General features: G+C 63.0%; 221 protein-coding genes, 1 tRNA gene and 4 pseudogenes (2 of these 226 only partly in view). 120 read left to right on the plus strand and 106 right to left on the minus strand.

Annotation, left to right across the window (positions count from 1 at the left end; translation table 11 throughout):
• On the minus strand, positions 1-309 hold the 5' end (the start) of the coding sequence (locus DBIPINDM_RS20295) for an SDR family oxidoreductase (RefSeq protein ID WP_258588890.1). It extends 651 nt beyond the left edge of the window; the window shows 309 of its 960 coding nt (coding positions 1-309); the start codon lies at positions 307-309; the stop codon falls past the left edge of the window.
• Positions 310-423: 114 nt separating this feature from the next.
• Between DBIPINDM_RS20295 and DBIPINDM_RS20300 the strand changes: the two genes are divergently transcribed.
• On the plus strand, positions 424-1,332 hold the full coding sequence (locus tag DBIPINDM_RS20300; protein WP_258588891.1) for a LysR family transcriptional regulator: 909 nt from the start codon (positions 424-426) through the stop codon (positions 1,330-1,332).
• Here the strand turns inward: DBIPINDM_RS20300 and DBIPINDM_RS20305 are convergent.
• The 4 genes from DBIPINDM_RS20305 to DBIPINDM_RS20320 all read right to left on the minus strand — a co-directional run bounded on the left by DBIPINDM_RS20305 (position 1,296) and on the right by DBIPINDM_RS20320 (position 4,356).
• The gene (locus DBIPINDM_RS20305; protein ID WP_258588892.1) at positions 1,296-2,471 is read right to left on the minus strand and encodes an MFS transporter; all 1,176 of its coding nucleotides are present in this window, start codon (positions 2,469-2,471) and stop codon (positions 1,296-1,298) included. The two genes, DBIPINDM_RS20300 and DBIPINDM_RS20305, sit on opposite strands and share 37 nt — an antisense overlap.
• A gap of 435 nt (positions 2,472-2,906) precedes the next feature.
• Positions 2,907-3,215 (minus strand): DUF1244 domain-containing protein, encoded by a 309-nt coding sequence (locus DBIPINDM_RS20310; RefSeq protein ID WP_202325602.1) that lies wholly within the window; start codon positions 3,213-3,215, stop codon positions 2,907-2,909.
• Between the two features lie 11 nt (positions 3,216-3,226).
• Positions 3,227-4,024 (minus strand): N-formylglutamate amidohydrolase, encoded by a 798-nt coding sequence (locus DBIPINDM_RS20315; RefSeq protein WP_258588893.1) that lies wholly within the window; start codon positions 4,022-4,024, stop codon positions 3,227-3,229.
• A 143-nt stretch (positions 4,025-4,167) separates the two neighbouring features.
• Positions 4,168-4,356 (minus strand): hypothetical protein, encoded by a 189-nt coding sequence (locus DBIPINDM_RS20320; RefSeq protein WP_258589485.1) that lies wholly within the window; start codon positions 4,354-4,356, stop codon positions 4,168-4,170.
• Here DBIPINDM_RS20320 and DBIPINDM_RS20325 point away from each other — a divergent pair.
• The 3 genes from DBIPINDM_RS20325 to DBIPINDM_RS20335 all read left to right on the plus strand — a co-directional run bounded on the left by DBIPINDM_RS20325 (position 4,313) and on the right by DBIPINDM_RS20335 (position 7,120).
• Positions 4,313-4,759 (plus strand): DUF1036 domain-containing protein, encoded by a 447-nt coding sequence (locus DBIPINDM_RS20325; protein ID WP_258589307.1) that lies wholly within the window; start codon positions 4,313-4,315, stop codon positions 4,757-4,759. The genes DBIPINDM_RS20320 and DBIPINDM_RS20325 overlap by 44 nt on opposite strands.
• Positions 4,756-6,192 (plus strand): pyruvate kinase, encoded by a 1,437-nt coding sequence (pyk, locus tag DBIPINDM_RS20330; RefSeq protein ID WP_258588894.1) that lies wholly within the window; start codon positions 4,756-4,758, stop codon positions 6,190-6,192. The genes DBIPINDM_RS20325 and pyk overlap by 4 nt, the downstream gene beginning before the upstream one ends.
• A 193-nt stretch (positions 6,193-6,385) precedes the next feature.
• Entirely contained in the window at positions 6,386-7,120 is a 735-nt protein-coding gene (locus DBIPINDM_RS20335; protein WP_258588895.1) for a L,D-transpeptidase, read from the plus strand.
• Between the two features lie 39 nt (positions 7,121-7,159).
• Here the strand turns inward: DBIPINDM_RS20335 and DBIPINDM_RS20340 are convergent, their stop codons facing one another.
• From DBIPINDM_RS20340 to ykgO, 3 genes are all read right to left on the minus strand, one after another.
• Positions 7,160-8,227: an alpha/beta fold hydrolase gene (locus DBIPINDM_RS20340; RefSeq protein ID WP_258588896.1), complete on the minus strand. Its 1,068-nt coding sequence runs from the start codon at positions 8,225-8,227 to the stop codon at positions 7,160-7,162.
• A 134-nt stretch (positions 8,228-8,361) separates the two neighbouring features.
• Positions 8,362-8,970, minus strand: coding sequence for a tetratricopeptide repeat protein (locus DBIPINDM_RS20345; protein ID WP_258588897.1), 609 nt, complete (start codon positions 8,968-8,970; stop codon positions 8,362-8,364).
• 110 nt (positions 8,971-9,080) lie between these two features.
• Positions 9,081-9,206 carry a type B 50S ribosomal protein L36 gene (ykgO, locus tag DBIPINDM_RS20350; protein WP_006327841.1) on the minus strand — a complete coding sequence of 42 codons (126 nt, stop codon included), beginning with the start codon at positions 9,204-9,206 and terminating at the stop codon, positions 9,081-9,083.
• Positions 9,207-9,437: 231 nt separating this feature from the next.
• Between ykgO and DBIPINDM_RS20355 the strand changes: the two genes are divergently transcribed.
• Positions 9,438-9,857 carry a lysozyme inhibitor LprI family protein gene (locus tag DBIPINDM_RS20355; protein WP_258588898.1) on the plus strand — a complete coding sequence of 140 codons (420 nt, stop codon included), beginning with the start codon at positions 9,438-9,440 and terminating at the stop codon, positions 9,855-9,857.
• Positions 9,858-9,868: 11 nt separating this feature from the next.
• Here DBIPINDM_RS20355 and DBIPINDM_RS20360 read toward each other — a convergent pair whose 3' ends face one another.
• The 3 genes from DBIPINDM_RS20360 to DBIPINDM_RS20370 all read right to left on the minus strand — a co-directional run bounded on the left by DBIPINDM_RS20360 (position 9,869) and on the right by DBIPINDM_RS20370 (position 12,614).
• Complete coding sequence (locus tag DBIPINDM_RS20360; RefSeq protein WP_258588899.1) at positions 9,869-10,945, minus strand: 5-(carboxyamino)imidazole ribonucleotide synthase; 1,077 nt, start codon at positions 10,943-10,945, stop codon at positions 9,869-9,871.
• On the minus strand, positions 10,942-11,439 hold the full coding sequence (purE, locus tag DBIPINDM_RS20365; RefSeq protein ID WP_258588900.1) for a 5-(carboxyamino)imidazole ribonucleotide mutase: 498 nt from the start codon (positions 11,437-11,439) through the stop codon (positions 10,942-10,944). Before purE ends, DBIPINDM_RS20360 begins: the two co-directional genes overlap by 4 nt.
• A gap of 101 nt (positions 11,440-11,540) precedes the next feature.
• Entirely contained in the window at positions 11,541-12,614 is a 1,074-nt protein-coding gene (locus DBIPINDM_RS20370) for a hypothetical protein (RefSeq protein WP_258588901.1), read from the minus strand.
• Positions 12,615-12,735: 121 nt separating this feature from the next.
• Between DBIPINDM_RS20370 and DBIPINDM_RS20375 the strand changes: the two genes are divergently transcribed.
• Positions 12,736-14,103 carry a DUF2235 domain-containing protein gene (locus DBIPINDM_RS20375; protein WP_258588902.1) on the plus strand — a complete coding sequence of 456 codons (1,368 nt, stop codon included), beginning with the start codon at positions 12,736-12,738 and terminating at the stop codon, positions 14,101-14,103.
• A 1-nt stretch (position 14,104) separates the two neighbouring features.
• Here DBIPINDM_RS20375 and DBIPINDM_RS20380 read toward each other — a convergent pair whose 3' ends face one another.
• The 15 genes from DBIPINDM_RS20380 to DBIPINDM_RS20450 form a co-directional block, all read right to left on the minus strand.
• Positions 14,105-15,004 (minus strand): ribokinase, encoded by a 900-nt coding sequence (locus tag DBIPINDM_RS20380; RefSeq protein ID WP_258588903.1) that lies wholly within the window; start codon positions 15,002-15,004, stop codon positions 14,105-14,107.
• The gene (locus tag DBIPINDM_RS20385; RefSeq protein WP_095201206.1) at positions 15,001-15,876 is read right to left on the minus strand and encodes a MurR/RpiR family transcriptional regulator; all 876 of its coding nucleotides are present in this window, start codon (positions 15,874-15,876) and stop codon (positions 15,001-15,003) included. Before DBIPINDM_RS20385 ends, DBIPINDM_RS20380 begins: the two co-directional genes overlap by 4 nt.
• The gene (locus DBIPINDM_RS20390; protein ID WP_258588904.1) at positions 15,873-16,850 is read right to left on the minus strand and encodes an ABC transporter permease; all 978 of its coding nucleotides are present in this window, start codon (positions 16,848-16,850) and stop codon (positions 15,873-15,875) included. Before DBIPINDM_RS20390 ends, DBIPINDM_RS20385 begins: the two co-directional genes overlap by 4 nt.
• A 21-nt stretch (positions 16,851-16,871) precedes the next feature.
• Positions 16,872-18,395, minus strand: coding sequence for a sugar ABC transporter ATP-binding protein (locus tag DBIPINDM_RS20395; RefSeq protein WP_258588905.1), 1,524 nt, complete (start codon positions 18,393-18,395; stop codon positions 16,872-16,874).
• Between the two features lie 97 nt (positions 18,396-18,492).
• Complete coding sequence (locus DBIPINDM_RS20400) at positions 18,493-19,545, minus strand: substrate-binding domain-containing protein (RefSeq protein ID WP_258588906.1); 1,053 nt, start codon at positions 19,543-19,545, stop codon at positions 18,493-18,495.
• 53 nt (positions 19,546-19,598) lie between these two features.
• Positions 19,599-20,582, minus strand: coding sequence for a sugar phosphate isomerase/epimerase family protein (locus tag DBIPINDM_RS20405; RefSeq protein WP_258588907.1), 984 nt, complete (start codon positions 20,580-20,582; stop codon positions 19,599-19,601).
• A gap of 173 nt (positions 20,583-20,755) precedes the next feature.
• Entirely contained in the window at positions 20,756-21,664 is a 909-nt protein-coding gene (locus DBIPINDM_RS20410; RefSeq protein ID WP_258588908.1) for an anti-sigma factor family protein, read from the minus strand.
• Positions 21,661-22,200: a sigma-70 family RNA polymerase sigma factor gene (locus DBIPINDM_RS20415; RefSeq protein WP_258588909.1), complete on the minus strand. Its 540-nt coding sequence runs from the start codon at positions 22,198-22,200 to the stop codon at positions 21,661-21,663. The genes DBIPINDM_RS20410 and DBIPINDM_RS20415 overlap by 4 nt, the downstream gene beginning before the upstream one ends.
• A gap of 37 nt (positions 22,201-22,237) precedes the next feature.
• A complete protein-coding gene (locus DBIPINDM_RS20420; RefSeq protein ID WP_258588910.1) occupies positions 22,238-22,441 on the minus strand; it encodes a hypothetical protein in 204 nt (67 codons plus the stop codon).
• Positions 22,442-22,580: 139 nt separating this feature from the next.
• The gene (locus DBIPINDM_RS20425) at positions 22,581-23,786 is read right to left on the minus strand and encodes an aminotransferase class V-fold PLP-dependent enzyme (protein ID WP_258588911.1); all 1,206 of its coding nucleotides are present in this window, start codon (positions 23,784-23,786) and stop codon (positions 22,581-22,583) included.
• Positions 23,787-23,811: 25 nt separating this feature from the next.
• On the minus strand, positions 23,812-24,273 hold the full coding sequence (locus DBIPINDM_RS20430) for a RidA family protein (protein WP_010911960.1): 462 nt from the start codon (positions 24,271-24,273) through the stop codon (positions 23,812-23,814).
• A 38-nt stretch (positions 24,274-24,311) separates the two neighbouring features.
• Positions 24,312-25,106 carry an amino acid ABC transporter ATP-binding protein gene (locus DBIPINDM_RS20435; protein WP_258588912.1) on the minus strand — a complete coding sequence of 265 codons (795 nt, stop codon included), beginning with the start codon at positions 25,104-25,106 and terminating at the stop codon, positions 24,312-24,314.
• Between the two features lie 4 nt (positions 25,107-25,110).
• A complete protein-coding gene (locus tag DBIPINDM_RS20440) occupies positions 25,111-25,761 on the minus strand; it encodes an amino acid ABC transporter permease (RefSeq protein ID WP_258588913.1) in 651 nt (216 codons plus the stop codon).
• A 1-nt stretch (position 25,762) separates the two neighbouring features.
• Positions 25,763-26,428, minus strand: coding sequence for an amino acid ABC transporter permease (locus DBIPINDM_RS20445; protein WP_258588914.1), 666 nt, complete (start codon positions 26,426-26,428; stop codon positions 25,763-25,765).
• Between the two features lie 72 nt (positions 26,429-26,500).
• Positions 26,501-27,331, minus strand: a complete 831-nt coding sequence (locus DBIPINDM_RS20450; RefSeq protein WP_258589308.1) for a transporter substrate-binding domain-containing protein — start codon at positions 27,329-27,331, stop codon at positions 26,501-26,503.
• A 171-nt stretch (positions 27,332-27,502) separates the two neighbouring features.
• On the opposite strand from DBIPINDM_RS20450, the gene DBIPINDM_RS20455 reads away from it, so the two are divergent.
• The gene (locus DBIPINDM_RS20455) at positions 27,503-28,291 is read left to right on the plus strand and encodes an IclR family transcriptional regulator (RefSeq protein ID WP_258588915.1); all 789 of its coding nucleotides are present in this window, start codon (positions 27,503-27,505) and stop codon (positions 28,289-28,291) included.
• A 34-nt stretch (positions 28,292-28,325) separates the two neighbouring features.
• Here the strand turns inward: DBIPINDM_RS20455 and DBIPINDM_RS20460 are convergent, their stop codons facing one another.
• The gene (locus DBIPINDM_RS20460) at positions 28,326-28,529 is read right to left on the minus strand and encodes a YdcH family protein (RefSeq protein ID WP_091578683.1); all 204 of its coding nucleotides are present in this window, start codon (positions 28,527-28,529) and stop codon (positions 28,326-28,328) included.
• 240 nt (positions 28,530-28,769) lie between these two features.
• Here DBIPINDM_RS20460 and DBIPINDM_RS20465 point away from each other — a divergent pair, with 240 nt between their 5' ends.
• The 3 genes from DBIPINDM_RS20465 (at position 28,770) to DBIPINDM_RS20475 (ending at position 31,527) form a co-directional block, all read left to right on the plus strand.
• Positions 28,770-28,949, plus strand: a complete 180-nt coding sequence (locus DBIPINDM_RS20465) for a YdcH family protein (RefSeq protein ID WP_010911953.1) — start codon at positions 28,770-28,772, stop codon at positions 28,947-28,949.
• Positions 28,950-29,270: 321 nt separating this feature from the next.
• Positions 29,271-30,524 (plus strand): flavodoxin-dependent (E)-4-hydroxy-3-methylbut-2-enyl-diphosphate synthase, encoded by a 1,254-nt coding sequence (gene ispG / locus DBIPINDM_RS20470; protein WP_258588916.1) that lies wholly within the window; start codon positions 29,271-29,273, stop codon positions 30,522-30,524.
• Positions 30,525-30,672: 148 nt separating this feature from the next.
• A complete protein-coding gene (locus tag DBIPINDM_RS20475) occupies positions 30,673-31,527 on the plus strand; it encodes a lytic transglycosylase domain-containing protein (RefSeq protein WP_258588917.1) in 855 nt (284 codons plus the stop codon).
• Between the two features lie 55 nt (positions 31,528-31,582).
• On the opposite strand, the gene DBIPINDM_RS20480 is transcribed toward DBIPINDM_RS20475, so the two are convergent.
• Positions 31,583-32,584 carry a hypothetical protein gene (locus tag DBIPINDM_RS20480; RefSeq protein ID WP_258588918.1) on the minus strand — a complete coding sequence of 334 codons (1,002 nt, stop codon included), beginning with the start codon at positions 32,582-32,584 and terminating at the stop codon, positions 31,583-31,585.
• A gap of 215 nt (positions 32,585-32,799) precedes the next feature.
• On the opposite strand from DBIPINDM_RS20480, the gene DBIPINDM_RS20485 reads away from it, so the two are divergent.
• The 3 genes from DBIPINDM_RS20485 to DBIPINDM_RS20495 all read left to right on the plus strand — a co-directional run bounded on the left by DBIPINDM_RS20485 (position 32,800) and on the right by DBIPINDM_RS20495 (position 34,339).
• Positions 32,800-33,006 (plus strand): phosphotransferase-like protein, encoded by a 207-nt coding sequence (locus DBIPINDM_RS20485; protein WP_258588919.1) that lies wholly within the window; start codon positions 32,800-32,802, stop codon positions 33,004-33,006.
• Entirely contained in the window at positions 33,006-33,509 is a 504-nt protein-coding gene (locus tag DBIPINDM_RS20490; RefSeq protein ID WP_258588920.1) for a Stf0 family sulfotransferase, read from the plus strand. Before DBIPINDM_RS20485 ends, DBIPINDM_RS20490 begins: the two co-directional genes overlap by 1 nt.
• Before the next feature lie 89 nt (positions 33,510-33,598).
• A complete protein-coding gene (locus DBIPINDM_RS20495) occupies positions 33,599-34,339 on the plus strand; it encodes a class I SAM-dependent methyltransferase (RefSeq protein ID WP_258588921.1) in 741 nt (246 codons plus the stop codon).
• Positions 34,340-34,363: 24 nt separating this feature from the next.
• Here DBIPINDM_RS20495 and DBIPINDM_RS20500 read toward each other — a convergent pair whose 3' ends face one another.
• From DBIPINDM_RS20500 to DBIPINDM_RS20510, 3 genes are all read right to left on the minus strand, one after another.
• The gene (locus DBIPINDM_RS20500; protein ID WP_258588922.1) at positions 34,364-36,703 is read right to left on the minus strand and encodes a response regulator; all 2,340 of its coding nucleotides are present in this window, start codon (positions 36,701-36,703) and stop codon (positions 34,364-34,366) included.
• A 114-nt stretch (positions 36,704-36,817) separates the two neighbouring features.
• Positions 36,818-37,573 (minus strand): SDR family oxidoreductase, encoded by a 756-nt coding sequence (locus DBIPINDM_RS20505; RefSeq protein ID WP_258588923.1) that lies wholly within the window; start codon positions 37,571-37,573, stop codon positions 36,818-36,820.
• A 45-nt stretch (positions 37,574-37,618) separates the two neighbouring features.
• The gene (locus DBIPINDM_RS20510) at positions 37,619-38,536 is read right to left on the minus strand and encodes a polyprenyl synthetase family protein (protein WP_258588924.1); all 918 of its coding nucleotides are present in this window, start codon (positions 38,534-38,536) and stop codon (positions 37,619-37,621) included.
• A gap of 221 nt (positions 38,537-38,757) precedes the next feature.
• On the opposite strand from DBIPINDM_RS20510, the gene DBIPINDM_RS20515 reads away from it, so the two are divergent.
• From DBIPINDM_RS20515 to DBIPINDM_RS20530, 4 genes are all read left to right on the plus strand, one after another.
• Positions 38,758-39,519 (plus strand): biosynthetic peptidoglycan transglycosylase, encoded by a 762-nt coding sequence (locus tag DBIPINDM_RS20515; RefSeq protein WP_416361770.1) that lies wholly within the window; start codon positions 38,758-38,760, stop codon positions 39,517-39,519.
• A 140-nt stretch (positions 39,520-39,659) separates the two neighbouring features.
• Positions 39,660-39,842 (plus strand): 50S ribosomal protein L32, encoded by a 183-nt coding sequence (gene rpmF / locus DBIPINDM_RS20520; RefSeq protein ID WP_008834724.1) that lies wholly within the window; start codon positions 39,660-39,662, stop codon positions 39,840-39,842.
• Positions 39,843-40,141: 299 nt separating this feature from the next.
• Positions 40,142-40,543 carry a hypothetical protein gene (locus DBIPINDM_RS20525; RefSeq protein ID WP_095787997.1) on the plus strand — a complete coding sequence of 134 codons (402 nt, stop codon included), beginning with the start codon at positions 40,142-40,144 and terminating at the stop codon, positions 40,541-40,543.
• 91 nt (positions 40,544-40,634) lie between these two features.
• Positions 40,635-41,596, plus strand: a protein-coding gene (locus tag DBIPINDM_RS20530) for an IS630 family transposase (protein ID WP_416361771.1) whose coding sequence is annotated in 2 segments (ribosomal slippage) — positions 40,635-40,973 and positions 40,976-41,596 — 960 coding nt in all. Because the reading frame shifts where the segments join, the coding sequence is not laid out codon by codon here.
• Positions 41,597-41,605: 9 nt separating this feature from the next.
• Here the strand turns inward: DBIPINDM_RS20530 and DBIPINDM_RS20535 are convergent.
• From DBIPINDM_RS20535 to DBIPINDM_RS20545, 3 genes are all read right to left on the minus strand, one after another.
• Positions 41,606-42,037 (minus strand): GlcG/HbpS family heme-binding protein, encoded by a 432-nt coding sequence (locus DBIPINDM_RS20535; protein WP_258588927.1) that lies wholly within the window; start codon positions 42,035-42,037, stop codon positions 41,606-41,608.
• Between the two features lie 182 nt (positions 42,038-42,219).
• Complete coding sequence (locus DBIPINDM_RS20540; protein ID WP_095201240.1) at positions 42,220-42,453, minus strand: hypothetical protein; 234 nt, start codon at positions 42,451-42,453, stop codon at positions 42,220-42,222.
• A 76-nt stretch (positions 42,454-42,529) separates the two neighbouring features.
• The gene (locus DBIPINDM_RS20545) at positions 42,530-43,051 is read right to left on the minus strand and encodes a winged helix-turn-helix transcriptional regulator (RefSeq protein ID WP_258588928.1); all 522 of its coding nucleotides are present in this window, start codon (positions 43,049-43,051) and stop codon (positions 42,530-42,532) included.
• A 94-nt stretch (positions 43,052-43,145) separates the two neighbouring features.
• On the opposite strand from DBIPINDM_RS20545, the gene DBIPINDM_RS20550 reads away from it, so the two are divergent.
• The 7 genes from DBIPINDM_RS20550 to DBIPINDM_RS20580 all read left to right on the plus strand — a co-directional run bounded on the left by DBIPINDM_RS20550 (position 43,146) and on the right by DBIPINDM_RS20580 (position 46,497).
• Positions 43,146-43,982, plus strand: a complete 837-nt coding sequence (locus DBIPINDM_RS20550) for an alpha/beta fold hydrolase (RefSeq protein WP_258588929.1) — start codon at positions 43,146-43,148, stop codon at positions 43,980-43,982.
• 124 nt (positions 43,983-44,106) lie between these two features.
• Entirely contained in the window at positions 44,107-44,763 is a 657-nt protein-coding gene (locus DBIPINDM_RS20555; protein ID WP_258588930.1) for a glutathione S-transferase family protein, read from the plus strand.
• 5 nt (positions 44,764-44,768) lie between these two features.
• Positions 44,769-45,104, plus strand: coding sequence for an ArsR/SmtB family transcription factor (locus DBIPINDM_RS20560; RefSeq protein ID WP_258588931.1), 336 nt, complete (start codon positions 44,769-44,771; stop codon positions 45,102-45,104).
• Between the two features lie 10 nt (positions 45,105-45,114).
• A complete protein-coding gene (locus DBIPINDM_RS20565; protein ID WP_258588932.1) occupies positions 45,115-45,423 on the plus strand; it encodes an SRPBCC domain-containing protein in 309 nt (102 codons plus the stop codon).
• Between the two features lie 20 nt (positions 45,424-45,443).
• Complete coding sequence (locus tag DBIPINDM_RS20570; protein ID WP_258588933.1) at positions 45,444-45,587, plus strand: hypothetical protein; 144 nt, start codon at positions 45,444-45,446, stop codon at positions 45,585-45,587.
• Positions 45,588-45,639: 52 nt separating this feature from the next.
• Positions 45,640-46,014 carry a nuclear transport factor 2 family protein gene (locus tag DBIPINDM_RS20575; RefSeq protein WP_258588934.1) on the plus strand — a complete coding sequence of 125 codons (375 nt, stop codon included), beginning with the start codon at positions 45,640-45,642 and terminating at the stop codon, positions 46,012-46,014.
• An 18-nt stretch (positions 46,015-46,032) separates the two neighbouring features.
• Positions 46,033-46,497 (plus strand): SRPBCC family protein, encoded by a 465-nt coding sequence (locus DBIPINDM_RS20580; RefSeq protein WP_258588935.1) that lies wholly within the window; start codon positions 46,033-46,035, stop codon positions 46,495-46,497.
• Positions 46,498-46,533: 36 nt separating this feature from the next.
• Here DBIPINDM_RS20580 and DBIPINDM_RS20585 read toward each other — a convergent pair whose 3' ends face one another.
• From DBIPINDM_RS20585 to DBIPINDM_RS20595, 3 genes are all read right to left on the minus strand, one after another.
• Entirely contained in the window at positions 46,534-46,797 is a 264-nt protein-coding gene (locus DBIPINDM_RS20585) for an ArsR/SmtB family transcription factor (RefSeq protein WP_258588936.1), read from the minus strand.
• Positions 46,798-46,828: 31 nt separating this feature from the next.
• Positions 46,829-48,076, minus strand: coding sequence for an MFS transporter (locus tag DBIPINDM_RS20590; protein WP_258588937.1), 1,248 nt, complete (start codon positions 48,074-48,076; stop codon positions 46,829-46,831).
• Positions 48,077-48,165: 89 nt separating this feature from the next.
• Entirely contained in the window at positions 48,166-48,360 is a 195-nt protein-coding gene (locus DBIPINDM_RS20595) for a DUF1192 domain-containing protein (protein WP_027031519.1), read from the minus strand.
• Positions 48,361-48,482: 122 nt separating this feature from the next.
• On the opposite strand from DBIPINDM_RS20595, the gene DBIPINDM_RS20600 reads away from it, so the two are divergent.
• The 3 genes from DBIPINDM_RS20600 to DBIPINDM_RS20610 all read left to right on the plus strand — a co-directional run bounded on the left by DBIPINDM_RS20600 (position 48,483) and on the right by DBIPINDM_RS20610 (position 51,091).
• Positions 48,483-49,493, plus strand: coding sequence for an NAD(P)H-quinone oxidoreductase (locus DBIPINDM_RS20600; RefSeq protein ID WP_258588938.1), 1,011 nt, complete (start codon positions 48,483-48,485; stop codon positions 49,491-49,493).
• A gap of 364 nt (positions 49,494-49,857) precedes the next feature.
• Positions 49,858-49,998 carry a DUF1127 domain-containing protein gene (locus DBIPINDM_RS20605; RefSeq protein ID WP_006327955.1) on the plus strand — a complete coding sequence of 47 codons (141 nt, stop codon included), beginning with the start codon at positions 49,858-49,860 and terminating at the stop codon, positions 49,996-49,998.
• A 397-nt stretch (positions 49,999-50,395) separates the two neighbouring features.
• Entirely contained in the window at positions 50,396-51,091 is a 696-nt protein-coding gene (locus tag DBIPINDM_RS20610; RefSeq protein ID WP_258588939.1) for a DUF1013 domain-containing protein, read from the plus strand.
• A gap of 62 nt (positions 51,092-51,153) precedes the next feature.
• Here the strand turns inward: DBIPINDM_RS20610 and DBIPINDM_RS20615 are convergent, their stop codons facing one another.
• From DBIPINDM_RS20615 to DBIPINDM_RS20630, 4 genes are all read right to left on the minus strand, one after another.
• Positions 51,154-51,873, minus strand: coding sequence for a helix-turn-helix transcriptional regulator (locus tag DBIPINDM_RS20615; RefSeq protein WP_027041910.1), 720 nt, complete (start codon positions 51,871-51,873; stop codon positions 51,154-51,156).
• Between the two features lie 174 nt (positions 51,874-52,047).
• Entirely contained in the window at positions 52,048-52,455 is a 408-nt protein-coding gene (locus DBIPINDM_RS20620) for a hypothetical protein (protein ID WP_258588940.1), read from the minus strand.
• A gap of 74 nt (positions 52,456-52,529) precedes the next feature.
• The gene (locus tag DBIPINDM_RS20625) at positions 52,530-53,120 is read right to left on the minus strand and encodes a DJ-1/PfpI family protein (protein ID WP_258588941.1); all 591 of its coding nucleotides are present in this window, start codon (positions 53,118-53,120) and stop codon (positions 52,530-52,532) included.
• 84 nt (positions 53,121-53,204) lie between these two features.
• Positions 53,205-53,372 (minus strand): hypothetical protein, encoded by a 168-nt coding sequence (locus DBIPINDM_RS20630; RefSeq protein ID WP_258588942.1) that lies wholly within the window; start codon positions 53,370-53,372, stop codon positions 53,205-53,207.
• 310 nt (positions 53,373-53,682) lie between these two features.
• Here DBIPINDM_RS20630 and DBIPINDM_RS20635 point away from each other — a divergent pair, with 310 nt between their 5' ends.
• On the plus strand, positions 53,683-54,636 hold the full coding sequence (locus DBIPINDM_RS20635) for a ring-cleaving dioxygenase (protein ID WP_258588943.1): 954 nt from the start codon (positions 53,683-53,685) through the stop codon (positions 54,634-54,636).
• A gap of 110 nt (positions 54,637-54,746) precedes the next feature.
• Entirely contained in the window at positions 54,747-54,908 is a 162-nt protein-coding gene (locus DBIPINDM_RS20640; RefSeq protein WP_258588944.1) for a hypothetical protein, read from the plus strand.
• 31 nt (positions 54,909-54,939) lie between these two features.
• Here the strand turns inward: DBIPINDM_RS20640 and DBIPINDM_RS20645 are convergent, their stop codons facing one another.
• The 7 genes from DBIPINDM_RS20645 to tkt all read right to left on the minus strand — a co-directional run bounded on the left by DBIPINDM_RS20645 (position 54,940) and on the right by tkt (position 64,520).
• On the minus strand, positions 54,940-55,653 hold the full coding sequence (locus DBIPINDM_RS20645) for an SGNH/GDSL hydrolase family protein (protein WP_258588945.1): 714 nt from the start codon (positions 55,651-55,653) through the stop codon (positions 54,940-54,942).
• A 61-nt stretch (positions 55,654-55,714) separates the two neighbouring features.
• Complete coding sequence (locus DBIPINDM_RS20650; protein WP_258588946.1) at positions 55,715-56,455, minus strand: DUF899 domain-containing protein; 741 nt, start codon at positions 56,453-56,455, stop codon at positions 55,715-55,717.
• Positions 56,456-56,623: 168 nt separating this feature from the next.
• Positions 56,624-57,649, minus strand: a complete 1,026-nt coding sequence (locus DBIPINDM_RS20655) for a class I fructose-bisphosphate aldolase (RefSeq protein WP_258588947.1) — start codon at positions 57,647-57,649, stop codon at positions 56,624-56,626.
• Between the two features lie 127 nt (positions 57,650-57,776).
• Complete coding sequence (locus tag DBIPINDM_RS20660) at positions 57,777-58,973, minus strand: phosphoglycerate kinase (RefSeq protein WP_258588948.1); 1,197 nt, start codon at positions 58,971-58,973, stop codon at positions 57,777-57,779.
• A gap of 156 nt (positions 58,974-59,129) precedes the next feature.
• The gene (locus DBIPINDM_RS20665) at positions 59,130-61,010 is read right to left on the minus strand and encodes a potassium/proton antiporter (RefSeq protein WP_258588949.1); all 1,881 of its coding nucleotides are present in this window, start codon (positions 61,008-61,010) and stop codon (positions 59,130-59,132) included.
• Between the two features lie 296 nt (positions 61,011-61,306).
• Positions 61,307-62,317 (minus strand): type I glyceraldehyde-3-phosphate dehydrogenase, encoded by a 1,011-nt coding sequence (gene gap / locus DBIPINDM_RS20670; protein ID WP_013892632.1) that lies wholly within the window; start codon positions 62,315-62,317, stop codon positions 61,307-61,309.
• A 211-nt stretch (positions 62,318-62,528) separates the two neighbouring features.
• Positions 62,529-64,520, minus strand: a complete 1,992-nt coding sequence (gene tkt, locus DBIPINDM_RS20675) for a transketolase (RefSeq protein ID WP_258588950.1) — start codon at positions 64,518-64,520, stop codon at positions 62,529-62,531.
• A 262-nt stretch (positions 64,521-64,782) separates the two neighbouring features.
• Between tkt and DBIPINDM_RS20680 the strand changes: the two genes are divergently transcribed.
• From DBIPINDM_RS20680 to DBIPINDM_RS20695, 4 genes are all read left to right on the plus strand, one after another.
• The gene (locus tag DBIPINDM_RS20680; protein WP_006200774.1) at positions 64,783-65,055 is read left to right on the plus strand and encodes a DUF4164 domain-containing protein; all 273 of its coding nucleotides are present in this window, start codon (positions 64,783-64,785) and stop codon (positions 65,053-65,055) included.
• A 10-nt stretch (positions 65,056-65,065) separates the two neighbouring features.
• Positions 65,066-65,428 (plus strand): cell division protein ZapA, encoded by a 363-nt coding sequence (locus DBIPINDM_RS20685; protein ID WP_019861624.1) that lies wholly within the window; start codon positions 65,066-65,068, stop codon positions 65,426-65,428.
• A 163-nt stretch (positions 65,429-65,591) separates the two neighbouring features.
• Positions 65,592-66,251 (plus strand): peroxiredoxin, encoded by a 660-nt coding sequence (locus tag DBIPINDM_RS20690; protein ID WP_019861622.1) that lies wholly within the window; start codon positions 65,592-65,594, stop codon positions 66,249-66,251.
• A gap of 155 nt (positions 66,252-66,406) precedes the next feature.
• On the plus strand, positions 66,407-67,267 hold the full coding sequence (locus DBIPINDM_RS20695; RefSeq protein WP_258588951.1) for an MBL fold metallo-hydrolase: 861 nt from the start codon (positions 66,407-66,409) through the stop codon (positions 67,265-67,267).
• 85 nt (positions 67,268-67,352) lie between these two features.
• On the opposite strand, the gene rpoH is transcribed toward DBIPINDM_RS20695, so the two are convergent.
• Entirely contained in the window at positions 67,353-68,264 is a 912-nt protein-coding gene (gene rpoH / locus DBIPINDM_RS20700) for an RNA polymerase sigma factor RpoH (RefSeq protein ID WP_172223104.1), read from the minus strand.
• A gap of 212 nt (positions 68,265-68,476) precedes the next feature.
• Positions 68,477-69,532, minus strand: coding sequence for an RluA family pseudouridine synthase (locus tag DBIPINDM_RS20705; protein ID WP_258588952.1), 1,056 nt, complete (start codon positions 69,530-69,532; stop codon positions 68,477-68,479).
• A gap of 24 nt (positions 69,533-69,556) precedes the next feature.
• On the opposite strand from DBIPINDM_RS20705, the gene DBIPINDM_RS20710 reads away from it, so the two are divergent.
• From DBIPINDM_RS20710 to DBIPINDM_RS20725, 4 genes are all read left to right on the plus strand, one after another.
• Positions 69,557-69,940: a fimbrial protein gene (locus DBIPINDM_RS20710; protein ID WP_258588953.1), complete on the plus strand. Its 384-nt coding sequence runs from the start codon at positions 69,557-69,559 to the stop codon at positions 69,938-69,940.
• 39 nt (positions 69,941-69,979) lie between these two features.
• Complete coding sequence (locus tag DBIPINDM_RS20715) at positions 69,980-70,387, plus strand: VOC family protein (protein WP_258588954.1); 408 nt, start codon at positions 69,980-69,982, stop codon at positions 70,385-70,387.
• A gap of 91 nt (positions 70,388-70,478) precedes the next feature.
• Positions 70,479-70,553, plus strand: a tRNA-Glu gene (locus DBIPINDM_RS20720).
• A 198-nt stretch (positions 70,554-70,751) separates the two neighbouring features.
• Complete coding sequence (locus tag DBIPINDM_RS20725; protein ID WP_096450994.1) at positions 70,752-71,015, plus strand: PilZ domain-containing protein; 264 nt, start codon at positions 70,752-70,754, stop codon at positions 71,013-71,015.
• Between the two features lie 1,188 nt (positions 71,016-72,203).
• On the opposite strand, the gene DBIPINDM_RS20730 is transcribed toward DBIPINDM_RS20725, so the two are convergent.
• Complete coding sequence (locus DBIPINDM_RS20730) at positions 72,204-72,653, minus strand: hypothetical protein (protein WP_258588955.1); 450 nt, start codon at positions 72,651-72,653, stop codon at positions 72,204-72,206.
• A 518-nt stretch (positions 72,654-73,171) separates the two neighbouring features.
• Between DBIPINDM_RS20730 and DBIPINDM_RS20735 the strand changes: the two genes are divergently transcribed.
• From DBIPINDM_RS20735 to DBIPINDM_RS20755, 5 genes are all read left to right on the plus strand, one after another.
• Positions 73,172-73,561 carry a hypothetical protein gene (locus DBIPINDM_RS20735; RefSeq protein ID WP_258588956.1) on the plus strand — a complete coding sequence of 130 codons (390 nt, stop codon included), beginning with the start codon at positions 73,172-73,174 and terminating at the stop codon, positions 73,559-73,561.
• A gap of 930 nt (positions 73,562-74,491) precedes the next feature.
• Positions 74,492-75,073, plus strand: a complete 582-nt coding sequence (locus DBIPINDM_RS20740; RefSeq protein WP_258588957.1) for a VOC family protein — start codon at positions 74,492-74,494, stop codon at positions 75,071-75,073.
• 29 nt (positions 75,074-75,102) lie between these two features.
• The gene (locus DBIPINDM_RS20745) at positions 75,103-75,990 is read left to right on the plus strand and encodes a glutathione S-transferase family protein (protein ID WP_258588958.1); all 888 of its coding nucleotides are present in this window, start codon (positions 75,103-75,105) and stop codon (positions 75,988-75,990) included.
• A 73-nt stretch (positions 75,991-76,063) separates the two neighbouring features.
• Entirely contained in the window at positions 76,064-76,348 is a 285-nt protein-coding gene (locus DBIPINDM_RS20750) for a hypothetical protein (RefSeq protein ID WP_258588959.1), read from the plus strand.
• Between the two features lie 14 nt (positions 76,349-76,362).
• On the plus strand, positions 76,363-76,734 hold the full coding sequence (locus tag DBIPINDM_RS20755; protein WP_258588960.1) for a hypothetical protein: 372 nt from the start codon (positions 76,363-76,365) through the stop codon (positions 76,732-76,734).
• Between the two features lie 97 nt (positions 76,735-76,831).
• On the opposite strand, the gene DBIPINDM_RS20760 is transcribed toward DBIPINDM_RS20755, so the two are convergent.
• Positions 76,832-77,047 (minus strand): hypothetical protein, encoded by a 216-nt coding sequence (locus DBIPINDM_RS20760; protein ID WP_258588961.1) that lies wholly within the window; start codon positions 77,045-77,047, stop codon positions 76,832-76,834.
• A 322-nt stretch (positions 77,048-77,369) separates the two neighbouring features.
• Between DBIPINDM_RS20760 and DBIPINDM_RS20765 the strand changes: the two genes are divergently transcribed.
• Together DBIPINDM_RS20765 and DBIPINDM_RS20770 are read left to right on the plus strand one after the other, a co-directional pair.
• Complete coding sequence (locus DBIPINDM_RS20765) at positions 77,370-78,269, plus strand: DUF2865 domain-containing protein (RefSeq protein WP_258588962.1); 900 nt, start codon at positions 77,370-77,372, stop codon at positions 78,267-78,269.
• Positions 78,270-78,395: 126 nt separating this feature from the next.
• Complete coding sequence (locus tag DBIPINDM_RS20770; RefSeq protein WP_258588963.1) at positions 78,396-78,632, plus strand: hypothetical protein; 237 nt, start codon at positions 78,396-78,398, stop codon at positions 78,630-78,632.
• 40 nt (positions 78,633-78,672) lie between these two features.
• On the opposite strand, the gene DBIPINDM_RS20775 is transcribed toward DBIPINDM_RS20770, so the two are convergent.
• Positions 78,673-79,035, minus strand: a complete 363-nt coding sequence (locus DBIPINDM_RS20775) for a hypothetical protein (RefSeq protein ID WP_258588964.1) — start codon at positions 79,033-79,035, stop codon at positions 78,673-78,675.
• 183 nt (positions 79,036-79,218) lie between these two features.
• On the opposite strand from DBIPINDM_RS20775, the gene DBIPINDM_RS20780 reads away from it, so the two are divergent.
• From DBIPINDM_RS20780 to phoB, 7 genes are all read left to right on the plus strand, one after another.
• Positions 79,219-83,394: a PAS domain-containing protein gene (locus tag DBIPINDM_RS20780; RefSeq protein WP_258588965.1), complete on the plus strand. Its 4,176-nt coding sequence runs from the start codon at positions 79,219-79,221 to the stop codon at positions 83,392-83,394.
• Positions 83,395-83,926: 532 nt separating this feature from the next.
• Complete coding sequence (pstS, locus tag DBIPINDM_RS20785; protein ID WP_258588966.1) at positions 83,927-84,982, plus strand: phosphate ABC transporter substrate-binding protein PstS; 1,056 nt, start codon at positions 83,927-83,929, stop codon at positions 84,980-84,982.
• A gap of 67 nt (positions 84,983-85,049) precedes the next feature.
• Positions 85,050-86,033: a phosphate ABC transporter permease subunit PstC gene (gene pstC, locus DBIPINDM_RS20790; protein WP_258588967.1), complete on the plus strand. Its 984-nt coding sequence runs from the start codon at positions 85,050-85,052 to the stop codon at positions 86,031-86,033.
• 3 nt (positions 86,034-86,036) lie between these two features.
• Positions 86,037-86,888, plus strand: a complete 852-nt coding sequence (gene pstA / locus DBIPINDM_RS20795; protein ID WP_258588968.1) for a phosphate ABC transporter permease PstA — start codon at positions 86,037-86,039, stop codon at positions 86,886-86,888.
• Positions 86,885-87,688 carry a phosphate ABC transporter ATP-binding protein PstB gene (gene pstB, locus DBIPINDM_RS20800; protein WP_027053973.1) on the plus strand — a complete coding sequence of 268 codons (804 nt, stop codon included), beginning with the start codon at positions 86,885-86,887 and terminating at the stop codon, positions 87,686-87,688. The genes pstA and pstB overlap by 4 nt, the downstream gene beginning before the upstream one ends.
• 25 nt (positions 87,689-87,713) lie before the next feature.
• Complete coding sequence (gene phoU, locus DBIPINDM_RS20805; protein ID WP_010911897.1) at positions 87,714-88,421, plus strand: phosphate signaling complex protein PhoU; 708 nt, start codon at positions 87,714-87,716, stop codon at positions 88,419-88,421.
• Positions 88,422-88,440: 19 nt separating this feature from the next.
• Positions 88,441-89,130, plus strand: coding sequence for a phosphate regulon transcriptional regulator PhoB (gene phoB, locus DBIPINDM_RS20810; protein WP_032917568.1), 690 nt, complete (start codon positions 88,441-88,443; stop codon positions 89,128-89,130).
• A 212-nt stretch (positions 89,131-89,342) separates the two neighbouring features.
• Here phoB and DBIPINDM_RS20815 read toward each other — a convergent pair whose 3' ends face one another.
• The gene (locus DBIPINDM_RS20815; protein ID WP_258588969.1) at positions 89,343-90,587 is read right to left on the minus strand and encodes an ROK family protein; all 1,245 of its coding nucleotides are present in this window, start codon (positions 90,585-90,587) and stop codon (positions 89,343-89,345) included.
• Positions 90,588-90,856: 269 nt separating this feature from the next.
• On the opposite strand from DBIPINDM_RS20815, the gene xylF reads away from it, so the two are divergent.
• The 4 genes from xylF to DBIPINDM_RS20835 all read left to right on the plus strand — a co-directional run bounded on the left by xylF (position 90,857) and on the right by DBIPINDM_RS20835 (position 95,999).
• Positions 90,857-91,897: a D-xylose ABC transporter substrate-binding protein gene (gene xylF, locus DBIPINDM_RS20820; protein WP_258588970.1), complete on the plus strand. Its 1,041-nt coding sequence runs from the start codon at positions 90,857-90,859 to the stop codon at positions 91,895-91,897.
• A 143-nt stretch (positions 91,898-92,040) separates the two neighbouring features.
• Positions 92,041-93,393 carry a sugar ABC transporter permease gene (locus DBIPINDM_RS20825; protein ID WP_258588971.1) on the plus strand — a complete coding sequence of 451 codons (1,353 nt, stop codon included), beginning with the start codon at positions 92,041-92,043 and terminating at the stop codon, positions 93,391-93,393.
• 13 nt (positions 93,394-93,406) lie between these two features.
• Complete coding sequence (locus DBIPINDM_RS20830) at positions 93,407-94,207, plus strand: ATP-binding cassette domain-containing protein (RefSeq protein WP_258588972.1); 801 nt, start codon at positions 93,407-93,409, stop codon at positions 94,205-94,207.
• A gap of 151 nt (positions 94,208-94,358) precedes the next feature.
• Positions 94,359-95,999: a CHASE domain-containing protein gene (locus tag DBIPINDM_RS20835; RefSeq protein WP_258588973.1), complete on the plus strand. Its 1,641-nt coding sequence runs from the start codon at positions 94,359-94,361 to the stop codon at positions 95,997-95,999.
• An 86-nt stretch (positions 96,000-96,085) separates the two neighbouring features.
• On the opposite strand, the gene DBIPINDM_RS20840 is transcribed toward DBIPINDM_RS20835, so the two are convergent.
• The 6 genes from DBIPINDM_RS20840 to DBIPINDM_RS20865 form a co-directional block, all read right to left on the minus strand.
• A complete protein-coding gene (locus DBIPINDM_RS20840) occupies positions 96,086-96,331 on the minus strand; it encodes a YMGG-like glycine zipper-containing protein (RefSeq protein ID WP_023763747.1) in 246 nt (81 codons plus the stop codon).
• 83 nt (positions 96,332-96,414) lie between these two features.
• Complete coding sequence (locus tag DBIPINDM_RS20845) at positions 96,415-96,741, minus strand: hypothetical protein (protein ID WP_258588974.1); 327 nt, start codon at positions 96,739-96,741, stop codon at positions 96,415-96,417.
• A 131-nt stretch (positions 96,742-96,872) separates the two neighbouring features.
• The gene (locus DBIPINDM_RS20850; protein ID WP_258588975.1) at positions 96,873-97,049 is read right to left on the minus strand and encodes a hypothetical protein; all 177 of its coding nucleotides are present in this window, start codon (positions 97,047-97,049) and stop codon (positions 96,873-96,875) included.
• 114 nt (positions 97,050-97,163) lie between these two features.
• Positions 97,164-98,192 carry a sensor histidine kinase gene (locus DBIPINDM_RS20855; RefSeq protein WP_258588976.1) on the minus strand — a complete coding sequence of 343 codons (1,029 nt, stop codon included), beginning with the start codon at positions 98,190-98,192 and terminating at the stop codon, positions 97,164-97,166.
• 191 nt (positions 98,193-98,383) lie between these two features.
• Positions 98,384-98,548 carry a DUF1328 domain-containing protein gene (locus DBIPINDM_RS20860; RefSeq protein WP_027031438.1) on the minus strand — a complete coding sequence of 55 codons (165 nt, stop codon included), beginning with the start codon at positions 98,546-98,548 and terminating at the stop codon, positions 98,384-98,386.
• Between the two features lie 203 nt (positions 98,549-98,751).
• Positions 98,752-99,546 carry a response regulator gene (locus tag DBIPINDM_RS20865; protein WP_258588977.1) on the minus strand — a complete coding sequence of 265 codons (795 nt, stop codon included), beginning with the start codon at positions 99,544-99,546 and terminating at the stop codon, positions 98,752-98,754.
• A gap of 223 nt (positions 99,547-99,769) precedes the next feature.
• Here DBIPINDM_RS20865 and DBIPINDM_RS20870 point away from each other — a divergent pair, with 223 nt between their 5' ends.
• Together DBIPINDM_RS20870 and DBIPINDM_RS20875 are read left to right on the plus strand one after the other, a co-directional pair.
• Positions 99,770-99,973 (plus strand): NepR family anti-sigma factor, encoded by a 204-nt coding sequence (locus DBIPINDM_RS20870; protein ID WP_258588978.1) that lies wholly within the window; start codon positions 99,770-99,772, stop codon positions 99,971-99,973.
• 3 nt (positions 99,974-99,976) lie between these two features.
• A complete protein-coding gene (locus DBIPINDM_RS20875; RefSeq protein ID WP_258588979.1) occupies positions 99,977-100,528 on the plus strand; it encodes a sigma-70 family RNA polymerase sigma factor in 552 nt (183 codons plus the stop codon).
• Positions 100,529-100,571: 43 nt separating this feature from the next.
• Here DBIPINDM_RS20875 and DBIPINDM_RS20880 read toward each other — a convergent pair whose 3' ends face one another.
• Positions 100,572-101,021 (minus strand): response regulator, encoded by a 450-nt coding sequence (locus DBIPINDM_RS20880; protein ID WP_416361785.1) that lies wholly within the window; start codon positions 101,019-101,021, stop codon positions 100,572-100,574.
• Positions 101,022-101,101: 80 nt separating this feature from the next.
• On the opposite strand from DBIPINDM_RS20880, the gene DBIPINDM_RS20885 reads away from it, so the two are divergent.
• The 3 genes from DBIPINDM_RS20885 to DBIPINDM_RS20895 all read left to right on the plus strand — a co-directional run bounded on the left by DBIPINDM_RS20885 (position 101,102) and on the right by DBIPINDM_RS20895 (position 102,785).
• Positions 101,102-101,863: a Crp/Fnr family transcriptional regulator gene (locus DBIPINDM_RS20885; protein ID WP_258588981.1), complete on the plus strand. Its 762-nt coding sequence runs from the start codon at positions 101,102-101,104 to the stop codon at positions 101,861-101,863.
• Positions 101,864-101,988: 125 nt separating this feature from the next.
• On the plus strand, positions 101,989-102,315 hold the full coding sequence (locus DBIPINDM_RS20890; RefSeq protein ID WP_010911880.1) for a DUF883 family protein: 327 nt from the start codon (positions 101,989-101,991) through the stop codon (positions 102,313-102,315).
• 11 nt (positions 102,316-102,326) lie between these two features.
• Positions 102,327-102,785 carry a hypothetical protein gene (locus tag DBIPINDM_RS20895; RefSeq protein WP_258588982.1) on the plus strand — a complete coding sequence of 153 codons (459 nt, stop codon included), beginning with the start codon at positions 102,327-102,329 and terminating at the stop codon, positions 102,783-102,785.
• Between the two features lie 31 nt (positions 102,786-102,816).
• On the opposite strand, the gene DBIPINDM_RS20900 is transcribed toward DBIPINDM_RS20895, so the two are convergent.
• Entirely contained in the window at positions 102,817-104,349 is a 1,533-nt protein-coding gene (locus DBIPINDM_RS20900; RefSeq protein ID WP_258588983.1) for a sensor histidine kinase, read from the minus strand.
• 155 nt (positions 104,350-104,504) lie between these two features.
• Here DBIPINDM_RS20900 and DBIPINDM_RS20905 point away from each other — a divergent pair, with 155 nt between their 5' ends.
• On the plus strand, positions 104,505-104,678 hold the full coding sequence (locus DBIPINDM_RS20905; protein WP_258588984.1) for a hypothetical protein: 174 nt from the start codon (positions 104,505-104,507) through the stop codon (positions 104,676-104,678).
• A 29-nt stretch (positions 104,679-104,707) separates the two neighbouring features.
• Here the strand turns inward: DBIPINDM_RS20905 and DBIPINDM_RS20910 are convergent, their stop codons facing one another.
• The gene (locus DBIPINDM_RS20910) at positions 104,708-105,628 is read right to left on the minus strand and encodes a diacylglycerol/lipid kinase family protein (RefSeq protein WP_258588985.1); all 921 of its coding nucleotides are present in this window, start codon (positions 105,626-105,628) and stop codon (positions 104,708-104,710) included.
• A gap of 280 nt (positions 105,629-105,908) precedes the next feature.
• Between DBIPINDM_RS20910 and DBIPINDM_RS20915 the strand changes: the two genes are divergently transcribed.
• Complete coding sequence (locus tag DBIPINDM_RS20915) at positions 105,909-107,231, plus strand: PRC-barrel domain-containing protein (protein ID WP_258588986.1); 1,323 nt, start codon at positions 105,909-105,911, stop codon at positions 107,229-107,231.
• Positions 107,232-107,380: 149 nt separating this feature from the next.
• Here DBIPINDM_RS20915 and DBIPINDM_RS20920 read toward each other — a convergent pair whose 3' ends face one another.
• Positions 107,381-108,946 carry an alkaline phosphatase family protein gene (locus DBIPINDM_RS20920; RefSeq protein WP_258588987.1) on the minus strand — a complete coding sequence of 522 codons (1,566 nt, stop codon included), beginning with the start codon at positions 108,944-108,946 and terminating at the stop codon, positions 107,381-107,383.
• A 225-nt stretch (positions 108,947-109,171) separates the two neighbouring features.
• On the opposite strand from DBIPINDM_RS20920, the gene DBIPINDM_RS20925 reads away from it, so the two are divergent.
• The 4 genes from DBIPINDM_RS20925 (at position 109,172) to DBIPINDM_RS20940 (ending at position 112,251) form a co-directional block, all read left to right on the plus strand.
• The gene (locus DBIPINDM_RS20925) at positions 109,172-110,104 is read left to right on the plus strand and encodes a VOC family protein (RefSeq protein WP_258588988.1); all 933 of its coding nucleotides are present in this window, start codon (positions 109,172-109,174) and stop codon (positions 110,102-110,104) included.
• Between the two features lie 4 nt (positions 110,105-110,108).
• Complete coding sequence (locus DBIPINDM_RS20930) at positions 110,109-110,756, plus strand: alpha/beta hydrolase (RefSeq protein WP_258588989.1); 648 nt, start codon at positions 110,109-110,111, stop codon at positions 110,754-110,756.
• On the plus strand, positions 110,749-111,048 hold the full coding sequence (locus tag DBIPINDM_RS20935) for a GNAT family N-acetyltransferase (RefSeq protein WP_258588990.1): 300 nt from the start codon (positions 110,749-110,751) through the stop codon (positions 111,046-111,048). Before DBIPINDM_RS20930 ends, DBIPINDM_RS20935 begins: the two co-directional genes overlap by 8 nt.
• 144 nt (positions 111,049-111,192) lie before the next feature.
• On the plus strand, positions 111,193-112,251 hold the full coding sequence (locus DBIPINDM_RS20940; protein WP_258588991.1) for a dipeptidase: 1,059 nt from the start codon (positions 111,193-111,195) through the stop codon (positions 112,249-112,251).
• Positions 112,252-112,261: 10 nt separating this feature from the next.
• Here the strand turns inward: DBIPINDM_RS20940 and DBIPINDM_RS20945 are convergent, their stop codons facing one another.
• Genes DBIPINDM_RS20945 through DBIPINDM_RS20960 form a run of 4 tightly spaced genes read right to left on the minus strand, consistent with a single transcriptional unit; the run spans position 112,262 to position 116,959 of the window.
• On the minus strand, positions 112,262-112,522 hold the full coding sequence (locus DBIPINDM_RS20945) for a hypothetical protein (RefSeq protein WP_258588992.1): 261 nt from the start codon (positions 112,520-112,522) through the stop codon (positions 112,262-112,264).
• Between the two features lie 2 nt (positions 112,523-112,524).
• On the minus strand, positions 112,525-113,784 hold the full coding sequence (locus DBIPINDM_RS20950) for an aminomethyltransferase family protein (RefSeq protein WP_258588993.1): 1,260 nt from the start codon (positions 113,782-113,784) through the stop codon (positions 112,525-112,527).
• Between the two features lie 3 nt (positions 113,785-113,787).
• Positions 113,788-115,353 (minus strand): phytoene desaturase family protein, encoded by a 1,566-nt coding sequence (locus tag DBIPINDM_RS20955; RefSeq protein ID WP_258588994.1) that lies wholly within the window; start codon positions 115,351-115,353, stop codon positions 113,788-113,790.
• On the minus strand, positions 115,340-116,959 hold the full coding sequence (locus tag DBIPINDM_RS20960) for a phytoene desaturase family protein (RefSeq protein ID WP_258588995.1): 1,620 nt from the start codon (positions 116,957-116,959) through the stop codon (positions 115,340-115,342). Before DBIPINDM_RS20960 ends, DBIPINDM_RS20955 begins: the two co-directional genes overlap by 14 nt.
• Before the next feature lie 200 nt (positions 116,960-117,159).
• Between DBIPINDM_RS20960 and DBIPINDM_RS20965 the strand changes: the two genes are divergently transcribed.
• The 5 genes from DBIPINDM_RS20965 (at position 117,160) to DBIPINDM_RS20985 (ending at position 122,267) form a co-directional block, all read left to right on the plus strand.
• Entirely contained in the window at positions 117,160-117,948 is a 789-nt protein-coding gene (locus DBIPINDM_RS20965) for a methyltransferase domain-containing protein (RefSeq protein ID WP_258588996.1), read from the plus strand.
• A 5-nt stretch (positions 117,949-117,953) separates the two neighbouring features.
• Positions 117,954-118,640, plus strand: a complete 687-nt coding sequence (gene betI / locus DBIPINDM_RS20970; protein ID WP_258588997.1) for a transcriptional regulator BetI — start codon at positions 117,954-117,956, stop codon at positions 118,638-118,640.
• 49 nt (positions 118,641-118,689) lie between these two features.
• Positions 118,690-119,772, plus strand: a complete 1,083-nt coding sequence (locus DBIPINDM_RS20975) for an ABC transporter substrate-binding protein (protein ID WP_258588998.1) — start codon at positions 118,690-118,692, stop codon at positions 119,770-119,772.
• Positions 119,773-119,883: 111 nt separating this feature from the next.
• Entirely contained in the window at positions 119,884-120,960 is a 1,077-nt protein-coding gene (locus tag DBIPINDM_RS20980; RefSeq protein ID WP_258588999.1) for an extracellular solute-binding protein, read from the plus strand.
• Positions 120,957-122,267: a flavin monoamine oxidase family protein gene (locus DBIPINDM_RS20985; RefSeq protein WP_258589000.1), complete on the plus strand. Its 1,311-nt coding sequence runs from the start codon at positions 120,957-120,959 to the stop codon at positions 122,265-122,267. Before DBIPINDM_RS20980 ends, DBIPINDM_RS20985 begins: the two co-directional genes overlap by 4 nt.
• On the opposite strand, the gene DBIPINDM_RS20990 is transcribed toward DBIPINDM_RS20985, so the two are convergent.
• The 3 genes from DBIPINDM_RS20990 to DBIPINDM_RS21000 form a co-directional block, all read right to left on the minus strand.
• Positions 122,231-123,304, minus strand: coding sequence for an ABC transporter ATP-binding protein (locus tag DBIPINDM_RS20990; RefSeq protein WP_258589001.1), 1,074 nt, complete (start codon positions 123,302-123,304; stop codon positions 122,231-122,233). The two genes, DBIPINDM_RS20985 and DBIPINDM_RS20990, sit on opposite strands and share 37 nt — an antisense overlap.
• A 67-nt stretch (positions 123,305-123,371) precedes the next feature.
• Positions 123,372-124,193 carry an ABC transporter permease gene (locus DBIPINDM_RS20995; RefSeq protein WP_258589002.1) on the minus strand — a complete coding sequence of 274 codons (822 nt, stop codon included), beginning with the start codon at positions 124,191-124,193 and terminating at the stop codon, positions 123,372-123,374.
• Positions 124,190-125,107, minus strand: coding sequence for an ABC transporter permease (locus DBIPINDM_RS21000; protein WP_258589003.1), 918 nt, complete (start codon positions 125,105-125,107; stop codon positions 124,190-124,192). The genes DBIPINDM_RS20995 and DBIPINDM_RS21000 overlap by 4 nt, the downstream gene beginning before the upstream one ends.
• Before the next feature lie 335 nt (positions 125,108-125,442).
• Between DBIPINDM_RS21000 and DBIPINDM_RS21005 the strand changes: the two genes are divergently transcribed.
• The gene (locus tag DBIPINDM_RS21005; protein WP_258589004.1) at positions 125,443-126,861 is read left to right on the plus strand and encodes an aminotransferase; all 1,419 of its coding nucleotides are present in this window, start codon (positions 125,443-125,445) and stop codon (positions 126,859-126,861) included.
• A gap of 74 nt (positions 126,862-126,935) precedes the next feature.
• Here DBIPINDM_RS21005 and DBIPINDM_RS21010 read toward each other — a convergent pair whose 3' ends face one another.
• Both DBIPINDM_RS21010 and DBIPINDM_RS21015 read right to left on the minus strand, forming a co-directional pair.
• Entirely contained in the window at positions 126,936-128,066 is a 1,131-nt protein-coding gene (locus DBIPINDM_RS21010; RefSeq protein WP_258582414.1) for an IS481 family transposase, read from the minus strand.
• Between the two features lie 381 nt (positions 128,067-128,447).
• Positions 128,448-129,650 carry an aromatic ring-hydroxylating oxygenase subunit alpha gene (locus DBIPINDM_RS21015; protein WP_258589005.1) on the minus strand — a complete coding sequence of 401 codons (1,203 nt, stop codon included), beginning with the start codon at positions 129,648-129,650 and terminating at the stop codon, positions 128,448-128,450.
• Between the two features lie 496 nt (positions 129,651-130,146).
• Between DBIPINDM_RS21015 and DBIPINDM_RS21020 the strand changes: the two genes are divergently transcribed.
• A complete protein-coding gene (locus DBIPINDM_RS21020) occupies positions 130,147-130,557 on the plus strand; it encodes a hypothetical protein (protein WP_258589006.1) in 411 nt (136 codons plus the stop codon).
• A 120-nt stretch (positions 130,558-130,677) separates the two neighbouring features.
• On the opposite strand, the pseudogene DBIPINDM_RS21025 reads toward DBIPINDM_RS21020, so the two are convergent.
• Together DBIPINDM_RS21025 and DBIPINDM_RS21030 are read right to left on the minus strand one after the other, a co-directional pair.
• A pseudogene (locus DBIPINDM_RS21025) lies at positions 130,678-132,766 on the minus strand (PAS domain S-box protein).
• 88 nt (positions 132,767-132,854) lie between these two features.
• A complete protein-coding gene (locus DBIPINDM_RS21030; protein ID WP_258589007.1) occupies positions 132,855-133,580 on the minus strand; it encodes a response regulator in 726 nt (241 codons plus the stop codon).
• A gap of 93 nt (positions 133,581-133,673) precedes the next feature.
• Here DBIPINDM_RS21030 and DBIPINDM_RS21035 point away from each other — a divergent pair, with 93 nt between their 5' ends.
• Complete coding sequence (locus tag DBIPINDM_RS21035; RefSeq protein ID WP_258589008.1) at positions 133,674-134,375, plus strand: response regulator transcription factor; 702 nt, start codon at positions 133,674-133,676, stop codon at positions 134,373-134,375.
• Between the two features lie 68 nt (positions 134,376-134,443).
• Here the strand turns inward: DBIPINDM_RS21035 and DBIPINDM_RS21040 are convergent, their stop codons facing one another.
• Positions 134,444-134,611 carry a hypothetical protein gene (locus DBIPINDM_RS21040; protein ID WP_258589009.1) on the minus strand — a complete coding sequence of 56 codons (168 nt, stop codon included), beginning with the start codon at positions 134,609-134,611 and terminating at the stop codon, positions 134,444-134,446.
• A gap of 41 nt (positions 134,612-134,652) precedes the next feature.
• Here DBIPINDM_RS21040 and DBIPINDM_RS21045 point away from each other — a divergent pair, with 41 nt between their 5' ends.
• Both DBIPINDM_RS21045 and DBIPINDM_RS21050 read left to right on the plus strand, forming a co-directional pair.
• A complete protein-coding gene (locus DBIPINDM_RS21045; protein ID WP_258589010.1) occupies positions 134,653-135,120 on the plus strand; it encodes a hypothetical protein in 468 nt (155 codons plus the stop codon).
• 222 nt (positions 135,121-135,342) lie between these two features.
• Positions 135,343-135,798 carry a L,D-transpeptidase gene (locus tag DBIPINDM_RS21050; RefSeq protein WP_258589011.1) on the plus strand — a complete coding sequence of 152 codons (456 nt, stop codon included), beginning with the start codon at positions 135,343-135,345 and terminating at the stop codon, positions 135,796-135,798.
• Between the two features lie 213 nt (positions 135,799-136,011).
• Here DBIPINDM_RS21050 and DBIPINDM_RS21055 read toward each other — a convergent pair whose 3' ends face one another.
• The 3 genes from DBIPINDM_RS21055 to DBIPINDM_RS21065 form a co-directional block, all read right to left on the minus strand.
• Entirely contained in the window at positions 136,012-137,379 is a 1,368-nt protein-coding gene (locus DBIPINDM_RS21055) for an IS1182 family transposase (RefSeq protein ID WP_258581702.1), read from the minus strand.
• 99 nt (positions 137,380-137,478) lie between these two features.
• Complete coding sequence (locus DBIPINDM_RS21060) at positions 137,479-140,613, minus strand: efflux RND transporter permease subunit (RefSeq protein WP_258589012.1); 3,135 nt, start codon at positions 140,611-140,613, stop codon at positions 137,479-137,481.
• Complete coding sequence (locus tag DBIPINDM_RS21065) at positions 140,610-141,992, minus strand: efflux RND transporter periplasmic adaptor subunit (protein ID WP_258589013.1); 1,383 nt, start codon at positions 141,990-141,992, stop codon at positions 140,610-140,612. The genes DBIPINDM_RS21060 and DBIPINDM_RS21065 overlap by 4 nt, the downstream gene beginning before the upstream one ends.
• A gap of 145 nt (positions 141,993-142,137) precedes the next feature.
• On the opposite strand from DBIPINDM_RS21065, the gene DBIPINDM_RS21070 reads away from it, so the two are divergent.
• The gene (locus DBIPINDM_RS21070; protein WP_258589014.1) at positions 142,138-142,671 is read left to right on the plus strand and encodes a TetR/AcrR family transcriptional regulator; all 534 of its coding nucleotides are present in this window, start codon (positions 142,138-142,140) and stop codon (positions 142,669-142,671) included.
• A 33-nt stretch (positions 142,672-142,704) separates the two neighbouring features.
• Here the strand turns inward: DBIPINDM_RS21070 and DBIPINDM_RS21075 are convergent, their stop codons facing one another.
• A complete protein-coding gene (locus tag DBIPINDM_RS21075) occupies positions 142,705-143,145 on the minus strand; it encodes an Lrp/AsnC family transcriptional regulator (RefSeq protein WP_258589015.1) in 441 nt (146 codons plus the stop codon).
• 131 nt (positions 143,146-143,276) lie between these two features.
• Here DBIPINDM_RS21075 and DBIPINDM_RS21080 point away from each other — a divergent pair, with 131 nt between their 5' ends.
• From DBIPINDM_RS21080 to DBIPINDM_RS21110, 7 genes are all read left to right on the plus strand, one after another.
• Positions 143,277-146,333 (plus strand): aminotransferase class III-fold pyridoxal phosphate-dependent enzyme, encoded by a 3,057-nt coding sequence (locus DBIPINDM_RS21080; RefSeq protein ID WP_258589016.1) that lies wholly within the window; start codon positions 143,277-143,279, stop codon positions 146,331-146,333.
• A gap of 121 nt (positions 146,334-146,454) precedes the next feature.
• Entirely contained in the window at positions 146,455-147,468 is a 1,014-nt protein-coding gene (locus tag DBIPINDM_RS21085) for an amino acid ABC transporter substrate-binding protein (RefSeq protein WP_258589017.1), read from the plus strand.
• Positions 147,469-147,686: 218 nt separating this feature from the next.
• On the plus strand, positions 147,687-148,757 hold the full coding sequence (locus DBIPINDM_RS21090; RefSeq protein ID WP_258589018.1) for a LacI family DNA-binding transcriptional regulator: 1,071 nt from the start codon (positions 147,687-147,689) through the stop codon (positions 148,755-148,757).
• Positions 148,758-148,778: 21 nt separating this feature from the next.
• Complete coding sequence (locus tag DBIPINDM_RS21095) at positions 148,779-149,525, plus strand: transporter substrate-binding domain-containing protein (protein ID WP_258589019.1); 747 nt, start codon at positions 148,779-148,781, stop codon at positions 149,523-149,525.
• Between the two features lie 57 nt (positions 149,526-149,582).
• A complete protein-coding gene (locus tag DBIPINDM_RS21100; protein WP_258589020.1) occupies positions 149,583-151,232 on the plus strand; it encodes an amino acid ABC transporter permease in 1,650 nt (549 codons plus the stop codon).
• On the plus strand, positions 151,213-152,616 hold the full coding sequence (locus DBIPINDM_RS21105) for a GH1 family beta-glucosidase (RefSeq protein ID WP_258589021.1): 1,404 nt from the start codon (positions 151,213-151,215) through the stop codon (positions 152,614-152,616). The genes DBIPINDM_RS21100 and DBIPINDM_RS21105 overlap by 20 nt, the downstream gene beginning before the upstream one ends.
• 1 nt (position 152,617) lies before the next feature.
• A complete protein-coding gene (locus DBIPINDM_RS21110; protein WP_258589022.1) occupies positions 152,618-153,316 on the plus strand; it encodes an SDR family oxidoreductase in 699 nt (232 codons plus the stop codon).
• Positions 153,317-153,355: 39 nt separating this feature from the next.
• On the opposite strand, the gene DBIPINDM_RS21115 is transcribed toward DBIPINDM_RS21110, so the two are convergent.
• The 6 genes from DBIPINDM_RS21115 to DBIPINDM_RS21140 all read right to left on the minus strand — a co-directional run bounded on the left by DBIPINDM_RS21115 (position 153,356) and on the right by DBIPINDM_RS21140 (position 159,457).
• Positions 153,356-154,465 (minus strand): ABC transporter ATP-binding protein, encoded by a 1,110-nt coding sequence (locus DBIPINDM_RS21115; protein ID WP_258589023.1) that lies wholly within the window; start codon positions 154,463-154,465, stop codon positions 153,356-153,358.
• Positions 154,452-155,390 carry a PfkB family carbohydrate kinase gene (locus DBIPINDM_RS21120; RefSeq protein WP_258589024.1) on the minus strand — a complete coding sequence of 313 codons (939 nt, stop codon included), beginning with the start codon at positions 155,388-155,390 and terminating at the stop codon, positions 154,452-154,454. Before DBIPINDM_RS21120 ends, DBIPINDM_RS21115 begins: the two co-directional genes overlap by 14 nt.
• Positions 155,390-156,412, minus strand: a complete 1,023-nt coding sequence (locus DBIPINDM_RS21125; protein WP_258589025.1) for an SIS domain-containing protein — start codon at positions 156,410-156,412, stop codon at positions 155,390-155,392. Before DBIPINDM_RS21125 ends, DBIPINDM_RS21120 begins: the two co-directional genes overlap by 1 nt.
• Entirely contained in the window at positions 156,409-157,254 is an 846-nt protein-coding gene (locus tag DBIPINDM_RS21130) for a carbohydrate ABC transporter permease (protein ID WP_258589026.1), read from the minus strand. The genes DBIPINDM_RS21125 and DBIPINDM_RS21130 overlap by 4 nt, the downstream gene beginning before the upstream one ends.
• Positions 157,254-158,138, minus strand: a complete 885-nt coding sequence (locus DBIPINDM_RS21135) for a carbohydrate ABC transporter permease (protein WP_258589027.1) — start codon at positions 158,136-158,138, stop codon at positions 157,254-157,256. Before DBIPINDM_RS21135 ends, DBIPINDM_RS21130 begins: the two co-directional genes overlap by 1 nt.
• Before the next feature lie 80 nt (positions 158,139-158,218).
• Complete coding sequence (locus tag DBIPINDM_RS21140; RefSeq protein WP_258589028.1) at positions 158,219-159,457, minus strand: extracellular solute-binding protein; 1,239 nt, start codon at positions 159,455-159,457, stop codon at positions 158,219-158,221.
• A gap of 219 nt (positions 159,458-159,676) precedes the next feature.
• Between DBIPINDM_RS21140 and DBIPINDM_RS21145 the strand changes: the two genes are divergently transcribed.
• The gene (locus DBIPINDM_RS21145) at positions 159,677-160,891 is read left to right on the plus strand and encodes an ROK family transcriptional regulator (RefSeq protein ID WP_258589029.1); all 1,215 of its coding nucleotides are present in this window, start codon (positions 159,677-159,679) and stop codon (positions 160,889-160,891) included.
• A gap of 104 nt (positions 160,892-160,995) precedes the next feature.
• Positions 160,996-162,606, plus strand: coding sequence for an inorganic phosphate transporter (locus tag DBIPINDM_RS21150; RefSeq protein WP_258589030.1), 1,611 nt, complete (start codon positions 160,996-160,998; stop codon positions 162,604-162,606).
• Between the two features lie 428 nt (positions 162,607-163,034).
• On the opposite strand, the gene DBIPINDM_RS21155 is transcribed toward DBIPINDM_RS21150, so the two are convergent.
• Both DBIPINDM_RS21155 and DBIPINDM_RS21160 read right to left on the minus strand, forming a co-directional pair.
• Positions 163,035-164,195, minus strand: coding sequence for a patatin-like phospholipase family protein (locus tag DBIPINDM_RS21155; RefSeq protein ID WP_258589031.1), 1,161 nt, complete (start codon positions 164,193-164,195; stop codon positions 163,035-163,037).
• Positions 164,188-164,976: an acetoacetate decarboxylase gene (locus DBIPINDM_RS21160; RefSeq protein WP_140891486.1), complete on the minus strand. Its 789-nt coding sequence runs from the start codon at positions 164,974-164,976 to the stop codon at positions 164,188-164,190. The genes DBIPINDM_RS21155 and DBIPINDM_RS21160 overlap by 8 nt, the downstream gene beginning before the upstream one ends.
• A 242-nt stretch (positions 164,977-165,218) precedes the next feature.
• Here DBIPINDM_RS21160 and DBIPINDM_RS21165 point away from each other — a divergent pair, with 242 nt between their 5' ends.
• Positions 165,219-166,007 (plus strand): 3-hydroxybutyrate dehydrogenase, encoded by a 789-nt coding sequence (locus DBIPINDM_RS21165; protein ID WP_140573268.1) that lies wholly within the window; start codon positions 165,219-165,221, stop codon positions 166,005-166,007.
• On the opposite strand, the gene DBIPINDM_RS21170 is transcribed toward DBIPINDM_RS21165, so the two are convergent.
• The 6 genes and pseudogenes from DBIPINDM_RS21170 to DBIPINDM_RS21195 form a co-directional block, all read right to left on the minus strand.
• Positions 165,975-167,663 carry a dipeptide ABC transporter ATP-binding protein gene (locus tag DBIPINDM_RS21170; protein WP_258589032.1) on the minus strand — a complete coding sequence of 563 codons (1,689 nt, stop codon included), beginning with the start codon at positions 167,661-167,663 and terminating at the stop codon, positions 165,975-165,977. The genes DBIPINDM_RS21165 and DBIPINDM_RS21170 overlap by 33 nt on opposite strands.
• 1 nt (position 167,664) lies before the next feature.
• On the minus strand, positions 167,665-168,480 hold the full coding sequence (locus tag DBIPINDM_RS21175; protein WP_258589033.1) for an ABC transporter permease: 816 nt from the start codon (positions 168,478-168,480) through the stop codon (positions 167,665-167,667).
• A gap of 32 nt (positions 168,481-168,512) precedes the next feature.
• Positions 168,513-169,451, minus strand: coding sequence for an ABC transporter permease (locus DBIPINDM_RS21180; protein WP_258589034.1), 939 nt, complete (start codon positions 169,449-169,451; stop codon positions 168,513-168,515).
• Between the two features lie 73 nt (positions 169,452-169,524).
• Positions 169,525-171,058: pseudogene (locus DBIPINDM_RS21185) on the minus strand (ABC transporter substrate-binding protein).
• A gap of 66 nt (positions 171,059-171,124) precedes the next feature.
• Entirely contained in the window at positions 171,125-172,573 is a 1,449-nt protein-coding gene (locus DBIPINDM_RS21190; RefSeq protein ID WP_258589035.1) for an amidase, read from the minus strand.
• A gap of 46 nt (positions 172,574-172,619) precedes the next feature.
• Positions 172,620-173,570: a MurR/RpiR family transcriptional regulator gene (locus DBIPINDM_RS21195; protein ID WP_258589036.1), complete on the minus strand. Its 951-nt coding sequence runs from the start codon at positions 173,568-173,570 to the stop codon at positions 172,620-172,622.
• Positions 173,571-173,907: 337 nt separating this feature from the next.
• Between DBIPINDM_RS21195 and DBIPINDM_RS21205 the strand changes: the two genes are divergently transcribed.
• The 15 genes from DBIPINDM_RS21205 to DBIPINDM_RS43325 all read left to right on the plus strand — a co-directional run bounded on the left by DBIPINDM_RS21205 (position 173,908) and on the right by DBIPINDM_RS43325 (position 188,368).
• Positions 173,908-174,393 (plus strand): metallophosphoesterase, encoded by a 486-nt coding sequence (locus DBIPINDM_RS21205; protein ID WP_258589037.1) that lies wholly within the window; start codon positions 173,908-173,910, stop codon positions 174,391-174,393.
• Positions 174,386-174,658: a hypothetical protein gene (locus DBIPINDM_RS21210; RefSeq protein WP_258589038.1), complete on the plus strand. Its 273-nt coding sequence runs from the start codon at positions 174,386-174,388 to the stop codon at positions 174,656-174,658. Before DBIPINDM_RS21205 ends, DBIPINDM_RS21210 begins: the two co-directional genes overlap by 8 nt.
• A gap of 313 nt (positions 174,659-174,971) precedes the next feature.
• On the plus strand, positions 174,972-176,300 hold the full coding sequence (locus tag DBIPINDM_RS21215; RefSeq protein WP_258589039.1) for an NAD(P)H-dependent oxidoreductase: 1,329 nt from the start codon (positions 174,972-174,974) through the stop codon (positions 176,298-176,300).
• Between the two features lie 2 nt (positions 176,301-176,302).
• Complete coding sequence (locus DBIPINDM_RS21220) at positions 176,303-177,331, plus strand: thiamine pyrophosphate-dependent dehydrogenase E1 component subunit alpha (RefSeq protein WP_258589040.1); 1,029 nt, start codon at positions 176,303-176,305, stop codon at positions 177,329-177,331.
• Positions 177,331-178,329, plus strand: a complete 999-nt coding sequence (locus DBIPINDM_RS21225) for an alpha-ketoacid dehydrogenase subunit beta (protein ID WP_027054267.1) — start codon at positions 177,331-177,333, stop codon at positions 178,327-178,329. The genes DBIPINDM_RS21220 and DBIPINDM_RS21225 overlap by 1 nt, the downstream gene beginning before the upstream one ends.
• 3 nt (positions 178,330-178,332) lie before the next feature.
• Positions 178,333-179,709, plus strand: coding sequence for a pyruvate dehydrogenase complex dihydrolipoamide acetyltransferase (locus DBIPINDM_RS21230; protein WP_258589041.1), 1,377 nt, complete (start codon positions 178,333-178,335; stop codon positions 179,707-179,709).
• Positions 179,710-179,975: 266 nt separating this feature from the next.
• Positions 179,976-180,962, plus strand: coding sequence for an ABC transporter substrate-binding protein (locus DBIPINDM_RS21235; RefSeq protein ID WP_258589042.1), 987 nt, complete (start codon positions 179,976-179,978; stop codon positions 180,960-180,962).
• A gap of 84 nt (positions 180,963-181,046) precedes the next feature.
• Positions 181,047-182,750, plus strand: coding sequence for an ABC transporter permease (locus DBIPINDM_RS21240; protein ID WP_258589043.1), 1,704 nt, complete (start codon positions 181,047-181,049; stop codon positions 182,748-182,750).
• Positions 182,738-183,817 carry an ABC transporter ATP-binding protein gene (locus DBIPINDM_RS21245; protein WP_258589044.1) on the plus strand — a complete coding sequence of 360 codons (1,080 nt, stop codon included), beginning with the start codon at positions 182,738-182,740 and terminating at the stop codon, positions 183,815-183,817. Before DBIPINDM_RS21240 ends, DBIPINDM_RS21245 begins: the two co-directional genes overlap by 13 nt.
• Positions 183,817-184,125, plus strand: a complete 309-nt coding sequence (locus tag DBIPINDM_RS43320) for an MBL fold metallo-hydrolase (RefSeq protein ID WP_318036951.1) — start codon at positions 183,817-183,819, stop codon at positions 184,123-184,125. Before DBIPINDM_RS21245 ends, DBIPINDM_RS43320 begins: the two co-directional genes overlap by 1 nt.
• The gene (locus DBIPINDM_RS21250; RefSeq protein WP_318036944.1) at positions 184,122-184,979 is read left to right on the plus strand and encodes an MBL fold metallo-hydrolase; all 858 of its coding nucleotides are present in this window, start codon (positions 184,122-184,124) and stop codon (positions 184,977-184,979) included. Before DBIPINDM_RS43320 ends, DBIPINDM_RS21250 begins: the two co-directional genes overlap by 4 nt.
• Positions 184,979-185,722, plus strand: a complete 744-nt coding sequence (surE, locus tag DBIPINDM_RS21255; protein WP_258589045.1) for a 5'/3'-nucleotidase SurE — start codon at positions 184,979-184,981, stop codon at positions 185,720-185,722. The genes DBIPINDM_RS21250 and surE overlap by 1 nt, the downstream gene beginning before the upstream one ends.
• Before the next feature lie 105 nt (positions 185,723-185,827).
• On the plus strand, positions 185,828-186,997 hold the full coding sequence (locus DBIPINDM_RS21260) for a DUF930 domain-containing protein (protein ID WP_258589046.1): 1,170 nt from the start codon (positions 185,828-185,830) through the stop codon (positions 186,995-186,997).
• Positions 186,998-187,257: 260 nt separating this feature from the next.
• Positions 187,258-188,088 carry a hypothetical protein gene (locus DBIPINDM_RS21265; RefSeq protein ID WP_318036945.1) on the plus strand — a complete coding sequence of 277 codons (831 nt, stop codon included), beginning with the start codon at positions 187,258-187,260 and terminating at the stop codon, positions 188,086-188,088.
• Positions 188,089-188,113: 25 nt separating this feature from the next.
• Positions 188,114-188,368, plus strand: a complete 255-nt coding sequence (locus DBIPINDM_RS43325; protein ID WP_318036952.1) for a DUF930 domain-containing protein — start codon at positions 188,114-188,116, stop codon at positions 188,366-188,368.
• On the opposite strand, the gene DBIPINDM_RS21270 is transcribed toward DBIPINDM_RS43325, so the two are convergent.
• On the minus strand, positions 188,365-189,039 hold the full coding sequence (locus tag DBIPINDM_RS21270; protein ID WP_258589047.1) for an HAD family hydrolase: 675 nt from the start codon (positions 189,037-189,039) through the stop codon (positions 188,365-188,367). The two genes, DBIPINDM_RS43325 and DBIPINDM_RS21270, sit on opposite strands and share 4 nt — an antisense overlap.
• Before the next feature lie 105 nt (positions 189,040-189,144).
• Entirely contained in the window at positions 189,145-189,786 is a 642-nt protein-coding gene (locus tag DBIPINDM_RS21275; RefSeq protein WP_258589048.1) for a hypothetical protein, read from the minus strand.
• A 191-nt stretch (positions 189,787-189,977) separates the two neighbouring features.
• Here DBIPINDM_RS21275 and DBIPINDM_RS21280 point away from each other — a divergent pair, with 191 nt between their 5' ends.
• From DBIPINDM_RS21280 to ptsP, 5 genes are read left to right on the plus strand one after another with little or no spacing between them, the layout of a single operon-like run.
• On the plus strand, positions 189,978-190,415 hold the full coding sequence (locus DBIPINDM_RS21280; RefSeq protein WP_258589049.1) for a transcriptional regulator GutM: 438 nt from the start codon (positions 189,978-189,980) through the stop codon (positions 190,413-190,415).
• Between the two features lie 51 nt (positions 190,416-190,466).
• A complete protein-coding gene (locus tag DBIPINDM_RS21285) occupies positions 190,467-191,228 on the plus strand; it encodes a PTS glucitol/sorbitol transporter subunit IIC (RefSeq protein ID WP_115140658.1) in 762 nt (253 codons plus the stop codon).
• A gap of 15 nt (positions 191,229-191,243) precedes the next feature.
• A complete protein-coding gene (locus DBIPINDM_RS21290; protein WP_258589050.1) occupies positions 191,244-192,248 on the plus strand; it encodes a PTS glucitol/sorbitol transporter subunit IIB in 1,005 nt (334 codons plus the stop codon).
• Positions 192,249-192,274: 26 nt separating this feature from the next.
• A complete protein-coding gene (locus DBIPINDM_RS21295; protein WP_258589051.1) occupies positions 192,275-192,655 on the plus strand; it encodes a PTS glucitol/sorbitol transporter subunit IIA in 381 nt (126 codons plus the stop codon).
• A 57-nt stretch (positions 192,656-192,712) separates the two neighbouring features.
• Positions 192,713-194,686 (plus strand): phosphoenolpyruvate--protein phosphotransferase, encoded by a 1,974-nt coding sequence (gene ptsP / locus DBIPINDM_RS21300; protein WP_258589052.1) that lies wholly within the window; start codon positions 192,713-192,715, stop codon positions 194,684-194,686.
• 23 nt (positions 194,687-194,709) lie between these two features.
• On the opposite strand, the gene DBIPINDM_RS21305 is transcribed toward ptsP, so the two are convergent.
• Entirely contained in the window at positions 194,710-195,504 is a 795-nt protein-coding gene (locus DBIPINDM_RS21305) for a hypothetical protein (protein WP_258589053.1), read from the minus strand.
• A gap of 262 nt (positions 195,505-195,766) precedes the next feature.
• On the opposite strand from DBIPINDM_RS21305, the gene DBIPINDM_RS21310 reads away from it, so the two are divergent.
• Positions 195,767-196,672 carry a sugar-binding transcriptional regulator gene (locus tag DBIPINDM_RS21310; protein ID WP_318036946.1) on the plus strand — a complete coding sequence of 302 codons (906 nt, stop codon included), beginning with the start codon at positions 195,767-195,769 and terminating at the stop codon, positions 196,670-196,672.
• Here the strand turns inward: DBIPINDM_RS21310 and DBIPINDM_RS21315 are convergent.
• From DBIPINDM_RS21315 to DBIPINDM_RS21325, 3 genes are read right to left on the minus strand one after another with little or no spacing between them, the layout of a single operon-like run.
• Positions 196,659-197,510 (minus strand): TIGR01459 family HAD-type hydrolase, encoded by an 852-nt coding sequence (locus tag DBIPINDM_RS21315; RefSeq protein WP_258589055.1) that lies wholly within the window; start codon positions 197,508-197,510, stop codon positions 196,659-196,661. The genes DBIPINDM_RS21310 and DBIPINDM_RS21315 overlap by 14 nt on opposite strands.
• Positions 197,507-198,793, minus strand: a complete 1,287-nt coding sequence (locus tag DBIPINDM_RS21320; protein ID WP_258589056.1) for an FGGY-family carbohydrate kinase — start codon at positions 198,791-198,793, stop codon at positions 197,507-197,509. The genes DBIPINDM_RS21315 and DBIPINDM_RS21320 overlap by 4 nt, the downstream gene beginning before the upstream one ends.
• A gap of 15 nt (positions 198,794-198,808) precedes the next feature.
• Positions 198,809-199,852 (minus strand): class II aldolase/adducin family protein, encoded by a 1,044-nt coding sequence (locus DBIPINDM_RS21325; RefSeq protein ID WP_258589057.1) that lies wholly within the window; start codon positions 199,850-199,852, stop codon positions 198,809-198,811.
• A gap of 183 nt (positions 199,853-200,035) precedes the next feature.
• On the opposite strand from DBIPINDM_RS21325, the gene DBIPINDM_RS21330 reads away from it, so the two are divergent.
• From DBIPINDM_RS21330 to DBIPINDM_RS21375, 10 genes are all read left to right on the plus strand, one after another.
• On the plus strand, positions 200,036-200,815 hold the full coding sequence (locus DBIPINDM_RS21330) for a DeoR/GlpR family DNA-binding transcription regulator (protein ID WP_258589058.1): 780 nt from the start codon (positions 200,036-200,038) through the stop codon (positions 200,813-200,815).
• Positions 200,812-202,191 carry an FGGY-family carbohydrate kinase gene (locus DBIPINDM_RS21335; protein ID WP_258589059.1) on the plus strand — a complete coding sequence of 460 codons (1,380 nt, stop codon included), beginning with the start codon at positions 200,812-200,814 and terminating at the stop codon, positions 202,189-202,191. Before DBIPINDM_RS21330 ends, DBIPINDM_RS21335 begins: the two co-directional genes overlap by 4 nt.
• Positions 202,188-203,732, plus strand: coding sequence for a sugar ABC transporter ATP-binding protein (locus DBIPINDM_RS21340; protein ID WP_258589060.1), 1,545 nt, complete (start codon positions 202,188-202,190; stop codon positions 203,730-203,732). Before DBIPINDM_RS21335 ends, DBIPINDM_RS21340 begins: the two co-directional genes overlap by 4 nt.
• A complete protein-coding gene (locus DBIPINDM_RS21345; protein ID WP_258589061.1) occupies positions 203,729-204,721 on the plus strand; it encodes an ABC transporter permease subunit in 993 nt (330 codons plus the stop codon). The genes DBIPINDM_RS21340 and DBIPINDM_RS21345 overlap by 4 nt, the downstream gene beginning before the upstream one ends.
• Before the next feature lie 80 nt (positions 204,722-204,801).
• Positions 204,802-205,740, plus strand: coding sequence for an ABC transporter substrate-binding protein (locus DBIPINDM_RS21350; RefSeq protein ID WP_258589062.1), 939 nt, complete (start codon positions 204,802-204,804; stop codon positions 205,738-205,740).
• A gap of 69 nt (positions 205,741-205,809) precedes the next feature.
• A complete protein-coding gene (locus tag DBIPINDM_RS21355) occupies positions 205,810-206,703 on the plus strand; it encodes a sugar phosphate isomerase/epimerase family protein (RefSeq protein ID WP_258589063.1) in 894 nt (297 codons plus the stop codon).
• Positions 206,704-206,843: 140 nt separating this feature from the next.
• The gene (locus DBIPINDM_RS21360) at positions 206,844-207,197 is read left to right on the plus strand and encodes a cupin domain-containing protein (protein WP_258589064.1); all 354 of its coding nucleotides are present in this window, start codon (positions 206,844-206,846) and stop codon (positions 207,195-207,197) included.
• Between the two features lie 126 nt (positions 207,198-207,323).
• On the plus strand, positions 207,324-208,151 hold the full coding sequence (locus DBIPINDM_RS21365) for an AraC family transcriptional regulator (protein ID WP_258589065.1): 828 nt from the start codon (positions 207,324-207,326) through the stop codon (positions 208,149-208,151).
• Between the two features lie 95 nt (positions 208,152-208,246).
• Positions 208,247-209,674 (plus strand): tryptophanase, encoded by a 1,428-nt coding sequence (locus DBIPINDM_RS21370; RefSeq protein ID WP_258589066.1) that lies wholly within the window; start codon positions 208,247-208,249, stop codon positions 209,672-209,674.
• Positions 209,671-210,171 (plus strand): aminoacyl-tRNA deacylase, encoded by a 501-nt coding sequence (locus tag DBIPINDM_RS21375; RefSeq protein WP_258589067.1) that lies wholly within the window; start codon positions 209,671-209,673, stop codon positions 210,169-210,171. Before DBIPINDM_RS21370 ends, DBIPINDM_RS21375 begins: the two co-directional genes overlap by 4 nt.
• 385 nt (positions 210,172-210,556) lie before the next feature.
• On the opposite strand, the gene DBIPINDM_RS21380 is transcribed toward DBIPINDM_RS21375, so the two are convergent.
• The 5 genes from DBIPINDM_RS21380 to DBIPINDM_RS21400 form a co-directional block, all read right to left on the minus strand.
• Positions 210,557-210,811: a hypothetical protein gene (locus tag DBIPINDM_RS21380; protein WP_258589068.1), complete on the minus strand. Its 255-nt coding sequence runs from the start codon at positions 210,809-210,811 to the stop codon at positions 210,557-210,559.
• Between the two features lie 101 nt (positions 210,812-210,912).
• Entirely contained in the window at positions 210,913-211,524 is a 612-nt protein-coding gene (locus tag DBIPINDM_RS21385) for a hypothetical protein (protein WP_258589069.1), read from the minus strand.
• Between the two features lie 876 nt (positions 211,525-212,400).
• Complete coding sequence (locus DBIPINDM_RS21390; RefSeq protein WP_258589070.1) at positions 212,401-212,838, minus strand: hypothetical protein; 438 nt, start codon at positions 212,836-212,838, stop codon at positions 212,401-212,403.
• A 121-nt stretch (positions 212,839-212,959) separates the two neighbouring features.
• The gene (locus tag DBIPINDM_RS21395; RefSeq protein WP_258589071.1) at positions 212,960-216,130 is read right to left on the minus strand and encodes a tetratricopeptide repeat protein; all 3,171 of its coding nucleotides are present in this window, start codon (positions 216,128-216,130) and stop codon (positions 212,960-212,962) included.
• 455 nt (positions 216,131-216,585) lie between these two features.
• Positions 216,586-216,741, minus strand: coding sequence for a hypothetical protein (locus DBIPINDM_RS21400; RefSeq protein WP_258589072.1), 156 nt, complete (start codon positions 216,739-216,741; stop codon positions 216,586-216,588).
• Between the two features lie 169 nt (positions 216,742-216,910).
• Between DBIPINDM_RS21400 and DBIPINDM_RS21405 the strand changes: the two genes are divergently transcribed.
• Positions 216,911-217,033: a hypothetical protein gene (locus DBIPINDM_RS21405; protein WP_258589486.1), complete on the plus strand. Its 123-nt coding sequence runs from the start codon at positions 216,911-216,913 to the stop codon at positions 217,031-217,033.
• Between the two features lie 75 nt (positions 217,034-217,108).
• Here the strand turns inward: DBIPINDM_RS21405 and DBIPINDM_RS21410 are convergent.
• Positions 217,109-217,556, minus strand: a pseudogene (locus tag DBIPINDM_RS21410) (phasin).
• Positions 217,557-218,052: 496 nt separating this feature from the next.
• Here DBIPINDM_RS21410 and metH point away from each other — a divergent pair.
• Positions 218,053-221,467: pseudogene (metH, locus tag DBIPINDM_RS21415) on the plus strand (methionine synthase) (it continues 384 nt past the right edge of the window).

Genomic DNA, 221,467 nt, shown 5'->3' on the forward strand with positions numbered 1-221,467 from the left:
GCCGGGGAACAGATGCAGCGCGTTGTTGGCATGGCAAGCGGCCATCACATTCTCAGCCATCGGCAGGCATTTGCCCCAGTCGGTATAGATCGGATTGAGGCCGTTGAAGATGATATCGACACCTTCGGTGGCGCGGATCAGCGACTGACGGTCCAGCGCATCGCCGGCAACCGCCGTGGCGCCTTCGAGTTCGGCCGGCACCTTGCCGGTGCGGGTGACGGCGCGGACGTCGAAGCCTGCTTCGATAAAGGCCTGGCCGACCACACGGCCGAGCCGGCCATTGGCGCCGAGAATTGCGATCTTGGTCATTTGAGTTCTCCGGGTTGGTGTTTGCGGTCCGTATCGGTGTTTGCAGGTCGAATATGATTGCCCCACGGATGAATTGAAATTGACCATGAATGCAGATTTGATATTCATTATTGAATGGCAGATATCGACTGGAACCTGATCAAGAGCTTCGTCACCGTCGCGGAAACCGGCAGCCTGTCGGCCGCCGCGCGAAAGCTGTCGGCCAGCCAGCCGACGCTTGGCCGTCACATCTCGGAGTTGGAGCAGGCGCTCGGCGTCACGCTGTTCCGGCGTGGGCGCAGCGGCTATGCGCTGACGGAAGCCGGCGCCACGCTGTTCGAGCGCGGCAAGGCGGTCAGCGAACAGGCGAGTGCCTTTTCACGCCTGGCGCTGGGCTCCGTCGAGGCGATCGAAGGCACGGTGCGCATCGCCGCCAGCGAAGTGGTGGCGGCCTATGTGCTGCCCGACATGATGGCGCGGCTCGGCATCGAGGAACCCGGCATCGAGGTCGAGATTGTTGCCTCGAACCAGGTCGAGAACCTGCTGCGCCGCGACGCCGACATCGCCATCCGCATGGTCAAGCCGGCGCAGAACGAACTGGTGGCGCGCAAGGTCTGCGATATCCCGCTCTGTGCCTGCGCGGCCATTTCCTATCTCGACCGGCGCGGCCGCCCGCTCGGGCCGGCCGACCTTGTCGACCACGCCCTGATCGGCTTCGACCGCAGCGACGAGATGATCAGGGGCTTTGTCCAGCATGGCATCCCTGTCACCCGTGGCAGTTTCCGCTTCAGGGCCGACAACCAGATCGTGCTGTGGGAAGCGGTGCGGGCGGGAAACGGTATCGGCCTTGGCCAGGAGCCGCTGGCCGATCGCGATCCGCTGGTGGAGAAGCTGCTGCCCGGCCTGCCGCTGCCAAGCCTGCCGGTATGGCTGGCCATGCATCGCGATGTGCGCAGCAGCGTGCGCATCCGCCGCGTGGCGGATTTTCTGCACGAGGAGCTGAAACGCTATTCGGCTGCTGCAGGTGCGAATTCGGCGCGGTGAGCGAGGCCCGCCATCAGCAAGACGACGATCAGCAGCACCGACATGGCAATGAAGATCGGCCCGAAGCTGGAATGCTCGGCGACGAAGCCGATCGCCGACGGCGCCACCAGAATGCCGGAATAGCCCATGGTGGTGACGACGCTCATGCCGGTGCCTGACGACATGCCTTCCTGGTTGCCGCCGGCCGAAAAGATGATCGGCACCATGTTGGCGATGCCGAAGCCGCAAAGCGCAAAGGCCGCGATGGCGAGCCAGGGCGAAGGCGACAGGCCGGCGACCAGCATGCCGGCGGCGGCGACAATGGCCGAGCCGCGCAGCGTCGTCACCGCGCCAAAACGGTTGCGCACGCCGTCGCCAAAAAAGCGCATGATCGCCATGACGCCGGAAAAGGCGGCGTAGGCAAGTCCGGCGACGGCAAGGTCGGCGCCAAGTTCCTGCCTGAGATACAGCGCCGCCCAGTCGAGCACCGCGCCTTCGGAGACCATCGTCAGCAGCGCCATCAGGCCGATCAGGTAGACCAGCGGGTTTGCCGGCAGAGCGAATTTATGATGCTCGGTCGCCTGGGGCTTGTCCTCGGCGACGAGATACCCGACCGCCATCGCGATCGCCGCGAAGGCAAGCGCGGTCACCACCGCGGCATGGGTGAGGTGGCCGTAGTGCTGGATGGCAAAGCCGCCAAGCGCACCGCCGGCGAAACCGCCGAGGCTCCAGAAGCCGTGCGAGGACGACATGATCGCGCGGGACAATTTTCGCTCAACCACCACCGCATTGGCATTCATGGCGACATCCATGCCGCCGATCGAGCCGCCGAAGATGAACATGGCGATGGCCGCCAGCGGCACGTTGGGCGCCAGCGCCACGACCAGCAGGCCGAGGCTGCCGCAAAGACCGAACCAGCGCAGCACGCTGCGCGAGCCATGTTTCGAGATCAGGTGGCCGCACCAGGTCATGGCGGTGACGGCGCCGGCGCCGAACAAAAGGATCAGCAGGCCGAGCGTGAATTTCGAAATGTCGAGCCGGGTCAGGAACACCAGGATCTGCGGCGCCCAACTGCCGGTCAGGAAGCCATTGGCAAGGAAAATGGCCGCCACGGCCCATCGCCCGCGAATGGCAGTCTGCATGGCGCTTTGCGCGTTCATAAGGCGAATCCGGTCAGAAAATGGCTCTGCGCGGCAAATTAGATCGATTCAATTTTCAGTCAAGCACCGGTCGCAGGGAATGCTTGGACCAAAGGCCGAAATGGGACAAGCATCGTTCTCGACGGACTTCCCTACGGTGGGGATTAGCGGGAACGGCTCTCCCTTCGTCATCCACGGGCGGAGCAAGGAGCGTAGCGACGCGGCGCAGACCCGAGGATCCATGCCGCGACTTCTGAGCGATGCTACGGTGCAGAACTGGCTTCGGTGAGCGTCACCTTCATTCTGAGCCGCTGTGCTCTTTGGCGATCGTCGCGGCATGGATCCCAGGGTTTCCGCGACGTCGCTTCGCGACTGCTCCACCCTAGGATGACGAAGTCGGAGAACCTCGCCCATCGCGGATACCGTGGCCGGAGGCCGCTCGCTCTATCAGGATCGCTAATGGTCCTTGGGACGCCTTGCCTCGAATTCGGCCTTCTTGGCATCCGACGCCTCGGTCTGGTTGAGAGCCTGCCATTCGGCATAAGGCATGCCGTAGACGATCTCGCGCGACTGGTCCTTGGAGAGATCGACGCCCTCGGCATTGGCCGCCTCGCGATACCAGTTCGACAGGCAGTTGCGGCAGAAGCCGGCGAGGTTCATCAGGTCGATGTTTTGCACGTCGTTGCGTTCTCTGAGATGCTCGACCAGTCGGCGAAAGGCGGCGGCTTCGAAATCGCGCTTCTGCTCGTCGCTGAGTTTGGTCATCGAAACCTCCGTCATAACGGCCCGGTGCGCGAGCCGAACATCTTCACGACATGTATATCGGGACGGCGGTCGATCGCGTCAACGATCGGCGCCAGGCGCTCGGCCCAGGCGAGGGCGCCCTTCTGGTCCGATATCAAATCCTGGCGGATCTCGATCAATGCGTGGGCATAGCCATTGACGATGGCGTGTTTGAACATGGTGTCGCCGCGCAGTGCGCCGTCATAAGGCTCATTGTCGCCGACGATGAGTTTTTTATCCTCGGCCAGCATATCGATCAGCGGCCGCGCCACCCGGTCGTCCCGATCCCACAGGATGCCGACATGCCAGGGGCGTTGCCTGCCCTGCATGACCGGCGTGAAGGAATGCACCGAGAAGATGAAGGGCGGCCGACCGGAAGCCTGCGCGACCGAGGCGATCATGGCGCCGACGGCGTCGTGATAGGGACGGTAGAAGCGGTCGAGCCGCCTTTCGCGTTCCTCCGGTGCCATGGGATAGTTTCCCGGCACGACCGTGCCGTCATAGAGCTGGCGAATGAGCGTCGGATCGTCCTCGCCGCGATTGGGGTCGATCAACAGCCGCGAAAAATTGGCGATCAGCGCCGGCACGCCGAGCGAGGCGGCGAGTTCGCGCGTCACCGCCTCGACGCCGATATCATAGGCGATGTGGCGGTCGAACTCCGCTGCGGGCAGGCCGAGGCTGCCATAGTCGTCGGGCAGGTCGCGGCGGGCATGATCGGCCAGAAGCACGATGCCCCGCTTGCGGTCGCTCTCGACAATGTCGAAAGGCGCGAAAACTGTGGATCGGGTCATTGGCGGGAAATGGTCTGTTCGCTGGCTTCCGGGGAGGGTGCTATCGTCATTCCACGAAGACGACGCGTGCGCAATGCCGTTGTTTGGCCAAGGTTTCCCGGGAAATCTGGCAAAGGGCGACGGATAGTGCGCCGGGAGCCTTCCTAAATCGATTGGAATTGATCAAAACGGCGCGTTGACATGCGCCCGGACTTTTCCGAAAAGGGGCGCAGAGAGATGCTGATGTGGTTCTTGAGGGGTTTTGGGATGGATTCCGCCGGCAGGCAGCGCATGCGCTCTGCCTTTGCCATGCCGCTCCTGACCTTGACCTTTGGCCTGTCGGCGATGGTCATGGCCTCGCCGGCGCGCGCCGATTTCCGCGTCTGCAACGCCACGCAGAACCTGGTCGGCGTCGGCATCGGCTATCGCGCCAAGGCCGGCTGGATCACCGAAGGCTGGTGGCACATAGAAGGATCGAGCTGCAAGACGTTGATCGAAGGGCCGCTGTCATCAAGGTTTTACTATCTTTATGCAGAAGACGCAGAGCGCGGTGGACGCTGGGACGGCCCGATCAACATGTGCGTGGCTGAAAAAGAGTTCAAGATCGCCGGCGTAAACGACTGCGTCGCCCGGGGCTTCCAGCGCGCCGGATTCCAGGAATATGACACGGGCGAACAGGCAAGCTGGATGGTCCAGCTGACCGATGAGCCCGCAACGGGAGGCGCTCCAGCCGCCCCGGGAACCAACAGTCAATGAGACGCAGCCGCAAGGTCAAGATCCTAGCCACAATCGGTCCGGCCTCCTCTTCAGAGGAGATGCTGAAGAAATTGTTCGAAGCGGGCGCCGATGTGTTCCGCATCAACATGAGCCATACCGACCACGAACTGATGCGCACGCTGGTCGGCCGCATCCGGGCTGTAGAGGAAAAGGTCGGCCGGCCGATCGGCATTCTCGCCGACCTGCAGGGCCCCAAGCTGCGCGTCGGCAAGTTCGCCAACGGCAAGGAAGTGCTGACGCCGGGCCAGACCTTCACGCTCGACGACAATCCCGAGCCCGGCACCTCGACCAGGGTCTACCTGCCGCATCCGGAAATCCTGAGTTCGGTCGAGGCCGGTCACCGTCTTTTGATCGATGACGGCAAGCTGGAACTGAAGGCGGTGAAGAGCGACGGCAAGTCGATCGTCTGCACCGTCATTGCCGGCACCACGATTTCCGACAAGAAGGGCGTCAGCCTGCCCGATACCGACCTGCCGGTCGGTGCGCTGACGGAGAAGGACCGCAAGGACCTCGACGCAGTGCTGGCCACGGGCGTCGACTGGATCGCGCTGTCCTTCGTGCAGCGGCCTGAGGATCTGGCCGAAGCGCGCAAGATCGCGCGCGGCCGAGCGCTGATCATGGCCAAGATCGAAAAGCCGCAGGCCGTCGCCCGACTGGCCGAGATCATCGAACTGTCCGACGCGCTGATGGTCGCCCGCGGCGACCTCGGTGTCGAGATGCCGCTGGAAGCCGTGCCCGGCATCCAGAAGCAGATCACGCGCGCCGCGCGCCGCGCCGGCAAGCCGGTGGTGGTCGCCACGCAGATGCTGGAATCGATGATCACCGCACCGGTGCCGACCCGCGCCGAAGTCTCCGACGTCTCGATCGCCGTTTTCGAGGGCGCCGACGCCATCATGCTGTCGGCGGAATCGGCGGCGGGTGCCTATCCGGTCGAAGCGGTGGCGATGATGAACCGCATTGCCACCAAGGTCGAAACCGACCCGACCTATGCCGGCATCATCAACGCCCAGCGCTCGGAGCCGGAAGCCACAGGTGCGGACGCCATTTCGCTGGCTGCCCGCGAGATCGCCGAAACGCTGAAACTGGCGGCGATCATCACCTACACGGCGTCCGGCACCACCGGGCTGCGCGCCGCGCGCGAACGGCCGCAAGTGCCGATCATCGCGCTGTCGCCGATACTCAACACCGCCCGGCGGCTGTCGCTTTTGTGGGGCACGCATTGCGTCGTCTCGCCCGATGCCACCGATCTCGACGACATGGTCAACCGCGCCTGCCGGATTGCCCTCGAGGAAGAATTCGGCAAGCCGGGTGACCGCGTCATCATCACGGCCGGTGTGCCACTGAGGACGCCCGGCTCGACCAACATGCTGCGCATCGCCTATGTCGGATCGGACGCGCAGGGCAACCGGTAAGCGGTTGATTTCCTGACTGAAGCGTTTCACGCGGTTTCGCTGTGGCCACAATGCAACAAAGGCACGAACAATGTTCGTGGCCTTTGTTCTCGACACAGGGTCGCCCTGATCGCCTCTACAAGACACGGGTGACGCGGTATCAATGGCCGCCTCCCTTCCTGTCGGCATTTCCCATCGTTTGAAAGTATATTGAATGCCATTTTTCGTTTCACGCCGGTCGCTTTTGACCGGGCTGTCGCTTGTTGGCGTTTCGGCGATTTCGGCCTGTGCCCAAATGCCCAGACAGTCGATCGGTGTGGCCGCTTCTCTCAATCCGCCACTGCTGGAGCCGGTGCCGGAAAGGGCCCCGATCGAAGATGCCGCGTCTGAAACGATAACCCCCGCTTCGCCCGACTACGCCAGCATGTACAGCGCGGTCGAAGACGGCGGCCATGCGCTGCCGGCGATCCCCTTCAGCAAGGTCGACGGGCGGTTCCTGCGGCAGATCGTTGACGATCCGACAGGAGAAAAACCCGGAACGATCGTGGTCAACACGACCGACAAGCACCTTTACTGGGTGCTCGAGGACGGCAAGGCGATGCGCTATGGCGTTGGTCTCGGGCGCCAGGGCTATTCGTGGAAGGGTCGCGCAATCGTCCAGTGGAAACGCAAATGGCCGACCTGGACGCCGCCTTCGGCAATGATCCGCAGGGACCCGAAACTGGAGAAATGGCGCCAGGGAATGCAGCCAAGCATCAGCAACCCGCTCGGCTCGCGCGCGCTGTACATCTTCAAGGACGGCGTCGATACGCTCTACCGGATCCACGGATCGCCGGACTGGAAGTCCATCGGCAAGTCCGCCTCATCGGGTTGCGTGCGCATGTTCAATCAGGACGTCATGGACCTCTACGACCGCGCTCCCGGCAAGACACAGCTGCTGGTCATCTAGCGTACGGCGCCCGGCAACTGCCCTGGCGGCGAAAGGATATCAGGTCGGCGCGAGCTCGGCCTGCGGCTCTTTGATGTCGGCACATCTGCCGGCGCCGTAGGCATCGCCGGCAATTCGCGTTTCCACTGTCCTGGCCATCGCCTCCAGATCGGCATCCTTGCCGGCGACCTTCTCGATGGCGCCGACGACGAGGTCGGGGGCGATCCAGTCCGGCTTGTGGCCGAGATTGTGCACCCAGACGAGTTCGGCACCTGCTATGTCGCGCACCAGGCCAACGGAATGGATATGCGCGTAGACGACCTTGTCGCGGTCGCCGGAGATGACGACGGTCGGCGCGGTGATCTGGTTGTAGTGCGGTGCGGCGCCAAGCGCATAGGCATAGAGCCCGGCAACGTCGGTGGCGTTGGCGCGAAAGGCCGCCGGCCGCAGCACCAGCGGGATCGCGGCCGTGCTGAGATAATTGTCCGGCACCTTGTTGGGCGAGAACACGCAGGTGGTGGCATCAGCCATCTGCAGCGTTCCGGCCGGATAGGTCAGTGTCTCGGAAAACAGCCTGCCGATCACCGGAACGGTGGTCAGGTCGTAGTACCAGGACGTCGCGCCGCCCGGCCAAGGATGGGTCGCCGGCGCCAGGAAGACGAGACCGAGCGTCTTGTCGGCATGCTCGCGGCCGAAAGCTGCCGTCACCACGCCGCCGAAGGAATGGCTGACGATGATCGCCTTCTTGATGCCGAGACGGTCCATCAGGGCGGCGATGGTAGCGGCCTGCGCCGACGGGTTTTCATTGTTGCCAGGCCAGCGCCCGGACCAGCCAAAGCCCGGCCGGTCGAAGAACAGCATTTCGGCGCGGCCTTCGAGCAGCGGCCGCAGCGGCAACATCTGATCCCGGAGATTGGCGCTGGCGCCATGGATAAAGACGATCGGCGGCAGGTCCGCATTGGCGGGGGCGGGAATGTGGACATAGTGGATGCGGGCGCCGCCAATGTCGGCGAATTCACCGATCGGCGGATCGCGACGTTCGATCAGCCACGAGCCGACGCGGGTGACACCGACAAGGACCAGGATGAGTGCGAGGAGAAAGGCGAAGGCGGCGTAGATCAGGTTCATGCGGGGATATACGGGGGTGGGACGGGATAAGTTCTGGAGGGCAGTAGGGCAGTAGGGCAGTAGGGGCGTGTGTTCCGCAGGTGCAATCTACCCCTACTGCCTTACTGCCCTATTCCCTTACTCCCTTCACGGCATCAAATGCCTTCGCCGGCAAGCTCTTCCGAAAGGGTGGCGACCTGGTCCTGGGCGCTGCGCATCATCGGATAGATGGCCAGCACCTTCTGCCAGGCTTCGAGCGCCGACTGCTTGTGGCCGGTCAGCGCCATGATCTGCGCCAGACCCGACAGCGCGCCGAAATGGCGCGGCTCGAGTTGCAGCGTGCGGTCGATGTCGGCCATCGACTTGCCGTAGTTCTTCATCATGAAATGCACTGTGGCGCGCCGGTTCCAGCCTTCGGCATAGGTCGGCTGCAAGGTCACCACCTGGTCGAGGAAATCGAGCGCGACGCCGAACTTCTGGTTGTCCATCGCTTTTTGCGACCACAACATCATCAGGTCGATCGAGGCGCTGCCCGACTGGAACCATTCGCTCCAGATGTTGCCGGCGATGCGTTCGGCCGCCTTTTCGTTGCGCTCACGCTTCAGGTCGGAAAACAGCTTGTCGAGCCGGGCCTGTTTGGTCATCGGCGCGGCGGGAGCTTCCGGGGCGGCCGGCGCTGCCGGCTGATCGTCCGCGGCCCAGACCGGCACGCTAATGGCGCCGGAAACAGGCAGAGCTATCAAAAATGCAAAAAGAATCCGCATCGCCCGATCCTAGTCCCGGGCGGCGGAACAGCAAAGTGATTTTAGCGTGAGAAGGGTCGGCAGGCCGACAGCATCAAATGGCGGAGGCAAAAAAGCCTCCAGCCGAAAGCTCAGCCCTGGCGCGCCTTGTAACGCGGGGCGGTCTTGTTGATGATGTAAACGCGGCCCTTGCGGCGAACCAGCTGGTTGTCGCGATGACGCGCCTTCAGCGCCTTGAGCGAATTCTTGATCTTCATGGTCTTGCCTGTCGGTGTGGACCCGGTCCCGGGTCGAAATTTTAAGGCGCGCCAGAAGACGCGCCTTTTCAACGGTGGGTGGCTCATAAACGAGGAGCCTTGTCCGTGTCAACCGCAAGCGTGTTCCACACCCCCATATCATCAAATATCCGCCATGTCGGCCGTGCGGCATTGCGCGGCCATGGGCCGGCTGGGATGATGCCGTGTATTTCAAGTGATTTGGGGACGATGATGCGCCGAATACTCCTGTCTGCCTGCCTTGTCCTGCTGGCGGGAGCTTCGATCGCCCGCGCACAGGAGTGCGACCGCTCCGACGACAGCCAGCAGATGATGAATATCTGTGCCGGCGAGGACTATCAGGCCGCCGATGCCAAGCTCAATGCGGCCTATCAGAACCTGATCAGTTCCGACGATGCCGATGCCAAGAGATTGCTGCAGGCAGCGCAGCGTGCCTGGATCGCCTTCCGTGACGCCGAATGCGCGCATACCACCGCCGCCAGCGCGGGCGGTTCCATCCACGCGATGGAAGTTTCGCAATGCCTGACCAGGCTGACCAATGAGCGCCTCAAGCAGCTCGCCGCGTCAGCCAATTGCGAGGAAGGCGATGCGAGCTGCGCCAATTCCGGCGAGGACAGCGACGAGGTGCAATAGCTCGCTTCGAGCTAAGTACGGCGGCTGATGCGGGTGAAGTGACCCATCTTTCGGCCTGGCCGCGCCTCCGCCTTGCCGTAGAGATGCAGCATCAAGTCGGGCTCGGCGAGCAGTTCGGGGACGCGCAACACGTCGTCGCCGATCAGGTTCTCCATCACGCAATCGGAATGGCGGTCCGGGTTGCCCAGCGGCAGGCCGGCGACGGCACGGATATGCTGCTCGAACTGCGAAACGATGCAGGCGGCCTCAGTCCAATGACCTGAATTGTGGACGCGCGGCGCGATTTCGTTGGCCAGCAGCGAACCGTCGGCCAGCACGAAGAACTCGACACCGATGACGCCGACATAATCGAGCGCCGCCAGGATTTTTGCCGCCGCCGCCCGCGCCGCGTCAGCCGTTTCAGGCTTGACGCCGGCCGGCAGGGTCGAGGTGTGGAGAATGCCGTTGCGGTGGACATTCTCGGCCGGATCGTAGGCAGCGACCGCGCCGTCCAGCCCGCGCGCCGCGATCACCGAGATCTCGCGCTCGAAAGGCACGAAACTTTCCAGGATCAGCGGAACATTGCCCATCGCCTCGCAGGTGCCGGCAAAGCCACCCGTTTCCATGTTGCGGAAGACACGCTGCCCCTTGCCATCATAGCCCATGCGCCGCGTCTTCAGGATGCCGCTGCCGCCGAATGCCTTCAGCGCCGCCGTCAGCTCATCGTCAGTGTCGACCGGACGGAAATCGGCGGTGGCGATGCCGATGCCGTTGAGGAAGGTCTTTTCGCTCACCCGGTCCTGCGCCACGTCAAGCGCGCGCGCCGGCGGATAGACCGGCACCTTGGCGGCAAGCGCTTCTGCGGCCGCGACCGGAACATTCTCGAACTCGTAGGTGACGACGGCACTCGCCGCTGCCAGTTCGGCAAGAGCAGCCGGGTCGTCATAGGCAGCTGTAATCTGCCGGTTGGCGACCTGTGCGGCCGGGCAATCCGGCTGTGGCTCCAAGACGATGGTGCGGTAACCGAGGCGGGCGGCAGCCATCGCCAGCATGCGGCCGAGCTGGCCGCCGCCAATGATGCCGATGGTCGATCCGGCGGGCAGGCTCACGGCGTGTCCGTCGGTTCAACGGCGACCTTGGCGGTCTGCGCGGCGCGCCAGGCATCGAGGCGCTGGGCAAGCTTGTCGTCGTTCAGCGCCAGCACGGCGGCAGCCAGCAAGGCCGCGTTGGCCGCACCAGCCTTGCCGATGGCCAGTGTGCCCACAGGAATGCCGGCCGGCATCTGGACGATGGAGAGCAGCGAGTCCTGCCCCGACAGCGCCTTTGATTCCACCGGCACGCCAAACACTGGCAGCGGCGTCATCGCCGCCGTCATCCCAGGCAGATGCGCGGCACCGCCGGCGCCGGCGATGATCACCTTGTAGCCGGCGGCCTTGGCGCCCTTGGCGAACTCATAGAGCCGGTCGGGTGTGCGGTGCGCGGAGATGATCAGCCGCTTGTGCGGGACGCCCAGCGCCTCCAGCGTTTCGGCCGCATGGCGCATCGTTGCCCAGTCGGACTGGCTGCCCATGATGATGGCGACGTCGGCGCGTTGATCGTCCAAGCTCGTGCTCCCCGGCGACAAAGGCGCGCCTTAGCGGAATTCGGCAGCAACGGCAAGGACGGATAGAGAGCGGTGGGCATGTGATGCCGACGGTGATCCTATCACGAATTAAAGCCTCGGATGGCGCCCGTTGGGATCCAGCCAAGTCTGGTGACCACGTAATCCCGGACGAAATCCCGTTCCTTTGGCGTCAGTTCCTTATCCCAGGCAAATCCTTTTCCGAATTCATCTGAGGCCACAAATTCCGCCACGATACGGCCTGCTTCTTGCGGCGTCGGGTCCGTCTCGTAGGAGGAGATGATGAGATCGCTCAGACAAGCCAGCACCAGCAGCACACGCGCCAAGACCGGACGTTGCTCCGACTCGAAATTCTGGAAAAGACCCAGCGCCTCCTCGAATACAGCTCGTTGTTCTCCTCCTATTGCAGCGGCCGTTTCAAATTCTCCATAGGTTTTGACCCGGAGCACTCCGCCTTCGTTATGCAGCATCGCGTCCGCGATGGCGTCGACATCGCCCACAACGAAGGCCTGCCGAAAGAAGCGCGCCGGCTTCTCGATCCGCAAAGTCTCCCAGTTTTCCGCATTTGGCTCATAGGGCAGCACAGGATCGTATCCAGCCACAACAAAATCATCCGTAAGCGCAAAAAAATAAACTTTGGCCAAATAGTACTTAAGAGCGATACCTGGATCGCCGTATATGTCGACAAATGTCATCTTCTTCTGAATCATTCTAAAAATTGCGATGGGTATAAGGAGATAATAAACAGTTGAAAATAGATAATATCCTTCTGGCTTTAGCCAGTTATCCTTATCTAAACCGACCTCCCTTGCTCTTTGAGACCGGCTTAGGCTTTTTACCCTAAAATACGATTGCTCGCACGCCTCATAGAGTTGAAAAAGAAGCGGTTCGATCTGTTCATAAAGCCGTTTGCGCGCATCATATTCGTAATCACGCCGCGCGTTTCTGGACGCGTTGAGATCGGAGAGTTCTGCCTTTGTGGACTCGATTTGCTCTACCAGCTCCGATTTGAGTTTTTCGAGCCGTCTATTGGCGCCGAATCCTACAAGCTGAACAAGCAAAGTAACCACAGCGCTGGTGGACGCTGCGATCAATGCCGCCGCTACAGTTGCTGAAGCGGCTTGTCCTCCTGTAATGCTTTCGAGGAATCCAGCCATTCTGTGTTTCCATCACTCTTCGAAACGGCCTTGATTTTTCTATCTTGTCAAATCGAGGGCACTCCGACCTTATGAAATATGTGAGATGATGACAAAGACCTGAAGCAGTCGGAAAAGAACAATGGCGAAGAGAATTATCATCCTTCTCGACGGAACATGGAACGATGTCGAATTCAGCAACCAGGATACAAACATTGTCCGCTTGCGCAACATCATTTCGGCAAATCTGAGCTCGGGGTCGACAATCCTGACGAAGGCAGTTCGCGGCCCCGAGCTGAAGCCGGGCCAGAAAATTGCGGCGGGTCGGACGACAAGTGACGGGCAGGAAAACCTGGTGTTCTACGAGCGGGGAGTGGGCACGAACGGGATCGACAAAATTCGGGGCGGATTGCTGGGAGAAGGCCTCGATGCCAGCGTTCGAAGTGCGTATAGATTTCTGTCCTTTTACTATCGCCCTGGCGATTCCATTTTTGTCTTCGGCTTTTCAAGGGGAGCATATAGCGCGAGAACATTAGCCGGCTATATTGCGGCTGCAGGATTACTGAAACGAGATTCCTGTACCCGGTATCTTGAAGGCGTGGCTTGGGCTTTCTACCGGACGCCGCCAAATGATAGATTGCCCGGTGTTTGGGCGAGTCTCACGCCCTATGTGCACAATCGCGACGATTTCCGGATCGATTGTTTGGGCGTTTTCGATACTGTTGGCGCGCTCGGTGTGCCGCTAAATTTGTTCAGCCGCCTGAATCGGAACCGTTTCGAATTCCATTCGGTCGAGCTCTCGTCCATCACCAAGGTAAATCTTCAGGCTTTGGCCATCGATGAGCATCGGCGCCCGTTCCAGGCAGCGGTTTGGCGAAAACCCCGGTTCCAGTCACTTTCCAGCGTTACAGAACAGGTTTGGTTTTCTGGCGTCCATGCGGACGTCGGGGGAGGATACTGGACGGACGGGCAGCGACATCAATGGGGCATTGCGACTGATGACATTTCGCTTGATTGGATGCTGAAGCGAATTGGCCATTTCTTTCCCCAATTTCCTTTTTCAGGTCGCGGCTGGGCGACCGTTGAAGAGAATTGGTCGTTCGCGCCGAAGCACAATTCGCGCAGCCTGCCCTTTCGGTTCATGCCTTCTGCACTTCGAGTCATCAACAATTCATCGGCTTTGCGCGGGAGAGCGTTCGAGACAATCGTCTGCCAGGATCGCAACGCCGACCCGATTGGCGAAATGGTCCATGTCAGCACACTTAACAGGCTTGGTGCGCGGGTCTATGACGGAGACGTGATGGCATACTACTGCCCTCGCAATCTGACGGCGAGCCTCAATACAATTGAAGCTACGTATGGCCTCGGCAAAAAGACGCCGGGCGACTATGATTTGCTTGTTGTTGATTGGTCAGGAGAGCCGATGGATCCGAAGAATCCAAGAGATGTCTCGAAGATTCGTCCTCTTCTTGCATCGGCACGCTCGCGTATGCAGGCGCTGGCTCACTAAACTAGAGGCTTTGACGCTCGGCCTCCGGCGTCGAAACCAGCAACGCCGAAGCGGCGTTGGCGACGGTGACGGCCGCTCGCATACCCTCGCCACGGGAAAGTGCCGCGGCCAGAGCGCCGACGAATTCGTCGCCCGCGCCGTGCGTGCTGACGAGCTTGACCGAGATGGCCGGCAGCGCGAAGGCGTCGCCGGTCCGGTCGCAACAGGCGACGCCCTCGCCGCCGGCCGTGACGATCGCGACTGGGCAGAGGTCGACCAGAAGCCGTGCCGCTTGCGCGGCGCCGTCGAGCGTCTCGACCACGGCCGTGCCGGCCAGGAATTCCGCTTCGATGGCGTTGACAACGAGGACGTCCACGAGTGCGATCAGGTCTTCGGAAAGCTTGCGCGCCGGTGCGGCATTGAGCAGGACGCGGCCACCCTGTGCCTTCACTGCGCGCGCGGCGGCAATGCTGGCGGCTTCCGGCACTTCGTTCTGCAACAAGAGCACCGCAGTCTGGGCTATCGTCTCGGAAGCGCAGGTAATGTCGGCATCGCCCAGAGTCAGATTGCTGCCCGAGACGATCACCGCGCCATAGTCGCCGCCCGCGTCGAAGATCGCCACGCTCATGCCAGAGCCGGCGCCCGCGGCCACCCGCACGAAGCGGCGGTCGACGCCGCCGCGATCGAGATTGGCCAGCAGCGCGCGTCCGAAATCGTCGTCACCGACGGCGCCGATCATCGCGGATCTCGCGCCGGCCCGTGCCGCTGAAACCGCCTGGTTGCCGCCCTTGCCGCCGCATTTCGGGTGCCAGGCATGGCCGGTCACAGTCTCGCCCTTGCGCGGGCGGTCCGGGGCGTCGACCATGATGTCGTAGTGCAGGCTGCCGAACACGGTGACCTGCTGTGCTGTCGACGGCGTCATGAGCCCCGGTCTTTTCGTTTCGACGTGACCGCAGACATGGTGCGGCCGAGATTGCGCTCCGCCGCCTGGTAGTCGCGCTGCGCCACTGCCACGAACAGCGCGTCGAGAATGTTGAGCTGGGCGATGCGCGCCGCCGCGTTCTCGCCCATCAGCGGCGAGCCCTGCGCGGTCGAGCACAGCACGATGTCGGCGATCTGGGCCAGCGGCGAGTTGTCGTAATTGGTGATGGCCAGCGTGCGCGCGCCATTCTTGCGGGCGAGCTGGATGGCGTCGATGACGGCCGAGGTGTTACCCGAATGCGAGAAGCCGACGGCAATGTCGTCCGCGCCGAGCAGCGAGGCCGACATCAGCATCATGTGCGAATCGTCGTAGACGGATGCGCGGATGCCGATGCGCAGGAATTTGTGCGAGACGTCGCGGGCGATCTGCGCCGAACCGCCAACGCCGTAGAAGTCACGGTTCTTCGCCCGAAAGAGCAGCTCGGCGGCGCGGTCGAAATCCTCGATATCGAGGATAGCGAGCGTCTCCTCCAGCGCTTGGATCGAGGTGCGGAACACTTTTTGCACGATCTCGGCCGAACTGTCGTCGGACGACAGTTCCTGATGCATCTCGGCGGTCGGCAGGCGGCTGTATTCATAGACGGCGGTGCGGAAGTCGCGGTAGCCGGAGAAGCCGAGCTTCTTGGCGATCTTGACCACCATCGCCTCGGACACGCCGGATTCCTCGGCGATCTGCTTCAGCGGGATCGTCTCGTCGAAGCCGCGCCGTCCAAAGACGGTCTCCACCACCTTCGCTTCCAGCGGGGTGAGATGCGGCATCATCATGCGGATGCGCGGTCCTACCGCTTTCAGGTCCAGCCCGCTCAAGGTCATCCACGCCCCCTCGTCACACGATCGATAAGCATCGCGGCGAGGATTATAAGGCCAGTTGCCAAGAGCTGATAGAAGGACTGGACGTTCATCAACGTCAAACCGTTGCGCATGGCGCCGAGGATGACGGCACCGAGGATGGTGCCGACGACGCTGCCTTTGCCGCCCATCAGCGAGGCGCCGCCGATGGCTGCCGCCGCGATGGCGTCGAGCTCCCAGAGATTGCCGAGGATCGGTTCGGCCGCGCCCAGTCGGCCGATCAGGATCTGCGCGGCAAGGGCGGCCAGCAGGCCGGAAATCATGTAGGCGGCGATCTTGGTGCGGGCGATCGGCACGCCGGCGATATAGGCGGCTTCCTCATTGCCGCCGACGGCGAGCAGATATTCGCCGAAGGGCGTCTTCTTCAACACGATCCAGGCGATAACGGCCACGCAGGCGACGATGATGACCGCCAGCGGCAGGCCGAACAGCGAGCCGTTGAAGATGGCGCGGAAGCTTGCCGGCAGGCCGAGCACCGGATTGCCGCCGGTGTAGATCAGCGCCAGCGCCCTGTAGGTGCTCAGCGTTCCCAGTGTCACGATGAAGGGTTGCAGCCCGACATAGGCGACCAACACGCCATTCACCAGGCCACACAGCAGGCCGATGGCGAAGCCGGCGGCGATGGCCAGCGGAAACGGCACGCCGGCAACCAGCATCGAGGCCGAGATGACGGCCGAGAGTGCCGCCGTCGGCCCAACCGACAGGTCGATGCCGCCGGAGATGATGACCAGCGTCATGCCCAGTGCCAGGCAGGCATTGATGCTCGACTGCTGCAGGATGTTGATCAGGTTGCGCTCGGCGAAGAAGCCCGGCACCAGCGCGCCGAAGACGGCGAGGATCACCAGGAGGCCGATCAGCGTGCCGGCGTCGCGCATGGAAAAACGCTGCAGGATGGCGGCGCCCGGCCGTGCCGGCGCGGCTTGCGATAGGTCAGACATGGGCAATCCTGTTCTTCTTTTTCATGCACCGGTTCCTTGCGCGCCTGGCCGGCCGCCCGAGCCTTGCGACTGGGGTATGGCGTGCGCCGCAATCGCCTGCTCGCTGAGGCTTGCCCGGTCGAGCTCGGCGGCGATCGCGCCTTCGCGCATCACCAGCACGCGGTCGGCGAGCCTGATCACCTCGGGAAGTTCGGACGAGACGACGATGACGCAATGGCCTTCGGCGGCGAGCTCTTCGATCAGATGGTAGATCTCCGCCTTGGCGCCGACATCGATGCCGCGCGTCGGCTCGTCGAACAGCAGGATCCGCGTTCCCGCCGCCAGCCAGCGGCCGATGATCGCCTTCTGCTGGTTGCCGCCACTGAACAGGCGGATGGGCCGGTCGAGCAGGAAGGGCCTGAGATTGACCCGCTTCATTTTCTCGGCGGCCACGCGCCTCAGCCTGGCGTGGTCGATGACGCCGTGTCTGGCGAAGACACCCATCGAGGCGAGCGCCATGTTGGAGGTGATCGGACGCAGCGGCACGATGCCTTCGCGCTTGCGCTCCTCCGGCACCAGGCCGATGCCGGCGGCAATCGCATCGCGCGGGCTGGACAGCCGGACCGCCTTGCCGTCGATCTCGACGGTGCCCGACGAGGCGCGGTCGGCGCCGGCCAGCAGCCGCAGCAGCTCGGTGCGGCCCGAGCCGACCAGGCCGGCAATGCCCAGCACCTCGCCACGATGAAGGTCGAAGGAGACATCGCGGACCTTCGGCGACGACAGCCCGCGCACGCCGAACCTGACATCCCTGGTGGCGTGGGAGCGGTGTTCTTCCTGGGCAAGCTCGCGGCCGACCATCATCGACACCACGGCCTGTTCCGAAACCCCTGCCAGATCGACGGACTCGACCACGACGCCGTCGCGCATGATTGTGGCACGGCGGCAGATGCCGAACACCTCGTCCAGCTTGTGCGAGACATAGACGACGGCAACGCCGTCGCGGGCGAGGCCCTTGATGACTTCGGCCAAGCGTTCGAATTCGCTCGGCGTCAGGCTCGATGTCGGTTCGTCCATGGCGACGATGCGGGCGCGGTCGAGCAGCGCGCGGGCGATCTCGACGATCTGCCGCTGCGCCACTTTCAGGCTGCCAAGAGGAGCCGCCGGGTCGATCGTGGCATCGAGCGCGGCAAGGGTCGAGGCGGCGCGGCGCTCCTGCTCGCGTCTGGCGACGAAGAGGCCGCCGCGCGTCAGCGGATGGCCAAGGAACATGTTCTGGGCGACGCTGAGGCGCGGCACCTGCTGCAGTTCCTGGTGGATCATGGCGACGCCGGCGGCTCGCGCCGCGACCGGGTTGTTGAGCGTCACCGGCACGCCGTCGATCAGCACGCGTCCGGCGCTCGGCCGGTAGACGCCCGACAGGATGCGCAGCAGCGTCGACTTGCCGGCGCCGTTCTCGCCGAGCAGGCCATGGATTTCGCCGGCGCCGACCGAGAAGGACACGTCGCTCAGTGCCCGCACGCCCGGAAAGTCCTTTGAAATGCCCTCGAATTGCAGTCGGGGTGACATGGGGTCCTGTTCCGCGGGCAAGGGTGCCAGCCGGGACCGGAATGCCCTGGCCGGCACCCGCCGCCCCGCCTTGGTCTTGGGGATCAGGTCCGATGCCCTACTGGCCGGCCGCCGCGTCCTCGAGCAGCGCCTTGCGCGCATCGGGGCCGGAATAGCGGTCGGCATTGTCCTTGGTGATCAGCGCCTGCGGCGTGGCGACGACGCGCGGCAGCTTCTGCCCGGCCACCAGTCGCAGCGCCGCTTCGAGCGCCACCTCGCCGGTCAGCACCGGGAACGAGTCGACTGTGCCGGTCAGCTCGCCGGCGCGGATCGACGCATAGGCGTCGGAAATGCCGTCAGTACCGAACACGGCGACCTTGTCCTGCAAGCCGGCTGCCTTGACTGCCTCGACGATGCCCAACGCCATGCCGTCATTGTTGGCATAGAAGCCGATCAGGTCGGGATGTTGCTGCATGATGTTGGTGGCCGCGTCATAGGAGGTCTGGCGATCCCAGTTGCCGGGCACGCTGGCGACGACCTGGAACTTGCCGCCCTCGGAGATGGTGGACTTGAAGCCGTCGGTGCGCTGGACGGCGGCATAGACGCCGGCCTGACCCTCGACGATGGCGACCTTGCCGCCGTTGGGCCGGTTCTTGATGAACCATTTGGCGACGCGCACGCCATTGTCGCGCTGGACATTGCCGACATAGTGCTCAGCCTGCGGGATGACGGCGTCGTTGACGTTGACGACGGGCACATTGGCTGCCTTGGCCTGTTCCATGATCGGCTGCAGGTTGGAATCGGTCTGCGGCGAGACGAGCAGGACGTTATAGCCCTGCGTCACCAGGCCTTCGGCGATGGTGAGCTGGCCGAGCTGGTCACCTTCGTTCTGCGCCGCCTGGTAGACGACAGGCACGCCAACCTTGTCGCCGAAGGCCTTGTAGCCCTCGCCCAGCGAGCGCCAGTATTCATTGGTCAGCGTCTTGGAGACGGCGCCTGCCTTGGTGCCTTCGGGCAGCTTGGGAAACGCGCCGAACTTCGCTTCGAGCTGCGACCAGTCGATGCGATCCTTCTCGGTGTCGGAGTTGAGCGGCGCAAGATCGGCGCTATAAGCCGGTGCGATGGCGAGCGCCATCAGCGTGGCGGTGGCGGCGGCTAGCAGAAATTTCATGGTCTTCCTCCCTGGTTGAAAACGATGGTGCGGTTGAAAAACGGCTTCGGCGGTCAGGCCCCGAGCATGATCTCCTGGACGATGGCCTGCGTGGCGACCGCGTCCTGGCGGTCAATGGCGGATGACAGGCGATTGTCCTTGTCGAGGCGCTCGACGACGCCGAGCATGCGCTTGACGGTGGCGATGTTGACCTCGCATTCGCGCACCGGATCGAGCCCGGTCATGTCGGGAAAGGTGTCGAAATAGATGGCGCCGGCGTAGCCGTCGCGGCGGATCTGGCGCAGCAATTCGATCGTCTGCAGCGTGTGCACGGCGCCGACCATCAGGCCGTCGTCGCGCTTGGCGTAGCCGTCGTTGAGATGCACGCCGAGCAGCTTGCTATGCCGGGCGACGAGTGCGGCGGCAAAGGCCGGCTGCTCGTCGGCATAGAGAACGTGGGCGAAGTCGAGGGTGACGCCGAGATTGGGCAGGCCGACCTCGCGGATCGCCAGCAAGGTGGTCGCGGCATCCGGCATCAGCGAGAAGGAACGCGGCTCGTTGGGTTTGTACTCCAAGCTGATCTGGCAGCCGGGATCATGTGCGGCGACTTCACGAATTCCGTCGATTTCGTGTTTCCAGAGCGTCGCATAGTCGGCCTGGAAGGCGTAGTCGAAGCCATCCTGTCCCAGCCACAGCGTCATCAGGGTGGCGCCGGCTTCACGCGTGGCGTCGATGCCGGCCTTGGTCAGGTCGATGGCCTCACGGCGCACCGCCGGATCGGGATTGGTGAAGGCGCCGAGCTTGAAGGCGGGGTTGGAGTAGTAGCGCATGGCAAAGCCATTGATGGAAAGTCTGAGATCGCCGAGTTTGCGGGCGATTTCCGCGGGCTTTTCAGTGACATGGTCAGGGAAGTTGAGGTCGAGATCGGTAAGCCCCTCGACCTTGGTGGCGCGCGCCGCCATCTGCATCAGCGACGGCTTGCCGGTAAGATCAGGCCATTCGGCTTGCGGCCGCGAGGCAAAGGAATTGAGGCGCGTGGCGAAACGATTGGCTGTCATGGGTGACCCTTCGATTGTCATAACTTCACATATGCACAAAAGTTTGTAAAGTTATTGTTTGAAGGAAAAGTGAGCGCTCAGCCGCCGGGCTGAGTCGCGCACGGGCGTCGGCAGTCTCCCAGCCGGGAGAACTGCCTCAGAGTGTGGGGATCAACAAAGGGGGGAGGCTGTCCTCACACCGCCGCCTTGCGGAAGCGGGCGACGAAGTCGTCGAGTTCGGGGCGCTCCATGTCGGAGATTGCCCAGTAGGAGAAGGCGCCGTCGCTCCAGTGCACCATCGAGAAGCCGCCGGAGGAAAGGTCGTCCGGCTGAATGGTCTTGCCGCCTTGCTGCGGTTCGGCGACCAGCGTGATCAGATGCTCGCGGTGGCGGTAGACCAGGGCCGGCACCGGCCGGCCTGATATCACCTCGACCCGGCCGCCGATCAGCGCGAAGCCGTCCTGGGCAAGGTCGGGCGCCGGTGGCGAGACACCGATGCGGGCGTCGAGCCATGGCTTCACCGTATGGCGGTCGGACGAGACGATGTCGATCGGGCTCGCGGCAAGCAGGCTGCGGCGATGGCCGCTGGCGACCGCGGCGGCAAAGCCGTCATCGACGCCGCTTTGCATTACCCATTGCGTCGCCCCGCTGGCCAACACCGCGCTGATCATGATCGACGCCGCAAGCGCGCGCCAGTCGAACGAGCCGAAGCGGCGCGCCCTGGGCAGTACCCGTGTCTGGGACGGTCGCGTTCCGGCTTCGCGCCTCTGGCCACCACCAGCGACCGCAATCAATCCCGGCAGCGCCGACGGCGTGCCCTGCTGCGGCTCGATCGCCTCGGCCGGCGCCTGCGGCTCGGTGGTCGCCATGCCGATCGACTCAATGCGGGCCCGAAAGGCGTCGCTGACATCGGGGCGCGGCAAGCGGCTGACTGCGCCTTGCAAGGCGACAATGCGGGCATGCTCGGCGGCAAGGCGGGGGTCGGCGGCGATGCGACGCTCCACGGCAAGTGCGGCCGCCGCATCGAGTTCGCCATCAACAAGGGCGTGGATCATCAGTCTGATACCTTCGGGATCGTTGGGCAGTCCGTCGTCGTGCGTCATGACGCTCTCCCCAGTTCAGACGCCAGCAGGCCGCGCGCACGAGCAAGCCTGGACATGACCGTGCCGATCGGCACGGCAAGCATGGTCGATATGTCGCGATAGCTGAGGCCGTTGATGTCGCGCAGCACCAGCGTTTCGCGAAACGGCTGCGGCAGGGCAGCGATCGCCGCCTCGAGTGCCGCCGTATCGGCTCTGGCGATCAGGCTCGCCTCCGGGCCGTCCTCGTCCGGCAGGCTGGTGCCGTGTGCCGCCGCCATGTCGTCGAGATCGCCGAGGTCACCGACGGCCATCATGCCGCGTGGCCGGTTGCGCGCCATCCAGGTGTAGGAGGTGTTGCGCACGATGGTCAGCAGCCAGGCGCGGGCGTTGCCGCCGGCATAGCCTGCTATGCCGGCATGCGCCTTGATGCACGCGTCCTGCACAACGTCTTCTGCATCGGCGGCATTGCCAGTCAGCCAGCGGGCAAGCGCCAACGCGTCGCCGAGATGCGGCAGCACCACCTGGTTGAAGCGTTCTGCCAGGGCCCTCTCGCTCAAAGCAGCACCATGATCCGATACTCCGGGCCGTGCCGCCTCAAGATGCGACGGCGACCTTGCCCTGCTCGTGGGGGTAAAGCCCCCGGGAACAGACAGAGCCGCCTGCCTTGCTGAAACTGAATTCATCTGCGTCACCGGTGTCAAGCGCTACAAAGGAGAGCCTGACGACGCTCATGCTGCCCAGCGCATAGCCACGGCCGACGTCGCAGCCGTGTTCGCCGTCCTTGCAATGATAGGGCATGCCAGTCTCCTCAACGCCGGATGTGGCGTATGCCGAGAAGACCTGCCGCGGCGCCGGTTTATTCCCGCCGCGTGCCAATCCGGCTGTTCACAGTCGCGTGATCGGCCGGGGATTTGGGGATTTTTGGTCGGTTTGGCGCTCAATCCGGCCAGCGCAGGACGCCAGACGAATCCTTGCGGGCGGCCTTCATGGCATCGGCGGGGCGGTCCTTCGCGGTCAATATGGCGCGCAGGCGTTCGGCGACGATCTCTGCCTCGCCGGGATGTAGATTGCAGGGATCGAGGAAGAAATGGCAGCGCTCGACTTCGTGGTTGCGCACGATGATCGGCGGCGTGCCCGCCGCCAGCGCCGAAGCGAGTCCGGCGGCGGAGAACCGGCTCTCGGGTGAGACGAAGATCTGCAGCCGGTCGAGCGGGTTGGCCGTCGGGTCCGGAATGATCTTGGCAAAGATGCCCGGCAGTCCCTGCAAAGCGTCCTTCCAGAGATTGAGCGCGGCCTCTTCACGCCGGCGGATGCCGGCATGGTCGCGCTTCTCCCAGGCTTCCAGCGCGGCCATGGTGCCGGCGATGCTTTCCTTGCCGACCTTCATGGCGCGCGCGACGCCGCGGTTCTGCAGATAGGCTGATCGCACCAGGTCCTTGCGGCCGGTGACGATGCCGCTGGTCGGTCCACTCAGGAATTTGTGGCCGCTGTAGATGACGACGTCGGCGCCGCGCGCCAGGAAACCGCGCAAATCGTATTCGGACGCGGCATCGACGATCACCGGCACGCCTTTGGCGTGGCAGATCTCGCAGAATTCCTCCAGCGACAGCATGCCGTACTGCACGGTGTGGTGGGCAACGACGTAGAGGCCGGCCGCCGTGCGGTCGTTGATCGCTTCGCGCACATGATAGTCCTGCGTCACGCTGACCGTGCCGGCAGGCACCACCTTGGCGCCGGCGAGACGGACCGACTGGTCGATCGGCGCACCATAATTGACGATGTGGCCAAGCTGGATGACGACCTCCGACTTGAGGTCGCCGGTATCGTCAGGCAAGCGCTCGATGGCGAGCAGGTTGGTTCCCGTCATCGCTCCGGCGATCGCCATGGTGATGCCGCTGGCGCAGCAGGCGGTGATGAAACCGGCCTCGCCGCCGGTGAGGCGCGCGACGACCGTGCTTGCGGCGCGCTGCAGGTCGTCCATCTCCACCCATTGCGAGGCCATTTCGGCCATGGCGCTGATCGCCTCCGGGACGATGATCGACGCGCCGAGCGCGGTCATGGTGCCGGAGACATTGATGATCGGTCGCAAGCCCAGCCGTTCGCGGATGGTGGTGTTGGAGCCGGTATCGGAATAGGTTTTCATGTCAGCAGATCCCGTGGGTGGCAGGTCAGGCGGCGATTTCGACGACCGCTTCGATTTCGACGGTGATGTTTCCAGGCAGCGAGCCGACGCCGATCGCCGAGCGGGCGTGGCCGCCGATCTTGTCGAAGACATCGGCGAAAAGATCGGAACAGCCGTTCACCACTTTCGGGTGGTCGCTGAAGGTCGGCGTCGCATTGACGAAGCCGAGCAGCTTGACGACGCGCACGATGCGGCCGAGATCGCCGGCGGCGGCATGCATGACGGCAAGCAGGTTGAGCCCGGTCAGGCGCGCGTGCTCATAGGCCTGCTCGACCGTGACATCCTCGCCGACCTTGCCGGTGCAGAGCGTGCCGTCGGCGCGCAGTGGTCCCTGGCCGGACAGGAAAATCAGCCGGCCGCTCTCGGCGTGGGTGACGAAATTGGCGATGGGCGTCGGCGGCTCGGGCAGCGTCAGGCCGAGTTCGGCGAGCCGGATGTAAGGCGTCATGGAATCAGGCTCCTTGGGACGGTGTTGGCCGTCCAATGTCAGAAATGCGAGGCGCGGAAGCGCGCCAGGAAGGTGCGGAGGCGTTCATTGCTGGTCTCTGCCGCGAGGATCTCCTTGGGCGGGCCGACGGCGCTGACGCCGCCATCGGCCATGAAGACGATGCGGCTCGAAGCGTCGCGGGCAAAGGCCATTTCATGCGTCACCATCAGCATGGTCATGCCGTCCTCGGCGAGGCTGCGCACCACGGCAAGCACCTCGCCGACCAGTTCGGGGTCGAGCGCCGAAGTGATCTCGTCGAGCAAAAGGATTTTCGGCTCCATCGCCACGGCGCGCGCGATGCCGACGCGCTGCTGCTGGCCGCCGGAGAGTTCGGCCGGCAGGCTGTCGGCCTTGTGGGCGAGCCCGACGCGGCCGAGCCAGTGTTCAGCGACCTGTCGCGCCTCGGCCTCGCTCTTTCCCCGCACCTTGGTCAAGCCGAGCATGATGTTGCCGGCCGCCGTCAGGTGCGGAAACAGGTTGAAGCTCTGGAACACCATGCCGGTCTCGGCACGCATGCTGGCCAAGTCGCGCTCGCTGCGGCGCTGGCGCGTTCCAGCCTCGCGGTAGCCGACCTCCTTGCCGTCGATGCGGATCGAGCCGCTGTCGTAGCTTTCGAGGAAGTTGACGCAGCGCAGCAGTGTGGTCTTGCCGCTGCCCGAGGGGCCGATGACGGTGACCACCTCGCCACGCTTGACCTGAAGGCTGACAGAGCGCAGCACATCGACCGCACCGAAGGCCTTGGAGACATCGCGCACGTCGAGCAGCGCGGGACTGGCATTTGCAGCGTCGGACATCATGCTATTCCCGAATGAAGGAGAAACGCCGCTCGAGCCGCCGGCTGGCGAGCGAGAGCGCGTAGTTGACCGCGAAATAGATGAGCGCGCCGAGGATATAGAGCGGCATCGCCTCATAGGTGCGGCCGATGACCTGATTGATGGCCTGCATCAAATCGGTGATGCCGAGCAGCGACACCAGTGCGCTGCCCTTGACCGCATCGGTGACGCCGTTGATCCAGGGCGGCAGGAAGCGCCTGAAGGCCTGCGGGAAGATGACGTAGGTCAACCGCTGGCGGAAGGTCAGCCCGATCGCCATCGCGGCTTCGGACTGGCCTTTCGGGATCGAGGCGACCGCGCCCCTGAGATATTCGATGACCTGAGCCGTCTTGAACAGGGTCAGCGCCAGCACGGCGGCCCAGAACGACGGCAGATGTAGCCCGATGGCGGGCAGGCCGTAATAGACGAAGAACATCAAGACCAGGATCGGAATGCCACGGATGGTGTCGCTGAAGATGCGCACCGCCCAGCGCAACGGCGCGGGGCCATAAACCAGGCCGACACCCAGCAGGACGCCGGCGATGAGCGACAGGGTGACGACCAGAAGCGACACCCACAGGGTCAGGGCAAAGCCTTTGGCGAGGAAGGGCAGAGCGTAGAGGATCTGGCTCAGCATGTCAGCGCGCCGCCCTGAACCGGCGCTCGACGAGCCTGAGCCCGAACAGCAATGCGTAGCCGGTCATGAGATACATCGCCGTCGTCACCAGATAGACCTCGACGATGCGGAAGGTGTTGAAGTTGATCCACTGGGCGCCGAAGGTGAGCTCCGGCACCGAGATGACCGAGGCGATCGACGTGTCCTTGAACAGCGAGATGAAGGTGTTGGACAGCGCCGGCAGCGTGATGCGCAGCATGGTCGGCAGGCGCACGTGGATCAGCCTTTGCCAAGGCGTCAGGCCGATTGCCTTGCCGGCATCGAGCTGGCCGCGCGGGACGGCCTCGAGGCCCGAGCGAAACACCTCGACCAGATAGGCGCCGCTATAGACCGACAGCGTCAGGACGAACGATGTCGGTGCGCTGTAGGCCAGGTCGACCACGGTCGGCAGGCCGTAGAAGACGAGATAGACCAGCAGGATCAGCGGCACGTTGCGGATGAATTCGACATAGGCGGCGATCACTGCCCGCACGACGCGTCCGGCCGAGACGTACCAGACCGCGAGCAGCAGGCCGATGACGACGCCGATGGCGATCGAGATCACGGCAAGCTCGAGGCTGAGCAGCAAGCCGCCCCACAGCTTGTCGAAATGCCGCCAGATCAGATTGAAATTGAGGGCATAGCCCATACGTCCGCCTCGGTGTGAAGGGCGTCGAGTCGATTGCGGAAGGGCGAGAATGACGCCCTTCCGCATCCGGGATCAGATGACCGGGAAGCCGGGGTGGCGCGCCGGCGGCTCCTGGCCGAAATAATCCTTGAAGGCGGCATCGTAGAGCGCCGATTCATGGCCGAACATGGCGATGGTGAAGGTCTGGTTGACGAAGGTCAGCCAGTCGAGATCGCCTTGCCGCAATGCCGCGCCGTAGAGCATCGAATACCAGCTCTTGCCGGCATCGAAATATTTGTCCGGATTGCGCGAGGCGAGCCAGCGCACGGTGGAGAGATCGACCGCGGCAGCGTCGGCGCGCTTGGATTCCAGCGCTTGCAGCACGTTGGCCTGGGTGTCGATCTGCAGCACTTGCGCCTGCGGCAAGGCGTAGTGGACGGAGCTTTCGGCATCGACATTCTGCAGGATGGAGATGCGCGTCGCCGCGCCACCGGCAAGCAGCTTGTCGAAGGTCTTGTTCTCAGCGGTGGGCAGTGTCAGCAGCGCAACGCCTTCGACGTAGTACGGCCGGGTGAAGTTGATCAGCTGCGAGCGCTGCGCCGTCATCGTCATGAACTGGATGGTGATGTCGACCTTGTTGGTGGTGACGTTGGGAATGCGCTGCGCCGGGTCCTGCATGACGAACTCGACCTTGGTCGGATCATCGAACAGGCCCTTGGCCAGGATGCGCCCCATGGTGATGTCCATGCCGACCAGTTCGCCGGCATCATTCTCGAAATGCCAGGGCGCGTTGGTGCTGCCGGTGCCGACGATCAGTTTGCCGCGGTCTAGCACGGTGCGCAGCAGGCTGTCGGATGCGGCCTGGGCAGCGGCCTTCTGGGCATCGACGGTTGCCAGCACGCCGGCGGTGGCCAGTCCCGCCATTCCCAATTTCAGAAAATCACGTCTTCCGGATGTGTCGTTCACGGCGACCTCCTTTCGTGTTGTGTTCCCCTATGCACAGGCAATACACGCGGCGTTGATCATGAGAAGATTGTCTCTTACAAGAGACGCATGTATCCTGTACAAGACAGATACTAGCACCAGGAATCGACAATGCAAGATGGCAATGCCTTGGCAGTTTCAGCCGACGAAAAGACGACGGCTTCCCGCGAGAAGGGGCTCAACCGGGTGCTCGAGATCCTGGACTTTCTGCACACGACGCAGCGGGCGATCGGCATTGGCGACCTTGCCAAGGGGGTGAACGCCCCGCGTTCGACGACCTACACGCTGGTGCGGTCGCTGGTGGACGCCGGCCTGCTGGAAATGGCGGGCGACGGCAACCGCGTCTATTTCGGCAAGAAGCTCTATCTCTATGGAATGGATTATGTGCGCGGCAACGACCTGTTGCGGCGCGGGCGCCAGGAGGTCGACAATCTGTCGCGCGAGACCGGCGAGACGTCGGAATTGTGCATGCTGCAGAGCGGCCGCTACACCATCGTCCACGCAAGCCCGGGCACCAGGCCGTTCCGTATCAGCTCCGCCACCGGTCTGCAGATACCGCTGCCCTGGACGGCCTCCGGGCGGTTGCTGCTGGCTGGACTTGAGAAGGCTGAGGTCGAAGCCATGGTGTCGGATGACGATCTCGTGCTGCCTGATGGCCGCAAGCTCAGGCTCGACGATTTCATCGCCGACATCGCCAAGGCGCGGATTACCGGCTACTGCGTGACCTCGGGCCTGGTCGATGCCTATACGAAATGTCTTGCCGTGCCGGTCTTTTCAGCGCCGGGCAAGGTCGAGGCGACGATGTGCCTGGTGGTTCCCATCGACACCTCCGACGAGCGGACCGGCAGTCTCATCGGCCTGCTGCGTGATCGCGCGGCCAGGCTTTCGATCGGTGGATAGCGAAACGTGACGGCGAGCGCGTGGCGCCCGCGGTTCAGGCGATGATGTCGGGGATGATCTTGTCTTCCAACGCCATCAGCCGGTCCTTGAGCACCAGCTTCTTCTTCTTCATGCGCTGGATCTGCAGGGGATCGCAATTGGTGGCGATCATCGCGTTGATCGCCGCATCGAAATCGGCGTGTTCCTGCTTCAGCCGGGAAAATTCGAGGCGAATATCGGCCTGTTCCTGATCGGACATTCTCTACCGTCTGCACGTCTGCGGCGCCCAAAAGCTGGGCCTGATTGGGCGGGGGCGGCAATTTCTGCCACCGGCGCGCAGCCCATATCACATTTCACATTGTCGTGGAATGCTACCACGCAGCATTCGACATCGCAGTCGGAAGGTGGCAAAGTGTCATTGTGCCGTCACAGAAGCGAGCCTGCGGTGGACGCGCCTTGACGGCTGCAATCGAGGAAACCATGAAAGGGAGAACCAATCATGTCTCTTGCTTCCCATCTTGATGAGTTGCAGCGGAAACACGGCGACATCGAACGTGAAATCGATGACGCGATGAACCACCCGTCGGTGGACGACCTCGAAATCGTGAATCTCAAGCGACGCAAGCTGGCACTCAAGGATGCGATTGAGAAACTGAAAGCGCAACCGACCACGCATTGATGCCCGACTGACATAGCCGCTCACTATGCGGTCTTCCTTGCCGGCGGCAATCGCCGCCGGTGTGTTGGGTTTTGATTTTCAGCACTACGTCATAAGCCGCAGCTAATATCCTTCAGATCCGTTTTGCACCTCGGCCATCGCCGGGTCGTGCCCTGTTTCATACCCTCGGCCGGGATCAATTGCTGCCAGTGGCGACCTGTCGCCATTGACAAGCCATCTTTGCTCCTCCACCTCATGCCCGGACTTCAGCGCATCGGCCCCGGGGCGTACCTTGTGCGTCCAAGTGGACGCATGGCGCTCCAGAGACAAAAGGCTGCCGGCATGACCGGATATTTTTCCTTTCCCTTCCCCCGCCGCACCTCGGTCGGCGTCGATGTCGGCGGCGTGGTCGTCGGTGGCGGCGCCCCGGTTGTCGTGCAGTCGATGACCAACACCGACACCGCCGACATCGACCAGACCGTTGCGCAGGTCGCAGCGCTGCATCGCGCCGGCTCCGAGATCGTGCGCATCACCGTCGATCGCGACGAGAGTGCCGCCGCCGTACCGCGCATTCACGAGCGGCTTTTGCGCCTCGGCATCAACGTGCCGCTGGTCGGCGACTTTCACTATATCGGCCACAAGCTTCTGGCCGATCATCCGGCTTGCGCCGAGGCGCTGGCCAAATACCGCATCAATCCCGGCAATGTCGGCTTCAAGGACAAGAAGGACCGGCAGTTCACCGATATCGTCGAGATTGCGATCAAGCATGGCAAGCCGGTGCGCATCGGCGTCAACTGGGGCTCGCTCGACCAGGAGCTTTTGACCCGGCTGATGGACGACAACCAGGACAAGGGTTTTCCGCTGACGGCGCAGGAGGTGACGCGCGAGGCGATCGTGCAGTCGGCGATCCTGTCGGCCGAGATGGCCGAAGAGATCGGCCTCGGCCGCGACAAGATCATCCTGTCGGCCAAGGTCAGCGGCGTGCAGGACCTGATCGCCGTCTATACCGAACTTGCCACCCGTTCCAACCATGCGCTGCATCTTGGCCTCACCGAGGCCGGCATGGGTTCGAAAGGCATCGTTGCCTCGTCCGCCGCCATGGGCATCCTTTTGCAGCAAGGCATTGGCGACACCATCCGCATCTCGCTGACGCCGGAGCCGAATGGCGACCGCACGCGCGAGGTGCAGGTGTCGCAGGAACTGCTGCAGACCATGGGTTTCCGTCAGTTCGTTCCGATCGTCGCCGCGTGCCCCGGCTGCGGCCGCACGACCTCCACCGTGTTCCAGGAACTGGCGCAGAACATCCAGGCGGACCTGCGCAAGAACATGCCGGTGTGGCGCGAAAAATATCCAGGCGTCGAGAACCTAAAGGTCGCGGTGATGGGCTGCATCGTCAACGGCCCGGGCGAGTCCAAGCATGCCGATATCGGCATTTCGCTGCCCGGCACCGGCGAGACGCCGACGGCGCCCGTCTTCGTCGACGGCAAGAAGGCGGCGACGCTGCGCGGACCGTCGATCGCGGCGGATTTCGAGAAAATGGTCGCCGACTATATCGAGCAGAGGTTTGGGCGCGGCGGCAAAGCCGCGGCAGAATGAGCCCATGCCGAAACTCTACTCCGGCGGCCACCTGAAGGCGTCTTCTGCGCTTCCGGTGCTCACGGAGCAAATGTCCGCTGCGCTCCGGTTCTCGATGCCACCATCAACTGGCGCGCCGGAGCGACTTTCGACACGGGCTCAGCGGTCAATGCAGCGTTTCCTCTGGGCGGCGCTGATTGTCCTGTGCGGTATGGCCTGGTCGACTTTTGCCCAGGCCGATCCGCCGCAATCGGCCAAGCAGCGGCTGATCGACAAGGTCTGCAACCTGATCCAGGCCCATGCCGACCAGAACGGCTTGCCCCGGGATTTCTTCGCTCGGCTGATCTGGAAGGAAAGCCGTTTCGACCCCAATGCCGTCAGCCCCGTCGGCGCCGAGGGCATCGCCCAGTTCATGCCGGGCACCGCCAAGATGCGCGGGCTCGAAAACTCCTTCGACATCAACCAGGCGATCCCGGCGTCGGCGAAGTATCTCGCCGAAATGAAAACCAGCTATGGCAATCTTGGCCTGGCGGCGGCGGCCTACAATGCCGGCGAAAGCCGGGTGTCGCGCTGGCTGGGCTCGGGTGGCTTCCTGCCAATGGAGACCGAGAGCTATGTCTTCGATATCATGGGCGAGCCGGTCGACAAGTTCACCGACCCCGCCTATGCCGGAAAAATCGAGCCGCTTGACGCCAAGACGGATTTTGCCGTCGCCTGCCGCAAACTGCCTGTCATCATGTCGCAGACCGTGGCGATGGCCTCGATCAACGTCAAACCATGGGGCATCCAGGTGGCCGGCAATTTCCGCCGCAGTGCCGCGATCAGCCAGTGGCTGCGGGTGAGGAGCCGGTTTCCGGTTCTGCTCGCCGGCCATGATCCGGTGGTGAGCCGGGTGCGCACGCCGATCGGCCGGCGCGGTATCTACGCCGTCAGGATCGGGATCGACGATCGTGCCGCCGCCAATGTCATCTGCCAGAAATTACAGAGCATCGGCGGGGCCTGCGTGGTGGTGCGCAACCGGTAGGACATGTCACCCGGAAGTGACTTCGGTTTTGCGAGAACGACATGGATATGGCGACCTATTTCGAGCCATCTTCGGTCGCCCATTCCTCGCAAGTGCGGGCCATTGTGTCACTCTCCCACATCTGCGGAATAATTCTCCCGTCGAGCTGGAGGAAAGCCCTATGGGCGACTTTAGGATCACGCGAGATACAGGCGAATCGCGCAAAGGAGTTGAGGTTCCAGTCATCGGGGTATTGCTTGACCAGGTTCTCGAACCCGGCATTGATCCTCGGCCAATAGATGGTCGAATTCTCGAACATCTTGCGCCTCAGGGTCCAACCCATTGCGAACCAATAACCTCGCGCGTAGAAGCCGGAGCCATCTTCAGGCTTGGTTAGCGCCACGGCGTGTTCAATCAGCTTGTTGACGTCCTCGATGCTGCCGCCCCACATCGGAGACTTGCGTGTGATGGCGGCGAAATACACTTCGTAATAATAGGGCTCTCGAGCGGTTGCTTCGTCCAAGAGCGCATCAAACTTCGGCTCCGGCCAATTTTCTCCCGTCGCGACGTGCAGCATGGTCGCATACCAATGCGGATCCGATGACGCAAAGGCCTTGCTGGCCTCGAGCTGCCTGCGCGCTTCCGCGAGATATTTCAGGAACACCGGCCATTTTCCCGGCGCAACGGCGGAGGCGTAGTCGCTGCCTCGAACGAAGAAGGCGTGCTGGTACAGCAAAGTAGCATAGGCGATGTACGCGGATTTCGACTCCGGTGCCTCATCGATCCATTTTTTTGCCTGCTGTTCAAGGCGATCGAGAGATCGCTCGCCATAGGCCGGAGAGTCTGCGAGTGTGTCAAAGGCAGAATAGAAGCGGCTAAGCTTCCACAATCCGCTGCCTGTCCGCGCCTTGCTGCTGCGGTATTCGTCGGCAAGCGCGTCGAGTTTCTTGAAATTGCCATCGAGAAAAGCGGACTTGACAGTATCGGTGATGCCTTCGCGATCCGCGATCTCGTCCGCGCGCCCGTTCGTTACTAAAAAGAGCGACAGTACTATGAGAGCCAATTGAAAAATTCGCATGGATAGTCTCCGAATCCGTCGCCGACGCTTACACGTCTTGGTTGAAGCTAGAGTTAATTGGGTGTGGCAATTTTGAAAGGTTGCACGAAAACGGGTTGCTGATTGCCGTCGCTTCGTAGGATCGACATTGAGCGATCTCGAACTATCTCGGGCTGGTGGGCAGTGGCGGGAATACGGGCAAGATACGTCCGTTGAAGTCAGGAGTTCGATTGACCATGACCGCCAGGATCATTGTCCTCAATGGCGTCGGCAGTGCCGGCAAAAGCTCGGTCGCCAGGGCGCTGCAAGCGATAACCGCCGCGCCGTTCCTGCATGTCCAGATGGACAGTTTCCTCGCGATGCTGCCCGATGCCTTGCAGGACCATGCCGATGGTTTCTGCTACGAAACAAGGGCGGGACGGATGTCTTCGGCCTGCGCCTGATGCGCGAAAACCTGGATGAGCTTTCTGCGGTCCTGGATCAGATTTTCCCTGGGCTTGCGTCGGATACAGCGCGTTTCGCAAAGGCATTTGGCCGTACCCTCTACATCCACCTGTCGCGCGAGAACAAGCTCGCGCAGGCTGTCTCGCTGATCAAGGCGGAGCAGACCGGTCTTTGGCACATCGCGCCCGATGGCTCGGAGATCGAAAGGGTCGCACCGCCGCAGGCGCCGCACTATGATTTCGAGCAGATCAAAGCTGAGCTCGCCGAACTCGAAGCCTATGATGCGGCCTGGAACATCTGGTTCGCAGCGCAAGGCCTGACCCCGCTGCGCATTGGTTACGAGCATCTTTCCGCCGACCCGGCGGCGACCTTGCTGGGCATCTGCGAGGCTCTCGGCGTTCAGCCTCCGAATGCCGAAGATGTGCGGCCGGGCGTTGCAAAGCTCGCTGACGAGACAAGCCTCGACTGGATGCGCCGCTATCATTCGGATGCGGCCGGCTGAGAATAGGGGCCGAGCAAAGGCCACAACGCCGTCGACGGCGTGGATTGAGCCAGTCGCGCATGCCAAACATTTGGGCTATAGGCGGCGGCATGACCGATCCGATCTACAATGATCCCGACTTCGTTCAGTTCTACGACATCGAGAATCAGGATGGCCGCGCCGATTTTGACTATTGCATCCGTCTTGCCCGGGATGGCGGCTCGGTCCTCGATCTTGGTTGTGGCACCGGTCAACTGGCCGCCGAAATGGCCGAAGGGCGCAGCGTCACCGGTGTCGATCCCGCATCGGCCATGCTCGACGTCGCGCGGCGCAGGGCCGGCGGTGACAAAGTCGACTGGGTCTTGGCCGATGCGCGAACAGTGCGGCTCGGACGACGGTTCGATACGGTGCTGCTGACCGGTCACGTGTTCCAGGTTTTCCTGACAGAAGAGGATCAGCGGGCGGTGCTGCGCACCGTCGCCGAACATCTGGCTCTCGGCGGGCGCTTCATCTTCGACACACGAAATCCCGCCGTGGAGGCGTGGCTGGAATGGACGCCGCAGTGCTCCGAACGGATGGTGGAGCACCCCAACCTTGGCCCCGTCAGGGCCTGGTACGATGCCGACTGTCATGCCGCCACCGGAGTTGTCACCTATTCGACCTTTTATGAAATTTCCGGCGGCAGACCGGTTTTGGGCGCTGAATCGAAAATCGCTTTCCCTGAGAAGGAGGATCTTGCCGGAATGCTGGATGACGCCGGCCTGCTGGTAGAGCAATGGCTCGGCGACTGGCAGGGCGAACCCTATGCGGACACCTCTCCGGAAATCATCCCGATCGGTCGGCTGCGCTGATCCGGCGACCCGACCGGACGCACCTCACGCCGTCTTGGCCACCACCGTTTCGCTGAGCCATGTGCCGATCTTGGCGCCGAGGCGATCGGGCGAAACCGGCTTCGGCAGATAGTCGTCCATGCCGGCCTCGATGCACTTGTCGCGATCGCCCTTCAGCGCATGCGCGGTGACGCCGATGATCGGGATGTGACCGCCCGACGAGGCCTCGATCGCCCGGATGGCGCGGGTTGCCTCGTAGCCGTTCATCTCGGGCATCGAGACGTCCATCAGGATCAGTTTCGGATGCAGCGACCGGTACATCTCGACCGCCGTGCGGCCATTGCCGGCGATGCGGTAGCTGAGGCCCAGCCCGTTGAGGATTTGGCCGAACACCAGCTGGTTCACGTCATTGTCCTCGGCGATGAGGATGTCGATCGGGCCGTTCGGCGTGGTGGTCGATTCCGGCGCCGTCGCGACCGGTATGGCGGGACCACGGATGACGGTGAAGGCCGGCGGAGCCGCCTGCGGCTTCGGCTGGACCGGTTCGCGAATGAACTGTGCCTTGCCGACCTGCGAGCGAGCCTTCTGGATGACCGAGATGACCGTGCCGAGCAGGACCGCCGAGCGCGCCGGCTTGGTCAGGTGGGCCGCAATGCCGAAGTCGATGATCATCTTGCCGAAATCGACCTGGTCGACTGAGGTCAGGATGACGATCGGGATGGCGGACAGCCGGCTGTCGGCGGCGATGGCCCGGGCGACATCGGCGCCGTTCATGCCGGGCATCTGGTAGTCGAGGATGATGCAGTCGACGCTGGCGCCCAACTGGCAGGCGCGATCGAGGAAGGCCAGCCCCATGGCGCCGCTTTCGGCGGCAGCGCAGTCGAAGCTCCAGCTCCTGAGCTGCTCGAGCAGGATCTCGCGGTTGACCGGATTGTCGTCGATGACCAGCACGCGCGCACCGGTGACGTCGACCGGCACGATCGCATCGCGCGTCTCGGCATGGTGCACGGGCAGCGGCACTCCGAACCAGAAGACGGAGCCGCGCCCGATCTCGCTCTCGACGCCGATCTTGCCGGCCATCAAATCGACGAGGCGGGCGGCGATGGCGAGCCCAAGGCCGGTGCCTTCGTGGCGGCGGGTCGAGGAGCCATCGACCTGCGCGAATTTCTCGAACACGTTCTGCAGTTTCTCGGCCGGAATGCCGATGCCGGTGTCCTCGACCCGCAGCTTGAGCTGGACGACGTCATTGACGGTTTCGCCGCCGACGTCGATCAGCACATGGCCTTTCTCGGTGAACTTCACCGCATTGCCGACCAGATTGGTGACGATCTGCCGGAAGCGGCCGGCGTCGCCGACGACATGGGCCGGCAGGCGCGGATCGACACGCACGATCAGTTCGAGGTTCTTCTCGGCGACACGCGCCGAGACCAGCGTCGCCACATCTTCGACCGCTTCGGTGAGACGGAAAGGGGCAGGGTCCAGGGTGAGCTGTCCGGCATTGATCTTGGAGAAATCGAGGATGTCGTTGATGATAGTGAGCAGCGCATTGCCCGATTTGACGATGACGTCGGTGAAGGTCTTCTGGCGTGGCGTCAATTCGGTCTTGGCCAAGAGTTCAGCCATGCCGAGCACGCCGTTCATCGGCGTGCGGATCTCGTGGCTCATATTGGCCAGGAATTCCGACTTGGCGCGGTCTGCGGCCTCGGCCTTGAACAGGGATTCGGCCGATTGGGCAAAGGCGCGGCGGATCGCCTGTTCCATCGGCCGGAAGACCCAGAAGGCGACGATGGCAAGGACAGCGAACAACAGGCCGCTCGCCCACAGCAGCAACCGGTCGCTGGAAGCGTCGGCCAGATGGCGCTCTTCGTCCATGGCGGTGCGGACGCGGACGAGCATTGGCTGGACGAACAGGTCGTTCTGGTTGCGGATTTCCCGATAGCTCCATTCATCGGCCTTCTGCGCCACCGACATCAGGTTGAAATTGCGCACCATGTCGTGCGCCGACCAGAACAGGTCGCCGTTGACCGAGGCGGTTTCCAGTTCGTTGATGGTCTTGGCCGACAGGCGAGAGCGGATCGCCGCGAACTGGGCGGTCAGAGTGTCGATCTCGCCGGTCAGGCGTTCGGAATGGCCGCGCGCCGAAGCGGTCAGCGCGTCGCGCGTTTCGTTGCGCCAGGCGGATCCGGTTGTCTCGGCAAAGCTGGTCGCGTTGCGCAGGTCGCGGGTGAAGACGACGAGGTTGCTGCTCAGCGCATCGATCTCATGGCGGAAGGAATTGACGCGGTTGAGCGCAACCATGACGGCCGTGGAAGCCAGCGCGAAAATCAGCAATCCTGAAAGATAGCGAATCCGGACAAACCGGATGAAGGAAGAATATTCCGGCATGCGCAACCCCAACACATACGCATTATTTTAACGACCGGGATTACGCTTCATTTACATTAAGATTTCGTTCGCGCGGGGGCGCGCGATTGCTCGTCCGTGCGGTGGCGCGGAAGATCAGATCGATGCGGTGATGCCGCCGTCGACATAGAGGATATGGCCGTTGACAAAGGACGAGGCATCGGAAGCCAGGAACACGCAGGCTCCGACCAATTCCTCCACCTTGCCCCAGCGGCCGGCCGGCGTGCGCTTTTCGAGCCAGGCGGTGAAAGCCGGATCGGCAACAAGGGCTGCGTTGAGCGGCGTGTCGAAATAGCCCGGTGCGATGGCGTTGCATTGCAGGCCGTATTTGGCCCAGTCGGTCGCCATGCCCTTGGTCAGGTTGCCGACCGCGCCTTTCGTCGCCGTGTAGGGGGCGATGCCGGGGCGGGCGAGTGCGGTCTGGACGGAAGCGATGTTGATGATCTTGCCGCGGCCCCGCTTGATCATGTGGCGCGCAACCGCCTGGCCGACATGGAAGACGCTGGCGACATTGGTCTGCAGCAGGCGCTCGAATGCGTCGGCGGGAAAATCCTCGAGCGGCGTGCGGAACTGCATGCCGGCATTGTTGACCAATATGTCGATCGGCCCGCCGGACAGCTCGAAATTGTCGATCGCGGAGCGGACCGCGTCATGGTCGGTCGCGTCGAAGGCAAGCGTTTCCGCCCCGGGGATCTGTGTCGCCGCTGCGGCAAGCTTTGCCGCGTCACGGCCATTGAGGACCACCCTGGCGCCGGCTTGCGCCAAGCCTGCGGCCAGGCCGAGCCCGATGCCCTGCGACGAGCCGGTTATGAGCGCCCGGCGCCCGCTGAGATCGAACAAGGTGGATGACATCGAACCTGACCTTCCATTTGGCTCTCACCCCGCACCGGCCCGTTATCAGCTGTTGCGTGTCGCGACGAAGGTCGCAGCCTCCTTCAGCAGCGCCGCCTTGTCGCCATAGGGATCGAGCAGTGCGTGCGCCTGGCCGACAAGACCGTGCAACTGGCTGCGCGCCCAATTTGCGCCATGCAGTGCCACCAACGTTCCCTTGCCGGCGGCGGCGTCCTTGCCGGTCGCCTTGCCCATCTGGCTGGCGTCCGCAGTCAGGTCGAGCAGATCGTCGGCAAGCTGGAAAGCAAGGCCGATCGCCGAGCCGAATTCGGCCAGTCGCTCCCGGTCTTCTGCCGGAGCGCCGGCGGTGATGGCGCCGGCTTCACAGGCGAAGCGGATAAGCGCGCCGGTCTTCATCGCCTGCAGCGTTATGATGCCGGCCTCGTCGGGCGGTGTCTGCTCGGCTTCGAGGTCGAGTTTCTGGCCACCGACCATGCCGCCGGCGCCCGCGGCCCTGGCAAGCGCCAGCACCAGAGCGGCCCGCCGCTCGGCCGGCAGCACGGTTGCTTCGCTGGCGATGATGTCGAAGGCGAGCGTCAGCAAGGCGTCGCCGGCCAGGATGGCGGTTGCCTCGTCGAACGCCTTGTGCACGGTCGGCTGGCCGCGGCGCAGATCATCGTCGTCCATCGCCGGCAAATCATCATGGATCAGCGAATAGCAATGCACGCATTCGAGCGCCGCCGCGACACCCAACGCGGCTTCGCCATCGGCGGAAAAAAGGGCAGCGCTTTCCATGACCAGGAAGGGGCGCAGGCGCTTGCCGCCGTTCAGCACGCCATGGCGCATCGCCGCCATCAGCCGCTCGGGCCGCGCGATCTCGCCCGAAAGCGGGCGATCGTCGAGCAACCGCCGCAACTGCACCTCGACGGCCGCCGCCCGTCGGATAAGCGCCATTTCGAACGCCATTTCGTCGTCATTCGTCATGGCCGGGAGCGGTAGCCGACACTCAGACGTTGCGCAAGAAGGCAAGCGCCATTATGCCGGAGCGGTAAGAGCCCGTTTGGAAACTCTGCTCCTGCGGTCATCTGAAGGCGTTTTCTGCGCTTCCGGTGCTCACGTACTCAAATGTACGCTCCGCTCCGGTTCTCGAAACACCGTCATATGACTCACAGGAGCGAGTTTCAAAACGAGCTCTCTGGCACGGGTTGGGCGGCTTGGCGGAACCGATCGTCGATCATGAAACCGAAAAGCTGGACATGGCGACGAGATCGCGCGGCGTGAACCGCCGCAGTCTCAGGCGCTGGGTCCGGCGCAGCCTTGTCGTGGCCGCCGTGCTGGCGCTGATCCCGACAGTGCTGACCTTCCTTTACCTGCCGTCCTTCGTGCACCCGGTGTCGACGCTGATGCTGAAGGACCTGGCGACCTTCTCCGGCTATGACCGGCGCTGGGTGTCGATCGACGATGTCGCGCCGGTGCTGGCCCATTCGGTCATCATGTCGGAGGACGGGCAGTTCTGCTTCCACCGCGGCGTCGATCTCGGCGAACTCAGGGGGGTCGTCGATGACGCGCTGGCCGGCGAGGCAACGCGCGGCGCCTCGACCATCACCATGCAGACGGTGAAGAACCTGTTCCTGTGGTCACGGCCGCTGGGCTCGGTGCGCAAGGTGGTCGAACTGCCGCTGGCGGTCTATTTCGACGCTGTGCTGTCGAAACGGCGCATCATGGAGATTTATCTCAACATCGCCGAATGGGGGCCGGGCATCTATGGCATCGAGGCCGCGGCACAGCATCATTTCGGCATTTCGGCAAAACAGCTGTCGCGCCGGCAGGCGGCACTTCTTGCCGTTACCTTGCCCAATCCGATCGCCCGCAATCCGGCAAAACCCGGCCCAGGGCTGAGACGGCTCGCCAATCTGATCGAGCGGCGTGCCGGCCGTTCCGGCGCCTATGTCGGCTGCCTCGAGTAGCCAACTCAAAAAAGTTCGTGGTAGCGCTGGCCAAAACGGCACAGGGCGTGTATAGGCACCCGACTTTCTCAGATTTAGGCCCCGACATGGCCCTTTCACGAGGGCGGGCGGGGCTTTTGACCATGTAGTGGAGCATATCCATGGCCGTTCCGAAACGCAAAACCTCTCCGTCCAAGCGCGGCATGCGCCGCTCGGCCGACGCCCTCAAGGCCCCGACCTATGTTGAGGACAAGAATTCCGGCGAAATGCGCCGTCCGCACCACATCGACCTGAAGACCGGCATGTATCGCGGTCGCCAGGTGCTGACCCCCAAGGAAAGCTGAGACCAGCTTTTCCCAAGGTTTGAGTTACAAAAAGACCGGCCTCTGGCCGGTCTTTTTGCGTTTGGCGGAAGTTGATGACCGGAGCCGAAGCTCGGGCTGCCATCTCACCGGCGTGCCGTGCGCGCCGGTTACTTCAAGCGCTGAGCCCTCTATCTCTCGTTTATCCCATGTCGGCCGGGCAACCGGCTGACATGGTTGTTGCATCCGGTCTTCGACCGTGTTTGCGGCTTTGCACGAAAAATCTTGACGGCGTGGCTGTGGCGCATTCTACAGAAGGTGCCCCCATATGGAGACGCCAGATGTTCGGTGCCGTCCCGCTTTTGATCGTGCCTTTCATTCTCTACAATCTCGGCCTGCTCGGAATTTTCGGCGGCGGTGACGATCCGTGGGCGAGCGAGATCTTCTCGTTCCGCATGATGTCGGGCGGGGTGTTCTCGATGACGCTCGGCGACCTGATGATATTGATCGGGCTGATCTTCCTGTTTCTCGAAATGGTGAAGTCGGCGCGCACGACCAGCGCCTCGATCATGGACCATCTCCTGTCGACGCTGGTCTTCGTCGCTTTCCTGGTCGAATTCCTGCTGGTCAAGGGCGCGGCGCATTCCATCTTCTTCACGCTGATGATCATCGCGCTGTTCGATGTGCTGGCCGGGTTCGCGGTGTCGATGCGGTCGGCGAGCCGGGATATCAACCTAAACTAGAGCGGGATGAATTGAGCCTGAATCGACGGCGGATTCCCTTGGGCAGGCAAATCTGATTCAACATGCTGGCTGGGCAAGGAGGCCAGCATGGATGGGCAAGCCTTATTCGATGGATCTTCGCGAACGGGTTGTTGCGTCGGTTGAGCGGGAGGGGCTGTCGCGGCGGCAGGCGGCAGTGCGCTTTGGGGTTGGTATCAGTACCGTCATCAGATGGGTAAGCCGCTTGCGCGAAACGAGCAGCCTTGCGCCCGGCAAGATGGGTGGGCACAGGCCGAAGAAGATTGCCGGTGAGCATCGGGACTGGCTTCTGGTGCGCTGCCGGGCCGCTGATTTCACGCTACGCGGACTGGTGGCCGAACTGGCCGAGCGCGGCCTGAAGGTCGATTACCGCTCGGTATGGGAGTTCGTCCACGCCGAGAAGCTCAGTCACAAAAAAAGACGCTGATCGCGGCTGAGCAGGATCGCCCCGATGTGGCGCACAGGCGGGCACAGTGGGCAAAGTATCAGGACCGCATCGATCCTTCCCGCCTGGTGTTCATCGACGAGACCTGGACCAAGACAAACATGGCGCCGCTCAGGGGATGGGCACCGCGCGGCGAGAGGATCAAAGCCAAGGTACCGCACGGCCATTGGAAGACCATGACCTTCTTGGCGGCGCTACGCCACGACCGTGTCGATGCGCCATGGCTCATCGACGGACCAATCAACGGCGAGCGGTTCCAGCTCTATGTCGACAAGGTTCTCGTCCCAACCCTCAAGCCCGGCGACATCGTCGTCATGGACAATCTCGGCTCGCACAAGAGCAAGGCCGTGCGCCGCGCCATCCGCTCGCCCGGCGCCAAGCTGTTTCTCCTGCCGAAATACTCGCCCGACCTGAACCCCATCGAGAAGCTCTTTGCAAAGCTCAAGCATTGGCTGCGCAAGGCGGCCAGGCGAACCATCGATGCAGTCTGCAATGCCATCGGACAAATCCTCGGCACCGTCAATTCAATCGAATGCAGGAATTACTTCATCGAGGCCGGGTATGCCCAACCTAAAGTCATCCCGCTCTAGACTGACGCCTCAGCCCGGATCGGCGCTGAAGTCGGCGGCCTCGATGCCGGCGATGGCCGCGGCCTCATCATTGTCCGAGGTGTCGCCTGATATGCCGACGGCGCCAATGATGGCGCCGGCCTTGTCGCGGATCAGCACGCCGCCGACGACCGGCAGCACGCGTCCGCCCGACACGTCGGAAATGCCGGCGACCAGATGCGGACGCTCCTTGGCGAAGGCCTCGACCTTGCGCGAGCCCATGCCGATGGCCAGCGCGCCATAGGCCTTGCCCGCCGACATTTGCGGGCGCAGGAACGAGGCGCCGTCCTGGCGCTGGAAGGCGACCAGATGGCCGCCGGCGTCAAGCACCGAGACGCCCAGTGGCTTGAGCTTGAGATCGGCGCCTTTGGCGAAGGCGGCATCGATGATTTGCCTGGCTTTTTCGAGCGGCAGTGCGGTCATGGCAATCTCCTGTTGAAAGAGGCAATCATCGACGGCCGGCCGGCCGAAGCAATCCCGGTTTCGGTTGAAATTGCTTCTTGTGAAGCGGTGGGATGAAGGGCGGCTGTCTGGATGGTGCCGTCGAACGGCGACAGGCGAGCAGCGCCGGCCGGTTTAGCCGGGTCGCCCCAGAGTGGTGCGTTTTACTTCTTCTTGGCGCGTGCAGGCTTCTTGGCGGGGACTGCCGGCGCGTTGGCGAGGTCTTCGGCTTCCTTGGCGAGGCGGAGCGCCCGCAACTTGTCGGTCTTGACCTTGCGGGCGTCGCTCTCGGCGGCATATTCCGCCATTGCCTTCTGGCGGACGGTCGCCGCTTCTTCCTGCTTCTTGAAGCGCAGATCTGCGCGCGCGCGGGCAGCATCCCGAGAGTTCTCAACCAAGACCTTATCCAATCCCGTGAATTGTGGGTTCCGCTTGTTCTAGCAGAGCCGGCCTCTCAACGGGGAAAATAGTTGGTTACGCAGCCGGGCTGGCGCTGAGTGCCTTGCTGGCGACCACGGCTTCATAGGCGGCCTGCAGGGTCGCGCGGACAGATGGGCCGGACGCTGTATCGAGCGGCATACCCAGATGCTCATGGCGCAATTCGTCCATGAATTTCTCCCATAGTGGCGGTCCGCCCTTTTCCAGGAGTTCGGCGCGGATCGAGAGTTCCTCGCTGGTCGGCAGCCAGACCCGGCCCCAGGCACCGAGATGGGCCAGGATCGGCACCAGCGTGATAGCCATCTCGGTCAGGCTGTAAATCGCCTTCTGCTTGTGACTGGGATCGTCGGCCTTTGTCAGCATGCCCAATTCCATCAGCCGTTTCAGCCGGTCGGCGAGGATGTTGGAGGCAATGCCTTCCATCGATCCGTTGAGCAGCTCGCGGAAATGGCGCCTGCCGCCGAAAATCATGTCGCGCAGGATGATCAGGCTCCAGCGGTCGCCGAACACTTCCAACGACAGGTTGATCGGACAGCCGGACCGGCGATCGAGGCTCATTCGATTCTCTCCACACAAAACCGGTTGCATTATCGTATCAGTTTTATTATGGTGCAACTGATTGCAAAATGCAATCAGATGAGGAGGCCATACAATGACGTCGATCGACCGTCCCGAGATCACATCCGAAGCCTTCGGCGACGCAGAAAATCCCCCGCTGCTGCTGATCATGGGCGCGATGGCCTCGATGCTGTGGTGGCCGGAGGCATTTTGCCGGGAGCTGGCGGATGCCGGCCTTTACGTGATCCGCTACGACAATCGCGATACCGGCCGTTCGACCAAATATCCGCCAGGCAAGCCGCCTTACACATTCGACGACATGGCGGATGATGCGATTGGTGTGCTCGACAGCCATGGCATCGGCAAGGCGCATGTCGCCGGCATGTCGATGGGCGGCATGATCGCGCAACTCGTGGCGCTCAAACACCCTTCCCGCGTCGCGTCGCTGACCGTGATCAGCAGCTCGCCGATGGGGATGGACACCTCGCATCTGCCGCAGACGACCGATGCCTATATCAAGCATTCGGCCGCGGGCGCTGATGTCGACTGGGCGGACCGCCGCCAGGTGATCGATTTCATGGTCAGGGATACCAAGGCGATCGCCAGCACCGCGCATCCGTTCGACGAGGCCGGGATGAGAGCCTTCATCGAACAGGATTACGACCGGTCGGGCGGTTTCCTGAGCGCAACCAATCATTTTTCGCTCAAGGGCGGTGATGAATGGAAGGGCCGCCTGCACGAGATGACGGCGCTGTTGCTGGTCATCCATGGCACATCAGATCCGATCTTTCCGGTTGAACACGGCGAGGCACTGGCCAAAACAGTCGCCGGCGCAAAACTCCTTCGCGTCGCGGGTGGCGGCCATGAACTGCACCCCGACGATTGGGATGTGATTGTCGACGGAATCGTCGCCCACACGCAACCCAACTGAGACCGCAAAGGCAGGTCTTGACGAGCAAGGTCTGCCGCAATAGTTAAGTAAATGCTTCAGTGTCTGATTTTGGCAGGCTGCACTGCAGCGGCCTTCGACGAACCACGAAACAGAAGAGCAAAGAATGTCCCTGACACTGCATTTCCATCCTCTGGCCTCCTTCTGCTGGAAGCCGCTGATCGCGCTCTACGAGAACGCCACGGCCTTCAACCCGGTCATCGTCGATCTCGGCGACGAGCACTCGCGGGCGGCCTTCCTGAAGATATCGCCGACCGGCAAGATGCCGGCGCTGCGCGACGACACGCGCGACCGCACGGTGCTGGAATCGACCATCGTCGTCGAATATCTGGCCGCGCACTATCCGGGGCCGGTCGAACTTGTTCCCGCTGACATCGACCTGGCGCTTACGGTTCGCCAGGCCGACCGCTTCTATGATTTTTATGTGCAGGAGCCGATGCAGAAGATCGTCGGCGACCGGTTGCGGCCGCTCGACAAGACCGATCCATTCGGCGTCGAACAGGCGCGCGGCCAGCTGCGCAATTCCTACGCCATCATCGAACAGGAGATGCAGTCGAGAACCTGGGCGGTGGGCGATGCCTTCAGCCTGGCCGATTGCGCGGCATCTCCAGCGCTCTTCTACGCCAACAAGGTCGAGCCGTTCGGCGACAAGTATCCGGCCGTGAAACGCTACCACGACCGCCTGCTGCAGCGCCCCGCCTTCAGCAGGGTGATCGAGGAGGCGCAGCCCTACTTCAAGTTCTTCCCCTACAATAACGGCTGACCGCGATGCTGCACGATCCCGCCCAGCTCGACCTGATGTTCCAGGCGCTTGCCGATCCGGCGCGGCGGCAGATGGTCGACCGGCTGTCGCGCGGCCCCGCCTCGGTCAGCCAGCTGGCCGAGCCGCTGGCGATGTCGCTGTCGGCCGTCGTCCAGCATCTCAACGTGCTGGAGGCGAGCGGTCTGGTGCGCTCGGAAAAACTGGGGCGCGTGCGCACCTGCCAGATCGAGCCGAAGGCCTTGAGAGCGGCCGAGCACTGGATCAACGAGCGGCGTCTCGTCTGGGAGCGCCGGCTGGACCGGCTCGGCGATTTTCTGGCGGAAACCAAGGACGAAAATTGAAGGAGGCATCATGACCGAACCATCTGTGACCCACGCGACCATCGTGCTGGAGCGCGTCTACGACGCCTCGCCGGCGCGGGTGTTCCAGGCACTTGCCGACCCGCAGGCGCGCGCCCGCTGGGGAACGCCATCGAAAAATGTCGACCTGGTCTACGACAGGAGCGATTTCCGCGTCGGCGGACTGGATGTCAGCCGCTGCGGGCCACGTGGCAGCCTGATTTACCGTGTCGAGACCCGCTACATCGACATCGAACCGGAGCAACGATCGTCTCGACCGAACTCGTTTGCGAGGGCTGGAACCGGCTTTCCGTCTCGCTGATCACCGTCGAGCTTCAGCCGGTGGGGGCGTCGACGCGGCTGGTGTTGACCGACCAGATCGCGGCCTTTGGCGGCAAGGACATGATCGCCGGCAGCCAGGCTGGATTCAACGCGGCGCTGGACAATTTGGCCGCCGAATTCGTTACCGAGACCGCCGGCGCCTGAGAATACGGCGGCCAGCAAGAAGGACCACCTCGAAACCGGAGGAGCAATCATCATGCATGGCAAAAACAGAGCGGACCTGGTCCGCGGCTACTTCGCGGCTTTTCAAGCCGGGGACCGCCCGCTGATGGAGGCGGCGCTTACCGACGACTTCACCTTCACCAGCCCTTATGACGATGCCATCGATCGCGCGGCCTATTTCGAGCGCTGCTGGCCGAACAGCAAGCTGTTGCGGTCGATGACCGTCGAAAAGATCGGCGAGGACGGCAATGACGTGTTCGTCCGCTACAGCTGCGAAACGCTTGACGGAAAGACCTTTCGCAACACCGAGCTGCACGCGTTTCGCGGCAACCGGTTGCGCAGCGTCGAGGTCTATTTTGGTGCCTCCTACCGCGATGGCGTTTTCATTCCACAGAACCAGTCAAGCTGACCAACACGGGAGCAACGCATGACCGAACGATCCGTCGTCCACTCCACCTTTGTCGTCGAGCGGAGCTATCCTGTGGCGCCGGCGAAAGTCTTCTCCGCGTTCAGCAGCGCAGATGCCAAGCGGCGCTGGTTTGTCGATCCCCACGATCCGATGCCCAGCCGGCATGAAATGGATTTCCGTGTCGGCGGCAAGGAGGTCAATGCCGGCTGCCCGAGCGATGGGCAGATGCATTTTTTCAACGCGGTCTATCAGGACATCGTGCCGGACCGGCGCATCGTCTACAGTTATGAGCTGCTGTTCGGCGAAACCCGCGTCTCGGTGTCACTGGCGACAATCGAGCTGTTGGCGGAAGGAAGGGGCACGCGGCTCGTGATGACGGAACAGGGCGCCTTCCTCGACGGCCACGACACCTCGGCCACGCGCGAGCATGGAACAGGCGAACTGCTCGATGCGCTCGGCGCCTTCCTGAAAATACAAGCCTGACCATCGCGGCGGTGTTGATGATAAAGGGCGAGTGGATCAGGCTTCCCAGAATTGATCGAGCCAGATGTTGAGTTTCAGGAAGCCGGCATTGCTTACGGTATAGACACGCCGCGTGCCTTCAGCCTTGGCGTTGACCAATCCGGCGTCTAGCAACACTTTCAGATGCTGTGATACGGCTGGACGTGAGACTGGCAATCCGGCCGCCAACTCGTTGACGGTCTTCGGACCGCGTCGAAGTTCTTCCAGAAGGTGGCGCCGATTGGGGTCGGCGATCGCCATGAAGGCGTCGGAAAATATCATGCCTCATTTGTGAGGCAAAGTTTTTCGAATCTCAACTGTCTGCTTCTGCTTTTCTTCTTGGGTCAAGCCGCAATGCTTCGGGGGTCAAGGAGCGGTCGGCCGGCTGCGTCTTGAAGGCGTCGCGATCTCCGATCGGCACCGGAGCGCGGCGGCTGATGCGCAGCAGCGTGTAGCCGGCCAGCGACAGATGCGCGAAGGCGGTCGCCAGGAACAGGCCCTCCGGGCGCATCCAGCCCATCAGCGCCGCCGCCAGCAAAGGGCCGATCATGGTGCCGAAGCCGTAGAGCAGCAGCAAGCCGCCCGATACCTTGACGAAATCCTCGGCACGGGCGTGGTCGTTGGCATGCGCCACGGCGATCGAATAGAGCGTGTAGGCGAAAGCGCCGTAAGCGGCGGTCAAGACGATGACGAAGACGGCTGAGCGCGGTTCGAACAGGAAGATCAAGAGCGCTACCAACGCCCCGCCGAAGGCGGCACCGGCCAGCACGAAACGCCGGTCGGTCTTGTCGGAGAGACGCCCGGCCGGCAGCTGCATGGCGGCACCGGCGACGACGACAAGGCTCATCATCAAGGCGATCTCGGCTGTGGAAATGCCGATGCGGGCGCCATAGACCGCGCCAAGTGTTCCCCAGGCGCCGTTGGCGATACCGACCAACAGGCAAGCGACCGCCGACACTGGCGAGTTGGCGTAAAGCCCTTTGACGTCGAGCTTGACGTCCTGCAGCGGTTTTGGATGCGAGGCCGTCGAAACGGCGGTCGGGATCAGCGACAGGCAGAACAATATGCCTGTGATCATGAACAGCGACGCCGATTTCACGTCGCCGCCGGCGACGATCATCTGTCCGCCCATGATCGAGGCATAGGTGACCATCATATAGAGGCCGAAGACGGTGCCGCGGTTCTCGTTGGTGGCTTTCTCGTTCAGCCAGCTTTCGATGACCATGAAGGCGCCGGCCATGGTGAAGCCGGTGAAGGCGCGCAGCAGGATCCAGACATATTCATCGATGATCAGGCCGGTGAGCAGCGCCACGATGGCGCCGGACGCGGCAAAGGCGCCGAAAGCGCGCACATGCCCGGCGCGGCGCACTATGCGGGGTGCAAAGAAGCAGCCGGTAACGAAGCCGCCGGCCCAGGCCGTGCCCATCAGGCCAAGCGATGCGGTCGAGAACCCTTCCACCTGGCCGCGCAGGGGCAACAGCAGCCCATGCAGCCCCGATGCTGCCAAAAGGAAGGCAGTGCCGCGAAGCAGGGAGAGGATCGGTCTGTAGGATGCGAGCATTTTTTGATCCGGCTGAACTCTGGGAGGGGCGCAGGTCTGAAGACAGCCGCATTCGGGCTTTTCGGCGGCGGGCCGTTCCGCCCGTCTATCTATCCGCGGCGGAACAATGCCTCGGCGGCCGATTTGGTGTTGTCCTTGGCCCTGAGCTCCGCTTCCAGCCGGGTGATTTCGTCGCGCAGGATGCCGATCCGCTCCGACAGTTCGCCAACGGAGAGCAGCGACAGGTCCTGCCCGATCTCGTGCGGGCGCGCCTTCTTCTTGGGTTCGTCGTCGAAGATCGCCATCGTCGCTCCTCCTCCGTCACACCAGATTGGCCATTTGCCTGATTTGGCAATCAGCATACATAGGGCACGGGCGTCGATGCAAACAGCCGGTAAGGATGCGGCGAGGAAAGACGGGAAACTTCATGGCGAACGGACAGAAAATTCCGGCAAGGATGACGGCGATCGCGATTTCGGAGCCGGGTGGCCCACGGGTGCTGAAACCGGAAACGCGCGACGTGCCGCAGCCCGGCCCCGGCGAGATCCTGATCAAGGTGCATGCCGCCGGCGTCAACCGGCCCGACATACAGCAGCGCAAGGGCGCCTATCCGCCGCCGCCCGGCGCATCGGACCTGCCGGGCCTCGAAGTGTCGGGCGAAGTGGCAGCCCTTGGTGACGAGATATCGCGCTGGCGCATTGGCGACCGGGTCTGCGCGCTGACGCCAGGCGGCGGTTATGCCGAATACGTCAAAGTTCATACCGGCAGCGTGCTGCCGCTGCCGGCCGGCTTCACCCACACAGAGGCCGCGGCGGTACCGGAAAACTATTTCACCGTCTGGTACAATGTGTTCGAGCGCGGCGGCCTGAAGAAGGGCGAGACGCTGCTGGTGCATGGCGGCTCGTCCGGCATCGGCACCACGGCGATCCAACTGGCTTCCGCCTTCGGTGCCTATGTCATCACCACCGCCGGCAGCAAGGAGAAATGCGACGCTTGCCTGAAGCTCGGCGCCGACCGTGCGATCAACTATCGCGAGGAGGATTTTGTCACGGCGGTCAAGGAGGCGACGGATGGCAAGGGCGCCAATGTCATCCTCGACATGGTCGGCGGCGACTATGTCCAGCGAAACTACGAAGCCGCCGCCGTCGAGGGCCGCATTGTCCAGATCGCGGTGCAGGCCGGCGCTGTCGCCAGTGCCGATTTTTCCAAGATCATGGTCAAGCGGCTGACCCATACGGGTTCGACGCTGAGGCCGCGCACCGTCGAGTTCAAGGCGGCGATCGCGTCGGCGCTGGAGGCACAGGTCTGGCCGCTGCTCGGCACACGCAAGGTGGCACCTGTCATGGACATGATCTACCCGCTCACCGATGCCTGGCGCGCACATGAGCGGATGGAGGAGGGCGAGCATATCGGCAAGATCGTGCTCGACGTCGGCTAGGACGTATCGATATTCCGGTGATGCCGGCCTGCAAATGGCTGATACCTGCGCTTCCGGCCTTCGCCGGCCGAAGCACTCACGTGGGCGGTCGTGGCTGTTAAGGCTATGGCCGGCATAGGCCGGTGCTCACGTACTTAAGTACGCTGCGCTCGTCGCAAGGGCGACCCCGGAAACCATCATTTTCGACTCGGCCTGATCGGAATCTCGACACGTCCTGAGCCGAGGCCTGCCTACGAGATGAACAGAAGCTTAATGGTGCAATGCAGCATTTGCATCATTGCTATGCAAAATCGGCCGTTCAAGTCCCCATCGATGATCACTATCTGTGCAGCATCGAAACGAACACCCCATCAGGAGGACTACCATGAACCCGATCCGCGCTTTCCGTAACTGGCGCATGTACAACGAGACCGTGCGCGAACTGAACAAGCTCAACGCCCGTCAGCTCAACGATCTCGGCATCAACCGCGCCGACATCGAGCGGATCGCCCGCCAGGCGATCTGATTTCAAGCACGACCCGGCCGTAGGGCCGGGCTCATGTTGAGAAGTAGAGCCGTCGCAGACGTTCCCCGTTTCCGGTTCCGAACCCGCTGGACCCCGTCCAGCGGGTTTTGTCTTTTTGGGGGTCTGCGCAATTGCAGGCGCGCGTAGCCAAGACCTGGACGCGCCAGCAAAGCCAGATGGTGGCGTTGCTCAAAAGCGCCGGTACCTTTGGCTGAAGTGGGTGGCGGTCAAGGCATTCGAATGCGCTTGCCGGCTCCCGAACGTATCGGGGCCGCCGCGCCTCCAAAAACATTGCGAAACAGCAAGGGAACGGTTATACAGGCCACGAATTTCCCATTTTGGTGGCTCTAAACCACCGCCCGCGCGGGAACGCGGGCGAACGAGAAGGATTTTTTAAATGGCCAATACGCTGCTGATGCCCAAGGCGACCGCCGTCTGGCTGGTCGACAACACCGCGCTCTCCTTCGAGCAGATCGCGCAGTTCTGCGGGCTGCATCCGCTCGAGGTCAAGGCGATCGCCGACGGCGAATCGGCGCAAGGCATCAAGGGCATGGACCCGATCATGACCGGCCAGCTGACCCGCGACGAGATCGCGCGCGCCGAGAAAGACCCGAACCAGCGCCTGAAGCTTTCCGACCCCAAGGTCCGGGTGCCGGAATCCAAGCGCAAGGGTCCGCGCTACACGCCGCTGTCGAAGCGTCAGGACCGGCCGAACGCCATCCTGTGGCTGGTGCGCAACCATCCCGAACTCAAGGACGCGCAGATTTCGCGTCTCGTCGGCACTACCAAGTCGACGATCGAGCAGATCCGCGAACGCAAGCACTGGAATTCGGCCAATCTGCAGCCGATGGACCCGGTGACGCTGGGTCTCGCCTCGCAGATCGACCTCGACATGGAAGTCAACCGCGCCTCGCGCGGCCGCGAACAGGCGCAGCCGGTCGGCGACACGCTGCTGCCGGCGGCCCTGACCGAGCGGCTGGTGCCGGCTCCGGAAAAGCCGAAGGACGAGGATGCCGAGCTCGACGCCAATGCCGTGTTCGCCAAGCTCTCGGCCTTGAAGTCGAAGAACACCGACACGGACGACGACGAGTAAGATTCTCGCGAACTCAAGAAAAAGCCCGCTTCGAGCGGGCTTTTTTGTACGGTCTGATCGGCTCAGCTTCGCGCCACGCGGTCCGGCGCCATGCCGTAATCCTCGCTGCGTTCCACGGCCCGGTAGAAGTCGGCAAGCTGCTTGCCACGCTCCGGTTTGAAGATGCGGCCGGCGATCACCACCGAGGCGATGCGGTCGATGCGGAAGGCGCGGAAGTCGTCGCGCATCTCGCACCAGGCGACCAGCGTCCACACCTTGCCCCAGAACCACAGGCCGAGCGGCCTGATGTCGCGCGCGGTGCCGCGGCCGGCCTCGTCTGAGTAGTCGATGGTCAGCACCTGGCGCTTTTCGACCGCGCGCTCTATCAGGTCGATCGCCTCGCGGGCGGCGTCGCTGACCACCCACATCGGCGTGTGGATCTCGGTGCGGGCGATGCGGTCCTTTTCGGCATCGGGCAGCACGGCGCCGATCTTGACCAGCGCCTCGTCCGCGGCCCGCGCCATGGCGGCGCCGCCAAAGGCGCGCACCATGCGGGCGCCGGCAACCAGCGCCACGATCTCGTCACGCGTGAACATCAGCGGCGGAAGGTCGAACCCCTCCCTCATCATGTAACCGACACCCGCCTCGCCGTCGATCGGCACCCCGGTCGACTGCAGGTCGGCTATGTCGCGATAGATCGTTCGCTCGGAAACCTCGAGCCACGTGCCGAGCTTCTGGGCGGTGACCAGACGGCCACCACGCAGATGCTGCACGATCTGAAAGAGCCTGTCGGCGCGGCGCATCGTGTGCTTCCCCAGTGTTGTCGCTAGAGCGGTTTACCGTTTCACGGAAACAGTAAACCGCTCTATCTCTCTGCTTTGACGCAATTCCGGACGGAAAACCGCCGGGCACTTTTCCTGGAATTGCTTTAGGCATGCCGTGGTCCCGGAACTGGGCCCACTTCCAGATGACATGCATTACGGTTTCAGTCCTTCGCGCTTGCGCTGGGCGGCAACGAACTCCGCGCCAAAGGACAGTTTCTTCGTTGTCGGCGTCTTCGCATCGAGCACGCGCCAGAAGGGCGCGACGTCGCTCAGCGTCATGCCGCGCTCAAGGTCTTCCCTGGCGGCTTCGGCAACCGTGCGCAGATGATAGCCGATGGTGACCGGGCATGTCACTTCGGCGCCATGTTCGATGGCAAGCGCGGTGCGCAACGCGCGGATATCCATCTCGACGCCTTGCGGAATAGAGCGGATGAAATCGTCGACCTGGCGGGCGGTCGGCACCAGCATCGGCTGGCCTTCGACCACGTCACCTATCGTGCGCGGCGTTGGTTTCACGCCGTTAATGCCCGGTGTGTTCAGCCTGTCGTTCCAACTCTTCATCGAGCGTCCTTTCGACCGTCGACGCGCAGTGTCTCGATCTTGCACCATCGCACGCCCCTCCTGACAGCATGCTGTCAGGAGGCTTCAGCATATTCCTTCACGAACAGCGTTCGCATCTGCGCGAGATCGCTGCCTCTTTCGGGATAGAGCGTCTTCAAAAAGGCAAGGGCGAAGGTGCCGGGCGCCGAGCCCGGCGCGGACACGATCTTGCCGTCGGCGACGGCATGCGGCACGTCCTGATAGTTCAGATCACCGGCATAGCCGCCTTCATGGCCGTTGATCCAGTCGCGGCCATTGCTGGTATGCCTGGCTTCTTCGAACATGCCGGCTCGGGCCAGCGCCAGCGTTCCGGCGCAGATACCGCCGACCACGCCGCCGCGCGTTGCGACGGCGTTGAGCAGTTCAGCGACATCCGGCGGCGCTTTACCCGCCCACTGATCGGAACCGATGACGGCGACAGCATCGAGATCGGCATTCTCTTCAATGCCGGCCGAGCGGTCGGGCGTCAGCCGAAAACCGCTGATTCCGGTCACCGGCTTGCCTTCGGGCGTCAGCGACACGGCGCGTGCGCCGAACCATTCAACCGCCGAGGCCGCCAGCAGCCCATACTCCCAGTCGGCAAAACCTTCGATGAAGAGGAAGCCGATCGTCTTCTGTTCGGGCATGAGCTCGCTCCATCCCCCGGCGCGCCGTAGCTATATCTGGGCATTGGCGCGTCCATGTCCAATATTGACGTCGAAAAATTCGCCTCAATTGCCGCGGGAGCGACGTTCCGCATACATATCCGGCCAGCCGATATCCTTGCGGATGTCCGCGGGAAGTGAGTTCATGAAGCGCTGCGTGCGGATTTCGTTGCGCATCGTACGAACCTTGCCGACATAGTGCTGCATGCCGCGCAGAATGGTGTAACCGTTCATGACCAGTCTCCTCGCTCTTGATGGAGACACTATCGCACACCCCTCCTGACAGCAGTCTGTCAGGAGGATGTCAGGCACTCGACGATAGTTCCGTTCGATGCGTCTCCTAAGGGAAAGCATTGTTTTCCGCTGCCATCATGCCTCGCCGCTGCAAGCCTGCGGGATGCAGATTGTTCACCATTGGAATGACAGTAGAGACGTCGTTGTTCACCGCATGGCGACGGACTGTCAGGATAGGCGGTCTTCAGCGACGTGATCGGAGTTCTGATATGAAAGGAGAAAATTCTTCCCCAAAACCAGGGAGACGACCATGAGCCTGCAACTGACAGGAATCCACCATCTGACCGCCATCACCGCCAATGCGCCCGGTAATCTTCACTTCTACACGAAGGTGCTGGGCTTGCGGCTGGTCAAGAAGACGGTGAACCAGGACGACACATCGGCCTACCACCTCTTCTATGCCGACGGCGAAGCGACGCCAGGCACCGACCTTACCTTCTTCGACTGGCCGGTTGGCCGCGAGCGGCGCGGCACAAACAGCATCGCGCGGACCAGCCTCAGGGTCGGCAGCCCGGAAAGCCTTGCTTGGTGGAAACAGCACCTGAACGGCGAGAACATCGCAACGAGTGAGATTGCCGATACTGGCGGTTACCCGGCGCTGGATTTCGAGGATCCCGAGGGTCAGCGCCTGCGGCTCGTCAGCGATGGCGGCAAGGGCGGTAGCCATCCCTGGGCGCAAAGCCCGGTGCCGGCCGAGCATCAGATCCGCGGGCTCGGGCCGATCGTCATCAGTGTCCCTGACATCACCAACACCGAGGCGGTGCTGACCCGGGTGATGAATATGCGCAAGCTCCGCGACTATGCTTCACGGGATGGCGAGGGCCAGGTCCATGTCTTCGAAATGGGCGCGGGTGGGCCGGCGGCGGAACTTCATGTCGCCGTGCAGCCCGGGTTGGCGCCAGCAAGGCAAGGCGCCGGCGCGGTTCACCACGTCGCCTTCAGGGCACCGGACCAGGAGACGTTGCATCTGTGGACCGCCCGTCTGGCCGAATTCCGTCTGCCGTCGAGCGGCGAGGTCGAACGCTATTACTTCCGCTCGCTCTATTTCCGCGAGCCGAATGGTATCCTGTTCGAGATCGCCACCGACGGGCCGGGGTTCACCGCCGACGAGCCGCTGGAGACGCTGGGCGAAAGCCTTGCCCTGCCGCCTTTCCTCGAAGCAAAGCGGGCCTCGATCGAAGCCGGCCTCAAGCCGTTGAAGTAGATCGGCCCCCAACGGGCGCCACGTTCCGATTCGGGAACGCGGCGCCTGTTCTTTCTCGGAAACCAAACGACGCGCTTTGACAGCCGGCCGCGTTGCTGGTCAAAGGCGGCATGACGAAACTCCTCGCCCTTGTCATCGTCGGCTTCATGGTCATCCAGCTGATCAAACCGATCGGCTGGCCAGGGCTGAAGCACCGCGGCGATTTCTGGAAGCTGGCGCTGCTCGCCATGGCGGCGATCTCGCTGGCGGCCGTGCTCGGGCATTTGACATAGGCCCGCGCATGGCAGGACCGGCGGCGCAAGGTCAGCCGGCAAGCACCAGGCCGACGAGATGCTCGGCCCAGGCGCGGTAACCGGCTTCCGAGGCGTGAAACCCGTCGGAGGCAAAACCGGCCTCCGGGTTGGTGATCGGCAGGCGTGGCGCCGGCACCGCGCCGCGCTCCAGGCAGAGCCGTTCACCCATCCGGTTCATTGCGGTGGCGCGGATTTCGAGGATCTTGCCGAGCAGCGGCGGCATGGCCGGTGCGCGCGTGAATTCCAGCACCGGCGACCACACCACCCGCGCCTCCGGCCATTTGGCGCGCAGCGCGTAGAGCAGGCCGCCGAACTCCTTCTTGAAGCGCGGCACGGAATGAAAATTCTTGGTGTCGTTGGTGCCGATGGCAAGCACGATATGCGTCCACGCATCGGCCGACAGATTGGGCAGGACATGGTCGCGGATCTGGCACGACGTCGCCGAATTGAAGCCGGCGGCGCGCCAGCGCACCGCGCGGCCGGTACGCTGCGAGATCAGCATGGCGAGTTGCGCGGCAAGACCGTTCTCGGAATTGCCGATGCCGACTGAAGCGGCCGAGGAATCACCCAGCACCAGTAATGAGATATCAGGCGCCTCGCCTGATATCTCATGCATGACCGGACCCTGTGCCGGGAGCATGCGCGAGGTTCGGCGGCGCACGCCCAATCCCTGCCAGACATAGATGGGGAACGCGAGCCAGGTGAGAAGAGCGGGGAAGCGCATGGCGATACCGTGGAACGATCTGCGGCAGGCTTAGCGCATGTTTCGGCTGAGGTGAACGCCTTCAGTCGCAGCAGTCCGGCTGACCCGCCTGTCTGTCCTGATATTCGTCGTGAAGCCGTACCCAGTCCATCAGGCCATGATAGGGGCCATTTTCGTTGCGGCCCTTGGGCGTCATGTCGAGATAGTCGTAAGTGCCGATCTGCGCCTCGCCGCCGCGGGCGCGCGACATGAAGGTGAGGAAGATGTCGCCGTTCTCATCCCTATAGAAAACGCTGGTGCCGGGAAGCTCCTTCGATGTCCTGGGACGGGTCTCGAAATTGTAGGTGGTGTCGCCGGCGGCGATCTGCCTGTCGGTAAAGGAGACCTGCATGTCGAAGTTGAAATCCGAGGCATAGGACGACACCCAGTCGAATTTCCAGCCCATGCGCTGCTTGTAGGGCAGAAGCTCGGCCAACGGTGCGCGCGAGATTACCACCAGCGACACGTCGTGATGCTTCAGATGCTGGTTGGCGCCGTCTATATGGTCGGCAAGGAAGGAACAGCCCTCGCAGTGATGCGTGCAGCCCGGCCCGAACATGAAGTGGTAGACGATCAGCTGGCTGTTGGCGCCGAACAGTCCGGCCAGGTTCTTTGGGCCCTGCCCGGTCTCGAAGACATAGTCCTTGCGTATTTTCAGCCAGGGCAGTTCACGCCGCTCGGCCGCGATGCGCTCGCGAAGCCGCGTCAGTTCCTTCTCGCGCGCCAGATGTGCCTTGTGCGCCTGGAACCAGTCTTCGCGTGAAACGACCTTGTTGCGATGCATGAACCTCTCCCTGTCTCTCATCCCAAGGACGTTCGGGATGGGCGCAAACCGACATCGCCGCCGGCAACGCCCAGAGGAAATAGGAATGAGGAGGTCTTTCCCCAATCCGCAAGCAGCAAAAACCCGGGCGCATTGGCCCGGGTTTGAAGAGAGACGGAAAAGCTGGGATCAGGCGGCCTGTTCGAGGCTCGCTTTCCATTTTCCAAGCGCGGCCAGATAATTCATGTGGGCGCGATGGGTGAAGGCGGCCTGGCCGGCGGCGACGTTCGACGCCTTGCCACTCCACGCCTTTTGCGGGGCGGCCTGCAGTGCGCGGCCATAGGAGAAGGTCAGCTTCCATGGATGCGGACCGATGGCATTGATGGCGTTGAGGTTGGCGGTCGCTTCCTCGTCTTCCTGGCCGCCAGAGAGGAAGGCGATGCCCGGCACCGCCGCCGGCACCGTCTCGCGGAACAGTTTTATCGTCATCTCGGCGACCTTTTCGGGGCTGTCCACGGTGCCCGACTTCTTGCCCGAAAGCACCATGTTGGGCTTCAGGATCGTGCCTTCGAGCACGACACGGGCCGCGTAGAGCTCGTCGTAGAGCTTGATCAGTGTCGCCTTGGAAACCTCGTAGCAGGTGTCGATGTCGTGGGCGCCGTCCATCAGCACCTCCGGCTCGACGATGGGCACGATGCCGGCTTCCTGGCAAAGGGCGGCATAGCGGGCGAGCGCATGGGTGTTCGAGTTGATCGAATTGGCCGAAGGCACGCCCTTGCCGGTATCGATGTCGATCACCGCGCGCCATTTGGCGAAGCGGGCGCCGAGCTTGTAGTAATCGGCAAGCCGTTCGCGCAGGCCGTCGAGGCCCTCGGTGATGGTGTCGCCGGGAAAGCCGGCCAGAGGCTTGGCGCCGGCATCGACCTTGATGCCGGGGATGGCGCCGGATGCCTTGATGATGTCGACCAGCGGCGTGCCGTCGGCGGCCTTCTGGCGGATCGTTTCGTCATAGAGGATGACGCCGGAAATATACTTGGTCATCGCGTCCTTGGCGCGGAACATCATCTCGCGATAGTCGCGGCGGCTGTCGGCGGTCGATTCGACGCCAATGACGTCGAAGCGCTTCTTGATCGTGCCGGAACTTTCGTCGGCGGCCAGCAGGCCCTTGCCGTTGGCCACGATCGCGGCGGCAATGTCTTCGAGACGTTCGCTCATCATGCTTCTCCTGGAGGGGTTCGTTCCGCGCTTAACGGAAGTCTACCGCCAAAGGAATGGCATCGGAAAGCTCGAATCGATTGAAAGTTTCGGGCGCCGCCCGCCGCGCCGTCGATCCCGCCGGAGCCTACTTCTTCAGCACGTCGACGCCGGGCAGTGGCTTGCCTTCCATCCATTCCAGGAAGGCGCCGCCGGCGGTCGAAACATAGGTGAAGTCATCGGCGACACCGGCATGGTTGAGCGCCGCCACCGTATCGCCACCACCGGCGACGGAGACCAGTTTGCCGGCCTTGGTGCGCGCGGCCGCGTGTTTTGCCGCCGCCACCGTTGCGTGATCGAAGGGCTCGATCTCGAAGGCGCCGAGCGGGCCGTTCCAGACCAATGTCGCGGCGCGGTCGATCCATTCGCCGATCGTCGTCACGGTCTTGGCGCCGACATCGAGGATCATGCCGTCGGCCGGCACGTCGGAGATGGCGACCGTCTCGCAGGCCGCACCGGCCTTGAACTCCTTGGCGACGACGCCGTCGACCGGCAGGATGATGGCGCAGCCGGCCTCGGCCGCCTCGATCATGATCTGCTTGGCGGTGGGGGCGAGGTCATGCTCGCACAGCGATTTGCCGACATCGGTGCCGCGCGCGGCCAGAAAGGTGTTGGCCATGCCGCCGCCGATGACCAGCGCGTCGACCTTCTTCACCAGGTTCATCAACAGGTCGATCTTGGTCGAGACCTTGGCGCCACCGACGATGGCGACGACAGGACGGACCGGATTGCCCAGCCCCTTCTCCAGCGCTTCGAGTTCGGCTTGCATGGTGCGGCCGGCAAAGGAAGGCAACAGGCGCGCCAGCCCTTCGGTCGAGGAGTGGGCGCGGTGCGCGGCCGAAAAGGCGTCGTTGACGAAGATGTCGCCATTGGCGGCGAGCCTTTCGGTGAAGGCGGCGTCGTTCTTCTCTTCGGCCTTGTAGAAGCGGGTGTTTTCGAAGAGCAGCACGTCGCCCTTGTTCATGGCGGCGACAGCACTTCCCGCCGTATCGCCGACGCAATCCGAGGCAAAGCCGACCGGACGGCCAAGCACCTCGGCTGTCGCCTTGGCGATCGGCTCCAGCGAGAATTCGGGCGAGGGGCCATCCTTGGGCCGGCCGAAATGGGCGAGCAGGATGACCTTGGCGCCCTTGCCGGACAATTCGGCAATGGTCGGCGCGATGCGCTCGATGCGGGTGGCGTCGGTGACCTTGCCGTCGGCGACGGGAACGTTGAGGTCGACGCGCACCAGCACGCGCTTGCCGCTGATGTTGCCGATATCGTCCAGTGTCTTGAAGGCGGCCATGCCGGTTCCTTTCCTCGGAAAATCGCCGGGACCATACCTTGCATCAACGACGATGCAAGGCTTTGGCCGCGGTGCGGGGCAAATTTTTGGGGCGGGCGGGGACATAGTCCGTGAAGATCGCGCCATGCGGATAGGGCGAGGCAACGATCGCCCTTGTCAGTTCTCGGTCGTTGCCTTTTCAACCGGCGGTTCAGGGGTGTCATCTGTCTGTGCCGCCACCTGCGCCTCGGTCGGCTTGCGCCAGTTGCGGATGAAGGCGCTGAGGCGGTCGCCCATCTCGCCGGCGCTCAGGAACACCGGCACCCGCGCCACCGGCGCGGTCGGCTCGAAGGAGAGGCCGAGACCCGTGATCCTGCCCTTGTCGTCGACATCCCTGACGATCAGCTCGATCTGGCCGATCAGCACGCGGTCGGCATATTCGGCATGGCCGCCGAGCCGCGCCGTGACCAGAGCGCCAACGGTCTGCTTCTGCTCCGCGTCGGTCAGGCCCGGCGCGTAAGCGGCTTCCAGTTCAGCGGCGGAGCGTGCCGGGTCGACGGCGAAGGCGCCAAAAAAATCGGCGTCTTCCGGATCGACGACGGCGCGGCTGGCAAACAGCTTGTCGAGGAGGCGCGGATAGCGGTCCGGCACGAAGATGTAGACCTGGTCGCCGGCGGCGAGCCGGCCCATGTCCTGGAAGCGCATCGATCGACCGTCGCGCAGCACCAGCGAGGGCCGCGCCCAGCGCGGAATGCGCTCGCCGCGCGCCACCGGGCTGCCGTGCGCGACACGATAGGCGAGAAGCTCGTGATGGGCGGAGCCGGGAAGTTCGAGTTCGACCTTGTCGAGCGGGCCGAGCCGCGCCGGCACGATGAGGCCAAGGCGGCGCGCCAGCGGGCCGACGGTCCAGCCCTGGATGACCAGCGACACCAGGACGATGATGAAGGCGGCGTTGAAGATGGTGCGGCCGTTCTCCAGTCCGCCAAGCAGCGGCGTGATCGCCAGCAGGATCGAGACGGCACCGCGCAGGCCGACCCAGGAAACGAAGGCGACCTCGGGGCGCGGCAGGCGGAACGGGATCAGGCAGAGCCAGACCGCGATGGGCCGCGCGACAAACATCAGGAACAGGCCAAGCGCTATCGCCGGCACCATGATCGCCGGAAATTGCGAGGGGGTGGCGAACAGGCCGAGGATCAGGAACATGATGATCTGCGCCAGCCATGACATGCCGTCCTGGAAGCGCTTGAGGATGGTGACGGCGCGGATGTCGGAATTGCCTGATATCAGGCCGGCGATGTAGACCGCCAGGAAGCCCGAGCCGCCAATCGCGCCGGCTGCGGCGAAAATCATCAGCGACAGCGTCAGCACGAAGATCGGCAGCAGGCCATGGTCGAGGTTGAGCCGGTCGACGAGGCGCACAATGGCAAGGCCGCCCAGCACGCCGACAATCGCGCCAAGGCCCATATTGATGAGGAAGCCGAGGATGAGGCTGGTGACCAGGACATTGGTTTCGGGATTGGCGTGGGCGGCGATGACCTCGACCAAAGTGATGGTCAGGAAGATGGCGATCGGGTCGTTGGTGCCGGATTCCACCTCGAGCGTCGAGCGCACGCGCTCGCGCAGATTGATCTCGCCGGCGCGCAGCAGGAAGAACACCGCCGCGGCATCGGTCGAAGCGACGGCGGCACCGAGCAGGAAGGATTCCAGCCAACTGAGGTCGAGCAGATAGTGGGCCGCCGCGCCGAACAGGCCAGTGGTGAGAAGCACGCCGAAGGTTGCCAGCGACAAAGCCGGACCCGCCGCCTGCCGCAAGGCGTTGAGCGGCGTACCGAAGCCGGAATCGAACAGGATGACGGCCAGCGCCAGTGAGCCGGCAAAATAGGCGATGCGGGCATTGTCGAATTCGATGCCGAGGCCGTCGGTTCCGGTGGCGAGGCCGATGCAGAGAAACAGAAGCAGGAGGGGGGCACCGAAGCGGAAGGCGATCAGGCTCGAAAACGCGGCGGCGACAACGAGCGCCGTGCCGACCAGCGTGACGAGATAAATCGCATGCTCCATCCGTGATTTGCCCCTCGAATTCCTCTTTCTATCGATTTACGGGAGAGTGGGGCGAAGGCATGGCCAGTGCAAGGCGCAAGGGTGGTTTTTTGGCGCGGGCCGCTGATTTTCCGGCGGTTCGGAGATAGAGCGGTTCATCGTTTCATGGAGCGCTGAAACGCTCTATCTCTTCTGTTCGACGCAATTCCGGACGGAAAACCGCTCAACACTTTTCCTGGAATTGCTGCACTGCTCCGGCAAATGAAAACGCCCGGACGAAGCCGGGCGTTTCAAGTCTCTGGAAGATAGGTCCGTGATCAGGCGATGGTCTTGCCGAAGGCGACCGCGGTATCGCCCATGCGGTTGGAGAAGCCCCATTCATTGTCGTACCAGGACAGCACCGAAACGAAGTTGCCGTCCATCACCTTGGTCTGGTCGAGCGCCATGATCGACGAGCGCGGATCGTGGTTGAAATCGATCGAGACATTCGGGTGATGAGTGACGCCGAGAATGCCCTTGAGCTTGCCGTTGGAGGCGGCGATGACCGCTTCGTTGATCTCCTGCACGGTGGTGGCGCGCTTGGCGATGAACTTGAAGTCGACGACCGAGACGTTCGGGGTCGGCACGCGGATCGAGATGCCGTCGAGCTTGCCCTTGAGGTCGGGGAGCACAAGGCCGATCGCCTTGGCGGCGCCGGTCGAGGTCGGGATCTGCGACAGGGCCGCGGCGCGGGCGCGGTAGAGATCCTTGTGCATGGTGTCCAGCGTCGGCTGGTCGCCCGTGTAGGAGTGGATCGTCGTCATCATGCCCTTTTCGATGCCGACCGTCTCGTGCAGCACTGCTGCCAGCGGCGCCAGGCAGTTGGTGGTGCAGGACGCGTTCGAGATGACGATGTGGTCCTTGGTCAGCTTGTCGTGGTTGATGCCGTAGACGACGGTCAGGTCAGCGCCGTCGGCAGGTGCGGAGACCAGCACGCGCTTGGCGCCGGCGGTCAGGTGGGCTGCAGCCTTGTCGCGGGCGGTGAAGATGCCGGTGCATTCGAGCGCGATGTCGACGCCGAGCTCCTTCCACGGCAGCTGCGTCGGATCCTTGATGGCGGTGACCTTGAACTTTTCCTTGCCGACGGTGATCTGGTCGCCGTCGACCGACACTTCATGCGGGAAGCGGCCATGCACGCTGTCGTAGCGCAGCAGGTGGGCGTTGGTCTCGACCGGGCCGAGATCGTTGACGGCGACGACGTCGATGTCCTTGCGGCCGGATTCATGGATGGCGCGCAGGATGTTGCGGCCGATGCGGCCGAATCCGTTGATGGCAACTCTGACGGTCATTTTTCTCTCCCTGGGAGTTGGAGGGCAGACGATGGGTCCGCAGCTTCATAGCGGCGCAAGCGGAAAGAATCCAGCCGCAGCGACGCAGATTTAAATCGATTAGGTTGGGCCAGCCCGGCGAAATCGCTTTGCGCGATTCCGCCGGAGCATTTTTGCTTCGTGCATGTCGCTACCCCAAACCGTGATACAGTTTGGGTGGCATGCATGGACCTTACTTGGCGTGCAGGCGTGCTTCCGCTGCCTTGGCCGCGGCCTCGGCGGTGATGCCGAAATGCGGGTAGAGCTGTTCGATCGTGCCCGAGGCACCGAAGCCGGTCATGCCGATGAAGATGCCGTCCGAGCCGATGAGGTGATCCCAGCCCTGGCGGATGCCGGCCTCGATCGCCATCCTGATCGGCGCGTTGCCGATCGTCTTCTTGCGGTAGTCGTCGCTCTGCTTGTCGAACAGTTCGAAGCAAGGCACCGAGACGATGCGGGTCGGGTGGCCGTGCTTTTCGAGCAAGTCACGGGCGCCAAGCGCGATCTCGATCTCGGAGCCGGTGGCGAAGATCGTCACTGCCGCTTCGCCGCTGGCCGCGGCCAGCTCATAGGCGCCCTGGCTGCTCAGGTTCTTGGCCGAGTGCTCGGTGCGCACCGTCGGCAGGTTCTGGCGGGTCAGCGCCAGCGTCGACGGTGTCTTTTCCGACTCGAGCGCAATCTGCCAGCATTCGGCGGTTTCCACCGCATCGGCCGGGCGGAAGACGTTGTGGTTGGGGATGGCGCGCAGGGCCGCCAGATGCTCGACCGGCTGGTGGGTCGGGCCGTCTTCGCCGAGCCCAATGGAATCATGGGTCATGACGAAGATCGAGCGGATGCCCATCAGCGAGGAAAGCCGCATCGACGGACGGGCATAGTCGGAGAAGCACATGAACGTGCCGCCATAGGCGATGAGGCCGCCATGCAGCGTCAGGCCGTTGATGGCCGCGGCCATGCCATGCTCGCGGACGCCGTAGTGGACATAGCGCTGGCCATAGTCGTCAGGCGTGATGTTCTTGGTCTGGCTGGTCTTGGTGTTGTTGGAGCCGGTCAGGTCGGCGGAGCCGCCGATGGTTTCCGGCACGGTGCCGTTGATGACTTCGAGTGCCATCTCCGACGACTTGCGGGTGGCGACCTTCGGCTTGTCGGCCGAGAGCTTCTTCTTGTAGTCGGCGATGACGGCGTCGAAATTGGACGGCAGCTTGCCGCTGAGCCGGCGCTCGAACTCGGCCTTCAGCTTCGGTTCGGCCTTGGCGAGGCGGCCTTCCCAGTCGGTCCGCGCCTTGACGCTGCCCTTGCCGGCGGTGCGCCAGGCCTCGAGGATCTCGGCCGGAATCTCGAAAGGCGGCGACTCCCAGTTGAAGAACTTGCGCGCGCCGGCGATCTCGTCGGCGCCGAGCGGCGAGCCGTGCGCCTTGTTGGTGCCGGCCTTGGTCGGGGCGCCGAAGCCGATGGTCGTCTTGCAGGCGATCATCGTCGGCTTGTCGGAATGGCGGGCGGCCTCGATGGCGTAGGCGATCGCTTCCGGATCGGTGCCGTCGATATGGCTGGCGTTCCAGCCGGAGGCCTGGAAGCGGGCGACCTGGTCGGTGTTGTCGGCAAGCGAGACCGGACCATCGATCGAGATGTTGTTGTTGTCCCAGAAGACGATCAGCTTGTTGAGCTTGAGGTGGCCGGCAAGCGCGATAGCCTCCTGGCTGACACCCTCCATAAGGCAGCCGTCACCGGCCAGCACATAGGTGTAGTGGTCGACGAGGTCGTTGCCGAAGGCGGCGTTCATGATGCGCTCGCCGAGCGCGAAACCGACCGAATTGGCAAGGCCCTGGCCGAGCGGGCCGGTCGTCGTCTCGATGCCGGTGGCATGGCCGTATTCGGGATGGCCTGCCGTCTTCGAGCCCAATTGGCGGAAGTGCTTGATCTGGTCGATGGTCATGTCTTCGTAACCGGTCAGATGCAGCAGCGAATAGAGCAGCATCGAGCCATGGCCAGCCGACAGGATGAAGCGGTCGCGATCGGGCCAGTGCGGGGCCTTGGGATCATATTTCAGGAAGCGGGTGAACAGCACCGTGGCGATGTCGGCGCAGCCCATGGGCAGGCCGGGATGGCCAGACTGGGCCTTCTCGACGGCATCCATGGAGAGAAAGCGGATCGCATTGGCCATCCGGTCATGTTGTTCACGCGACGTCATGGTTCCTCCAGAGGTGGGGGTTTGGGGCTTGGGAGAGCCCTTGAAAAGGGTGCGCGACACATAGCAGGCGCGGGCTTTTAGTCAACAAATCGGGTGCATATTTGCCGGTCTTGTGATGCCGGCGGCGGGCCTACATTAGCGTTAGCAGGGGACAGTCGCGAGAGCTTTGTTGACGTTGCCTTCACCCGGTGCCTAATGTTTCCCAGATAACGCGTTCTGAACGCGAACGATTCGGTGATGGGCAGGGCACAGGACGAAGGCCATGACCGGGGAAACCACGCTCAAGGAAGTCATCGCCAGGCTGGGCAAGGCCATCGAGGGGCTGGAAAACGCCGTCGCGGCCAAGCTGGAGCATGAACGCGATTACTCGGAAGCCGAGGCCGAGGTGCAGCGGATGAATGCCGATCGCTCCCGGCTGGCGCAGGAACTCGACAATTCCGAAGCGCGCGCCGAACGGCTGGAGGACGCCAACAAGGAAGTATCGCGACGGCTGGTGACCGCCATGGAAACCATCCGCGCCGTGTTGGACAGATAGGAGCTGGCCCATGGCACAGGTCACGGTTTCAATCGACGGCAAACAGTATCGGATGGCCTGTGACGAGGGCCAGGAAGACCATCTGATCGACCTTGCCGAGCGCTTCGACCGCTATGTCTCGCATCTGAAGGATTCGTTTGGCGAGATCGGCGACCAACGGCTGACCGTCATGGCCGGCATCATGGTGATGGACGAACTCTCGGAGCTGCAGAAACGCGTCAAGGGCATGGAAAGCGAAGTGCTGACCTTGCGCAAGACGCGCGACGAGGCGCTGACCAAGGCCGACAAGAGCGACAGCGTGCTGACCAACGCGCTTGGCGCGCTGGCGCAGCGGATGGAAGATCTCGCCACGTCGCTGGCCGTGAAATCCTAGACTTTAGCGACGCCGACAGCGAAATTTCTACATTCCCCAAGAAAAGGCGAAAATTTTTCGCGGGCTGCATCACTGCCGGCGACCTCACCGTTTTGAACGTCGCCGAGGGAGTGGTAAAAGGGTGGGAGCCCGCCAACTGGCGGCATTCACAGGGGTAGGAACCATGAGCCTTCGTATCAACGACATCGCGCCGGATTTCACCGCCGAGACCACCCAAGGGACGATCAGCTTTCACGACTGGATCGGTGACGGCTGGGCGATCCTGTTCAGCCACCCGAAGAATTTCACACCGGTCTGCACGACCGAGCTTGGCACGATGGCCGGGCTCGAAGGCGAGTTCAAGAAGCGCAACGTCAAGATCATCGGCATCTCCGTCGATCCGGTTGCGAGCCACGACAAGTGGCAGGCCGACATCAAGACGGCGACCGGCCAAACGGTGCACTATCCGCTGATCGGCGACAAGGACCTCAAGGTCGCGAAGCTGTATGACATGCTGCCCGCCGGTGCCGGCGAGACCTCGGAAGGCCGCACGCCAGCCGACAACGCCACCGTGCGCTCGGTCTATGTCATCGGGCCGGACAAGAAGATCAAGCTGGTGCTGACATACCCGATGACCACGGGCCGCAATTTCGATGAGATCCTGCGCGCGGTCGATTCCATGCAGCTCACCGCCAAGCATCAGGTGGCGACGCCGGCCAACTGGAAGCAGGGCGAGGACGTCATCATCACCGCCGCCGTTTCCAACGAGGATGCGATCAAGCGCTTTGGCGCCTTCGAGACCATCCTGCCCTATCTCAGGAAGACCAAGCAGCCGTCCGCCTGAAAACCGGCGCCGGAACGGTTTTTGCCGTTTCCGTCCTTGCGGGCCAAGTCATGCTTGACTGGCCTGCTTGGGTGGACAACCATGCTCCTATTGGAGCTCGGCGGAGAAAATCGTTCCTGTCGGCTGGGGTTGGGGAGTTCGGTTTGGACGTGGCTTTGGCAGGACCGCAGGTTAGAGGCTTCTACGACAAGCCGACCGGGGCCATCCAGTATGTCGTCACCGATCCGGCGACCAAGCGGTGCGCCATTATCGATCCGATCCTCGACTTCGATGAGAAATCCGGCGCAACGGCTACGAAGAGCGCTGATGCGCTGCTCGATTTCGTCGGGGAGAACGGGCTGGAGCTCGAGTGGATCCTCGACACCCACCCGCACGCCGACCATTTCTCCGCTGCGCACTACCTGAAACAGAAGACCGGAGCGCCGACGGCGATCGGCGACAGGGTCGTCGACGTCCAGAAGCTGTGGAAGGCGATCTACAACTGGCCGGATTTTCCCGCCGACGGCTCGCAGTGGGACCGGCTGTTTGGGCAAGGCGAGACGTTTCGGATCGGCAGCCTTCCAGTCAAGGTGCTGTTCTCCCCCGGACACACGCTGGCCTCGATCACCTATGTGGTCGGCGATGCCGCTTTCATTCACGATACGCTGTTCATGCCCGACAGTGGCACGGCACGCGCGGATTTTCCCGGCGGCAGTGCCGCGCGGCTCTGGCGCTCGATCCAGGACATACTGGCGTTGCCCAATGAGACGCGCGTCTTCGTCGGCCATGACTATCAGGCCGGTGGCCGCGAGCCCTCGTGGGAAAGCACGGTGGCCGTGCAGAAAGCCAGCAATATCCATCTCGTTGCCGCCCACAGCGAGGCTGAGTTCGTCGCCCTGCGCGAAGCACGCGACCGGACATTGCCGATGCCGCGGCTGATCCTGCACGCGCTGCAGGTCAACATGAATGGCGGACGGCTGCCGGAACCGGAAGCCAATGGCCGGCGCTATCTGAAGTTTCCGCTGGATGGGCTTTGAGGCAATCGCAGCCTGGCTACGGTGTACGAAAAAGGCGGCGCCAGTTTCCTGACGCCGCCTTGATATTTCCTGGCCGAAGCCGACTTTAAGCCGCCGGCTGTGCTTCGATGGTGCGCAGCGCCTGGGTCTGGCGCTTGGCGGCGGCCTTGACCGCATCCTGCACCTTCTCAAAGGCGCGCACCTCGATCTGGCGCACGCGCTCGCGGCTGATGTCGAACTCGGCTGACAGCTCTTCCAGCGTCAGCGGCTCTTCGGCGAGGCGACGGGCCTCGAAGATGCGCCGCTCGCGCTCGTTGAGCACGGCAAGAGCGCCTGACAGCATGCCGCGCCGGTTTTCCAGCTCGTCCTGCTCGATCAGCATCTCTTCCTGGCTTTCGTGGTCGTCGACCAGCCAGTCCTGCCATTCACCGGATTCGCCTTCCGTCGCCCGGATCGGCGCGTTGAGCGAGGCGTCGCCGGACAGGCGGCGGTTCATCGACACCACTTCGGCTTCGGAAACGTTCAGCCTGGTGGCGATTTCGGTGATCTGATCGGGCTTCAAATCGCCGTCGTCCAGAGCCTGGATCTTGCCCTTCACCTTGCGCAAGTTGAAGAACAGGCGCTTCTGGTTGGCGGTCGTGCCCATCTTGACCAGGCTCCACGAGCGCAGGATGTACTCCTGGATCGAGGCCTTGATCCACCACATGGCGTAGGTCGCGAGGCGGAAGCCGCGTTCGGGTTCGAATTTCTTGACGGCCTGCATGAGGCCGACATTGCCTTCCGAGATCACCTCGCCGATCGGCAGACCGTAGCCGCGATAGCCCATGGCGATCTTGGCGACGAGCCGCAAATGGCTGGTGACGAGCTTGTGCGCAGCGCTGGTGTCTTCATGCTCGGCATAACGCTTGGCGAGCATGTACTCTTCCTGCGGCTGAAGCATCGGAAAGCGGCGGATTTCTTCCAGGTAGCGGCTGAGGCCGCCTTCGCCGGAAACAATACTGGGTAGTGACTGGGCCATGATAGCGCCCCCTCTCTATTGGAGTGATGCCCCCGAAACGCGGCGGGCATGTGACGCGAGCACCAAAAGGCTCGCTCGCGACATCAGATCTTATACAGGAACAAAACCAGAAAAGACAGGCATTTGTTCAACACGAAACAGTGTGTCACGCTGAAGTGAACAATGCCAGTCAGGTTTTTTGATGGCTGGTTTCGAGCTTGTTGATGACAGGTTTAGAGATTGCGAAAGCCGCCGACGAGTTCCTCCATATCCCCCGGTATCGGCGCCTCGAACCTCAGAGGTAAATGGGTATCGGGATGGCGAAATGCAAGGAGCCAGGCATGCAAAGCTTGCCGGGAAAATGCCTTGACCTGACCTTTCAGGGGTTCCGGCAACCGGTTGGCCTTGGTGCGGAAGGCCTGGCCGTAGTCTGGGTCGCCGACGACTGGATGCCCGATATGGGCCATGTGGACGCGGATCTGGTGGGTGCGGCCGGTTTCCAGCCGGCATTCGACCAGGCTTGCGGTGGCGAACTCCTGCTGTTTTTCGCCAAAACGCTCCTGGACGGCAAAGTGGGTGACGGCATGGCGGGCGTCGTCGCGGCCTTCCGGTACCACGGCACGGCGCACCCGGTCGGCGGCGCGGCCAAGCGGCGCATCGACCGTTCCGGTCGGCCTCTGCGGTATGCCCCAGACCAGCGCCAGATAGGCGCGTTCCAGATCGCCGCTCCGGCCATGATCGGCGAAGGCTTCCGACAGCGCCTTATGGGCGCGGTCGGTCTTGGCCACCACCATGACGCCGCTGGTCTCCTTGTCCAGGCGGTGCACGATGCCCGGCCTGCGCACCCCGCCAATGCCAGACAGGCTGTCGCCGCAGTGATGGATCAACGCGTTGACGAGTGTGCCGGTCCAGTTGCCGGCGCCGGGATGCACGACAAGCCCTGCCGGCTTGTTGATGACGATCAGTGCGTCGTCTTCATAGAGCACATCGAGCGCGATGTTCTCGCCCTGCGGCGTGGCCGGCTCCGGTTCCGGCATCGCGACCGACACGCTTTCGCCAGCGGTCATCTTGCGCTTGGTCTCGTCGACCGGCTTGCCGTTGATGCTCACGGCGCCCTGCCGGATAAGCATCTGCACGCGGCTGCGCGACATGTCGGGGCCGAGGCTGGCCGCCAGCCATTGATCGAGGCGCTGTCCGGCCGCATCCGCGCCCGCCACAAGCACGGTGGGCGCTGCCTCGATGAATTGGTCCTCTATCAATTCGGGGGCCTCTTCGTTATGAGCGCTCATTGAAAAATTCCGGAATGTTTTGCCATGGCCAGCCCGATTGCCGACGAAGACCAGGAGAAGCCGCTCGACGCTGAAGCTGAAAAGGTGCGCAAGAAGCTCATCCGCTTCATGGGTATCAATCTCGGCCTGCTGTTTGTCGCCCTTATGGTGGTGATCGGGGCCCTTGTCTACAAAGCGCGCAACGCTCCGCCCACGAGCGCGCAGTTGGCCGGCGATGTCCAGGTGCCCGCCAGCGAGCCGTTGAGTGGCGACATCGTGCTGCCGGTCGGCGCAAAAGTGGTCAGCCAGTCGCTGTCCGGCAACCGCATCTCGATCGACGCCGAGCTTGCCGACGGCGGTCGTGCGATCTTCGTCTATGATATCGCCGAGCGCCGCCTGATCGGCCAGTTTGCAATTCGCAACAAATAGGCTGGCCGCAACAGTGCAACAAACAAGCGTGTCGCAGAAATGACCGGCTTTGCCGAACATCGTCGTGTGGCGACTGTCGCACTGGTCGTCGCCAATTATGACGAGGCGATTGCCTGGTATGTCGGGCGGCTGGGTTTCCTGCTCCTCGAGGACGTCGATCTCGGCGGCGGCAAGCGCTGGGTCACGGTGGCGCCGGCCAACGGGCAGGGTGCCAGACTGCTGCTGGCCGAGGCGTCCGACGAGGCACAAAGGCAAAGCATCGGCAATCAGACGGGTGGCCGGGTTTTTCTGTTCCTCGAAACCGACGACTTTGCCCGCGATCATGCGGCGATGCTGGAAAAGAGCGTCGAATTCCGCGAGGCGCCGCGTTTTGAGCCCTATGGCACGGTCGCGGTTTTCGCCGATCTCCACGGCAATCTCTGGGACCTGATCGAGCCGAAACGCTAGGCTTGCGGCCGGCTTTTCCCTGATGTGGTAAAGCTGGCCAAACCCCAGTTGCTTTTTCCCGGCCGTCAGCCTATATCGCCGGTTCTTGAGCGCGCCCATCGTCTAGCGGTCAGGACACCGCCCTCTCACGGCGGGAACAGGGGTTCGATTCCCCTTGGGCGTACCAGAGATTTCAAGCACTTAGCGTTGCACCTGCAAAAATCGTCAAATATTCGTCAAATATGCCTTCCGTGGAGGTCATTTTCGCTTCCCATTGAGCCGCATGCGCCCCATTCGCCCGCTGGTTCCCGCCGGCGGGCTTTTTCGTTTTGGGAACCATTTCAGCGCAAGCTAAATCAATCGCGGTGTTTCGAGGAATGAGACCATGAGCAGCGGCCCCGACGATCCGCCAATTGAGCGACGCTCGCATCCTCGGAGTGCTGTCCTAAAAGACGGGACCATCATCACTGAAGATGCGACCATCCGGTGCTCCGTCAGAAATCAGCACGCTCACGGTGCTGAGCTACGAGTGGATCCGGGCGTGGTTATTCCTGACCGGTTCGTTCTTCACATCCCTGCGGATGACGCTAGATATCGTGCCGTCGTGCGGTGGAGAAAAAACGAGCGGCTTGGTGTGCAGATCTATTGAAACAGGATGCGGAAAATGGCTGTGGCTAAGAAGACAGCCCTAAACTGTCGGCAAGGATCGTGATCTGGGCTAGGCCATGGGAATACTTCGACCGAGATCTGAGCCAAAAAAGGCTTACCCAAATAGCGATCGGTTCGGCGAGGACGGCCGGCGCATTTACAGTTCTTATGCCGCCGCAGACGGAAGGCCAGTCAAACGAGGCAAACGCCGCCGCTTGCCGCTGCTTATCAGCGGAGCGTCGGTAGCCGCCGTTGTGGGCCTCTTGATGTACTTGATAGGGGCTGGCTAACCAGCCAGCGCATGCCCACCCTTTTCCATCAAAGTCTAATGATTGGCACAGTGCACTGGAAAGTACGTGCGGTAACTGTTGATTCAACCATTGCTGGTATTTTAGATGAGTGTGGTAGCGGCTCCGACAGTGCGGCGGGGGCTGGATTGCCGGAGCCGCCTGCGCGGTCCGGTTGGGGTTTGACCGCGCTGTTCCAAAATAGGACAGCGCGGTCAACGATTCGTTAAAATTCCCTTGACCTAATTAAGTGCATGCTAATGGATCGCGGTTTGCGGGTCGGTGCGATTCCTGGGAAAAATGAGCACATTAGAGCAGGTCTTCGCTGCTACGCCTTTTGTTTCGCTGCCCTGTAGTCAGCTTCCCATGGCAATGCGTCAAAGTCCGGCTTGAGCCCGCCAGCGCGGTAGGCTTCCTGGGCAATGTAATTGCATTTGGCCTTCTCCAGGGTGCAGGCAAAGGGCGGATTTCCTGGGCAACGGTAAAGGCCTACTGCTTCCACGTTAGAAATTCCCCGCGAATATCTCAGATATGGATTCCATGGCTGCCTACGCATGTCGTCCTTCGTTGTGATGAAGCCCAAGGACTTGGTACCGAGGCCCGGTGCACAGTTGGGTGCGGGCCTCACCGGCCGCGGCTTATATTCTCTGTTGCTAATTCTTCCGACATGCGAATGAAGGAGCGCCAGCAAGGACGTGCCACGAGGCGCGGGACGCGTCTCCGCTGTAGGTAGCCGGCGGCACCAAGTTCGACGATGCGCTGCGACCGGAGTGCTCCGGGAGAGACGAGCCTCTCCCGTCGGAGGCTCGTTGCTCCTCACGACTGTCCAGTCAGAACGCTATGGAGTGAACGCAGTTCTCATCCTGGCATGTCACGGCGCGCCAGGATGCGGATCAACCCGTCTAGACAGCCGGCGTCCCCCTCGCCGTAACGGCGCGGTGGATCTCCTCGGTCAGGCTATTGTTGACCTCGATGAGCCGGTGCACCTCATCCTGGATTTTCAAGAGCGCTTCGGCGTCCTTGTAGGTCTGCAGCGCCTGCTTGTCTGAGGCGGCGGCCGAAACCTTTTGGCCAACCATGATTACCGACAGCAGCACCAGCTGCAAAAATGTCTGTGCGATCCAAGCGATCAGCGTCGCTACTCCGCCCTGGATGGCAGCCGGCAAGCTGATGAGGGCGATCCCCGCGAAGACATAGGCGCACCACATCGTGCCAACAGAGTTCGTGATGACGAGAGCGATTCTCCCGTTTAGGCCCAATTGTTCATGCCGGGTGAGGTGAGGTCCGACCTTCTCGCGTTCCTTAATTCGCGGATTGGGAATGTGTTCGACGTTCACGATCGGCTTTTTCATGATCGAGATCATCGCCGGCTGATACCGGAAACACAAGTCGACCGCGCGCCGAACTTGGCGCCTAACCCGGCCAACAGTGTAAGCGGGCAGATGCCCAATGGACTACCTGTAATAGTACCTGTGGTGGTGGTGCCTGTGGTGGTGGTGATAATGTCTATGATGGTAGTAGTACCGCTGCGGGTAGTAATAGCAGTGGTGGTACCTGTAGTGGTATCGGTAGTATGGGCGATATGGCTCGTAGTACGGGTCGCCGTAGTAATCGCCGCTATAGCGGTAGGGGAAAGGGAACCCTCCGAAACCACCATAATAGCCGCCGAAGGGCGAGAAGAGAAACTGCGCCTGGGTCGGCGAAGTGACGTAGTGGTCCGGCTGCTCGGGTGAATCGCCCGTCGGGTCGCTCACCTTGCGCGAGGAAGGCACAGGGATGATGATGACAGCCTGCAAGGTTTCCTCGGTCGTATCGATCGAACAAGACCCTGCGCCGACTTTCCAAGCGTGCCAAAACAGATGTCGCCTTCATGATCGACCCACCCAAGCGTCAGGATCCCGATGAGGCCATCGAGCCGGGTTTTCAGGCAATCGAGGCGCGTAGAGTTCCTTTGCCCGGTGGCTACCGACAGGGTGTGATTTCCGCGATCACCGTATTGCTCGGATTTTCACTTCTTTTCCTGCGGTATTGGAATTTCGAAGCTGATGGCGGATGGACGACTGCCTCGATCCTGGCGACGCTCCTGCTCGCGCTGGCCATCGTCCTCCAACTCGTCACACTGTGGCGTTCGCTGCTCCCGCGCGACGACGACGAGCCGGTCTATCAGGTCACGCTGCGCTGGTTCCTCGCCTCGATCATCGCTCTCCTTGCGGGCGTGCTGCTGGCCGGGCTGACCGCTTCGCACGTCTTCAATCTTTGATCGGACTTTGATCGGAACAATTCCGGGCTGCGCGACCATCCACTTTTACGCCGCAAGGTCATCCTGTTGACTGCATGGAAAAGCCCCGCCGACCGGGAGTCAAGCGGGGCCCTTGGAGTGGCCGCAAGGGGACTGGCTGCGGACTACTCAGTGATCCGTAGGATCATCTTCAATATGGCCCTCAGAATGAGGTGGCGCATCGGCCGAACAGATGAAGGAAACAGCCCTATCCACATTTCGTGGCCATCCTCTCTACGAGTAGAGAGGGCAGGGACAACACTCGGGCACGCACCCGCGCGGATCGTGTTTGGCCGGGAGGGATTGGCGAAGCCCGCGAAAGCGCGGCGGGCCCGCGTGCCCGAATCCACCCAATTTAAGTCAGGCCGCGACGCTTGAAAGCGCAACGATCCCTGTTACTTACGGCGTGGGGGTAGCATCCGCGGCAATGTGGATATTGGGTCGGGTAGAGTTGGAATGGCGTCAGTGAAGATGATTTGCCCGCGCTGCCATGGCGGTGGCAAGATTTTCGATTGCTCCAGATGGGGCGAGTCGAAGGGGCATTGCTGCCCGCAAGGGACGCACCAGATCAGTTGCCCGGGGAAGACCGTTACCTGCACCGAGTGTCGTGGCTTGGGAATGTTGGCGGAAGCGGAACTCAGGGCGGTCGCTTAGTCTTGCTTCGGCCAGGATGCGATGAGGGCGGCTTTCGCGTTGCGATCGTGTCCGCCGTCTCTTGAATAGGTCCTGCAGGCTTTTACCGCCAAGAGCGATTCCACCGTCGTGCAACGATAGGGCTCGCCGCTTCTGGCGTGGCGGGGCCGATTGCACTAGCATCACGCCATGGATTTCGAGGCACGGCTCAAGCGGCGCACAGAACGCCGGGTGCCAGGCAGATCCTGACGGGCAATCGAGGCCACGGGGAGAAGGCCAATGCAGAAGCTGCAAGCGCAGGGCGTCCACCACATCACGCTGGTCGGCGCCGGGCGCCAGACCTCGATCGATTTCTGGGAAGGCGTGCTCGGCATGCCGTTCATCTTCGAGCAGCCCAACCTCGACAAGGCCAGCGAAAGCCATCTCTATTTCGATCCAGGCGACGGCCGGCTGATCACCGTCTTCACCGATGAGAGCCGCACGCCGCAGAAGCGGCGCACGCCGACCGATCCGGGCTGCGTCCACCACATCGCGTTCGCGGTGTCGCGCGTCACCTTCCTGCAGGCGGTCGCCCGGCTCGACGAACGCGGCATCAAGCACAGCGGCGTCAAGGATCGCGGCTTCATGGATTCGATCTATTTCGAGGATCCGCTCGGCCTGCTGATCGAACTCGCTTCCTACCGCTTCGAGCCGCCGGTGGGTTTCACCCATGCCGACGTGCTGATGCAGGCGCACCGGCTGCGTGTCGCGCGCGGCGATTACAACATTGCCGAGGTGCACCTTGCCGACGCGATCCAGGCGCTTGTCGAGAGCTCCCGCGCGACCTTGTCGGACGACCGGGCGCCGAAGAATCCATACTGACGGCCAACAAAAACAGAGGGAGGACCACAATGGCAAAGACAGTGACAAAGAGTGCGAAGAAGGCTTCTGCCCAGGCAAAGCCGAAAGCCGCCGCGGCGGCAAAAGTGGCCGCGAAGCCGGCTGCAAAAGCCGCGCCGAAGGCGGCCGCGAAAGCCGCGGCGAAGCCGGCAGCCCAAAAGTCGGCGCCGAAGACCGCCAAGGCCAAGTCGGCGAAGAAGCCGGCGCTGAAGCTCAGCATGCTGAAGCCGAGCGTCAACAACATGACCGTGCGGGTGTTTGCCCGCGCGGCCGGGTTCGACGCCGCCGAGACCGACGCCTGGGGCCACACGCGCTCGCCGGAATACATGGCGCGCAATCCGGCGCATCTGACGCCGATGATCGAGGATAAGGGGCTGCCCAGAGGCGTGCTTTGGGAAAGCTGCGCCATCATGCAGTATCTCGCCAACAAGCACGGGCTGGAGAAATTCTATCCGAAGGCGCCGGCCAAGCGGGCGATGGTCGACAGCGCCATGTTCTACCTGATCGGCACGCTCTACCCCTATGTGGCGCGCGCCACCTATCCGGCGCTGGGTTTCCCGCAATATGCCGGCGAGGTCGGCCACAGCGATGCTCATCCCGACAAGAAGTCGGAAGCACAGAAGGCCGCCATGGCCGCGATCGCCGAGCCGCTGGAGGTCTTCCACAGCTTCTTCAGGGATGGCAAGCCGTTCATCGGTGGCAAGAACCCGTCGATCGCCGACATCCGGCTGGCGGCGACGCTCGAGTTCCTGGCGGTCATCGACTACGTGCTGCCCAAATGGGCGAAGGAATACATGGCAGCAATCGAGAAGAAGCTGGGCAAGGCCTACGCCGAGCCGGCCGGCGACGTGCGTGGCTACATTGCCTATGTGAGGTCGCAGGCGAAGGCTTCAGCTTAAGCATTCGTTAACCAAAGCCCTGTCTACTGCCAGGAATTCGCCGCGCGACCACGGATGTACTGGCGCACCATCGGTGGAAGGAAAGGTCGGCTCCGTGCCGGCCTTTTTGCTTTTTTCGGGCCTCATGTCGGGACATCGCGCGACGGTGATCGGGCAGTGCCAGAGCATTTCGCCGTTTCACGGAAACGGCGAGCCGCTCTATCTCTTTGTTTTTGCGCAATTCCGGACGGAAAACCGCTCACACTTTTCCTGGAATTGCGCCAGAGCATCAACTTTTCACATCGGGATATTGTCATCGCCGACGTTGACTCTAACATCGCTTCCAGCGGATTCGGCTTCGAATGCCGGCCTGGAGTGAGATGAGGGCTTGCGATGAAATGCGTGGCGGCAATGCTGATGATCGCCGTTGGAATGCTGGCCGGGACGCTTCTCCCGTCACAGGCCGCGATGCTCAACACAATGGATGATGTCGGGGACGCGATCCAGGCGTGCTGGACGCCGCCGGCGGACGCCGGGAATTCGACCGTAACCCTGAGCTTCAGCTTCAAGCGCGACGGCTCGCTGATCGGTCCGCCGCGGCCGACTGCCGCCAAGGTGGCCGGCGATGACAAGGCGCGGAAGGCGTTCATCGAGGCGGCCGTCGCCGCCGTCAAGAATTGCACACCGCTGACTTTTTCACCGGCTTTGGCGCAGGGCATTGGCGGCAACGTCTTCACGTTGCAGCTGGCCGCCCCGAAGCAATAACGGTTCGCGCCGACCTCTCATCGAGAAATGGCGGACTAAAGCGCGTCGCCCGGCAAGGCTTTACGCTTCCGCCGGGCTGCTTTTCAGAACCAATTGCTCAATGGCTCAGTCGCCGAACCTCAGCATGCCGTGCCAAGTCCGGTGTCTCGAAGACATAGTCGCTCCAGGCCGATTCCGGGATTTGCCCGGCCAGATAGCACTCCACCAACAGGTTTTGCTCGGGATTGAGCGGTCGTGGCGCGCGCTCATGATCCAGCCCGAGAGAATGGAAAAAGTTCCGTGTCAGTTCCGATACCGTGAAGTGGATCGACATCTGCGTTCTCCTCTGCCCATCAACGCCGCAGTCAGGCAAAGGTTTCAGCGTCAGGCGCCGGTAACGCCGGATTGATCGGTCGCTGGGGCCATGGCCCGGCAATTTCGACAGCCATCGGTCTGGCCGCATTGTTTTCCGGTTCGTCTCAATCTTGAAATAAAAACGTAATATCGAATTTACAGGAGCCATTCTATTACACTAGATGAAAATCTGTTTCAGGCAGTAACTCTTTAAGTATTAGATATAGCTCATTTAGTCGAAGATTACCCAAGTCGAAAGAATGTGATTCCAGTCCGTCAGCAACAAGGACAATGTCGTCCCGATGATCCGTTTCTGGCTTCTCATGATGATCGCACTGGTGACGGTGGCCGCCTTTGCGCTCGGCACGACGTCTTCTTATGCGGATAGTTGCAGCGCGATCAGAGGTCAGTTGCTTTCTGGCGGCCGCGGTGGGGGCGTAAGCCCCGAACTGGCGCAACTGCGCCGCCAGCTTGCAGCGATCCAGGGCCTGGAGAGGCAGCGCAGATGCACGGCGCAAAGTGCCACGGGCGGCTTCTTCAACGCTTGCGCCGACCTTGCCAGAAACCGGACGGAGGTGCTGCGCCAGATCGCGGCCGGTTCCGGCCGGGACGTTTCGGGCCGGTTCGCGGCGCTCGGCTGCACGTCCGGGGCGAAGGATCAGCGCCCGGCGTCGAAGACCCAGTCCACAGCGGGCGGAGCAACATATGCCGGCAATACGATGCTGTTTTGCGTACGCCTGTCGGATGGATATTTCTTCCCCGCGCCAAAGTCGCAATTCGCCGGCAGCGACGATGTCAAGGATATGGCCGATCAGTGCCGTTATATCTGCGATGATCCGGCCGTCGATCTCTACACGCTGAGCGACGCCAGTCTGGAAACCGAAAAGATGGTCGCGCTTGATACGCGCAAACCCTATACCGAATTGCCGTCGGCTTTCCGCTACCGGGACGATGCCAATTTCAAGGCCTGCGACGTCAAGCGCTACTACCAGCGGGTCGCCGAACTGAGGGCAAGGACGGTGACGCCGACAAACATGACCAACGCCATCATTCCCCTGCCGCAGTCAAAGCCGGACGTCGGCAGTGTCGCGGCAATCCCGCAATCCGGGACAGAAGCCGCGGGTGCCGCTCAGGAGCAGTCGATCGAGGCCAGCAGGCGGCCGGTGCGCGTGGTTGGCCCGGCCTTCTTCCCGGCTGAATGAGCGCCCCTCTCTGCGCATCCATCGGATAACAGGTTGCCGCGGGCTGTCATGGTGCAGCCTTCTATAGGACCCATCTGGAACAGAGGGGCGTTCACGGCGTTGTGATCGACAGCCAGGAGAAACGCCATGGCCACGTTCAGGGAAATGCGGGTTCTGGAGATCGTCGAAAGCGGCTCTCTGACCAATGACGAGAAGGTCGCCGAACTGCGTGAGATCGAATCCGAGGCGCGCGGCCTGCAGCGGGCCGCGTCGGAGAGTTCCATGGGCGATGATGACGGCTGGCAGGACGATCTGCGCCAGGTTCGCCTCGCGCTCGACAAGCTCGGAGCGAAGGAACCGAAGAAGGGCGCGGCATCGCTATAGGGCCTGTCCGCCATAAGGCTCGGCGGGTTGCTTTCCAGATTTAGTCGCAGACCATGCGAACCCGTTGGCCCGGCGCGCTTACGTTCCTGCACGCCAGTTGTTTTTCCGGATCCGAGGGCGGCGGAGGCGGCGGTGAAAATCTCGTCTGGTGTCGTCTGTGCATGGCAGGTTTCAAAACCCTGCGTTCGGAAAATCGTCCTGGCGGCTGTGGCGGCGGTGGCGGCACCGGAAAGGCGCCGTTGTTGGTCTGCGGCGCGTAGTCGATATTGGGTGGCGGCCGGTCCCAGAAGCGCCTGGCGTCGAGCGGCCGCGGAATGATGACCGTGCCGTCATAGCTGCGCGAACAGCCACTGCCGAAAAGCAGCACCACGCCCAGCAAGAAAGGCCCTATCCGTCCAATCATAAGCAACACCCCTGCACGGGCTTATAACGCGGCCTTGGTCCACCCGACAACCGGACGGAATAACGCAGGAGGAACGTGGTGGTTGCGCAATTAAGGTTAGCGGATCGTTAATGCTTCTCGGGCACATTCCGTCGACGAACCGCGGAGGGAGGGTTCGACCTTGATTTTCGGGGTGGGGACAGTATGGCGGAAGCGGACGAAGCAATCGGCGCGCGCGGCAAGCGTGGACCCGGCAAGGCGGTGCATCGCGGAGACGCGCTACCGCACGCGGATATGGATTCGACCGATGCGCTTCGCCAACTGGTCGAGGCAGGCTCGGACTGGATCTGGGAGACCGACGCCGAACTGCGCTTCTCCTGGCTTTCCCCCAGCTACCAGGCGGCCACCGGTATCGATCCGGCTGATGTACTTGGCCGGTTCCGCTTCGATTTCCTCAGCCAGGTCCTGAAAGGCAACCACAGCGCGGCAGCGCATCTGGAGGATCTGCAGGCGCACCGGCCCTTTCGCGACTTCGTCTACGAACTGAAGGGGGGCGGCGCCGACTGCCGCTGGGTGCTGACGTCAGGCTTTCCACGGTTTGACAGCGAAGGAAAATTTGCCGGCTATCGCGGCATGGGCCGCAACGTCACCGCGCTGGCCAGCGCCTTCGAGACCGTGGAGCAAAACCCGTTGTCGGGCAGCGAACCCGACCGGCATCTTGCCGATCTCGAACGGACGATGGACGCCATGCACATGGGCGTCGTGCTTCTCGATGCCAAGCTCGACACACTGATCGTCAACAAGGCGTATCGCGACCTGTCCAGGATTCCGGACGGTGCGGTGACCGTCGGCGCTCCGTTCAGTCAGTTGATGGAACTCAACCGCCGCAATGGCATTTATGGCGACATCGACGAACAGCAGTGGCAGCGCTACCTCGCCACCCGTATCGAGGAGATTCGCGCCGGCTCCGTCGCGCCACGTGAATTTGTCCATGCCAACGGCAGGACGATGATGTTCTCGGTGACGGCGCTGTCCGGGGGCAAGCGGTTATTGACCTACTATGAGGTCACCGAACTCAAGCGTCGCGATGCCGAGATCGAAAGCGCCAACGCCAAGATCGCCGAGACCTTCGTCAACCTACGCACCATGGTCGATGAGATGCCGATCGGCGTTCTCGTCCTCGATGCCGATATGCGTGCCGAAGTCATCAATCGCGCCTTCTATGACTTCTGGAGGATCGATCCGGGCCGAGCCGGGATCGGCTCGGCCTTCCGAGAATTGATGGAGGCCAGCCGCGCCATCGATCCCTACGGCGCCGATGAAATTGCCTGGCAACGTCACACCGCCGAGCGCGAAGCCGAAATCAGGGCCGGCGTCGCCGGTTCCAGGCAATTGCCGCACAATGACGGGCGCACGCTTGTCGCATCGCTGGCGCCGCTGCCCGGCGGCAAGCGGCTCATTTCCTATGTCGACGTCACCGACATGAAGGGCCGTGAGACCGAGGCACAGGACGCGCGCAAGCATCTCGCCAGCGTGCTGGAATCACTACCGGCCGGCGTCATCATCTACGACCGCGACGACAAGTTCGTCTTCGCCAACCACAAGCTGCAGGACTCGCTGCCGGCGCTGAAGCCCTTCTGGCAGCCCGGCCGGACCTTCCGCGAGGCGCTGGAATTCGGCCATTCGGTCGGCTATTTCCGCTCGAGCGGCGATGCCGGGATCGACAGGTTGTACGAGGCCGATTCCGAACGCTGGCTCGACAGCATGCTGGCGCGCTACCACCTGCCAAATTCTTCCTACGAGCGCCTCAATGCCGATGGACGCTGGTACCAGGTCTACGACATGCGCACCGATGACGGTACGTTCATCGGCGTGCGCGTCGACATCACAGACATCAAGAGTCGCGAGGCGGCGCTGCGCGACTCGATGCGCCAGATCGATCTGTTCCGGCACGTCATGGACGAGTTGCCGGTGGCCGCCTTCATCAAGGCGCAGGATCTGAGCATCGAATTCGTCAACAAGGCCTGGTGCGCGATCACAGGCCTCGCCAAGGAAGACGTCATCGGCCGCACCGACCGCCAGCTGTTCGGCGCCGAGGAGGCGGAAGGCTACAGCCATGACGACACCGATGTCGTGGTGACCGGCGCTGTGCGCGAGGTCGAGGAGCCCGTTACCCATCGTGACGGCACGGTGCGGCAGTTGATGACACGCAAGAGCCGGCTGGTGGCGATCGACGGATCGGTGCATCTGGTTGGTTCCAGCACCGACATCACCGACGTCAAGGCGCGCGAGCGGGCTCTGGAAGAGAGCATGCGCGAGAACGAGGTGTTCCGCAGCCTGATCGACAATGTGCCGGTGTCGATCTACGCCAAGCGCTCCGATCTCAGGCAGTTCTATGTCAACAAGGGCTGGTGCGATCTGACCGGTCTCAGCAGGGAAGATGCAATCGGCAAGACCGACATCGAGATTTTCGGGGAGGACGGCGAGGCTTTCGTGGCCGGCGATCTGGCCGTGCTGCGCACCGGCGACACCCAGGAGATCGAGGAGACGGTGCGGCTTGCCGACGGCAGCATCAGGCATCAGTTCGCGCGCAAGGGCGCGATGATCGCGTCGGACGGTTCGCTCTACCTGATCGGATCGACCACCGATATCACCGAACTGAAGATGCGCGAGGCCGAACTCAGCGAGGCGCGCCAGCGCGCCGTGCTCGCCGACCGCGCCAAGTCGGAATTCCTCGCCAATATGAGCCATGAGATCCGCACGCCGATGAACGGTGTGCTGGGCATGGCGGAACTCCTGGCCAAATCCAATCTCGATCCGAAGCAGAAGACGTTCACCGACATCATCGTCAAATCGGGCAACGCGCTCCTGACCATCATCAACGACATCCTGGATTTCTCCAAGATCGATGCTGGCCAGTTGGTGCTCGATCCGGCGCCCTTCAACCTTGCCGAGGCGATCGAGGACGTGGCGACGCTGGTGTCGACACGCGCCAAGGAAAAGGACCTCGAGCTCATCGTGCGCATCGAGCCGAGGCTCGAAAGCCTGTTCATCGGCGATGTCGGCCGCATCAGGCAGATCGTCACCAACCTCGTCGGCAATGCGGTGAAATTCACCGATGAGGGCCATGTGCTGGTCGACGTGACCGGCGAGAGGGTCCCGACCGGAACCAGGCTGACGATCTCGGTCACCGACACCGGCATAGGCATCCCCGAGGAAAAACTGAAACTGGTGTTCGAAAAATTCAGCCAGGTCGACACCTCCTCGACAAGGCGGCACGAAGGCACCGGGCTTGGCCTTGCCATCACCTCACGGCTGGTCGAGCTGATGGGTGGCACCATCGGTGTCGAGAGCGCCGAGGGCAAGGGCTCGACCTTCTGGTTCACCGTGACACTACCCAGGGCCGGTCAGCAGAACGGGCAGCGCATCATGCCGGTGGACGTGACGGGCGCACGCGTGCTGATCGTCGACGACAATGCCGTCAACCGGGCCATCCTGACCGAGCAGATGACGTCGTGGACGTTCGATTCCTGCGCGGCCGAAAGCGGCGCCGAGGGCTTGAAGGTGCTGATCGCCGCCGCCGCCTATGGCGTGCCTGTGGATTGCGTCGTGCTCGACTACCAGATGCCCGAGATGAGTGGCGCCGAAATGGCGCGCATCGTGCGCAATACCGAAGGCCTCGCCGACACGCCGATCATCATGCTGACCTCGGTCGACCAGTCGCTCGCCAACACCAGCTACCGCGATCTCGGCATCGATGCCCAGCTGATCAAGCCGGCGCGCTCCTCTGTGCTCCTGGAAACGCTGGTCGCGACCATCCAGCGCCATCGCCACGCCACGGACGGCTACGCCGCGCAGCCATCCGCAGGCGAGGCGCTCGATGCTCCTCAGCGGCCGCCGTTGGCGCTGTCCGAACAACGGGCGCAATTGCAGCCGCCGCCGATTCGTCCCAGGCTTCCCGCCACTGGCGATGGCGGACACAGGCTGGACATCCTCGTGGCCGAGGACAATGAGGTGAACCAGATGGTCTTCACCCAGATCCTCGGTGAGACCGGCTACGGCTTCGAGATCGTCGGCAATGGCCGCAAGGCGCTCGACGCCTTCGGCAAGCTCAATCCGTGCATGATCCTGATGGATGTCTCGATGCCGGAGATGAGCGGGCTCGAGGCGACCGCCGCGATCCGCCGACTGGAGCAGGAAACCGGCACGCATGTGCCGATCGTCGGCGTCACCGCGCATGCGCTCAAGGGCGACCGCGAACGCTGCCTGGAGGCGGGCATGGACGACTATCTGCCCAAGCCGATCAGCCCCAGAGCCCTGCTGGAGAAAGTCGAGCGCTGGATCGGCGCCGGCCGCCAGGTCCAGCGCAACGCGGGATAGCATCGCGCCGCCGGGTTCGAGGTATCCGGAGAGGCAAGCCGAGGGAATCAATCGCGGATTTGCTGCTACCCCTGCGTGCAATGACTATGGTGCGATCGCACCATATCAAAGGCGGTGCCGAGCCGGGACAATGGCAAAATCGAATTCCGCCCTTGCAGTTACGGGCGGGAGCAGCGACCGCCGGCAAGAGACAGCGTCAACCTACCCCAACGGACCTGTTTTTGGCGATGGCCCGGCCATGACACGCTCTGGCCTTGAGCAACGCGCTCCCGTCCGGATTTTCTTCAGTTGGGAAAGCCCCGTCGAATCCGGCGGCGGCTCCAGCCGATGAATGGCCCAAGTCACTGATTCCGGGGGCAAACTCGGATCAGGCCACGACCACCCAACGCCACCGCCTTTTCCAGTGCCGGCAACGCGTTACCGGGCTGACACGAAACTGTCATGCGACTGTTATAATCGAAGGCTATTGGCCTCAGCGGGCGCTGGTTAGGAATGGCGCCGAGAGACCATCTTCCGAACAGGAGCAGGCCACATGAGACATTTCATCCGCTCGGCGGCCGTTGCGATCGCAATGGCTACAGCGTCTACCTTCACCCTTTCCGCAGCAATGGCAGCTGACCTTTCCGGCGCCGGCTCGACCTTCATCTATCCGGTGTTCGCCAAGTGGGCCGACACCTACAAGAAGGATACCGGCATCGGCCTCAACTACCAGTCGATCGGTTCCGGCGGCGGCATCAAGCAGGTCATCGCCAAGACCGTGACTTTCGGCGCCACCGACAAGCCGATGTCCGATGCCGATCTGGAAAAGAACGGCCTCGTGCAGTTCCCGATGGTGATGGGCGGCATCGTGCCGATCGTCAACCTCACTGGCGTCAAGCCGGGCGAACTCGTCCTCGACGGCAAGACGCTCGCCCAGATCTATCTCGGCGCCATCACCACCTGGGACGATGCCGCGATCAAGGCGCTGAACCCCACCCTCACCCTGCCGTCGACCGCGATCGCCGTCGTGCATCGTTCGGATGGCTCGGGCACCACCTTCAACTTCACCAACTATCTGGTGAAGCTCTCGCCCGACTGGAAGGACAAGGTTGGTTCGGACACCGCCGTCGAATGGCCGACGGGCGTCGGCGCCAAGGGCAGCGAAGGCGTTGCCAACACCGTCAAGCAGACGGATGGCGGTATCGGCTACGTCGAATACGCCTATGCCAAGCAGAACAACCTGTCCTACTCCAAGATGCTGAATGCAGCCGGCAAGGTCGTCGAGCCGTCGCTCGAATCCTTCGGCGCTGCCGCTTCGAATGCCGACTTCAAGACTGCCAAGAACTTCAACGTCATCATCACCAACGAGCCCGGCGACACCACCTGGCCGATCGCGGCTTCCACCTGGGTTCTGATCCACAAGGCTCCGGATGATGCCGCTGCCACCGGCGAAGCCCTGAAGTTCTTTGCCTGGGCCTACAAGGACGGCAAGGAAACCGCCAAGGCGCTCGACTATGTCTCGATCCCCGACAGCGTCGTCGACCTGATCAAGGCTTCGTGGAAGGCCGACATCCAGGCCGACGGCAAGCCCGTCTACGCCGGCGAGTAATATCCCTTGAAGGAGCGCCGCGCCCGCGGCGCTCCTTTTCCTTCAATTCGAAAGAGCCGAGCTTGACATGAGCGCTGTCCAGGAAGCCTTGCCAGCCGTCAGAAGTTCGCGCGATGCCACCGTTCGACGGTTCGCGCTGACCGACTCGATCTTCCACGGAATGACCCGCGCTGCCGCAATCTTGGTGCTGGTCCTGCTCGGCGGCGTCGCGGTCTCGCTGTTTGCCGGTTCCTGGCAAGCCCTGTCGACCTTCGGCTTTTCCTTCCTGACCAGCGAAAGCTGGAACCCGGTGACCGAGAAGTTCGGTGCCCTGGCGCCCATCTACGGCACCATCATCACCTCGGCCATCGCCATCCTGATCGCCGTGCCGCTCGGCATCGGCATCGCCATCTTCCTCACCGAGCTTTGCCCGCGCCCGCTGCGGCGCCCGATCGGCATGGCGGTTGAATTGCTGGCCGGCATCCCTTCGATCATTTACGGCATCTGGGGCCTGTTCGTCCTGGCACCGTTCCTGCAAACGACCGTGCAGCCCTTCATCATCAACGTGTTCCATGGCGTTCCCGGTCTCAACAGCCTGTTTGCCGGCCCGCCCTATGGCATCGGCCTGCTGACCTCGTCGATGATCCTGGCCATCATGGTGCTGCCCTTTATCACCTCGATCACCAAGGACGTCTTCGACACGGTGCCTCCCGTACTGAAGGAATCGGCCTACGGCATTGGTTGCACGACCTGGGAAGTGACCCGCCGCGTCGTCATTCCCTACACCCGGATCGGCATCATGGGCGGCGTCATGCTCGGCCTCGGCCGCGCTCTCGGCGAAACCATGGCGGTGACCTTTGTCATCGGCAACGCGCACCGCATCTCGACCTCGCTGTTCGCGCCGGCAACGACGATCTCCGCGACCATCGCCAACGAATTCACCGAAGCGGTCGGCGATCTCTACACCTCCTCGCTGGTGGCGCTCGGCCTGATCCTGTTCGTCATCACTTTCCTGATCCTTGCCATCGCACGCTACATGCTGATGCGCATCGACGCCCGCACGGGAGCCTGACCGATGTCGACAGCCACGTCGCTTCACCAGAGCCGCAAGCGCAAGAATGGCGTGATGATGACGCTGTGCGTCGTCGCCGCGGGCATCGGCCTTGCCTGGCTGGCGCTCATCCTCGGCGCGCTGCTCTACAAGGGCCTCGCCGGTGTCTCTCTCTCGGTCTTCACGGAAATGACGCCGCCACCCGGCGATGCCGGCGGCCTGCTCAATGCCATTTACGGCAGCATCGTGATGACCATCATCGGCATCATCGTCGGTACGCCGATCGGTGTGCTGGCCGGCACCTACATGGCTGAATACGGGCGCTTCTCGAAGCTCACCACTGTTGTGCGTTTCATCAACGACATCCTTCTGTCGGCGCCGTCGATCATCATCGGCCTGTTCGTCTATGAGCTGATGGTGCGGCCGATGGGGCATTTCTCGGCGATCGCCGGCGCTGTCGCGCTCGCCATCCTGGTCATCCCGGTCGTCGTGCGCACCACCGAGGACATGCTCAACCTGGTGCCCAACGCCTTGCGCGAAGCCGGCACCGCGATCGGCGCGCCGCGCTGGGTGGTCATCAAGTCGGTCGCCTACCGCGCCGCACTGTCCGGCATCGTCACCGGTATATTGCTGGCCATCGCCCGCATCTCTGGCGAGACGGCACCGCTTCTTTTCACGGCGCTGAACAACCAGTTCTGGTCGAGCAATCTCAACGCGCCGATGGCCAGCCTGCCTGTCACCATCTTCCAGTTCGCTCTCAGCCCCTACGAGGAATGGCAGCAACTGGCCTGGACCGGCGCACTCATAATCACATTGACGGTTCTCGCGCTCAGCATCTTTGCGCGCAGCCTGACCGGACGCAGAGAGGACAAATGAGCCAGATGTTGTCTCCAGACATGACGATCGCCGCCGAGGCGGTGGCCAAGGCCAAGATCGAGGTCAAGAACCTCAACTTCTACTATGGCCAGTCGAAGGCGCTGAAGGATATCACGCTGTCGCTGCCCGAGCGCAGCGTCACCGCCTTCATTGGCCCGTCGGGCTGCGGAAAGTCGACGCTGCTGCGCGTCTTCAACCGCATCTACGAGCTTTATCCCAAGCAGACCGCCGAGGGCCAGGTGCTGCTCGACGGCCAGAACGTTCTCGACCGCTCGCAGGATCTCAACCTGCTGCGCACCAAGATCGGCATGGTGTTCCAGAAGCCGACGCCGTTCCCGATGTCGATCTATGAGAACATCGCTTTCGGCGTCAGGCTCTATGAGAAGATCAGCAAGGCCGAGATGGACGGCCGTGTCGAGCAGGCGCTGAAGCGCGCAGCACTGTGGACCGAGGTCAAGGACAAGCTCAATGCCAGCGGCCTCAGCCTGTCTGGCGGCCAGCAGCAGCGGCTTTGCATCGCCCGCACGGTGGCGGTGAAGCCGGAGGTCATTCTGCTCGACGAGCCGGCCTCGGCGCTCGACCCGCTGTCGACCGCCAAGATCGAGGAGCTGATCGACGAATTGCAGGCCGACTACACGATCGTCATCGTCACCCACAACATGCAGCAGGCGGCGCGTGTCTCGAAGCAGACCGCTTTCATGTATCTGGGCGAACTGGTCGAGTTCGACAAAACCGAGAAGATCTTCACGTCGCCTCGCGAGAAGCGCACGCAAGACTACATCACCGGCCGCTTCGGCTGATCGCACGCATACGAGGACCAGGATCATGGCCGAACACACAGTTGCAGCCTTCGACGAGGATCTCGGACAGATCAGCAGGCTGATCAGTGACATGGGCGATCTCGCCGGCTCGATGGTCGGTGGCGCCACCAAGGCGCTGCTGAATTCCGACAACGCTCTCGCTCAGCGCGTGGTTTCCGACGATGCCATCATGGACGCGCGTCAGCGCGAGCTCGACGACCGCGCCATCACGCTGATCGCCAAGCGCCAGCCGATGGCCGATGATCTGCGCCATGTCGTCGGGTCGATCCGCATGGCCGGCGACCTCGAGCGCATTGGCGACCTTGCCAAGAACATCGCCAAGCGCGTCGGCACCGTCGGCCTCAGCGCCACGCCGCGCGACCTGTCGCATTCCATCGACGCCATGGCACAGCTGGTGCTGATCCAGGTGCAGGGCGTGATCGAAGAGTATGCGGCGCGCGATGCCGCGGCACTGGCGAAGCTGCGCGCCGACGACGAACGCATCGACGTCAAATACACCTCCGTCTTCCGCGAACTGCTGACCTACATGATGGAGGATCCGCGCAACATCACGGCTTGCACGCATCTGTTGTTCTGCGCCAAGAATCTCGAACGCATCGGCGACCACGTGACCAACATTGCCGAAAACGCCTACTATGTCCTGACCGGCACGCAGTTGCCCGCCAATCGTCCCAAGCAGGACGAGACGGCGATGTCGGCGCCCGCGGCCTGACGCAAGAGGTGACCAATCGATGATCGCGCCACGCATTATGGTGGTGGAGGATGAGGAGCCGCTGGGGGTGCTGCTCCGTTACAATCTTGAATCCGAAGGCTACCAGGTGGAGGTGGTGCCGCGCGGCGACGAGGCTGAAATCCGCCTGCAGGAGAACGTGCCCGACCTTCTGGTGCTCGACTGGATGGTGCCGGCGGTGTCCGGCATCGAACTCTGTCGGCGCCTGCGGATGCGGCCCGAGACCGAGCGGCTGCCGATCATCATGCTGACCGCGCGGGGCGAAGAAAGCGACCGCGTACGTGGGCTCTCGACCGGCGCCGACGACTATCTGGTCAAGCCGTTCTCGACGCCGGAATTCATGGCTCGCGTCAAGGCGCTGCTGCGCCGCGCCAAGCCGGAAGTTCTGTCCAGCGTGCTCAAGGTCGGCGACATCGTGCTCGACCGTGAATCGCACCGGGTTTATCGCAAGAAGAGCGAGATCCGGCTCGGGCCGACCGAGTTCCGCCTGCTCGAATTCATGATGCGTCATCCCGGCCGCGTGTTCTCGCGCAGCCAGCTGCTCGACAATGTCTGGGGCGAGACGATCTATATCGACGAGCGCACCGTCGACGTGCATGTCGGCCGGCTGCGCAAGGCGGTCAACAATGGCCGCATGCCGGACGTGATTAGAACCATTCGGGGCGCCGGCTACGCGATCAGGGAAGATTAGAGCCTTGGCGCGGAAGCGTTGATAGGTTGAATGTCTCCACTCCCGGGTCACACGCATTGATGATTGGCTGAGACGCTCATGACCTCGTCATCCTATGGCGGAGCAAGGAGCGAAGCGACGCCACCATTCCTCAGAGTTGATGACGAAGCTGAGAGGCTTCTGCCAATCTCCAAAGTCGGCGATGGTCTACGGCATCAATGACGGACGTCAGCTCAGGCTACGTTCTTTCCAACGCCTGACTTACCCTGCACCCCCGGCGCGAAAATTTCCTGGTCGACGAAGGTCAGTGCGCGCATGGCGCAGCCTTCGCGGATCAGCGGCAGTTCGTTCGGCTCGGTGTCGAAGGAAATCGATTTCGAGTGCTGGCCGCCTGCGGTCTGGGCGATCGCCTCGCGCAGTGCCGGCTCGATCAGGTCGAAGGCGGCGGCGCTGACGCCGACCATGGCGACGGGTGCGGGATCGATCAGCGCGAACAGGCTGCCGAGGCCATAACCGAGTGCCTCGCCGGCCCTGCGGTAGGCTTCGCGCTCGGGGCCGTCCCGTTCCCGCGCCGTCGCGGCGAGCGCCCGCATCTGCGCGTCGCTGACATCGGCGACCGGCTCGGTGTCCTCGCTGAGCTGCCTGGCGTTGCGCCAGATGGCGTAGTTGCCGGCATAGGCCTCGACGCAGCCGCGGCGTCCGCAGCGGCAGAGCGCGCCGCCCGGCCGATGGATCATGTGGCCGAACTCGCCACCAGAGGAATGGGTGCCGGTAAACAGCTCGCCCTTCAGCACCAGGCCCATGCCGATGCCGTGCGACAGAAGGATGGCGATGAAGTCGTCGCGGTAGCGCTCCGGATCGCGCCAGCGCAGCGCCACCGCCATCATGTTGCAGTCGTTTTCCATGGTGGCGGGGATGCCGAACTCGGCCTCGAGTATGTCGGCGAAGGCGATGTCGGTCTGCGGTGTGATCGGCGACCACAGCATCGAGCGGGCCTCGGTGTCGGTGATGCCCTGGATCGCCAGCGCGATGCGGGCGACGCTGCGCACGTCGATATCGGGATCCTCGAGGCGCCGTCGTACGATGGCGACGCATTCACCGATCAGCGCCTCGCGCGACATGGTCAGCGTGTCCAGCCGGCGCTGTTCTTCCGATACCACCTGGCCGGCATAGTCGATGACGGCGACGGAGAGGAAATTCAGCGACAGCACCACGGTCATGACAGCCGCGGCCTCCGGATTGAGGCCGAGGCCAACCTGTGGCCTGCCGCGTTTCAGCGCGCCGGCTTCGCTCGGCTTGCCTTCGGCCAGGATGCCTTCGCCGATCAGGTCGGAAGAGATCGCCGATATGGTCGAATGGCTGAGGCCGGTGGTCGCGGCAATCTCGGTGCGCGAGGGCCGACCGGCCCGGCGCACGGCCGCAATCACCATCGCGCGGTTGCGCCGGCGCAGATCGTCGTGGCGGATTCCGACCGACATGTTTCCCACATCCTCCCGGTCGCCGCGGTTCTTCCTGCCCCTCGAACGCTGCCGACGACACGCCCAAATAGTGGCAGAAGCGGCCCGTCCTGTCATTTATTTATTCCGGGGCTCGAAAAAAATTCGCAGGGACATCAAAATCCATCAGAATCGTTGTTGACAGCGTTCCGGTGTTGGCTCAGTGTTTTTTCGAGGCTCGAAAAAATAGAGCCTCTGTGCCGGCCTTAGGGCCAGTTTGGTCGCGCCATACGCGGCGCAGGGAGGATATCATGAAGAGATTCACGGCCGCCATCCTGGCGGGTGTCGCCATGTCGCTGACGCTTGCGTCGGTCGCGCAGGCGAAGGACAAGGTCATCGGTGTTTCGTGGTCCAACTTCCAGGAAGAGCGCTGGAAGACCGACGAAGCCGCCATGAAGAAGGCGATCGAGGCCGCCGGCGACAAGTACATCTCCGCCGATGCGCAGTCCAATCCCGGCAAGCAGCTTACCGATGTCGAAAGCCTGATCTCGCAGGGCGCCAATTCGCTGATCATCCTGGCGCAGGACGCCTCGGCCATCGGTCCGGCCGTGCAGAAGGCGCTGGACGAAGGCATTCCGGTCGTCGGCTATGACCGCCTGATCGAGAACAAGGACGTCTTCTACCTGACCTTCGACAACAAGGAAGTCGGCCGCCTGCAGGCCAGTGCGGTGTTCAAGGCCAAGCCGGAAGGCAATTATGTCTTCATCAAGGGCTCGGGCTCCGATCCGAATGCCGACTTCCTGTTCTCGGGCTCGATGGAAGTGCTCAAGGCGGCCATCGACAGCGGCAAGATCAAGAATGTTGGTGAGGCCTATACGGACGGCTGGCTACCTGCCAACGCCCAGAAGAACATGGAGCAGTTCCTGACCGCCAATGACAACAAGGTCGACGCTGTGGTCGCCGCCAATGACGGCACCGCCGGCGGCGTCGTCGCGGCGCTGACGGCACAAGGTCTCGCCGGCACCGTGCCGGTCTCGGGCCAGGACGGCGACCATGCCGCGCTGAACCGCATCGCGCTCGGCACCCAGACCGTGTCGGTGTGGAAGGATGCGCGCGAACTCGGCAAGAACGCCGCCGAGATCGCCTCGCAGCTGGCCGATGGCAAGAAGATGACCGACATCGCCGGCGTGAAGGACTTCACGACGCCTGGCGGCAACACCGTCAAGTCGCTGTTCCTGACCCCGGTCGCCATCACCAAGGACAATCTCAAGGTTGTCATCGACGCCGGCTGGATCAAGAAAGACGAAGTCTGCGCGGGCGTCGCCGCCGGCAGCGTCGCGGCCTGCAACTAAACGTCGCAATACTGTTCGATATCGACGCCGCGGCCCAAAAGCCGCGGCGTTTTCTCAAAAAGATTTGTATTTCCGCATCACGCGGATAGCTTCTAGGCTGGTCTCGGCATCCGCGTCAGACGGCAAGCCGGTGGGAGGAAATCATGACCGACACGACGTCCAACCCGCAGGTCGACACCGCGCGTGCGTCGGAACTCGGCGCGCTGGCGCGGTTCCTGAAGGCAACCGAGATCGACACCCGCATGCTCGGCATGGTCGGCGCGCTGCTGATCATCTGGATCGGGCTGCACGTGATTTCCAGCTTGCGTCTGGGCGTCAATCCGCTCGATTTCGACAGCCGCACCTTCCTCACGCCGCGCAATCTGTGGAACCTGTCGGTGCAGACGTCCGCCGTCGCCATCATGGCCTGCGGCATGGTGCTGGTCATCGTCATGCGCAATATCGACCTGTCCGTCGGCTCCGCCGAAGGCGTGATCGGCATGATCATGGGCTTTGCGCAGGTGCATTTCCTGGTGCGGTTTGTCGGGCTTGAACTCGGCAATCCGTGGATCTGGGTCCTGGCACTGGTCATCGGCCTCGCGCTCGGTCTGCTGATCGGTGCCTTTCAAGGTTTCATCATCGCCTATCTCGAAGTGCCGGCCTTCATCGTCACGCTGGGCGGGCTGCTGATCTGGCGCGGCGCCGCCTGGTGGGTCACGTCAGGCCAGACCGTGGCGCCGCTCGATGCCACCTTCCAGCTGATGGGCGGTGGGCCGGCAGGATCGATCGGGGCAACATGGAGCTGGGTGGTCGGCATCGTCGCCTGTCTGGCGGTGGTGTTTGCCCTGTTCAACGGACGCGTGCAGCGCAAGCGTTTCCGCTTTCCGCTGCGCCCGATCTGGGCCGAGACGCTGCTCGGGGCGGTCACCTGCGCCATCATCATGGGCGCTGTCTGGCTCGCCAATTCGTATCCCTGGCCGGTCGGCATCGTGAACCGGTATGCGGCGGCCAACAACATCACGGTTCCCGAAGGCGGTCTGTTCATCGCCCACGGCATTGCGATCCCGGTGCTGATGGCGATCGCGGTCGGGCTGATCATGACCTTCGTTACCAAGCGCACCCGTTTTGGCCGCTATGTCTTCGCCATCGGCGGCAATCCGGAGGCTGCCAATCTCGCCGGCATCAACACGCGCTGGATCACCATGAAGGTGTTCATGATCATGGGCGTGCTGGCGACGATCGCCGCCGCGATCTCGTCCGCCCGGCAGAACTCGTCGACCAATGTGCTTGGCACATTGGATGAGCTGCTGGTCATTGCTGCGGCCGTCATCGGCGGCACGTCGCTCGCCGGCGGTTCGGGAACGATCATCGGCGCCATGCTCGGCGCGCTTTTGATGCAGTCGCTGCAGTCCGGCATGGTGCTGCTCGGCGTCGACTCGCCGCTGCAGAGCATCGTCGTCGGCGCCGTGCTGGTCATCGCCGTCTGGCTCGACACTGTTTACCGCAAGCGCGTTTAGGGGAGGCATCGCCATGATTGACAAGACTGCTCCTGCAGCCACCGCGCTGGTTGACATGCGCAACATCTCGATCGCCTTTGGTGGTATCCGTGCCGTTGACGATGCCTCCGTCGATCTTTTCCCGGGTGAGGTGATGGCGCTGCTCGGCCATAACGGCGCCGGCAAATCGACGCTGATCAAGATCCTGTCCGGCGCCTACAAGCGCGATGCCGGCCAGATCTTCGTCAACGGCGAGGAGGCTTCGATTTCCAATCCGCGCGATGCCAAGAAATACGGCATCGAGACGATCTACCAGACGCTCGCTTTGGCCGACAATGTCGATGCCGCCGCCAATCTGTTCCTCGGCCGCGAGCTGATGACTGCTTGGGGCACGCTCGATGATGTTGCGATGGAGGCCGAGGCGCGCGAGGTGATGGGCCGGCTCAATCCGCGCTTCCAGCGCTTCAAGGAGCCGGTGATCAAGCTGTCTGGCGGCCAGCGGCAATCGGTGGCGATCGCACGCGCGATCCTGTTCAACGCCCGCATCCTGATCATGGACGAGCCGACCGCGGCCCTTGGCCCGCAGGAAACGGCGCAGGTCGGCGAACTGGTCAAGCAGCTCAAATCCGATGGTATCGGCATCTTCCTGATTAGCCACGACATCCACGATGTGTTCGAACTGGCCGACCGGGTCTGCGTCATGAAGAACGGCCAGGTCGTCGGCACCGCGCGCACCACCGATGTCACCCAGGACGAGGTGCTCGGCATGATCATCCTGGGCAAATGTCCTCCGGGCGCCATTCCCGGGCCGGGCGCGCTGAAGATCGCGGCCTGAGGCCTGCCGGCGGCCCGGTATGGGCTGCTCGGGCATGGCTGGTTGCCGCTCACGTGATATGCCAGTGATCGCGATGGCTTGGCCTTGCCATTGTGTTGGCCCGGCGACTTGCCCATAAAGGTCCGGTATTGCTCATGGACCGCATCATCCGTTGAAGAAACTTTTTCCGATTGTCGCGTTCATCGCCGTTGCGCTGATCAGCATGACCATGGCGGGGTTCGCCTATTTCGCGACGCAGGAAGCCTCCCGCATCAAGTTCGAAGCGGCTGCCGACGACGCCCTCAACCGGATCGAGAGCCGGATCGACCTGCATTTGTCGCTGCTGCGCTCGACACAAGCCCTGTTCGACGCCCGCAATGGCGATATCTCCCAGAGCGAGTTCAAGGCGTTCTTCAACGCGCTGGATGTCGACAACAATTTCGCTGGCCTGCGCGGCATTGGCTTCCTCGGGCTCGTCAAGACGGGCGACGAAGCGGCGGTCGAACGCGACATCCTTCACGATTTTGGCGCCAGCCATCCGGTCTATCCGGACACGACGCAGCCCTGGCGCGCGCCCATCATGCTTTTCGAGCCGCTGGATCCGTCCAACCAGGCCAGCATCGGCTACGACATGTTCAGTGAACCGGTGCGGCGCGCGGCGATCGAGAAGGCAATGGCCGATGACCAGCAGCACGCGAGTGGGCTGGTGCAGCTGGGCCAGGGCACGGGTGCGACACAGACCTTCACCGGCTTCCTGGTCCTCGTGCGGCTCAATGTCGAGACCGCGCCGGAGGTCATCAACGCATCGCGATCCTCGACTGCGGGCTTTCTCTACGCGGCCTTCCGGGCCCGCGACCTGTTCCAGATCGCACTCAGCCGCGCGCCGCTGCTGCCGGTCAACACCGAGATCTATGACGGCGCGGTGAACGGCGACAATCTGTTGTTCCGGTCGGAGACGCCGCCGGCTTCATCCTTTGGCGACCGGCTGCTGGTCACCCGCAAGATCACGGTGGCCGGCCGGCCGTGGACGGTGCTGTTCAGGCCGACCAGCGCCTTCTCGCAGCCGTCGTCGCGCGCCATACCGGTGATGCTGGGGCTGTTCGGCCTGCTGGCGGCGGGCGCCATCGCGCTGGTGGCGCGCTATCAGGAGCGGGCCTATGAGGCGGCATCGCGCCTGCACGAGACGACCGAAAAGAGCTTGCTCGAAAAAGACCTGATGCTGCAGGAGATGAAGCATCGCATCAAGAATTCGATCACCAGGGTGCTGGCGATCGCGCGGCAGACGGCTTCGCGGGCGACCGACGTCAACGAGTTTTCGGCATCCTTCTCGGCCAGGCTGCAGGCAATGGCCGCCTCCCAGGACATGCTGACGCGCTCGCGCTGGCAGAAGGCCGATCTCGCCGACCTCCTGCGCATCGAGCTTGGCCAGGTGTTCGGCAAGGACCTGCCCGAGGGTCTGCTGTCGGGGCCGGAGGTGCTGCTCGACGAGACCACGACGCAGGCGCTTGGCCTGACCTTCCATGAATTGGCGACCAATGCACTGAAATATGGCGAAGCCGGCAATTCCGCCAATTCGCTCAGGAGTGACTGGGCGCTCAAGGTGGACTGGTCGGTGGAAGGGCGTGGGCGCGAGCGGACGCTGGCGCTGAACTGGCGGGAGGCCGGAAAGAAGAAAGTCAAGGCGCCGGCCGAGACCGGATTCGGCACCAAGCTGATCGACCTCAACGTCACGCGCGAGCTGCGCGGCACGATCAAGCGCGATTTTCAGGCCGATGGTCTGAAGGTGGAAATACGAATTCCGCTCACGGGCTGACGGCGAACAGCAATGGAACGCCCATACGTGCAAAATCCGGGGGCCGGCGAACCGGCCTCCGGATCGAAGTTTCGACTATCGCCGAATCAGTTGCAGCGGGCCGTGTAGATCCGGCCGTGGCGGTCGCGATACTGGCAATAGCCGTTCTGCAGCTTGCGCACCAGCAGGCCGGAACCGGCACCGACAGCCGCACCGATCAGCGCGCCCTTGCCGCCGCCGACCAAGCCGCCGATGCCGGCGCCAATCAAGCCGCCGCCAACCACGTCCTGCTCGGTCGAGGTGCAGCCGCTGAGAGCGGCCACCGCAACCATGGCAATAATCATCTTCCGCATAGAGTCACTCCTCACTTTGTGTCCACACTTTGGTAAGCTCCAGCAGCCATTTAGCATGAAATGACGGCCTTTGCTGCTGCAATTTATTGTTGGCCAAGATAGTCTTTTTCTGGGCGCATTGCGTTGGATGCCATGACCAGGCTGGAAATTGCAAGAGAGGCCTCAAGGTTGCCATCGGGACGCACATTCCAGACGATCTGGTCGTAGTCATCCTCGAGCGCGGGGTCGACAGCGAGGCACTTGGCGACGATATGCTGCGCCTGCCCTTGTACGTCGCCCATGGCGAAGGGACGTTCGGCAATGCATTCGTCGGCCGTTGCGAAAACACTGACCGGCACCTGCAGCTCACGGCACTCGGTCATCGAGTTGGTGCAGCCGATGACCAGCAACAATGCAGCGATGTGTTCCATGGCGACATGTCCTCTCGCCACAATAACGGCCCACATCGGCCAAAAGTTCCTGAGAGGTCGGTGTGACACGCGAATAATGCCGCTGCAGCAAGCGGTTAAACACCGCGCACTATTGCCGGCAGGGATTTCGGTCAGGTCAGCTGGAACAGGGCGATGAGGAGAATTGTCGCGGCCGCCGCCAGGACGATGCCCCACAGCAATGTGTGATGCGGCGGGGAAAGCGGTTGCGCGTATATTTCGGGATCCTGAAATTCGCCCATCGAAATACGGGCGGCCTGTTCCAGTCTGTTCATGTCGGCGACTGTCAAGCATTCCTCCCCACACCGTGCCGCAACCCGGCGGATTGCGGCGGTATCTGGGGAAAACAGCATCCGCTCTTATGGTGAACAGCCGGTTAAGGATCGTCGCTTGCTGCAGGCCGCTCACTGCGTCTCGAAATTGCTGTGCGGGACGACAAGGCGGTATTCAAGGTGGCCGTCCGCGATGTCGAGGCTCGCGGTTCCGCTGAGCGATGCTGGCACCACCCGCTCCAGCGCGACGCTGCCGAAACGTTTTTGATTCCGACCGCTATTGGTTCCGATGGTTTCGGCCCATGTCAGCGACAGGGCAACTTCGCCAGCGGCGGTGTTGAGATTGGCGGTCACTTCGACGAATCCATCCGGCCGGGACAAGGCGCCGTAGCTGACCGAGTTGACGGCAAGCTCATGCATCGCCAAGCCGATATGCAGCGCGGCATTGGGATTGAGATAGGGGTTGGCGCCCCGGAAGCGAAGGCTGTGCGATGTGTTCGTCCCATAGCGGCCGACCTGGCTTATCACCAGTTCATGAAGGGCCGCACCGCGCCAGTTCGAGGAGGTCACCAGATCCTGGGAGGAGGCCAGCGACTGCAGCCGGCCGCGAAAGCGTGTCAGGAAGTCGCCGATGCCGTCGGAATAGCGACCGGTCTGGGTCGCGATACTCTGGATGATCGCCAGGAGATTCTTCGAGCGGTGGCTGACCTCGCGCAGCAGCGTTGTCAGTGTCTGTTCGCGCCGCTTCTGCTCGGTTGTCTCGACCATGGTGGTGACGACACCTTGCACGTCGCCGGCGTCGCCCCGGTCGGCATCGACCCAAATCTGAAACCAGCGCACGCCATTCTCGACCGGAACGCTGATCTCAAGGCGCTCTGGATTGCCGCTCGCAACCACGTCGCGCTTGGCGACGCTGATGCGGTCGGCCTGCGCCACCGGCAGAATGCCATTGCCATCGGAATTGTCCGAGGCCCAGGGCGCACGCATGTTGCGGGCCCATACAGTTTTCATTTCGCGATCCTGATAGAGGACGGAAATGCCGGCGTTGTGCAGTGCGTGGAGAAGAGCCCGGCCAAGCTGCATGCCACTTTCTGCCGGATGCAGGGCGATGACTTCGTCGCTCCGTGCGCCTTCCGTTTTATCTGCAGTCCTGGAGCGCATCGGTTGATCTGTCCACCCAACTCAGGCTGAACGGCTCACTGTGAAATGGGTTCCCAATGAAATTTCCCGGGAAAGCTGCCTCCTAAAGCGGTCCGCCGGACGGTGTCCCTTTGAAGGATACCGCCCGGCGGTGGCTGGAAACCGTTTGAGGGGTGCGGCTTCCAGTGTTCGCTCGGAGAAGCACGTTCGCGTCACGCCCGTTTGAACAGGCCGGCCAGAAGCGAAATGACCAGGAAAGCGAGAAAGATGAAGAACAATATCTGCGCTATCCCGGCAGACGTGCCGGCGATGCCGCCGAAACCAAGCGCGCCGGCTATGATCGCCACGACGAGAAATACGAGCGCCCAGTAAAGCATGGTTCATCTCCTTCCGAATGGTGCGATGAAAACGTGGGTGGATGCGGTTTGTTCCACCATTTGCCGAAAAAGGCGATGCTTGCAAATGGTTCGGGCGGAGCCCCTCGAAATTCTCGGCTGATGGACCCGGCTGCCAAAAGGCCGCCCGATGCATCGCACCGGACGGCCTTTGATGTCGGGTATTTCTGCCGGAAGCAGCGAGACTATGCGGCGGCCTTCGCCTGACGGTCGAAGAACAGCGCCTGGCTGATCAGCGCCTTGACCATGTCGGGATTGAACGGCTTGGTCACCAGGAAGGCCGGTTCGGGGCGCTCGCCGGTCAGGAGGCGCTCAGGAAAGGCGGTGATGAAGATCACCGGCACGGAGGTTGACGACAGGATCTCGTTGACCGCCTCGATGCCCGAACTGCCGTCGGCGAGCTGGATGTCGGCCAGCACCATCTTCGGCCGCGTCTTGCCGAACATCGTCACCGCTTCGGCGTGTGTGCGCGCCGTTCCAACGACACGATGACCGAGGCTCTCTACCATCTCTTCTATGTCCATGGCGATCAGCGGTTCGTCCTCGATGATGAGCACGTCGGTCGCCACCTGGCGGGAAATCTCATTGCTTGCCTGGGCAAGCAGCTCGGAGAATTGCTGGTCGCCGACGTCAAGGATCTCGGCCGCCTCGTCCTCGCTGAAGCCTTCGACGGCAACCAGCAGGAAGGCCTGGCGGGGAAGGGGCGCGATCGCATTGAGATTGGCGGCGGCGCGCTGCTCCCACGCCGATTGTGCCTGCTCCTGCGGCACGCGGATGGCGATCGAGGTGAAGAGTTTGGCGAAAACCTTGTACAGGGCGATACGGTCGCTCGAGGCCTCGGGGAAGATGTCGATGTCGGCGATGATGGCCTCAAGCATCGCGGCGACCAGCGCGTCGCCGCTCTCTTGCGATCCCGAGACGGCACGCGAGAAGCGGCGCAGGAACGGCAGGTGCGGTGCGATGGTGGCGGATAAACTCATGATAGGACGTCTCCCTCAGAATGACGTGATTGCACGGATTGCAGGTCAAGCTGATTGCAAGCCCCGCTAATACAACGCGGGTTTTCCGAAAAAGTTCCGCCCGATATGGAACGAATAGGCGGGAACGGCGTTTGGTGTCGGGATGGGCAACCAGAACAGGGTGCCGCTTGCCTTGTGTTGAGTTGAATATGAGCGGCCTGAGTGCTGGGAATATAAGGGCGAAATGAAGGATATGACGAAAGATATTTTGACTGGCGCCGCGGGCAGGCGCCGGAACGGTGTCGGCGACCCCCTGGGGCCGAACTCCGAAATCGGGCGCAAACTCAAACAATATTATGACGAGCTGGTCTCCGACGATGTGCCGGATCGCTTTGCCCAGTTGCTCAGCCAACTGGAACAGACCGAACCCGCACAGAAGAAGGACTGAGGCATGGCAGCGGTCTCCCAAGGCTTCAAGACCGATCTGCTTGGGGCGATCCCGAGCTTGCGGGCCTTCGCCGTGTCGCTGACGCAGAATGCCGACAAGGCCGACGACCTCGTTCAGGAAACGCTGGTCAAGGCCTGGGACAAGCATGAGAGCTTCCAGCCCGGCACCAACCTCAAGGCATGGCTTTTCACGATCCTGCGCAATGAATTCTATTCGCAGATGCGCAAGCGCGGCCGCGAGGTGCAGGACAGCGACGGCATCATGACGGCCAGGCTTGCCGTGCATCCAGCCCAGCACGGCCAACTCGACCTCAAGGATTTTCGTGGCGCCCTCGAGCAATTGCCGGAGGATCAGCGCGAGGCCATCATCCTCATCGGCGCATCGGGCTTCTCTTACGAGGAGGCCGCCGAAATCTGCGGTTGTGCGGTCGGAACGATCAAGAGCCGCGTCAGCAGGGCCCGCACGCGGCTACAGGAAATCCTGAAGATCTCCGGCGAGGACGAATATGGTCCCGATGCGATCTCGGTTCAGGTCACGGGGACGGCGGCGCACTGACGTGAGGTCTGGATAACGGGATCGGGATGCGGCCGCATCGATCTCATCCCGGAGAACCACGTTCATAGGCCAGCGCCACCGCTTCGACGAGATCTTCGCCTGAATAGGGTTTGGTGACCAGCCTTACCCCCGGAAAGGACGCCTTGATCTCGTCCGCATCCGAATAGCCGGAAGCAAACACGAAAGGGACGCCTGTTTCACGCAAGCCGGCAGCGAATTCGAGCGTCGAGGTGCCGCCCAGCATCAGATCGACGATGGCCGCGTCGAAACGCGTTGCGACCTTTCGGCCATCGATCTCGGCAAGGTCGCGGGCGACCACCACCTCGCCGGCCCCGTGGTCGCGGCAGAGCTGCTCGACATCCATGGCGATGAGGAACTCGTCCTCCAGGACAAGAATTCGCAAACCGTCAAGCAAGTGGGGCACAGGCAATCGCTCCTTGAAACGCCGGGAGTCATGATCGCAATTCGGCGCGCTGTCATTTAAAAAAGACATGTCACCAGCGGCGGAACCCGATCCCCGGCAAAGCGTTTGAAACCGGCCTGCCGAGCGGCAGGCTTTCGAAGGGGGTCGAAATGCCAGGCCAGAATGCACGTTCTTTCGCAAGCCGCCAATACCCTTGCGAGAATTGCCCATTGCGGCCCCTGCCGGTCTTCCGGGAATTCGAAAAACAGGAACTCGCCTTCATCAGCACATTCAAGAAAGGGGAACTGGCGGTCGACAAGGGCGCCACGGTCGTCGTGGAAGGAAGCCACAGCGCCCACCTCTACACCGTGCTGTCCGGCTGGGCTTTCCGCTACAAACTGTTGCCGGACGGCCGCCGACAGATCCTCAATTACCTCATGCCCGGCGATCTCATCGGGCTGCAAGGCAGCGTCATGGGGGAAATGCAGCATTCCGTCGAGGCCTTGTCGCCAATGCTGCTGTGCGTCTTCGAGCGCGACAATCTGCATGAACTCTACCGCAACCATCCGGGTCTTGCTTACGACATCACCTGGATCGCGTCGCGCGAAGAACGCATGCTGGACGAGAACCTGCTCAGTGTCGGCCGCCGCAGCGCGATCGAGCGCGCCGCCTACCTTATCGCCTTCATCGGCAGCCGCGCCAAGGTCGTCGGACTGAACGGCAAGAAATCCATCCAGATTCCGATCACGCAGCAGCACATAGCCGATACGCTTGGCCTCTCGCTGGTTCACACCAACAAGACGATCCGCAAACTGATGGACCGCAAGCTGATCCTCTGGCGCGATGGTGGTTGCGAGGTCGTCGACAATGAAGCGCTCAAGTTGCTCGCCGGCTGGGAAGGGCTGGGCGAGGGACGTCGCCCACTGATCTGAGACGCACCTCTCGCCATGGATTGGCGATTGGTGCGTACGCGCATGTTTTCGGCTAGTTTGTTCCGATGCCGGAACCTTGAGACGCAAGGCGCGTTTGAAATCGAGCAATCACAAGGAGTTAAGCAATGGCAACCGCCACAGGGAAGACCGCCAACGAAGCGCGGGCGAATTCGGACCTCGAAGCCGACATCCGACAGTTGAAGGCCGATATCGACAAGCTCACCAAGCAGTTGGCCAAGACCGGGGAACATGGCTATGGCACTGCCCGCCGCGCGGCCACCGAGGGCGTCGAGCAATTGCGCGCGCAGGGCGAAGCTGCGTTTGACAGCCTTCGCGGCAGTGCCAAGGACATCGAGGCGCAGTTGCTGGCAAATGTCCGCGAAAAGCCGGTGACGTCGCTGGCGATCGCCGCCGGCGTCGGCTTCCTCTTCGCGCTGCTTGCGCGTCGCTAGTTCCGCGCCAGATGGGTCTGCTGGCATCCCTGCTCTCGGGTTTCGCCTCGGGTGAAACCGTGGCCGCCATACGCCGTGCGCGCACGGCGGCCATCGTCTATGCGCTTGCCGCGCTGGCGGCATTCTGCGGTCTCGGCTTCCTGGTCGGGGCAGCCTACATCTGGGCCGCGGCCCGCTATGGATCGTTCGCGGTGGCGCTTGGTTTCGGTGTCGGCTTTCTGGTGATCGCCGGCCTCGTTCTTCTGATCCATCGGTTGATGTCCGGCGCCCGTGCCCGCCGCGCGGCAAGGCGGCGCAAAGCCGACATGAAGGCGCTCGGCATCACGGCCGCACTCGCCGTGCTGCCGGCATTGCTCAAGGGAAAAGGTGGCCTCGGTGTCATTCTGGGCCCGGCCGTGGCGCTCGCCGCCTATGCCATCTACCGTGAGAATGTGAAGCCCGACGATCCGGATGCCGGGGAGGGGAAATAACGTCGGCGCCCGGCCTCGGATCAAAGATCCGTCACTTCGACAGGTCTTCCAGCGGCATCGATATCTGGGCGAAGACGCCCTCCGGCCGGAATTCATGGGTCACCTCGCTCGAGATGACCTTGGCCAGGCTGCGGCGGATGAGGATCGAGCCGAAGCCGTGGCGTTCGGGCGGTGCGACTGCCGGGCCGCCGCTTTCGCGCCAGGTCAACACCAGGCGTCGGTCGCGCTTCCTGCCTTGTGTCTTCCAGTCGAGATCGACCTTGCCCGATGCAATCGACAGCGATCCATATTGCAGCGCATTGCTGGCCAGTTCGTGCAGGATGAGTCCGAGGCCAACAGCCTGGTCGGGCGACAGCAACAGGTCGGCGCCGGAGATCGTGATGCGCGGCTGGTCGGCTGTGTCAAAGGGCCTGATCTCGATCTGGACGAGCTCGCGGATGCCGATGCCGCGCCACTCGCGGTCGGACAAGAGATTGTGGGCGATGCCCAGCGCCTGAAGCCGGGCGCTGAAGGCTTCGAGGAATTCGCTCGGCTGGCGGGCATGACGCACGGTCTGCGTCGCCAGCGCCTGGACGGTCGCCAGCGTGTTCTTGACGCGGTGGTTGAGCTCGCGCAGCAAGAGCCGCTGCCGCTCGTCGCCGAGCTTGCGTTCGGAAATGTCGTAGTTGACGCCGAAGATCAGTGTCGGCTTGCCGTCGCCGTCGCGCTCGATGACGCGGCCGCGCGTGGCCACCCAGCGCGGCGGATGAAAGCCTTTCACCCGGTATTCGCCGAAATAGTCGTCGCTGCCGGACAAGGCATCGCGAAAGCGGGTTTCTGTCTGGTAGACGTCGCGCGGATCGATGGCGGTCAGGATGTCGCGCGCCCGCAGCCGGGTCGAGCGCGGCAGGTTGAACAGCTCCGACAGCCGGACATCGCATTCGATCATGTTGGTGCGGATGTCCCATGCCCAGCTGGCGAGCGAGGCCGCGTCGAGCGCGATGGCGCGCCGCTTTTCCTCGCGCGCCAGGGCTGCCTCGGCAATGGCGCCGCTGCGGGTCGCGTCCTTCAAGGTGAAGAGGCTGCCGGCAAGGCCGGCCAGCGTCTTCAACTGGTCGAGCTTGGCCTGCGATGGAAAGGCATGCGGCTTGCGGTCGAGCACGCACAGCGTGCCGATCCTGGCGCCTGCCACCACCATCGGCGCGCCGGCATAGAAGCGCACATGATGCTTGCCGGTGACCAGCGGGTTGGCTTTGAAGCGCGGGTCCGTCGTTGCATCCGTCACCACCATGGGATCGTCGCCGGCGGCGATGGCGTGGGCACAGAAGGAGATGTCTGTGGCGGTCTCGGTTTCTTCGAGGCCAAAGCACGACTTGAACCATTGCCGCTCGAGATCAACCAGCGTAACCAGGGCGATCGGCGCCTGCATCACGGCCGCGGCAAGGCTGCTGATGCGGTCGAAATCCAGGTCGGCCGCCGTATCCAGCATTTCCAGCCCATGCAGTACGGCCAGCCGGTCTTCGGCATTGACCGCTAGCGCCACTTTAGCCGGCAGGCTTGCCCCTATTTCCGCCTTGCTGTTCACCCCAAACCCCAAATGCCCATGCCGGCCGTCGCCGTCTTGCCGATCCATCGGCTCATGACAAGCTGGCCTTCCCGGAACCATCCTAGCGAGGAACCGTTACCCGACCGTGATTTGCCGAGCGCGCCCGCAGGCGCGGAGCAAAACAAGGATCGGCCATGACCAAGATCATTCCTCAGGACAAAGCGCGGCAGGGGCGATGGGGCTGGCACGGCTTGCGCATCCTGATCGCCGCGCTGCTTCTGGCTTTCGCGGCCTGGGGCATCGCCGAGATCTACGGCGAGCTGGCCAAGACACCGGCGACGGAGCAAGGAAGTGCGCCGAGCGGCTAGATCTTCAGCCGTCATCATTCGAGATCGCATCAGGCCGCCTTTGCCTCGGCAATGCTGGCCGGCACCAGGACATTCAGCGCGCCGGGCCGGATTTCAATCGTTGTCTCACGCTCGAGCCCGACCAGTTCGCCATCCATGACGGCGCGGAACTTTCTGCTGCCGGAATGGATTTTCAGGACGGTCCGGTCGGATTGATGGATTTCGACATGCTCGTTGTCGCGCCATTTGCCGCGCGCCACATTGAAGAGGAACTTCACCAGTTCGGCGCGCTGCTGCGCCACCGTGACATAGATGCCGAGCACGCCGCCCGAAGGGTTGTCCGCATAGGGAAGATGGCCCTCGCCGAACAGATTGTTGGTGACGCCGATGCCTGATATGCGCGCCGTCATCTCGGCTTCGCCGATGCCGAGCGTGACGTTCATCGCCGGCGGGTTCTTGATCGTCGCCCACGCCGCCTTGGCCGAAGCCCCGATCTTGCCCAGGCGCGAACCGAATTCCATTCCCTGGCGCAGCTGCACCATCTTCGCATGCATGCCGATCGAGAACTGATGGACGAAGGGCCGACCGTTGGCGATGGCCATGTCGACCGCGATGATCTCGCCGTCGGTGAAGGATTTCAGCGCGGCGTCAAGCGACTGCGGAATGCCGAGGCCACGCGCGAACAGGTTCATGGTGCCGGCCGGCAGTATGGCAAGCGCCTTTTTCTTACCCATCAGCCTGGCGGCCGCCGCTGAAATGGTTCCGTCGCCGCCACCTGCCAGCACGACATCGACGGTGCGGCGCGAAGCAGCGCTGTCGAGGCCTTCCACCACGTCCTTGCCGGCAACCACGTCGATGCTCAGGGAGTGGCCCGCCGCTTCCAGCGTCTGACGCATCCTGTCGGAAAAAGCGGCGAGGTCGGTGGTGCGCAAGGTGCCGCCGTCCCGGTTCAGCACCGCCGCAAATTTCATGCCCTGCTCCGTTGGCTCAGTCCAACCCGGCCGGGGCGCGCCCAGCCGAAGGCTGAAACGCGGCGAGGCAGGAAAGGTTCCGGCAGCGCGGAATCAGCGGTTGCAACCCATGGCTCTCATGCTTCCGCTGGTGGTTTTGAGTACGAATGCCGGGACGTGTTTTGTCGGAACAACAGCATGGTCACGACGTTGTAAACCCATCGAGATGCCGCGTCCGATCTCGCAGCGACGGTTCAACCGGGCGCGGCGTGCATGAAATGACGCATCAGGAGAGACCATCATGATCCGCACCCTTTTAGCCACGACCGCACTCGCAACGCTGATCGCGACCGGCGCCTTCGCGCAGAGTGCGGCGAGCCCCGCACCTGCCGCCGCGCCGTCCGTCCAGGAGCCTGCGGCCACCGCTCCGGTGCCGCGCGCCGAAGGCAGTATCGTCACCAACATCATCGGGGAATCCGTCTACAACGGCACCGGCGATGATGCCGAGAGCATCGGCAAGGTCAGCGATGTCGTCTTCGACAAAGATGGCATGGCGAAATCCGTCGTCATCGGCGTCGGCGGCTTTCTGGGCATCGGGGCGAAGAATGTCGCCTTCGACTACGACAAGCTGCAGTGGGCCGAGAAGAACGGCGATCGCTGGCTGGTTGCCCAGACAAGCAAGGATGAACTGACGGCGCATCCGGAATTCGACAGCAAGCCCTATGGGCCCGCGCCGGCACCCGCCACTTCGCCGGATGCAGCAGCGCCCGCGACAACGGATACCGCGCAGAAACCTGTCGACATGAATGCCGCCCCGGCCGAACCGGTGAAGCGCGCCGACGGCAACCTTGCCACCAACATCATTGGCGAGACCGTCTACAACGGCACCGGCGATGACGCCCAGAACATCGGCAGCGTCAACGACATCGTGCTGACGAGGGAAGGCAAGGCCGAATCCCTGGTCATCGGCGTGGGTGGGTTCCTTGGCCTCGGTGCCAAGAACGTCACCTATGATTTCAGCAAGGCACAGTGGGCCGAGAAGAACGGCGACCGCTGGCTGGTTGCGCAGACCACCAAGGAAGAGCTGCAGGCGCAGCCGGATTTCAACCGCAAGGCCTATGACCCGGTGCCGGCAACGACGGCATCCAATGAGCCGGCGGCAACCGCGCCGGCCGCTACCACGGCTCCTGCTGCCGCACCCGCGGATAGGACTGCCGAGGCGCCAGCGGCTACGGCCCCTGATGCCGCCGCTCCCGACCAGACACAGACTGCGGCCATCGACAAATCGACGCTGACGGAGATGCCGGTCGGCGAGATCAGAGCCGACGATCTGAAGGGCGCGACGGTCTATGGCGCCAATGACGCCAAGGTCGGTGAGATCGGCGATGTCGTGCTGACGCCTGACAAGAAGACCGATGCGGTGATCGTCAATGTCGGAGGTTTCCTTGGCATCGGCCAGAAGGAAGTGGCGGTCGGCCTGGATAATCTGAAGTTCATGACCGACAAGGACGGCAAGAAGTATCTTTACACGACCTTCACCAAGGAACAGCTCGAGGCACAGCCTGCCTATGACAAGGGCAGTTATGCCGAGAAGCGCGACCAGCAGCGGTTGATACTTCGGTAGGCAGTAGGGCAGTAGGGCAGTAGGGCAGTAGGGCAGTAGGGCAGTAGGGCAGTAGGGCAGTAGGGCAGTAGGGCAGTAGGGCAGTAGGGCAGTAGGGCAGTAGGGTGCGGCGTCGATGCCGATACACCCAAACATACTGCCTTATTGCCCTATTCCCTTACTGCCCTGCCGACATGGCCAACCACGCCATTTTCCGTCAATTCCGCCAGCGCCAGTGACTGGTCGAGATGTTCGGCCCGCCAGGCGAGAAGCCGCTCGGCGAATTCCAGACGGGTGGAGAGATGCGCGGGGCTGGTGGCGAGGTTGGTCAGTTCGCCAGGGTCTGTTTCGACGTTGAAAAGCAAGGGTGGCAAACCGCCGCCAAAATGCACGTATTTGAATTTTTTGGTGCGGATGACTGCGAGGTTGCACTGGCGCGAGGCAATGCCGAAATGCTGCTCGGCCTCGCCCCCGGCGATCGAGCGGAAATCGAACTCCCAATGCGCGGCGTCGCGCCAGATAGCGGGGGTTCCACCGCTCAGGAATGGTTTCAGCGAGTATCCGTCGAGATGTGGTTCGGGCGGCTCGCCAAGCAGGTCTATCAGCGTGGGCAAGATGTCTACCGCTTCGGTGAAGCGATCGACCGTGTTGCCAGCAGCCTTGCCATGTCGCGGATCGCGAATGATCAGCGGGATGTGGTAGCTGCCGTCGAAGTAGCCGCCCTTGCCCAGCATGAAATGGTCGCCCATCATCTCGGCGTGGTCCGAGGTCAGCACAATGACGGTGTCGTCCCAGGTGGCCGAAATCTTGAGCGCCTGCCATATCAGGCCAAGCTGTGCGTCGACCTCCGAGATCATGCCGTAATAAATCGCCCGGATGCGGCGGAAATCGTCCTCGCTCCAGTCGTGCACCTTGCCTGTAGCGCCGGGGCGGAACTTCGCGCGTTTCTGCCGGCTGAGATCGTAGGCGAGATAGGGGTGGCTTTGAGCTTCAGCCCGCCAGCTCTCCGCGCGGTGAAAGGCCGGGCCATCGGCCGGATCGTATAGAGTGTTGTAGGGCTCCGGCACGATGAAGGGTGGGTGGGGGCTGATGAAGGAGAGATGCGCGAACCAGGGCGTGGCCTGCTCCTGCTCGCCGAGCCAGCGGATGAACTCACCGGCAAGGAAAGCCGTCGGCGTATGATCTTTCGAATAGATTGGCGGCGCCTCGGTCACGGCGTCGGTGTCGTTTTCCTCGTCCACGGGACGGTGGATGCCCGGAGATCCGGCGCTGGCATCGATGCCCTGCTGCTTCAGCCAGGAGAGCCATTGCTTCTGATGCTCAGGCAGCAGCTGTCGCACAGTGAATCCAGGCAGAACGCCTTCATAGCTTTTCAGCCTTGGATCGCCAGGGGCCAGCAGGCGTGGATCGAGCGACACGTCGGTGTAGCCGAACAGTGTCGGATCGTAACCGATGGCCCGGGCATACAGCGCGATATTGCCGTGGCGAGCATCAAGCGGCGAGCCGTTACGGCAGACGCGGTTGTTCATCTGGTAGAGACCGGTGTAGAGGCAGGCACGCGCCGGCGAACAGGGCGCCGCGCCGCCATAGTGGCGCTCGAACAGCACGCCCTCGGCGGCGAGTGCGTCGGCGTTCGGCGTCTTCACCACGGGATGGCCGGCAGCCGACAGGCAATCGCCGCGCCACTGGTCGCAGGTGATCAGGAGAACGTTCGGACGCCTGGCGTTTCCTGTCACTCGCGATACCTTTCGCTGGAGGTTCGAATGCCGCTCATGGAACCGATTTCCGGCAAGGGCGCAAGACCGTCCGCATTAGTCAATTGGTGAACAAAACTGTTTTGATTGTTCACTTTTAAAGCACAGTCCATTCTGTGTTTGCCGCCTTTGCCGCCAGCGGTGGTGTCCTCATATTGGCGTGGACAGCGGCAAGGGCCGCACGAACACCAAGGAAGGAGCAAGACAATGCTCGACCAGATCAAGGGCCTGCATCACGTCACCTCGATGGCCAGGGATGCGCGGCAGAACAATGATTTCTTCACCCACAAGCTCGGCCTGCGCCGGGTCAAGAAGACAGTCAATTTCGACGCGCCCGACGTCTACCACCTCTATTATGGCGATGAGGCCGGCACGCCGGGTTCGGTGATGACCTATTTTCCGTTTCCCAACATCGGCAAGGGCCGTCATGGCGTCGGCGAGGTCGGCACCACGGTCTACTCCGTGCCGGAAGGCACGCTCGCCTATTGGGAGAAGCGCTTTACTGACGAAGGCGTGGCCGGTGTTTCCCGCGAGGAGAGTTTTGGCGAGAAGCGGCTCAGATTTGCCGGGCCCGACGGCGACGGTTTCGCGCTCGTAGAGGACAAGGCCGACAGCAGAGCGCCCTGGGCCAAAGGCGGCATTCCGACCGACGAAGCGATCCGTGGCTTTCACTCGGTTTCGCTCAGGCTGAAGGATGGCGGCGCCACCGAGGAGCTGTTGAAATTCATGGGCTACGAGGAAGTCGACAGATCAGGCAATGTCAGGCGGCTTGCCGTGAAGAACGGCAATGGCGCCGATGTCGTCGACATCGAATCGCTGCCGACCGCGGCCTTCGCCGATCTCGGCGCCGGCTCGGTCCACCATGTCGCCTTCGCCGTCGAGAACCGCGCCAAGCAGCTCGAAGTGCGCAAGGCGTTGATGGATACGGGCTATGGGGTGACGCCGGTGATCGACCGCGATTATTTCTGGGCGATCTATTTCCGCACGCCGGGCGGCGTGCTGTTCGAAGTCGCCACCAACGAGCCGGGTTTCGACCGCGATGAGGACACCGCGCATCTGGGCGAAGCGCTGAAGCTGCCGACGCAGCACCAGCATTTGCGGCCCTATCTTGAACAGCACCTGCAGAAGCTGGAAGGCTGAGGCCATGAGCAAGGACGCTTACATCAACAAGATGCTGCCCGGCTCGCTGGGCGGTCCTTTGCTTTTTGTCTTCCATGGCACGGGGGGCGACGAGAGCCAGCTCGTCTCGCTGGGGCGCGATCTGGTGCCCCAGGCCACCATCATCTCGCCGCGCGGCGATGTGTCTGAATACGGTGCGGCGCGCTTCTTCCGCCGCACCGGCGAGGGCGTCTATGACATGGGCGACCTGGCGCGGGCGACGGACAGGATGGCTGACTTCGTCAAGGCGCATGTCGTCGCGGCCCATGTCGGAGCGGCAAAGCCGTCGGCGGTGCTTGGCCTCGGCTATTCCAACGGCGCCAACATCCTGGCCTCGGTGGTGTTCGCGGAGCCTGAGCTGTTCGACGCCACGGTTCTGATGCATCCGCTGATTCCATTCGAACCGGAGGTCAAGGGCAGCCTTGCCGGCCGCCACATCCTGGTGACCGCCGGCAAGCGCGATCCGATCTGCCCGCCGAACCTGACGGCGCGGCTCGAAGCCTATTTGCGCGCCGACGGCGCCGATGTCACAGTGGAGTGGCACGAAGGCGGGCACGAGGTGCGGCCAAATGAAATCGAGGCGGCCCGGCGGTTCCTGTCCGCCATGCCGGCCGAAGGAGCAAAAAATGCCTGACCAATTGCCCGAGATCGAACTGGAGGATCGCGGCTCCAAGGGCCGTTATGTCCTGCGCGGGCCTGGCGGTGCCGAGGCCGAGATGACCTTCACCAAGATCGGTGAGCACCAGATCATCATCGACCACACGGAAGTACCGGACGCGTTTCGCGGCCAGGGTGCCGGGCTTAGGCTCGTCAACCGGGCCGTTGAGGACGCGCGCGCGGCGGGCAAGAAGATCATCCCGCTTTGCCCGTTCGCCAACGCGCAATTCCGTCGGCATCCGGAATGGGCCGACGTCCTGAAGCAGTAGGTGCGCGCAGGCTCTTCGTCGATCGGTACGCATGGGAAAAAGCGGCGGGCGCTGCTGTCGATAGCTTTGTCATTTGCCGCGACCGGATATCTTGCCTAGATATGATATATCGCCGTGCCGACAAACGAACTGAATGATCCCCTGATGACCGAAACAGACCTTGTCCCCGTCTTCGACGGCCACAATGATACGCTGCTTAGGCTGTATCAGTCGAAGGACACGGACGTCGAAAAGCTGTTCATCGAAGGCAAGTCGGGCGGCCATATCGATCTGCCGCGCGCCAAGGCAGGCGGCTTTGCCGGCGGCATGTTCGCCATCTTCCCGCCGCCGGTCGAGAAAGCCAGGCGCAGCGCCGTACCCTTGGCGCCGAGCGACAGCGAGCCGCTGCCGCCGGAGGTGCCGCGCGCCGACGCGCTCAACTCGACGATCGCGATGGCCTCGATCCTGTTCCGGCTCGAACGGGCCGGAGCGCTTGCCGTCTGCCGCACTGCCGCCGACATACACAACGCGATGGCCAAAGGCACGATTGCCGCGGTGTTCCATATCGAAGGCGTCGAGGCGATCGATCCCGAACTCACCATGCTCGATGTGCTGCATGCGGCCGGCCTGCGCTCGCTCGGCATCGTCTGGAGCCGGCCGAATGCTTTCGGCCACGGTGTGCCGTTCCGCTTTCCATCCTCGCCCGACACCGGCCCAGGGCTGACCGATGCTGGCAAGGCGCTGGTCAAGGCCTGCAATGAGTTGAAGATCATGATCGATCTTTCGCATCTCAACGAGAAGGGTTTTCGCGACGTGGTTGCGCTTAGTGATGGACCATTGGTCGCCACCCATTCCAATGTGCATGCGATCTGCGGCCATTCGCGCAACCTCACCGACTGGCAGCTCGGCGCGATCCGCGAGTCCGGAGGCATGGTGGGGCTCAACTTCGCCACTGGCTTCCTGCGCGAGGATGGCCGCATGAATGCCGACACCAGCCTCGACATCATGGTGCGTCATGTCGATTCCCTGCTGCAGGCACTGGGCGAGGACGGCGTTGGCCTCGGTTCGGATTTCGACGGCGCCATGATCCCGGCCGTCATCGGTGACGTCGCCGGCCTGCCGAAGCTGATCGATGCGTTGGCGGCGCGCGGTTTTGGCCGTGCCCTGATCGAGAAGATCGCCTATCGCAATTGGTTGAGCATGCTGGAAAGAACCATTGGATAGCGTGTAGGCGCTACTCGAAACCGATCCTCTTGAGCCAGTCCTTGCCGACGCCGCGGTCGCGGATGATCGACAGCGGGTTTTCCGAATCGAGCCGCGCGCAGATGCGGTAGACCTCCAGCGTCTCGGCGCTCATCTCGCCACGCTTGTAGAAGAACATGGCTGCAGCGTAGCGCGTGCGGCCCGACCATTTCTCGCCGAGCGGAGTGTTGACCAGCTCCCACTGTTCGGCGGCTTCCCCATCTTCCTGCTGCTTGTCCGCTTCGTCGGCCATGGTCAGAAATCCGCCGGCGGATTGGCGGTGCGGCGGTCGAGCTTGATGAACGGCCGCGTCACCACCTTGGCCCGTTTCATCAGCTTCTGATACTGCAACTCGCGCATGGCGTAGATCTCGACCCAGAGGTCCTCGACCATGGTATCACCGTAAGGCCGCGCCAGCGAGGCGATGGCGATGTTGCGTTTGGCCATCGGCGACCACATGGCGGCGCTGACCAGGCCAACCTCCTGGCTTTTCTTGTGGTAGACGATGGCGTGTTCGGCCGGGATGTTGCCTTCGATCTCCAGTCCGACCAGCACATGGCGCAGCTTGCGCTTGGCGCGCGCTTCGAGAATGGCGCGGCGACCGTTGAAATGGCCTTTTTCCAGATCGATCATGAAGCCGAGGCCGATCTCGTCGGGCCTGCGCAAGCGGCCGGCGCGGATGGCGTGTTCGGCGGTGGTGAAGTCGGCATTGGCAACGATCAGCCCGGCCTCGAGCCGCGCGCGGTTGAGCGCAGTGTAGCCGATGGCGCGGATGCCGCGCAGTTCGCCCGCTATCATCAGCCGGTCCCACAGGCTTAGCGCCTTGCCGGCCGGCACGAAGAGTTCATAGCCGAGATCGCCGGTGAAGCCGGTGCGCGAGATGCTGACGGTGCCGCCGTCATGCGGGAAATCGGCAAGGTCAAAGATCTTCAATCTCTCGATGCCGGCAAAGCCGGCATCGCGCAGCACGGCGAAGGAGGTTGGCCCCTGCAGCGCGAGCCCGGCGACGGCCTCGGTTTCTTCCTCGACCTTGACGTTGAAACCGATGGCGCTGTCGAGCAGCCATGGCAGATGCCGCTCCTGCGAACACAAGCGGAAGCGCGTTGGCGATAACCTGAACAGAGTGCCATCATCGAGGACGAAACCCTCGTCATCGCACCACGCGGTGTAGTGGACGCGGCCGGGTTTGAGTTTCGTCACGTCGCGCAAGGTAACCCGGTCGAGGAAGGCTTCGGCATCCGGCCCTTCGATCCGGTATTTGGTCATCGGCGAGATGTCGAACAGCGCCGCCTGGCTGCGGATGGCGAAGTATTCGAGCTCCTCGTCCCACAGCGAATGCGGCGCGCGGTAGCCGGCCCAATTGTACCAGTCCTGGGTTTTGGCCAGCGCGTCGAGGCGCGGCTGGAACGGCGTGCCGAGGCGCAGTGTGCGGAAATGATCTTGCGCGGCGATGCGGGCCGAAACAGCCGCATTGGCTGTCTTTGCAACGGGCTTCTTCCTGGTCGCTTGGGCCATGACCTATCCCTTCATCGCCATGATGCGTCGTGCGGCATTGAGCCCCGGCGCACCGGAAACACCGCCACCCGGATGCGAGCCGGCGCCGGCCAGGAACAGCCCTTCGAGCGGCGTGTCGTAACCCGACCAGCCGGAGACGGGACGCGAGATCAGCATCTGGTCGGCCTGCAATTCGCCGTGATGCCAGTGGCCGCCTGGCATGCGATAGCGTGTCTCGATATCGGCCGGCGTCAGAAGCTCGGCGTGGACGACGCTCTTGCCGATGCCGGGTGCGTAAGCCTCGAGTTGCGCCATAACAGCCTTGAGGAATTTCGGCTTGCCGGAATCCCAGCCCTCTTTCAGTGCATAGGGCGCGTATTGCACGACCGCTGACAGCACGCAGGCGCCGGCGGGTGCGAGTGGCGGATCGGCAAGGCTGGGCAGCGTGATCTCCATCACCGGCTCGGGTGAGAACTCGCCATATTTGGACGGGTTGAAGGCGCGCTCGACGTGATCGGACGAGGGCGCGATGACCAGCCGGCCCTTGTGAGCGGCGGCATCGGCACCGGTGAATTGCGGCGGCCGATCGAGCGCCAGATGAAGCTTGGCGGCATCACCCTTCATGCGGATGTTTTTCACCTTGCGCACGAAGCCGGTGTCGATCTCGCGCGGCCCGACAAGGTCGAGGAAGGTGGTTGCCGGATTGATGGCCGAGACAATGGTCCTGGCGCGCAGTTCCTCGCCAGTGTCGAGCGCGACGCCGACGGCGCGGCCTTTCTCGACGATGATTTTTGCCACGGCAACCGATGTGCGGATGGTGACACCGGCCCTCTCCGCCGAAGCACGAATGGCGGCGACGACAGCGCCCATGCCGCCTCGCGGCAGCATTTGCGCGCCAGCCGCTCCGCCAGTCTCGCCGGCGAGGCGATAGTAGAGGCCTAGCAGCGAGGTCGGCGAGCGCGGGCCGAGATGGCTGCCCAGCATCGCGTCGAAGGCGAGCAGTCCCTTCAGCCTGATATCGGCAAGCTGCTCGTCGAGCAGGTCGGCGACATTCATCAGCAACACACGCAGGAAGTCGCGCATGTCTTCCTTGCCGAGTTTTTTCAGCGCCAGCGCCGTCTGGCCGAGGGCAGCGGTCTCGAGCAACGACATGCCGGCGAGATCGGGCGGCCGGCGGGAGAGGAACGGCTTCAGGATGCCGGCATAGCGCAGCAGCTGCGCGCGCAACTCCTTCCAGGCTGACTGTTCGGAGGGACTGGCGCCGGTCAGCACCTCGCCATAGGCGCCATGCAGCATAAGCGCTGGGCCATCCCTGGACAGGGCAACCGACGGCAGGAAGTCGGCGCGGGCGAATTGCAGCCCATGCTTCTCCAGTTCCAGCGTCTTCACCACATCGGGATGCAGGCGATTCAGCACATGAGCGACCGAGGAGACGCGAAAGCCCGGGGCGAATTCCTCGGTGCGCGCGGCGCCGCCTACTTCGCTTCCAGCCTCCAGCACCAGCACCTTGCGGCCTGCTTTCGCCAAAGTCGCGGCGGCGACGAGGCCATTGTGGCCGCCGCCGATGACGATTGCATTAAATGACGTCATGGGCCGGGCTCATATGCGAGGTGGATTTGGCGAGATCGCGCAGGATTTCGGCGGCGGCATTGCGGCCGGGCGCGCCCATGACACCGCCGCCGGGATGGGTCGAGGAGCCGCACATATAGAGGCCGCCAACCGGCGAGCGATATTGCGCGTAGCCTGGCACCGGGCGGTTGAACAGCAACTGGTCGAAAGTCAGTTCGCCCTGAAAGATGTTGCCTTCGGTGAGGCCGACCTCGGCCTCGATCTCGCGCGGCGTGCGCACTTCCATGTGGACGATGCGGTCGCGGAAGCCCGGCGAATAGTCAGCGATCTGCGCGATCACGCTCTCGGCGAAGCCGTCGCGGTCGGCGTCGGTCCATTCTCGGCCGTTCACCTTTGGCGGCGCATACTGCACGAAGCAGCTCATGAAGTGCTTGCCGGGCGGCGCCATCGTTGGGTCCAGCGTCGTTGGGATCACCATGTCGAGGAACGGGTCGGCCGACCAGCGCCCGGCTTTCCAATCGTCATAGGCACGCTCCATGCGTTCCATCGAATCGGTGAAATGCATGTCGCCGCGATAGACTGGCGAATCCTTCGGCAGTGCCGGGAATTCCGGCAGCGAATCGAGTGCGATGTTGACCTTGCCCGAGGAGCCACGGATCTTGAAGTTCTTCACCCGCCGCAGGAAGATGTCGGGCAGTTCCTTTTCCTCGACCAGTTTCAGGAAGGTGCGCTTCACATCGGCATTGGAGACGACGAGCTTGCCGTAGATCTCCTCGCCGCCGGCCAGCACCACGCCTTTCGCCTTGCCCCGGTTCACCAGCACATGGTCGACCTCGGCGCCGGTGCGGATCGTTCCGCCCGAGGCCTTGAACGACGCGGCCAGCGCCTTGGTGACCGCGCCCATGCCGCCGCGTGCATAGCCCCAGGCGCCGACCGAGCCGTCGACTTCGCCCATATAGTGGTGCAGCAGCACGTAAGCCGTGCCGGGCGACATTGGCCCCAGAGCGGTGCCGATGATGCCGGACAGCGCGAAGTTCGCCTTGATGACATCGGTCTCGAAATATTCGTCGAGGAATTCCGAGATCGACATCGTCCAGAAGCGCAGCGTCAGCGCCATTTCTTCAGCTGAAAGGCCGGCAAACTTCTTGCCGAGATAGAGCAATTCGCCGAGATCGCGCGGCTTGAGGCTGGTCGGGTCGGGTGCGGTGCGCATCAGCAGCGGCTGGATGAAACGGCACTGCCGCGTCACGTCGCGGGCGTAGCGGTCATAGGCTTCGGCATCGCGCCTGGAGAAGCGGGCGAACTCGCGCCGGTGTGCGTCGTGGTCGCGGTAGTTGGCGAGGTAGTCGCCGTCGCGGGTGAACACCGCGCCGCCCTCGTAGGAGATGACCTGCAGGCCAAAGCGCGGCAGTTCGAGGTCGCGCATGATCTCCGGGCGGAACAGCGAGCAGACATAGGAGCAGTTGGAGTAGAGGAAACCCGGTGTCAGCTCGCGGCTGGTGGCGGCACCGCCGACCCAGTCGTTCTTCTCGACCACCAGCACGTCGAGCCCGGCGCGCTGCAGATAGCAGGCGTTGACCAGGCCGTTGTGTCCGCCGCCGATGATGATCGCGTCCCAAGCTTTCATTGTGGCTCAATTCTCATGTGCGATCCGCTGTTCATTTTTGCGTGATCTGTTCCCGAATGTGTGGAATTTGGCATGGTATCAGCCGTTTTGTCCAGCCATTCTGAATGAATGTTCAACAAATTATGTTGCGTTTTCCCAGGCATGCGCTAGGCTTTGCTGGCGTTCGAACTGAGCATTCATCGATTGAGGATCGAGGGCTGATGATCGAAACGGCAGATGCCGAGTATGACGACACCGCCATCCGCTTCCTCGAGGCGCTGTGGGGCGAGGGTTACTTGTCGCCGGGCGGACCTGAAGAGGTCGACCTGGTGGTCGACGGACTTTCGCTCAAAGGCAAGACGATCCTCGATATCGGCTGCGGCTCCGGCGGCATTGCGCTGCATCTGATCGAGCGCCATGGCGCCGCCCACGCCATCGGCTTCGATGTCGAGCAGCCGGTGATCGAGGCGGCCAGGCAGCGGGCCGCCGCGCGCGGGCTGGCGGACCGCGCCAGCTTCGTTCAGGCCCCACCCGGACCGCTGCCATTCGCCGATCGCTCCTTCGATGTCGTCTTTTCCAAGGATGCGCTGCTGCATGTGCCCGACAAGGACGGCCTGTTCGCCGAAATCTTCCGCGTACTGAAGCCGGGCGGCGTCTTTGCCGCTTCCAACTGGATGATTGGGCATGACGGCGAACCGTCACCCGAGATGAAGGCCTACGTCGCCGCCGAGGGGCTGTCCTTCGCCATGGCCTCGCCGGCGCGCTATGCGCAGGCGATGCGCCGGGCTGGCTTTGCCGATGTCACCGTCAGAGACCGCAACCCCTGGTACCGCGAGGTCGCTCGCGGCGAGCTGGAGAGGCTGAAAGGACCGCTCTATGCACCGGTCGCCGCCGTGGTCGGCGTGGCCTATGTTGACAAGAACATCAAGACCTGGGAGGCCATGCAGAAGGTGCTTGACAGTGGCGAGCACCGCCCCACTCATCTGCGCGGTTGGAAGCCGGTTGGATAGCCGGCATGCTGGAGACCGTCACATCCATGAAGACTTCCGAGGCCAGGGACATTCTCGCCGAAACGGCGCGAAAGAGCGATGCCGAAAAGCGCGGCCGCAAGGCTTCGAAGGAGGTCCGTCAGCTGCAGCTGATCGAGGCGACGATCGATTCGCTGGCCAAGCGCGGCTACGCCGAGACGACGATGGCCGATGTCGCCGATGGCGCGGGCCTCTCGCGTGGCATCGTCAACTTCCATTTCGAGAGCAAGGAAAAGCTGCTGATCGCGACGCTGCAGCACATGTATGACGAGTATTCGGCGCATTGGCGCGCCTCCCTGCAGAAGGCAGGCGACGATCCGGCGCGGCAGCTGCAGCAACTGGTGTGGGCCGACTTCGACCGCTCGATCTGCAATAAGCGCAAGCTCGCCGCCTGGCTGGCCTTTTGGGGCGAGGCCAAGTCGCGGCCGACCTATCAGGCGCTGAGCAGTTCGCGCGATGCTTATTACCAGCAGGTCTTCATCGATCTCTGCACGACGCTCAAGCAGAGCGGCGCGTATGACTATGAGCCGCAGGTGATGGCGCTGGCGCTGTCGGCCATGCTGGAGGGGCTGTGGCTGCGGCTGATGATGGGCACCGAGGACACAACGCGCGAAACAGCCTTGCAGGCGGCCAACGCTTTTTTGGCCGCTGCCTTCCCGAAGCATTACGGTTAGCAACAGGCCGGCCGCCAAGACCGGCAAGACCAAAAGAGGATGGAACAGCATGAAGAAACTTAGCCGACGCCTGACATTGACATTGGCGCTGGGCGGCGCGCTTGCGGCTTCGGCGGCAGCGTTCGCCGTCGCCGCCGACAAGGACTTGATCGTGTTCGACTGGTCCGGTTACGAGGATCCGAGCTTCCACCCGAAATATGTCGAGAAGAACGGCGATTCGCCGACCTTCGCCTTCTTCGGCGACGAGGATGAGGCCTTCGAGAAGGTGCGCTCCGGCTTCAAGGCCGATCTCGGTCACCCCTGCTCGCAGAGCGTGACGAAGTGGCGCGAGGCAGGCCTGCTGCAACCGCTCGACACATCGAAGATCGCGGGCTGGAAGGACCTCAATCCCGGCATCATGGCGATGAAAAATCTCGCCACGACCGATGACGGCAAGGCGTGGTTCATGCCGTGGGACTGGGGCAACACACAGCTCACCTACAACTCCTCCAAGATCGACGCCAAGGACGTGCAGTCGCTGAAGGCATTCGCCGATCCGAAGTTCAAGGGCCGCGTGTCGATCGGCGACAATGTCGATGACGCCTATGCGCTGGCGAGCTTGGCCATCGGCCTGAGGGACTGGACCAAGATGACGGACGACCAGTTCAAGCAGGCGTCCGACTTCCTGCGCCAGGTGCACAAGAACGTCCGCTCCTACTGGACCGACACCACCGACATCGTCCAGCTGTTGAGCGGCGGCGAGGTCGATCTCGCCTGGGCCTGGAACGATGCGACGGTGCAGTCGGTCAAGGCAGGCGTGCCGATCAAGTCGGTAAAGGATACCAATGAAGGCATCTCGACCTGGGTCTGCGGCTATGTGTTGTTCAAGGACGCGCCCGGCAACATCGACAAGGCCTATGATTATCTGAACGCCGTCAACGATCCGGAGACTGCCAAGGTGCTGGTCAAGGACTGGGGCTATGGCCAGGCCAACGCCAAGGGCATGGCCGGCGTCGATCCGGCGATCTTGAAAGAAAAGGGCTATGACGACGTGCAGAAATTCGTCGACAAGACGCTGTTCCAGTCGCCGCTGCCGTCTGACCTCAAGTTGAAGATGATCGCCGAATTCGAGAAGATCAAAGCCGGATATTGATCTCGTCTCGACTGCCCGTCCGCCGCCGACAGCGCGGACGGACGGGCCTCGCCAAAGCTGGCGATTTCTCCTAACCTCGCAGCAGCTTTTTCGCGATGGGGGAGTTTTGCCATGACGCCAATGCTACGCCGCCTGGCACTTGCCGCCGCCTGCACGATCGGCGCCGGCGCGGCCTATGCCTGGGCGGAAGGTGGCGGCGATCTCGTGGTGTTCGACTGGTCCGGTTACGAGGATCCGCTGCTGCACCCCGCCTACACCGCCAAACACGGCGCCGAGCCGACCTTTGCCTTCTTCGGCGACGAGGATGAGGCCTTCGAGAAGATGCGAGCGGGCTTCAAGACCGACATTGCCCATCCCTGTTCGCAAAGCGTGGCGAAATGGCGTGACGCGGGCCTGTTGCAGCCGCTCGACACCTCCCGGATTGCCGGCTGGAAGGACCTCAATCCCGGCATCATGGCGATGAAGAACCTCACCACCACCGCTGACGGCAAGGCCTGGTTCATGCCGTTCGACTGGGGCAATACGGCACTGCTCTACCGTACCGACAATGTGACGGCTCAAGAGGCGCAATCGCTGAGGATCCTGGCCGATCCGAAGTTCAAGGGCCGCGTCACTATCGGCGACAATGTCGACGACGCCTACGCGCTGGCAAGCCTGGTCATCGGCCTGAAGGACTGGACCAAGATGACCGACGCGCAGTTCAAGGAGGCGTCCGATTTCCTGCGCCAGGTGCACAAGAACGTCCGTCTCTACTGGACAGACTCGAGCGACATCGACCAGGCTTTTTCCGGCAATGAGGTCGATCTCGCCTGGGGCTGGGGCCAGACACTGATCGCGATGAACGGGCAAGGTGTTCCCGTTGCCATGAACCGCGACACCAGGGAAGGCATGTCGACCTGGGTGTGCGGCTATGTGCTGATGAAGGACGCGCCGGGCAAGCTCGACCAGGCCTATGATTTCCTGAGCGCGGTCAATGCGCCGGACATTTCCAAATACATGGTCACGACGTTCGGCTACGGCCATGGCAACAGCGCCGGCATGGCCGCGGTCGACCACAAGGTGCTGGCCGAGCGCGGTTTCGACGACATCGACAAGTTCCTCGACAAGACGCTGTTCCAGCAGCCGGTCGCGCCCGAACTGAAGAAGCGCATGGTCGACGAGTTCGAGAAGATCAAGGCCGGCTATTGACGAGCGAACTGCAAAGAACCGACGTCGTCATCGTCGGCGCCGGTTTCACCGGCCTGTCGGCGGCGCTTGAGCTGAAGCAGGCCGGCGTCGGCTTCCTGCTGCTCGAGGCACGCAATCGCGTCGGCGGGCGGGTCGAAGCCAGACACAACGGACTTGGTGAGCGCATCGACAGCGGTGGTCAGTTCCTGTGCGAGGACATGCCGGAAGTGATGGCGCTGGCGAAGGCGCGCGGCAAGACATTCGTTGAAACCTATGTCGAGGGCGATTTCATCACCCATCCGTCGATGTCGGCCAAGGACGCCAAGCGGACCTATCACGGCGCGATGGCGATCCGGGAGCGGATGAACGGCATCGAGCCGGACGATCCGTCGATAGAAGGCATGACAGTCGCGGCTTGGCTCGAACGCCAGCATGATCCCATCGATGCCAAGACCGCTTTCCGGTCGGTGATCGAAGGCCTGTGGTGCCTGCCGATGGACAAGGTGCCGCTCTGGCACCTGATCGACAATGACCGGCGCATCACCAACGAGGTGCCGGAGCTCCAGTATTCTCTGCGCGAGACCATGCAGTCGCTGGCCGAAGATCTTTCTGGTGATCTCGGCGACCGGTTGCGGCTCAGCGAACCGGCCACGCGCATCGAGCACGGGCCGCAAGGCGTTCGTGTCGTCTCGGCCAACGGCGCGATCGAAGCGCGTCAAGTGCTGGTCGCCCTGCCGCCGGCGACGGCCGCGAAGCTCGACTTCGCGCCCGCTTTGCCGCCCTCTCTCGGGCAGGCGCTTGGCGTCTGGGAAAGCGGCGCGGTGATCAAGATCCTGGTGCGCTACGCCAAGCCGTTCTGGCGCGAGCGGGACTTGAGCGGCATGGTGATGTGGCGCGACCTGCCGGGGCTGTTTGCCTGCGACGCCAGCAGGGACGCGGAGCATGCCGCGCTCGTCGTCTTCGTCGGCGGGCCGCTCGCGCTGCGCTGGCGTGCGCTCGACGCAGCGGCACTGCGTGCGGAAGTGACCACCCGATTGCAGGAAGCCCTCGGGCCGGATGCCGGCGATGCCATCGATTTCAGCTCACGCGACTGGATACAGGACCGCTGGAGCGGTGGCGCCTATAGTGACCTCATTGTCGACGTGACGGCCAGGGATGCGGAGCGGACGATTCTTGCGGGTGCACCGCCAGTCCATTTCGCCGCTTCGGAACTGTCGCCGTCATTCCCGGGCTATGTCGAGGGTGCGATCGTTGCCGGCCGCATCGCGGCGCGCAAGATCATCGCCGAGCTTCAGTCGCCCATTGCCACCAGCGCTTCGGGATCGTAGGCGAGGCGGATCGGTGTGCCGACCGGAATATCGTCGGCGCCGAAATCGTTGGTTTCCGTCACCGACAGCGGTTTTTCCAGCCCCGGTATCTCGACGATCAGATGGGTGATTTCGCCGAAATAATGGCGTTCGACCACCTTGCCCGCGACCTCGAATTTTGCCGTCGCATTGTCCCACAAAACGCGCAGGCGCTCGGGGCGGATCCCCAGCGTGGCGGCGCCGCCATTGCGCACGAAGGCTTTCGGCTTGTCGGTCTTGACGCGGCCGAAGCCCAGCGTGTCGACGATCAATGAGGCGGCATTCTCCTCGACGATCTCAGCCTTGACGAAGTTCATGCCGCCGAGGAAGTCGGCGACCTGGCGGTTGACCGGGCGCTGGTAGATTTCCTTGGGCGAGGCGACCTGCGCTATTCTGCCGCCGAACATCACGGCGATGCGGTCGGACATGGCGAGCGCCTCGTACTGGTCGTGGGTGACAAGCACGAAGGTGATGCCGACCGCTTGCTGCAGGCGGCGCAGCTCGACCTGCATCTGCTCGCGCAGCTTCTTGTCCAGCGCCGACAGCGGCTCGTCGAGCAACAGCACCTTGGGACGCATCACCAGCGCGCGGGCGAGCGCCACACGCTGGCGCTGGCCGCCGGACAGTTCGGTGGCCAGCCGCTTGCCGAGGCCGGTCAGCGACACTTGCGCCAGCGCCTCCTCGACGCGGCGTTTTTCCTCGCCGCCTTGCAGCTTCAGCCGTTTTAGTCCGTAGGCGACGTTCTGCTCGACATTGAGGTGCGGGAAGATCGCATAGCTCTGGAACACCATGTTGGTCGGTCGGCGGTTGGCCGGAATGCCTTCCATCGGCTGGCCGCCGACGGCGATCGAGCCGCTGGTCGGATTGTCGAAGCCGGCGATCATGCGCAAAAGCGTGGTCTTGCCGCAGCCGGACGGCCCGAGCAGCGAGAAGAACTCGCCTTCCCTTATGGTCAGGGAGGCGTCGTCCAGCGCCTTGAACGATCCATAGCTGCGGGTGACGTTGCGGATCTCGATCATTGCTCGATCAGACTGGGCCCGATCAGACTGGACCCGATCAGATTGGGAGCGCTCGATTTGCGGCTGTTCAGGCATAGAGGCCTCCCTCGTTCTGGGTGCGTCTGGCCGCGCGGCGACGCAGGATTTCGGCGATTGTCATCAACAGGAAAGAGGCAACGAGCAGCAGCGTGCCCAGCGCCAGCACGCCCGGCAGTTTCGAGGCGAAACGCAACTGGCCCCAGATGTAGATCGGCAATGTTGCTTCGGTGCCGGTCAGGAAGAAGGCGATGATGAACTCGTCGAGCGAAATGGTGAAGCAGACGAGCAGGCTGGAGATGATCGCCGGTGCCACCATCGGCAGCGTCACCCGGCGGAAGGTGCCGAAGGCGCTTTCGCCGAGGTCGGCGGAGGCTTCCTCCAGGCTGCGGTCGAAACCCTCGAAGCCGGAGGTCAGCACCGTCATCGAATAGGGGACGCAGACCAGCACGTGGCCGAGCACGACGGTGAACAGCGAAAGGCTCAGGCCCAGCTGCAGCATCACCAGCAGCATCGAGATGGCGACGATCACCTCAGGCAGCACCAGCGGCGCCATGATCAGGCCGTTGATCGTGCGGCGGCCGGGGTAGCGGTAGCGGGTGATGGAGCGCGCGGCGAGGATGCCAAGCACCGTAGCGAGGATCGAAGCCGAGACGCCGACTTTCAGGCTGTTCCAGGCGGCGTCGAGCAGGGCCGGCGTGTGCGGCAGGTCCGCATACCATTGCAGGGTGAAGCCGGTGAGCGGGAATTTTGGCGTTGGCGCCGTGTTGATCGAGAAGATCGGCAGGAAGATGACAGGCAGATAGAGGAAGACGACATAGAGGAACGCATAGACGGACAGCCAGCCGCCCGACAGGAAACGCCGCGCCCTCATCGTGCCAGCCTCTGCAGTGCGCGGATGATCAGCACGGTGGCGCCCGCCATCAGGGTGACGATCAGCATGGTGGTGACGGAAAGGGCGGCACCCAGCGGCCAGTTGGCCGCCTTGCCGAACTGCGCCTGGATGGCGTTGGCGATCATGACCCCGTCCTTGCCGCCGACCAGCTTCGGCGTGACGTAATCGCCAACGGTCGGGATCATGACGATCAGCGCCGCCGAGATGACGCCCGGTGCCGACAGCGGCAAGGTCACACGCAGGAATGAGCGCAAGGGACCATCGCCGAGATCGGTGGCCGCTTCGACCAGCGTACGGTCGACCTTTTCCAGCGAGACGAAGATCGGCAGGATGGCGAAGGCCGCCCATGCGTGGGTGAGGGTGATGATGACGGCGCTTGAATTGTAGAGCAGCGCCGTCGACGGCTCGTCGATGATGCCAAGGCCCATCAGGCCGGAATTGAGCACGCCATTATAGCCGAGAATGACCTTCCACGACATCACGCGCAGGAGATAGCTGGTCCAGAACGGGATGGTGATGAGGAACAGCCACAGGCTCTTGTGACGGCCGCCATGGAAGGAAATGAAGTAGGCGATCGGATAGGCGAGGATGACGGTGAACAGGCTGACCGTCAGCGAGATGTAGAGGGAGCGCCACAACAGATCGCGGTAAATCGGCTCGGTCAGCGCGACGCGGTAGTTTTCCAGTGTGAAGGTGCGGTCGATGGTCAGGTAGTGCTGCGTCCAGAAGGAGTGGGCGATGACCACCAGGATCGGCAGGACCAGCAGGATGAGGGCGTAGAGAAAGGTCGGACTGATCAGGGCAAAGCCCTGGACGGGCTCGGATTGCAGAAGGGCATTTCGTCTGGCCCGCGTCATGCGCCACGGGGGCGACCCCTCCACAGCCGCCGTCATTGCCAGACTCCGGGGGGCAGGGCTCCGGGCGTGATCTCCGTTGCTGGCCTGAACTGTTCCGCCATGCGCATCCCATTGTGCTGACGCCGGCTGTTTGTTCCCACTTTATCTTTGGAACGCGATCGAACGCAAAACCGGTGACCACTTTTGCTGGTCGCGTTCCTAGCTTGCCGGCTTTCTTTCATCATGCGCGCATCCGTGGATTGAAATCAAGCGCTATTTCTGCGATATTGATTGAACGGACATTCAAAATTAGGTGAAGAAAGCCGCCATTTCCGGCATTTGCCGCCGAATTTGAAGTTCAAGAAAAAATCGAAAGAGATGTGGAGACGACAATGGCTGCGGTGAGGGACCTGAAGGCGACCGAAATGGCAGCGTCCGGTGGCGACGATGCCATTGAACTGGGCAAGCGCCATCTCATCCAGCCCTGGCCTTATGCCGGTTCCGTCGGCGCCGAAGCGCGCGCGCTGATCGGCGAGGGCGATGGCATCTACATCACCGACAACACCGGCAAGCGGCTGATCGATGGGCCGGCCGGCATGTGGTGCGTCAATGTCGGGCATCGCCGCGAGGAACTGGCCAGGGTGATGTACGACCAGGCGATGGCGCTGTCCTACAACACGCCCTGGTACACGATGAACGCGCCGTCGGCCGAACTTGCCATGCGCATCGCCGGCCATGCGCCAGGCGATCTCAGCCACGTTTTCTATACGACCGGCGGTTCTTCGGCCGTGGAGACGGCGCTGCGCTTCATGCAGTTCTACAACAATGTGCGTGGCAGGCCGGAAAAGAAGCTGATCCTGTCGCGCGGTGGCGCCTATCACGGCTCGACCTATCTGTCGGCCTCGCTCAACGGCCGCCCGCGCGACCGCGACTGGATGGACTGCGCCGACGAGCTGGTGATCAAGCTGTCCTCGCCCGATCCGTTCCGCCGTCCGCACGGCATGAGCCTTGCCGCCTTCACCGATTTCCTGGTCGATCAGTTCCGCGATACGGTCGCCCGTGTCGGCGCCGACAAGATTGGTGCTTTCGTCGGCGAGCCGGTGCAGGCATCGGGAGGCGTCGTGATCCCGCCGGACGGCTATCTCAAGCGCATCCGCGAAATCTGCCGCGACAACGACATCCTCTATGTCTCCGACGAGGTGGTGACGGGCTTTGGCCGGCTTGGCCATGTCTTTGCCTCGGGCGACGTCTTCGGCATCGACCCCGACATGATCACCTTCGCCAAGGGCGTCACCTCAGGCTATTTCCCGCTCGGCGGCGTCATCATCTCGGAACGGCTGCTTGAAGAGTTGCGCCGTTCGAACCATCCCGATGCCATGTTCGGCCATGGCCTGACCTACACCAGCCACCCGGTCGGCTGCGCCGTGGCGCTGAAAAACCTCGACCTGCTGGAAGAAGGCGTGCTTGCCCATACGCAAGCGGTCGCCCCCTATTTCCAGGCGCAGCTGAAGACGCTGGAGGAACTGCCGCTGGTCGGCGAGGTGCGCGGCGTCGGGTTGATGGGCTGCGTCGAATGCGTGGCGGACCGCGAAAGCAGGGATCCGCTGCAGCTCGACAAGGATGTCGGCAAACGCATCGACGCGCATTGCCACGAACTTGGCCTGCTGGTGCGGCCGCTGATCAACATGTGCGTGATGTCGCCGCCGCTGATCATTACGCGCGAGCAGATCGACGACATGGTCGGGATTCTGCGCGAGGGTATTTCGCGGACGATGGATGATCTCAGGAAAGAAGGCGTGTGGCGGGGATAGCTCCCTTCTCCCCGTTGTTTGGACCGGAGACATCGCGAACAGGTGTGCGAGGACATCGCGAACAGTTTTGCATGCTATCGAGCCAAGGTGTTGAGGTCGATGGTTTCTATTTTCTGATGTCTGAACCATGTGTCGAAGACGCCATCTGTGTTGGTAGGCCTGAAGGCGACGGACTTTCCCGCGAAGGCCCTGCACAAGCGCATTGAGCGGCCAAGAATGGAGACGAAGCCGTGCTGCTGAACGCGGCGGATGAGATCGTCCTTAGCGTATTCGAACGGCTCGACAGTTTCGCGATACTGGCGCTGCGAGGCTTGGTAGCGATCGAGCGGCACGCCGCCGTCCAGCGCGTCGTGGGGACGCTGGGCGTTGTAGACGTGGCGCCACTGGTCGAATGCATCCTGGGCCTCGGCGAGATCGGCGAAGGGCGGTCCCTGCAGTGCCTCGGCCTTGAGCGAACGATGGAAGCGCTCGTCCTTGCCGAGTGTCTGCGGATGGCAAGGCCTGGAGTGGCTCATGGTGATGCCCGTTTCGATCAGCCAGACGGTGAGCAAGGTGAAGTCGTTGCGGCCGCCATCGCCCCAAGGCGGACCATTGTCGGTGGCGATGCGCCACGGCAGTCCGTAGCGACGGAAGGCGGTGATCAGCCGGGCTTTTACGGTCTCGGTGGTCTGGTCGGCGCAAGCCGACAGCGCGACCGAGAAGCGCGAATGGTCGTCGAGCACGGTAAGCGGGTGCAGCCGGCCGGTACGCAAGGCAACGTGCCCCTTGAAGTCCATCTGCCACAGGTCGTTGGGGGCGGCATGCTCGAAGCGAATGAAAGGCTGGGCTCCGCCGCCCAACGCCCCCAGTTCGATACCGTGGCGGCGCAGGATGCCGGTCACCGTCGAGGCCGCCGGCGTGCCAATACCTTCGCGGGCGAGCACGCGCGCGATCTTGCGCCCACCCCAGGCGGGATGCGCCACACGCACCGAAACGGCTGCCGCTTCCACCTCCGGCGCGCTGCGTGCCGGGCTCGACCGCGGCCGACGAGACTGCTCAACCAGTCCAGCCTCGCCCTCGATCCGATAGCGCGAAAGCAACTTGTGGCCACAGGTCCGGCCGATACCGAAGCGCCGGCACAAAAGGCTCACATTCGCCCCAGGCGCTAGCGCCAGGCGCACAAACTCTTCCTTCTGCTTCATCGCGCTTCTGTCCTCGAATGGCATCCCGAACCCCCTCGCGCAAAAGCGCAAAACTGTTCGCGATGTCCTCGCACACCTGTTCGCGATGTCTCCGGTCCAAACACCCGTTTCATGGGGAGGTGAGGAGCGGTCCGCACAGCGGATGAAAAGCCAATTGCTTGGCTTTTCAAGCGACGAACGTCGGCAGGCGGATGAGGGGCCGCGCTGACGTTGGTGATTGACCGTGCATGAGGACTTCATCCGCCTGAGGCGATGACCTCACCGGCCGGCGCAGCGCCGGCTTACAAGATTTCAGTCGAAGATGGCTTTCTGTGCTTGAGGGCAAGCCAATCGCGAGACGTTGGCGCCGCCCCTCATCCGCCCGTTGGGCACCTTCTCCCCGTGGAACGGGGAGAAGGAAGAGGTCTATCCCCGCGACCTCAGCGCGTCGTTCAAATTCCACATGTCCTTCTCCTCGGGCGCGGTCTCCAGGCCGAGCACCGGCAGCATCTTGCGCAGATGGTCGTGGTGGGTGCGCACGCCGTATTCGAGGTCGGAGAGATAAAAGCCCTCGAAGGCCTCGGACAGCATGGATTCGTTCGACCACACCGACAGCTGGACATCTTCCGACATGGTGTCGCGGTCGATGCGGAAGGACAGGTACCTGGCGGCCGCCTGTTCGCGGTTTTCGTCGCGGTAGCGGTAGATGGCGCCGCGCAGCAGGGTCTCACCGGTCGACAGCGGAAACTCCTGATAGAACTGCACCGATTCCGGCATCACCGAAATGACCGCATTGGGGAAGATGCCGTAATAGACCCAGGCCTTCTTCAGATAGTCCGGCAGATGCGTCGGCTCGGGCGCGATCTTGACGTAGTTCTTGACGCTCCAGCGGCGGCCGGCATGCGGGTTGTAGGTGGCGAAGGACCGTGACACGCCATTGATGAAGGGCTCGTCGAAATAGGTCGCGCCATAGAGATCCTGCAGGGCAGGATGCGCCATGGCGACGTGATAGCCCTCATTGTCGACATCGCGCACCGACTTCCAGTTGACCGGGGTCTTCTGGGTCCAGATGCCCCAGGACGGCACCATGTCGGCGGCCTTGTAGTGCGCGAATTCGGGCTCGATCGGCTTCATCAGCTCGGCGACCGAAGGCTGTGGGCCGCCATTGCGGAAGCGGATGAAGATAAAACCCATCCAGACTTCGAGGTCGAGCTGCATCAGGCCGAACTCGGTCTTGTCGAGGTCGGGGAAGGAGCGCGGTCGTGCGGCGCCGCGCAGTGTGCCATCGAGATTGTAGACCCAGCCATGGAACGGACACACCAGAGCGTTCTTGCAATTGCCCTGGCTGTCGGCGACGACGCGGCTGCCGCGGTGGCGGCACATATTGTTGAAGCCGCGCACGACGCCATCCTTGCCGCGCACGATCAAGGCGCGTTCACCGACCACGTCCATGGTCAGGTAGTCGCCGGCATTGGGCACGTCGCTGACATGGCCGACGATCTGCCAGTGGTTGCGGAAAACATGCTCCTTCTCAAGCTCGAGAAGGGCATCGGAATGGTAACTCCAGCCCGGTAGTCCCCGCCGGTCCCAATCGTTGGGGATCGCCACGTCACGGAGGTGCGGGTTCATAAAACGTCTCTTCTTTTTGTTGAATAATCATTCAATAAAATCATATTTTTCATTGAAATGCAATGGCTTGTGAAAATACGAAAGATTCTAGGGCAGGTTTCTTGGATCGCCCGAGGCGGAATTCGATACGGCTGCTGCCTAGGAAAATCGCGGAGAATCCGGGTGTTAGCCCCGGTTCCGAAATGCTGTTTCTGCACGATTTCACAAAGCGTGCGAGCTGAAGAACAAGACGCCTCGCCGGGGGCAAAAGCACTCGCCCCGCATGGCCTGATCGGCTGTTCGGCAGGCGCCTGGGTCGGGATCGCCTGGCGAGAGTCGGCCTGAGATTCGCTTGCCTCGGCGAAATGCGAGTCGGAGTAACCGATTCTGCCCGGTTTTGCCCGATAGTGCCGTTGCAATCCGGTTACATTGCCAGGCTCGCACCAATTTTGTGCTGTTACAAAGTGCGATTACGTTCGTTTCATCAGCAAAAAGAAACGCAACGAAGGGGAAGGCAATGTATGCGAAAGTCGAGATCATCAGCAGCGAACACCGCCTCCAGGCTCCAGAGCGCGCTGACCGCCGCCCGAAACTGGCGCTACGTCAACGCGCCAGCGACCACCCCATGGCCATGTTCATGGGGCTGGCTGCTTGCGCCTTCATCGGCATGGCGCTCACGCCGACAGTCGGGCCGGCCTTCGCTTCGTTGAACCCGCCGGCCAACGTCGTCGACGGGGCGCCGACAACAATCAAGACCGCTCGCCTGCCCATGCCGGCGCTCGACTTCGCCTGCAAGGGGCAGGCCTGGGGTGCCGAGAGCGTCGATTGCTTGCGCGCCATCGCCGAGCAGTCCGGCACGCACAAGGCCCGTGCGATTCGCATGATCGCCAATGCCGCGCCGCTGACCAACACACCCAACATTTTCTAATTTTTGTCGAAGCCTGATCCCGAAAACCGGTTCCCTCTTCGGGCTCCTGCTCTGACCTCCCCGAGCGCTCCTCCAGCGCTCCCTTCGGCTCCCGCCCGCATGTCGGCCGGGAGCCTTTTTTTATCCCTTCGATGCCGCTTGCTCGGCAATGGTTGAAAGCACGCTGCGCACATCCAGCGTGCTGAACGGCTTTTCCAGGATCTGCGGCCGCTGCTGCGCCGGCAAGGCTTCGATTTCCGCCTTGGCGCCGATCAGGTCGCCGGTGACCAGCACGAAACGCCGTGCCAGCTCGGGCCTCTCGGCCAGCAGTTCGCGGTAGATGGCAATGCCTGATATGCCGGGCATGCGCAGGTCCGAAAAGACGATGTCCGGCGGCATGTGGCCGCCCAAGGTGGCGGAGCCCGATTCCCAGACAGGCGCGATCCGCGACTTGATGCCCATCAATTCGAGAATGTCGGACAAGGAGCCCGCGACATCAGGCTCGTCGTCGATGATCAGGGCATGGCGCAGGCCGCTCGAGCGTGGCTGGGTTTCGCCGGCAGCGACGAGGCCCGCCGAAATGGCCGGCAACTGGACGACGAAACGCGCACCTCTGGGCAGCACTTCCTCGAACCAGACATTGCCATTGTGCCGTTCAATGATCGATTTCGAGATCGACAGGCCGATGCCGGTGCCCACACCAACCGGCTTGGTGGTGAAATAGGATTCGAAGATGCGGTTGCGGATCGCTTCGGGAACGCCAGGCCCGTTGTCCTCGACCGAGAAGCCGGGATTGCCGCGATCGCTGCGGAAGGTCCGCACCTTGATCAGCCGGTCGCCGGCAATGCCGGCCAGCGCGTGCTGGCTGTTGATGAGGAAATTGGCTGCCACCTGTGTCACGTGGTCGGCGTCCGCCATGGCCAGCAGCGGACCCGGCGCGAAATCGGTGTCGATGATGATGCCGCTCGAGCGTGCGCCATAGGCGGTCACTTCAAGCGCGGCGCGGATCACCTGGTTGAGATCGGTCTCGGCCTGCGCCGCCGGATGGAGGCGGACCATCGACAGGAAGCTCTTGACGATGCGGCCGCAGCGCTCGGCGGCGGCACGCACCTTCTCGGCGCGGACCTTGGTTTGTGGGTCGGAGGCGAATTCGTGCAACAGCGTCGATTGCGCCACCACCACCGCCAGCGGGTTGTTGAGCTCGTGCGAAACGCCCGCAAGCAGCGAGCCCATCGCCGCCATCTTCTCGTTCTGGTGCAGCTTCTCGCGCTGCCGGTTGATCTCTTCCTCGGCACGCAGCCTGTCGCGCAGGTCGCGGATCGAGCCGAAGATCAGGCGGCGGTCGGCGACCCGCATCTCGGTCGCCGTCAGCTCGATCGGAAACACTTCGCCAGCGGCATTCTGCGTCACGGTCTCGAGCCTGCTGGCCGACCATCGGCGCGCCGCGGCCCGACATGTAGTCGGCGCCGGAGGAATAGCCCTTGCGGTAGTATTCCGGCACGACGGTGTCGAGCAGGTCCTTGCCGAGGATGTCGCTGCGCTGGAAGCCGAACATCTTTTCGGCGGCAGGATTGAATTCGATGATCGATCCGGCCTCGTCGATGACGATGATGGCGTCAAGCGAGGCCTGCAGCATGGTGCGGCGGATCACCTCGCTGGCATGGGCGTCGGAGGGCGAGTGTTCGATGGCGTCGCCGATGGCGAGCGCGATGATGTGCAGCGTCGCCTCTTCCTCGTCAGTCCACTCGCGCTCGTCGACGCAATCATTGACGGCGAGCGTGCCCCACAGATGGCCATGCGCGAAGACCGAAACCGACAGGAACGACTTGATGTTCTGCTTTTCGAAGTCGGTTCTCAGGAAACCTTCGAGATTGCGCGTATGCCCGGCAAAGATCTTACCCTGCCGTTCGTCCTCGGCCACGCGCTCCAGCAGCGGATCGGAGTTGACGATCGACTGCATGATGACGGTCGGCGAGGCCAGTTCCCCGCCGAAGTCGGGATCGATCCAGTAGGCGGACACCGATTGGGCAAAACCCTGGCCGGGCAATTCGCGCAAACGGAACAGGATGCCGCGCTGGCACTCCATGGCGCGGCACAGCGTTTCCAGTATGCCGTCCATCTCGCGCTGCCAGTCGCCGGCCTCGCGCAGCCGGCGAACGACGCGCACGGCCGCCATCGCCGCGCCCTGCCTGAAACCCTGTGTATCCGTGCTTGTTGCTTCGCCTGTCATCAGCCGTTATTCCAAAGTCATGCCAATCCGATCGGCCCAATCGATCGGCGAGCAACGGCTGTGAACCTGAGACCCCGTGGCCTGGTGCTCAGTTGCTGTCGCCGGTCGGCAGCGAGAAGATATAGCCTTCGCCGCGCACCGTGCGCAGGAATTTCGGGTTGGCCGGATCCGCCTCGATCTTCTTTCTCAGGCGCATGATGCGGATGTCGACGGCGCGCGACGATTCCGGATCCTCGGTGAAGCCGATGGCCTCCGAGATCGCGGCGCGCGTCAAAAGCCGGTTGGCGCGGGTCAGGAAAACCTCCAGCACGTCGAATTCGCTCTTGGCCATGTCGATCACGGCGCCGTTGGCGCCGGTGACCAGCCTGCCGTCAAGATCGGCCTGGAAGGGGCCGAAGGCAACGGAACGGCGGTCCGTCCTGGCTTTCCTGTTGAGCAGCTCCGTCGGCTCTGGAACGCGGCGCAGCACGCTGCGCACCCTCGCCAGCACTTCGCGCAGTTCGTATGGCTTGACGATATAGTCGTCGGCGCCGAGTTCCAGCCCGACGATGCGGTCGAGCGCTGTGCCGGCAGCGGTCGCGTAGATGATGCCGATCGGCATTTTCGAGCGCAGCCAGCGGCCAAGCGACAGCCCGTCCTCGCCCGGCATGGCGATGTCGAGAATGGCCAGATGGAAGGCTTGAGTCTCGATCAGGCTGCGCGCGGCGGCCGCGGTTTCCGCGGTCGCTACATCATAGCCGGCGGCGCCGAGATATTCGGCAACCGCGTCCCTCAGGTCGGGCTCGTCCTCGACGATAACAATTCTTGCCCGCACGATGCCGTCGCTCCCACTTTCAGTGGAAAGTAGATTGGGTATAAACAACATGTCCAGCACTCATATCCGGTTGCAAGGGAACGGTTGGAGAACATGGCTGCACGAGCCGTCATTGCGCTTGTTTCCGTCGCCGAGGTGGTGGCGACCGAACTTGCCGACCATCTCGAGCGGCGTGGCCATGATGTGCGCCAGGCGCGGCAGCCCTGGGAGGCGGAATCGCTGCTCGCGGGCCGGGGCATCGACGTCGTTGTCGTCGGTGACAGTCTCAGCCAGGCGGAAGGGCGGGATCTGCTTAGGCGCTATGGCGGCCAAGGCGGGGGCGGCGAGGATGGGCCCGATTTCATCATGATCTGCCGGCCGGCCGATCTCGTCGACAAGGTGCTGGCGCTCGAACTGGGTGCGGCCGACGTTGTCGAGAGCCCGCTCAATGTCAGGGAACTCGCCGCCCGTGTCGGCGGCCTGCTTTCGCGGCGCGGCAGGGGCACCCAGGAACTGATCGTGCTGGAGAACGCGACCGTCGATTTGAGATCGGCTATCGTCATGCACCGCTCCGGTACGGAAGAACAGCTTTCGCCCGGTCAGGTGGCGCTGCTCAGGCTGTTCCTGGCGAGCCCCCGCAAGGTGCTGACGCGTGACGACATCATCGCCGCCGCACCGGCCGAGAACGCCGACGCCTTCGATCGCTCGATCGATTCGCGCATCGTGCGGCTGCGCCGCAAGCTCGACACCGAGACCATCACCACCATACGTGGCGCCGGCTACCGGTTCGACCCGCCGCAGCAATTCGCCGACTGACGGCAGCGCATTCGGGTTATCTTTTTGGCTGAGCATCGGATGTTCCAACTCACCGACGCTCCCGAAACTCAGCGTACCACCAGCAGCGACGGACCCGATGGCATGTCATTGGCCATGGCGATTTCGTTCGCGTGGGTGCGGTCCTTGAGGAGAACAGTGGCAAGCGCGGCAAAGCCGAGCAGGCCCTGCGCATAAAGCAGTGCGGAAAGCACCGAGGCCGCGAATTTCGTTTTCATCGTTCCAACTCCCCAGAAATGCCAATTCTTCAGAAATGAGTGTGTCGCGGGTCGCTTCAGGAAACTCCCGAAGTGCCCGCGCCGCCCACGGAGCCCCCCGTCGCGGCGCGGGCCTTCGGTCCTCTCGGCAGCAAGTTGCCGGAGGGGCCGCGCAATGCCAGCAACCGAAGGCCAACCCGCCAGAGGGCCTTGAGCCGGGTGATGCGCAGGCTGGAAACAATCCAGACCGTGGCGGAAAACAGGGCGACGTGCAGGTAGGGATCTCGCTCGAACTCATCGTCGCCAGCCTTGCCGCCGGGCCGCCGGCAACCGTGCCGACACCGCCGATGACTGCTGCCGCGATGCTGATCCTGAAGAGTCAGGACCGCGTTTTCGTTTTCGTTCCCATGGTCGTTGCCGTCTGCTTTCGTTGCGTCAACTTTGCTTCCGGCCCGTATCCGGATCATGCCGCCAGAAGCAGCGTTTTGTTGCAGATTGGTTTCGAGATCGAGCTCTGCTCTTTCATATAAGAGGTATTCGAACTTTCGTTTCGCGGGAAATACCTATGTGCTGCATCTCATTCCCGTTTTGCGTGTGTGACCGTTGTCGCCATGACCGCCTGCTCGTTAACCAGAGGAAACATATTCGAAACAGAAACGAGCATTTCGCGAAATCTGTCCGAAACATGCCGCAGCGATAAGCCGCGCATCGAATGGAGCCGGCCGGACCGGCAGAGAGAGAGAGGGGACATCATGCACACCACCATTTCCGCAAAGCTCATCAACATCACCGCCGCCGCGCTCACGGGTGCAGCGCTTCTGTTCGGCGCCAACGCAGCGCACGCCGCCAACAAGATCGTGGCGCGGGTCTCGCTTTCACAGCAGATCATGGAAGTTTCGGTCGATGGCCGGCCGACCTTCGCCTGGAAGGTTTCCACCGGAGACAGGGCGCATGTGACGCCGACGGGCTCGTTCAAGCCGACGCGCATGCATGAGATGTGGTATTCGAAGAAATATGACAACGCGCCGATGCCGCACTCGGTGTTCTTCAGCGGCGGCTACGCGGTGCACGCCACCTATGCCATCAAGCGCCTCGGCCAGCCGGCCTCGCATGGCTGCGTGCGGCTGCATCCCGACAATGCCGCCGATTTCTACCAGCTTGTCGAGACCTTCGGGCCCGACAACACCAGCATCGTCATCGTCAAGTAGCAGGCTGAGGAACGGGTCGGCACACCGCCGCACCCTGTCTAAGCTCCCTCCGGGAATGCCCGGCGGTCATCGAGCGCAGTCAAAAAAGAGGCCGGAAATTTTCCGGCCTCTCAGACCGCTGACAAACCCCGTCGATTTTCGGCGGGGTTTTTCTTATGGGGTTGGTGGGTCAGGATTTTCGGCCGTCAGCAGCGTTTGTCAGGGTTGCCTGCCTCATGCGAGGCGGGGTTTTGGCCTTGGGCTGAGGGCCAGGGCGATCTTCTTCATGTTCTGGGCTGCGGCGGCGATCAGACACTGGCAGGCTACCCTGGTGAGACTTCGGAACCGGGCATAGCGGTGGCCGTGCAGTTGCTTGGCGTCGGCGAAGGAGCGCTCGACAGTTTCCTTGCGGCGGCGGTAGACGGCCTTGCCCCACGCCGTCAGCCGGTTGGCGTCGGTGCGTTCCTTGGCATCGGCCCAGACGTGGCGGATGATGGTGCGCTGGGCCTTGGCATTGGTGGTGCAGGAAGCGAGCAGTGGACAGTCGCGGCAGATAGCGGGGGCGCTCTTGTAATGGCGGTAGCCATTGCGGTCGGTGGTCGCGTAGGCCAACAACTGGCCCTGTGGGCAGCGATAGCCATCGGTCTCGGGCTCATGGGTGAAGGATGACGGTCCCATCATGCCAGGCTTGGGCGGTGTTGGGCGGCGATAGCCGGTGACGCCGCGTATTGCGCGATCCTCCAGCCCTTTGGCGATGCCGGCCGTGGCATAGCCGGCGTCCAGCCCGACAGCGCCGACATCAAAGCCGAAGCGCTCCACCTGGCGGTCGAGCCGCGACAGGTAGACCGTAGAATCGTGGACGATCGCTGTCGTGTGCGTGTCGGTGATGATGGCGTGGGCCGCATCCACCGTGCGGTGGTCGAGATAGAAGAAGCCCTTCGGTTTGCCCTCGCGCACCATGTAGCCGCTGTCGGGATCGGTGCGCGATACCTTCGTCTCCTTCACCGCGGGCTGGCGTTGCTTCTCCTTCAGCGGCTTCTGGCCGTGCAGCCCTCGTTCGGCGTCGATCGCACGATCGAGGTCGGCCCAATAGTCGGCCCGCGACTTGGCGATCATGGCAAGATCGTATTTGCCCTTGTTGGCGTTGGCCTTCAGATGGGTGGAGTCGGTGTAAAGCACCGTGCCATCGACAAGGCCCGCTCGGATCGCCTGCTCGACGATACGGTCGAAGATCGCCTGCGACACGCTGGTGTCGTCGTAGCGTCGACGCCGGTTCTGCGACAGCGTCGAGGCGTCGAACACCTTGTCCGTCAGTTTCAGCCGCAAAAACCAACGATAGGCGACATTGACCTCGATCTCGCGCACCAACTGCCGTTCCGAGCGAACTCCAAACAGGTAGCCGATGAACAGCGCCTTGAACATCAAGGTCGGATCGAGCGGCGGCCGGCCATTGTCCGGGCAATAGAGTGGCGCCGTCAGATCGTGGATGAAGGAGAAATCGATCACACGGTCGATCTTGCGCAACAGGTGATCAGCCGGAACCAGCTGATCCAGCGTTACCATCTCAAGCGCGGTCTGTTCAGGGGCGGGTCGCTTCAACATGACCCAGTGAATCAAAAACCCCCGGCAAATGCCAGGGGTTTGTCAGCAGTCTGAGAGGCCGGAAATTTTCCGGCCTCTTTTCTTGTTCTTCGGCTTCTATCAGTCCTGCAGCGCCGGCATCAGCTTCGGATCCGGCTTTTCCGCCAGATGCGGCAGGTCCTTGCTGGCGATGAAGGTGTAGAACATGGGCACGACGAAGAGCGTGAACATGGTGCCAACCAAGATGCCGCTGAAGATCACGATGCCCATCGAATACCGGGCCGCGGCACCCGCGCCGCTGGAAACGATCAGCGGCACCACGCCAAGCGCCATCGCAGCCGTCGTCATCAGGATCGGCCGCAGCCGCACCTTGGCCGAGGCGATGATGGCGTCGCGCCGCCGCATGCCGTGGGCCTCGCGCTGTTGGTTGGCGAACTCGACCAGCAGGATGCCGTGCTTGGTGATCAGGCCGATCAGTGTAATCAGGCCGACCTGCGTGTAGATGTTGAGCGTCGCCGGTGGGATGCTGAAGTGTGATCCCATGATCATGAAAATCATATTGAGATTCGGGATCATGTTGAGCGGCAACATCGCGCCGAAGATCGACAGCGGCACCGCCATCATGATGATCAGCGGGTCGCGGAAGCTTTCGAACTGCGCCGCCAGCACCAGATAAATGACGATAACGGCCGCCGCGAAAGCGATCAGAATCGTGTTGCCCTGCTCCTTCTCCTGCCGGGACTGGCCGGAGTAGTCGATGAAGAAGGTGTCGGGCAGGTTTTCCCTGGCGATGTCCTCCAGCGCTTTCAGCCCGTCGCCTGTGGTGACGCCAGGCAGCGGCAGCGCGGAAATCGTCGCCGAATTCAGCTGGTTGAACTGTTCGATGGCGGCCGGCGACGCATTGGTCGAAATCTTCACCACCGCCGATAGCGGCACCATCTCGCCGGTTACGCTGCGCACGAAATACTCGCCGAGCTTTTCGGGGTTGTCGCGGAACTCCTGCGGCACCTGCGGAATGATGTCGTAGCTGTTGGAGTCGCGGTCGAATTGCGCCACTTCAGCGCCGCCGACAAGCAAGGTCAGCGTTCGGCCGATATCGGCGATCGGCAGGTTCAGCGCGGCGGCGCGGTCACGGTCGATGGTCACTGTCACCTGCGGTGCATCATAGGCCATCGAATTCTGCACGACGATGAAGCGGCCGGAGGCCTGCGCCTTGTTCTTGATCTGCTCGGCCACCTCGTACACTTCCGAGGAATCGCCGGTCGAGCGCACCACCATGGAGATGGGCAGGCCGCCGCCGGAGCCCGGCAGCGTCGGCGGTGCAAAGACGAAGGCCTGGACACCCGCCACCTTAGCGATACGAGCCGTGATGTCGGCCTGCAGCTCTTTCGAATTGCGCTTGCGCTCCGCCCAATCCTTGAAGGCAAAGCCGACGAAGGCGCTGTTTGTCGTGCCACCGAAGGCGACGGCGGAGAACTGCGCCCGTGTTTCCGGAATGTCCTTCACCAGTCCCAGAATCTGGTTGACATAGGTCTCGGTGTAATCGGATGTCGCATAGCGTGGCCCCGTCACAATCGACAGCAGGAAGCCCTGATCCTCTTCCGGCGCCAGCTCGCTCGAGGTCTTGGTGAACATGAAGCCGGTCACGCCGACGAGTGCGAGCACGATGATCAACGTCAAAGGACGATAATTCAGCGAACCGGTGACGGCCCGCTCATAGACGTGTTCGACCCGCGCGAAAATGCCGTCGACAATGCGCTGGAAACGGCCTGGTGTGCCCGCCTTCAAGAGGCGCGCGGACATCATCGGGGTGATGGTGACGGCGATGACGCCCGACAGCACCACCGAGCCGGCGAGCGTGACCGCGAATTCGCGGAACAGCGCGCCGGTCAGGCCGCCGGTGAAGGCCAACGGCGCGAACACGGCGGCCAGTGTCATCGTCATGGCGACAATGGCCGAGGCGATTTCGCGCATGCCGCTGAAAGCCGCCTGCATTGGCGACATGTGGTCTTCTTCCATGTGGCGGTGGATGTTTTCCACCACCACGATGGCGTCGTCGACAACAAGGCCGATCGCCAGCACCATGGCCAGAAGGGACAGAAGGTTGATCGAATAGCCGACCGCAAACAGAAGAAAGCAGACGCCGATCAGCGACAGCGGGATGGTGATGATCGGCATCATCACCGAACGGAACGAGCCAAGGAATAGAAGAATGACTACGACGACGATGGCAACCGCCTCGGCAATGGTCTTGAACACTTCGTAGATCGAGGCGCTGATCTGGCCGGTTGCGTCGTAGACGACCTCGATCGTCATGCCTTTCGGCAATGTCTCCTGGATCTGCGGCACGAGCTTGGTGAGTGCCGCAGCCGTAGTCAGCGGATTGGCCGCGGGGGTCGGGAAGATGGCGAGGAAGGTGCCGGGCTTGCCGTTGAAGGATACCCTGGTGTCGGTGTTCGCGGCGGCGAGTTCGACCCGAGCCACGTCGCGGAGCCGCACGACATTGCCGTCGGTCGAGCGCAGCGGCAGCGCGGCGAAGGCTTCGGGCGTCTGCAGCGTCGAGCGCACGGTGATCGACGAGACGACATATTCGTTCTGGGTGTTGCCGGGCGCTGACAGGAAGTTGGAGTTGTTGATCGCCGCCAGCGCTTCGGCTGCCGTCACACCGCGCGCGGCAAGCCTGACCGGATCGATCCAGACGCGCATCGAGTATTGCTGAGCGCCGAAGATCTGCACGTCGGCGACACCTTCGACCGTCGACATACGCGGCCGGATGACGCGCTCGATATACTCCGTCAGCTGCTCCTTCGTCATGTTCGGATTCTGCATCGAGATGTACATCATCGCGAACTGCTGGCCGGTGCCCTTGACGATGACAGGGTCTTTGGAGGCGTCCGGCAAGGTGCCGCGCACGCCCTGGACCTTGGACAGCACTTCGGTCAGCGCCACGTCGGGGTTGGAGCCGAGCTTCATCTGCACCGTCACGGTGCTGGAGGACGGGCGACTGGACGAGGTGACGTAGTCGATGTTCTCGGTCGAGGCGACGGCGCGCGCGATCGGGGCGGAAATGAAGCCCTGAATCAGATCGGCGCTGGCGCCTGGATAGGCCGTCGTGATGGTGATCGCGGTCTCGTCAACCTTTGGATACTGCCGGATCGACAGGTTGAAGATGCCCTGGAAACCCAGAAGCAGGATCAAGCAGGCAAGGACCGTCGACAGGACGGGCCGGCGAATGAAGAGATCGGAAAAGCTCATTGCTGGTCGGCCTGCTTGTTCGCCGATTTGGTCGGGTCGATAGTGTTGTCGACATTGACGGACATGCCGTTGAACAGGCGGTTCTGACCGGCGGTGACGACTTCGTCGCCAGCCTTCAGCCCTTCGACGATCTCGACCATGCCTTGATTGCGGCGGCCGGGCTTGACGAAGACCTGCGACAGCACCAGCGCGGGCTTGTCGCCTTCCGCCGCCGGCTTGGCCGGGTCGGCCGCTGGCTTGGTGGCATCAGAAGCGGCCTTGTCCGCTGGCTTGGCAGCATCGGCGGCAGGCTTCGTGGCATCAGCCGCCGGCTTCATGGCGTCGGCTGCCGGTTTCATCGCATCCGCAGGCTTGGCATCCGCGGGCTTGGCGTCCGCCGGTTTGTCGCTTGCGGTGGCCGCGGGCTTTTCCTCCGGCTTGGCAGGCTGCGCCGGGGCCGCCTCGGCGGGCTTTGCCGGCTGCACCACGAAGATGTAGTCGCCATAAAGGCTGGAGGTCAGCGCCGTCTGTGGCAGCGTCAGCACGTTCTGCTGTTCGGGCAGTTCGACACGCACCTGCACGAACTGCCCAGGAGTCAGCTTGCCGTCGGGATTGGCGACTTCGGCCCTGATGTTGACCAGCCGGCTGGAGGAGTCGATTTTCGGGTCGATGCCGCGAATGGCGCCGGCAAACGGCTTGTCCTCACCGCCGAAGCCCAACCGAACCGTCTGGCCGATCTTGAGCAGTGGGAGTTGCTGTTCGGGGACCGAGAAATCGACGCGCATCGTGTCGAGGTCCTGCAACGTCACCACGGCAGTGCCGGGCGCCATATACTGGCCGATATCGATCTTTGGAATGCCGACCGTGCCACCGAAAGGCGCCGTCAGCTGCTTCTGGTCGAGCACGGCCTGCAGCTTGGTGACCTGGGATGCCGAGGCCGAGGCCGCCGCCCGCGCCGTGTCGAGCGTCGAGTCGGACCCCACGCCACGCTTGGTCAGTTCGATGGCGCGAGCCAGCGATGTCTGATCGAGCGCGGCCTGCGCCTGCTGTGCGTCGAGATCGGCGCGCTCGACAGCGTCATCGAGCTGCAGCAGAACCGCATTGGCCGCCACTTTCTCGTTGGCATGGAAAAGGATGTCCTTGACGATGCCGGTGGTCTCGACCGTCAGGTCGACACCGCGTACCGCCTTGACCGTACCGATCGCCTCGACGCCCGGCGTCCAGCTCGACGGCTTGGCGATGGTTGTCGACACGGTCGCTGCCGGCGGCTTCATGGTGGCGAAAAACTGCTTGGTGCCGTATTCGCGCATGACGTTAGTGCCGACAATGATGCCGACAACAACAACGAGAACGACCAGGACCAGAATGATGAGAAAGATACGAAGTATGCGCTTGAACAAGGAAGTCCCCTCAGTCGAAATCCGGCGCGAAGCACGGACATCGGGACACATATCGACTGCGGGTCCCGATTTCAAATAGTGGCGGTCTTACTGTACCGTCTGGACGGTCTTGTCAATTGGGCCTAAGCATGCGAAGGGAGGCGCCATGAGAGCCCAACGACCGAATTCGCGCGAGAAAATCCTCGCCGCAGCGGCTGATGTCGCTCGGGAATCCGGGCCCGGCAGCCTGTCGCTGGATGCCGTCGCCAGTCGTGCCGGCGTGTCGAAGGGCGGGCTGCTCTATAACTTCCCGACCAAAGCCAAATTGATGCAGGGGCTGGTCGAGGGCTATCTGCGCGATTTTGAGCAGGCGCTGGAATCCGCCAGCATCGGCGACGACGGCAAAAATCCACTTGCCGTCTATATCAGGCTGTCGGCCAATGATTGCGAGGAAAAGCAGCCCTCGGCCTCCTGGATCTTTTCGGCGATCGCCGAGGATCCCGATTTCATGACGCCGATAAAGACATTCAAGCGGCAGCTTTTCGAACGGCTGAAGGGCGAGACGAAGGATCTCAAGTCGCTGCTGGTCTGCTATCTCGCCATCGAGGGGCTGCGCAGCATGAACCTCTTCGATTCCGATGTGCTGTCGAAAGACGAACGCGAGCTGCTGGTGTCGTCCCTGCTGGAGATCGCCAAATAGGCGGCGCCAAAGAATGACCTCTATTATGGGCATTCAACCCGCGGCGCGTTCAATATCCCGGCGCAGGACAATCGCGGTTGTCAGGTCCTCGACGCCGCCGAGCGTGGCAATGAGGTCGCGCACCGTATTGAGCCTGTCGATCGACGGCACCTCGACCTCGACGATGAGATCGAGCTGGCCGCTCACCGACGACACGCGCCGGACCTCAGGATAGCGCGCCAGCTGGTCGAGAATGCCGATTGATGGCGTACGGATCAGGGTGACCAGCAGGAAAGCGCAGACAAGCCCGGCGTCCATCTGACCGATATCGGCCCGGTAACCTCTGATGACACCACTCTTTTCCAGCGAAGCCACCCGCTCGCTCGTCGCGCTGCGCGACAGGCCGATGCGCCCGGCAAGCGTCTTCAGCGGGATGCGGGCCTCCTTCGACAGAATGGCGAGAATGTCCCGGTCCTTGGCGTCCAGTTCTTTCATGACGTCACGCTCCAAGCGGTTCCGTTAATGTGCCGGTCAATGCAGTCATTGTGTCGGTGCAACCGACGCTTTGCCGGATGCCCGATTTTTTGGCCCATGCCAAGCTTGGACAAAGCAAATCCGGAATCCCGATGACCAACGTTTCATACCCAGCGCCTCAAGTCTCGCAGAACGAGGCCGTCGATATCGCGATGCGGCACTTCGGCATTGCCGGCAGCGTCGCGCCGCTCGACAGCGAGCGCGACCGGAATTTCAAGCTGACTGCGCCGGACCATTCGCTGTGGATCCTGAAAATCGTCAACGCCAGCGAGCCGCTCGTCGAGAGCGAATTCCAGACGGCATTGTTCGATCACCTCGAGCGCAACAGCCAGGGTCTCGCCGTGCCGCGTTTGAGGAAGACGGTACAAGGCGCTTCGCTCGCCCATGCCAAGGGGCCTGGCGGGGAAGATCATGCTGTGCGCCTGGTATCATGGCTGCCCGGCCGACCGCTGGCCGAGAGCCAGACCACTCCAGCGCTGCTCGAAAGCCTGGGCGGCGCGCTCGGCCGGCTGGACCGCGCCCTGCAGGGGTTCATCCACCCCGGCGCTTTGCGGTCGTTCGACTGGGACATTCGCCAGGCGGGTGCTGCCCGGCAACGCCTTCACCATATCGACGACGATCAGGACCGCGCCTTGCTCGAACGGTTTCTCGATCATTTCGATGCCGTGGTGGCACCCCGGCTGCCGGTGTTGCGGGCGCAGGTCATCCACAACGACGCCAATGACTGGAATGTGCTCGTCGATCCCGACAGGCCCGAGCGTGTCGCAGGGCTGATCGATTTCGGTGATGCGCTACACAGCGTGCTGATCGCCGAGGTTGCCGTCGCCTGTGCCTATGCCATCCTCGATGCCGAGGATCCGATCGGCGCCGCCGCCCGTCTCGCCGCCGGCTTCGACGCCGAATATCCATTGCGGGAGGAAGAACTCGACCTGCTGTTCGACCTCATCGCGATGCGGCTCGTCACCTCTGTGACGCTGTCGGCAGCGCGCAGGGACCGTACCGCCGACAATCCCTATCTGTCGATCTCGGAGGCGCCGGCCTGGCGATTGCTGCACCGCCTGGGCAGAATGAACCGGCGCTTCGCGACGGCGATCCTGCGCCATGCCTGCGGCTTCGAGGCCGCTCCCGGTGCCCGCGCGGTGACAGGCTGGATCGCGGCAAACCGCACGCGGCTCGCGCCGATCCTCGACCGGCACCCGGCGACGCTTGCCAAGGCGCTGGTGCCCTATGGCGATCCGCACAATCCGATGACGGTGACATCGGCGGACCAGCAGCCCGACAAGGCCACAGCATGGTGGGATGCCTATTGCGCCGAGCATGGCATTGCGCTCGGCATCGGACCTTGGGGCGAGGCACGCACCGTCTATACCAGCGACATCTTCCAGTCGCGTTTCGTTGAAGGCGCGCGGCGCGCCAACCATCTCGGCTTCGATCTTTTCATGCCGGCGGGGACGCGGCTTTACACACCACTGGCCGCCACGGTCAGAAGCGTCGAGATCGAAGAGGATCCACTCGGCTATGGCTGCCTGGTGGTGCTGGAGCATGCGGCGCCGGGATGTCCACCCTTCGTCACCCTGTGGGGACATATGGCGCATGAGGCGGGACAGCGGCTGAAGGCTGGGGACCATCTGGAAGCGGGCACGCTTGTCGGCGAGATGGGCACACCAGCCGAAAATGGCGGCTGGGCACCGCATCTGCATTTCCAGATATCGACGGATATAAGCCTCGCCGCACGCGACATTCTTGGGGTCGGCGAGGAGCGTTATCTCGACGTGTGGAAGGAACTGTTTCCCGATGCCGCCGAACTCGCCGGCATTCCGCCGGAAACCTTCCGGCAGAGTGGCCGTTCGCGTCCGGAAATCGTTGCCGCACGCAAGGCGTCGCTGCTGCCCAATCTCTCCATTTCCTATTCCGAGCCGATCAAGTTCGTGCGTGGCGAAGGCGTCTGGCTGATCGACGATCGCGGCCGTGCCTATCTCGACTGCTTCAACAATGTCTGCCATCTCGGCCATGCCCACCCCGACGTGGTCGAGGCGATCGCCGGCCAGGCGGCAAAGCTCAACACCAACACGCGCTATCTGCACGACGCCATCGTCACCTATGCGGAGCGGCTGACAGCGACGCTGCCCGCCGGCCTGTCGGTGGCGTCGTTTGCCTGCTCGGGCAGCGAGGCCAACAGCCTGATGCTGCGCATGGCACGGACCCATACCGGCCGCAGCGAGGCGATCGTGCTCGACTGGGGTTATCACGGCACGACGCAGGAACTGATCGATCTCAGCCCCTACAAATACAAGCGCAAGGGCGGAAAGGGACGCCCGGCGCATGTGTTCGAGGCGATCATTCCCGACAGCTACCGTGCCCCGGACGATTGGCCGGTCGGCGAACATGCAAAACGTTTTGCCGAAAGCGTCGCCGAGCAGATCGCTGAGATGACCAGGCAAGGCCGTGCGCCCGGCCTGTTCCTGGCGGAATCGATCCCCAGCGTCGCCGGCCAGGTGTTCCTGCCGGAAGGCTATCTCGGCGAAGTCTACGCGATGGTGCGCGCCGCCGGCGGCATCTGCGTGGCCGACGAAGTGCAGGTCGGCTTCGGCCGCGTCGGCAGCCATTGGTGGGCGTTCGAGACCCAAGGGGTGACACCAGACATCGTCACCATGGGCAAGCCGATCGGTAATGGCCATCCGATGGCGGCCTTGGTGACGACATCGGAGATCGCCGCCTCGTTCAACAACGGCATGGAATATTTCAACACTTTTGGCGGCAATCCGGTGTCCTGCGCGGCCGGGCTTGCGGTACTCGACGTCATCGAGCGCGACGGGCTCAGGCACAATGCGCTGGAGATCGGAGATTATCTCGTGAGCCGGTTCAAGGCCTTGCAGGACCGCTACGGCATCATCGGCGATGTGCGCGGCCAGGGCCTCTTCCTCGGCATCGAACTGGTCGAGGACCGTAAAAGCAAGGCGCCGGCGACAGCACTTGCCCGCCGCATCAATGACGGGGTTCGGGCACGCGGCGTGCTGATCGGCACCGAGGGACCGCATGACAATGTCTTGAAGATGCGCCCACCGATGATCTTCAGCCGGGCCAATGCTGATCACCTGGTCGGGGTACTCGACGAGACGCTGGCGGCGGTTCTGGCGGAAGGGGCTTAGGACATATCTGCGCACCGCCCCGGCGGGGCGTGAGCAAAATTCGAGAACAACGATTTCGCGAACTTCCGGCGCGTCACGCGCCGGCGGCAGGAGAGGCTTTGCCTCAATAAGGGAGGAAACCATGAAGCAGGCAATCATAACCGCGCTCGCTCTCGCATCGGTCACACTGGCGATGCCGGCGAAAGCGGACACATTCGACATCGTCAAGCAGAGGGGCTCGATCATTTGCGGCGTCAGCCAGGGCGTGGCGGGTTTTTCGGCGCCCGACGACCAGGGCAAATGGAGCGGCTTCGACATCGATTTCTGCCGCGCGGTTTCGGCCGCCGTTTTCGGCGACCCCGACAAGGTGAGCTATGTGCCGCTGTCGACCAAGGAGCGCTTCACCGCGCTGCAGGCCGGTACCGTCGACATCCTGTCGCGGCAGTCGACCTGGACCTTGTCGCGCGACACCGGCATGGGCATCCACTTCGTCGGCGCCGCCTATTATGACGGCCAAGGTTTCATGGTGCACAAGAACCTCGGCGTCGACAGCGCGCTCAAGCTTTCAGGCGCCACGGTCTGCGCTGAACAAGGCACGACCACCGAACAGAACGTCGCCGACTATTTCACCGCCCACCAAATGAAATACGAGGCGGTCGTCATCGATTCCGCCGACAGCATCATCAAGGCGTTCGATAGCGGCCGCTGCGACGTCTACACCACGGACGCGTCGGCGCTCTATGCGCAGCGCCTGAAGCTGACCGATCCTGCCGCTTTCACGGTGCTACCCGAGATCATTTCGAAGGAACCGCTCGGTCCGGCCGTCCGCAAGGGCGACGACAAGTGGTTCGACATCGTGCGCTGGACGCTGTTCTCGCTGATCGAGGCGGAAGAGGAGGGCATCACGCAGGCCAATGCGGAGGCCTCGCTGAAGTCGCAGAATCCGACGATCCGCCGGTTCCTCGGCGTCGAGGGCGACAACGGCAAGCAGATCGGGCTCGACCCTGCCTTCGCCTACAATATCGTCGCCAAGGTCGGCAATTACGGCGAGATGTTCGAACGCAATCTCGGCCAGTCCAGCCAGCTGAAGATCGCACGCGGCATCAACGCGCTGTGGAACGCCGGCGGCCTGATGTACGCGCCACCGGCGCGCTGAGGCCTGAAAGCCGAACGCCTGTTGGTGCCGGCAGGAGGCGGTGTCTGGCTCCTTGGTCGACCCTGTCCATCTGACTGGCGGGGCGATGATGCGTGCATCATCGCCCCGCCGTCGTTTCAATCTTGCTCGGGAGAATGGCTATATAAACGTTTTTATTATTCTTGAAAACGTTTTTATGTGATGCTACGGATGCTTACCCCACGGGATAGCAACCATCCATGGCAGAGAACAAGAAATCTGAACGCCGAGAGCTTTCGCCGACGATCAAGACATTGGCGGCCCACACCGGGTTTTCGATCGCGACTGTCTCAAAGGCCTTGCACGGTTCGCCCGTGGTTGCGCAGCAGACCAGGGACGCCATCGTCGCCGCCGCGCGGCATCTGGGTTATCAGGCGAACACCCGAGGCATGGCGCTGAGGACCGGCAAGACCTATCGGGCGGCGGTGCTGATGCCGATAACGTCCGCGGCTGGCTATGAATGGGACGGCGTTGAATACACACAGATCCTGAGCGGCATAAGCCAGGCGCTGGAAAACAGCGACTATCAGCTGTCCGTGCACGGTTTCCGGGATTTCGGCGACGCCTTCGACGCCGCCCGCCGCATCGTCGATCAGAGCGCGGCCGACGGCCTGATCTTTTCCGGCGTGCGGGCCGACGATCCTCGTATCGACATGCTGGTCGAAAGTGATTTTCCATTCGTGTCGCTCGGCCGCTGTCGCAAGCCGCTCACCTATGCCCATGTCGATGTCGACAATGAATGGGCGGCCTTCACCGCCACGGCGCGGCTGATCGCGGGCGGACATCAGCGGATAGCACTGATCAACGCGGATCGCCGTCTTTCCTATGCCCTGGACAGGATCGACGGATTCTCGCGTGCTTTTGACGAGGCAGGGCTTGCCGCCTCTATGGACCTTGTGGCTGACGGCGATCTGTCGACCCGCTTCGGCCGTGACAGCGCGCTCAGGCTTCTTGGCCTGCCCAGTCCACCGACGGCTTTGGTGTGCATCAACGAATCCACCACGCTCGGCGTCCTGTCGGCGTTGGGCAGCCTTGAGCGGCGGGTCGGGGTGGATGTCGACGTCATCGCCTATGACGACATCAACGTCAGCGCCTACTTCACCCCGCCGATCACGACATTCTACCAGCCAATCGAACTCCTCGGCCGCAAGCTAGGCGAGTTTCTGCTGCGGCGCATGGCGGGCGAAGACCCGGCAAAGCTCGCCATGGTCTCGAGGCCCGAGCTCATCGGCCGGCAGCCGGACAATCTCGGCGGACGAAACCGTCGCTAATCATCAAATGGGAGGAAGAGCATGAAGAAGATCCTGATCGGACTTGCGCTGGCGCTGTTGACGGCCGGCGCTGCCGGCGCCGCCAACCTCGGCGGCAAGGTGCTGAAGGTGGGTTCCGACACCACCTCGCCGCCGATGGAGAGCGTCGACACGGCGACTGGCCAGATCGTCGGTTTCGACGTCGACGTGATCAAGGCGGTCTGCGGCAAGATCAACTGCAAGGCTGAATTCGTCACCACCGGCTGGGACGGCATTTTCGCTGCCCTCGACCAGGGCAGTTTCGACCTGGTCGCCTCCGGCGTCTCCATCACCGAGGAACGCAAGAAGGCGATGGATTTCTCGGACCCCTACATCATCAACAGCCAGGCAGTCCTCATGCGCGTGGAAGACGAGGGCCTGTCCCTCGATGACTTCAAGGCGAAAGGCAAGAAGCTCTCGGCGCAAGCCAACACCACCGACTCGCAGGTCGCCGAAGGCATTGTCGGCAGGGACAATGTGGTCGCGTATGACAGTTTCGCGGCCTCCATCATCGCGCTGAAGAACAAGGACGTGGACGGGGTTGTGATCAACGGCGCCAATGCCGCCGCGTATGAAAGGGAATTCGCGGGTGAACTGGTGGTGCCGATCAAGAATCTCCAGTCCGATCCGCTGGGGCTGGTCTTCCGCAAGGGTGACGAGAATGTCGCCGCCTTCAATGAGGGGCTGAAGGCGATCAAGGCCGACGGCAGCCTCGATGCGCTGATCGCCAAATACTGGGGCGCAAAATAGCTGCTTGAACGCTCCGGCGCCTGGCACCGGAGCGTTCGTTAGGGAGGATGGGACCGGATGCAGTTTCTGATGCGCCTGCGGCCGAGCAATCTGATCATCGTCGCGGCACTGCCGTTCATCGTCTATCTCTTTGCTTCGTCGGTGAACTACCAGCGCTCGCTTCGCGCCATCCTCGGCGTGGAGAACGGCTCGTCGGCCTTTGTGCCTGGCTTCCTGACGCTGGCCGTCGCCTTTTTTGGCGGCCTTGCCGTAGTCGTGTTCTCGCGCGCTTCGTCGCGGTCGCCTCGTCTTGCGGCGGTTGCCGCCGGGGTCAATCTTGCTGCCGCGGTGCTGCTGGCGACAACCGGTGTGGTCTATCCCTTTGTGGCATCGGTCGTGGCGAACGCTGTCGATCCGTTCACCTCCGATCTGGTGGTTCAGGGCGTCACGCCGCGCCGATTGACGGATGCCGCCGACATCATGGTGAGCGGCCAGGCCACACTCTTGTTGCGCGCCTATCTCGGCCTGACGGTCGTGATGCTCGGCGCGTTCTTCATCACCGCCCGTGACGGGACCGGCAACGTGATGCACCGTTTTGCCCGCCTTGCGCTTGCGGGGGTGAACGGCGCCGGGTTGGTCTTCATCCTGCTTTTCGCACATATCGCATTCGCGGCGGGTGTTGCGACGACGATCCGCGCGGCCGTCGCGGCCTACCTGCTGGCGGCAATGCTGGGGCTGCTCTGGGTCGGGCTGCTCAAGCTCAAATACAGCTGGCGGGCAGACCTGATCTGCATCGCGGCAACCATCCTCATGATCTGTGCCGCCGCGTGGTTCCTGCTTCAGCCGCGCGACAGTTATGTGCTCGTGGGGTCTCTCGCCGGCAAGGTCGCGGTCACGACCGGCACGCCGTCCGGGATCCTCGGCGCCGTCCGCTACGGGCAATTTCCCGGTGGCCCCGATACCGATGTGCCGCTGCGAACCTTTCGTGGCCCACCGGAAGCGATCGATGCCATCGGCAAGATTCCCGATGTCAGTGCAGCGCTTGTGCCCGCCGCAACAGCGCCGGGCGGGCTGCCGGTGCTGTGGCAGACGGAGGCGTTGAACGATCGCGACAAGGCGTTCGGCATCACGCTCGCGGTGCTGGCGATCGTGCTTGGCCTGCTGACCTTCGGCGGCCATATCCACCGCAGACATCCGCTCTCGATCGGGTCGGAATTCATCGTCGACACGATCCGTGGCATCCCGATGCTGGTTATCGTTCTCTATGTCGGCCTGCCGCTCGCCGGCGCGCTCAAGGATGCGACGCAGGGCGTGGTCGATCCGCCGAACCTGGTGCGCGGCATTGTCGCCATGGCGCTCGCCTATTCGGCCTATCTCGCCGAGATATTCCGCTCCGGCATCAATGCCATTCCCGCGGGTCAGATCGAGGCGGCGCACAGCCTCGGCCTCAACGGCTGGCGTACCGCCCGGCTGGTCGTGCTGCCGCAGGCCTTCCGCATCATCATCCCGCCGCTCGGCAACGAACTGATCGCCATCCTCAAGGACACGTCGCTGCTCTCGATCCTGTCGATCCGCGACATCACGCAGCGTATGCGGGAATTCCAGTCGGCAAGTTTCCTGCCGTTCGCGCCCTACAACTCAGCCGCCATCTTCTACATTTTCCTGACGCTGGCCGCGGCAAGCCTCGTCAGCACCATCGAGAGAAAATATGACATCAAGCATCGATAACGCACGCCGGACCCTCGAGGCCCGCGCCTCCGGGCTGGCCTTTCCGCAAGGCTTCATGTTCGGCGCCGCGACCGCGGCCTATCAGATAGAGGGCGCGCCTGACGCGGATGGCAAAGGCGAAAGCATATGGGACCGGTTCTGCCGCGTTCCCGGTGTGATCGTCGACGGCTCGAGCGGCGATGTCGCCTGCGACCACTATCATCGCTGGAAGGAGGATATCGCCGTGCTCAAGGCGCTCGGCCTTGGCGCCTATCGTTTTTCCCTGGCATGGACGCGGCTTCTTGCCGAAGGTCGGGGCGAGGCCAATGCCAGGGGTGTCGCCTTTTACGACCGGCTGATCGACGATCTGCTGGAGGCCGGCATCGAGCCCTATGCAACGCTCTACCACTGGGATCTTCCGCAGGCGCTGCAAGACCGTGGCGGCTGGTACAACCGCGAAACTGCCACCGCCTTTGCCGACTATGCCGGGCTTGCCGCCCGCAGTTTCGGCGATCGCGTCAAGAAATGGACGACGCTCAACGAACCCTGGACCTTCTGCTGGTCAGGACATGCGACCGGCGAGGACGCGCCGGGACTGCGGGACGGCGTGAGAGGCGGTGTGGCCGCCAGCCATCATGCGTTGCTGGGGCATGGCCTGGCTGTTCCAGTCATCCGGGCCGAGGTGGCCGACGCCTCGGTTGGCATCGTTTTCGATCTCAATGTGGCGGAAGCCGCCACCGACGATCCGCGCGATGTCGCGGCGACACGGCGTTTCGACGGCGCCCAGAACCGTTGGTTCCTCGATGCCGTCTTCAAAGGCGCATACCCGCAGGACATGCTGGCGCTCTACGGCGATCTGTTGCCGCCGATTCATGCGCAGGACAACGAGATCATCGCCGCGCCGGTGGACTATCTGGGCATCAACATCTACCGCCGCTCGGTGATCGCCGCGGGTGACGAACTCGCGCCGCTCAGCTATCGACGGGTGCAACCGGAAGGCATCTATTCCGCTGTCGATTACGAAATCTGGCCGCGCTGCATGTACGACATCCTGCACTATGTGAACGATCGCTATGCGCCGCCGGCAATCTACATTTCCGAGAACGGCGTCGCCACCACGCCGGAAAATGTTGGCGAAGACGGGCATGTCTGGGATGATTTGCGTGCCGCCTATTATGTCGACCATCTCGAGCAGGTGGCCAAGGCGGCAGCCGAGGGCGTGCCGGTGCGCGGTTACTTCGCCTGGACACTGACCGATAATTTCGAATGGGCCTATGGCTATACGACACCCTTCGGCATCACCCATGTCGATTTCGCCACGCAGCAGCGCCGCATCAAATATTCCGGTGAGGTCTACGCCATGATTGCCCGGCAGGAGACCGTGCCGGTCGCCAAGAGCGCCTGACTTGGCCGGAGACGGGCAAGGCCGCCGCACGGTCCTCATAACGGGCGCCGGGCGCGGGCTCGGTCGCGAGTTGGCACGGCAATACACCCAACATGGCTGGCACGTGATCGCTTGCGGGCGAACGCGTCCAGCGCAAGGTTTCGAAGATGGAATCGAGTTCCAGCCGCTCGATGTCGCCGATCCGACTTCCATCTCCAACCTTGCCGTGCGTCTCACCGGCAGGCCGCTGGATGTGCTCGTCAACAACGCCGGCATCCGCAGCGACATTCCTGGCCTGCACAGTTTCGCACCGGATGAATTCCTGAAGCTCATGCGGACGAACACGCTCGGCCCGCTGTTGCTGGCGAGGGCGCTGCAACCGAACCTGGTCGCGGGGCGTATGCGGACCATCGCCAATATCGGCAGCCGCGCCGGCTCGATGGCGGAAGGGCTGCTCGATGACTATGATGACGACTATGCCTACCGCTGCTCGAAGGCAGCGCTCAACATGGTCTGCGCCCAGCTGGCGCAGGATTTGCGCATCGACGGGATAATTGTGTTGTCACTGCATCCGGGCTGGGTGAAGACCGATATGGGCGGCGATCAGGCGGTGCTGGCGGTCGAGGACAGTGCGCGGGGCCTGCGCACGGTCATCGACAACGCAATGCTTGGGGATAGCGGCTCATTCCAGACATTCGATGGCATACATATCGGGTGGTAGCCGAAGGGTCGCTGTCCATGCCGAACATCCCTCAGGATCTTAGCGCGACGCCGTCTTTTCGAGCGCCGCTGCCGGCAGGGCTTTGTCTGTCGAGGGGTCGAACAAGCGAAGCGCTGTCTCATCGAAGGTGAGGCTGCGCCTTTCGCCCTTGGCGACCTGAGACCTTGGCGGCAGGCAGGCCGTCAGCCGTTGCGTGCCGATCCGGGCCGTGGTGACCAGTTCGGGGCCGGTCAGTTCGACGACCTCGATCTCTACGGGCAGTGACAAATCCGTCGCGGCGCCGGTCGCGACGCGAAGCGCTTCCGGCCTGATACCGACGACCACCTGTGCGCCTTCGCGCGCCGCGTTCGCATAGCGTGCCGGCAGAGGCATCCGCACGTCGGACTCGGCGATGGCCAGCTTGCCGTCGGTGATCACCGCCTGCAGCATATTCATCGACGGCGCGCCGACAAAGCCGGCGACATAGAGCGTAGCCGGCTCGTTATAGATTTCCTCCGGCGTGCCGAGCTGCTCGATCCTGCCGTCACGCATCACCGCGATGCGGGTGGCCAGCGTCATCGCCTCGATCTGATCGTGGGTGACGTAGACGACGGTGGTCTGCAGCATCTGGTGCAGGCGCTTCAACTCGGTGCGCATTTCCAGGCGCAGCTTGGCGTCTAGGTTGGACAGCGGCTCGTCGAAGAGGAAGACCTGCGGCTTGCGCACCAGCGCCCTGCCGATGGCGACGCGCTGGCGCTGGCCGCCGGACAGCTGGCTCGGCTTGCGGTCGAGCAGGACCTCGATCTGCAGCAATCTTGCCGCCTCGGCCACCGCCTTTTCGCGTTCGTCGGCGGCAACGCCGCGCATCTCCAGCCCGAAGCCGATGTTGCGACGTACGGTCAGGTTCGGATAGAGCGCGTAGGACTGGAAGACCATGGCGATGTCGCGGTTCTTGGGGTGGACGCCAAGGATCGAGCGGCCGCCGATCAGCACATCGCCGCTCGTCGCTTCGGCGAGGCCGGCGATGATGTTGAGAAGCGTCGACTTTCCGCAGCCTGAGGAGCCGAGCAGCACCAGGAACTCGCCGCTCTGCAGCGCGATGTCGATGCCTTTCAGCGTTTCGACGCTGCCGTAGTTCTTGCGGATGTTGCGGATTTCAAGCGCGCTCATGCATAGATCCCTCGAACTGCATCGGCCCGCCATAGTTGCGGGGCAGAGTGGAAATGGCACGCGACGCCACCTGCGTCGCGGCATTCAGCGAGGCGGTCAGCGTCTGGTCCTGCGCCAGTGCGGCCAGGAATGCCGCATTGAAGACATCGCCGGCGCCGATCGTGTCGATGACCTTGACGTCCGGTGCGGTCGCCCTGACCAACGCTCCGCCCGGGCCGATGGCGATCGCCCCCTCTGGGCCGCGCTTGACGACGGCGGTCGCGCCCTTCTTCATGCTGGACTGGATTTGCCGCGCGGCTTCGACCGGATCGGGCAGGCCGGCCAGAGTCACGGTCTCCACCTCGTTGAACAGGGCAAGGTCGCAGTGCGCAAGCCAGCTGCGTGCCGCCTTGCAGTTCGCTGGCGTCCAGCCCTGCATCGGCCAGCCGGTGTCCAGCGCCACCGCGATGTCGTGCCCGTTCGCCCAGTCGAAGAACGCCTCGTAGTCGCGGGTGAGATCATCGGTGAGGAAGGAGCCGCACAGCAGCGCATAGCCACCGCCGAGCCGCTTGCCGTCGAGTACTGAAAATACGTCGGCAAGGCTGAAGCGGGGCAGGTGGCCGCGCGTGGTGAAGAACGTCCTTTCGCCGTCGGGATGGGTCATGCCGACGGAAAGGGTCGTGCTCTCGGGGCGCGTCGGCCATTTGTCGGCACGGGTGCCGAACGCCTCGCGAAGCCAGCGGCCAAACTGGTCGTCGCCGACATTGGCTGCGATCTCGAAATCGACGCCCAGCGCCTGCCAGGCAAGTCCGGTGTTGCCGGCCTGTCCACCAACGCGCAGATCGTCATGGTCGACGACGGTTTCCGTGCCCGCCTTCGGCCATGGCGCGACCGGACCGACGATCAGGTCGACATTGACGTTGCCGATCACTGCGAGCGGACGCATCACTCGCTCCTGGTGATCTTGGTGGAGCGCACAGGCGTGCCGGCATTGTCGACGCGGCTGTCGGCGAAAGCGATCATCAGGCGCTGCGCCACTGGCAGCATGGCGAAGATGGCGGCGAGACCAGAAGCCGGTTTGAACGACAGCGTGACGGCACCGGCGACGGGCGATTGCCCGGATGCGTCGAAGATGACGAGCGGCGCGCCGGCCTCTACGACGGAGGTGGCCATGGCGGTCACCAGTTCCGCGGTCGGATCGTTGCCACGAAACAGGATGACGCCGATCTTCGGGCCGAGCATCTCCATTGGTCCATGCCGCAACTGGCCGCCTTCGAGCGAAAAGCAAGGCAGCCGCGACAGTTCGGTAAGACCAAGCGCCAGCGCTTCGGCAACGCCTTGCAAGCGGCGGCCGGAGGTGACGAGGGTCGTCACCTTTTCCAGCGCAGCGAGCGCTTGTGTGATGTCGTTGTCTTGTGGCTGGTTCAATGCGCCAAGCGCTGCCTTCGGGTCTTCGCCGAGTGCCGCCAGAATGGCCAGGTGCAAGGCGAAGGTTACGGTCAGGCTGCGGGTGGCGGCGAAGGCCTGTTCGGTGCCGCCGGCGCCGACCAGGCAAGACGCCGTGCGCGCCAGGAACGAGCCGCCTTCGAGCGTCAGGCCAAAAACATCAGCGGGGCTGTTGGCCTCCGAGAACCATCTGACGACTTCTGCGCTCTCGCCGGACTGCGAGGTGATGAGCACTGTCCTGCCGGTGAGCGGCACCGGCTGGCCAAGCTGTTCGGACAGCGGCAGGGCCAGCGCATCGATGCCGAGTGCACGGTAGAGCGGCTCGACGGCACGCCCGACCGCATGCGAGCCGCCCATGCCGAGCAGAAGCAGACGGCCGGTCTTCCTGATCGAGGCGGCGACGTTTGCCGCCACGGCAGCGTTGTTTTCGAACGAGGCGCGCGCGTCCGTATGCTGTCGCGCCATTTCGCGGTCGATGGCGACCAGTCCTGCCGGCCGGGGTTTTTCTGCAGTCATCGTCATCCTTTCACACCGCCACTGGTCAGGCCAGAGATCAGCGCGCGCTGCATGACGAGGCCGATCAGCACCGGCGGCAAGGCGGCGAGCACGCCGGCGGTGGCGATCAGCCCGTAGTCGGAAACGCGGCCGCCGGCCAAATCGGCGATGGCGACGGTCAAGGTTTTTGCGCGCTGGTCGGAGGTGAACAGCAGCGCATAGAAGAATTCGTCCCAGGCAAGCAGCACGGCAAACAGCGCCGATGTCGCCATGACAGGTGCGGCGAGCGGCAGTGTGATGATGCGCAGCGTCTGGAACAGGCCGGCGCCGTCGATCATCGCCGCCGCCTCGATCTCGCGCGGGATGGAGTCAAAGCCGGACTTCATCAGCCAGGTGGTGAAAGGCGCCAGAATGGTCAGGTAGACCAGCGCCAGGCCGAAGACATTGTTGAGCAAGCCGAGATGCGACAGGCCCATATAAAGCGGCACGGCGAGCGCCACCGGCGGCAGCATGTAGGTCGCGATGACCATCGACAGCGACCAGCCGATCGCCGGCGTGCGCGACACCGCCCAGCCGGCGGGAATGGCCAAAGCGAGTGCCGCCAGCGTCGCCATGCCGGCGATCTCCAGGCTGTTGCGCAGGGATGAGGTGAAGGCGGCACCGGCGCTGTTTTCCGCCGTCGACAGCAATACCTTGTAGCGCGAGAAGTCGGCTGTTTGCGGCCACCAGCGCAGCGGCTTGGCGGCAAGATCGGCAGCCGGCGAAATGCTCATGATGAACAGCCAGGCGATGGGCGCCAGGATGATGGCGGCCAGCAGCAGCGCGCAGGCATAGATAAAGATCGTAAAGGCGGGGCTCCTGCGTTCCATCAGGCGGCACTCCCGGCGGTCTTCCTGACCAATGCCGCATAGGCGACGGCTAGCACCGTGACGAGCAAGGTGACGATCAGCGCCAGCGATGCGCCGGAGCCGGCGCGCTGGAAGGAGAAGGCTTCCTGATAGACGAGGATAGACAGCGTGCGCGTGCTGTTGGCCGGGCCACCGCGGGTCATCACCCAGATGATGTCGAAGACCTTGAAGGCCTCGATGGTGCGCAACACCAGCGCCACCATCAGCGGGCCGGCGAGATAGGGCAGGATGACGAAGCGGAAGCGGTTGAAAGGTCCCGCGCCATCGACAAGCGAGGCGGCGGTGATGTCGCGCGGCACCGCCTGCAGGGCGGCGAGCGCGATCAGTGCCACCAGCGGAAAGTTCTTCCAGCAGTCGGCGACGATCAGGGCTGTGAGCGCCGTGCCGGGTTCGCCGAGCCAGGAGCGGTAGGCGTCGATGAGATGCAGTTGAGTCAAGGCGGCGTTCAGCGCGCCATATTCGGGATTGTAGATCAGTCGCCACAGGGTGGCGTTGACCACCGTCGGCAGTGCCCAGGGCAATATCATCAAGGCGCGCAGGACGGCGCGGCCGCGGAATTCCTGGTTGAGCAGAAGGGCGGCGAGAACGCCGATCACCATCTCGGCGGCAACGGAAATCACCGCGAACAGCGTCGTGGTGACCAGCGTGCGCGAAAAATTCGAGCTCGACAGCATGTTGGTGTAATTGTCGAAGCCGACGAAATCGCCGCCGGTGCCGACCAGCTTGGCGTCGGTGAAGGAAAGGCCGACCGTATCGACCAGCGGCCAGCCGATGACGGCGACCATGACCACGAGCAGCGGCAGCATCAGCAACCAGGCACGGGTCGTCATCCAGGTGCTCGACATCAGAGCAGCCTCTCCCTAACGATCTTGGTTTCAGACATAGCACGGGCGGCACAAGGCCGCCCGCAACTGGAGAAAACTGCTCAGAGGCCGCTGTTCTTGGCGGCGGTCTTCAGGGCGTCTTCCGGCGAGGACTGGCCGAGCAGCGATTCCTGGATCGCCTGCTGCAGCGCGGTCGACAACTCCTGGTACTTCGGCGTGGTCGGACGCGGATACATGGCGGCCAGGCCGAGCTTGGCGGCGGCGATCAGCTCTTCCTGGCCCTTGGTGACGGCCGGATCGTCATAGGACGAGGCCCAGATCGGCAGCGAGAGCTTGGCATACTGGTTCTGCGTCGCCTGCGAGGTCATAAAGGTGATGTACTTCCAGGCTTCGTCCGGATGCTTCGAGACCGCGGTGACGCCGAGGCCCATCGAGCCGTTGACGGCCGACACATCGCTGATGCCCGTGACGCCCGGGGCCGGCACGACACCGACCTTGCCCACCACCTTCGAGTCCTTCGGATCGTTGGCCATGTTGTACATGTAGGTCCAGTTCAGCGCGAAGGCGGCGTCGCCGTTTTCGAAGACCTTGCGTACGTCCTCTTCCAGGAATTCCTTGGAATTCGGGTTGGTGAGGCCGGACTTGTAGCTGTCGACCATGTATTTCAGCGCCGACAGGCCGCCGCCATTCTGGAAGTCGGGCTTGCCGTCCTTGAGGAAGTCGCCGCCATAGGCGCTGACCAGCGTGGTGTAGTCGCAGATAGCCGCTTCGGCCTGCGACCAGCTCCAGGCGATCGGCGTCTTCAGCAGGCCCTTGTCCTGGATGATCTTGGCCTGTGCGCCGAGCTCTTCCCAGGTCTTCGGCGGCGTCTTGATGCCTGCCTTTTCCAGGATGTCCTTGTTGTAGAACAGATATTTTGTGTCGAGAATCCAGGGCATGCCATAGTACTTGCCGTCGTACTGGACCGTGGTCCAGGCGCCGGGCAGCACGCCCTTCTTCATGTCGTCGGTGATCTTCGACGAGACGTCGACCAGCACCTTGTTGGTAGCGTATTCGGCCGGCCAGATGACGTCGAACAGCACGACGTCGTAGCCGCCGCCCGACCCTTGCGCGAGCACCGTCTTGTCGTGCAGACCCTCATAGGGGACGAATTCGAGATTGACCTTGACGTCCGGGTTGGCCTTGCTGAAGGCATCCGTCATGGCGCGCACGTCGGCCTCGCTATAGGCGGCCTGCGCCATGAAAAGCGCGTTGAGCGTCGTTTCGGCGAAAGCGTGGGGAACGAGCAGTCCTCCGGCGAAGACCGCGCCGACCAGTGTCTTGGTGATTGTCTTAAGCATCTTCTTCTCCCATTTCCGGCGTTGACGGGCCGGCGATGCTGATATTTCGCATCGTCTTCCCGGATCCATGTCGCGTGACCTGATGGTTACCCGGCTGACCAGTGGCGACAGGCAGAGGCCTTTGCCATCTTGTTTTGGGGCATTCGGTTTGCATTAAGTCAACTCGCTTGACTTAATTAGTCGATCAATATTCTAATGGAGTCAAGAGGGGAAACGCCGGTGGACGACATCAGCCCGATCCGCGCCAAAAGCGGCACCAATCAGGAAGGCACCAGCGCGCACAACCGCCGTGTCATGATCGAAGCGTTGCGTCTCAATGGCGCCCTCTCGCGTGCCGATCTGGCGCGGGCGACTCAGCTCACCAAGCAGGCCGTCTCCAACATCATCGAGGATCTCGAAAGCGACGGCCTGGTCGTCGCGCTCGATGCGGTGCGCAAGGGCAGGGGGCAACCATCAACGCCGTATAGGCTGGTGCCCGAAGGCGCCTTCGCCATCGGCCTGCATATCGACCGCCATCTGACGCGGGCGGTCGCCGTCGACCTGATGGGCAGCGTGCTGGCGCGGGCCGAGGCGAACCTGCCTTTCGATGAGCCGTCGAAGGGGGTCGAGATCATCCTCGAGCTGATCACCGGTGTCCGCCGCGACCTGGCCGGCATTTCGGCTCAGTCGGAAAAACGGCTGGTCGGTCTCGGCGTCGCCATGCCCGGCCCTTTCGGCCTGAAGGATTCCGACGACAAATGGATGATGCCGGCCTGGCAGAAATTTCCGCTGCTGGAGACGCTGGCCAAAGGCACGGGACTGAATGTCGGCCTGCAAAACGATGCCGCCGCCTGCGCCACGGCGGAGCGTATCGTCGGCGCCGCACACGGCGTCGATCACGCGGTCTGTCTCTATGTCGGCTACGGCATCGGCGCCGGCCTGATCCTCAATGGCGAGCTCTACAGTGGCGGCCATGGCAATGCCGGCGAAATCGGCATGGCGCTGCTGGCACCGGCCGGTCCGGGTTCGACGCCGCTCGAGCACCGCGCCTCGCTGGCCTCGCTCTACCAGCATCTCGGCCTCAACCCCGCCGACAGCGACATCTACGAACAGATGAACGCCCTGGTGCTGGCCGAGGACCCGAAGATGATGGCCTGGATCGATGGTGCAGCGCATGATCTGCGCTGGAGCGTGCATCTCATCGAAACGATCTTCGATCCGCAGACCGTCATCCTGACCAGTGGCGCGCCGGAAGCGCTGGCGCGCCGGCTGGTCGAGGCGATGCACCCGCTGCTGCCGTCGATCGCCGACCGGCCCGGAAGGATGCTGCCGCGCCTTCAGCTTGGCACCACCGACCCCTGGTCGATCGCGCTTGGCGCGGCCGCGGCGCCGATCAGCCGTGCCTTCGATCCGCTGTTCTCGGCGATCCTGAAGACAAGCCCCGCTCCAATGTAGGGAGCGTCGAAGGCCTGAAGCCCGGCTGTCGGCGTCACACAGGGTTCATCGACCGGACATAGCGTCTTTCCCAGTTCTTTGCTGCGATGCAATAGGAGTGGGACATGGTGGACATAATTTCCAGTGAGGCGGGCATTCCGAGACCGGATCATCCGCTGGATAGTTCGGGCAGCGCGAAGTGGTTTCTGCCGGCCTTCGGCGTGCTGGTGCTGGTCGGCGTGGTCTATGTCGGCTATGCGCTGAGCCAGGATCTGGCAGTGGCCAAAACCGTGCCGTGGATCCTGCTCGGCATCGCCCTGCTGATCGCGCTCGGCTTCGAATTCGTCAACGGTTTCCACGACACCGCCAATGCGGTGGCGACCGTCATCTATACGCGCTCCCTGCCGGCCGAATTCGCCGTCATGTGGTCCGGCGCCTTCAATTTCCTCGGCGTTCTCACCTCCAGCGGCGCGGTTGCCTTCGGCATCCTGTCGCTGCTGCCGGTCGAGTTGATCCTGCAGGTCGGCTCCTCCTCCGGCTTTGCCATGGTGTTCGCGCTGCTGGTCGCCGCCATCCTGTGGAATCTCGGCACCTGGTTCCTCGGCCTGCCCGCCTCGAGCTCGCATACGATGGTCGGCTCGATCATCGGCGTCGGCCTCGCCAACCAGTTCATGGCACCGGCCGGCAGCGCCACCAGCGGCGTTGACTGGTCGCAGGCGACCAATGTCGGCGTGACCTTGCTGGTGTCGCCGATCATCGGCTTCTTCGCCGCCGCGATCCTGCTCTATGCGATGAAGCTGCTGGTCCGCAATCCAGCGCTCTACGAAGCACCGAAGGGCAATGCCCCGCCGCCCTGGTGGATCCGCGCCCTGCTGATCTTCACCTGCACCGGCGTCAGCTTCGCGCACGGCTCCAATGACGGGCAGAAGGGCATGGGCCTGATCATGCTGATCCTGATCGGCGTCGTGCCGACGGCCTATGCGCTGAACCGGACGCCCGACATCAACTATCTCGAAGCCTACAAGGCGGCTTCGGTCAGCGTCGAGACCGCGTTGGGCAAATATGCGAAGCCCGGTGTCAGCATTGCCGATGCCAAGGCCGCCAAGGCAGCCGTCCAGGATGCCGTGCGCACCCGGACCTGGAGCGACCAGACGACCGTCGCGCTGCAGACCTACATCCACAACACCACCGCTTCGCTGCAGCCTTACGCCTCGGTCGACAACGTACCGACCGATCTGGTCAGCAACGCCCGCAACGACATCTATCTGATCGGCGAGGCGCTCAAGCTGATCGACAAGAAGCAGTTGCTGCCGATGCAGGCCGCCGACCTCAAGGCGGTGACCGACTACCACAAGGCCGTCGACAACGCGACGAAGTTCATCCCGATCTGGGTGAAGGTCGCGGTAGCACTGGCGCTTGGCCTTGGCACCATGGTCGGCTGGAAACGCATCGTCGTCACCGTCGGTGAGAAGATCGGCAAGAGCCATCTGACCTATGGCCAGGGTGCGGCGGCCGAACTCGTCGCCATGGTGACCATCGGCATGGCCGACCGGCTCGGTCTGCCGGTGTCGACAACCCATGTGCTGTCGTCGGGCGTCGCGGGAACGATGGCCGCCAACGGCTCGGGCCTGCAATGGTCGACGGTGCGCAACTTGCTGCTGGCCTGGGTGCTGACCCTGCCATGTTCGATCACGCTGGCCTTCGTGCTGTTCATCATCTTCCGCCAGGTGTTCTGAGCGGAGCGTATAAGCGTCCAAACAAGAGGCAGCGCCGGTCGCCGGCGCTGCCTTTTTCTTTGAGCGGGCACTGTGTTCAGGGGGCGAGGACGCATTCGTTTCTGTTGACGTGGAACATGCCTAGGAAATTGGCCGAAACATCGCTTCGTCATCCTATGGCGGAGCAAGGAGCAAAGCGACGCGGCGCAGACCATAGGATCCATGCCGCGACTTCAAAGCGCTGCCACGGTGCAGAATTCCGCTCCGCTGCACTCTACGGCTAAGGTCGTGGCATGAATCCCAGGGTCTCCGCGACGGAGCTTCGCTCCTGCTCCGCCCGGGGATGACGAAGTCGAGAGGCTTCAGCCAATCTCGAACGTTGGCGACGGCCGCTCAGACGAATCCTGGCTAACACGGCTGAACCGTCGAGAATCAACGGCCTCGCCAGTCTACGTCGGATCCTCGCGATGCAGATCATGGATGGCAACGCCATCGACACTGGTCGGCATCGTCAGCCACTTGCGATGGCGCAAGGTGCGCTGCGTGTCTTCAAGGCCTGTCTCCCAATGCTCGCGCATCGAGGTGCCGGAGAACTCATAGTCCTTGGCGTGACCTTCATAGCCCTTGTGCTGGTAGATCAGGTGCACGATGTTGACGATGCCAGCGTCGGAATAGTCCGCGATCAGCGCTTCTTCCGCCGGCGTCAGCTGTTCCTTGGGCACACGCTTGAGCGCGTCGAGCAGCCGCATCTTCAGGCCATGGACGCGCTTGAAATTGTCGGTGTTCTGGCGCGTGCGGCTGGAGTACATGATGTCCTTGTGGCGCGACAGCACGTCCGGCATGCTGCGCGGCAGCACACCGCGGGCGCTGAACAGGTCGACCTGGAACACCAGCGACGAACGGTCCTCTTCCTGGTCGAGCAGATATTGCAGCGGCGTGTTGGAGACGATGCCGCCGTCCCAATAATATTCGCCCTCGATACGGACCGATGGGAAGGCGGGCGGCAACGCGCCGCTGGCCATGATGTGCTCGGGTCCGATGCGCACCTTCTCGGTGTCGAAATAGACGAAATTGCCGGTGCGGACATTGACTGCGCCGACGCTCAGCCGCTTCTTGCCGTCGTTCAGCACGTCGAAATCGATCAGGCTCTCCAGCGTGTCCTTCAATTCGGCGGTGTCGTAGAAGCTGGTGGCGCCCTCGGCGCCCTGCGGCTCGAACCAGGGATTGGGGTTGCGCGGCTTGAAGAAGCCGGGCTGTCCCATGGTCATCGTCATCCACGACGAGGTGCGGTTGCGGATGTCGCGGTAGATGTCGCCTTCAGGCGTGTAGGACCAGATCTTGCGGCCCGAGATGGTCTGCCAGAACTGTTCGAGGCGCTGCAGGCGGCGGCTCGGCTCATTGCCGGCGATGATCGAGGCATTGATGGCGCCGATCGACACGCCGGACAGCCAGCTCGGTTCGCAGCCGGCATCGGCCAGCGCCTGATAGACCCCGGCCTGATAGGCGCCAAGCGCGCCGCCACCCTGGAACACCAGGGCGATGCGGTCATATTGCGCCGAGATCTCCTCGATCGTGGCGGCGGCTTCCTTGTTTCGGTTGCGTTCAAGCACGAATCTTCTCCGGCTGGGTTGTGCTGGTTGCGAGCCGGCTGTGATCGGCAAGATAGTCGTGCACGACCTCGCCCAAGCCAAGCGTCAGATCGGCTTTGAAATGAACGGCGGAGACGATGTCGAGCACCGGCAGCTTCGCCACGTCGGCCATGACGTGGGGCCGAAGATCGAGTGCCGCAGGCGCCGTCCAGGCTTCCTTCAGCGTGATGTCGGTGAGGTAGTAGCGCACCAGCTCGCAGATACGCGGCGTGCCGTCGACATGCGGGATGATCTTGATGAGGAAGTTGGGAGCGGCGAGCGCGGCGAGCACGGAATCGTGATCGGCTTCCCGGTGCTTATAGCCCATCGTGCCGGTGGCGCACAGAACGCTGCCATAGTGCAACGTGCCGACGATCACCTCGCCTTCATGGACGATCTTGGGATTGGCCAGCTTCTTGGGAAACCCCCACAGCTCGCGGCCGCCGGCGATTGGCGCGTCGTCGTCGAGATACATCGAGTGGACATAGCCGCCATGCTGGCCCTTGTACTTCACCGGGATGACCTGGCCGGTCTCGGTGTAGTCGCCGAAGCCCGTGGAGTCCGGCATGCGGATGAATTCGTATTTGACCAGCGGTTCGTCGATCTCCAGCGGCGCCGGCACCACGGCCTCGAGCGCCTCGCGCGTCGTGCGGTAGGTGATGATGATGTATTCGCGGTCGAAGAAACGATAGGGCCCGGGCGGGAAAGACGGATTGGTCAGCGGCATCGCATAGGCGCGCTTCACGACATCGGCGATTTCCAAGCTGCACCCCCATGGTTCTTCAGACGGGTTTTCATTCAGGAATAAGCGCGCGAATGCGCAGCCGATTATGTTGCACGGCACCATGACAATGCCGTGTCAGCCTGACCGTGGTTTCGCGGCGGGCGAGAGCCATGCCGGCGCGGTCGTCTGGCTGTAATCGCATCGACATATGGCTCTGTCATTGTCATGTTGCGACGCACAATTATATCCTCCTATTCCCCTCCCACTCTCGCGAGATCACCATGGGTTCCCTGTCTTCGAAGAATGCCCTCGTCACCGGCTCGACCAGCGGTATCGGCCTGGCCATCGCCCGCGCCTTCGCCGCCGAAGGCGCCAACGTCACCATCAATGGTCTTGGCGATGCGGCTGCCATCGAGCAGGAGCGCGCCGGCATCGAGAAGGACTTTGGCGTCAAGTGCCGCTACTCCGACGCCAACATGATGGATGGCGCGGCAGTGAGCGCCATGGTGCATGACGCCGAGGCGGCGTTCGGCAGCCTCGATATCCTGGTCAACAATGCCGGCATCCAGCATGTCGCGCCGATCGAGGACTTCCCCGACGACAAGTGGGAAGCCATCATCCGCATCAATCTCTTGGCGGCCTTCTATGCCATCAAGGCGGTGGTGCCCGGCATGAAGGCACGCAAATGGGGCCGCATCATCAATACGGCGTCGGCGCACGCGCTGGTCGCCTCGCCATTCAAATCGGCCTATGTCTCGGCCAAGCACGGCATTGCCGGCCTGACCAAGACGGTGGCGCTGGAAGTCGCGCAGGACGGCATCACCGTCAACGCCATCGCGCCGGGCTATGTCTGGACGCCGCTGGTCGAAAAGCAGATCCCCGACACGATGAAAGCGCGAGGCATGACCGAAGAGCAGGTCAAGCACGACGTGCTCTTGGCTGCACAGCCGACGAAGGAATTCGTCACTGTCGAGGAACTTGCGGCGCTGACGCTGTTCCTGTGCTCGGATTCAGCCAGGCAGATCACCGGTACGACTTTACCGATGGATGGCGGCTGGACGGCACAGTAAGCCGGCCCCTGGCTCTGTTGTCGCGATTGCATCCGGACGCGACAGTTTCGGGATGGCGGCGATCAACTCGCGGGTATAGGCCTGCTGCGGCCGGTCCAGAACGTCTTCCGTGTTGCCATACTCAACCAGCTTGCCGTGCTGCATGACCGCAACCTGTTCGCAGAGATAGCGCACCACGCCCAGGTCGTGGGAAATCAGGATCAGCGTCAGCGACAATTCGCGACGCAGCCGCGCAAAGAGGTCGAGGACCTGGGCCTGGATGGTGACATCCAGAGCGGAGGTGACTTCGTCGGCGATCAAAATCTCCGGCTCCAGCGCCAGGGCTCTTGCGATGCCGACGCGTTGGCGCTGGCCGCCGGAAAGTTGCGTGGTGCGGCGGTCCAGCAGCTGACGAGGCAATTCCACTTTCTCCATCAGCTCGCGGATCCGCGTCGGAATTTCCCGCTGCGGGCAGATATTCTGTTGCAGCAGTGGTTCGGCCAGGGTCCGTGCAACCGTAAAAGCCGGGTTGAGGGACATAAACGGGTCCTGGAACACCATCTGCAGTTTGCGGACCTGCTCCGGCCGGCGCCTTGCGAGCGCGCGGTCGAGCGATTGGCTGTCCACCTCGATCTCTCCTTGTTGCGGCTGCACCAGGCCGGCGATGGCCCGGGCGATGGTGCTCTTGCCGGAACCGGACTCGCCGACAATCCCGAGTGCACCGCCGCGACGCAGCGCCAACGAAACATTGTCGACCGCGCGCACGATCTGCGGCGGCTTGCGCGTCGCCCAGGCCGCAAGGCTCTGCCCCGGATAGAAGTTCACGCACAGGTTCTTCACCAGGAGATGCGGTTTCGCCGCCGCCACGGGACAGGCGTGCGTGGTTGGCTTCATCAGCGAGGGTTGGGAAGCGATCAGGCGCTTCGTATAGTCATGCGCCGGTTCACGCAGGATCTGGTCGACCGATCCGATCTCCAGCACGGCACCGTCCTTCATGACAACGACGCGGTCGCACATTTCCGCGATCACGCCAAGGTCGTGAGAGACCAGAATGATCGACAGCTTGCGTTCGCGCCGGATGCCGCGAAGCAGGTCGAGTATCTGAGCTTGCACCGTGACATCAAGTGCTGTCGTCGGCTCGTCGGCAATCAGCAGTTTCGGTTCGCAGGCAAGGGCCGCCGCGATCATCACCCGCTGACGCATGCCACCCGACAGCTCGTGTGGATACGCAGCCGCCCGCCTGGCCGCGTCCTTGATATGCATGTTCTCCAGCAGGCCGATCGCCCGAGCATTGGCCTGTCGCCAGGATATGCCCTGATGAACCACCATCGCCTCGCCCACCTGACGTCCGACCGTCATGATCGGATCGAGATGCGTCGACGGATTCTGGAAGATCATCGCCGCTTGCCCGCCACGCAGCCGCCCCAGCTCGACATCCTTCATGGCGAGGACATCACTGCCCTCGAACATGATCCGGCCCGACTTCACCAGCGCGTTACCGGCAATCAGCTTCAAGATGGCCCTGCAAGCCACCGTCTTGCCGGAGCCGGATTCACCGACGATTCCAAGGACCTCGCCTTCCTTCAACGAAAAGCTGACGCCGCGCAGGGCTTGGACATCGCCAAAATTGGTGGTGAAGTCGATGGTGAGGTTCTCGACGCTGACGAGGTCGCTCATCTCAGGATTCCGTGTTCAAGAGGCGGGCGAGACCATCAGCGGTCAACGAGAGGCCCAGCGCCAGAAGGCAGATGGCGATGCCTGGAAAGATCGCAATCCACCAGGCGGTGGTCAGGTAGGTCTGCCCGTCGGCGATCATCGCGCCCCATTCCGGTGTCGGCGGTTGGATGCCGAGGCCGAGAAAGCCCAGCGACGATCCAAGCACGATGGCCAGCACGGCATCGGTCATGACGAAGACGATCGATGGGACGATGGCATTTGGCAGGATGTGGAACAGCATGATGCGCGAATGGCCAAAACCCATGCCGCGCGCCGCCAGCACGAAATCGGCGCCGCGCAGCACCAGCGCCTGGCTCCGCACCAGTCGTGCATAGCTGACCCAGTTCACCAGGGTGAGCGAGATGAAGTAGCTCTTGAGGCCCGGCCCCAGCACGGCAACGATGGCGATCACGAGGACGAAATAGGGAAACGATACCGTGACCTCGAGGATGCGCATCAGCACCGCATCGACCCTGCCGCCCAGATAGCCGGCGACAAGGCCGAAGATCGTTCCCAGGATGATCGGCCCGACCACGCCGAAGAAGGCCATGGCGAGATCATAGCGCGCGGCAAACAGTGTCCGTGCTAGGACATCCCGGCCGATGGCGTCGGTGCCAAACCAATGCTCGGCGCCGGGTGGTTTCAGTGCCTGCATAACATCGACCTTGATCGGGTCGAAGCTGGTCAGCACCGGTGCCAGTATGGCCGGGATGATCCAGGCCAGGGTGATGGCGCCGCCAAAGACCAGGGTTGCCGGCAGGGTCCGAATCCGCGCCATGGCCAAGGGGCCGCTGCCCCGCATCACATCGCTCACAATTTCACCCGTGGATCGAGAATGGCGGTCAAGATGTCGACGGCAAAATTCGAAATGACAACACCGACGGCCAGCAACAGGGCCACTGCCTGGACAACGAACTGGTCGTGCGTGAGAACGCCGCGGATGAGCAGATTGCCAAGCCCTGGAATGTTGAAGACATTTTCGACAACGACCGTTCCGCCAATCAGGAAGGCGACAACGACGCCCAGCAGATTGACTGTCGGCAGCAGAGAATTCCAGAACACATGCCGGGAAAAAATGTAGCTCTCCGGCAGGCCCTTGGAGCGGCAGGCGATCGCGTAATCCTTGTCCATCTGCTGAATGAAGGTCGCGCGCAGATTGCGGGCGAGGATCGGCGTCACCCCGATGCCGATCGTCAGGGCCGGCAGGAACAGATGCCACAGATTGTTGGCAAAGGTTGGTCCGTACCCCGATACCGGGAAAATCTTCAGCCTCAGGCAGAAGCCCATGATCAGCAGCAGGCCGACAAAGTAGGACGGCACACCGACGCCCGCGACGCAGACGAGACGGATGAGATGGTCGATCCACCGCCCGCGTTGCCGGGCAGCGGTGACCGCGAGTGCGAATGTCAACAGCAGCGAGATGACGAGGCCATAAAGGATCAAGAAAACCGTTGGCGCGATCCGTGCCACGATGACGCCGCTGACCGGGCCACGAAAGGCAATCGACTGACCGAAATCGCCGCGCAGGCAATTCAGCACATAATAGAAATACTGCACGGGGACGGGCTGATCGAGACCGTATCGCGCCCGCACGAATTCAATCGCCTCCGGGCTGGCCTTGGGGCCAAGCATGAGGCGAACCGGGTCGCCGGGCGTCATTTGCAGCAGCAGAAAGGTGATCACACTGATACCCACCAGCACGGGTATCAACTGTATCGGCCGCCTGAGCACGAAGGAGAATCGATTCATGTCGGAATCCTGGTGTCAAATCGATGCGAGGCACGGACGAACTGCTTCGCCCCGCCCCCGCATCCTGTGCCGATCAATCCAGGCTGGTTCCGCCGATGGACGAGAACTGAAGGCCGACGTTCAGGGTCAGTCCCTTTACGCTCGGGGCGTAGGCGTTGAGCCACGTCGGGTGATAGAGCGCGACCTGCGCCACTTCATCGACCACGGTCTTCTGGATCTGGGCATAGAGTTCAGCCCGTTTGGCATTGTCCGCCTCGCCCGAGGCTTCATCGATCAGCTTGTTGACCGTCTCGTTGTTGTAGCGGGTGTAATAGGATTTGTTGTCGCCCGCGCCCCAGACGCACCAGCGCAATGCGTTGTCCGGGTCTCGCGTCTCGTTGTACCACCAGTTCATTTCCGCCTGATATTCGCCGTCGGCGAGGCGGGTCCAGGCCTGAGTCGAGTCGATCTTGGCGATGTTGACGGTGATGCCGACTTCCGCCAACTGCGCCTGGATCAGCACGGCCGCCTTTTCCTCGTCGGCACTTCCGGCATTCTGGATGAGTTCGAAACTGGCTCCGGACTTGCCAGATTCGGCCAGCAGGGCCTTGGCCTTTTCGACGTCCCGGGCAATGACCGGCAGCGATTTGTCGAAGAAATCGAGCGCCGGGCTCATGATGGAACTGGCCGGTGTGCCGAGACCCAGCGTCACCGCGGCGTTGATCGCGGCGCGGTCGATGCCATAGCTGACAGCCTGGCGGAATTTGAGGTCATTGAAGGGTTCGGCCGAATGGTTGATCAGCATGTCGTAGGTGGTGCTCGAAGGTTCGGGGTCGGCCCGGAAGCCGGCGGCCTTCAATTCGGCCATGCGCGGGGCTGGAACTCCGAGGCAGACATCAAGCTCGCCCGCCTGCAGCATCGAGACCCTTGTGTTGTCGTCAGGGACATAGCGGAATTCGACGCCGTCGATCTTCGGTTCGCCTTCGCGGTAATAGTGCTCGTTGCGGCCAAGGACGACGCGGTCGCCCGGCTTCAACTCGACGAATTTAAATGGCCCCGATGTGACCGGCGCCTTGGCGAAAGCGTCGTCTCCCATTTTCTCAACCGCTGCCTTCGGCACGATGCCGGTATTCCAGATTTCGGTCAGCGTCAGGAAGGGCGTGAATTTGCGATCGAGGGTCATCACCACTGTCTTGGCATCTTTTGCCTCGATCTTGGTCAGGGGGCTGGAACGGCGCTGCGTAAGCGGAGTCCTTCTGGAAGCGCATGCGGTTCCAGCTGAATGCCACATCCTCGGCCGTAATCGGCGACCCATCGGAAAATTTGGCCTCGCGCAGGTGGAAGGTATAGGTCTTGCCGTCATCCGCGATGTCCCAGCTCTCGGCAAGGCCCGGGCCGACTTCGGTGCGATCGGGATTGGCATGCAGCAGGCGTGCATACATCATGCCCTGGATGAGGATATCGGCTCCATAGGTGGTCTTGATCGGGTCCAGGGTGAGAACCTCGGCCCCATAGGCCATACGCAGGACCTTGCTGCCATCAGCATTGGCTCGAAGCAATGTCGCCGGCAATGTCGCGATGCTGAAGCCGGCAAGTGCTGCGCTCTTGAGGAATACTCTGCGGTCCATGACAATCTCCCATTGTGTTGATGATGTTCCCTGGGCAATCCATGCTTGTTGGTTCAAGCAGTCTTGTTAGTTCAAGCAGTCTTGGGTGACGTGGGTGGGTGGTTTGCGCTGGTGCCAGGAGTATTCGGCCTCGAGCACCGCCCCTAGCCGCAGCAGCAGGTCGTCGCGCCCGAATGCGGCGACAAACTGCACTCCGATCGGCAGGCCGTTTTGCGTCCAGCCGAGCGGCAGGGATATCGCCGGCGACCCGGTGCCGTTGAAGAGCGCACTGAAAGTCTCCTTCGGCGCCAGATCGGCAAACACCGTGTCGATGTCGCGGCCAGGACGATCCGGGTTGTGCGTGCCGATGAGTTCCGGCGAGATCGGACAAGTCGGCGTCACCAGCACATCATGGGCGGCCAGGAATTCACCGACTGTCCGGGTGATCTGGTCATAAACAGCGAGAGCCGCGATCAAGCTCGCCGCATCGAGCGTTTGGCCATGACGGTAGACGGCCAGTGTCGTCTGCTGCAGGCAGGCCTCTTCGAGCGGCCGCCGCAGCAAGCCCGCCAGCTCGTCGAGCGACTGCGCCGTGGAGGCTGCCCAGATCACTTTCTGTGCCGCCAGATAGCGCTCGTAGTCGAACACGGGGCTGGCTTCGACGACCTTGTGGCCCAGTTGCTCCAGCCTCTTGCCCACATCGAGGACCGCCGCCTTCACCTCGGCGTCGAGCGGATAGCCGGACCAGGACGTTGTGCACAGGGCGACACGCAAAGCCTTGGGCGGCGATGTGATCGCCTGGGCATAGCTGGTGGTCGGATGGACGATCTCATAGCTGTCGCCGGGAAGCGCACCAGACCCGAGATCAAGCAAAGCGGCCGTGTCCCGGATCGAGCGTGTCAGCATGAACGAAATGGCGAGGCCCAGCATTGGCGCATTCGATTCCGGCGCGCCGCTGATCCGGCCACGGGACGGCTTCAGGCCAACGACACCACAGAAGGCGGCGGGGGTGCGAATGGAGCCACCGCCATCGGCGCCTTGCGCGAAGGGAACGATACCGGCGGCAACGGCCGCGGCCGCGCCGCCGCTCGATCCCGAAACACCCCGGCTGGTATCCCAGGGGTTGCGCGTCGCACCGTAGAGCGAGGATTCGGTCGCCGCCGCGATGCCGAATTCCGACGTGGTCGTGCGCCCGATATTGGCAAGGCCGCCGGATCGCATTTTCACCCAGAAGGCGTGATCGTCGCCCGAGGTGAAGCCCTTGGCGAAAACGCTGCCGAACTCTCCCGGCCGGCCGGCTTCAATGGGGAAATCCTTGGTCAATGTCGGCATGCCGTAGAAAGGTGCCGGTCCAGGAACTTCGCCAAGTGCTTCGATCGCATCGGAATAGGTTTCGATCACGGCATTGAGCTGCGGATTGACCGCGGCGATCCCCGAAAGGATGCAGTTTCCCAACTCGCGCGGCGTGATTTCCCGCTTGCACAGGAGCTCGGCCAGGCCGAGCCCGTCATGGGTGGCGTATTCCGTCAACTTCATGCGCTTGCCCTGCCCATCCACGGATCCAGCAACGGGTGATGCATCGTCATTCTTTGCCTTCTTCCTCCTTGATGTGCCGCGCTACGCGCCGCGGCGGTTTGTGAAAGGTCCGCAGGATGCCGGCGATATCCTCCAGCTCATTCATCCGCGTCTCGGCCGATTTGCCGAGCTTCTCGGCAACGGAATGCGTGAGCAGGTTCAATACGGAACTTATCGCGGCCGTCGAATCCCAGTACAGGTCGACGCGTGTCGATACTTCGAGCGCGAGCTTTGTGTATTCAGATGCCCAATGACTGTATTTGTCGGTGACGATGATCAGCGGAATCTTGCGACGCTTGATCTGAGCGCAAAGCCGAAAGCTCATCGCCGCGTATTCGGCCGTATCGATCAGCAGGACGCAGGAATTCTCGCCGCTGTCGGTGAGGATTTCCGAGAACGTGCCGCCCAAGCCTTCGGCAAAACGGACACCGCCCCGCACCCAGCGCAGACGCGTCGCGAAATCGAGCCCCAATCCCTTCACTGCCTGGAAGCTCACGCAGTTCACGCGGTCGCAGGTGCTGAGCAGGTGGACGATTTCAGACCACATCTCGCCTTGGGCCAGGCCATAGGCCGCGGTCAGGGCCTGTTGCTCCATCTCCAGGCTGCGAGCCAACCGCTCCTGCTTCTCGCCGCCGATGCGAAACCGCAGCTCAGCACTATCCAGGCCCGGGCCCGCGGCTTTCGGCGCCAAGCGCAGGCCACGCTTCATTTCCTTGAGGTCGGTGTAGCCGAGACGCCGCACGAAACGGGTAACGCTTGCCTCGCTCACGCCAGCGCCGGCGGCAATGGTGGCGCCCGTTTCAAAGGGAATGTCATGGATGTTGGCGAGAAGGTATCGCGCGATTGCCTGCTCGGTCCGAGCGAAATCCAGCCAGCCTTCACGCAACCTGGCTTCCAGCGCACTGGCCACCTCAGTCTCGCCAGGCACAGCCTTCTTGCTAGCCGCCTTCGTCTTCATCGACCGCAACGTCCCATGACAAGATTGTTTCGGGGCAGACCGGAAATGCCACCCAAGGAAGCGCACTTCATTTCCAGCTACGGATGCGACGCTAGCACGCGAAAACACGTTGTGAAAGATAAATTTTACAATTTAATATTCCGGTACTTTTATTTCATGGCCGGCCAGGTTGCGGCACCGGCGCGGTTCCTGTGTTCGGATTCAGCCAAGCAGATCACCAGCCCGAACTTGTCGATGGACGGCGGCTGGACCGCACAGTAGAGGGGGTAGTGTCCAAGCGTTCCATTTGTCTGCCGGTGCCGCCAGGCGCCAGCGGGAAAACACTGCGGTCAGGTCCATGAAAATCATCCAACTCTCCGATCCGCATCTGATGGCGCCGGGTGGCCTTCTCTATGGCTCCGATCCGCTCGCCAGACTGGACGCCTGCCTTGCCGACATCGGCAAGAACCATGCCGATGCCGAACTGGTGGTGATCTCAGGCGACCTGACCAATGACGGCGAGCGCGCCGCCTATGTGGCGTTGCGGGAGAGGCTGGCGCAATTTTCTCCGCCCTGCCGGCTGATGCTCGGCAACCACGATGACCGGGCGCTTTTCCTTGAAATGTTTCCCGACGCCGCGGCCGAGCAAGGGTTCGTACAGAGTGTGTTCGATGGCAGCGAGGGTCGCCTGATCCTGCTCGACACGCTGGACAGCGGCCATGTCGAGGGCAGGCTGTGCGCCGCGCGGCTCGAATGGCTGGACGAAAAAGCTGAAGGAAGCGCGCGGCCCGGCCTTCCTCTTCATGCACCACCCGCCTTTCCGGATACACATGCCGGTGCTTGACGAGGTCAGGCTCGCCGACGCTGACAGCTTCCATGAGGTGCTGTCGCGCCATGGCAATGTCCGTCACATCTTTGCGGGGCATGTCCATCGGCTGATCGCCGGTAGCTGGCGCGGCATACCGGTCAGCACATTGCGCAGCACCAACCATCAGACCGCACTCGATTTTTCGCAGAGCTGGAGCCTGGGGCATGAGCCGCCCGCCTATGCCGTGATCTTCATCGATGCTGATGGGGTGATCGTGCATTTCCACGATTTTCCGGTGTAGGCGGTGTCGGATCGAGTTCTGTAGAGGTCTCCAGTCCGAGAATGGGTTCAGCGGTCGTGATGAAGCGACTGTCGAGACCGCCTGAAAGAGTCTCCCGTCCCCGTGCGCCGAGGATCATATCCCGGCGATCGTCTGCCCGCGCGCATCGTCCTGTGCGGTTACCGCGCCTGACTGTGCTTTTTTGGCTGACACGAGGCTCCGCGAAAGGGTGCCAAAAAGCACACGGATTTGGACATTAGTCTTGACAGAAATACAGATGTTCAATACCGGTCAAGCGAATGAACAAGCCTGCAATGTGGGAGGAATGAGCGGTATGGCTTCCAATGTTTCGTTGACGGGCCTTGCCCGCGATCTCGAGGAACGCGGCAAGTCGGGCAAGCCCATCCGCATCGGTTTGATCGGCTCCGGCGAGATGGGAACCGATATCGTCACACGCGTCGCCCATATGTCCGGCATCGAGATCGGCGCGATCTCGGAACTAAACCTGCCGGCTGCCAGCAGGGCGGTGGACATCGCCTTCCAGGAAACCGGGCATGCGCGCGAAGTGTCGAACGCTTCGGCAATGACGGCTGCCATGGAGGCCGGCAAGGTGGCGGTCACAAACGACGCCAGCCTGGTCATCAACAATGACCTGATCGACGTCGTCATCGATGCCACCGGTGTTCCCGCCGTCGGTGCCGAGATCGGCTTGCGCGCCATGGAGCATGGCAAGCATCTGGTGATGATGAATGTCGAGGCCGACGTCACCATCGGCGCTTATCTGAAGAGCGAGGCAGACCGGCTCGGCGTCACCTATTCGCTGGGCGCCGGTGACGAGCCGTCCTCGTGCATGGAACTGATTGAATTCGTCTCGGCCATGGGCCATCCGATCGTCGCCGCCGGCAAGGGCAAGAACAATCCGCTCAACATCGACGCCACGCCGCCCGCCTATGAGGAAGAGGCCAAGCGCCGGCACATGAATGTGCGCATGCTGGTCGAATTCGTCGATGGCTCGAAGACCATGGTCGAGATGGCGGCAATCGCCAATGCAACCGGGCTGGTGCCCGACAAGGCCGGCATGCATGGCCCCGCGGCAACGCTCGGCGAACTCTCGAAAGTCCTGGTGCCTGAAAAGGATGGCGGCGTGCTGTCCAGGGTCGGCGTCGTCGACTATTCGATCGGCAAGGGCGTCGCGCCCGGTGTCTTCGTCGTCGCCGACATGTCGCATCCGCGCATTTCGGAGCGCATGGAAGATCTGAAGATGGGCAAGGGTCCATACTTCACCTTCCACCGCCCCTATCACCTGACCTCGCTCGAAGTGCCGCTGACCTGCGCCCGCGTCGTGCTCTACGGCAAGGCCGACATGGTGCCGCTGGCAAAGCCCGTGGCCGAAGTCGCCGCCGTGGCCAAGAAGGACATGCAGCCGGGCGAAAAGCTCGATGCGATCGGTGAATATTGCTACCGCGCCTGGATCATGACGGCGCCGGAAGCGCATGCCGCCAAGGCCATTCCTTGCGGCCTGCTGCAGGGCGGCTCGGTGACCGCGCCGATCAAGAAGGGCGAGCTCATCACCTATGCCAATGCTGCCCCGGCTCCGGGCTCCAAGATCGCCGAACTGCGCGCCCGCCAGGACAAGCTCGTCTACGGAACCGTGGGAGCCTGATCATGGCCGGAGCCAGCAAAGCCGTCGCCGACAGTCGCGCCAACCTGCCTTTCGTCTATCGCCAGTACAGCGCCGAGCAGCTCAAGCAGGTGCTCTACAAGATGTACCTCATCCGCCGCTTCGAAGAGGGCGCGGAGGAAAGCTACATGCGCGGCCTCATCCACGGCACCATGCATTTGTCGATCGGACAGGAAGCCAGCGCCATGGGCATCTGCATGCCGCTTGGCGAGGATGACCAGATCACCTCGACGCATCGCGGCCATGGCCACTGCATCGCCAAGGGCGCCGAGGTCAAGCGCATGTTCGCCGAGTTCTTCGGCAAGACCACTGGCTACTGCAAGGGCCGTGGCGGTTCGATGCACATTGCCGATGTCGCCAAGGGCAATCTCGGTGCCAACGGCATCGTCGGCGGCGGCATTCCGATCGCCGTCGGCGCAGCGCTCTCCTCCAAGATGCTGAAGACCGGCAAGGTCGTCGTCTCCTTCTTCGGCGACGGCGCCAACAATGAGGGCGCCTTCCACGAGGCGCTCAACATGGCGGCGGTCTGGAAGCTGCCTGTCATTTTCGTCTGCGAGAACAATGGCTACGGCATGTCGACGTCCACGGCCCGCTCGACCGCGGTCAAGAACATCGCCGACCGCGCCGCCGCCTATTCGATGCCCGGTGTCATCGTCAACGGCAACATTTTTTCGGAAGTCGCCGAGGCGTCCTACAAGGCCGTCGAGCGCGCCCGCGCGGGTGAGGGGCCGACGCTGATCGAATCCAAGACCTATCGCCATCGCGGCCATTCCAAGAGCGACCGCAACCGCTATCGCACCAAGGAGGAGATCGAGGACTGGATGTCGAACCGCGACCCGATCACGCTGTTCGAAAACGAGCTGCGGGAATTCGGCTTCATCGACAACAAGGGCATCGAGGCCATCCGTGACGCGGTGGCGCAGGAGATCGCCGACGGCATCGAGTTCGCCAAGGCGAGCCCGTCGCCTGATGTCAGCGAGACTGGGAATTACGTGTATACGGAGCAGGCGTGATGGACGCGATGGTGCGTGAACTAAGCTACGCCCAGGCGATCCAGGAAGCCATGGCGATCGCCATGGACATGGACGAACGCGTCTTCCTGATGGGCGAGGATATCGGCGTCTATGGCGGCGCCTTTCAGGTGACCGGCGATCTGGTCGAGCGCTATGGCACTGAGCGCGTCATCGACACGCCGATTTCGGAGCTGGGCGGCGCGGGCGTTGCGGTGGGTGCGGCGCTTACCGGCATGCGGCCGATCTTCGAATTCCAGTTTTCCGATTTCGCGACGCTTGCCATGGAGCAGATCGTCAACCAGGCGGCCAAGATGCGTTTCATGCTGGGCGGCGAGGTTTCGGTGCCCGTGGTGATGCGCTTTCCTGCCGGCTCCGGCACCGGTGCGGCGGCCCAGCACAGCCAGAGCCTCGAGGCGTGGCTCGGCCATGTGCCTGGTCTGAAGGTCATCCAGCCGGCGACGCCCTATGATGCCAAGGGCATGCTTCTGGCGGCGGTCGCCGATCCCGATCCGGTGATGATCTTCGAGCACAAGCTGCTCTACAAGATGAAGGGCCCGGTGCCCGAGGGCTATTACACAGTGCCGATCGGCAAGGCCGACATCCGCCGCGAAGGCCGCGATCTCACCATCGTCGCCACCTCGATCATGGTGCAGAAGGCGCTCGACGCCGCGGCTACGCTGGAAGCCGAAGGCATCGACGTCGAAGTCGTCGACCTCAGGACCATCCGGCCGATGGACAAGCAGACCGTCATCGACAGCGTCAAGAAGACGTCGCGGCTGATGTGCGTCTACGAAGCGGTGAAGACGCTGGGCATCGGCGCCGAGGTCAGCGCCATGATCGCCGAGAGCGAGGCGTTCGACTATCTCGACGCGCCGATCGTGCGGCTGGGCGGCGCCGAGACGCCGATCCCCTACAATCCGGAGCTCGAAAAGGCCACGGTGCCGCAGGTTCCCGACATCATCGCCGCCGCGCGCGACCTGGTGAAAGGGGTTCGCTGATCCATGCCGACCGAAGTCATTCTTCCCAAGGTCGACATGGACATGGCGACCGGACAGATCTCGCGTTGGTTCGCCGAGGAAGGCGCCCGGGTCAAGAAAGGCGATGTGCTGTTCGAGATCGAGACCGACAAGGCCGCGATGGAGATCGATGCGCCGGCCAGCGGCGTGCTGCGTGACGTGACCGGCAAGGAGGGCGTCGATATTCCAGTCGGCGCGCCTGTGGCCTGGATCTATGCCGATGGCGAGGCTTATGGGGCTGATGTCGCTGCGGTAAAGCAGGACGAAGCGCCAATCTCCCCACCCGTGGGGGAGATGTCGGCGAAGCCGACAGAGGGGGGCGCTGCCCCACCAACGTCGCACTCTGTCACGCCCCCCTCTGCCCTGCCGGGCATCTCCCCCACAAGGGGGGAGATCGGCCAATCGCCATCTGTTGCGCGCGCTACACCTTTGGCTCGCCGCCTGGCCCGTGAGGCCGGCCTTGCCCTCGCCAGCATCACCGGCACCGGCCCGCATGGCCGTGTGGTAAAGGCGGATGTTGATGCGGCGATTGCCGGCGGCGGCGCCAAGGCGACGCCTGTCGCAAAGGCTGCACCTGCGGAGGCTCCCGCCGCCTCCCCGGCGGTGAAGCCGATGTCGGACGATCAGGTGCTGAAGCTGTTCGAGCAAGGCTCCTACGACCTCGTCCCGCACGACAATATGCGCAAGACCATCGCGCGGCGCCTGGTCGAAGCCAAGACCACCATCCCGCATTTCTACCTGACGCTCGACTGCGAACTCGATGCGCTGCTGGCGCTGCGCACGCAGATCAATGCGGCAGCTCCCGTCAAGAAGACTGACAAGGGTGAGGCTCCCGCCTACAAGCTCTCCGTCAACGACATGGTGATCAAGGCGATGGCGATGGCGCTGAAGGCGGTGCCGGATGCCAATGCCTCATGGACCGAAAGCGCCATGGTCAAGCACAAGCATGCCGATGTCGGCGTTGCCGTCTCGATCCCCGGCGGCCTGATCACGCCGATCATTCGGCATGCCGATGAAAAGACGCTGTCCACCATCTCCAACGAGATGAAGGATCTGGCCAGCCGCGCCCGCAGCCGCAAGCTGAAGCCGGAAGAGTACCAGGGCGGCACCACGGCGGTGTCGAACCTCGGCATGTTCGGCATCAAGGACTTTGCGGCGGTGATCAACCCGCCGCATGCGACGATCCTGGCGGTTGGTGCCGGCGAAGAGCGGGCGGTGGTCAAGAATGGCGAGATCAAGATCGCGACCGTGATGTCGGTGACCCTGTCGACCGACCATCGCGCGGTTGATGGAGCACTCGGTGCCGAACTGCTGGTCGCCTTCAAGCGGCTGATCGAGAACCCGATGGGCATGCTGGTTTAAGGGCAGTCGAAGCGCCCTTTGGGGCGCGCCGGGAAAGCATGGTTGCGGGCATCCCGTTGCGCCAAGAAATCAGTCGCCACAATGGTCATGAGGCTCGCGGAAGGCCAATTCCGCGGGCCCTCTTGTCGTGCAGTGAGAGCCAGGTTGTCGCTTGATCTGATCGCGCATGTGCGCTGTCATCCACCAGTCATATGCGCCGTGCAGGGAGGGAACGGGAACCGGCCACAACGCCGGACCACTCATGCACGGACAAGACAGGAGGTCTCATGAAGACGCTACTCATCAAGCTGCTGGCCAGCCAGCTGGCGCTCGCGGCAACTTTGTTTGCCGGCGTGGCAAACGCCGAAACACTGACGCTCTATACATCCCAACCTGAAGCCGACGCGGCGAAGATCGTGGACGCCTTCAAGAAGGCGCAGCCCGGCATCGACGTGACCATCTATCGTTCCGGAACCAGCGATATCCTGACCAAGATGGCGGCCGAGTTTGCCGCCGGCAGCCCGCAGCCCGACGTATTGTTGATCGCCGATGCGGTCTCGATGGAACTGTTGAAGAAGGACGATCGGCTGCTGCCTTATGCCGAGGCAAAGCTCGACGGCATCGAGGCGGATGCCTATGACGCCGACAAGACCTATTTCGGTAGCAAGCTGATCACCACCGGCATTGTCTACAACACTGCGGCGGCTGAAAAGCCGCAGCATTGGGCCGATCTCGCCAAGCCCGCCTATGCCGATGGCCTGGTCATGCCGAGCCCGCTCTATTCCGGTGCGGCGGCCTATCTGCTTTCCGGCTTCGCCGGCGATGCCAATTATGGCTGGGATTTCTTCCAGAAGCTGAAGACCAACAACACCGTCAGCGTGCGCGGCAATGGCGCGGTGCTGAAGTCAGTGGCATCAGGCGAGAAGCCCTATGGCATCCTCGTCGACTTCATGGCGATGAATGCCAAGAAGAAGGGCTCGCCGGTCGAGTTCGTGTTCCCGAGCGAAGGCGTGCCGGCGGTGACCGAACCGGTCGCCATCATGAAGACCGCTAGGAATGTCGACGGCGCCAAGAAGTTCGTCGACTTCATTCTGTCGGATGAAGGCCAGAAGCTGGCGCTGTCCATGGGCTATCTGCCGGCGCGCGCCTCGGTCGGCCGCCCCGAATGGCTGCCGGAAGGCGTCAAGGTCAAGGTGATGACGTTCGACACCAAGGCGATCGTGGCCAAGACCGACGCCGACAAGGCGAAATTCTCGGAACTGTTCGGCGGCTGAGCCGACAATCGCGGGCGGGATGCCGTCTAGATGGCATCCCGTTCTCGACAAAGTCCGATCGCATCGATCTCAGGAAAATCAATCATGGCGACACGGATCAGGGAAAGCCGGGGCCAGGAAATGGCCCTGACGGCGGCGGTGGCCGTCGTCATCGTGCTGCTTTCGCTGCTGCCCATGCTGCGCCTGATCAAGGAGATCGTGGCACCTGGCGGCACCTTGTCGACCGTGGCCATTGCGGCTGGATTGCGCAGCCCGGCGACCTGGATCGCGACCTGGCATACGCTGGTCGTCGGCATCGGCGGCACCTTGCTTGCGGTGCTGTCGGGAACGCTGGTGGCGGTGCTCGTCTCGCTGACCGACATACGTGGCCGCGGCGCCCTGGTGCTCTGCTACGTCATGCCGCTGATGATTGCGCCGCAGGTGACGGCGCTGGCCTGGCTGCAGCTGTTCGGCCCGGCCAGCCCGTTCCTCAAGCTCTTCGGCGCGGCGCCACCGCTCGGCACGAAAAACCCGCTTTATTCGACCTCGGGCATCATCCTGCTGCTCGGTGTACAATATGGCCCGCTGGTCTTCCTGCTGGTGCGGGCCGGCCTGCGCAAGCTGCCGCGCGAACTGGTCGAGGCCGCGCGGGCCGGCGGCGCCGGCTGGTTCACTGTGCTGGTCACCATCGTGCTGCCCTTGATGACGCCGTCGATCATGGCTGCGGCCGCCCTGGCCTTCGTGTCCTGCGTCGGTAATTTCGGCATTCCGGCCTTCCTCGGCATTCCCGCCAACTATCTGGTGCTGCCGACGCTCATCTATCAGCGGTTGGCGGGCGGCGGTCCCGCCGTGCTCGGCGAAACCGCGTTCCTGTCGGTGCTGATCGGCGTCATCGCCATGGCCGGCATTCTCGCGCAGGAAGTGATGAGCCGCCGCCGCGACTACCGCATCTCTTCGACATCGCTGCCGGCTGAACCCTATGAGCTCCGCCGCTGGCGGCCCGTCGTTCAAACCGGCATGTGGTTGCTGATCGTGCTGGTGCTGTTCCTGCCGCTGTTCGGGCTGGTGCTGACATCGCTGGTGCCGGGCTACGGCATTGCGCTCACCGCCAAGACGGCGACGCTCGACAATTACCGCTTCGTGCTGTTCGAGCATGACGCCGCCAACCGCGCCTTCTTCAACAGTTTCTGGCTGTCGATCGCGGCCGCCTTCTTCGCGGTCATCGTCGCTGTGCCGATCGGCTACCTCATCGCCTGGGGCAAGCAGCGCTGGGTGCGGCTGCTCAACCTGGCGGTCGAACTGCCCCATGCCTTGCCCGGCGTCGTGCTGGCGATTGCCTCGCTGCTGCTGTTCCTGCGGCCGATCCCGCTGACCGGCATCCAGCTCTACAACACGGTCTGGATCATCCTCTACGCCTACCTCGCCCGTTTCCTGGTGCTGGCGCTGCGGCCGACCATAAGCGGCTATCACCAGATCGACCGGGCGCTGGAGGAAGCGGCACAGGTGGCGGGCGCCGGCCTGTTCACGCGCATGCGCACCATCATCTTTCCGCTGGTCGCGCCGGCGGCGATCGCCGGCGGCCTTTTGATCTTCATGACGGCGCTCAGCGAACTCACCGTCTCGGCGCTGCTGTGGTCTTCGGGCTCGGAAACGATCGGTGTGGTGATGTTTTCCTTCGAGCAGGGCGGTGATTCCAACTATGCGGCGGCGATGTCTGTCATCACCGTCGCGGTCACCTTCGTGCTGATGCTGGTGACCAATCTGCTTGCCCCCTACCTTCCCAGCGGAGTGCTGCCATGGCGCGATTGAGCCTGGACCATGTGACCAAGAGCTTCGCTGATTTCGATGCGGTGAAGGATGTCTCGATCGACGTTGCCGACGGCGAGTTCCTGGCGGTGCTCGGTCCCTCGGGCTGCGGCAAGACGACGTTGCTGCGGCTCGTCGCCGGCTTCGAGAAAGTGACCTCGGGCGAGATCCGCATCGGCAGTGAGGTCGTGTCGGGCACGGGCGGCAGCGTCGCGCCGGAAAAGCGGCGCGTCGGCATCGTCTTCCAGAACTATGCGCTGTGGCCGCACATGACGGTGGCCGAGAATATCGGCTATTCGCTGAAAGTGGCGAAGCTGGACAAGGCTGTCGCGCGCCAGAAGGTCGAGGACGCGCTCGCCTTGGTCAATCTTCAGGGGTTGGGCGAGCGCAGGCCGGCCAATCTGTCCGGCGGCCAGCGCCAGCGCGTGGCCTTGGCGCGATGCCTTGTCGCCGCGCCGTCGCTAGTGCTGTTCGACGAGCCGCTCGCCAATCTCGACGTCCACCTCAGGGCCTCGATGGAGGATGAATTCTCCGCCTTCCACAAGCGCACCGGCACGACCATCGTCTACATCACCCATGATCAGGCCGAGGCGATGGCGTTGGCCGATCGCATCGCGGTGATGGACCACGGACGCCTGGCGCAGCTTGCGACGCCGCGCGAGCTCTATCATGAGCCGGCAAATGAAATGGTGGCGTCCTTCATCTCGCAAGGCATCTTGCTGCCGGCGGATGTGCTGACCTGCGAGGAGGCCAGCCATTGCAAGGTCAGGGTTCTTGGAACCGAACTGGTGGTCCGCTGCCGCCCCGGCGAAAGGCCGCGCGCCGGCGCGAAGATCTGCTGCCGGTCGGCGGATCTCGACGTATCACCGGATAATCCTGGCTTCGATGGTCTCGTCAAGCGGGTGATTTACCAGGGGGGTGCCGCGCGCATCGAATTCACACCTGCGGCCGGTCCCGATCTCACCTTGCATTTCGAGCAGCCGGACCCGGTCACGCTGGAGAGCGGGGCACAGGCCCGGCTGCGGATAAATTCCGGCTGGCTGATCCCGACTGCGGGAGCAGCCGCGTGATGATGCTGGACCTGCTTGGCGGCTTTGGTGAAAAGGGCCGCACCAGCCTCGCCGCCAACAGCGCTGGGGACCGCATCCTGCTCGATGTCGGCATCAAGGTTGGCGCCTCCGGGGTGGACTACTATCCGGCGCTCGACGGGTCGATCGACGACATCGATGCGCTGTTTGTCTCGCACGCGCATGAGGATCATATCGGCGCGTTGAGCTGGCTGCTGTCGCGCGGCTATGCCGGCCCGATCTTCATGACGGCCGAGACCCGCGACGAGGCGCCGGCTACGCTTGCCGCTATGCCGATCCGGGGGATTTGAAACGCTTTCCGTTTCCAGCCGATCTCATTGAAATCTTCGAACCCGGAGACACGCTGAAGATCGGCAATCTGGCGATCAGGACCGGGCGATCGGGGCATGTCGTGGGCGGCGTATGGTTCGCTGTCGATGACGGCAAAAGCCGCATGGTCTATTCCGCCGATGTGGTGCCGGACAGCCATGTGTTCGTCATGGATACGATCCCGTACTGCGATCTCCTGGTCTTCGATGCCTCTTACGGCGCCGATCCCGTGCCGGGGGCTGTGCGGGCGCGGGAAATTTCTGAATGGGTGGCGCAGCATCCGCAGGGGTGTCTCTTGCCGACGCCGCTGTCGGGCCGGTCGCTGGAATTGATCGCGGCCTTGCCGGGGCCATTCGCCATCCATGCCGGCATGCGTTCGTCGCTGGAAGCGCAGATCGGCGCCACGGCGGCCCTTTTGCCTGATATTTCCGAGCTTCTGCGTGGCCGTTTGGCAAGTGCTGCCGACTGGACCGATGCCGATCCCCTGCCGTCGCTGCCGTTGCTGGCCGATGACGGTATGGGCGAGGCTGGCCCGTCGTCGCGGCTGTTGCCACGTGCCGACGATGCCGGGTTTCCTGTGCTTCTCACCGGGCATCTGCCGGCGGGTTCTCCGGGCGATCTCCTGCACAAGGCAGGCCGGGCGGACTGGGTGCGCATGCCCACCCATCCGACGCTGTCGGGCAATGTCGAGATCTGGGAGATGGCAGGACGGCCTGAGGCACTGGGACATTCCTGCGCGACCGATCTTCTCGGCGACCTCAAAAGCCACATCCCGTCGCTGCACACACAATACCGCACCGGCCAGCGCATCACGGTGCCGCAAGGAAGCAAATAATGAGAATTCTGATCTGCAATGATGACGGCATCGACGCGCCGGGGATTGCCCGTCTCGTCAACGCGGTCGCCGGCCTGAGCGACGATGTCTGGGTGGTCGCGCCCGATGGCAAGCGCACCGCCGCCGGTTCATCGCTGACAATTGCGAGGCCGCTGACGATGCGGCGCGTCAAGCCGAACTGGTATTCCTGCTCGGGCACACCGGCCGATTGCGTGGTGAGCGCCATGACATGGCTGTTCGCTGATACCAACAAACCCGATCTGGTGCTGGCGGGCGTCAATGACGGCCGCAACGTCGCCGAGGACCTTGCCTATTCCGGCACGCTCGGCATTGCTCGGGAGGCAACCTTCTGGGGCGTCCCGGCGATCGGTTTTTCGCGAGTGAAAAATCCTGATCTCACCGACGGCGACGACCAATGGCTGGGCGCGCTGATCGCCTCGCTGTGGCAGTCTCGCCCCGACTGGGCGAAAGAAGGCCATTGGCTCAGCGTCAACCTGCCGACCACTCTGCCGGCTGAAATCCGCCAGCCGCGCATCGGCCGCGACAAGATCGGCCGCAAGGCCGAGATCGTCGAAAGCGACGGCGATCGCACTGTCATCACTGTTCCGCGCGGGCGCGCACATGCCAGTGAGCTGGGCGACGAGAACGCGGTGATCGATGCCGGCTTCGTCAGCATCAACCGGCTGAACTGGTTTGGCGAAACGCAGCTGGACGAACGGTTTCTGGGCGGAATTCTGGGCTGATCTTCTGCGTGTGATCATTCAGATCACCAAGCTGTCAGCGGCCAAATTGCGCCAATCCAGTGCTTATGCTTGAAGCTGCCGCTATTTCATTCCACATCGGGCGCAATGAACGGCAAGATACGAGAGTGGTTTCGCAATTGGCGATGGGCCTTGGCCGCATCGCTGATCCTGCATACCTTGATCGCAGCGTTCTTGTTCTTTGGCCTGCCGAGACCCGAGCAGCAGCCGGATGAGCAGGAACAGCCCGTCAATGTCGCGATCGTGCCGCCGCCCGAGAAACCTAAGCCGAAACCTGCTCCAAAGCCACCAGAGCCGACACCTGAAAAGAAGGCTGAAAAGCCGCCTGAACAAAAGCCGCCTCCTGAGCCGCCGAAACAGCCAGACGACCATGTTCTGAAGCGCGTCTTCCAGTACGGCGAGAAAGATACGGGGCCGGAGAAATCGCTCGACGGAAGCAGCGCTAAACCCAACACGCCATCGCCGGCCAAGGATGAGGCGGCGAAGCCGCCTATAACACCGACACCCGCGCCGACCCAGCCCGCCCCGGCTGCAACGCCACAGCAGAAGGCAGAGCCCAGCAAGCCTGACGACAAGCCGGCCACCGTTGCGCCGGACGAAAAACCCGCGCAAAGCGAGGAAAAGCAGGCGACCGATGACACCGACAAACAACAGCCGGACAAGCAGGAGCCGGCGTCGCAAACCGGCGAAAAACCAGCGGTCGTGGCGCCAAAGCCGTTGGCGGCTGAGACCGACAGCAAACCTGCGCCTCCGTCCTCGGCCGGAAAGGCAAAGCCTAAACCTGCAAAGACAATGACGTTCAAACCCGCGAGAGCCTTCAAAGCCCCAAGCGCGAACGCAGGAAGGTCAAATCCCACCAACAACGACGTTGCGGGGTCACCGATCTATTCCGGCCTTCCGGGCGTCAGAAAGCTCTACTCGCAGGGGGCAACCGGCGATGCGTTCGCCACAAGCTCCATGGAGAACGTGCCGCGCGGTCAGCGCGTGGCCAATCTTTGTGGCAACGTTCTGAGCCAAGAATTGCAAAGTGCCGACTATACGATCAAATGGGTGCCAACCATTCAGCTGGACAGAGGCAATGTCCTCAATCCTCCGCTGGCCGCCTTCAGCACGAGAAACACGTGGTACAATCTGAACTTCCGGTGCGAGGTCGACGCCGACGCGACGAGGGTCCTGTCGTTCAACTTCCGTGTTGGGTCATTGATCCCGCCCGGCGAATGGGCCAGCCGAGGATTCACGAAGTATCCGCTAAATTAGGCCGGCACGCCGAGCCGGGACAATTGCCGGCTAATACCATGCCAGTTGGAGCAGACGAAATCAGTACCAGCCGCCGTCAGCCGCGCGCCATGGCGTAGGTGTGGCTGCCGCCGATGTAGCCGTCATGCCGGAGGCAACCGCGCCCTTTGGTCGGGCTGCCCTGGTGGGGTGATCCAATTCAACAAGCTGTCAGCAGCCAAATTGCGTCAATCCAGTGCTTATGCTTGAAGCCGACGCTATTTCATTCCACATCGACTGGGATGAAGGACGAGGCACGAGAACGGCGTCGGAATCTGTTGTGGGGCATCCCCGCATCGCTGATCCTGCACGTGCTTGTCGCGGTGATCCTGATATATGGCCTGCCAATTCCTCCACAACAACCGCAAGAGGAACAGCCGGTCAATGTCGCGATCGTGCCTCCGCCCGATCAGCCGAAACCGAAACCTGCTCCCGTGCCGCCGCCAAAGCCACCGGAACCGAAAGTAGAAAAACCACCCGAGCCGAAAGTTGAAAAGCCGCCGCCGCCGGAAAATCAGGCGCAGAAGCTTCCGCCGGTCGAGGCCTTGAAGCCTGTCTTTCAGTTCGGCGACAAGGATACCGGCCCGAGGAAATCCCTGGATGGGGCGAGCGCTCAGGATAGCTCGCCGTCGCCGGCCAAGGATGACAAGCCGCCGGTTGAGCCTAAGCCTGCGGAGAACCAGCCCGCCACGCCGGCAGATCCGACCAAGGCCGACCAGAAGCCGGTAACCGCGACGGCGGACGCGAAGCCCACACAAAGTGATCAGAAGCAGACAACCCAGGACACGGATAAACAACAGGCAGCTAAACAAGAGGCAGAAAAGCAAGGGGTCGACGCTGCCAAGCAACAGGGCGCGGTACCAGAGCCTTTGGTTGCCGATGGCGGCGACGGCGAGATCGAGCTTCCCATGTCGGCCGTAACGCCGCAGCCCAAACCCGCAAAATGCGCCGAAGCCCAGCCCTTCAAAAGCCTCGAAGTCTGCATCTCGGAACGGTTCGGGCTTTCCGGGTGTTCGCAAGCTCTACTCGCAGGGCGCTACCGGCGATGCGCTGGCGACGACCTCGATGGGTGACCTACCTCGCGATCGACGTGTTGCGATGCTTTGCGCCAACGTTTTGCAGCAGCAGTTGCTGGACGCCTCATATTTTCCTGACTTGGTACCAAATGTTCGGCTGAAGGCGGGCAATATTCTTGTCGCCCCGGACACCGCTTTCCGCGAAGGGAGAACCAGATGGTATCATGTGGGCTTCCGGTGCGAGGTCGATAGCGATGCAACGCGGGTCTTGTCCTTCGACTTCCGTGTCGGACCTGTGATCCCGCAGAACGAATGGGCCAGCCTTGGACTCTACTAGGCCGGCACGCCGAGCCCGGCCAATTGCCGGCAAACTTCTTGCCAGTCGGCGCAGACGAAATCGGCACCGGCCGCCGTCAGCCGTGCAGCGTGCTCGGCATAGGTATGGCCGCCGCCGGTGTAGCCGATCGCCGTCATGCCGGCGGCGACCGCGCCCTGAATGCCAAAGGGCGAATCCTCGATGACGATGCAGTCGGCCGGGTCGGCGCCCATTTTGGCGGCGGCGAACAGGAAGATGTCGGGTGCCGGCTTGCCGTTCTTGACCATCGAGGAGCTGTAGATCGCCTCGCCGAAGAAATGCGCCAGCCCGGTGACGGCAAGGCTGTGGTTGATGCGCTCGACCGAGGATGACGAGGCAACGCAGCGGTCGCCTTCAAGCGTTTCCAGAAACGCGGCGATCCCCGGCGTCGGCTTCAATTCCTCAGTGAACAGCGCCTTGGTCTCGGCCCAGATGTCGCCGTCGGCGGCAGCGGGAAACTGATGGCCGGTCAATTCCCTGATCCTGACGATGATGTCGGACTGCTTCATGCCGACGCATTGGGCGATGATGCCGCCATGGATGCCGGGCATGCCGTGCTTTTCATAGACGCGCTCATAGGCCCTGGCGGCCAGCGGCTCGCTGTCGACGAGAACACCGTCACAATCGAAAATGATAGGCCTTGGTCGCGCCACGCGCTTGTCTCCTCAAGTCAAATTTCGCACATCGCTATCGGCAAAAAGTCAAATGTTCAATAGCGCGATGTCTTGAGCGCGTTTTGGGCATGAAATGGCGAGCAGTCAAAGTTGGCGCAGCGCATCGCTTGCGCGGACGGATCCGAGCGCCCTTTGCATGGCTTGCCGGGACTGTGCGCGGTCCGGCGTGATCCAGTTTGGTTCCGCACCGAGGAAGCGGTCGAGGAAAGCCACCGCATAGGCTGGCATCTCGGTGACGTTCTCGCGATAGGACCACCAGGTGCGCAGGTCGTCGGCGCATTTGTCGATGTTGGGCGCCGTGCCGAATTCCTGCTCGTAGATCGCCGAAATCACCGAGACGCAGTAGTTGGTGTAAAGGAAGCCCTCCGGCCAGAAGCGGATGATTTCCAGCGTGCCGGCATTCTGATCTGTTTCGATAAGCTGGGCGAGGCCGGAGATTTCCCTGGCTGGTGCTTGCTTGATCAGCTCGCGCAGCACGAGGCCGGCGGCAAAGACAATGAAGTCGGCGCGGTCTATCGCGGCGAAGCGCTTTTGTGCCTCCATGATCTCGACCCAGTCGAGAAAAGCCCTTGTCAGCTTTGCCTCGTCGATCTCGAAACGAACGCCGAACGTGTCCGAGACCACCTTGGCGCTGCCGCGGAAAGTGGCGCGGAACCAGCGCAGCTGCCGCAACCGGTGGCGCAGGTCGGGCATAAGGGCCAGTTCATCCCTGAAGGGCAGTTCCATTGCATGCATCCCGTTTGGTGACAGGCTAGCACAGCCGTGCCGCCGCCGAAATCGGCGACGGCCCTGTGGATGACCGTGGTCAAGGCCAATATCATACATATTGACATTCTCGGAAACAAATGTTCTCACTTTGCTGTTGTCGCGCGCCGGTCCAAGGTGCGGTTCAACGGAGGCTTCGGGAGGAGAACCGAATGGCGATTTGGCAGTGGGGACTGCTTCTGCTGGTTATTGTGTGGGCGCTGCAGTCGCTCGGCGTCTGGCTGCAGATGCGGCACTATTCGGATGTCTTCCGGGGCGTCACCGACCAGTACAAGGACGGCTTCGTCGGAGCCGGCAATTTTCGCGGCCGGCTGGCCAAGGGCACCATCGCGCTCGTCGTGGTGACACCTGACCTGATCGTGCGCCGCGTGATGGTGATGAGCGGCCGGTCCGTTTTCACCAAGTTCAAAAGACATGAAGAATTCGAGGGTGTCTCCCTCGATCGACTCCGGTCCAACCCTGCGATCATGGGGGAGGGGGAACCCGGTGTGGCCGAGGCCGTGAAGCGGGCGATCGAACAGATCGACAAAGCACGGTCGGAGCCGGGGAAGAAGCCGGGTCTATCCGGTTTGAACGTAGCAAGGGCCTAGAGGACGCCGCGCACCGACTGGGATAACCGGCGGGCGGCATAAGGAGGAGAAATGTCTGTATTTTCGTTGTTGGCGCAGCATGCCGACATGGCCGTGCATAATCTGCATGTCGCAGGTGCCATGGTCTCGGATGCTGCTTTGCATGGCAAGCTCGCCGTCGAGCATGCTTCCGACCATCTCGTTGTTCTCGCGCAAGCAGACAGCGGGCCGATCACCGTCGACCAGTTCAAGGAAAAGCTGAAGGACGTCCAGCAGGAAGAGCAGCTCGGCTGGCTGACCGCCATCGGCAAGTACTTCATCGGCATCTTCCAGAAAGGCGGCGAAGTGTTCGCCGGCTTCGTCACCGGTATCATCCCGACGCTGGTGGTGCTGATGACCGCCTTCTATGCCGTCACCGAACTGGTCGGCGAAGAGCGCGTGCATGGCCTGGCGCGCGGCGCCGGCAGGATTGCCTTGACCCGCTATACGCTGCTGCCGCTGCTGGCGGTGTTCTTCCTCACCAATCCGATGGCTTATACGTTCGGATCGTTCCTGGAAGAAAAGCACAAGCCCGCCTTCTATGACGCGGCTGTGTCCTATGTGCATCCACCGCTTGGCCTGTTCCCGCACATCAATCCCGGCGAATATTTCGTCTGGGGCGGCATCCTCGTGGCTCTGCTCGAGCTCGAGAAGAAGGGCGTTGTCGTCGCCGGGTACCACGTCAAGGTGGCGATCTGGTACGCCATTGTCGGCCTCGTCGTCATCCTGCTCAAGGGCATGCTGACCGAGCGCATCACCATGATCATGGCACGCCGCCAGGGCGTCGAGCTGTAAGGGCGGGAGGACATCATGGCCAAGACATTCAAAGCCGTAAAGATCTCCCGGGGCAACACAGGTTGGGGCGGCCCGCTCGTCATCGAGCCGACCGCGCAGCGCGACAAGGTCGTCTCCGTCACCGGCGGCGGCATCCATCCCGTGGCCCAGCTCATCGCGGACATGACCGGCGCCACGGCCGTCGACGGCTTCAAGGCGCCGCCGGTCGAAGGCGAGATGGCGGTGGTCGTCGTCGATTGCGGCGGCACCGCACGCTGCGGCGTCTATCCGCGCAAGCGCATCCCGACCGTCAATCTGACGCCGGTCGGCCAGGCTGGGCCGCTCGCCCAGTTCATCACCGAGGACATCTACGTTTCGGGCGTGAAGCCGGCCAACGTCGCAATGGCGGACGGATCCGAGACGGTCACCACAGCGGGGGGAGCAGCATCGATGAGTTCAAGCAATAACAACGCAGCCGCTGCACCGCAGCCGCTGCCGAGCGAAGGCGGGCTGATCGGCCTGATCAGCTCGATCGGCCGCGTCATGGGCCGGGTGGTAGGCATCTTCTTCAATTCCGGCCGACGCACGATCGACCAGGTGGTACGCAACGTGCTGCCGTTCATGGCCTTCGTGACCATGCTCATCGGCCTGATCCTGTACACCGGCATCGGTGACGTGCTCGCCCAGCCGATGGGACCGCTGGCCAACAACATCGTCGGCCTGTTGATCATCTCGGCCATTTGCGGCCTGCCGTTCCTGTCGCCCATCCTGGGGCCAGGCGCCGTCATCGCGCAGGTCATCGGCGTCGCCATCATCGGCCCGCAGATCGCCAACGGCACGATTTCGCCGGCAATGGCCCTGCCGGCGTTGTTTGCCTACAATACCCAGGTGGGCTGCGACTTCGTGCCCGTCGGCCTGGCGCTCGGTGAGGCCAAGCCGAAGACCATCGAAATCGGTGTGCCGGCGGTGCTCATCAGCCGCCAGATCATGGGGCCTGTATCCGTGCTGATCGCATGGGTCGTCAGCCTGATCGTGTTTTAAGGAAAGTGTGAAATGAGGTTCGCCATATGACGGTTCTGTTGAGAACACGGGTCACTTCCATCGGGCCCGAAGTGGCGGATCTTGCCGAAGGGGGCGTGGTCATCCTGTTCGCGGATGGCTCGCCGCCGGAGCTTGCCGAGGTTTCGGTGCTCCACAAGACGGAGCTTGGACCCAGCGACGGCGCGCCTCAAAAGGGCGCGTCGATCACCCTTGGTCCGGTTTCCGCTGTCATAACCGCCGTCGGCTCCAGCGCATGGAGCAAGGTGCTCGAGATGGGCCACGTCGTCATCTCGTTCAACGGTGCCACCGAGGCCGAGAGGCCGGGCGAGATTTGCGCATCGCAGGTCGATACGAAAGCGCTCGTGGCCGCCCTGAAGGCAGACGCGATCATCACCATCGCCGCCTGACAACATTCGCGCCGCAGCCGATCTGGCCATGGTGCTAGGAAAAGCAGAGTATTTGCCATGGAACGCTCGACCATCGTCAGAGTGCATGAAGGTTTGCACGCCCGTCCCGCCACGCGGTTCGTCAAGCTCGCCAAGGGCTTCGAATCCGATGTCGAGCTGGTCAAGGACGGCAAGGCGGTCAGCGCCAAGAGCTCGGTCAAACTGATGCTGCTGGCGGTCAAGGAGAACCAGGAAGTCACCGTGCGGGCCAATGGCGCCGACGCGATCGAGGCGATCGAGGCGCTGATCGGCTATCTCGAAAACCCCAAGGCTGGTCTCGACGACGAAATCGAGCCGCAGAGCCCGGCGAATGATGCCGGCCAGGCGGCACCCGCACCAGCGACTGAATCTGCATCCGGCCGAGCGAACGGCTTGCGCGGTGTCGCCGCGAGCGAGGGCGTCGCGATCGGGCCGGCTTTCGCGCATTTCCCGCCCGACATCGCCGGACAGGGCCGCCTATTGCAGGCCGAAGAGATCGCCGGCGAGATCGACAGGTTTCGCGCCGCCGTCGCCGCCGTCCAGGCGCGCATGGACCGGGCGCTGGCGCAGGACAGCCTGTCGGCCGGAGACAGGGGGATCGTCGCGGCGCTTCGCGATATCGCCGCCGACGACAGCCTGACCGGCGAGGCCGAGAAGGCGATCAAGGGCGGCAATGACGCGGTTTCGGCCGTCATCACCGCCTCCTCCACCATCGCTGCCGAGTTCAGCGCCGTCGACGATCACTACCTGAATGCGCGGGCGGATGACGTTCATGCCGTCGGGCGGCAGATCTGCCTGGTGTTGCTGGGCCAAGACGACGTCAGCCTCGAAAACATCCCCGAAGGCGCGATTCTGATCGCCGACGACATTGGTGCCTGGGATCTGGCGCGCGCGCCGCTGAAACGCATCGGTGGCGTTATTTGCGGCCACGGCGGTGCCACCTCTCACATCGCCGTCATCGCCCGCTCGCACGGCATCCCGGCGGTGCTGGGCCTTGGCGACCGGGTCAATGCCTTGCGCACAGCGCGCGACGTGGCGCTCGACGGCAACACCGGCCATGTGATCTTCGACCCGGATGCAGCGACGCGCGCCGATTATGCTAGCCGTGTCGAAGCGGCGGCGAAGGAGCGTGCCGGCCTGACCGCCTTCAAGACAGTGACGCCGAAGCGCGCCGACGGCAAGGTGATCGAGGTCGCGGCCAATATCGGCTCGCTGGAGGAAATCGAGGCGGCGCAGGAGGCCGGTGCCATGGGCGTCGGCCTGTTCCGCACCGAGCTCCTGTTCATGCGCCACATGCATCTTCCCTCGGAAGACATGCAGGCCGAGACCTATGCGGCGCTGGCCAAGGCCTTCGCGCCCTATCCGGTCATCGTGCGCACGCTCGATATCGGCGGCGACAAGCCGATCGCCGGCATCGAGTTCCCCGACGAGGAGAACCCCTTCCTCGGCTGGCGCGGCATCCGCATGTGCCTCGACCGGCCCGATATCTTCAAGCGCCAGCTCAGGGCGCTGCTGAGGGCCGCCGTGCACGGCAACATCAAGGTGATGCTGCCGATGGTGTCCGATATCGGCGAGGTCAGGCAGACACGCATTCTGGTCGATGAATGCGCCGCTGAACTGAAGGCCGAAGGCATACCGCACGCGACGTTCGATCTCGGCGTGATGATCGAGACCCCGGCCGCCGTGCTGATCGCCCCGGCGCTGGCAAAAGAGGTGGCCTTCTTCTCGATCGGCACCAACGATCTCACGCAGTACATCATGGCCGCCGACCGGCTCAACCCGACCGTGGCGAAGCTCAACGACGTCACCAATCCGGCGGTCATGATGGCGATCGAGCTGACGGCAAAAGCCGGCGTTGCCGCCGGCATCATGGTGGGCATGTGCGGCGAGGCGGCGGGCCGGCCGGATCTGATCCCGGCCTTCATCGAGATGGGGCTGACCGAGCTTTCGATGAGCCCGGCCTCGATCCAGCGCGCCAAGAAGACGATCACGGCCATGGCAGCCGGGGACTAGATCCCGGCCACAGCTGCTAGAGCTTACGGCAAATGCGCGAGCAAGGTGGCAAAGACTGGTGTCAGTTCCTCAACCGGGCTCGCCTTGGCGCAGGCCTGCACAATGCGGTCGTGACGGATATCGGCGGCCAGGATCGCGATCTCCAGCATGTCAGGCTCCGGTGCGCCGTCGCGGCCGGTTGTCGCCAGGCCGCAGGCCAGAACCACTGGCGCAAGGCAGCTTATGTCGAGCGCCCGTTCCCCGGCCGTTTCCGGCGCGGCTTCGCCAAAGCGGACCGGACGCTGGTTGAGCAACTCGACCAGCAGCGCCGCGCAGGTGGCCGCGATTGCTTGCAGTCCGGTACCCGGTGCGGTCAACGCGGCCAGCAGATCGCCATGGCGCTTGCGCATCGTGGTATGCGCGGCGGCAAAATCGGCTTCGTGAATGCGGGCATTGTCGATCTTCAGCCAGGCAAGCACCGCCTTGGTCAGATAGTACATGTCGCGCCGGAACAGGCGCTCGGCGCTCAACTGCCGTTCTTCGTTTCCGGCCGGGAAATAGGTGGCGAGGCCTTTCACGGTCGTGCCGTCCACCTTGATCGGGCGCTCATGCGGGACAAAGGATTCGGCGATCGACAGTGCCTCGTCGAAGGCGCTGGCGGCATGGCTGAGCAGGCCTTCGATGCCCTTGCCCGGAAACGGCGGCAGGTGGCTGGTCGCTTCACGCACGACGCTGGCCTCACCGCTGCCGTCATGCCGGCTCTGGCGGATGATGTCGCGGACTTCGCGCAACCGGTCCTTCAGGTTGACGCGGACGTCTTCGGAGATTTGTCGGAGCATCGCGGATCGCCTCGAAAGTGCCGTGGAGAGCGGCCAGCAAGGCGCCGGCCACCAACTCTACATTGTTCCTATCGATTGGTAGATCAATAGGCGATACTAGGCCAGCATGCAGAATCGGCGACAGCGCGCTTGTCCGTCGCCGCGGGGGAGGGATGATTTGGCCAGGCGACGACAAACCGACGAGGGGCGGGCAGGAGCCGAAGGGACCGAGCAGGTCGCTAGTGAAAGCCGGACGGACCGCCTCAGGATTCGCGCCGCCTGGATGTATTTCGTCGAGCAGATGACGCAAAACGAGATCGCCGACGTGCTCGGCGTCGGCCGCGTCACAATCGTGCGCATGCTGGCCGAGGCGAGGGCGCGCAACGAGGTGAAGATCACCATCGAGAGCGAACTGTCGGAGATCGTGCGGCTGGAGCGCGCGCTGGAGCGGACGTTCGGCCTGCAGCAGGCGCTGGTGGCGCCGCTTTCTGCCCCCAATGCCGATCCGATACCGGCAATCAGCGCCAAGACCGGCAGTTTTCTGTCCGACACGATGAAATCCGGTATGCGCGTCGGCGTCGGCTGGGGCCAGACGCTGTTTTCGAGCCTGCCCTTCATCAGCGCCAAATCGCTCACCGACTTCAAGGTCATCTCGCTGCTTGGCGGTGTCGGCGTCGTGCGGCGCTACAACCCGGCCGAGTTCGCCTGGCGCTTCGCCCAAATCTTCCAGGGCGACGGTTATCTGATCCCGACGCCGGCCGTCGTCGACAGCGTCGAGACCAAGATCGCGTTGGTCGAGCGCTGCGGCCTGCAGGAGGTTTTTGAAATGGCCAACGTGCTCGATGCCGTTCTGCTGAGCGTCGGCGGCATCGCCTCGGCCACCACCTTCTCTCGCGGCGGCTTTCTTAGGGAAGCGGACCGGGAGGCCCTGCTTGCGCGTGGCGCCGTCGGCGACCTTCTGTTCCATTTCTTCGACCGCAATGGCGATCTGGTTGACCATCCCGTCAACAGCCACGTGATGTCGGTGGATGTCGACCGTCTGCGCGCGGCGCCGATCCGCATCCTGACCTCCGGCGGCGAGGAGAAGACCGAGGCGCTGCTCGGCGCGATGAACCTGATCGCGCCGACGATCCTCATCACCGACGAGGAAAGCGCCAAGCGCATGCTCGAGGCGGTCAGCGCAAGCTGAAGGATTCCGTGGTGTAATCGGGCCAGGCCTGCTGCTCGTCGAAAATGGCGGCAAGATCCGGCGTGTCCGCCAATATTCCGCCGAGCACCAGCGCCGTGGCGACGCCGGCGCCATTGCCGCCAGATATATCGTGCTCGACGCTGTCGCCGACGCAGACCACGCTGGCGCGGTCCGGCTCGCCGGCCAGCGCCAGCGCCGCGTCGAAAATCGCCGGATAGGGTTTGCCGATGCGGGTGACGCTGCCCCCCAGGCTTTCGTAGAGATCGGCGATCTCGCCGGCGCCAAAGCGAGGTCCAACCGCCGTCAGCATGATCCTGTCGGGATTGGTGCAGAAGCACGGCACCTTGCGCGCTGCCGCGGGGGCCAACAGCCGGCGGTAGTGGTCGAGGTTATGGCGGTCGCCTTCGCTGGCTGAGATCAGCACCAGTTCGGCGTCTTCACCGGCCTCCGTCAGCACGAAGGGCAGGCCTTCGATCGCCGTGCGGTCGTTGTCGCGGCTGATCAGCAGGCATTTTGTCCCTGGGCGCAGCTTTCCCGATGCGGCCATGTCGTTAAAGGACCGCCACGCCACCTCGCCGGAGGACACAAAATGATCCCAGCTGCCGGCGGCGAAGCCGAGCTTGAGCAGGCGATCCTCGTTGGGGCTGGCGCGCTTGCCGGAATTGGAGATCAGCACCACCGTCTTGCCGGCGCGCTTCAGCGCCGACAATGCCTCCACCGCGCCGGGATAAGGAGCCTGGCCGTCATGCAGCACGCCGAACTGGTCGAGCAGGAAGACCTGGTAGCGCTCAGCCAGCGGTCCGATGCCGTCGAGGCGTTCGATGGTTTTCGCGCTCACAGCAGTCCCGCCTTGCTTGCACCCTTCAGCGCCAGCCGCGCCGTGCCGGCTGCCGCCTCGTCGGAAAGTGCCGGCAGGAAATCGACGCCGAGCTTGCGACGCCGGATCGCTGTCCATGCCGGATTTGCCGCGCCGCCACCGACGCTCCTGACCGATGTCAGCGCAGGCGCGCCGAGTTCGGCAAGCCTGCGGTAGCCGAGTGTCTCGATCGCCGCCATGCCTTCGAACATCCCCTTGAGATAGTCGGCGTCGTCAGCCGGCCTTGGTATAAGGCGTGGCGGCAGGGCCGGATCGGCGATGGGGAACCGCTCGCCGGCCGCACCAAGCGGATAGTAGTCGAAGCCGGTCTCGGTCGTGGGGTCGATCTTGGCGCTGAGTTCGATGATCCGCGCCAGCGGAAAATGCTGAGCCAGCACCTTGCCGCCGGAATTCGACGCGCCGCCGGCCAGCCAGGCGTCGCCGAGGCGATGGCTGTAGATGCCGAAGCGCGGCGCCGAGAGCGGCCGGTCGGAGAGGATCTTGATGGTCAGCGACGACCCCAGCGCCGTGACGCCGTCGCCGGCGGCCGTGGCGCCCGTCGCCAGGAACGAGGCGCAGCCATCGGTGGTGCCGGCGACCACGACCACATCGGGCGGCAGGCCCAACATCTCTGCAGCGGCCGCGGTGAGCGTGCCGGTGACATCGCCCGGCTCGACGACATCAGGCAACAAGTCCATGCGCATGCCGGTGGCCGCGATCCAGTCCGGCCAGCGGCGCGCCTCGACGTCGTAGCCTGTCTTCAGCGCATTGTTCTCGTCGCTGATGTCGAAGCGGCCGGAGAAGTTTCCCGCGATCCAGTCGGCCTGGTGCAACACCGCCGCGATACCGGGCAGATGCTGGAACTGCAAGGCCTTGGCGAGGCCTGAGGTTGCGCCATGGGCGGCACTCGCCTCCGGCGCCTCACGGGCGATGGCGGCCAGGATATCGGCGTCGGCGACCTTGTCGTTGTACATCAACGGCTCGGCCAGGGGCCGCCCGGCGGCGTCGACCGGCAGCAGCGTGCCCGACGTGCCGTCAACGGCGATGGCGCGGACCGCGGCGCGGACCGCGGCGCGGTCGATGCTCGAAAGCAGGCCCGTCAGAGCCGCCTGGACCGCTTGCCACCAGGCCGAGGGGTCGCGGGGGTTCTGGCCGAATCTATCGAGGCGGACAGCAGACTGGCCGGCAATCGAAAAATCCGGGCGCATGGCGACAGCGCGCGCGCCTGACGTGCCGATGTCGATGCCGATGACAAGGGGCGTCATGTCTTCAGTCCTCTGTTAGCCGCTGGCGGCATTGAGCTTCTGGCGATACTGCTCGGCGTCCCAATTGACCAGTTCGTCGTTCTCGGCGGCGGTGAGATAATTCAACCGCGCCGCGACATCGACGCGTGCCGTCACATCGGCGAGGCAGCGCTGCATGGCGTCGGCCCCGGCACTGGAGTCGCCGCGCATCAGCACGCCGGCGCCCGGAAACAGGATCGCCACAGGCGGTGCGCCGAGCCGTACGGCGACACCAGACGCACTCTCGCCCGGTCTCGCCACGACCGAGCCCTGGCCGAGGAAGATGACATGGTCCGGATAGAGGCTGCCGGCCTCAGCCATGCGGCGGCTTTCCGCATCGAGTGCGACCGCATGGGCTTCGGCATCCGCCGGCAATCGGTAGACGCTGTCGGCGGCAAGCGCCGTCAAAGCCGCAATGTCGGGCGCGGCGGTCGCGCGCGCCGGCCGTGCCAGCAGCGAGCGGACGCGGTGGAGCAGAACGTCCGCCTCGGCGACGGTTTCGGCGGCGATAACCAGCCCGTGATTGCCGAGGATCAGTACGTCGACACCAGGCCGCAGTTTTTCGGCAATGCCGCGGGCAAGCGGCAGGCCAGGCCGGAAATAGGGCACATAGGCCCATTCGATGCCGCCGAGCCGCCTGGCGACCTCGGCCTCGCCATCTGCCTGCACGGCAAGCGAAATCGTGTCGACGCAATGCACATGCAGCACCACGCGTTGCGGCATCAACGCGTGTACGGTGGTCTCGATCGACGGGCGCAGGCCGCGCGGATTGAGTTCATCGATGGCAAAGGCCTGCGGCTTGTCGGCGGCCGGATCGCGCTGTTCGACGGCCTCGAGCAGCGGCGCCATTGCCACCGGTACCATGATGTCGTCGCTGAGCGCATCCTTCAGCCAGGTACCGGAGGCCTTGATCCACAGCGTGTCGCCGGCCTTGAGCGAGGTGTTGCCACCCGCCGCCTGCGTCATATGCGGGTTGAGCCCGATGCTGGCCGAAAGCGCCCGCAAGGCCGCCAGTTCCTGCGCATCAGCTTGGGTTGCCATGGCGCCTTTCCTTACACGCTTGCGCGAAATCCCGTCGCCCGGGCCGCCGTTGGCGCTGATATCGCAGATATGAGTGATCTGCGTCAACAGTGATCTACTATCGTCAAAACTGGCTTGCAATCTGACTAATGTTGAGTAAGTTGCGCCAATTGCCATGGAAAAATGGCATTGGGGAGGAAAGAGTTGAGCGACCTCGGCCGCCAGCGTCAGATCGTCGAACTGCTGCGGGACCGCCCGTTCGCCTCGGTGCGCGAGCTGCAGGAGCGGCTTGGCGTTTCGGCGGCGACGGTGCGGCGCGATATCGACAGGATCGACGAGGCCGGTGAGGCACGGAAGGTCTATGGCGGCATCTCGGCGCTCGACGGTGCTTCGCAGGGCGTCGCCTATGCCCGGCCCTATGATGAGAACCGCGACCTCGCGGTCGAGGCCAAGCGGCAGATTGCTGCTCTCGCCGCGACCATGGTGCGCGACGGTGACGCGGTCATCGTCCATGGCGGCTCGACCTGCTTCCATCTCGGCGTCAAGCTCGCCGACCGCAACATCCGCCTCTACACCAATTCGATGCCGCTCGCGGCCTATCTCAGCGACCATGGCCATTGCAGTCTGACGGTTGCCGGCGGCGACCTGCATCGCGAGCCAGGCATCATCCATTCGCCGACCCAGGCGACGCCCTTCTACGCCTCGAAGTTCTTTCTCGGCGCACAAGGCCTCAATCAGGAAGGGCTGCTGGAATCGCATCCGCTGCTGGTGCGCTCCATCGTCGATCTCAGCCTCTGCGCCGACCAGATCGTGGTGCTGGCCGACAGCCGCAAGCTGTCGATCCACGCGCGCAATGTCGCCTTGCCGCTGTCGCGCATCGGCACGCTGATCACCGACGACGGTCTTTCGGATGCCGATGCGCGCATGCTGGAGGATGCCGGCGTCATGGTGCGGATCGCGTCCACCTCGGGAGCCGTCCTGTGAAAGTGGCGGTGCTCGATTTCGGCAAGACCAATTCGAAGTTGTTCGTCTTCGGCCAGGACGGGCGCATCCTCGACGAGCGCCGGACCCAGCCGAAATGGACGCGCCAGGACGGGTTCAGCGTGCTCGACGAGGCTGAACTCCATGATTGGGCGCTCGGTGCCGTTACGGACGCGGTCGAAAATCATGGCGCGGAAGGGGTGATGGTGTCGGGCCATGGCTGCACCTTCGCCCTAGTCGATGACGCGGCGCTGACGCATCCGATCCTCGACTACGAGCAGGAGCCGCCGGCCGAAATCACTGCCCGGATCGATCGCCGCATTCCGGATTTTGCCGAGACCTTCTCGCCCCGCCTGCCGCTCGGCTTCAATTATGGCCGACACATGCTGTGGCTGCAGGAGGTCGATCCCGACGCGTTCGCGGCGGCGACATCGATCCTGGGCTATCCCCAGTACTGGAGCTGGCGCCTCGGCGGCCGACCGGTTTCGGAAGTTTCCTATCTCGGCTGCCATTCGCATTTGTGGGCACCGCGCAAGCGCGACTTTTCCTCTTTGGTCGACGCCGAGGGGTGGCGCGGCCAGATGCCGGCCTTCGCGCGCGCTGGCGCGCTCATCGGCGAGCGACATCTCGGTGGCTCGGCACGGCCGGTTGCCATCCACAACGGCGTCCACGACTCGAATGCGGCGCTTTATGCCTATCGCCGCCAGGAGCTTGGCCCGCTGACCGTGGTGTCGACCGGCACCTGGGTCATCGTGCTCAATCCCGACTGTCCGCTGGAAGTGCTCGACCGTGACCGCGACATGCTGGTCAATGTCGATGTCGACGGCGGCCCGGTGCCGACCATCCGCTTCATGGGCGGCCGCGAATTCGCCACCATCAGTGACGGCTGGCAAGGCACGATCCCGCATGGCTCGATCCAGCAAGCGATCGACGCCGGCATCATGGCGCTGCCGAGTTTCGCGCCGGGCGGGCCGATTCCGGATCGTCCCGGCCGGCTGGTCGGGCGCACGCCCGATGCCGGAGAACGCGCGGCCGTGGCGCTGCTTTATGTGGCGCTGATGGTCGATCTCTGCCTCGACCTGATCCATTCGCAAAACACCGTCATCGTCGATGGCGGGCTGAACACTGGCGGCCTGCTTGCAGGGCTCGTGGCGCAGCTGCGTCCCGGCCAGGCCTTCCTGCAAGGCGCCACGCTGGAAGGCAGTGCCACGGGCGCGGCCGCGCTCGCCTTCGAGAGCGTCGGCCGCGACTTCGCCGCCGAGGTGCCCGAGCCGGTGCATGCGGCATGCTTTGCCGGCCTTGTCGGCTATCGCGACGCCTGGCGCGATCTCGTTGCCGGGCAGGGCGCCGCCGTCAAGACGGCGGGAGGCGCGCGATGATCGCGACGGCCAAGACCGAGACGGCACGCCAGCCGGTGCTGGAGATGCGCCACATCTCCAAGACCTTCGGCGCCATCCGCGCCTTGCACGATGTTTCGCTCACCGTCCATGCCGGCGAGCTGCACGCGCTGATGGGCGAAAACGGCGCCGGCAAGTCGACGCTGATGAAGGTGCTGTCGGGCGCCTATCGGCCGGATGCCGGCGGCGAGATCCTGATCGATGGCGTGCCCGCCGCGACCGGCGATCCGATCAAGGCGCGCGCTGCCGGCATCGCGGTGATCTATCAGGAGCTGTCGCTGGCGCCGAACCTGACGGTGGCGCAGAACATCTTCCTCGGCAACGAACCGCGGCGCTTCGGCATTGTCGACCGCGACCAGTGCAGCCGGCGCGCGAGCGAGATCATAGCGCGGCTCGGCGTCTCCTTCTCGGCGCGTGCGCTGGTTTCCAGTCTGTCGCTCGGTGAGCGACAGCTGGTCGAGATCGCGCGTGGGCTGTCGACCAATGCGCGCGTCATCGTCATGGACGAGCCGACAACATCGCTGACCTCGCGCGAGACCGACCGGCTGTTCGAGGTGATCGCGACGCTGAAAGCGCAAGGCATCGCCATCATCTACATCAGCCATCGCATGGAAGAGGTCTACCAGCTCGCCGACCGCGTCAGCGTGCTGCGCGACAGCGGCTATGTCGGCACGCTGGAGCGTGCCGACCTCAATGCTTCGCGCCTGGTGTCGATGATGGTCGGCCGCGATCTCTCCGCCTTCTACAAGAAGGATCATCGTCCGCCGGACGAGAAACGCGCCATCGCACTCTCGGTGCGCGGCATGTCCGACGGGCGATTGCTGAAAAACTGTTCGTTCGACCTGCACAAGGGCGAGGTGCTGGCTCTGGCGGGTCTCGTCGGCTCCGGCCGCACCGAGCTCGCCCGGCTGATCTTCGGTGCCGACAGGCGCATATCGGGTACGTTGGAACTCGACGGCAAGCCTGTAACCATCGGCTCGCCGCGCGAGGCGCTCGACGCCGGCATCGCCTACCTCACCGAGGACCGCAAGGAGCTCGGCCTGTTCCTCGATATGTCGATTTCCGACAATATCAGCATAGGCGTGCTGGCCAGGGACGCGCGGGCCGGCGGGTTCCGCGACTTCACAGCCGCCGAAAGGCGCGCGGCGAAGGCCATTGCGGACCTGTCGATCCGCACCCGCTCGGCGCAGGCCAATGCCGGCTCGCTGTCGGGCGGCAACCAGCAGAAGGTGCTGCTCGCCCGGCTGCTGGAGACCGAGCCGAAGGTCGTCATCCTCGACGAGCCGACGCGCGGCGTCGATGTCGGCGCCAAGTCGGAAATCTATCGGCTGATCGACAATCTCGCCAACAGCGGCATCGCCATCCTGATGATTTCCAGCGAATTGCCCGAGGTGATCGGCGTCGCCGACCGCGTGCTGGTGATGCGCGACGGCGCCATAGCGGGCGAGGTGACGGCATCCGAAGGCGAGTCGCTGCGTCAGGAAGCGATCATGGAACTTGCGACGGGAGCGGCCCAGGGATGACCGACAGAACGACGACGAGCGTGGATCAGGCGACGGTCAGGAGCCGGCGGCTGCGGACCGCCTTTGCCGCGCTCGGCATGCTGCCGGTGCTGGTGCTGCTGGCTGCCGGGTTCCAGTTCATCAATCCCCGCTTCCTGACCGAGACCAATTTGTTGATCGTCACCCAGCAATCGTCGATCAACATCGTGCTCGCCGCCGGCATGACCTTCGTCATCCTGACCGGCGGCATCGACCTGTCGGTCGGTTCCATTCTGGCCGCTTCGGCGATGGTGGCCGTGATGGTGTCGCTGGTGCCGGACTGGGGCCTGCTCGGCGTGCCGGCGGCCATCCTGGCCGGCCTCGGCTTCGGGCTCATCAATGGGCTGCTCATCGCCTATATCAGGCTACCGCCCTTCATCGTCACGCTGGGGTCGCTGACGGCCGTGCGCGGCATTGCCCGCCTGCTCGGGCAGGACACGACCGTATTCAACTCGGACCTGCCGTTCGACTTCATCGGCAATGGTTCGCTGTTCGGCATCCCCTGGCTCGTCGTCATCGCGCTCACCGTGGTGGTACTGTCCTGGCTGGTGCTCAAGCGCAGCGTGCTCGGCACCTGGATCTACGCCGTCGGCGGCAATGCCGAGGCGGCGCGGCTGACCGGCATCAAGGTGCCGCTGGTGCTGCTCTTCGTCTATGGCGTTTCCGGCCTGCTGGCCGGGCTCGGCGGCGCCATGTCGGCGGCAAGGCTCTATGCCGCCAACGGCCTGCAGCTCGGCCAGTCCTACGAGCTCGACGCCATCGCCGCGGTCATCCTCGGCGGCACCAGCTTCGTCGGCGGCGTCGGCTCGATCTGGGGCACGCTGATCGGCGGCCTGATCATCGCGGTGCTGTCTAACGGGCTCATCTTGGCCGGTGTCTCGGACATCTGGCAGTACATCATCAAGGGATTGGTCATCATCGTGGCGGTCGCCCTCGACCGCTACCGGCTCCAGGCTGGAGCAAGAACGTGAGTGACCTGGTCGCCGGCATCAACGACCGGCTTGTGTAACGCACCGTGAGAGGCGCGGTGCATCAGGAGGAAGTAAGCGTAATGAAGACCATCGCCAAACTGCTCTGCGGCGCCGCTTTCGCGGCCGTCGCCATCGCGCCGGCATCGGCCAAGGACCTCAACAAGGTCGGCATCTCGGTCGGCCTGCTCGGCAACCCCTTCTTCGTCGCCACCATCAAGGGCATCGAGGACGCGGCCAAGAAGATCAATCCAAAGGTCGAGGTGACGTCGGTATCGGCCGACTACGACCTCAACAAGCAGGTCTCGCAGGTCGATTCCTTCATTGCCGCCGGCGTCGACGTGATCATGCTCAACGCCGTCGATGCCAAGGCGATCGCGCCGGCGGTGAAGAAGGCACAGGCTGCCGGCATCATCGTTGCCGCCTTCGACGTTTCAGCGCCGGGCGCCGACGTCACCGTGATGACCAACAACGTCAAGGCCGGCGAGGAGGCCTGCCAGTACCTGGTCGACCATACTGGCGGCAAGGGCGATTACGTCATCCTCAACGGCCCGGCATCGTCGTCGATCCTGGAGCGGGTCAAGGGCTGCAAGAACGTGCTTGCGCAGCATCCGGACATCAAGATCCTGTCCGACGACCAGAACGCCGAAGGCTCGCGCGACGGCGGCCTGAAAGTGTTCCAGTCGCTGCTCACCCGTTTCGACAAGATCGACGCGGTGTTCGCCATCAACGATCCGACGGCGATCGGCGCCCAGCTCGCCGCCAAGCAGCTCAACCGCTCCGAGTTCGTCTTCACCGCGGTCGACGGCGCGCCCGATATCGAAAAGGAGCTCTCTTCCGGCAAGTCGATGATCAAGGCCTCGGCCTCGCAGGACCCTTACGTGATGGCCGGCCAGTCGCTGACGATGGCGGCCGACCTGTTGGCCGGCAAGAAGCCGGCGGAGCCGATCGTGCTGCTCGATCCCAAGCTGATCACCGCCGAGAACCTGAAGGACTACAAGGGCTGGACCGCAGCCCGCTGATCACTCCAACAAGCGCGGCCGGGTTGACCCGGCCGCGCCTTTCCTCATCGCCGCAAACCGGAGACGATCATGTCGCGCATCGGAATCCATTCTTTCGTCTGGTCGGCGAGCTCGGCGCAAAGCGCGCTCGAACGCACGCTGGCCAACACCAGGGAGGCGGGTTTCGATCTGATCGAATTCTCCTATCTCGACCCTGCCGATGTCGATATTGGCGGGCTCGCCAAACGCATTGCCGATCTAGGCCTCGGCGTGGCGATCAGCATCGGATTGCCTGCTGATGGCGACATTTCGAGCGCCGACAAGGGGATTGCGTCGCGTGGTGTCGAAATCCTCAACCAGACCATCGCGCTGACGCGCGACCTTGGCGGCCGCAAGGTCGCCGGCATTCTGTCGACCAGCCACGGCTTGCAGGTCGAAGCGCCGACGCGCGATCAACGGAATCGCAGCGCAGCAGCGCTGGCCAAGGTGGCCGAGACGGCGAAGGCGGCCGGCGTCACGCTCAATCTCGAGATCGTCAACCGCTTCGAAAGCAATTTGCTCAACACCGCCGCGCAAGGTCTCGCCTTCATCGAGGACACTGGCTCGGACAACATCTTCCTGCATCTCGACACGTTCCACATGAACATCGAGGAAGCCGATGTCGGGCTGGCCATCCGCCACGCCGCAGGCAAGATCGGCTATGTCCATATCGGCGAGAGCCATCGCGGTTTTCTCGGCACCGGCAATATCGACTTCGCAGGGATTTTCGATGCGCTGACCGCGATCGGCTATGCCGACGATCTCAGCTTCGAATCCTTTTCTTCGGAGATCGTCGACGAGAACCTGTCGAAGAAGACCGCGATCTGGCGCAATCTGTGGACCGACAATATGGCGCTCGCCAAGCACGCCCGCGCCTTCATCGGCCTTGGGCTGGAGACGGCGCGGCGCAAGGCGGAACTGGTCTCGGCTCGGCACAAGCCGTAGGGCGGTCACGGGCGGCAGGACTTCGCAAGCTGCGCTGCCAAGGTGCGTAAACGCCGCTGGTTATGATGGTGCATGCATTGCTCCCGTCCGATGCATCGGCTATCCGACCTCTGCGACACAGAAAGCTGAAGGAGCCCGGCATGACGAACAAGACGATCCTCAAATTCGGCCCCGTCGAACACGCGGAAGCCGGCGACCTGCCTGGCTGGATCGCGGTCGAGGGCCAGCCGACCATGCAAACCGCCGTCCAGCACACGACCGCGGACGGCAAGGTCATGTCGGGCACGTGGCGGGCGTCGCCCGGCACCTATCACGCGACCTACACCGACTATGAGTTCGTGCACATGATCGCCGGCCGCATCATCATTACCCCCGATGGCGGCACGCCGGTCGAAGTCGGCCCCGGCGACGCTTTCGTGGTGGAAGCCGATTTCAAGGGAACCTGGAAGATCATCGAGCCGGTGACGAAGCATTTCGTCGTCCGGGTCGCCTGACGCCCCGGCCTCGATCCCGCCAAGCAGGCAGGTCGGCAATACGCCGACCTGCAATACTTTTCTTCAATCCGGCTGCCTTCACCTGTGCTAATTCGACCTGAGTAATCTTGTTCAGGGAGCGAAGCAGTGAACGCTCGAAACGCAAAAGAGCACGCCCGGTATTTCACGGCGCCGACCACGGGCGTCGAATGCCTGACGGCCTCGTTCAGCCAACATCACTACGCCCCCCACGCACACGAGACCTATGTGATCGGGGCGCTGTCGAGCGGCAAGGCCAGCGTCTTCATTCGCGGCATCCAGCGTTTTGCCACCGCCGGCGACCTGACCCTCTACAATCCGCATGACGTTCATGACGGCATCCCCAGCATAGACGGTTACAGTTACCGCGTGAGTTATCCCGATGCCGATCTCATCGTCGACATCACATCGGAAATGGCGGGGAGCGGAATCCACGGCACGCCGTCCTTCCCCGAACCCGTCGTCAGGGATCTGCGAGGCTGTGCTCTCTTCTTCGAGGCGCATCGCGCCTGGGAAGACAATCAATGCCCGCTGGAAGCCGAAGAGCTGATGCTGCGCAGCTACCGCCACTGCCTGTCCAGGCACGCACGGGTCGCGCTGAAGCCGGCTGGTGCCGAAGGGGGACCAGTGGCGCGGGCAGCAGCGGTCATGAGCGAGCGGTTCGATGAAAAGCTGACCCTTGCCGAATTGGTGAGGGAAGCCAGGCTGCCGCGGCAGCGACTGATTGAAGCATTCCACCGGGACACCGGCTTCACGCCACATGCCTATCTGATCAACCGGCGCGTGGACGCCGCGAAGGCGATGTTGCGACGCGGCCGTGACCCGGCGGATGTCGCGGTCGCATCCGGCTTTGCCGACCAGGCCCACCTCATCCGCACCTTCAAGGCACGCATCGGCGTCACCCCAGGCGCCTATCAGGCTGCTTTCGCCATGTAGCGGTTTTTCGACGGGGCGCTCGCCCCTCGTTCTCCACCATTCAGCAACCCACCCAACCGGCGCCGCAACGCGCCGCAATGAAGGAGCATGTCCCAATGAAACGTATGCCGGAGCCATTCAGGATCAAGATGGTCGAGCCCATCCGCATGACCGAACGGCCGTACCGCGAGACCGCGCTTCGAGCAGCCGGTCTCAACCCGTTCCTGCTGCGAAGCGAGGATGTCTATATCGATCTCCTGACCGACAGCGGCACCGGCGCGATGAGCGATCGCCAATGGGCTGGCCTTATGCTTGGCGATGAAGCCTATGCCGGCAGCCGCAACTACTACCGGCTGGCCGAGACGATCGAATGGCTGTTCGGTTATCCCTATGCGATTCCGACCCATCAGGGGCGCGGTGCGGAACAGATACTGTTTCCGGAAATGGTCAAAAGGCGCGGCTCGGCCACGCCGGTCTTCCTGTCGAACTACCATTTCGACACGACGAAGGCGCATGTCGAGATCGCCGGCGCGAAAGCGATCAACGTCTTGACCAAATCCGCCCTCGACACGGCCAGGCATGATGACTGGAAGGGGAACTTCGACCTGGCGGAACTGCTTCATGCGATCGAAATCCACGGCCGCCAGAACGTCGCCGGCATCATCGCGACCATCACCTGCAACAGCGCCGGCGGCCAGCCAATGTCGATGGCCAACCTGCGCACCGTTTCCGGATATGCGCGGGAAATGGGCATCCCGATGATCATCGATGCCACGCGCTTTGCCGAAAATGCCTGGTTCATCAGGCAGCGGGAAACCGGCTATGCCGAGCGTTCGATCCGCGACATCGTGCGGGAGATGATGTGCTATGGCGACATGCTGACCCTGTCGGCGAAGAAGGACGGATTGGTGAACATCGGCGGCTTCTGCGCCTTCCGCCAGGACGAGGATCTGTTTCGCGCCGTGCAGACGCGGTGCGTCCCCATGGAGGGCTTCATCACCTATGGCGGCTTGGCTGGGCGTGACATGGAGGCGGTCGCGATCGGGCTCGAAGAGGCGGTCGAAAGCGACTATCTCGCCTATCGCATCGGCCAGGTCGCCTATCTCGGCGACAGGCTGCGAAACGCCGGCGTGCCGATCCAGTATCCGACCGGTGGCCATGCTGTGTTCGTCGATGCCGCCGCCGTCCTGCCGCATGTCCGGCCAGAGCAGTTTCCGGCACACGCGCTCGCCTGCGAACTCTATCTCGAGGCCGGCGTGCGCGCGGTGGAGATCGGCTCGCTGATGCTGGGGCGCGACCCGCAAACCGGCGAGCAGGAAGCGTCGCCTCTCGAATTGCTGCGCCTCACCATCCCGCGCCGCGTCTACACCAACGATCATATGGATTATATCGCCGACGCGCTGATCGCGGTTGCGGCGCGCGCGAAAAGCATCGGGGGGCTAGACTTCGAGTATGAACCTCCGGTCCTGCGGCATTTCACGGCGCGTTTCCGCTGGGCAGAACAGGCCCTGGCGGCACCGAACAAGGAACTGGTCGACGCATGAGCCCGCTGGTCAAACGCTATCTCGAAGAGCGGGCGGCGGTGTTCTCCGTGGTGACGCACAGGCCGCTGATCTCGTTCGAGGATGCCAAGGAGATCCTGCCGCACGACCCTCGAAACATGGTCAAGAGCCTGGTGTTTCGCTGTGCGGACGACAGCCTTGCGATCGTCGCCCTGCGGGCCGCGGAGCGCGCCGACTACAAGAAGATCGCGGGCGTGATCGGGGAGCGGCGCGCGGACCTGCGCATGGCCGAGGAGGACTGCGTCCGGGACAGGCTCGACATGGAGATCGGCGGCGTCGTTCCGCTGCCGATCAATGGGGCGCGCGTGTTCATCGACCGCAACGTCCTTGAACTGGAGGAGGTTGTCTGCGGCACGGGCCGCAACACGGCGACCCTGGTGATTTCCCTTTCCGAGCTGATGCGGATCGCCCAGGCCGTGGTGGCGGACCTGTCGAAGCCGGCGGCTGTCACAACCCAGCCCGGCCTTGCCGCGGGCTGAGGGCGGCAATGCGGCGGCCGGGCATCAAGCTCTCCAATGGGCAGGTGACGACCAGGATTGCCGCCATTGCCTTAATTGGGCTCGGCGTCTTCGGTGTGGTCCGCGCGGTGGTCAATTTACTCGGATATTGATCCGGCTGCAGACGGCAACATGTCAAGCCAGGCGCCAGGAGACGTCGAGCATCGCCGAGCTTTCCCGCGGCCATGACACTGGACCGATCAGGCGGGCCCAAACGCCACATTGACCTAGTCGAGCATCGGCAGTCTCCTTAGGATCGCCCCTGGCGCGAGGCCGAGCACCGTCCAGCGCGCGACCATACAGAATCTGCCAGATCTCAATTGTACGAGGACTGGGAACGGTGATCGGGAGCGGGCCTAGCGCGACTTCAAACCGGGCGGTCGGGCCGCGGCTTACGAGACCGGGTGCGCAGCATCAGCACAACCTTCCCAATCAGGCCGATCGCGAGCAACGCCCCGAAGTACCAGAGAAAATTGCTCGCCAAATGCCACGCCGCATACTCCGCAGTATTCTCCCCGACGCGGCGCGTCACAGCATCCACAGCCTCACTTTCATCCGCCCAGGCAAGGGTGGCCGCGTGAGTCAGGATGAAACAGGTGGTGGCGAGGAAGGCGGCTTTCATTGCATTTTCTCCTTCAGTCTTCGCGATACCCCGCCCGAGCTACTGGACGCTGATATTCCCCTTGCCGAGGCGCTTCTCGGCGGCGGCGGTCAGTCTATTTGCTAATTACCAGTATGGGTCGCAACGCATTTTTTCAGTTCCTGAATAGCAGAATAAGCGTCTGAGTCGGCCCAAGGATTGAAGATTAAAGCACTTGATCCTAAATCTGCAAAAAACGTCATCCCATTCGACGGAACAAAACCCCTAACGTAGCCCTCTGACTTTATCCGTTCCACAAAATCATCTCTTTGAGGCACTTCAACGTCGATCATTTGGTTTGATACTATACCCCCCGTGTATTCCTTTGGTTGGCCTTCTGGAGAATCAGTTTTCCCTATCCAGATTACTATCCTAGTAGGGCCTGTATCGATATTGGCACTACCATTACCGAGCGAAAATCCAGACCCGAGAAACGAGTTTGGATCGTGTGTGGGAGGGGCGAATATGCCCCCCGTAAACCAAATCGAAAATTGACCATCCGGGGCCGCTGAAATGCTGATCTGACTCGTCAACGGATTATCTGGCTTTGGACCTGTTAGCGTGCACTGTGAGAAGCGACCGTCAAATGCCACCACCTCACCGGTCCATTTGCCCATGGAGAACTGATCGATTGTTTCGGGCGCCGCTGGCGATGAAGCCAGCGTCATTAGCAACAACAGCAGTTTTGAACGCATAACACTTTAAGGAGGCAGGTTTGTCTACTGTTGTCAACGGTCCTCGTCCGTTTGAAAATGCGGAAGGCGTTGATCCTCTTAATGCCATCTAAAGTCGTTGATCACCGGTGAAAATGCACAGTTGGTGAAATAGCCAGAGCAAGTATGCGCGTTGCGCAACTCGTGAAAAACATCCAAAACCCGTTTGCGACGGTTGCATTGTCGAAGCCCGTAAACTAAGTCCCGTGCTCACTCGTCGCGGGTCCGATTGCCAGCGCGAAGCAGTTTTCTTACAGAACTCGGAAGCGCTCGCAGGACAGATACTACGCGGCGCATCGATGCTCCGTTAGAAACTACCTTTCCGACCGACATTGCCCATGTCCCGCTCCCGGGCGCTGGAGCCCCGCTCGAGTCATATGTCTGCGCATAGTGATACGTCACTCGGACTCGCTGGCTGCCGGCCCAGAATAACACGTCGGCGCCGATCACCTCGATCTTGTCAATTGGCTCCCTCAATTCATCGCAGGCGCATTCAATCGCATTATGCAGTATACGAGCGCGTTCATACTTCGGTGCCATCATTTTTTCGACCCTCTACTGCCGACCGCGCAGCCATCGGGTTTGTCGGTCTATCATGAAGCCAGCTCTTTCGGGCTTGCGTTTGATAGGGCCATTTCAATACATCATGTCGTCGGTCATCGGTAGTCCTTCCGGTCAAGGTTCGATATCCAAGAGGTGGGTTGTGAAGACGACCCTGGTAGAAGCCAGCGCTCAAACCTTCGTTCTTCAACTTGGCCAAAATCGCAGCTTCGGGCTGACTGGGTCAGCGAGGTAGGACACAAGCTGCGGGTTCTTAGGCATGTGGATCAGATCGGCGAGATCGGCAAGGCGTGGCGATTACTCGGTAATGATATGGAAGCCACCTTTTTCGTTCGGCGTCAGGGTCCAATAAGTTGTCATATCGACATCCTGAACCTGCCCGCCCCCGACTTCCTCAATGATTTGCTGAAGCGGTTTGGCGGCGACATGGAGCGAACCGGAGCAGCGGATTTTGTCGCCGCTCACGCTCTCGACATTGACATTGTTTATTGAAGCAATCTCGAAAATTTCAACGGTCGTCAGGTCTCGGGCGTTAGGGCTGACCGTTTTGCCCTTCAATACCTGCCATGCTTGTTTCATCGCGTAATCGGCAACGTCTTCTGAAGTGAACTTACAGGCCGCGAGCGGGTTTGTGACGGCAACAACCTTTGTCGTAGCGAACAGAGCGGCACAGAGCGTGACCGCAACAGCGATCCCTGTGGTGACAGTGGGTTCGCGTATAATGGAATTAGCCACTTTTCGCTCCCGTTGCTTTAGTGCCGATGACATAAAATTCATTGGACTTGAAAGGAAGGTACCACCAAGCCCTCAGTGCACGAAATGCCCGATGTGCGATGGAAATCCGCTCCCGCAATCTTCAACGGTTGTCATCTGAGAGGCCATAGCGGGCGCGCAGCGCCGCCGCTTGGTCGGCGCGATCGACAGCATCAAGCGCATCCGCAGCCGGGCGAGCGGAGTCCCGCGTCCACGGGTGATTTTCTCCGAGCGTTTTTTCATGGGCCCCAAGAGCAGCCTCGCAAAGCACAAGCGCTTCGGTCGACTCGCCGCTGGCCAGGAGCAGGCGCGCAAAATTATGACGCACGCGATTCATGTTGGGGTGCTCGGCACCAAGCGCCTTCTCCAAAATCGTCAGCGCGCGCACGTAAAGCGGCCGCGCGCCGGCGAGGTCGCCCTGGGCCTGAAGCAGGCGCGCGAGGTTGTTGAGGCTCGCCGCCATATCGGGATGTTCGGGGCCGAGCGCCTTTTCCGTGATCGCCAACGCGCGTTCATGTAGCGGACGCGCACCGTCGAAATCCCCCCGGGCCCGAAGCAGTTGCGCCAGGTTGTCGAGGCTCGTCGCCGTATCGGGATGTTCGGGGCCGAGCGCCTTTTCCTTGATCGCCAGCGCACGCTCGTAAAGCGGTTGCGCGCCGGCGAGGTCGCCCTGGGCCTGAAGCAGGGACCCGAGGTTGTTGAGGCCCGTCGCTGTATCGGGATGCGCAGCGCCGAGCGCCTTCTCCCTGATCGCCAACGCGCGCTCATGGAGCGGCCGGGCGCCGGCGAGGTCACCCTGGGCCTGAAGCAGGAGAGCAAGGTTGTTGAGGCTAGCCGCCGTGTCGGGATGGTCAGGACCAAGCGCCTTCTCCATAATCATTAGCGCGCGTTCTTGGAGCGGACGCGCACCGTCGAGATCCCCCTGGGTCTGGAGCAGGGAGGCGAGGTTGTTGAGGTCCGTCGCCGTATCGGGATGGTCGGAGCCGAGCGCCTTTTCCTCGATCGCCAGCGCACGCTCGTAAAGCGGCCGCGCGCCGGCGAGGTCGCCCTGGTTCTGAAGCAGGGAAGCGAGGTTGTTGAGGCTCGTCGCCGTATCGGGATGTTCGGGCCCGAGCGCCTTCTCCCTGATCGCCAGCGCCTTCTCAAAGAGCGGCCGCGCGCCGGCGAGATCGCCCTGGGCCTGAAGTAGACGCGCGAAGCTGCCGAGGCTCGTCGCCTTACCGGGATGTTCGGGGCCGAGCCCCTTCTCCCTGATCGCCAACGCGCGTTCATAAAGCGGCCGCGCGCCGGCGAGGTCGCCCTGGGCCTGAAGCAGGACAGCCAGGTTGTTGAGGCTCGACGCCGTATCGGGATGTTCGGGGCCGAGCGCCTTCTCCCTGATCGCCAGCGCGCGCTCATGGAGCGGCCGCGCGCCGGCGAGGTCGCCCTGGGCCTTAAGCAGGACTGCAAGGTTGTTGAGGCTCGTCGCTGTGTGGGGATGCTTAGGGCCGAGCGCTTTCTCCTTGATCGCCAGCGCCTTCTCAAAGAGCGGCCGCGCGCCAGCGAGGTCGCCCTGTTCGTGAAGCGCGTCAGCGAGGTGGTCGAGGCTCGTCGCCGTATCGGGATGCTCGGGGCCGAGCGAAGACTCGACGTCCTCCAAGGTCTCGCGCCATAGTTGGGCCACGCTGGAATATCGGCCTGCTTCGGATACGATGTCGGACGCAGTGTCTAGCCACGCCACATAGCCGTCAATGCCTTTAGCACGGCGGAGGAAGGCAGCCTCTGTCAGCGCCGCGACCGTTGCATCCGTGACGTCGCTGGGGACGTTCACCTTGATTCGCGCCGAGTAGTGCGCGAACAGTGCGTCAATCGATGTGCTTCGGCGCTCAGGATCAAGTGTTTCGCGAATGGTCTGGGCGACCACATTGTGGATCGTGAAGAAGCCGTCGTCGCCTCGGGTTACAAATGAGAGGTCGGCGATACGAGCGAAACTATCCAATGGCAGGCCGGTCCCAAAAGTTTCCACGACGTGTCTGAACGCCGCTCGGTCAAAGCGCCGCGCAACGGACAGTCGCTCGATGGTTGTCTGCAATGGCGAACCATATTCGCGCAGCACCCGCGCCACGATCTCTCGTCGGCGTCCCTCAAAGGTTGGTGCGGAGACTGCGAAGCGATCGGGTGTCAGCGCTTCCTTCTTCGCCACCAGCGTCCGCCAGTGCTCGACCAGAAGATCGAGCATCAGCGGATAGACTGGCGCGTCCGGCCTCGGTTCCTCCCGCGCGCCGTCGATGATGGCCCGCCGAATCTCCGCGGCCTCGATGGGGATCGCGCTCAGGAATTGCTCTGCGTCCCTGGTGGCCAACCCACCAAGCAGGTGCTGGGTGTCTTTCAGATCATCCCGCCAATCGGGATCATTCTCCCAAGGCAGGCGCTCGCGCGAGAAGAAGACCGCGAGAAGACCATTGGTGTCTCTGATCAGGGTACGGACGTGACTATCGAACAGGTTCTCAGTCCAGCGCGCGCCGGCCCCGGCTTCATCGAACACGCGCTCGTATTCGTCGACGAAGAGAACAAAACGGTCTTGCGGATTGGCTGCGAGATGATGATTCAGGCCTTGCGCCAGAATCCACGGCAGCAGCGCCGACAACTCGTAAGGCTTTTTCAGTTCGCCGCCCCGATAGAGTTCCTTCAGTTCGTGACGATGGCGTTGCAGATAGGCCTGTTTGCTCTTCTCGATGACCCAGCCGCCGACGCGTGGCAACAGTCCCAAGCCAGGGACATGATGGATCACCTCGGCGATCACCGCGCTGGCGACCGGGACGTCCGCCAGCCAATGCCTCAGTTCCAGCGCCACGTCCTCAAGCGACACGTCTCCGGCTGCTGTGACTCGTCTGAGCCAGGGCTTTGTGAGTTTTGGAAACGGCTGCTCGCCGCGCGTTTCCTCCCACATTAAGGCCAGGGCGAGATCGAAGGCAGCCAGGTTCACGCCCGCCTCGGCGAAGCCATTTCTGATCCACACCAGTAGAAGATCGGGATCGTCCTTCTGGCGACCATGAAGGTCGAGTTCAGCTCGCCGTAGAAAGGCGTAGCTCGGCTCGACCGCCGGATCGCTCCTGCGCCAAAGCTCCTGGCAGAGGGCAGTTTTGCCTTGGCCTCCGATGCCGTAAAATACCCGGACGATGGAGCGGTCGGCAGGAATGGTGAAGGCCGCTTTCTCAAAGACTTGCTGCGGCAGCTTGCGGTCGACGAAAATCCTGTTGGCGGCGGGGAACGCGTGGGGGCGAAGTGGCGGCATCCCGGCACCTGAGCTGGTCAGCGAACAGAGAAGGAAATACCACACGAGCGATGCTGCCGCCAGTCAGGGGCAGCGCTCGAATCTGGTCAGCCGGTCGCCGTGACGAGGCCGGCCATGCTGACTCGCTTCACCGGCAGCGCGGAGACCAAAGCTCGCCCGGTAGAGACGGTTCCGTTCCGTCGCATCGGTACAAGTTGCTGCTGCACCATGGTGGTAAGGGCGATGTCGTCCGCGTGCTGCCAGACACTACCGCAATTATCATCGATTACAATTGGAAACCGCCTCCTAAGAAAGAACGTCCTCCGCTGCCACGCTTCGCAGAGGTTGCGAAAAACACAAAGTTTGGTGGGTGGGCGGAGAGGATCGGCACTGCCTACGACAATGACGCCGACGACGATGATGACGATTTAGAGGACGCAGTATGGGCGTCTCCAAGATCCGTCGGCCGAGTGCGCCTAGATCTCGCCGAATTCCTCTTCGTTGCTTGCCGTTGGGCGTCTCTCATAATCGACGGGCGGCAAGAGCATAACTTCCGCTTCGGCGCGGCCATATTCTCGACCAATCTGGAATGCCACGTAGAGCGCGCCGATGCGGATGAGGAATCTAAGCATAATGGTTCTCCTGCACGGAGAAACCCACGCGGACGGCAGATTGTTCCATAGGCTGGAACCATGCACATCAAATGCTCGTTCATCTGACTGGTATGCAGGAGGAGAACGAAGAAGTGGCTGTCAAAAAACGAGCGACACCAGCCGCGTGGTGAAGGGCCAGGAGTTGGAAGTGCAACACCTGACCGAAACTACCGACTTGTCACCCAATCAGGCGCGCGCGCTGCTCCGTAAGCACGGCAACGATTGGGCGAAGATCAAGGACGAAGCCGAGAACTACAAGGCCGAAAGCTAACGCACCCAGACGGGGTATGTAGAGGTACGGCAAATCATGTGCGGCCAGCGGCCAAGGCTCCGCCCCAAGAAAAAGTTAGGCGACTTTGAGTTCGAAGGCGGACTTGATCGGCTTGGATACGTCCTCGACGGCTTTGGTCGTGACGGCTTGGAGTTCCTTGGCCTGCTCGACGGCCATTTCAACCTGCTTGCGGACGAAGGCGGTCTGCAGTTCAACGAATTCGGAAGGTGACTTAACGGCAATTAGGGCTTCAAAGTGCGAGAAGGCTGCGTCAGCATTGGCCCGCAGAACGGCAATTGTCTTAAGCGACAGATCAGTGGAAGCGGTCTTGGCGGTCTCGTAGGTCGACTCCAGAGCCTTCTGGGTCTCCTCGGCGCCGGTCTTCAGCTTGGTATAGGCTTCCTTTGACTGCTCGACGCCCTTTTCGGCAAACGCGTTCACATACTCCATGGCCTTAGAGGGGGTCCAAGGTGGGGCTTACGTTCTCGAGAAATTCAGCACTCTTTTCCGTGGTCTTGGACATTTTCCATCCTTTTCAGAGGCGGCGGCTTTGACAAAAAGCCGTCTCGTTCATTTAGGGCATTACCTTACGGAAACTTGTGTGCAATGCAACATCTTTGTTGCGCTGCACCAAAGATCAACACGCTCGCTCCGAAGCCGAATGCTCCTGCGCAGTTCATCGTAGCGAGATCCACCTAGGCGTCGTGTTCGCTCGCCTAGGTGGTTCGAGTCGGAAGACCGCTACATCGCGAGACCGCTATCGAAGAAGCGTTCTTCTGCTACCGGAGGCGTGTCAATCGGCATGGGGTCTCCGCGCCGATCGGCACGATAAGCCATTGCAATCTCAGTGGCGGGTGGGGTCACGCTATGGCGCCTGTTCACACTACGCGGTTAGTTTGACGCTTGCAGTCATGACCTGAGAGCTTTTCGGCCCGCCAAACAACATATGTTGACATAAAGATGTCTTTATGTAACTTAATACTGATCGTGTCGTATCGAGAGAATGAAGAGCGTCGCTTATGTCGTCGGTCGATGAACTCTTCGGGCCGGTAGCAGCCAAGCCGGACGGTTCTGCGATCCTTGCCGCCCTCCAGGCCGCGGCACGCGTGCGTATCCTGATACTTGACGGTGCGATGGGCACCCAGATCCAAGGTCTGGGCTTCCAGGAGGTTCATTTCCGTGGGGACCGGTTCGTCGGCTGCGCTTGCCATCAGCAGGGCAACAACGATCTGCTCATACTGACTCAGCCAAAGGCCATCGAGGACATTCACTACGCCTACGCCAAGGCTGGCGCGGACATCATCGAAACGAACACCTTCTCCTCCACGCGTATCGCGCAATCCGACTACGGCATGGAAGAGATGGTCTACGAGCTCAATCGCGACGGTGCGCGGCTGGTGCGCCGTGCGGCGATCCGCGCACAGCAGGAGGATGGTAAGCGCCGTTTCGTCGCCGGTGCTCTCGGCCCGACCAACCGGACCGCCTCGATCTCGCCGGATGTGAACAATCCCGGCTTTCGCGCTGTCACCTTCGATGGCCTGCGCCTTGCCTATGGCGAGCAGTTGCGTGGGCTGGTCGACGGGGGCGCCGACATCATCCTGATCGAGACGATCTTCGACACGCTCAATGCCAAGGCGGCGATCTTTGCTGCGGAGGAGATCTTCGCCGAAAAGGGCATCTGGCTCCCGGTGATGGTCTCCGCCACAATCACGGATCTTTCCGGCCGCACGCTGTCCGGCCAGACGCCAACCGCCTTCTGGCATTCGGTGCGCCATGCCAAGCCATTCACGATCGGGCTGAACTGCGCGCTCGGCGCCGCTGCGATGCGTCCGCATCTGGCCGAGCTTTCGGGCGTTGCCGACACCTTCATCTGCGCCTATCCGAATGCAGGCCTGCCGAACGCCTTCGGCCGGTATGACGAGAGCCCGGATTTCATGGCTGCGCAGGTCGAGGAATTTGCGCGCGAAGGCCTCGTCAATGTCGCCGGCGGCTGCTGCGGCTCAACACCGGAGCACATCCGCGCCATCGCCGATGCGGTGGGCAAGCATGGCCCGCGCGCACTGCCTGATCGCAAGCCGTTGATGCAGCTTTCCGGCTTGGAGCCGTTCACGCTGACCAAGGATATTCCCTTCGTGAATGTCGGCGAGCGCACCAATGTCACGGGCTCGGCGAAGTTCAGGAAGCTGATCACCGCCGGCGACTACGCCGCCGCCCTAGACGTTGCGCGCGACCAGGTGGCGAATGGCGCGCAGGTCATCGATGTCAACATGGACGAGGGCCTGATCGACTCGAAGAAGGCGATGGTCGAGTATCTGAACCTCATTGCCGCCGAGCCGGACATCGCCCGTGTGCCCGTCATGATCGACAGTTCCAAATGGGAGGTGATCGAGGCAGGGCTCAAATGTGTGCAGGGCAAGCCGATCGTCAATTCGATTTCCATGAAAGAAGGCGAGGAGGCTTTCCTGCACCACGCCAAACTCTGCCGCATGTATGGCGCGGCGGTTGTCGTGATGGCATTCGACGAGCAAGGCCAGGCGGACATCAAGGCACGCAAGGTCGAGATCTGCAGGCGTGCCCACAAGCTGCTTACGGAGCAGGCAGGCTTCGCGCCCGAGGACATCATCTTCGATCCGAATGTCTTTGCGGTGGCCACCGGCATCGATGAGCATGACAACTACGGCGTCGACTTCATCGAGGCGACCGGCGAGATCACCTCGACGCTGCAGCATGTGCATATTTCTGGCGGCGTATCCAACCTCTCCTTCTCGTTCCGCGGCAACGAGCCGGTGCGCGAGGCCATGCATGCGGTGTTTCTCTACCATGCCATCCAGCGCGGCATGGATCTGGGCATCGTCAATGCCGGCCAGCTCGCTGTCTACGACACGATCGAGTCGGAGCTGCGTGAGGCGTGCGAGGACGTCGTCCTCAACCGCAAACCGAAGGCCGGCGGCACAGCGACAGAGCGCATGCTGGGAGATCGCCGAGCGCTTCAAGGGAACGGCCGGCAAGGAAGCCAAGGAGCGCGACCTCGCCTGGCGGCACCGTCCGGTCGAGCAGCGCATTAGCCATGCGCTGGTCAATGGCATCACCGAGTTCATCGACGCCGACACCGACGAGGCGCGCTTGAAGGCGGAACGTCCGCTGCATGTCATTGAAGGCCCGTTGATGGCGGGCATGAATGTCGTGGGCGACCTGTTCGGCGCCGGAAAAATGTTCCTGCCGCAGGTGGTGAAATCCGCGCGCGTCATGAAACAGGCTGTGGCAGGCCTGCTGCCGTACATGGAGGCGGAGAAGCTGGCCAACGCCGCCAACGGCATCGACAATGGCGAGCGCAAGACCGCCGGCAAGATCCTGATGGCGACGGTCAAGGGCGATGTCCACGACATCGGCAAGAACATTGTCGGTGTCGTTCTCGCCTGCAACAACTACGAGATCATCGATCTCGGCGTTATGGTTCCGGCGACGAAGATCCTGCAGACGGCGAAAGACGAGAAGGTCGACATCATCGGACTGTCGGGCCTCATCACGCCCTCGCTTGACGAGATGGTGCATATGGCATCGGAAATGGAACGCGAAGGATTCGAAATCCCGCTGCTGATCGGCGGGGCGACCACCAGCCGCGTTCATACGGCGGTCAAGATCCACCCGAGCTACGCCAGAGGCCAGACCGTCCATGTCAACGACGCCAGCCGTGCGGTCGGCGTGGTGTCGGCCTTACTGTCGAAGGACGCGAAGGATGGTTATGTCGAGACCGTGCGCGCCGAGTACAAGAAGGTGGCGGAAGCGCATCACCGTTCGGAAGCCGACAAGCTGCGGCTGCCTTTGGCCAAGGCCCGCGCCAATGCCCACAAGATCGATTGGGTGGACTACAAGCCCCCGGCGCCGTCATTCCTGGGCGCGAAGGTCTTCGAGACCTGGGACTTGACGGAGCTTGCCCGATACATCGACTGGACGCCGTTCTTCCAGACCTGGGAACTGAAAGGCCGCTATCCGAAGATCCTCGAGGACGAGAAACAGGGGCCTGCGGCCAGGCAGCTCTTCGAAGACGCCCAAGCGATGCTGAAGAAGATCATCGACGAGAAATGGTTTGCGCCAAGAGCCGCGATCGGCTTCTGGCCGGCCAATGCGATCGGCGACGACATCAGGCTCTTCACCGACGATGGTCGCGTGCAAGAACTCGCGACGTTTTTCACGCTGCGCCAGCAGCTCTCCAAGCGTGACGGTAAGCCGAATGTCGCGCTCTCGGACTTCGTCGCGCCGGTCGAGAGCGGCAAGGCAGATTATCTCGGCGGATTCGTCGTGACGGCGGGCACAGAGCAAGTGGCGATCGCGGAACGCTTCGAGCGAGCTGACGACGACTACAATTCCATCCTGGTCAAGGCGCTTGCGGACCGCTTCGCCGAAGCCTTTGCGGAGTGCCTGCACGAGAAAGTG

This window comes from Mesorhizobium sp. AR02, assembly GCF_024746835.1.
Taxonomy (GTDB): domain Bacteria; phylum Pseudomonadota; class Alphaproteobacteria; order Rhizobiales; family Rhizobiaceae; genus Mesorhizobium.

Bases quoted from the DNA above. Each gene is read 5' to 3' on its own strand.
- DBIPINDM_RS20535 (WP_258588927.1), bottom strand. From the start codon at position 42,037: ATGACCGCACTGCCGCTCGAAAAAGCCAGGCAAATCATCGATGCCGCC.
- DBIPINDM_RS21000 (WP_258589003.1), bottom strand. From the start codon at position 125,107: ATGACGGCGGCTGTGGAGGGGTCGCCCCCGTGGCGCATGACGCGGGCC.
- DBIPINDM_RS20310 (WP_202325602.1), bottom strand. From the start codon at position 3,215: ATGACCAAACTCAGCGACGAGCAGAAGCGCGATTTCGAAGCCGCCGCC.
- DBIPINDM_RS21080 (WP_258589016.1), top strand. From the start codon at position 143,277: ATGACCAACGTTTCATACCCAGCGCCTCAAGTCTCGCAGAACGAGGCC.
- DBIPINDM_RS21055 (WP_258581702.1), bottom strand. From the start codon at position 137,379: ATGTTGAAGCGACCCGCCCCTGAACAGACCGCGCTTGAGATGGTAACG.
- DBIPINDM_RS20860 (WP_027031438.1), bottom strand. From the start codon at position 98,548: ATGCTTTACTGGGCGCTCGTATTTCTCGTCGTGGCGATCATAGCCGGC.
- DBIPINDM_RS20745 (WP_258588958.1), top strand. From the start codon at position 75,103: ATGGCAAAGACAGTGACAAAGAGTGCGAAGAAGGCTTCTGCCCAGGCA.
- DBIPINDM_RS20945 (WP_258588992.1), bottom strand. From the start codon at position 112,522: ATGGCCGACGAAGCGGACAAGCAGCAGGAAGATGGGGAAGCCGCCGAA.
- DBIPINDM_RS21140 (WP_258589028.1), bottom strand. From the start codon at position 159,457: ATGCTTAAGACAATCACCAAGACACTGGTCGGCGCGGTCTTCGCCGGA.
- DBIPINDM_RS20580 (WP_258588935.1), top strand. From the start codon at position 46,033: ATGACCGAACGATCCGTCGTCCACTCCACCTTTGTCGTCGAGCGGAGC.
- DBIPINDM_RS20380 (WP_258588903.1), bottom strand. From the start codon at position 15,004: ATGACGCCGTCGACAGCACAGCAGGTCACCGTGTTCGGCAGCCTGCAC.
- DBIPINDM_RS20555 (WP_258588930.1), top strand. From the start codon at position 44,107: ATGTCCCTGACACTGCATTTCCATCCTCTGGCCTCCTTCTGCTGGAAG.
- DBIPINDM_RS21010 (WP_258582414.1), bottom strand. From the start codon at position 128,066: ATGCCATTCGAGGACAGAAGCGCGATGAAGCAGAAGGAAGAGTTTGTG.
- phoU (WP_010911897.1), top strand. From the start codon at position 87,714: ATGGCCGAACACACAGTTGCAGCCTTCGACGAGGATCTCGGACAGATC.
- DBIPINDM_RS20620 (WP_258588940.1), bottom strand. From the start codon at position 52,455: ATGAAGAGTTGGAACGACAGGCTGAACACACCGGGCATTAACGGCGTG.
- DBIPINDM_RS20385 (WP_095201206.1), bottom strand. From the start codon at position 15,876: ATGACCTTGAGCGGGCTGGACCTGAAAGCGGTAGGACCGCGCATCCGC.
- DBIPINDM_RS20905 (WP_258588984.1), top strand. From the start codon at position 104,505: ATGACCAAGATCATTCCTCAGGACAAAGCGCGGCAGGGGCGATGGGGC.
- DBIPINDM_RS20765 (WP_258588962.1), top strand. From the start codon at position 77,370: ATGATCCGTTTCTGGCTTCTCATGATGATCGCACTGGTGACGGTGGCC.
- DBIPINDM_RS21225 (WP_027054267.1), top strand. From the start codon at position 177,331: ATGGACGCGATGGTGCGTGAACTAAGCTACGCCCAGGCGATCCAGGAA.
- DBIPINDM_RS20960 (WP_258588995.1), bottom strand. From the start codon at position 116,959: ATGAAAGCTTGGGACGCGATCATCATCGGCGGCGGACACAACGGCCTG.
- tkt (WP_258588950.1), bottom strand. From the start codon at position 64,520: ATGACGTCGCGTGAACAACATGACCGGATGGCCAATGCGATCCGCTTT.
- DBIPINDM_RS20560 (WP_258588931.1), top strand. From the start codon at position 44,769: ATGCTGCACGATCCCGCCCAGCTCGACCTGATGTTCCAGGCGCTTGCC.
- rpmF (WP_008834724.1), top strand. From the start codon at position 39,660: ATGGCCGTTCCGAAACGCAAAACCTCTCCGTCCAAGCGCGGCATGCGC.
- DBIPINDM_RS20780 (WP_258588965.1), top strand. From the start codon at position 79,219: ATGGCGGAAGCGGACGAAGCAATCGGCGCGCGCGGCAAGCGTGGACCC.
- DBIPINDM_RS20595 (WP_027031519.1), bottom strand. From the start codon at position 48,360: ATGGCGATCTTCGACGACGAACCCAAGAAGAAGGCGCGCCCGCACGAG.
- DBIPINDM_RS20730 (WP_258588955.1), bottom strand. From the start codon at position 72,653: ATGAAAAAGCCGATCGTGAACGTCGAACACATTCCCAATCCGCGAATT.
- DBIPINDM_RS20955 (WP_258588994.1), bottom strand. From the start codon at position 115,353: ATGACGTCATTTAATGCAATCGTCATCGGCGGCGGCCACAATGGCCTC.
- DBIPINDM_RS20600 (WP_258588938.1), top strand. From the start codon at position 48,483: ATGGCGAACGGACAGAAAATTCCGGCAAGGATGACGGCGATCGCGATT.
- DBIPINDM_RS20565 (WP_258588932.1), top strand. From the start codon at position 45,115: ATGACCGAACCATCTGTGACCCACGCGACCATCGTGCTGGAGCGCGTC.
- DBIPINDM_RS20645 (WP_258588945.1), bottom strand. From the start codon at position 55,653: ATGCGCTTCCCCGCTCTTCTCACCTGGCTCGCGTTCCCCATCTATGTC.
- DBIPINDM_RS20760 (WP_258588961.1), bottom strand. From the start codon at position 77,047: ATGTCGATCCACTTCACGGTATCGGAACTGACACGGAACTTTTTCCAT.
- DBIPINDM_RS21260 (WP_258589046.1), top strand. From the start codon at position 185,828: ATGAACGGCAAGATACGAGAGTGGTTTCGCAATTGGCGATGGGCCTTG.
- DBIPINDM_RS21245 (WP_258589044.1), top strand. From the start codon at position 182,738: ATGGCGCGATTGAGCCTGGACCATGTGACCAAGAGCTTCGCTGATTTC.
- DBIPINDM_RS20915 (WP_258588986.1), top strand. From the start codon at position 105,909: ATGATCCGCACCCTTTTAGCCACGACCGCACTCGCAACGCTGATCGCG.
- DBIPINDM_RS20740 (WP_258588957.1), top strand. From the start codon at position 74,492: ATGCAGAAGCTGCAAGCGCAGGGCGTCCACCACATCACGCTGGTCGGC.
- DBIPINDM_RS20640 (WP_258588944.1), top strand. From the start codon at position 54,747: ATGACGAAACTCCTCGCCCTTGTCATCGTCGGCTTCATGGTCATCCAG.
- DBIPINDM_RS20430 (WP_010911960.1), bottom strand. From the start codon at position 24,273: ATGACGCCTTACATCCGGCTCGCCGAACTCGGCCTGACGCTGCCCGAG.
- DBIPINDM_RS20355 (WP_258588898.1), top strand. From the start codon at position 9,438: ATGCGCCGAATACTCCTGTCTGCCTGCCTTGTCCTGCTGGCGGGAGCT.
- DBIPINDM_RS20585 (WP_258588936.1), bottom strand. From the start codon at position 46,797: ATGATATTTTCCGACGCCTTCATGGCGATCGCCGACCCCAATCGGCGC.
- DBIPINDM_RS20685 (WP_019861624.1), top strand. From the start codon at position 65,066: ATGGCACAGGTCACGGTTTCAATCGACGGCAAACAGTATCGGATGGCC.
- DBIPINDM_RS20395 (WP_258588905.1), bottom strand. From the start codon at position 18,395: ATGTCACCCCGACTGCAATTCGAGGGCATTTCAAAGGACTTTCCGGGC.
- DBIPINDM_RS20500 (WP_258588922.1), bottom strand. From the start codon at position 36,703: ATGCCGGAATATTCTTCCTTCATCCGGTTTGTCCGGATTCGCTATCTT.
- DBIPINDM_RS20940 (WP_258588991.1), top strand. From the start codon at position 111,193: ATGACCGAAACAGACCTTGTCCCCGTCTTCGACGGCCACAATGATACG.
- DBIPINDM_RS20475 (WP_258588917.1), top strand. From the start codon at position 30,673: ATGCAGCGTTTCCTCTGGGCGGCGCTGATTGTCCTGTGCGGTATGGCC.
- DBIPINDM_RS21395 (WP_258589071.1), bottom strand. From the start codon at position 216,130: ATGCCGCCACTTCGCCCCCACGCGTTCCCCGCCGCCAACAGGATTTTC.
- DBIPINDM_RS20950 (WP_258588993.1), bottom strand. From the start codon at position 113,784: ATGGCCCAAGCGACCAGGAAGAAGCCCGTTGCAAAGACAGCCAATGCG.
- DBIPINDM_RS21345 (WP_258589061.1), top strand. From the start codon at position 203,729: ATGACCGACAGAACGACGACGAGCGTGGATCAGGCGACGGTCAGGAGC.
- DBIPINDM_RS20545 (WP_258588928.1), bottom strand. From the start codon at position 43,051: ATGAGCCTCGATCGCCGGTCCGGCTGTCCGATCAACCTGTCGTTGGAA.
- DBIPINDM_RS20340 (WP_258588896.1), bottom strand. From the start codon at position 8,227: ATGAACCTGATCTACGCCGCCTTCGCCTTTCTCCTCGCACTCATCCTG.
- DBIPINDM_RS20755 (WP_258588960.1), top strand. From the start codon at position 76,363: ATGAAATGCGTGGCGGCAATGCTGATGATCGCCGTTGGAATGCTGGCC.
- DBIPINDM_RS20400 (WP_258588906.1), bottom strand. From the start codon at position 19,545: ATGAAATTTCTGCTAGCCGCCGCCACCGCCACGCTGATGGCGCTCGCC.
- DBIPINDM_RS43320 (WP_318036951.1), top strand. From the start codon at position 183,817: ATGATGCTGGACCTGCTTGGCGGCTTTGGTGAAAAGGGCCGCACCAGC.
- DBIPINDM_RS21125 (WP_258589025.1), bottom strand. From the start codon at position 156,412: ATGACGATGACTGCAGAAAAACCCCGGCCGGCAGGACTGGTCGCCATC.
- DBIPINDM_RS20635 (WP_258588943.1), top strand. From the start codon at position 53,683: ATGAGCCTGCAACTGACAGGAATCCACCATCTGACCGCCATCACCGCC.
- DBIPINDM_RS20590 (WP_258588937.1), bottom strand. From the start codon at position 48,076: ATGCTCGCATCCTACAGACCGATCCTCTCCCTGCTTCGCGGCACTGCC.
- DBIPINDM_RS21370 (WP_258589066.1), top strand. From the start codon at position 208,247: ATGAAACGTATGCCGGAGCCATTCAGGATCAAGATGGTCGAGCCCATC.
- DBIPINDM_RS20775 (WP_258588964.1), bottom strand. From the start codon at position 79,035: ATGATTGGACGGATAGGGCCTTTCTTGCTGGGCGTGGTGCTGCTTTTC.
- DBIPINDM_RS21190 (WP_258589035.1), bottom strand. From the start codon at position 172,573: ATGAAGTTGACGGAATACGCCACCCATGACGGGCTCGGCCTGGCCGAG.
- DBIPINDM_RS21135 (WP_258589027.1), bottom strand. From the start codon at position 158,138: ATGTCGAGCACCTGGATGACGACCCGTGCCTGGTTGCTGATGCTGCCG.
- DBIPINDM_RS20930 (WP_258588989.1), top strand. From the start codon at position 110,109: ATGAGCAAGGACGCTTACATCAACAAGATGCTGCCCGGCTCGCTGGGC.
- DBIPINDM_RS20705 (WP_258588952.1), bottom strand. From the start codon at position 69,532: ATGAGCGCTCATAACGAAGAGGCCCCCGAATTGATAGAGGACCAATTC.
- DBIPINDM_RS20490 (WP_258588920.1), top strand. From the start codon at position 33,006: ATGCGCGAAAACCTGGATGAGCTTTCTGCGGTCCTGGATCAGATTTTC.
- DBIPINDM_RS21215 (WP_258589039.1), top strand. From the start codon at position 174,972: ATGGCTTCCAATGTTTCGTTGACGGGCCTTGCCCGCGATCTCGAGGAA.
- DBIPINDM_RS21020 (WP_258589006.1), top strand. From the start codon at position 130,147: ATGTATGCGAAAGTCGAGATCATCAGCAGCGAACACCGCCTCCAGGCT.
- DBIPINDM_RS20885 (WP_258588981.1), top strand. From the start codon at position 101,102: ATGCCAGGCCAGAATGCACGTTCTTTCGCAAGCCGCCAATACCCTTGC.
- xylF (WP_258588970.1), top strand. From the start codon at position 90,857: ATGAAGAGATTCACGGCCGCCATCCTGGCGGGTGTCGCCATGTCGCTG.
- DBIPINDM_RS43325 (WP_318036952.1), top strand. From the start codon at position 188,114: ATGCTTTGCGCCAACGTTTTGCAGCAGCAGTTGCTGGACGCCTCATAT.
- DBIPINDM_RS20865 (WP_258588977.1), bottom strand. From the start codon at position 99,546: ATGAGTTTATCCGCCACCATCGCACCGCACCTGCCGTTCCTGCGCCGC.
- betI (WP_258588997.1), top strand. From the start codon at position 117,954: ATGCTGGAGACCGTCACATCCATGAAGACTTCCGAGGCCAGGGACATT.
- DBIPINDM_RS20510 (WP_258588924.1), bottom strand. From the start codon at position 38,536: ATGACGAATGACGACGAAATGGCGTTCGAAATGGCGCTTATCCGACGG.
- DBIPINDM_RS20525 (WP_095787997.1), top strand. From the start codon at position 40,142: ATGTTCGGTGCCGTCCCGCTTTTGATCGTGCCTTTCATTCTCTACAAT.
- DBIPINDM_RS21175 (WP_258589033.1), bottom strand. From the start codon at position 168,480: ATGGCGCGGATTCGGACCCTGCCGGCAACCCTGGTCTTTGGCGGCGCC.
- DBIPINDM_RS21400 (WP_258589072.1), bottom strand. From the start codon at position 216,741: ATGCTTAGATTCCTCATCCGCATCGGCGCGCTCTACGTGGCATTCCAG.
- DBIPINDM_RS20840 (WP_023763747.1), bottom strand. From the start codon at position 96,331: ATGCGGAAGATGATTATTGCCATGGTTGCGGTGGCCGCTCTCAGCGGC.
- DBIPINDM_RS20650 (WP_258588946.1), bottom strand. From the start codon at position 56,455: ATGCATCGCAACAAGGTCGTTTCACGCGAAGACTGGTTCCAGGCGCAC.
- DBIPINDM_RS20390 (WP_258588904.1), bottom strand. From the start codon at position 16,850: ATGTCTGACCTATCGCAAGCCGCGCCGGCACGGCCGGGCGCCGCCATC.
- pstB (WP_027053973.1), top strand. From the start codon at position 86,885: ATGAGCCAGATGTTGTCTCCAGACATGACGATCGCCGCCGAGGCGGTG.
- DBIPINDM_RS21150 (WP_258589030.1), top strand. From the start codon at position 160,996: ATGGTGGACATAATTTCCAGTGAGGCGGGCATTCCGAGACCGGATCAT.
- gap (WP_013892632.1), bottom strand. From the start codon at position 62,317: ATGACCGTCAGAGTTGCCATCAACGGATTCGGCCGCATCGGCCGCAAC.
- DBIPINDM_RS20615 (WP_027041910.1), bottom strand. From the start codon at position 51,873: ATGCGCCGCGCCGACAGGCTCTTTCAGATCGTGCAGCATCTGCGTGGT.
- DBIPINDM_RS20420 (WP_258588910.1), bottom strand. From the start codon at position 22,441: ATGCCCTATCATTGCAAGGACGGCGAACACGGCTGCGACGTCGGCCGT.
- DBIPINDM_RS21070 (WP_258589014.1), top strand. From the start codon at position 142,138: ATGAGAGCCCAACGACCGAATTCGCGCGAGAAAATCCTCGCCGCAGCG.
- DBIPINDM_RS21105 (WP_258589021.1), top strand. From the start codon at position 151,213: ATGACATCAAGCATCGATAACGCACGCCGGACCCTCGAGGCCCGCGCC.
- DBIPINDM_RS20665 (WP_258588949.1), bottom strand. From the start codon at position 61,010: ATGGAGCATGCGATTTATCTCGTCACGCTGGTCGGCACGGCGCTCGTT.
- DBIPINDM_RS21035 (WP_258589008.1), top strand. From the start codon at position 133,674: ATGGCTGCACGAGCCGTCATTGCGCTTGTTTCCGTCGCCGAGGTGGTG.
- DBIPINDM_RS20710 (WP_258588953.1), top strand. From the start codon at position 69,557: ATGGCCAGCCCGATTGCCGACGAAGACCAGGAGAAGCCGCTCGACGCT.
- DBIPINDM_RS21375 (WP_258589067.1), top strand. From the start codon at position 209,671: ATGAGCCCGCTGGTCAAACGCTATCTCGAAGAGCGGGCGGCGGTGTTC.
- DBIPINDM_RS20605 (WP_006327955.1), top strand. From the start codon at position 49,858: ATGAACCCGATCCGCGCTTTCCGTAACTGGCGCATGTACAACGAGACC.
- pstS (WP_258588966.1), top strand. From the start codon at position 83,927: ATGAGACATTTCATCCGCTCGGCGGCCGTTGCGATCGCAATGGCTACA.
- pstC (WP_258588967.1), top strand. From the start codon at position 85,050: ATGAGCGCTGTCCAGGAAGCCTTGCCAGCCGTCAGAAGTTCGCGCGAT.
- DBIPINDM_RS21170 (WP_258589032.1), bottom strand. From the start codon at position 167,663: ATGAGCGACCTCGTCAGCGTCGAGAACCTCACCATCGACTTCACCACC.
- DBIPINDM_RS21350 (WP_258589062.1), top strand. From the start codon at position 204,802: ATGAAGACCATCGCCAAACTGCTCTGCGGCGCCGCTTTCGCGGCCGTC.
- DBIPINDM_RS21005 (WP_258589004.1), top strand. From the start codon at position 125,443: ATGGCTGCGGTGAGGGACCTGAAGGCGACCGAAATGGCAGCGTCCGGT.
- DBIPINDM_RS21165 (WP_140573268.1), top strand. From the start codon at position 165,219: ATGGGTTCCCTGTCTTCGAAGAATGCCCTCGTCACCGGCTCGACCAGC.
- phoB (WP_032917568.1), top strand. From the start codon at position 88,441: ATGATCGCGCCACGCATTATGGTGGTGGAGGATGAGGAGCCGCTGGGG.
- DBIPINDM_RS21240 (WP_258589043.1), top strand. From the start codon at position 181,047: ATGGCGACACGGATCAGGGAAAGCCGGGGCCAGGAAATGGCCCTGACG.
- DBIPINDM_RS21295 (WP_258589051.1), top strand. From the start codon at position 192,275: ATGACGGTTCTGTTGAGAACACGGGTCACTTCCATCGGGCCCGAAGTG.
- DBIPINDM_RS20345 (WP_258588897.1), bottom strand. From the start codon at position 8,970: ATGCGGATTCTTTTTGCATTTTTGATAGCTCTGCCTGTTTCCGGCGCC.
- DBIPINDM_RS21130 (WP_258589026.1), bottom strand. From the start codon at position 157,254: ATGGAACGCAGGAGCCCCGCCTTTACGATCTTTATCTATGCCTGCGCG.
- DBIPINDM_RS20910 (WP_258588985.1), bottom strand. From the start codon at position 105,628: ATGAAATTTGCGGCGGTGCTGAACCGGGACGGCGGCACCTTGCGCACC.
- DBIPINDM_RS21380 (WP_258589068.1), bottom strand. From the start codon at position 210,811: ATGAAAGCCGCCTTCCTCGCCACCACCTGTTTCATCCTGACTCACGCG.
- DBIPINDM_RS21340 (WP_258589060.1), top strand. From the start codon at position 202,188: ATGATCGCGACGGCCAAGACCGAGACGGCACGCCAGCCGGTGCTGGAG.
- ispG (WP_258588916.1), top strand. From the start codon at position 29,271: ATGACCGGATATTTTTCCTTTCCCTTCCCCCGCCGCACCTCGGTCGGC.
- DBIPINDM_RS20375 (WP_258588902.1), top strand. From the start codon at position 12,736: ATGGCGAAGAGAATTATCATCCTTCTCGACGGAACATGGAACGATGTC.
- DBIPINDM_RS20610 (WP_258588939.1), top strand. From the start codon at position 50,396: ATGGCCAATACGCTGCTGATGCCCAAGGCGACCGCCGTCTGGCTGGTC.
- DBIPINDM_RS21385 (WP_258589069.1), bottom strand. From the start codon at position 211,524: ATGCGTTCAAAACTGCTGTTGTTGCTAATGACGCTGGCTTCATCGCCA.
- DBIPINDM_RS21325 (WP_258589057.1), bottom strand. From the start codon at position 199,852: ATGGCAACCCAAGCTGATGCGCAGGAACTGGCGGCCTTGCGGGCGCTT.
- DBIPINDM_RS20725 (WP_096450994.1), top strand. From the start codon at position 70,752: ATGAGCAGCGGCCCCGACGATCCGCCAATTGAGCGACGCTCGCATCCT.
- DBIPINDM_RS21360 (WP_258589064.1), top strand. From the start codon at position 206,844: ATGACGAACAAGACGATCCTCAAATTCGGCCCCGTCGAACACGCGGAA.
- DBIPINDM_RS20655 (WP_258588947.1), bottom strand. From the start codon at position 57,649: ATGAGCGAACGTCTCGAAGACATTGCCGCCGCGATCGTGGCCAACGGC.
- DBIPINDM_RS20890 (WP_010911880.1), top strand. From the start codon at position 101,989: ATGGCAACCGCCACAGGGAAGACCGCCAACGAAGCGCGGGCGAATTCG.
- DBIPINDM_RS21280 (WP_258589049.1), top strand. From the start codon at position 189,978: ATGGCGATTTGGCAGTGGGGACTGCTTCTGCTGGTTATTGTGTGGGCG.
- DBIPINDM_RS21275 (WP_258589048.1), bottom strand. From the start codon at position 189,786: ATGGAACTGCCCTTCAGGGATGAACTGGCCCTTATGCCCGACCTGCGC.
- DBIPINDM_RS21205 (WP_258589037.1), top strand. From the start codon at position 173,908: ATGAAAATCATCCAACTCTCCGATCCGCATCTGATGGCGCCGGGTGGC.
- DBIPINDM_RS20405 (WP_258588907.1), bottom strand. From the start codon at position 20,582: ATGACAGCCAATCGTTTCGCCACGCGCCTCAATTCCTTTGCCTCGCGG.
- DBIPINDM_RS20465 (WP_010911953.1), top strand. From the start codon at position 28,770: ATGTCTCTTGCTTCCCATCTTGATGAGTTGCAGCGGAAACACGGCGAC.
- pyk (WP_258588894.1), top strand. From the start codon at position 4,756: ATGAGACGCAGCCGCAAGGTCAAGATCCTAGCCACAATCGGTCCGGCC.
- DBIPINDM_RS21120 (WP_258589024.1), bottom strand. From the start codon at position 155,390: ATGCGTCCGCTCGCAGTGATCGGCAACGTCAATGTCGACCTGATCGTC.
- DBIPINDM_RS21220 (WP_258589040.1), top strand. From the start codon at position 176,303: ATGGCCGGAGCCAGCAAAGCCGTCGCCGACAGTCGCGCCAACCTGCCT.
- rpoH (WP_172223104.1), bottom strand. From the start codon at position 68,264: ATGGCCCAGTCACTACCCAGTATTGTTTCCGGCGAAGGCGGCCTCAGC.
- DBIPINDM_RS21015 (WP_258589005.1), bottom strand. From the start codon at position 129,650: ATGAACCCGCACCTCCGTGACGTGGCGATCCCCAACGATTGGGACCGG.
- DBIPINDM_RS20660 (WP_258588948.1), bottom strand. From the start codon at position 58,973: ATGGCCGCCTTCAAGACACTGGACGATATCGGCAACATCAGCGGCAAG.
- DBIPINDM_RS21115 (WP_258589023.1), bottom strand. From the start codon at position 154,465: ATGAGCGCGCTTGAAATCCGCAACATCCGCAAGAACTACGGCAGCGTC.
- DBIPINDM_RS20995 (WP_258589002.1), bottom strand. From the start codon at position 124,193: ATGAGGGCGCGGCGTTTCCTGTCGGGCGGCTGGCTGTCCGTCTATGCG.
- DBIPINDM_RS20575 (WP_258588934.1), top strand. From the start codon at position 45,640: ATGCATGGCAAAAACAGAGCGGACCTGGTCCGCGGCTACTTCGCGGCT.
- DBIPINDM_RS20550 (WP_258588929.1), top strand. From the start codon at position 43,146: ATGACGTCGATCGACCGTCCCGAGATCACATCCGAAGCCTTCGGCGAC.
- DBIPINDM_RS21090 (WP_258589018.1), top strand. From the start codon at position 147,687: ATGGCAGAGAACAAGAAATCTGAACGCCGAGAGCTTTCGCCGACGATC.
- DBIPINDM_RS21320 (WP_258589056.1), bottom strand. From the start codon at position 198,793: ATGACGCCCCTTGTCATCGGCATCGACATCGGCACGTCAGGCGCGCGC.
- DBIPINDM_RS20870 (WP_258588978.1), top strand. From the start codon at position 99,770: ATGAAGGATATGACGAAAGATATTTTGACTGGCGCCGCGGGCAGGCGC.
- DBIPINDM_RS20925 (WP_258588988.1), top strand. From the start codon at position 109,172: ATGCTCGACCAGATCAAGGGCCTGCATCACGTCACCTCGATGGCCAGG.
- DBIPINDM_RS21040 (WP_258589009.1), bottom strand. From the start codon at position 134,611: ATGAAAACGAAATTCGCGGCCTCGGTGCTTTCCGCACTGCTTTATGCG.
- DBIPINDM_RS20825 (WP_258588971.1), top strand. From the start codon at position 92,041: ATGACCGACACGACGTCCAACCCGCAGGTCGACACCGCGCGTGCGTCG.
- DBIPINDM_RS21230 (WP_258589041.1), top strand. From the start codon at position 178,333: ATGCCGACCGAAGTCATTCTTCCCAAGGTCGACATGGACATGGCGACC.
- DBIPINDM_RS20975 (WP_258588998.1), top strand. From the start codon at position 118,690: ATGAAGAAACTTAGCCGACGCCTGACATTGACATTGGCGCTGGGCGGC.
- ptsP (WP_258589052.1), top strand. From the start codon at position 192,713: ATGGAACGCTCGACCATCGTCAGAGTGCATGAAGGTTTGCACGCCCGT.
- DBIPINDM_RS20440 (WP_258588913.1), bottom strand. From the start codon at position 25,761: ATGCTGAGCCAGATCCTCTACGCTCTGCCCTTCCTCGCCAAAGGCTTT.
- DBIPINDM_RS20455 (WP_258588915.1), top strand. From the start codon at position 27,503: ATGCAAGATGGCAATGCCTTGGCAGTTTCAGCCGACGAAAAGACGACG.
- DBIPINDM_RS20935 (WP_258588990.1), top strand. From the start codon at position 110,749: ATGCCTGACCAATTGCCCGAGATCGAACTGGAGGATCGCGGCTCCAAG.
- DBIPINDM_RS21100 (WP_258589020.1), top strand. From the start codon at position 149,583: ATGCAGTTTCTGATGCGCCTGCGGCCGAGCAATCTGATCATCGTCGCG.
- DBIPINDM_RS20495 (WP_258588921.1), top strand. From the start codon at position 33,599: ATGACCGATCCGATCTACAATGATCCCGACTTCGTTCAGTTCTACGAC.
- DBIPINDM_RS20965 (WP_258588996.1), top strand. From the start codon at position 117,160: ATGATCGAAACGGCAGATGCCGAGTATGACGACACCGCCATCCGCTTC.
- DBIPINDM_RS21265 (WP_318036945.1), top strand. From the start codon at position 187,258: ATGAAGGACGAGGCACGAGAACGGCGTCGGAATCTGTTGTGGGGCATC.
- DBIPINDM_RS20335 (WP_258588895.1), top strand. From the start codon at position 6,386: ATGCCATTTTTCGTTTCACGCCGGTCGCTTTTGACCGGGCTGTCGCTT.
- DBIPINDM_RS20895 (WP_258588982.1), top strand. From the start codon at position 102,327: ATGGGTCTGCTGGCATCCCTGCTCTCGGGTTTCGCCTCGGGTGAAACC.
- DBIPINDM_RS21085 (WP_258589017.1), top strand. From the start codon at position 146,455: ATGAAGCAGGCAATCATAACCGCGCTCGCTCTCGCATCGGTCACACTG.
- DBIPINDM_RS20880 (WP_416361785.1), bottom strand. From the start codon at position 101,021: ATGTCTTTTTTAAATGACAGCGCGCCGAATTGCGATCATGACTCCCGG.
- DBIPINDM_RS20505 (WP_258588923.1), bottom strand. From the start codon at position 37,573: ATGTCATCCACCTTGTTCGATCTCAGCGGGCGCCGGGCGCTCATAACC.
- DBIPINDM_RS21180 (WP_258589034.1), bottom strand. From the start codon at position 169,451: ATGAATCGATTCTCCTTCGTGCTCAGGCGGCCGATACAGTTGATACCC.
- DBIPINDM_RS21060 (WP_258589012.1), bottom strand. From the start codon at position 140,613: ATGAGCTTTTCCGATCTCTTCATTCGCCGGCCCGTCCTGTCGACGGTC.
- DBIPINDM_RS20425 (WP_258588911.1), bottom strand. From the start codon at position 23,786: ATGAAAACCTATTCCGATACCGGCTCCAACACCACCATCCGCGAACGG.
- DBIPINDM_RS21095 (WP_258589019.1), top strand. From the start codon at position 148,779: ATGAAGAAGATCCTGATCGGACTTGCGCTGGCGCTGTTGACGGCCGGC.
- DBIPINDM_RS20735 (WP_258588956.1), top strand. From the start codon at position 73,172: ATGATCGACCCACCCAAGCGTCAGGATCCCGATGAGGCCATCGAGCCG.
- DBIPINDM_RS20480 (WP_258588918.1), bottom strand. From the start codon at position 32,584: ATGCGAATTTTTCAATTGGCTCTCATAGTACTGTCGCTCTTTTTAGTA.
- DBIPINDM_RS20450 (WP_258589308.1), bottom strand. From the start codon at position 27,331: ATGGCGGGACTGGCCACCGCCGGCGTGCTGGCAACCGTCGATGCCCAG.
- DBIPINDM_RS20845 (WP_258588974.1), bottom strand. From the start codon at position 96,741: ATGGAACACATCGCTGCATTGTTGCTGGTCATCGGCTGCACCAACTCG.
- DBIPINDM_RS20715 (WP_258588954.1), top strand. From the start codon at position 69,980: ATGACCGGCTTTGCCGAACATCGTCGTGTGGCGACTGTCGCACTGGTC.
- DBIPINDM_RS20410 (WP_258588908.1), bottom strand. From the start codon at position 21,664: ATGACGCACGACGACGGACTGCCCAACGATCCCGAAGGTATCAGACTG.
- DBIPINDM_RS21355 (WP_258589063.1), top strand. From the start codon at position 205,810: ATGTCGCGCATCGGAATCCATTCTTTCGTCTGGTCGGCGAGCTCGGCG.
- DBIPINDM_RS20855 (WP_258588976.1), bottom strand. From the start codon at position 98,192: ATGCGCTCCAGGACTGCAGATAAAACGGAAGGCGCACGGAGCGACGAA.
- DBIPINDM_RS20815 (WP_258588969.1), bottom strand. From the start codon at position 90,587: ATGTCGGTCGGAATCCGCCACGACGATCTGCGCCGGCGCAACCGCGCG.
- DBIPINDM_RS20625 (WP_258588941.1), bottom strand. From the start codon at position 53,120: ATGCCCGAACAGAAGACGATCGGCTTCCTCTTCATCGAAGGTTTTGCC.
- DBIPINDM_RS20300 (WP_258588891.1), top strand. From the start codon at position 424: ATGGCAGATATCGACTGGAACCTGATCAAGAGCTTCGTCACCGTCGCG.
- DBIPINDM_RS21305 (WP_258589053.1), bottom strand. From the start codon at position 195,504: ATGCTCCGACAAATCTCCGAAGACGTCCGCGTCAACCTGAAGGACCGG.
- DBIPINDM_RS20445 (WP_258588914.1), bottom strand. From the start codon at position 26,428: ATGGGCTATGCCCTCAATTTCAATCTGATCTGGCGGCATTTCGACAAG.
- DBIPINDM_RS21050 (WP_258589011.1), top strand. From the start codon at position 135,343: ATGCACACCACCATTTCCGCAAAGCTCATCAACATCACCGCCGCCGCG.
- DBIPINDM_RS20875 (WP_258588979.1), top strand. From the start codon at position 99,977: ATGGCAGCGGTCTCCCAAGGCTTCAAGACCGATCTGCTTGGGGCGATC.
- DBIPINDM_RS20830 (WP_258588972.1), top strand. From the start codon at position 93,407: ATGATTGACAAGACTGCTCCTGCAGCCACCGCGCTGGTTGACATGCGC.
- DBIPINDM_RS21235 (WP_258589042.1), top strand. From the start codon at position 179,976: ATGAAGACGCTACTCATCAAGCTGCTGGCCAGCCAGCTGGCGCTCGCG.
- pstA (WP_258588968.1), top strand. From the start codon at position 86,037: ATGTCGACAGCCACGTCGCTTCACCAGAGCCGCAAGCGCAAGAATGGC.
- ykgO (WP_006327841.1), bottom strand. From the start codon at position 9,206: ATGAAGATCAAGAATTCGCTCAAGGCGCTGAAGGCGCGTCATCGCGAC.
- DBIPINDM_RS20460 (WP_091578683.1), bottom strand. From the start codon at position 28,529: ATGTCCGATCAGGAACAGGCCGATATTCGCCTCGAATTTTCCCGGCTG.
- DBIPINDM_RS20325 (WP_258589307.1), top strand. From the start codon at position 4,313: ATGCCGCTCCTGACCTTGACCTTTGGCCTGTCGGCGATGGTCATGGCC.
- DBIPINDM_RS20690 (WP_019861622.1), top strand. From the start codon at position 65,592: ATGAGCCTTCGTATCAACGACATCGCGCCGGATTTCACCGCCGAGACC.
- DBIPINDM_RS20680 (WP_006200774.1), top strand. From the start codon at position 64,783: ATGACCGGGGAAACCACGCTCAAGGAAGTCATCGCCAGGCTGGGCAAG.
- DBIPINDM_RS20990 (WP_258589001.1), bottom strand. From the start codon at position 123,304: ATGATCGAGATCCGCAACGTCACCCGCAGCTATGGATCGTTCAAGGCG.
- DBIPINDM_RS20315 (WP_258588893.1), bottom strand. From the start codon at position 4,024: ATGACCCGATCCACAGTTTTCGCGCCTTTCGACATTGTCGAGAGCGAC.
- surE (WP_258589045.1), top strand. From the start codon at position 184,979: ATGAGAATTCTGATCTGCAATGATGACGGCATCGACGCGCCGGGGATT.
- DBIPINDM_RS21285 (WP_115140658.1), top strand. From the start codon at position 190,467: ATGTCTGTATTTTCGTTGTTGGCGCAGCATGCCGACATGGCCGTGCAT.
- DBIPINDM_RS20320 (WP_258589485.1), bottom strand. From the start codon at position 4,356: ATGACCATCGCCGACAGGCCAAAGGTCAAGGTCAGGAGCGGCATGGCA.
- DBIPINDM_RS20980 (WP_258588999.1), top strand. From the start codon at position 119,884: ATGACGCCAATGCTACGCCGCCTGGCACTTGCCGCCGCCTGCACGATC.
- DBIPINDM_RS21290 (WP_258589050.1), top strand. From the start codon at position 191,244: ATGGCCAAGACATTCAAAGCCGTAAAGATCTCCCGGGGCAACACAGGT.
- DBIPINDM_RS20305 (WP_258588892.1), bottom strand. From the start codon at position 2,471: ATGAACGCGCAAAGCGCCATGCAGACTGCCATTCGCGGGCGATGGGCC.
- DBIPINDM_RS20630 (WP_258588942.1), bottom strand. From the start codon at position 53,372: ATGAACGGTTACACCATTCTGCGCGGCATGCAGCACTATGTCGGCAAG.
- DBIPINDM_RS21310 (WP_318036946.1), top strand. From the start codon at position 195,767: ATGTATTTCGTCGAGCAGATGACGCAAAACGAGATCGCCGACGTGCTC.
- DBIPINDM_RS20370 (WP_258588901.1), bottom strand. From the start codon at position 12,614: ATGGCTGGATTCCTCGAAAGCATTACAGGAGGACAAGCCGCTTCAGCA.
- DBIPINDM_RS20435 (WP_258588912.1), bottom strand. From the start codon at position 25,106: ATGTCCGACGCTGCAAATGCCAGTCCCGCGCTGCTCGACGTGCGCGAT.
- DBIPINDM_RS20770 (WP_258588963.1), top strand. From the start codon at position 78,396: ATGGCCACGTTCAGGGAAATGCGGGTTCTGGAGATCGTCGAAAGCGGC.
- DBIPINDM_RS21075 (WP_258589015.1), bottom strand. From the start codon at position 143,145: ATGAAAGAACTGGACGCCAAGGACCGGGACATTCTCGCCATTCTGTCG.
- DBIPINDM_RS21195 (WP_258589036.1), bottom strand. From the start codon at position 173,570: ATGAAGACGAAGGCGGCTAGCAAGAAGGCTGTGCCTGGCGAGACTGAG.
- DBIPINDM_RS20485 (WP_258588919.1), top strand. From the start codon at position 32,800: ATGACCGCCAGGATCATTGTCCTCAATGGCGTCGGCAGTGCCGGCAAA.